This window comes from Agrobacterium sp. M50-1 (assembly GCF_049843495.1).
GTDB lineage: Bacteria > Pseudomonadota > Alphaproteobacteria > Rhizobiales > Rhizobiaceae > Agrobacterium > Agrobacterium radiobacter.
Genome location: NZ_JBBHZH010000008.1, coordinates 57,672 through 284,918, shown reverse-complemented (window position 1 = coordinate 284,918; position 227,247 = coordinate 57,672). Strand labels below are relative to the sequence as shown.

Genomic DNA, 227,247 nt, shown 5'->3' with positions numbered 1-227,247 from the left:
CGTTTTCACCGGCCGATCGGCATAAAACTGCCCCACCGCGCCTGTGGTTTTGCACAGGAGAACAGGGGCCCGGGCGGCAAGGCGCGTCTCGCGCCTTCTTTTAGCCCCCTTCCTCGCTAATTGCTTTGCCAACGAAGCGTTAATACGAGACACGCCTGCGCGTATCCTTATATGGGCTGTTGCGTCATGTCCGCCGGTGCGTCGACCGATTTGACTCACGGCTTTGAAAGTTGCACACCTTCGCCTGAAGTTTCTGGAGAGCGCATGACCGACGGGGCACAGCTGGTATGACTGCGGATCGCAATGTGATCCGGTCGCTAGGCACAGAACCGCCAATTCTGGCGGAAGGACGCCGTGCACCCGATCGCCGCGAAATTTCACTCCGATGGCTTTCCGGCACGTTCCTTACCGGCATTACCTCTTCCATATTGATGGGCGTGGCGCTGTTTGCCGCTCTCGACGGCCGCCAGCAGCTTGCCATTCCCGCCGAAGCCTTCGCCAAGGCGGATATGGGCAACAACGCCACGGAAGCCGCCCGTCGGGGCACACGCCTCATCGCACCGAATATCGCGGCCCGGCCATCCGACCGGTCGATCATGGAAGTCTCCACCGTTATCAATGAAGGCGACAAGGAGGTGGTCCGCAAGGTCCCCTTCTCCCACGTCAAGATTCCGCTGGCGGCAAATTACGCCAAGCAGGACGATTATCCCGCCTTCGATCCCCTGAATATTTTCGCGAGCAACGAGGACAAGGACGCATCGGCGCCCGCACCAAGCCGGACTGGAACGATCTACGGCTCCGAGGTCGAATCCGAAGTCAGCCTGAAGACGGTCGCCTTCCCCGTTCAGCACTCCAAATACCCCTTCGCCGGCTCCCTGAGCTTCGACGAGGTTGAGGAAGCGGTACGTTCGAACGGCTCGATCCTGACGGATGGCAACGAACAGCTGGCCGCGCTCTATTACATCGACCCCCGCCGTTTCGATAATGATGAAGGCGATGTCGATATCACCGCCGGCCTCGCGGCCCGCGTCGTTGAACAGAACATGTCGGTTTCGACCCCGCAGTCAGCCTCGGTGCCCGTCAAGGAATATGCCGACGACGTGATCCCTGCCCGCCAGACCGAGACCATCGAGGCCGCCCTGTTCGGCGCTGGTTATTCGAAGGCGCAATCGTCGGAAATCGCAGGCCTGCTCTCGCCGCAACTACAGTCGAACAATGTCGAAAGCGGCGATGTGCTGCGCGTCGGCATTATTCAGGAAGACGACAAGAGCGACATCGTGCGCGTGAGCCTTTACCGCAAGGGTCGCCACATGGTCACCATGGCCATTGATGACCACAAGCGTTTCATCAAGGCCAGCGAACCGCCGAAGCTCGACGCGGTGGCGACCGCCTTCGACAGCACCCCGGCACCTGCCGCAGGTCGCGATCTGCCGAGCGTTTATGACGGGGTCTACCGTGCGGCCCTGGCTTACGGCATGAACCAGAGCATGGTTTCCCAGCTCATCAAGCTTCTGGCCAGCAGCGTCGATTTTCAGGCGCAGCTCAAGCCGGCCGATACGCTGGAAGCCTTCTTCTCCGTGGAAGACGCGGATGGCAAGGCGACGGACAAGTCGGAACTGCTCTATGTCAACGCCAAGTTCGGCGACAACGAGACACGTTTTTACCGGTTCCAGAATCCTGATGACAACAGCATCGATTATTTCGACGAGAACGGCAAAAGCATCCGGCAGTTCCTGTTGCGCAACCCCGTTCCGAACGGCCGGATGACGTCAGGTTTCGGAATGCGCCGCCACCCGGTGTTGAAATTCAGCCGCATGCACACCGGCACCGACTGGGCCGCCGCCCGCGGTACGCCGATCATCGCGACGGGTAACGGCACCGTCGAGAAGGCCGGATGGGCCTCGGGTTACGGCAACCAGACGCTGATCCGCCACGCCAATGGCTACGTCTCTTCCTATAACCACCAGAGCGCCATCGCCAAGGGTGTCACCGAAGGCTCAAAGGTCCGGCAGGGCCAGGTCATCGGTTATGTGGGATCGACCGGCCTTTCGACCGGCGCACATCTGCATTACGAGCTGATCGTCAACGGCACCAAGGTGGACGCGATGAAGGTGCGCCTGCCGGGCGGCAAGTCGCTTTCCGGCGACGCGCTCGCGCGGTTCTCCGACGAGAGAAAACGTATCGACAATCTGCTGAATATTGACGAAAAGCCCAATCAGGTGGCGAGCCGGTAATTCGCCGGACCTTTACGGCCCGAAAAGCTGCCAAATGAAAAGGGCTCCGTTTCCGGAGCCCTTTCGTTTTATGCCGCATCGGCCGTTTCGGCTTCGGCCTCACCCTTTGCGGGTTTGACCTTGAACAGCAGCCGATCGGTGCCCGAGGTTACCTTGACCCGTGAACCGTCAGGAACTTCTCCGCCGAGGATCATTTCGGCAAGCCTGTCCTGAACAGCCTTCTGGATCACCCGCTTCAGCGGACGCGCGCCATAAGCCGGATCGTAACCCTTATTGGCAAGCCAGTTGCGGGCATCCTCATCCAGCTCGAGCGAAATCTTGCGATCGCCAAGCAGCGAGATGAGCCGCTTCAGCTGGATTTCGACGATGGCACCCATCTCATCCCGCCTCAGGCGGTGGAAGAGGATGATATCGTCGATACGGTTGAGGAATTCCGGCCGGAAATGCGACCGGACCCGCTCCATCACCAGATCACGAACCGAATCCACATCGTCATTGTCGCCCATCTGCGTCATGAATTCCGAACCGAGGTTCGAGGTCATGATGATGATGGTGTTCTTGAAATCGACGGTGCGGCCTTGGCCGTCCGTCAGGCGGCCATCGTCCAGCACCTGCAAGAGGACGTTGAACACATCCGGATGCGCTTTTTCGATCTCGTCGAACAGCACGACCTGGTAGGGCCGGCGGCGAACCGCTTCCGTCAGGGCGCCGCCCTCTTCGTAACCGACATAGCCGGGAGGTGCGCCGATCAGCCGGGCAACGGAGTGTTTCTCCATATATTCCGACATGTCGAGGCGAACCATCGCGGTTTCGTCGTCGAACAGGAAGCGGGCCAAGGACTTGGTCAGCTCGGTCTTGCCGACACCCGTCGGGCCGAGGAAGATGAACGAACCGATCGGCCGGTTGGGATCCTGAAGGCCGGCGCGCGAACGACGCACCGCTTTCGACACCGCCTGAACGGCCTCGCCCTGCCCGACAACGGACTTGGCAAGCTCGTCTTCCATGCGCAGCAGTTTTTCGCGCTGACCTTCCAGCATCTTGTCGACCGGAATGCCCGTCCAGCGGGAAACGACATGGGCGATGTTATCGGCCGTGACAACCTCCTGAACCATCGAACCGACACCGCTGCTGTCGCGGGCTTCCGCCGCAGCCAGTTCCTTTTCGAGGCCGGGAATGATGCCATAGGTCAGCTCGCCGGCGCGCTGGAACTGGCCGTTGCGCTGGGCGATCGCCAGTTCGTTGCGGGCTTCGTCCAGCCGCTTCTTCAGGTCTGCGGCGTGACCGAGCTTCTGCTTTTCCGCCTGCCAGCGGGCCGTCAGCGCATCCGCCTTTTCTTCCGTATCGGCCAACTCGTCCTCGAGCTTCTTGAGGCGGTCGGCGGAGGACTGGTCCGTCTCCTGCTTCAAGGCTTCGCGTTCGATCTTCAGCTGAATGATGCGGCGATCCAACTCGTCCAGTTCTTCCGGCTTGGAATCCACCTGCATGCGAAGACGCGAAGCGGCTTCGTCCATCAGGTCGATTGCCTTGTCGGGCAGGAAGCGGTCGGTGATGTAACGGTTGGAAAGCGTCGCAGCCGCAACCAGGGCCGAATCCGAGATACGGACCTTGTGGTGCTGTTCGTATTTTTCCTTCAACCCGCGCAGGATCGAGATCGTGTCCTCAACGGTCGGCTCATCCACCAGCACAGGCTGGAAACGGCGGGCAAGGGCCGGATCCTTTTCCACATGCTTGCGGTATTCATCGAGCGTGGTGGCGCCGACGCAGTGCAGCTCACCGCGGGCAAGCGCAGGCTTCAAGAGGTTGGACGCATCCATCGCGCCATCGGCCTTGCCGGCGCCGACCAGCGTGTGCATCTCATCGATGAACAGGATGATGCCGCCGTTTTCGGCCTGCACCTCATTGAGCACAGCCTTCAGACGTTCTTCAAACTCACCGCGATATTTCGCACCGGCAATCAGCGCGCCCATATCGAGCGCCATCAACTTCTTGTCCTTCAGGCTTTCGGGCACATCGCCGTTGACGATGCGCAGCGCAAGACCTTCGGCAATCGCCGTTTTACCGACGCCCGGTTCCCCGATCAGCACGGGGTTATTCTTGGTACGGCGCGACAGGACCTGGATAGTGCGACGGATTTCGTCGTCACGACCGATCACCGGATCGAGCTTGCCTTCGCGGGCTTCTTCCGTCAGGTCGCGCGCAAACTTCTTCAGCGCGTCAAATCCCTGTTCGGCATTGGCGCTGTCAGCCGTGCGGCCCTTGCGGATATCATTGATGACCTGATTGAGCGCCTGCGCCGTCGCACCCGCCTTCTTCAGTGAAGCCGAGGTGGAAGCGGAGCTTTCAATCGCAAGCGCCTGCAGAAGACGCTCGACGGTGACAAAACTGTCGCCGGCCTTCTTGGCAATATCTTCCGCGGTCGAGAACACTTTGGCGAGCGGCGCGGTGAGCGAAAGGCCGCCATTTCCACCGGAAACCTTGGGCAATTTCGCAAGCGCCGCATCATTGGCAAGACGCGCTTCCTTGGCGCTGCCGCCGGCGCGCTCGATCAGCGATGCCGCCATGCCCTGCTCGTCATCGAGCAGAACCTTCAGAACGTGTTCGGGCGAAAACTGCTGATGGTTTTCGGCAAGCGCAAAAGTCTGCGCCGATTGCAGAAAACCACGAACGCGCTCGGAGTATTTTTCAATATTCATAGTCAAACCTCCATAGACCGGCCCGCCCGCTTTCGGCACGGCTCCGGGTGTTAGGGTTGAGGCTCCCTCAAAAGGCAAGCCCCGCTACGACAGCCGTGTTCAAAGGATTTCACGATCGCCGCCTCTTGAAGGTCGGTTGCCGGCGAATGCGGCTTCCGTCCTTCCTGCACGAATATGGGAGGCATTTTCATCGGTTTAAAGGGGAGAAAATCCACCGTCCGGGAAATTTTCATACGAACTGACAGGCGTCAATTCGCCGCGTGAAATCCACGCCGTCTGCCAGCGGAATGTTCATAGCCAATCGGCAAAAACAAAAAACTCCGGCAAGCCGGAGTTTTTCGATCGCAGAGTGGTTTGCAGAAGCTGCTTATTCGGCAGCGTTCTCAAGCGTGGCAGGTGCGGCGTCGTCACCGGCCGGCGCATCTTCGCCTTCGGCGCCTTCCGCAGCGGCGGTGCGGCGCGGGCGGCGCGGGCGCGGGCCAGTTGCACGGCGCGTCTTCGGTGCGCGTTCAGCCGCCGGAGCTTCCGCTTGCTGCTGCTCTTCCTCGACGGCTACTTCCATGGGAGTGCCTTCGATGACCGGCTGCGGCGCCTGGCTGGCGTCGTAAACCGGCGGCTGCTGTTCGGCGGCCACCTGCGGCTGGCGCGGCTGACGTTCCTGCCGCTCGCGGCGGTCCGGACGCTCACGACGCTCCTGGCGCGGTTCGTTCCGCTCAGTACGCTCCTGGCGTTCGGGCTGCTGCGCGCGCTCAACCTGTTCGGCCTGCTGCTGCGGTGCAGCGACGCCTTCATCGCCGTCATTCACATCCATATCGTCGCCATCGGCAGCGCTATATTCGCCGCGGTCGTCGCGCTGAAAGCGTTCCTGCATCTGGGCCTGAGCCGAAGCGATGATGCGGTTATAATGTTCAGCGTGCTGCAGATAGTTCTCAGCGATCACGCGGTCGCCGGAACTCTGCGCGTCACGCGCCAGAGCCGCGTATTTTTCCGCTATGTGCTGGGCTGTGCCACGGATTTTAACATCGGGGCCGGAGCTGTCATAAGTCCTGGTGAGCGGGTTGCCGCCCTTGCGGTTGAAGTTGTTGTTGTTACCGCCACCATTGTTATTGTTGTTGCTTCCACGCCCCCGGCCGCGCTTGTTTTGCTGTCCTGGCCTCATCAATTGCTCACCTGAATTCTGTTTTGCTGACAATCTGGTTGTTTTCATGCAATTCCGGGCGGAAAACCGCTGGAAATTTTTCCTGAAATTGCTCCATCACGCGCCTTGCCGAAGATAACCCCGGGACAAGACCTCGCGTATGACGACCGGCTGCGCAAATGCTGCACCGAGCCGCCTGCGAACAAAGTTTACTGATTCACATGCCGGAAACGCCCAGCCTTTCAGGGCTCTCAAAAAGAACCCGCTTCGGGACTGACCCATACCCTGACGAATCTGTGTTCGTCCTCAGCCACCCGGCATGTGGCCGCAAACTATCCCGCTTCCTGCGGAAATCCAAGCCTTTTCTTTTGCTGTGCAAAATATCCTTGCAAAAAATCCGCAGACATATCGCGAACAACTATCTTCGGAACGTCAAAACTCTGTCGTTACCGCCATAATCCTTCACGGCGTCCAGAAGAGAGAAGCCGTGGGAAGCAAATATAGCGGAAACATCAAGCCTTTGATCGAAACCGATCTCCACACCGACAATCCCGTTTTCCACAAGAAAGCGGCCTGCATCGGCAGCGATGAGGCGGTACGGTGCAAGGCCGTCCTGACCTCCGTCCAGCGCCGCCATCGGATCGTGGTTACGAACCTCTTGGTCAAGCGTTGCGACGATATCAGTTCTTATATAAGGCGGATTCGACACAATTATGTCAAAGCTGCCGGAGATTTTTTCAAACCAGTTGCTGCGTATGGTCTCAAAGCGCGCGCCAAGGTCATTTCGGGCCGCATTCCTGGCCGCCGTTTCCAGCGCATCGGCGGAAATATCGCTGCCGATGCCGGTGGCGTCGGGGCATTCTTTCAACAGCGCCAGACAGATCGCGCCCGTGCCGGTGCCCATGTCGAGAATGCGGGCGCTGCCCTTGGCGGAGATGGCTTTCTTCAGCGCCGGCAACAGCGTGTCGACCAGAACTTCCGTATCCGGCCGGGGTTCGAGCGTCTCCTTTGACAGAAGAAGATCGAGGCCATGAAATTCCCGGTGGCCGAGAATGCGGTGAACGGGTTCGCCATTTGCCCGCCTTCCGATCATGGCGGCGATACGGGCGCTTTCTTCCGGCGTAACGGCGCGATCAGGCTTCATCACGAAATCGGTCAATGAAAAATCGATGACCTCCGCAATCAGGAGCCGTGCATCGAGAAGCGGGTCTTCGATCCCTGCCGCCTGCAGCCTTTTGCGGGCGGCGGCAAGCACGCTTGCAACGCTCGCTTCGCCCGCCGTGCTCAAAGCTGCTCGCCGAGCTGGGCAAGCTGACCGGCCTGATAATCGGCGATCAGCGCGTCCACAAGTTCATCGATTTCGCCCTCGATCATCCGGTCAAGCTTGTAGAGCGTGAGGTTGATGCGGTGATCGGTGACGCGGCCCTGCGGGAAATTATAGGTACGGATGCGCTCGGAGCGGTCGCCGGAACCCACTTGGCTCTTGCGGTCGGCCGAACGTTCGCTCTCCACTTTCTGGCGTTCGATATCGTAAAGCCGCGAGCGCAGAACCTGCATGGCCTTGGCGCGGTTCTGATGCTGGGATTTCTCCGAACTGGTGACGATAAGCCCCGTCGGCAGATGGGTGATACGAACGGCGGAGTCGGTGGTGTTGACGTGCTGGCCGCCGGCGCCCGAAGCGCGCATCGTATCGATGCGAATGTCTTCCGGGCGAATTTCGACATCGATGTCTTCCGCTTCCGGCAGCACGGCAACCGTGGCGGCCGAGGTATGGATACGGCCGCTCGCTTCCGTTTCCGGCACACGCTGCACCCGGTGTACGCCGGATTCGAATTTCAGCTTGGAAAATACCCCTCGCCCGCTGATCGTGGCGATGATTTCCTTGTAGCCGCCCGCTTCACCCTCGCTGGCGGAAAGCACTTCCACCTTCCAGCCCTTGGTCGATGCGAAGCGCTCATACATGCGGAAGAGATCACCGGCGAAAAGTGCGGCCTCGGACCCTCCCGTACCGGCGCGGATTTCAAGGATCGCGCTTTTTTCGTCCGCCGCATCCTTCGGCAGCAGCAGAACCTGCATGTCCTTTTCAAGTTCGCCGATTCGGGTCTCGATTTCCGGCAGCTCCATTTCCGCCAGGTCGCGCATATCCTTGTCCGTCGTCTTGTCAGCAAGCAACGCCTCGAGATCGGCGGCCTCGGAAACCGCCTTCTCGTATTCGCGGATTTTCTTCACCACCGGCTCGAGTTCGGAATATTCCGAAGCCAGCTTCACATAAACATCCGCTGCAGGCCCGGCCGACATACGCGCTTCGATCTCGCCGAAACGTCTTTCCAACTCGCGCATTTTTTCGACGGGAAGCTTCGCCACCAGTCACTCCAATATTGAAACAGGTCTTTTTAAATGGGAATGGAATGCGTCGCCGCAAAGCGTAACAACACCTCGCGCGCGCTTTCCAGCGAATTGTGATCGTCCAGCGCCGCATTCAGCTCATCGGCAAGGCGCGCGGCATCAAGCCCGAGCAGCATGGCCTTCACGGGGCCGATCGCCGTCGGCGACATCGAAACCGAACGGAAACCAAGACCAATCAACGCCATGGCCGAAAGCGGCTTGCTCGCCATTTCACCGCACAGCGTCACCGAAGTGTGGTGCCTTTCGCCAGCGCGCACGATATCGCGCAGAATGCGCAGGAACGGCTTGCCCAGATTATCGAAACGATCCGAAACACGCGCATTGCCGCGATCGACCGCCATCGAGAACTGGAACAGATCGTTCGAACCGACGGAGACGAAATCCACCTCCTGCATCAGCTCATCGAGCTGCCACATCAGCGAGGGCACTTCCAGCATGGCGCCGAATTGCAGCTTTTTCGGCAGCGCGTGGCTGAACTTCGAAAGATGCTGCACTTCTTTCTGCAGAAGATCACGCGCGGCGCGGATTTCGGACACTTCCGTCACCATCGGCAGCATCATGCGCAATTCAGCACCGGAGGCGGCGCGCAGCAGCGCGCGCATCTGCGTGCGCATCAGGCCCGGCCTGTCGAGCGACAGGCGGATCGCCCGCCAGCCAAGCGCCGGGTTTTCCTCTTCCTGGCCGCGCATATAGGAAACGACCTTGTCGCCGCCGATATCCAGCGTGCGGAAGGTGACGCTTTTTCCCTTCGCCTGCCGCAGAACGGAGCGGTAAAAAGCCTCCTGCTCCTCGCCCTTCGGCATGTTGGAGGCGATCATGAATTGCAGTTCGGTGCGGAAAAGGCCGATGCCATCGGCGCCGGATTCCTCCAGCTGCGGCAGGTCCACAAGCAGGCCCGCATTCATCTTCAGATTGACCTTCTGGCCATCCTTGGTGATCGGCTCGACATTGCGGAGCGCGCGGAACTGCTCCTGCCGCTTGGCGCGCAGGCGAACTTTTTCCTCATAGGCGCGCTGCAAATCCGACATCGGACGCAGATGCACCTGACCGTCATCACCATCGATGATGATGGGGTCGTTATTTTCAGCAAGGGCAACGATGCCCGTCGCCTGCCCGATGATCGGAATGCCCATGGCGCGCGCCACGATGACGACATGGCTCGTCACCGCGCCGTCTTCGAGCACAAGACCGCGCAATTTCTCACGCGGATAATCCAAGAGTTCGGCGGCACCCATGGCGCGGGCAAGCACGATGGCGTCGAGCGGGAAATCCTGCTCGGGACCACGCCCGCCGAAACCGATGAGCTGGCGCAGCAGCCGGTTGGCGAGATCGTCGAAATCATGCATGCGTTCGCGCAGGTAAGGATCGGTCAGGCGCATCATGCGCGCCTTGGTGTCGCTCTGCACCTTTTCGACAGCCGCTTCCGCCGTCAGGCCGTTGCGGATCGCCTCTTCCATGCGGCGTACCCAGCCCTGATCGTGGGCGAACATGCGATAGGTTTCGAGAACCTCGCGGTGCTCACCCTCGGTCGGCACATCGCGGCGCTGCAACATGTCGTCGATCGACAGGCGCAACGATCCGATGGCATCGGCAAGACGCCGGATTTCCGTATCCGCATCCTCGTTCAAGAGATTGGTGACGACGATGCGCGGATCGTGCAGCACGACGTGGCCAAGACCGATGCCTTCACCGTAAGCGTCGCCATCGATGGAGACGGCACGGGTGAGGTCCAGCTCCACACCGGGGCGGGTGATCTTTTTCAACTCGCCGCTCGCCACTATTTCAGCGATAAGCATCGCGGTTGTCTCGAGCGCTTCAATTTCATCCTCCCGGTATGTTCGGCTGGCCTTGTTCTGGACCACAAGAACGCCAAGAGTGCGACCGGAGCGCAAAATCGGCACGCCGAGGAAGGAATGATAAATTTCCTCACCGGTTTCAGGAAGATAGCGGAATGCAGGATGCGCCTGCGCATCGGAAAGATTGAGAGGTTGGGCCGACGCGGCAATCGTGCCGACAAGACCCTGCCCCATTTTCAGCTGGGCAAGATGCACGGCATCCTTGTTGAGACCTTCGGTGGCATAAAGCTCAAGCACGCTGTCGGAACGCAGCACATAGACCGAGCAAACCTCCGCCACCATGTTGCCGGCGATCTGACGGACGATCTGGTCCAGACGGTCCTGCGGTTCAAGGTGCTCCGCCATCATTTCGCGCAGCCGCTTGAGCAGGACGCGCGGACCTGCGGAAAGGTCTCTCATCGCGTTTGCTCCCCGACGCTTCCGATCCGAATGTCATAATATTCGAGAATCAAAACGTCATTTAAAAATTTATAGCGCGAGAAGCGCGTCCCGCAAGGGACACGCTTTCATGAAACGCCACATCGGAAGAACGCAACTCCGAAGAATCGGAGCATCGGGAACCGATGTCTCGGCTTCAAGCCTTATCGAGACCGTAGGCGGAATGCAAAGTGCGGACCGCAAGTTCGGCATAGGCGCCGTCGATCAGGATCGAAATCTTGATCTCGGACGTGGTGATCGCCTTGATGTTGATATTCTTCTCGGCAAGCGCCTTGAACGCGCTGGCGGCAACGCCGGCGTGGCTGCGCATGCCGATACCGATGACGGACACCTTGGCAAGGCCGGTTTCGTTCTGTGCGACGTCGAAGCCGATCTGGGCCTTGTTGTCATCGAGAACCTTGAGCGCCTTGGCGACGTCGCCCGAGGGAACGGTGAAGGTCATGTCCGTGCGCGAACCGTCTTCGGAAATGTTCTGCACGATCATGTCGACATTGATATGCGCTTCCGCCAGCGGCCCGAAGATCGCAGCGGAGACGCCCGGACGGTCGGCCACGCGGCGCAGCGAGATCTGTGCTTCATCCTTGGCATAGGCGATGCCGGTTACGACTTCCTGTTCCACGATTTCATCCTCGTCACAAATCAAAGTACCGGGCGGGTTGATGAGGTCGCCCATGCCCGGCGCATCGGGATCCTCGAAACTGGAGCGAACGAAGGTGCGCACCTTGTGTACCATGGCAAGCTCGACCGAGCGAACCTGCAGAACCTTCGCGCCGAGAGACGCCATTTCGAGCATTTCCTCGAAGGCGATCTTCTTCATGCGGCGAGCCTTCGGCTCGATGCGCGGATCGGTGGTGTAAACGCCATCGACGTCAGTGTAGATGTCGCAGCGATCCGCCTTGACGGCGGCGGCGATTGCAACGGCTGATGTGTCCGAGCCGCCGCGGCCGAGCGTCGCGATGCGGTTGTCCGGACCGATGCCCTGGAAGCCGGCAACGACGGCAACCTGGCCTTCGCCCATGCGGTGGACGATATCCGAACCGTCGATCTCGAGAATGCGGGCGGCGCCATGCGCATTGTCGGTGCGGATCGGGATCTGCCAGCCCTGCCAGGAGCGCGCATTGATGCCCATGGATTGCAGCGTGATAGCCAGAAGACCCGATGTCACCTGTTCGCCGGATGCGACGACCGCGTCATATTCGCGCGCGTCGAAAAAGGAGGCGGCGTTGGCGCCGGCGACCTTGGCTGCGTTCTGCACCCAGTCCACCAGCTCATTGGTTTTGCCGGACATGGCGGAAACGACCACGGCCACTTCATGGCCGGCATCCACTTCGCGTTTCACATGCCGTGCGACATTGTGAATGCGTTCGAGGTTCGCGACGGACGTGCCGCCGAATTTCATGACAATGCGAGCCATAGCCTTGACCAGTACCATCCCATTTTCCCGCCGCCTCCTTCAGGAGACGGACGGACAAGAACAAACCCAGTCGGCCCTTCCTGACAAAGAGCCTCAAGTTGCGGGTCTCTTAGCGAAAAGGCGGGGGGCACGCAATGCCGTTTATGAACCATGCGGTACGCCTTTTTCTAGAGCGTGAGCATCGGACAATAGCGGGATGAAGCGCCGGCGGGATAAAGCACCCACAAAAGAGCGTACCGCAGTGCACTGTACAAACGGGCCCATTCGCAGTATGAGCGCGGCAATGCAACCGGCCAGATGGCCGAAATGGCCTGTATCGGCTGCCCCGGAGACTTTAGGACCTATTGGTTTCGGGCGGATGCGGGCAGCTTCATATCCGAAAGACGGTAGATGACAGACACCCAGGGTATCGCCCCGGCGATCGCGCAGGCGTTGGAAAAACGCGGCTACAAAGACTTGACCCCCGTGCAGCAGGCGATGCTGTCGCCGGAACTCGCCGACAAGGACGCGCTGGTTTCCGCCCAGACCGGTTCCGGCAAGACGGTCGCCTTCGGCATCGCGCTCGCGACCACGCTGCTTTCGGAAAACACCCGTTTCGGTCAGGCTTCCGCACCGCTGGCGCTTGCCATTGCACCGACCCGCGAACTGGCCATGCAGGTCAAGCGCGAGCTGGAATGGCTTTATGAGTTTGCCGGTGTTTCCATTGCCTCCTGCGTTGGCGGCATGGACATCCGCAATGAGCGGCGGGCGCTGGAGCGCGGCGCGCACATCGTCGTCGGCACGCCCGGTCGTCTCTGCGACCACATCAAGCGCAATGCACTTGATCTGTCCTCCATCCGTGCGGTTGTGCTTGACGAAGCCGACGAGATGCTCGACCTCGGTTTCCGCGAAGATCTGGAATTCATTCTGGAAGAATCGCCCGACGATCGCCGCACGCTGATGTTCTCGGCCACCGTTCCGCGCAGCATCGCCAAGCTTGCCGAAAGTTACCAGAAAAATGCCGTGCGCATCGCCACCGCTTCCGAACAGAAGCAGCATGTAGATATCGAATATCGCGCCCTGCTGGTGACGGGTGCGGACCGCGAGAACGCCATCATCAACGCGCTGCGTTTTTACGAAGCCCGCAACGCCATCGTATTCTGCTCCACCCGCGCTGCCGTCAACCATCTGACGGCCCGCTTGAACAATCGCGGCTTTTCGGTCGTGGCGCTCTCCGGTGAGCTCACCCAGAACGAGCGCACCCACGCGCTGCAGGCCATGCGTGACGGCCGCGCCCGTGTTTGCGTGGCGACCGACGTTGCCGCACGCGGCATCGACCTGCCGGGTCTCGAACTCGTCATCCACGCCGACCTGCCGACCAATTCGGAAACGCTTCTCCACCGTTCCGGCCGCACCGGCCGTGCCGGACAGAAGGGCGTCAGCGCCGTCGTGGTGCCGATCAACCAGCGCCGCAAGGCAGAACGCCTTCTCGAAGGCGCCAAGGTCAGCGCGGCATGGGTTCGCCCGCCGTCCGTTGAAGAAATCGTCGAGCGCGACGGCGCCCGTCTTCTGGCCGATCCTTCGCTGACCGAGGCCGTCGCCGAGGACGAACGCGATTTCGTCACCCAGCTGCTCGAGCAGCACGGTGCGGAGAAAGTCGCCGCCGCCTTCGTGCGTCTTTACCATGCCGGACGCTCCGCTCCGGAGGACATCACGGAAGTCGCGCTGGACAATACCCGCAAACCGCGCCGCGACAGTTTCGAACCGGTCGAAAACAATGCGCCGCGCCGCGAACGGTCGGACTTCTCCGACAGCGCATGGTTTTCGCTGTCCGTCGGCCGCAAGCAGAGCGCCGAGCCGCGCTGGCTCATCCCCATGCTCTGCCGTTTCGGCAAGATCACCCGTCAGGATATCGGCGCCATCCGCATGCAGCAGACGGAGACCTTCGTGGAACTGGCGGCCGATGCCGTCGACCGTTTCACCTCCGCCATCGGCAAGGACATGATGCTTGAGAAGGGCATTCGCCTGAAGGCGCTCGAAGGCAAGCCGGAAATGACCGGCAATGTCCGCGAAGACACCCGCCCGGCCAAGGCCCAGCGCAAATTCTCCAAATCGGACAATGCAGGCGCGCCGCGCGATGACCGCAAGGCTGAAGACAAGCCCTGGAAAAAGAAAAAGGCCTTCGGCGACAAGCCGAAATTCGAAGGCAAGAAAGACAGGCCTTTCGAAAAGCGTGGGCCGAAGCCGACAAAGGGTTGAAGACTCACCCGCTTTCAGAATTTTCAAGACAAAGGTCCCGTTTGCACGGGACCTTTTTTATTGTGCCAAGCTGCGGTGTGGACACCGCTCCCACGGATCAGTCTTTTGTCGTCACTTCGACAAGCCCCGTCACGGGCTTGCCGTCTACCAGAACGGGCTGATGGTGATCATTGGCCAGCAGAATGCCGATGACATGCCGCCCGGTCGGGCTTGGGCAATGTCCAAAACGGGCCTTGATCAGATCGCCGCCGAAGTCGCTGTTCATGCTGTTATAGGCGCGGCCGGGAATGTTGCATGTATCGCCCGAGGGGTCGATTTTCATGTGCACATGGCCGCATTGGCCGTTTCCTCCGCATTTCCCGCCGGGAAGCAGCTTGAAGTTGCTTTTCACGACGACGTCGATCGCGCCTTCCGGATCATCGCCCAATTCGATGACATCGCCTGCCTTCGGCCAGACGATTTCCAGCTTCGGGCTTTCCTCGGCCTGGGCGGCGGCGATCGGAAGGAATGAAAATACGAGAGTGATTCTTAAAAACAAATGCAGCATTGAAATCTCCATAGCTCAATGTAATCGATGCTTACATAAGATTCACTTCGACACAAGAAAATAAACAGTGCTTACATCTGGGTTCGGTGCTAACCAAAGACCTATGGAAAAGCGCCAGGATAAAAAGACGGGGCCAGCCAGGCCCTACCACCACGGAAATCTTGTCGATGAACTTGTCGCAGCGACGATCGCCATCATCGAGGAGCGGGGTGCTGAAAACGTCTCCGTGCGCGAGGCGGCCAAGCGCGCGGGCGTCTCCCCAGGAGCACCATTCAGGCATTTCCGTTCGAAAACGGCACTGATGACAGCTGTCGCGGAGCAGGCCATGAACCGGCTGACCGAATCCGTCGAAACCGCGAGAGCGCAGGCGGGCGACGAGACCCCACTTGTCATCTTTGAGGCTATTGGCCACGGTTATTTACGCTGGGCGCTGGCCAACCCGACGCATTTCGAGGTCATAAGTTCCCGAACGCTGATCGACTTCAGTTCTTCCGATATTTTGCGTGAGCAGAATGACGCCATCCGGCGACTGATGATCAGCCTGCTGACGCAGGCGCGCGAAAACGGCCAGCTGTCCCCAAGCCTCGACCTCAACCAGCTCGTACTGGGCGCTCGCGCACTGGTCTATGGCCTTGCCCGGATGGCAATCGATGGACATTTTCCGGAATGGCATGGCGCAGAACCCCCTTCGGAGGCAATGCATAAAACGCTGCATCTCTTCATAAGGCAGCTCACCAAAAGCTGAGGTCGCCATTAAAAAAGCCCCGCTTTCGCGGGGCTTTTTGTCTCGACAGATCAGAACGCCATCGATCAGAACGTCAGCGCGCGGTCGCCGTTTTCGTCCTTAATGCGGTTCGGAAGACCGATCTTGTTCAGAAGGTTGAGGAACGGCTTCGGCGGCAATTCTTCAACGTTCGCCATCTGCTTCACGTCCCATTCGCCTGTTGCAATCAGCATGGCGGCGGCGACCGGGGGAACGCCGGCGGTGTAGGAAATGCCCTGCGAGCCGACTTCCTCATAGGCTTCCTTGTGGTCAGCCACGTTATAGATGAAGACTTCGCGTTCCTTGCTGTCCTTGATACCCTTGACGATATCGCCAATGCAGGTCTTGCCGACATAATCGGGCGCCAGCGAAGACGGATCGGGAAGGACAGCCTTGACCACCTTCAGCGGCACGACTTCAAGGCCTTCAGCCGTCTTGACCGGCTTCTCCGACAGCAGGCCGAGGTTCTTCAGCACGGTGAAGACGTTGATGTAATGATCACCGAAGCCCATCCAGAAGCGCACATCGGCGCCGTCCATGTTCCGGGACAGCGAATGGACCTCGTCATGGCCCGTCATATAGGCCTTCTGCTTGCCGACGACAGGCAGGTCGAACTCCTGGCCGACTTCGAACATCTGGTTCGTCTGCCACTCACCCTTCTGCCAGGAATAAACGACGCCGGTGAATTCGCGGAAGTTGATTTCCGGATCGAAGTTGGTCGAGAACCAGCGGCCGTGGCTGCCGGCATTGATGTCAACGATATCGACCGAGGTGACCTTGTCGAAATAGTCATCCTTGGCAAGGCGGGCATAGGCATTGACCACGCCCGGATCGAAACCGACGCCGAGAATGGCGGTAACGCCCTTTTCCTTGCATTCTGCGGCACGCTTCCACTCGTAGTTTCCGTACCACGGCGGCGCCTCGCAAATCTTGGTCGGATCCTCGTGGATCGCCGTGTCCATATAGGCAACACCCGTGTCCATGCAGGCCTGAAGAACGGACATGTTGACGAAAGCCGAACCGACATTGATGACGATTTCCACGCCGGTTTTTTTGATCAAGGCTTTCGTCGCCTCGATATCCATCGCGTCAAGCGCATGGGCCTCAAGCTTCACATCTGTCTTGAGGCTCTTCTTTTCGCGTACGGACTCGACAATCTTGCGGCACTTTTCCAAAGTCCGTGACGCAATATGAATGTCTCCCAATACATCGCTGTTCTGGGCGCATTTATGCGCCACGACCTGTGCTACGCCACCGGCGCCGATGATCAGAACGTTCTTCTTCATTTCAGGTGATGCCTCCTTTTCCCCGCAGGGATGAGCTTCGTTGGATGTTGAAACAGGGTTTAAGACAGGCTTTGCTCGAAATCGGCAAAGTCGAATTCACGAACGGCGCGCACGGTGCCGTCGAGTTCCTTGATGGCGATCGCCGGCATCTTCACGCCGTTGAACCAGTTCTTCTTGACCATGGTGTAACCGGCCGCGTCCTGGAAGGAGATGCGATCGCCAACCTTCAGCTCCTTGTCGAAGCGGAAGTCGCCGAAAATATCGCCGGCGAGGCAGGACTTGCCGCAGACCATATAGGGATGCTCGCCCTCGTTCGGAGAAACCTTGGCGGTTTCGCGGTAGATCAGCAGATCAAGCATATGCGCTTCAATCGAGCTGTCGACGATGGCGAGGTTCTTGCCGTTGAACAGCGTGTCGAGAACCGTCACTTCCAGCGTCGTGCTCTTGGTGATCGAGGCTTCGCCCGGCTCCAGATAGACCTGCACGCCGTATTTTTCCGAGAAGGCGCGCAAACGGTCGCAGAACTGGTCGAGCGGATAATTGTCGCCCGTAAAATGAATGCCGCCGCCGAGGCTGACCCATTCCGCACGCGACAACAGCGATCCGAATTTTTCCTCGATCTGCGTCAACATGCGGTCGAACAGCGAGAAATCACCGTTTTCGCAATTATTGTGGATCATGAAACCGGAAATACGGTCCATGACCTTGTCGACCTTGGCGACATCCCATTCGCCGAGGCGGCTGAAGGGACGGGCGGGATCGGCGAGATCGAAGCTAGAGGAGCTGACCTGCGGGTTGAGGCGCAGACCGCGCGTGATGCCGGAAGCCTTGTCCGCGAAACGCTCGAGCTGACCGATCGAATTGAAGATGATCTTGTCGGCATTGGCAATCACCTCGTCGATTTCATAATCGGCATAGGCGACCGAATAGGCGTGCGTTTCACCGCCGAATTTCTCACGGCCGAGACGGACTTCATAAAGCGACGACGAGGTGGTGCCATCCATATATTGCGACATGAAATCGAACACCGACCATGTGGCGAAGCACTTCAGCGCCAAGAGCGCCTTGGCGCCGGATTTTTCCCGCACATGGGCAATCTTCTCCATATTGCGAAGAAGTTTTGTCTTGTCGATGAGGTAATAGGGCGTCTGGAGCATGTCGTTTCACATATTGATTGAAGTCAAGGTACGTCTCGATGATGGGCCTTATATGATGCTTGTGACAGGAAAACAAATGTCCGGCACCGAATTCCCGGAAATTTGCCCCCGAGCCGAAATGCCTGTGAAGAAAACACCTTCCCTTGCGGAACCAAGCCGGCATGGGCGCGTTTGAATGGCGGACAGGCGGGTGTTTCGGCCGCCGTAACGAAGGTTCGTGAGCGGTGGCAGTCTGTAACATGCCGCCATTCCCATAAACGATGTTCAGGAAGGACTTCACCTATGGCAAGCGTGCGTAGCAGCGTAAATGACAAGATCCAGCAATCCCTCGAAAACGGTGATGCAGCCGATGTGGCGGCGCAGCTCGCTCAGCTTCGCGAAGATCTGGCAAATCTTGCCAAGAGCGTGAAGGCGCTCGGCGTCGGAGCATCGCACGAACTGAAGGCGCAGGCAGCCCGTGTAGCCGATGACGCGCTGACCGCGTCCGGCGAAATGGCCGACAGCGTCCGCAGCGAAATCTCCACGCTGAACGACAATCTGACCGACCACGTCCAGAAGAACCCGCTGCAATCGCTCGGCATCGCCGTCGGCGTCGGTTTCGTGCTCGCCCTTCTGACGCGTCGATAAGGCCGCGCTCATGCTTGAGGCATTGCTGGTCTATCTGGGGGAGACCCAGCGCGAAGGCCGCGTCGTCACAAGGCGATTGCGCGCGACCATAATCCTGTCGGTTCTGACCGGGATATTCTTTCTGATCGCCTTCATCGCCGCCGTGGTGGCGGGGTCCATCTATCTTGCCCGGCATGTGGGCGCAGGCCCCGCGGCGCTCGTCGTAGCCGGCACGGCATTCCTGCTCGGCGTTATCATGCTGGTGGCGCTGGCGATCGTCAAACGCCCGAGGGTCTATGCCGCACGGCCGGCCGTCGCACCTTTGACGGCAGCGCCGCTTGCCGCAGCGCCGCTGGCCCTGCAATCGCTGCTGACGCTGGCGATCCAGGCACGCCCCTATGCCACGCTCGCCGTCGCTGTTGCGGCGGGTTTTCTGGCCACCAGGGTCAATACGAAAAAGTCCAAGTAATTTCTTGGCGACACGTCAAGGCAAACCGCGCATCCAGACCATGGATGCGCGGTTTTTTTTATGTTACCCGCGAAGGATAGACTGGTTGATGGCGTCCTGCGCCACGCCGCCCTTATTTGAACAAAGTGACATACAGTCTCGGGCAGTCTCGGCGCGTCCGTAATTTTCTGAAAGGCAATTGATGAAGAAGAAAGTCCTTGTTGTCGGCGGTGCCGGCTATATCGGTTCGCACACCTGCCTTCTCCTGTCTGAGCGAGGATATGAACCTGTCGTTTTCGACAATCTGTCCAACGGCCATGAGGAATTCGTCCGCTGGGGACCCTTCGAACAGGGCGATATTCGCGACCGGGCGCGGCTGGACGAAGTCTTCGCCAAACACCGGCCGGAAGCCGTTCTCCACTTCGCCGCCCTGATCGAAGTCGGTGAATCGGTCAAGCAGCCCGTGGCTTTCTACGACAACAACGTCATCGGCTCGCTCAACCTGCTCTCCGCCGCCATTGATGCCGGTGTCACGTCGTTCGTTTTCTCCTCCACCTGCGCCACCTACGGTTTGCCGGAACAGGTGCCGATCGACGAGACGCACCGGCAGGCGCCGATTAACCCCTATGGCCGCACCAAATGGGTGGTGGAGCAGGCGCTGAAGGATTACAGCACCTATAAGGGGCTGCGCTCCGTCATGCTGCGCTACTTCAATGCCGCAGGCGCGGATTTCGAGGGCCGCATCGGCGAGTGGCACAAGCCGGAAACCCATGCGATCCCGTTGGCCATCGAGGCGGCGCTCGGCAGGCGTCAGGGCTTCAAGGTGTTCGGCACGGATTACGACACGCGCGACGGCACCTGCGTGCGCGACTACATTCACATTCTCGACCTTGCAGATGCGCATGTGCGGGCCGTGGATTATCTGCTGGATGGCGGAGAAACCGTCGAACTCAACCTCGGCACCGGCACCGGAACGACAGTGAAGGAACTGCTGACGGCGATTTCGGAAGTTTCCGGCCGCCCCTTCCCCGTTGAATATACAGGACGCCGCGACGGCGATTCCACGACGCTTGTCGCCAATAATGACAAGGCTAAAGAGGTTCTGGGCTGGGAACCGCGTTATTCCCTGTCCGATATCATCAGATCCGCCTGGGCGTGGCATTCCTCCCGCAATGCCGGTGACTGAATAATCAGCGGCCAGATACAAAAAAGACACCGGCCTTCTGGCCGGTGCCTCCCGCGGGCGGCTCATCAAAGCCGGTCCCGCTCCTGCCTCCCAGGTATGGGGATCAGGGCTTTGTGGCGGACGTCGTCGTGCTGTCGGGAGCCGCCGGTACTGCCGCATTCTTTTCGCTGGCCTTCTGTTCCAGCGTCTTGAATTCGGGAGCGGCCTTCAGCGTTTCCGCCGTTTCCGTCGTCGTCAGGCGGATCGTGCCGTCCTGCGCATTACGCGTCATCGTTACCTTGTCCATGGGAACGGCAACGTCCTTTGCGCCGATGCCCAGGAAGCCGCCGACGCCAATCACAGCCGCAACGAGACCACCATCTTCTTCCATGATCAGGTTGGTGACGTTACCGATGCTTTCATCGGCCGCTGTATAGACCGACTTGCCGATATAGTCGTTGGCGCTGACCTGCGTTTCGCCCTGTTCGGTCAGATAGGCGCCGCCCGTCGTTGCAGCCGCGCTGTCATTGGCCGCAGGAGCCGCAGGCGTCATCGGGGTGGCAGGAGCTGCCGGCTCAGTCTGCGCGCTCGGATTTGCCGGCGCAGGCTGGGTGGTGCCCTGAGCGATGGCCAGCGGCGCGAAAGCCGTCGTGCCCATCAGGGCGGCGGTGACGAGTATCGTAAGTTTCTTAGCCATTTCGTACCTTCCTTTCATCGTTCTCGACTGGCCGGCGGGGATGAATTTCATGTCCGCTTCTCGGCCGGTTCGTCTGGCAAACGGGTTGGTCGTTGAAATAGTTCCGATTTTTTCAATCACGCCGACGCAATTGTGGCCTGCCGCAACAACCGAAGGTAAAAATCAGGCATTGCTAAAGGGGGACGGCACGGTATTATCCGTGTCGTAACAATGCCATAACTGCCGGAGTTTTTTGTATGCCTCGACCCGGCGACAGACTGAAAGACATGATCTCGGCTTTGCGTCGGCGCAGTGCGAATTTTTTTCCGACCGCCTCCATCGGCACCTATCTGGTGGTGATGGCGACCGTCATCACGCTCCCGCTCATTCTTTTCGGCGGCTATCTGATGCTCCGCCTCGAGGCGGAAAAACGTGACGACCTGCAACGGGAAACCATCGAGGATGTGCGGGTGGTCTCCCGTAACATCGACCGCCGCCTGCAGGAAATAGCCACCTCGCTCAATCTCCTGTCGCAATTTCCGGAACTTGAGAGCGGCAACCTTGCCGCATTTCAGGGACGCGTCGCAGACAGCCTGAAGCGGGAAGGCCTCTACGCCATTCTCGCCACCAAGGACGGCCAGCAGCGTCTCAACACCCGGGTGCCCTATGGCCAGCCGCTCAGCAAGGTGCCGGAGGGAGCAAATCTCGCCAGGGCGGTCGACTCCCGTCGCATCACCGTCTCGGACATGTTTTTCGGCGCGACCAGCAAGGAATGGGTGTTCAACGTTACCATGCCGCTTGGCCCGGAACTGGATTCGGCCGGGGATGCCCTGATCCTGACGCAGAACGCCAGCGACCTCAGCCGGCTGATCTCCACGGAAAACCTGCCGCGCAACTGGGCGGTCGCCATTATCGACGGGACCAATCGCGTCGTCGTTTCCAGCGCGCAGGAGGAGGCGGAAGTGGGCAAACCCTTCGTCAATCCTGACGTACTCTCGGAAATGCAGGCCTTCAGCGGCAATTTTTTTGACGGCAAAGGTAATCTCTACGCCTATGCCCAATTGCCGGGATGGCAATGGAAGACCGTGATGTGGGGGCCGCTTGCAGCAAGCCAGGCCGTGCTGGTGGACACATGGCGACAGATGATGATCGGCAGCCTTGTGCTGGTGCTGATCGCCATTGGCGGCGCCTATCTGGTCGGCCGGCAATTGCGCAGCTCCATTCGTGACCTGACGCTGATGGCCGAGCGCATCGGCGAAGGCGAAATCGTCGCTCCTGTCGATACCAAGATAAAGGAAGCCAACCAGGTCGCCATCGCACTCTCCAACGCTTCCTTCGACAGAAGCCAGTCGGAAGAGCGGCTGCAATTGCTGCTGCACGAACTGGTGCACCGTTCCAAGAACATTCTGACGCTGGTTCAGGCGATGATACGGCAATTGGGACGCGAGAATAAAAGCATTCCGGAATTCCAGAAGGAGGTGGATCACCGCCTGCGTGGTCTTGGAATGTCGATCCGGGCGTTGGCGGAGGTTCAATGGCAGGGCCTGCCTATCCGCAAGCTGATCGAGACCCACCTCGATGTTTTCGGCACCGTGGCGCAGCGCGTCGTGCTGGTGGGAGATGATTTCATGCTCTCCCCGGAAGCGGCGCAGAATTTCGGCCTGGTGATCCACGAGCTGACAACGAACTCCATCAAATATGGTGCATTGTCGGCTCCATCAGGAAAAATCACGGTGCGCTGGCGGTCACTTGAAAAGGACGGTCGGCAGATGATCCATCTCGTTTGGACTGAAACGGGTGGACCACCGGCGAGAGAGCCAAGCCGCAAGGGCTTCGGCACCACGGTCATCAAAAGGCATGCGGAAGGCGCATTCGGCGGGCAGGTGGTGACGGAATATCGCGAATCCGGCTTCGAGTGGTCTCTGGAAGCGCCGATCCGTTATTTCACGCCCAAACGATCGGAACAGACGGGCACGCATTGAGGCCGCCCGTTGGCGAACCGTCTCCGCCATGCGGACAGCAAAAAGCAGCGCAAAATGGCTGATATCTTGCGTAATGTTAAAAAAACGCATTTTTCGGGAACCGAATCCGGCCATGGGTGTTTTTACTGCAGGCCAAGCAATTCCCCCGTCCCCGCCTGAAGCTTGGCTGAAAATAAACAGGTTTCACCCCTGAAAACCTGTCATAAAAATAGCACGGCTCTTTCATGGGCCGTGCTTTTTGCTTTTTATCTTCACGAAATGGAAGTTAGATCGGCTCTTCGAGGAGCAGACTGATTTCAGGCGTCCGCGCTGTCGCCGGAGGGAAATCTCAGCCGGTAGACGATCCGTTCGGGCGTCAACTCATACTCGGCGCTTCCCCCCAATGCGGACGGAACCACCTTTTCCAGCACGACGCTGCCGAAGCTGCCGCGCCGGGCCTCCGTCGGCTCTTTCGACGGCATCATCGGCTCATTCCATTCGACGACATAAAAATCACCCTCCTGGCGACATTGCAGGGTTATGGGCGGGTGGTAGGCAAGATTGCCGCTATGGCTGACGGTGTTGACAACCAGCTCATGGAACGCAAGTCCGATATAGAGCGCACCATTCGGGTTGAGGAGAAGGTTCTCCCCTTCCATATGGATGAGGTTCGGATATTCCGGCACGTAGAGATCAAATTGCTGGCGCAGCAACTCGAATATACGCGCCCCCCGCCAGTCTGAATCCGTGATGAGATCCTGACTTTGGGCAAGAGCGTGCAGCCGCCCCCGGAACTTGCGCAGGAAATCATCCTTGGTGAGGCTGAAGCGGGCTGTCTGCCCGGCAAGGCTCTGGATGATCGCCAGCAGGTTCTTGGAGCGGTGGCTGACTTCACGCAACAGCGAGCGAAGAAGCTGCTCGCGCCGCCTTTCCGCCGTCACCTCGCGAATGGTGGTTTTCATCACCACCTGGTCCGTTTGGTTGAAGGTGGAATGGACCTGAAACTGGAAGACGCGATCATTGCCGGCATTGACTTCCAGCATGCCGCGGCTGCCCACGGTGTGCATGTCCTTCTTGAGTTCGGCAAGCCGCGCTGACAGATCGTTGCCAAACAGATTTTCATCTGTCGGGTGGGAATCTGCCGGAAGTTTCCAGACATCAGGCAGATTGGCCACGAATATATAGTCGCGGTTCCAGTCCTGAAGCATGACTGTCTCACCCGAATCGAGCAAGGCGAGGACGAGCGAGTCGTGAAGTTCGCTTTCGTTCCTCTCCGCGTTATGCCATGCCAGCCGATGCAAATTCATCTCCTTGCAGAAAGCCGCGGGGCAGCCCCACGACCGTAACCGCCAACGTCCGGGCACCAGACTGGTTCCCGGTCAGTCCGCGGTTTCGGCAAAATTCACGCCGCCACGCGTGAGCTTTCGTTGAAAAACAGAGCCTGGCTGATGAGCGCTTTCACCATGTCCGGATTAAACGGCTTCGTCACAAGGAAGGTCGGCTCCGGCCGCTCGCCCGTCAGAAGACGTTCGGGGAAAGCCGTGATAAAGATCACCGGGAGGGTGGTCATCTGCAGGATGTCCTTCATCGCGTCGAGACCGGAGCTGCCATCGGCGAGCTGAATATCGGCGAGGATCATCTTCGGCTGGGTGCGATGGAAGAGCTCGAGCGCTTCCGTGTGGGTGCGGGCAATGCCCGTGACACGGTGGCCGAGATCGGTGACCATCTGTTCGATATCCATGGCGATCAGAGGCTCGTCCTCGATGATCATGATATCGGTCGCCACCTGCCGGGCGATTTCAGACGCCGCCTCATCGATCAGCTTGCCGACCTGATCTTCGGAGACCTTCAGAACCTCTGCGGTTTCCGATGGCGTGAATTCTTCAACAGTCGTCAAAAGGAAAGCCTGACGGGCCAGCGCCGGCACGGCGGAGAGGTTGGCCGAGGCGCGTTTTTCCCATCCAGACAGGTTTTCATCGGTCTTAATATTGATCGTGACGGAACTAAAGATCGATACGAACAATTGATAGAGCGAAACGCGATCGCCGCTTGTCTGCGGAAAAATGCTGATATCGGCGATCAGAGCTTCGAGTGTTGCCGCAACATAGGCATCGCCCGTGGATTGAGAGCCGCAAACGGCACGCGCGAACCTGCGCAGATATGGCAGGTGCGGTGCGATGCGTGTAGAAACTGACATGGAATTCTCCCCTTTCATGCGGTCTGCAGCGCAAACCCACGATAGCAACGTGCGCATCGCAAAAATAGTTCCGGATCGCCGGAACTATTTTTTTTACCGCGCATTATTTGCCACGACACAAAAGGAATACCGGACGTTATGAACATATTTCAATCGGACCAAGAATCTCCGGACAATCCAGCCGCCCCCCAGGTCCCGCACTCCGGGCGGGCGGTGATTTCCCGTAAGCTCAGGGAGCTCTACGATGCCGTTCAGGAAGAGGGCATCCCTGACAAATTCCTCGATCTTCTCGAGAAACTCGATGAAGCCGAAAATAAAGCCAAAGCCAAGGCTTCGGAGGAATGATGGCGAAAGAGCCAGAGCAGACAGAATACAATTTCAAGCGGGAAATGCTGGCGGCGCTGCCAAACCTGCGGGCATTCGCTATATCGCTCATCCGCTCGAGGGATCGTGCTGACGACCTCGTGCAGGACACGATCATGAAGGCCTGGGCCAAACAGGACAGCTACCAGCCGGGCACCAACATGCGCGCATGGCTGGTGACGATCCTGCGCAACGAGTTCTATAGCCAGATCCGCAAATCCGGCCGTGAGGTGCAGGATACGGACGGGGTCTATACCTCGCGCCTGTCAGTCCCGCCCGAACAGCATGGTTCGGTGGATCTTCAGGATTTCCGGGCAGCACTCGCAAAGTTGCCGGATGACCAGCGTGAAGCCATCCTGCTGATCGGCGCCTCGGGTTTTGCCTATGAGGAAGCCGCCGAAATCTGCGGCTGCCCGGTCGGCACGATCAAGAGCCGTGTCAGCCGTGCAAGACTGCGCCTGCAGGAATTGCTGGGCATTGAAAACGAAAACGAGTTTGGTCCGGACGCGCAGATGAGCGCGGTCACCGCCGCAGCCACGGCGCGCTGAGAAAACCGAACAGCCAAAACGGGCAGGCAGTCGCCTGCCCGTTTTTTTATGTCCGCTTTTCAGATGCCGGTTTCCTTCACCGATTGCATGACCACGAATGTCGAGGTGTTGGAGACGGATGGCAGGCTGGAGATCTTCTCACCGAGTACCCTTCGGTATTTGCGGATATCGCTGGTGCGCACCTTCAGAAGATAATCGAAGGCGCCGGCGATCATGTGGCACTCCTCCACTTCCTTGATCTTGCGCACCGCCGTGTTGAACTCCTCCAGCGCCTTTTCCCGCGTATCGGAGAGTTTCACCTCAGCGAAGGCGATGTGATCGACGCCGAGCTTCTCCGGGTTGAGCATGGCGCGGAAGCCGAGAATATAGCCCTCATCCACCAGCCGCTTCAGCCGCGTCTGGCAGGGCGTCTTGGAAAGGCCTACCCTTTTCGACAATTGCAGAACGGACATGCGCCCATCCTCGCTGAGCGCCTCGAGAATCTTGAGATCGAAGTGGTCCAGACCGTCTGTTTTCTGACTGTTTGCCATGTGATTTCACGCCAAATCTGAAAAATAAAAGTTCATATTGCCTGTTTTATCCTGAAAATAGGGCCATAGCAATTTCTGCGATGATGATATTGTCTGCGACAGGATGACAAGCGGCGGGCGGAGGACACGCTGCCGCCGACGGTCTGTCTTCAACAGCTTTTTCAGGATTTTCAGAATGGCCGATGGTGCAAGCAACGCCGGTGTAATGGCGAACGGTATCTTCCAGAATTTTGCACCGCCGGTGCGCGAACAGAGCCTGCTACGCAAGGCAATCACCGCCGCCTATCGCCGCCCCGAAGAAGAATGCCTTGCGCCACTGCTCGACGCGGCAACGGTGACGGCTGAAGAGGCGAAAGCCATTCGCGACACTGCCCGAAAACTGATCGAGGCATTGCGTGCCAAGACCAAGGGCACCGGCGTCGAGGGGCTTGTGCAGGAATATTCGCTTTCCAGCCATGAGGGCGTGGCGCTGATGTGCCTTGCCGAAGCGCTGCTGCGCATTCCCGACACCGCCACCCGCGACGCGCTGATCCGCGACAAGATCGCGCGCGGTGACTGGAAGTCCCATATTGGCGGCGGGCGTTCGCTCTTCGTCAATGCCGCAACCTGGGGGCTCGTCATCACCGGCAAACTGACCTCGACGGTCAATGACAGCGGCCTTTCGGCGGCGCTCACCAAGCTGATCGCCCGGGCCGGCGAACCCGTCATCCGCCGTGGCATCGACATGGCCATGCGCATGATGGGCGAGCAATTCGTGACCGGGGAGACGATCGGCGAAGCGATCAAGCGGTCGAAGCCGCTGGAAGAACAGGGCTTCCAATATTCCTACGACATGCTGGGCGAGGCCGCGACCACGGCGAAGGATGCGGAGCGTTATTACAAGGATTACGAAAACGCCATCCACGCCATCGGCAAGGCCTCAGCCGGCCGTGGCATCTATGGCGGGCCCGGCATTTCCATCAAGCTTTCGGCGCTGCATCCGCGTTACGCCCGCGCCCAAGCCGAGCGGGTGATGGCGGAGCTTTTGCCGCGCGTCAAATCGCTGATGCTGCTGAGCAAGACATACGATATCGGCCTCAATATCGATGCCGAAGAGGCGGACCGGCTGGAACTGTCGCTCGATCTTCTGGAAGAGCTGGCGCTTGATAAGGACCTTGCGGGCTGGAACGGCCTCGGTTTCGTCGTGCAGGCCTATGGCCGCCGCTGCCCCTTCGTTCTGGATTACATCATCGATCTCGCCCGCCGTGCGGGCCGCCGCATCATGGTGCGCCTCGTCAAGGGCGCATATTGGGACGCGGAAATCAAGCGCGCACAGGTGGAAGGGCTGGAAGACTTCCCGGTTTTCACCCGCAAGGTCCACACCGACGTCTCCTACATCGCCTGCGCCCGCAAGCTGCTGGCTGCGCGCGATCTGGTCTTCCCGCAGTTTGCGACCCATAACGCCCAATCCATGGCGACGATCTACCATCTCGCCGGTCCAGACTTCAAACTCGGCGACTACGAGTTCCAGTGCCTGCATGGCATGGGCGAACCACTTTACAGCGAAGTCGTCGGCAAGAAAAAGCTCGACCGGCCCTGCCGTTTCTACGCCCCCGTCGGCACCCATGAGACGCTGCTGGCCTATCTGGTCCGCCGCCTGCTGGAAAACGGTGCGAACTCTTCTTTCGTCAACCGCATTGCCGACCCCGCCGTGCCGGTGGATTCCCTGCTTGAAGACCCGGTTGCGGTGGTCAAGGCCTATGCCGTTCCCGGCGCGCGCCACGACCGCATCGCCGCCCCCGAAGGCCTGTTCGGGCCGGAACGCAAAAATTCCGCCGGCCTCGACCTCTCCAGTGAAACGACGCTCTCCGCACTGGACAAAATCCTGAAGGCGGGCGCTGCGACCGAATGGAAAGCCACGGCGCCACAGGCAGGTGGCAACACGCGCCCGGTTCTCAATCCCGGCGACCACAATGATATCGTCGGCCATGTGACCGAACCGACGCAAGCCGATGTCGAAGCCGCGATGCAGCGGGCGTCAGCCTCGAACTGGCCTTCCACCCCGGTGGAAGAACGCGCCGCCTGCCTGGAGCGCGCCGCCGATGCGATGCAGGCCGAAATGCCCGCCCTGCTCGGCCTCATCATGCGCGAGGCGGGGAAATCCATGCCAAACGCCATTGCCGAGGTGCGCGAGGCGATCGACTTCCTGCGTTATTACGCAGCGGAAGCCCGCCGGAATTTCAAGGCCGGCGAAACGCCGCTCGGCCCGGCCGTCTGCATCAGCCCGTGGAACTTCCCGCTCGCCATCTTCATCGGCCAGGTGACGGCGGCGCTGGTTGCCGGCAATCCGGTTCTGGCAAAGCCTGCCGAAGAAACGCCGCTGATCGCGGCTCAGGGCGTGCGTCTGCTGCATGAGGCCGGCGTTCCGCAGGACGCCGTGCAGCTTCTGCCGGGCGACGGCAAGACGGGAGCCGCACTTGTCGGTTCACCCCTTACAGCCGGCGTGATGTTTACGGGCTCGACGGAAGTGGCGCGGCTCATTCAGGGCCAGCTTGCCGGCCGGGTTCTGGCCAATGGCCAGCCGGTCCCGCTGATTGCCGAAACCGGCGGCCAGAATGCCATGATCGTCGATTCCTCCGCACTTGCCGAGCAGGTCGTCGCCGACGTTATCGCCTCCGCCTTCGACAGCGCCGGCCAGCGCTGTTCGGCGCTGCGCATTCTCTGCCTGCAGGAAGATGTGGCGGATCGCACGCTGACCATGCTGAAGGGCGCGCTGCATGAGCTGCGCATCGGCCGTACCGACCGGCTTTCCGTCGATGTCGGCCCTGTCATCACCGCCGAGGCGAAGGGCATCATCGAAAAGCACATCGAGGGCATGCGCGGGCTCGGCCACCGGATCGAACAGATCGAGCTTGCTGGCGAAACCGGCAAGGGCACCTTCGTGCCGCCGACCATCATCGAGATGAAGTCGCTCGCCGATCTGAAGCGCGAAGTCTTCGGGCCGGTGCTGCATGTCATCCGCTTCAAGCGTGACAATCTCGACCGGCTGATCGACGAGATCAACGCCACCGGCTATGGCCTGACCTTCGGCCTGCATACACGTCTTGACGATACGATCCAGCACGTCCTGTCGCGTGTCGCTGCCGGCAATCTTTATGTGAACCGCAACATCATCGGCGCGGTGGTCGGCGTACAGCCCTTTGGCGGACGCGGCCTTTCCGGCACCGGCCCCAAGGCTGGCGGCCCGCTCTATCTCGGCCGCATGACGCAGGAAGCGCCGAGGATCGACCGCGTTGCGAGCCAGCAGGATCAGGCAGCCGTCGATCTCGCCCGCTGGCTGGACGAAAACGGCGAAACCGTCGCGGCCGAAGCCGCACGGCAGGCGGCAGCACTTTCCGGCCTTGGCTTCGAAACCGAACTCGCGGGTCCTGTCGGCGAACGCAACGTCTATGCGCTGCATCCACGCGGCAAAATCCTGCTGGTGCCGGCCACTGAACAGGGGCTTTACCGCCAGCTTGCCGCGGCGCTTTCCACGGGTAACTCGGTTGTCATCGACAATGCGTCGGGGCTGGAAAAATCCATTTACGGACTGCCCGCAACCGTGACCTCACGGATTGTCTGGGCGGATGACTGGGCAAAGTCCGGTCCCTTCGCCGGCGCACTGGTCGAGGGCGATGCGGAGCGTATCGTGGCGGTCAACAAAAAGATCGCCGCACTTCCCGGCCCGCTCGTTCTCGTTCAGGCCGCGACAACGAAAGCGCTTACCAGTGAAAGCCAGCCCTATACTCTCGACTGGCTGGTCGAAGAAGTCTCCGTGAGCGTCAACACGACAGCCGCCGGCGGCAATGCCAGCCTGATGAGCATTGGCTGATGATATCGTCCGGCAGGGTCTCGGTCCTGCCGGTTCATTCTTTATCCGCTGACATCACCACGGCCGAAGAGCTGGTTCAGAACCTGCTCTTCCAGTCTTGCAAATTCCGCCGTGCCGTGGCGGCGCGGGCGCGGCAGTTTCACATCGAGATCGAGCGCGATGCGCCCCTCATCGATGACGACGATGCGATCCGCGAGAGCGACGGCCTCGGAAACATCATGGGTGACGAGCACGGCGGTGAATTTCTGCTTGCGCCAGATGCGCTCCAGCAGAAGCTGCATTTCGATGCGGGTAAGTGCATCGAGCGCGCCAAGCGGCTCATCCAGTGCCAGGATCTGCGGATGGGCGACCAGCGCGCGCGCCAGCGCCACGCGCTGCTTCTGGCCGCCCGAGAGCACATAGGGCCATTCGCCCGCCCGGTCCTTCAGGCCCACCTCATCGAGAATCGCAAGGGCCTGTTCCTTCGAACCCTCACCTTTGGCGATACCGGTCAGCCCCACGGAGACGTTATTCGCGATACGCTCCCACGGCAGCAGGCGCGGCTCCTGAAACATCATGCGGGTGCGGCTCGATGGGTCTTTCGAGACGGTTCCGGTCGTCGGCGTGTCGAGACCGGCCAGAATACGCAGGAGCGTGCTCTTGCCGCAGCCGCTTTTGCCGATGACGGCCAGAAATTCGCCTTCCCGCACATCGAGATCGATGCCGCGCAGAACCTGCTTGTCACCAAAGCTCTTCGTGACGTTGCGGAAGCTGACGGCGACCTTGCCTTCAGTCGACTTATCGCGTTGTTCGATCTTTGCCTGAGACGGAGGGGATGGCGGGGTATCAGGGCGTCTCAGCGTCGTCACATTACCGGTCGACATGGGTTACCTCAGACTTTCTTGAAGGCTGGATGCCATTGCAGGAAGATGCTTTCGAGGAAGCGGGCGAAACTGTCGGCCAGCTTGCCGAGAAGCGCATAGATGAGGATCGACAGCACGACGACATCGATCAGCAAGAACTCGCGCGCCTGCATGGCCATGTAGCCGAGGCCGGAGGAAGAAGAGATGGTTTCCGCCACGATCAAGGTCAGCCACATGATGCCGAGCGCATAACGCAGGCCGGTGAAAATGGCAGGCAGCGCACCGGGCAGAATGACCCGCCGGAAAAGCGTGAAGGGCGACATGCCATAAGTGCGGCCCATCTCCACCAGTTGCGGATCGACACCCTGAATGCCGAGCAGCGTGTTGATGTAGATCGGGAAAAACACCCCCAGCGCGACGAGAAAGAGCTTCGCTTCCTCATCGATGCCGAACCACAGGATGACGAGCGGAATGAGCGCCAGATGCGGAATGTTGCGGATCATCTGCAGCGTGGTGTCGGTGAAGCTGCGGGAAAATCTGGACAGGCCGTTCGCCAGCCCGAAGATGAAGCCGATGGAACCGCCGATGGCGAAACCGGCGAGTGCGCGGGCGGAACTGACGCCGATATTGGCGACAAGCTCACCCGAGAGCAAAAGCCGCCAGAAGGCTTCCGCGACAGCGGAAGGGGCCGGAAGCACATTGGCGGAAATCAGACCGGCGCGCGCCGCCGCCTCCCAGCCTGCAAGAATGAGTGCGGGGAGCAGCCAGCCTGTGATGCCGCCAATCTCGATACGCTTTCCGGTGCTCACGGCGTTTCCTCCGGCTCAGTTGGTCGCGCCCGACCAGACGGCATCCTTGATGCTGATCTGTTTCGGGATCAGGCCAAGACGATAAAAGCGGTCGGCGGTTTCCTGCTGGCTGGCGACGATCTTGTCATCGATCTTGGTAATGCCGAATTCCGAGCGGTTCGCGGCCAGCGTCTGCGCCTCCAGCGGAACGCCCGTCACCTCGTGCAGAGCGGCGGCAACCTTGTCGCGGTTGGCGGCGGACCATTTCGCCGCCTCGCCCAGCGCATCGATGGTGGTGTTGATGGTGTCCGCATGGGATTTGGCATAATCGCGATTGGCGAGGAAATAGGTGCTGACCGCAAGAACATCGCTGGTGCGGGCAAGCGTCACCGGCTTGTAGCGGGTTTCGGCGATCGCGTAGAAGGGATCCCAGACCGCCCAGGCGTCGATCTTGTCGCTGGCGAAAGCGGCCGCGGCATCGGCAGGGCTGAGATAGACCACCTCGATATCGCTGAATTTCAGGCCGTTCTTCTCCAGCGCCGCGACCAGCAGATTGTGGGCGCTGGTGCCTTTGCCGACGCCGACCTTCCTGCCCTTCAAATCGGCGACCGACTTGATACCGCTTTCAGGCTTGGTGAAGATCGCCTCGCCCTTGCCGTTAGAGGGAAGAGCCGCGACATAAACGATGGCCGAACCCGCCGCCTGCCCGAAGATCGGCGGCGCATCGCCCGTCCAGCCGACATTGATGGAGCCGACATTCAAAGCCTCCACCAGCGGCGGGCCTGCGGTGAATTCGACCCAGGAAACCTTCACGCCCTTAGCCTCGAGCGCCTTTTCGATGACGCCCTGCTGGCGGGCGATAACCGGCAGGCCGGTTTTCTGGTAACCGATCTTCAGCTCTTCCGCCGCCTGCGCCTGCAGCGGCAGGACGGAGAATGCGGCTGCAACAAAAAGGCTGGCGGAAAGCGCACGGCGGGTGATGGCTGGCATTTCATCTCCTTGTCACCAGCCCCTCTGGCCGGTTCACGATATGGAGCAATGCTAGGGTTTTCCACTAAAACGATAGAGAGACGATAATTCAATATGAGCGATATTGCGGGAATAAAATTCCGCGCAAATGCTTCTTTTCCGCAAATTGTCGCGGACGTTCCCGTCTGCCCCATCAAATGGAAAGGCCGGCGCGGATGACGCCGCGCCGGCATGGTGGATCAATTTCTCTGTCGCCGATGCGATTGGAGGGTCGATTATTCGATATCGAACGAAACGCCCTGCGCTAAAGGCAGCGCCTTGGAGTAGTTGATGGTGTTGGTGGCGCGGCGCATATAGGCCTTCCACGCATCCGAACCGGATTCACGGCCGCCGCCGGTTTCCTTCTCACCGCCGAAGGCCCCGCCGATTTCCGCACCCGAGGTGCCGATATTGACATTGGCAATGCCGCAATCGGAACCTTCCGACGACAGGAACCGTTCCGATTCCTGCATATCGCGGGTGAAGATCGATGAGGAAAGACCAGCCGCGACGGCGTTATGGTCGTCAATCGCCTGGTCGAGATCGCTGTATTTCATGACGTAAAGAATCGGCGCGAAGGTTTCTTCCAGCACCGGTCCCGCCTGCTTCGGCATTTCGACAAGTGCCGGCTTGACGTAATAGGCATCCGGCGCACCCGTATCCACACGGCCGCCGCCATTTACCACGCCACTATGGGCTTTCGCCGCTTCGAGAGCCTTCTGCATGCCGTCGAAAGCCGCCTTGTCGACCAGCGGGCCGACGAGCGCCGATGTTTCCAGCGGGTTGCCGACAGAAACGGAGGCATAGGCCTTTTTCAGGCGCGGCACGAGTTGATCATAAACGCTGTCATGCACGAAGAGACGGCGAAGCGTGGTGCAGCGCTGACCGGCCGTACCCATGGCGCCGAAGGCGATGGCGCGCAGCGCCATGTCGAGATCAGCAGACGGGCAGACGATACCGGCATTGTTGCCGCCAAGTTCCAGAATGGCGCGGGCGAAGCGTTTTGCCAGACGCGGGCCGACATCACGGCCCATGCGGGTGGAGCCGGTGGCCGAGACGAGCGGCACCTTGGGATTGTCCACCAATGCCTCACCCACGGCGCGGTCGCCGATCAGCAGCTGGGACAGGCCTTCCGGCGCATCACCGAAACGGGCGGCGGCGCGCTCGAAGATGCCCTGAACGGCCAGCGCCGTGAGCGGTGTCTTCTCGGAAGGCTTCCAGACCACCGAGTTGCCGCAGACGATGGCAAGCGCCGCATTCCACGACCACACCGCAACCGGGAAGTTGAAGGCCGAGATGACGCCGACGACGCCGAGCGGATGCCAGGTTTCCATCATCCGGTGGCCGGGTCGTTCGGTGGCGATGGTGAGGCCATAAAGCTGGCGGGAAAGGCCGACCGCGAAATCGCAGATATCGATCATTTCCTGCACTTCGCCGAGACCTTCGGAGGGAACCTTGCCTGCTTCCAGCGAGACGAGACGTCCGAGATCGGCCTTGAAGGCGCGCAGCTCTTCGCCGAGCAGCCGGATCAGTTCGCCACGGCGGGGCGCCGGTACATTGCGCCATACCTTGAAGGCGGCATCGGCCCGGTCGACTACGGCGGCGACACCTTCGACCGGGATGGTCTTGAGGCTCGCGACCTGTTCACCGGTCACCGGGCTGAAGGAGGCCATATCGCCGCCGGTATAGAGATCGCGGGCAACGCCCATCCTGTCGAGCAGGGCCGCGGCTTCCTGTTTCACGTCGAGCTTCGTGGTCGCATCCATGTCCATCGTCCTTTTGGCTGAAAGGGGAGGAAAGGCCGTTTTGATACGGCGCTTTCAACTCCCGTCACTCGTCTTTCCCCGAATTTGTCATTCGTTCTTTTAAACTGGCGTTTTGCACCGTTCCATTCTTTCCCGTAATCATATATGGCCATAATGACCCTTTTCCAATGAGGAAAGCGGGTAAGTTGATGCGAGAATGGAATGGATCCGCGCAGAAGACTGGTCCCTGACATCGTCACCCTGCAGGCGTTCGAATGCGCGGCACGGCACGGCAATTTTACGCGTGCTGCGGAAGAACTCAACCTCACGCAGAGCGCGGTGAGCCGGCAGATCGGCGAACTGGAAGCGCAGACGGGAATGCAGCTATTCGAGCGCATCCGCAGGCGGGTCGTGCTTTCCGAAGCTGGGCGCAAATTCCTGCCCGATGTGCGGCGCCTCCTGCAGCAATCCGAACAGCTGATGGTGCGCGCGGTCTCGGCCGGAACATCACACGCATCGCTTTCCGTCGCGACGCTGCCGACATTCGGCAGCCGCTGGCTGATGCCGCGCCTCTCCCGCTTTATCGACACCAATCCTGATATGACGATCACGATCGGCTCACGATCGCACCCCTTCGATTTCGACGAGGAAGGGTTCGATCTCGCCATTCATTATGGCCAGCCGGTCTGGGCGCATGGCACCTGCACATTTTTATGCAATGAGGTAATCGTACCGGTCGCCAGCCCCGCCCTGCTGCAGCGCGCCGGCGTGAACCAGCCGCAGGATCTGACCGGGCAACCGCTCCTGCATGTGACGACACGGCCGAAACTATGGACGGAGTGGCTGGAGATGAACGGGGTGACGGCTGATAATGCCTATCAGGGCAGCCGTTTCGACCAGTTCTCGATGATCATCGAGGCTGCGGCGAGCGGCATCGGTTTCGCCCTTCTGCCGAAATATCTCATCGAGGCGGAGATCGCCTCCGGCCGCCTCGAAATCGTCTTCGACATTCCCCTGCAGACCGACAAGAGTTACTACGTTGCCCTGCCCGAGGGACGGCAGGACAATGCGCTGGCCCGCGCTTTTCAGGCCTGGCTTCTCGATCAGGTCGGCAAACCGGTCTAGTCCGTTATCCGTTCACCTCACAGGGAAACGTCATCCAGCCCCGGAAGATCAGGACCGACAGGCACGATACGGGTCGGGTTGAGCGCCTTGATGGAATAATAACCGCGCTTGATATGGTCGATATTGACCGTGTCACGCACGCCCGGAACGTTCAGCACCCGCATCATATAGGCCTGCAGGGCGGGATAATCGGCGATGCGGCGAAGATTGCATTTAAACAGGCCGTAATAGGCGGCATCAAAACGCACCAGCGTCACAAAAAGCCGGACATCCGTTTCGGTCAGGAAATCGCCGAAAAGGAAAGGTCCGCCTGAGACGAGACGGCTTTCGAGCTCCTGAAGCGTTGCGAACACATTGGCGAAGGCCTCCTCATAAGCGACCTGCGTGGTGGCGAAACCGGTTCTGTAGACACCGTTGTTGAGGCGCGGATAAATGTGGTCATTGAGAGCATCGATCTCGTCCCGCAGACCTTCCGGATAGAGGTCCACGCCATTATCGGCCAGATCACCGAAACCGGAATTCAGCATGCGCAGAATGTCGGCGGATTCGTTGTTGACGATGGTTTTTGTCTTTTTGTCCCAAAGCACGGGCACGGTGGCGCGGCCGGTATAGTGCGGATCCGCGCTGGTATAGGCTTCGTGCATATAGGCGAAGCCGTTGAGCGTATCGCGGTCCGAACCCGGATAGTCGCCGAATTTCCAGCCCTCGTCGGAGAGCGCAGGCTCGACGACGGAGACCGAAATCACCTCTTCCAGCTTCTTCAGCTTTCGGCCAATCAGCGTGCGCGATGCCCAGGGGCAGATCAGCGCGACGTAAAGATGATAGCGACCGGCCTCGGCCGCAAAACCGCCCTCACCCGTCGGCCCCGCCGAACCGTCAGGTGTCACCCAGTTGCGGAAGCCGGAGGTCTGGCGGACAAAGCCGCCTTTCTTGTCTGTCGCCTGCACCGGATGCCAGTCGGCGGTCCATTTTCCATCCACGAGCATTTGCGGCTCCCCGTTCATCTAAAGATGAAAGCCTTATGGGCCGGGTCACCACCGCTTCACAAGCCGCGCTTCGGTTGACGCACTGTTTCCGATCGGCGGATGGGCTCAAAGGCGATTGCGGAAAAACGGGTTCCAGCGCACGGTGCCGAGCCTTACCTTTTCGCGGATCATCGTCAGCAGCCCCGATGCGGCGATGACGCTCAATCCCAGCACCGCCATGGCGTCAGGATATTCGTGGAAGAAGGCCATGCCGATCGCCACGGCCCAGAGGATTTGCGAATAATGCGACGGCGCAATCTGGCTCGCCGGCGCGATGCGGGTTGCGACCAGAAGCGTGATCTGCCCCGTCGCCGTGCAAAGCCCGATGAAGGCGAAAGCCAATAGCTGGTGCAGGGTGGGCATGACGAATTCGGGGATGGAGGCGATACCGTTGAAGGTGAGGCCATAGATCAGCAGCACGCCCATGATTGAGGTGCGCTTTTCCTTGCCTGCAAGCGAGCGCAACAGCACGATGGTCATGGCCGCCAGGAAGGCGACACCGATGGCGGCGATATGCCCAAGTTCCAGCGTCTTGAAGCCAGGCCGCACGACGAGAATGACGCCGACGATGCCGGCCAGAACCGCCGCCCAGCGCCACGGGCCGATATTCTCCTTCAGCACGACGGCGGAAAGCACGGTCACGAAGAGCGGCGACAGGAAGATCAGCGCATAGGCTTCCGCCAGCGGAATGGTGGTGAAGGCATAGATGCCTAAAATACCGGCGAAGAGGCCGGAAATGGCGCGGCCGTGCACGGCGAAGGGCCGGCTCATGCGCCAGAACTCACGCCACCTTTCCTCGCGCGGCTTGCTGAAGAAGATGAAGATGCCGGAAAACAGAATGCTGAAGAAGCCGATTTCGAAAACGCTGATCTGCGATCCAAGCGACTTGATGGTGGCGTCGCCCAAGGAAAAGGTCGCATAAGCGAACAGGCCGAGCAGAAAACCCTTTTGCATTTGAACGTCCCCGAACACCGACCGCAAGGCAAAGCTTCCCCCGGCCGCGTGGAACGCGACCCGGACGCCCCTTCAAGGGGCAGACAGTCTGGCAGATTTGATCCTCACCCTATGGCTAGACCCGGCTACCTATGAGTGCAAGCCGCAAAACAGGCAAAAATGCGCGATCGCACCGCATCGATGCAATCGGCTGCAAGGTGCGGCAAATTTGTCCCGCCGCGGCCATCACATCACCGTCATGGAAAGAGGTTAGCCGGTGTTGATGGTGGCGCTTGGCGACGGGCATGAAGGCGGCTAAGTATGTCATGGTATTTTTCACCCGCCGATTTCCCCGGCCGGTGCCGCTGCGTTAACATGACCTTGCTAACCGAAAGGAAAAAGAATGCGGATTGTGATGATCGGTTCGGGTTATGTCGGCCTCGTGTCCGGCGCGTGTTTTGCAGATTTCGGCCATGACGTGGTCTGCGTCGACAAGATGCCGGAGAAGATCGAAGCCCTGAAAAATGGCCATATCCCGATCTTCGAGCCGGGTCTCGATGTCATCGTCGCCAACAATGCCAAGGCTGGCCGGTTGAGCTTCACGACGGATCTTTCCGCAGCCGTTGCCAATGCCGAGGTCGTCTTCATCGCGGTCGGCACGCCCTCGCGGCGCGGCGATGGCCATGCCGATCTCGGTTATGTCTATGCGGCGGCAAAAGAGATCGCCCATGCGCTCGACGGCTTCACCGTCATAGTCACCAAATCCACCGTTCCCGTCGGCACCGGTGACGAGGTGGAACGCATCATCCACGAGGAAAACCCCTCGGCCGATTTCGCCGTGGTCTCCAACCCGGAATTCCTGCGCGAAGGTGCCGCCATCGAAGATTTCAAGCGGCCGGACCGCATCGTCGTCGGCCTTTCGGACGAGCGCGCCCGCCCCGTCATGACCGAGGTTTACCGCCCGCTTTATCTCAACCAGTCGCCGCTGCTCTTCACCACCAGACGCGCTTCGGAACTTATCAAATATGCCGCCAACGCCTTTCTGGCGATGAAGATCACCTTCATCAACGAAATGGCTGACCTCTGCGAAAAGGTCGGCGCCAATGTGCAGGACGTCTCGCGCGGCATCGGTCTCGATGGCCGCATCGGCCCGAAATTCCTGCATGCCGGCCCCGGTTATGGCGGCTCCTGTTTCCCGAAGGACACGCTGGCGCTCGCCAAGACCGCGCAGGATTATGACGCCCCGGTGCGGCTGATCGAGACCACCATCGCCATCAACGACAACCGCAAGCGCGCCATGGGCCGCAAGGTCATCAACGCGATGGGCGGTGATGTGCGCGGCAAGAAGATCGCCGTGCTTGGCCTCACCTTCAAGCCGAATACCGACGACATGCGCGACAGCCCGGCAATCGCCATCATCCAGACCCTGCAGGACGGCGGTGCGAAAGTGGTCGGTTACGATCCGGAAGGCATGGCGAATGCCCGCCACCTGATGGAAGACATCGACTATGCGGACGGCCCCTACGAGGCAGCGGAAGACGCCGACGCCGTGGTGATCGTGACGGAATGGAACCAGTTCCGCGCACTCGACCTGCCGCGCCTGAAGGCGATCATGAAAAGCCCTGTTCTGGTGGACCTGCGCAATATCTACCGCACGGATGAAGTCGCCGCCCATGGCTTCATCTATGCCGCAGTCGGTCGTCCGCACGAAGGCGCGTAGAGGTTTCGTTTTTCAATTTCATTAAAAGGTTTTCTGCGCTTCGGTCAGACCGAAAACGCACCAACGGATTCGGGATATAATCATCATGCGTTATCTGGTTACCGGTACGGCAGGCTTCATCGGCTTTTACGTTGCGAAACGGCTGCTGGACGCCGGCCATTTCGTGACCGGCTTCGACGGCATGACGAAATATTACGATGTCAGCCTCAAGGAAAAACGCCACGCCATTCTTTCCCGCTCCAACGGCTTCCGGGCCGAAATCGGCATGCTGGAAGATACGGATGCGCTGAAACGCGCGGCGGAGGCCGCCGAACCTGAGATCATCATCCACCTCGCAGCACAGGCGGGCGTCCGTTACAGCCTTGAAAATCCGCGCGCCTATATCGATTCCAATCTCATCGGCTCGTTCAACATGCTGGAGCTCGCCAGAAGCCTTGATGTCAAGCACCTGATGCTGGCATCAACCTCCTCCATCTACGGCGCCAACGAGAAAATCCCCTTCGCTGAGAGCGACAAGGCCGACGAGCCGATGACGCTTTACGCCGCCACCAAAAAGTCGATGGAGCTGATGGCGCACAGCTATGCCCATCTGCACAAGCTGCCCACCACCGCCTTCCGTTTCTTCACGGTCTATGGCCCGTGGGGACGGCCGGACATGGCGCCGATCAAATTTGTCGACGCCATCTCCAACGGCAGAGCGATCGATATTTACGGGCAAGGCAATATGAGCCGTGATTTCACCTATATCGACGATCTGGTCGAAGGCATCGTCCGGCTAAGCACGGTCATCCCTTCCGAGGAAAACCGGGTCACGCAGGAAGGAGTCACCGATACTCTCTCGCACCACGCGCCCTTCCGCGTGGTCAATATCGGCGGCGGCCAGCCGGTGGAGCTGATGCATTTCGTTGAGACGGTCGAAAAGGCGGTCGGGAAACCCGCGATCCGCAACATGCTGCCGATGCAGCAGGGCGATGTGCCCCGCACCTTCGCCTCGCCTGATCTTTTGAAGGCCCTGACCGGCTACGTGCCGCAAACCCCGGTCGAGGAGGGCATCAGGGCCCTCGTCGCCTGGTATCGCGAGATGCACCCGGCCGAATTACGGAAATAACCTCACAGCGTCGCCAGCAGGCGGTTGGAGATGGTGCCGCCGGAAGCGCTCTGCATGCTGATCTTGGTTTCCACGGCCTCGATGATCGTGTCGCTGAAATCCATCTCGGTGAGATCGCGGATATTGGAAAGGCCGCCCGGCGAAAACACGTTCACTTCCAGTATCTTGTCACCGACAATGTCGAGCCCGACGAGGAACATGCCGTCCTCCACGAGCTTCGGCCGCACCATCTCGGCAAGCGCCACGATTTCATCCGTCACCTTCACCGCCTCGGCGGTGCCTTTGGCATGGATGTTGGAGCGCAGGTCGCCCTTGGCCGGCACGCGGCGAAGGGCGGCATATTTGCCGTCACGCATCAGCGGCCGGCCATTCATCATGAAGAAGCGGATATCACCATCCTTCGCAGCCGGCAGATAGGCCTGCGCGATCAGATAACCCTCAAGGCTGACCGCCTCGAAAATCTGGTTGAGATTGGCCTCCTTGCTGGAGCCGATCTTGAAGACGTTCTTACCGCCGGAACCCTGCAGCGGCTTGACGATGACGCCCTTGGGGTGGCCATCGGCAAAGGCGCGTATTTCATCGACATTGCGCGAGATAATCGTGGTGGGGCGGACGATTTCAGGAAAGCCCTGGAAATAGAGCTTGTTCTGCGCCAGCGCCAGTCCTTCGGGATCATTCAGCACCACAACGCCGCGCTGTTCGGCAAGCCGCCCGAACAGGATGCCGGCATGCACCGCCCACGGTCGCGTCGTCTGGTCGAGCGAGGGGTCGTTGCGCAGCATCAGCGCATCGATTTCCTCGACATCCATGGTGCGCCGCTCCAGCGCCTTGTCCTGAAGGGCGGCATGAAAGCCTTCCGATTTCTTGTATTTTGTCTTCGGCAATACCGTGGCATGGATGGTCAGGCTGTCATCCGCGCGCAGGGTAAAATCGCCGGGTGTCAGATAAACCACCTCGTGGCCGCGATTGAGCGCCGCCATGGCGAGCAAGCCGGTGGCGTAGTTCGGCCCTTCGGTTTCGATGGAATTGACGAAAAATGCGATACGCATGAAGCCCCTCCTATAAAGTCGCCAGTTCGGCAATGGATAATCCCGCCCGTATTTTTTCCAGCCGCTCATTGGCCCGGGCGGGCAGCAGAAAGGCGGGTCGGACACCCGGCGGGCGAAGCAGGCCGCGCAGGGCGAGCTCCTGCATGACAGGAAAATGGGCGGCGGCGATCTTGCCCATCCAGAACGGATCGAGCGCACCGCCCCTGCGCAGATGGTCCATCACCTCGGCCAACCCGCGCAGATAAATCGCATCCTTGGAAAGACCGCCGCCGCGATAGATGCGCAGCACCATGTTGAAGGCCGCAGCCTCGTCAAAACCGTGTTCGCGGGTCATGATGCGGAACGTGTCCACGAAGCTCGCACCATCCAGCATGGCGGCGCAGCCAACGACGCGGCCGGCGATCAGCCGCAGGCGCTCGCGCGTCATGCCGCCGGCCAGATGTTCCGCCAGCACCGCCAGCCCCTCCTGTACGCCCTCATAACCGGAAAGACCGGTGCGGAAGAGCCGCAGCCCCTGAAATGAGCCGTTGAAATAGGTCAGAAGATGCACACCGATCTCGTGCGACAGGAGCGCCTCGACACGGCGCTGTTCCATGACGGTATGGCGGGAGATCAGGAGTTTCTCACCTGTCACCATCAAGCCGGGTGGCAGGTCATCACGGATTTCGACGCGGGCCTTGAATTCCGGCTCCTCCCCCAGATAAGCCTCGACCATTTCGCGCGACTTCCTGGCGACCACGTAACAATCCACCATAGCGATTTCGCCGCTTTCTTGCCCGCGCGGGCAATCCTCAAGCACGCGAAGCGCCAGCGTCAGAAGAGCGGGTTCGACGGCGCCATAGAGGGCGCGTGAAAAATCGGTGAAGGTGCGATGATGCAGGCTCGCCAGCATCGTCAGCTGCAGATCGATCTCCCGCTGTTTCTCCCGGTAAAGATGATAGAGCACCGGGTCTTCAAGATGGTCGAAGACGACGGAATAGAGCTTGCGCTTCTGCTCCTCGACATCCACGCCCAGCGGTCGGTAAAGCAGGCGCGGCGCGTACTGGAAGCTGCCATCGCGAAACTCCTCGAACGCCCGCCGCGCATTGATGGGGGTGACGGAGAGAAGAAAATCGAAGGAGGAGACAATGTCGTCGATCGAGCGGTCGGCGCGTTTGACGGCATCGACAAATGCCTTGCGGCCAAGCGCCCGGTGACTGGTGACCTTCAGCGCATCCATACCGGAGGAAAAGGACGAAAAGGCCTGCAGGCCGGCATCGAAGAGATCGGCGATCATCGTCTCACGCAGGCCGGGATAATCCGCACCGGATTCCGGCTGGCGATAGATTGGCGCGAAGCGCACGCTGATGCAGGGAAAATCCAGTCCGGCATTCTGAAACCGCAGGACCGGGTCGGCTTCCGGCTCCGGCCGGGTGATGCGCGGCGTGCGAAAGCGCACTTCGGCATCACAAACCGCCTTGATGAAGACCCGACGCGCTTTCTGGGTTTCCGGTTCTGACGTCGCCGAGACCGAAACCTCATAATGCGGCAGGAAGGGAGAGTCGTCGGCGAGCAGGATGTCGTGTTCAAGCTCGCCAATATCGAGAACGATGAAGGCGCCGAAACGCTCGCGCATGACCGCGCCGACCGCCTCGATCAGCGGCGCGGCCTCCTGAATGTTCGAAGCGATGAGATAGGAGGCATGGGCGGCGGCGATGTCGCGCGCGGCGAGATCTTTCGTGCCGCCTGTCAGATGCAGGCAGAGGAACGGCAGCGGCCGGTCGATGTGCAAACGGCCGTCTTTTCCGACATCGCGGCGGATGGCCTTGCCGGCTTCGAGGCAGGACACGACGTCATCGACCAGATCGGCGATGGGGGAAGGCGCGCTGCGGGCGGATGAGAGGTTCATCGCCGCGACCTCAGACATTCTTCGAGGACCGGCTGGAGCGCTGCGATCGCTTCACGAATATCCGCCACCACACGCAGATCCGGCTTTCCCGTCCACTCATCCATGAAGAATTTCTTGAACTCGATCGCGATGGCGCAGCCATTTTCGGCGAAACGCTCGTGGATGAAGCGTGTCTGCTCGCCCTTGCCCTGAAACGCCACATTCTCGCGAACATCGAGATGGCGCCCGCCGATGGTCGCAGACGCGAAATGATGGCCGACCGCGCTGACGATATCACCCCAGCGGCTGCGATCCATGGAAAAGGTGCCGATATTGATATCGGGCGCTTCCGCCTGCGCTGTCGCCGGTGCGTCGGCGCCCTGCCGGCGATGATTGTAACTGTGCACATCCAGCACCACGAAAGCACCATGCCGTCGCTCGAGCGTTGAGAGAACGGTTTCAAGCATCGCATAATAATCGGCGTGGAAATCGAGCGATTGCCGGCTGGCCTCCTCCGGCGGCGTCTGGTTCCAGACCTCCAGCCCCCAGGATTGTTCCGGTTTCAGATAGATCGCCTGATCGGTGGCGCGATTGAGATCGACTTCAAAACGGGAATGGTGAACGACGATCCGGTTCGTCAATCCGGCGACCATCTCGCCGGTAAAGGGATCCTCCTCTCTCAGCCGCTTTTCCGGCGAAAGAGCCATCAGATCTGCTATATCCATGCGGACGAAATGACCGTCATGGATGGCCGTGCCGACAACAGGCGAATTGCCGAAATCGATCGACCAGAAGCCCCTGTTTTCGTTGTTACCCCGGTATTCGCCGTCACTCTGTGTGGCTGCCATGCTGCCTCCCTGCATCGGGGATAAAACAACACGACATGTCCGTTTGTTCCGGTAAAAATTGCGCACTATTCATTTGTGCCGGGCACTGACGCAGCCCGAAAAAACTGCGGAACCATCCTTTAAAGCTCACGTTGTTCCAGCAGGAGGGCCGCCGTGTCAAACGGACACGATGGTGCCGAAGAACACAGGGATTTTTCCGTTTTCTCCCGGTGGCCAACGAAATGGCAGCCGAGCTTCTTACCCATCCGGCGCCCCTCCGTCCCCGCTTTCCATGCACAAGGAGCTGCGACATGGAAAAGACCGAAACGCGCAAACTTGCGGAAGAATATCTGCGGCTCGGCGGCACCCGCAAGGTCATGATCGACGACAACAAGACCTTCGTGCGCCAATGGAAAACCGAACCGGCGGAAGCCGAGCGATTTTGGCAAACCAAGATCGAAAATCTCGATGAGAAGCGCCTCAAGGACGTGGAATTCTTCCTCCCCTCCATAAATTCCGACAAGGACGACTGAACCCAGAAGGAGACAGACATGACTGCCATCAACGCCGCAAAAATCCTCATTCTCGCAACGGACGGATACGAGCGTTCCGAGCTCCGGGTGCCCTATGACCAGTTGAAGGCCAAGGGTGCGGACGTGAAGATCGCCTCGATCAAGGACGGTGAAATCAAAAGCTGGGATAAAAAGAATTGGGGCGACAGCGTCGCCGTCGATCTTTCGGCCAGGAGCGTAAAAACCGAAGATTTTGACGCACTGGTTCTTCCCGGTGGCCAGATCAACCCGGACATTCTGCGCCATGACGAGGATGCGATGCGGATGGTTCGCGATTTCGTCAAATCGGGCAAGGTGGTTGCCGCCATCTGCCATGCGCCGTGGCTGCTGGTTGAAGCGGACGCCCTGCGTGGCCGCGACGCCACTTCCTATTGGTCGATCAAGACCGACCTCAAGAATGCCGGCGCCAACTGGAAGGATGAAAAGGTGGTAACCGACAAGGGTATCATCACCTCCCGCAGCCCTGACGATCTCGATGCCTTCGTCGCCAAGATCGTGGAAGAGATTGAGGAAGGCCGTCACGAACGTCGCGCCGCTTAAGACACGAACGACATTCCCGTGCCGCCGGTTTCCGGCGGCACTTTTATTTTGGAGGAAGAATATGAAAAGCAGATTGCTGGCAGGCGGCGCGGAGCGCACCTTCATCCTCGTCATCGATCCCGAGGAAGAAGCCTTCGAAGCCATCAGGCGTTTTGCCAGGGCCGAGAACATCAACGCCGCTTCGGTCACCGCGATCGGCGCCTTCGCCACGGCAACGCTCGCATTTTTTGATCTGTCCACGCAGGACTACAAGGAAATACCGGTCACCGAACAGAGCGAGGTCCTGAGCCTGCTTGGCGACATTACGCTTGACGAGAACGACACGCCCAATCCGCACCTGCATGTGGTTCTGGGTTTTGCCGACGGGTCCACAAAAGGCGGCCATTTTCTGAAGGGCGTGGTTCGCCCCACTCTGGAAGTCGTCATTCGCGAAACGCCCGCGGAATTGCGGCGCAGCTATAACAAGGAATTCGGCATCGCCCTTATTGACCCTGCGAGATAAACCCCACGGAACTGGAAAAACGCCATTGCGTTATCCCTTCGCACGAAGGGGACGGCATGGCGACTACGGTCAATGAAAAAGGCGGCGAAGATGACGAGGTCAGGCAGTTCCTGATCGGCCTCGCGCGCGGCACAGCAGGTGCATTACTGTTTGCGCTGCCCATGCTGATGACCATGGAAATGTGGTTTTTGGGTCTTTACGTCAATCCATGGCGACTTCTGCTGCTCTGCATCCTCAACCTTCCGCTGCTTCTTCTTCTCGCCCGCCGCATCGGTTTTGAGAGTATCAATTCCTGGAGCCAGGCCCTGCGAGACGCGATCACCGCCTATGGGCTGGGTATCGTGGTGAGTGCAGCCGTTCTCCTGCTGTTCGGTATTCTGAACGACCAGCTCACCGCCTCCAATATCGTCGCCAAGGTCGCGCTGCAATCCGTTCCCGCCAGCATCGGCGCGCTGCTCGGTCGCAGCCAGCTCGGCCAGCATTCCGACGCAGAGGATGAGGAGGAAGGCGAGTATTCCGGCGAGACAGGTTATCTGCACGAGCTTTTCATGATGGTGGTGGGCGCGCTGTTCCTCAGCCTCAACGTCGCCCCGACCGAAGAAATGATCCTGATCGCCTACAAGGTGACGCCCTATCACATTCTCGCCCTTTGCCTGCTGTCGATCGCCATCATGCATGGCTTTGTCTATGCGCTGCACTTCAAGGGCTCGCATCAGCTGCATGAAGGACAGCAATGGTGGCAATCCTTCATCCGCTTCACCCTGCCCGGCTATGTCATCGCCATCGCCATCAGCATCTATACGCTCTGGACCTTCGAGCGCCTCGACCACACCTCGCTGTCGCAGATCATGAATGCCGCCGTCATTCTCGGTGTTCCCGCCTCGATCGGCGCGGCGTCGGCCCGGCTGATCCTGTGAGGACAAGATGACGATATCCAAAGACGGAAAACAGACGGAAAGCGCCGACCCGCATTGGATCGAATGGGTGACGGGAACCATCTGCACCTTGCTCGTCGCCGCGATGCTCGGCTGGATCGCCTATGACATCTATCGCTATGTACCCGAGGATGCCCGCTTCGACATCGCCGTTACCGGCGTAGAGGGGCAGCCCGGGCAATACCGGGTGAAATTCGACATCCGCAACCTCTCCATGACCACGGCCGCGCAGGTGCAGGTGCGCGGCGACCTGCAGCGGAACGACGCCGCGCCGGAAAACGCCAATGTGACCTTCGATTATGTCGCCTCGGAATCGAAGGACAACGGCACGCTTTTCTTCCGCAGCGATCCCCGCAGCGGAACGCTCACCCTCACTGTCGCCGGTTATACCGAGCCTTGACCCATTCAGGACATCTTCATGACGACACCGGAACTGACGAAGGAACGCGATCTCAGGGATTCAAAACCGGTCTGGGCCGATAGCCCGCGCATCGGCGTCCGCAGCAGGCGCACACCGGCGGCCGATCATTACGACACGATCGTCGTCGGCGCCGGCATCAGCGGCGCACTCGTATCCCACGCCCTGCAGAGGCAGGGTCAATCCATGCTTATCATCGACCGGCGCGAGCCGGTCATGGGCAGCAGCGTGGCGAGCACCGCGATGATCCAGCACGAGATCGACACGCCGCTGACGGAACTCAGAAAGATGATCGGCAGGCCCGCGGCCGACAGGGCATGGCAGCGTTCCGCCCGCGCCGTCCTGCGTCTGGAAGAAATCGTTTCCTCACTTGGCATTTCCTGCAGCATGAAGCGCAAACAGGCGCTTTATCTCGCCGGAGACGACATGGGATCGCGCGCGTTGAAAGCCGAAGCGGCCGCGCGCGAAGAGGCCGGTATCGAAGCCCGCTTCCTCTCTGCTGCAGAACTGCGAGAGCAATATGGGCTGGATCGGACCGCCGCCATTCTCAGCGACATCTCGGCCTCCGCCAATCCCGCCCAGCTGACGGCCGGCCTTTTGCGCCATACGGCGGGCGCGGGCGCCGAAATCGTTTCCCAGCTTGAGATTACCGATCTCAGAAACCTCGGCAACGAGGTTGTCCTCGCCACCGCCGGCGGCAAAATCCTTTCCGCACGCAATGTCGTGTTCTGCACCGGCTATGAATTTCTGAAAATGCTGGAGAGCCCGAAACACCAGATCATCTCCACCTGGGCTCTGGCGAGCAAAAAGGAGCTCGATCTACCCGGCTGGCTGGAGAACCATATCGTCTGGGAAGCGTCCGATCCCTATCTTTACCTGCGCACCGACCGCGAGGGGAGGATGATCGCCGGCGGCGAGGACGAGGAAAACCCCACCGCCTACCTCTCGGAGCGCAAACTTGCCGCGAAGGCGAAGACGATCAGCCGCAAGATCGAAAGGCTTCTTGGCGTCGATATGGGAGAGCCGGACTATCGCTGGGCCGCGGCCTTCGGCACCACCACCACCGGCCTGCCGCTGATCGGCGCGGTGCCGGGTATGAAAAACGTCTATGCCGTGATGGGTTTCGGCGGCAATGGCATCACCTTCAGCCAGATCGCCGCCGAAATCGTGGCGGCCGCCGTTAATGGCGGCAAGGACCCGGATGCCGATCTCTTCCGCTTCGACTGATGCCCGTCAATCCTCCTTGATGCCGGCGGCCACTTGCAAGCGCCGGAGCGTCCAGAGGACAACGATACCGGCGCCTGCGGCAACAAGGGCAAGCGGCCACATGCCGAGACCGGCCGAGAGGCCGATTGCCGCCGAAAGCCACATGCTGGCGCCCGTCGTCAGGCCTTTGACATCACCTCTCGTATAAACGACCACACCGGCTGCGAGAAAAGCGATGCCGGCCGTCACGGCTTCCACCAGGCGGATGGGATCGAGCCGCGCGGCCTCATGACCTTCCGCCATCGTCTCCATCATATGAATGGTGATGACACAGAAGGTGACGGCGGCAAGGCCGATCAGCATGTTGGTACGCAGGCCGGCCGTGTTCTTGTGAAACTCCCGCTCCAGACCGATCAGTCCGCACAGGATGACCGCGCCGAACACGCGCACCAGCAGCACCTCGAAAGGGATGGAAATATTCATGGAAAATTCTTCTGCAAGGCTCTGGGGCACGTCATGTCTCCTCCCGACATTTATTCGCACTAAGTTCGGAAAGGCGCGTTGGTTCCTTGCATCAATATAAACGTTGCGCGCAACGGAGCCGGAACCACGGCAGCGGCAAAGGGTTTGTCTCTCGTGCGCATGGGCGCACATCATGCATTTTCACACATGGGAGAAGGACCAATGGCCGAGAAGAAACTCGACGACCTGTTTTACGACACGCTGAAGGATATCTATTACGCCGAAAGGCAGATCCTGAAGGCCCTGCCGAAAATGGCGCGGGCGGCGACCGACCCGAAGTTGAAACAGGCCTTTGAAAAGCACAAGGAAGAAACCCAGGGCCACGTCGAACGCCTGCAGGAAGTGTTCGAGATTATTGGCAAGCGCGCACAGGGCAAGACCTGCGAAGCCATCCAGGGCATTATCGCCGAGGGCGAGGAAATCATGGACGACTTCAAGGGCACTGCGGCCCTCGATGCCGGTCTCGTTTCGTCGGCACAGGCGGTCGAACACTATGAGATCGCCCGCTATGGGACCCTGAAGGCCTGGGCGGAAAAGCTGGGCCACACGAAGGCGGTTTCGCTGCTGGACGCCACGCTCAAGGAAGAGGCAAAGACCGACGATGCGCTGACCGCGCTCGCCGAGACTTCGGTCAACGCCGCCGCGCAGAAAAAGGCCGCGTAATATCCACCTCAACGACAAAAACCGGAATGGTCACCCATTCCGGTTTTTATGCGTCTTGAAGACTGCAGAGATTACGGCAGGGTATAGGCGATCACATAATCGCCCGGCTTGGTTCCAACGGAACCGTGACCACCCGCAACCATCACCACATATTGCTTGCCGCCCTCCAGTGCATAGGTCATGGGCGTTGCCTGGCCGCCGGCCGGCAGGCGCGCTTCCCAGAGCTGCTTGCCGGTGGTGAGGTCATAGGCGCGCAGGTAATTGTCGACGGCAGCACCGAGGAAGGCCACGCCACCCTTGGTGATCATCGGCCCGCCAATACCAGGCACGCCAACCTTGAAGGGTAATGGCAGCGGCGTCATGTCATAGACAGTACCGTTCTTGTGCTTGTAGGCGATATCGCCGGTGCGCAGGTCGGCGCCCGTGACATAACCCCATGGCGGGGCCTGGCAAGGGATTTTCAGGGGACCGAGGAACGGACCCATGAACACGCCGTAGGGCGCGCCGTCATTGCGGTTCAGGCCCTGTTCGCTACCCTTTTCGTCCTGACCCTTCGGCGGAATGTCGGCGCGGGGTACGAGCTGCGAGGTGAAGGCGAGATAGGTCGGCATGCCGAACAAGACCTGACGCTCGGGATCGACCGCGACACTGCCCCAGTTGAAGGTGCCGAAATTGCCGGGATAGATGATCGAGCCGGTCAGTGACGGCGGCGTGTAGCGGCCCTTGTAGTTCAGCTGATGGAAGCGGATGCGGCAGGCGAGCTGGTCGAACATGGAGACGCCCCACATGTCCTTTTCCTGCAATGGCTCCGGCTTGAACGACAAGGCCGTCGTCGGCTGCGTCGGTGAGGTGAAGTCCTCGGGGATCGCACCGCCCGGCGCTGGCTCCTCCGTGATCGGCAGAAGCGGCTCGCCGGTGCGCCGGTCGAGAACGTAGATATCGCCCTGCTTGGTCGGGCCGACGAGAGCCGGGATGGTCTGGCCGTCCTTGGTGATGTCGAGCAGCACTGGCTGGGCCGGCACGTCCATGTCCCAGAGATCGTGATGAACCGTCTGGCGCACCCAGCGATCCTTGCCGGTGTTGATATCAAGCGCAACGATGGAGGAGGAATATTTCTCCACATTCTCGCTGCGGCCCATGCCGAGCTGGTCAGGCACCTGATTGCCGAGCGGGACATAAACGAGACCGAGGCCTTCATCGTAACTGAAGACCGACCAGCTGTTGGGCGAATTGGTGGTGTAGGTTTCACCCGCCGCAATCGGTTCGGTTTTCGCGGGATTGCCGGAATCCCAGTTCCAGACGAGCGCACCGCTATTCACATCGAAAGCGCGGATGACGCCGGACTGTTCCTGCGTGGAATAGTTGTCGTTCACCGCCCCGCCGATGATGATCTTGCCTGCCGCGATGACCGGCGGCGAGGTCGAATAATAATAACCGGCAGGATTGTATTTCATGCCCTGCTCAAGATGCAGCACACCCTGATCTGCAAAAGACGTGCAGACCTGACCGGTGGCCGCGTCAAGCGCGATCAGCCGCGCATCCGAGGTCGGCAGGTAGACGCGTTGGGCGCAGGCCGTGCCTTCAGCGGCATTGGGCTCGGCATAATAGGACACGCCGCGGCAGGTCTGGTGCTGGCGGTCCGGATTAAGACCGACATTCGGGTCATATTTCCACTTTTCCTTGCCGGTGGCGGCATCGATGGCAATCGCCCAATTATGCGGCGTGCAGATATAAAGCGTGTTGCCGATCTTGAGCGGCGTCACCTGGTAGGTGGTTTCCCCCACATCATCAGGCAGCTTCACATCGCCCGTCTGGTAACGCCAGGCTTCCTTGAGCTGCGAGACGTTGTCGACATTGACCTGAGTGAGTGGCGAATAACGCTGTCCATAGGGCGTGCGGCCATATTGATGCCAGTCACCGTCAGGCACATTGCCGCCAGAGGCAGGTGTGGCCGAGGCGGTTTCCTGCGGCAGGGAACCTGCCATGTCGTGTGGATCCTGCGCCATGGAATATCCGGCCACGACGATGGAGGCGAGTACGGAGAGCGCGAGCGGCCAGGCGTTCGGCCCGTAGCGAAGCCCGGTGGGGCTCGCAAAACCGAGCGGCTTTCTGACCCATGGGACCAGAAGCCACAGGCCGATGAGAATGACGATGCCGCCGCGCGGGCCAAGCTGCCACCAGTCGAAGCCGACTTCCCAGATGGCCCAGGCAAGCGTGGCGACAATGAAAACGGCATAGACGTGAAGGGCTGCGCGATTGCGCTTGAACAGCAGAACGGCCGTCAACAGGAAGGCCAGTCCGGAAAGCACATAATAAAAGCTCCCGCCCAGCATGACGAGCTGAGAGCCGAAACCGAACAGCGCAAGACCGATCAGCGCGAGAACAACTGCAGTGACGGTGACTGCCATGAATGAAACCCCCGATTCCTGTCACTTTGCGTGAAATGAAATCGGGCGCAATCTGGTTCCATGGAAATTATCATCATCGCGAAAAAACTTCACGCCATGGTGGTCAGGGGTTTTGCGGCGCCCCGATCGAATCCTGCGGCGAGGGGTTTGTCTCTGTCGATGACGGCGGTTGGGCGCGGCTATTCGCGGGATTGTTGTCGAAGCTTCCCGATCCGGACGGCTGCTGCGGCGCGGGCGCAGTCTCGGTCTGCGGGTTCTGCGGCAGGTTTTGGTCGGGTTCGAAAACGGAATATTCGACAACAGCCCAGACCACCAATGCAAGAAGCACGCTGACGATCAGAATGACAAGGACGGGACGTCCGCGCGATCCCTGCCGCGCGCGCGTTGCCGTTTCGCTTTTCCGCGCATCCCGACTGTCAAGGTAGCTGGCATTTTCTCTGGCCATGTCTTTCACTCCCTGTAACCCTGTTGAACTAATCCTTGGGGTCAGGGTTTTGTTCCAGATCACCGGAGAACGACGTTAACCGCACTCAGCCGGCAAACGCGCCCTGTCACAGTCTTCCGCATCCAGCGCGCTGAAGCTTTGCCCAAGGCCGAGCCAGGAAACCGGCAGGCGTGCTTCGCCGGCATCCGTTTCCGACGGATCGTCTGCGGGGCTGTCTGAATTCGCCGACGGCAGGGGCGATGGCGGCCTGTGAAATCCGGCGCCGGAAAAGGAGAGGTGTTGTTTTACCCTAGGGCGCCATTGGCGACACAGGTCCAGAAAAGCGAGGATTCTCAGCATCATGATTGTCAGGCAATATATTGATAAAAATAACGCGCCCTGTTTGGCACGTCTGGAAGACATGCGCATCCCCATCGCGCCGCAGCCGCAGCGAATGGTCGGATTGTGCCAACAAACCGTCATAAAGTGTCAGATAGAACCCGGCAAAGCGTGATCAGCGGCCGAGCTGCACGATCCACCGTGTCCATTCCGCACTATCAGGCTTCAGAATATCCGACGTGACATCACGGCTTTCCGACGCGAAATGCCGCATCTGGCGCGGCGAAAGACCGAAGGTCTTCTTGAAGACGCGGCTGAAATTTTCCGGATTGGTGAAACCATAGGACGCCGCCACCTCGGCAATCGTCATATGCGCCGATTGTGGTGCCCGCAGGAAATCCATCGCGCGTTCGAGACGCCGGTGGGTGATGCAGGCCGAAAACCCGCCCAGCGGCTCGAAGAGCCGGTAGACGGTGCGTCGCGAGACGCCGAATTCGCCCATGACCTTTTCCACTGACAGGGCGGGATCGAGAAGGTGATTGTCGATATAACGCCGGATGGATGCCCTGAGCGCCCGCTGCACGCCCTGCGCATTGTCGTGCCCGACATGATTGTTGATGGCGGCCGCAGCCAGTTCCAGAAGCGGCGAGACCGTGGCTGCGCCCTCGCTGGCGTTCATGACGTCGAAATGGCGATAGATGCTCGTCATCGTTTCGCGCAGCAGCGATACCAGCGGCAAACCGGCCGGCAGCACGCGTTCATGATGATTGCCGGAACCGCCAAGCCTGCCTTCCAGCAGCCGGCGCGGCACGACGAGGCTGAGATGATCATGATCCGACGTGGCAGTGGCCAGCGGCTGCGCCATATCGATGAGATAGAGGTCGCCGGGGCCTGCGGTCTCGCCCGAACCGCGCCGCGACATGCTCTTCCCGCTGGCGTAAAATTGCAGGAGAAAACCATCCATGCCGTCGCGGGCAAGCTTGTGGCGCGAACGGTCGAAATCCTGCGCCGAGGACTGGGTGCGGCCGAGCGCGACATTGCCGATGAAAGCGGCGTCCACGCTGGCGAAAAAACCATCATCCTGCGAGCGGCGCAGGCGAGCATCAAAAAGCACGTTGATCGAATCCCGCCACAACGCCATGGCGTCGCGTTTCGGCACTTGGCGCGTATCGAAGCGCGAACGCGCCAGCGGCGCTTCAAAAGACCCTGTGTTCATCATGCCGCTTTTCCGTGAACACGGCGCTGACCCCGCCGTCCACGAAAACTATACAGGATTGAAATCGCCTAACAATACCGGAAACCGGCGCGATCGTTCGCTTCAAGCGCATGTGCGAAATTTATTTCGCCGTCCAGCCGCCATCGATGGAAATGGTGGTGCCGGTGATGGAGCGCGCCATATCACCAGCGAGATAAAGCGCCATTTCCGCCACTTCTTCCGGTTGCACAAACCGTCTGGTCGGCTGCGGCGCAAGCATCACCTTCTTCACCACTTCCTCCTCGCTCATGCCGTGCACGCGCGCCTGATCGGCGACCTGGGCGGCGACAAGCGGCGTCCAGACATAACCTGGGCAGATGGCGTTGCAGGTAATGCCGAGTTCGGCGACTTCCAGCGCCACGCTTTTCGTCAGGCCCACCACCGCATGTTTGGTCGCCACATAAGGCCCCTTGAAGGGTGACGCGCGCAGGCCATGGGCGGAGGCGATGTTGACGATGCGGCCCCAGCCCCTTTCCTTCATGCCGGGCAGCGCCGCATGGATGGTGTGAAACGCGCTGTCGAGAGAGATGGCGACGATGCGGGAGAAATCGGCGAAATCGAACTCGTCGATCGGCGCGACTTTCTGGATGCCGGCATTGTTGACGAGGACGTCGATATGACCAAATTCGGCGATGACGGTTTCCGGCAGATGCGCGCTTTCATCATAGTTGGCGAGATTGGCGGAAAAATAGACCGGCCTGTGCCGCGCCACCTGCGCCACCATCTCCAGGGCCTGCGTCGCCTCCTCCGTCGTCTCTATGCCATGCACCGCGACCAGATATCCCGCTTCGGCGAAACGCCTGGCGATGGCGAGCCCGATGCCGCTGGTGGAACCCGTGACGAGCACGGTTTTCGGTTGATCCTCCATCGGCCTAGTCCTTCAGCTGCGGCAGGTTGCGGAAAAGTTCGAGCGCTTCAGGATTGGCGAGCGCATCGGCATTCTTCACCGGCCGGCCATGGATGGTATCGCGAACCGCGATTTCGGAAATCTTGCCCGAACGGGTGCGGGGAATGGCGCTGACGGCAATGATTTTTGCCGGGACATGCCGCGGCGTGGCGCCCGAACGGATGCGGCTGCGGATGGTTTTTTCCAGCTCTTCCGTCAGGGCTGCGCCGTCCTTCATGCGCAGGAAGAGGATGACCCTCTGGTCACCGTCGATATCCTGCCCGACGGCAATCGCCTCCTCGACTTCAGGCACGGTTTCCACTTGCCGGTAGATTTCCGCAGTCCCGATGCGAACTCCGCCGGGATTGAGGGTCGTGTCCGAGCGTCCATGGATGACATATCCGCCCGAAGGGCGCATTTCGGCAAAATCACCATGCGCCCAGATACCGGGAAAGCGGTCGAAATAGGCGGCCTGATACCGCGAACCATCCTCGTCGCCCCAGAACTTCACCGGCATGGACAGATGCGCATTGCGGCAGACGAGTTCACCGGCAACGCCGCGAACGGAACGACCCTCATCATCCAGCGTGTCAATATCCATGCCGAGCATCGCACCCTGCAATTCGCCGCGATGCACGGGCTGCAGCGGATTGCCGCCGAGGAAACAGGCGCAGATGTCAGTACCGCCGGAAATGGAGGCGAGATGCACGTCAGCCTTCCAGTCGCGATAGATATAATCGAAGGATTGTGGGATGAGCGGCGAGCCGGTGGAAAGGATCGTTCTGAGCGACGAAAGGTCATGGCTTTCACTCGGCTTCAACCCGGCCTTCAGGCAGGCATCGATAAACTTCGCCGATGTGCCGAAAGTGGCGATCCGTTCGGCATCGATGAGATCGATCAGCCGCGCGGATGTTGGATAACCGGGATTGCCGTCATAGGTGACAAGCGTTGCACCGAGCGCCAGACCGGAGACCTGCCAGTTCCACATCATCCAGCCGCAGGTGGTGAAATAGAAAAAACGCTCACCTTCCTGAATATCGCATTGCAGTTTCAGCTCTTTCATATGCTGAAGAAGCAGGCCGCCGCCGGAATGGGTGATGCATTTCGGCTTGCCTGTTGTGCCCGAGGAATAAAGGATCGCCAGCGGCGCCTTGACGGGCAAACGGTTGAAGGCAATCTCGCCAGCCGCATAAGGCGCAACGAAATCCCTGAGCGTCACGCAACCGAGACCGGCAAGGCTTGCGGGAACGGCATCGCCGATCAGCACGATCTTTTCCGGCCCGGCACTTTCCGCCACCGCACGGATGGTCGGGCCGACATCGATGCGTTTACCGGCATAACCATACTCCGACACGGCGATGAGAATTTTCGGGTCGATCTGCGACAGGCGGTCGGAGGCGCCGGCCGGGCCGAAATCCGGCGAGCAGGACGACCAGATGGCGCCAATGGCGCTGACAGCCAGATAGCTGACGATCGCCTCGATATCATGGGTGACGATAGCCCCGACGCGGTCGCCTTCCTTCACACCCGCATTAACGAGCGCCTGCACCATCAGGGACACTTCGTCGTAAAGCTGTCTGCGGCTGATCTCGCGCCGTGTGCCATCATCGCGATGGGCGATAATGGCCAGCCGCTCATCGGCATCGCGCAGCAGGTTTTCGGCGTAATTGAGCCGCGCGCCCGGATAAAACTCAGCGTCCCGGATCGTTGCGCCCGGTTTGAACGCGGTCTCGCCGCGCGTGCCGATAATGCCGAGTTCATCCCACAGCGCATCGTAAAATTCTTCCGGCGCGTCGATGGACCAGCGCAGCAGGCCGGCATAGTCATCGGCGGCCTGCTTGTGCAGTTTTGCAGTTCTGGCCGCGAATGAAAACAGAGCCGAGTACTTCACCCTCTTTTCGGGCGGCGCCCATAAAATGTCGGATGGCGCGGCGTCCGTCATGCTTTGCCCCCGCGCAGCATTTCAACGATGGCGGAGAAATCGCGCCCGCCGCTCCCCTCCTCGACGAAGTTCTCGTAAAGCGCCGCCGCAGCTGCGCCGAGAGGGGTGGTGGCCCCGGCACCGTTCGCGGCCTCCTGCGAAAGCTTCAGATCCTTGAGCATCAAGGCCGCCGCAAATCCCGGCTGGTAATCCTTGTTGGCGGGCGATGTCGGCACTGGTCCCGGCACCGGGCAATAGGTGGTGAGCGACCAGCATTGCCCCGAGGAGGTGGAAGCGACATCGAACAGCGCCTGATGCGAAAGGCCGAGTTTTTCGCCCAGCACGAAGGCTTCGGAAACGGCGATCATGGAAATGCCGAGGATCATGTTGTTGCAGATCTTGGCAGCCTGGCCGTTGCCGCCCTTGCCGCAATGCACGATCTTCTTGCCCATGGCTTCCAGCACCGGCTTTGCGGTCGCGAAGGCTTGCCCCTCGCCACCGCACATGAAGGTCAGGGTGCCGGCCGCCGCTCCACCCGTTCCACCGGAAACGGGAGCATCGACCGAGGGGCAACCGGCGGAAGCGGCCAGTTCATGCGCCTTCAGCGCGCTTTCCATATCCACCGTCGAGCAATCGATGAGCAGCGTGCCGGCAGAGATCTTTTTAACCAGATCGCCATAGGCGGAAACCACATGTTCGCCCTTCGGCAGCATGGTGATGATCACGTCAGCCGCTTCGATGGCTTCGGCGGAATCCGCTGCGACGGGAATGCCCGCTTCTTTCGCCGCCACGCGGCAGGCGTCGGCAAGATCATATCCCCTGACGGCATAACCCGCCTTGACGAGATTGGCGGCCATCGGCAGGCCCATATGTCCCAGCCCGAGAAAAGCGACGGTCTTCATCGGTGCGCTCCTTTCAGCGATTATCCGCAAGGATCATGTCGGCGGCCTTTTCGGCAATCATGATCGTCGGCGAATTGGTGTTTCCGGATGTGATGCGCGGCATCACCGAGGCATCGGCGACACGCAGCCCGGCAAGCCGCCGGAACTTCAGCCGCGCATCGACAACGCTTTCCATATCCGACCCCATGCGCAGCGTGCCGACGGGGTGGAAGATGGTGGTGCCGATATCGCCCGCCGCTTTGGCGAGATCATTGTCGTTTTCAAAGGAGGAGCCTGGCCGGTATTCCTCCGGCTTGAAGCGGGAAAAAGCTGGCTGGGCGACGATGCGGCGCGTCAGCCGCATGGCGTCGATCGCCACCTGGCGGTCGCCTTCGGTGGAAAGATAGTTCGGGCGGATTTCCGGCTGCATGGCGAAATCCGGTCCTTTCACATGCACTGAGCCCCGGCTTTCCGGCCGCAGATTGCAGACACTTGCGGTAATGGCCGGAAAAGTGTGAACCGGATCACCAAACTTGTCGAGCGAGACCGGCTGGACATGATATTCCAGATCGGCTGTTTCCTTTTCCGGCGAGGAGCGCGTGAAAACACCAAGCTGGCTCGGCGCCATCGACATCGGACCGGAACGGGTCAGCGCATATTCGAGACCGATCCTCGCCTTGCCGAACAGGGTGGAGGCCCTTTCATTCAGCGTCAGGACGCCGGAGACCTTGTAGACCATGCGCAACTGCAGATGGTCCTGCAGGTTCTCGCCCACACCCTGAACCTCCGCCACCGTATCGATACCGGCAGCCTGCAACACATCGCCACGACCGACACCGGAAAGCTCCAGAATATGCGGCGAGCCGATCGCACCGGCGGACAGCACCGTCTCACGCCGGGCGCGCATCTTTTTCAGGACGCCGTCATGGTGGAACTCGACACCGGTCACCCGGCCTTCTTCGATGATGAGACGCTTGACATGGGCCTTGGTCAGAACCGTCAGGTTCCTGCGGCCAAGCGCCGGCTTCAGGAAGGCTTTCGCGGTATTCCAGCGCCAGCCGGCCCGCTGGTTGACGTCGAAATAACCGGCGCCCTCATTGTCGCCCCGGTTGAAATCATCGGTCGCGGGAATGCCCGCTTCGCCCGCCGCCTTCTGGAAAGCGTCCAGCACGTCCCAACGCACACGCGCCTTCTCCACGCGCCATTCACCCCCGGCAGAGTGCAGGTCGCTCTTGCCGCGATAAAAGTCTTCCGACTTCAGGAAATAGGGCAGGATGTCGTTCCACCCCCACCCCTCGCAACCGAGTTGCCGCCAGAGATCATAGTCCCGCGCCTGGCCGCGCATATAGATCATGCCGTTGATGGAGGAGCAGCCGCCCAGCACCTTGCCGCGCGGATAGATCAATGACCGACCATTAAGCCCCGGCTCTTCCGCCGTCTTGAAACACCAGTCGGTGCGCGGATTGTTGATGCAATAGAGATAACCGACCGGAATGTGGATCCAGTGGTAATTGTCGTTGCCGCCCGCTTCCAGGAGCAGCACGCGGTTGTTCGGATCTTTCGAAAGGCGGTTGGCGAGGACACATCCGGCACTCCCCGCTCCGATGACGATATAGTCATATTCGCCCATGCTCTTCTCCATGCGCCGCCCTTGCCGCACCGTTCCGGATGCGGGGGAGCTTTCCAAGTGTTTTAAAAAATCTCTAGCCGCGGTGCTGGAAGCCGAGTTTTCTCCCGAGCCGCGACGCATAAAATTCGCCGATCAGACCACGCCGGAACACCAGAACGCAGGCCATGAAAACGAGGCCGGTGATGATGGTGACCGGGAAATCCGATGTTGCGAGATAGTTCTGCAGGGTGACGACGAGACCCGCGCCAAAAATCGGGCCGATCATAGTGCCGATGCCGCCGAGCAGCGTCATCAGGATCACCTCGCCCGACATCTGCCAGGTGACGTCGGTGAGCGTCGCGAACTGGAAGACCAGCGCCTTCAGACCGCCCGCAAGACCGGCCAGCGCCGCCGACATGACGAAAGCGCCAAGCTTGTAACGCTGCACGCTGTAACCCAGCGAAATGGCGCGCTGCTCGTTTTCACGGATCGACTTCAGGATCATGCCGAAGGGCGAATTGACGAAACGCCAGATGACCAGAAGCGCGAGCACAAAGGCGGCCAGCACCGTGTAATAGATATTGAGCGGCGCATTGAGATCGAGAAGGCCGAAGAGATGGCCGCGCGGCACGCCCTGCAAGCCGTCCTCGCCATGGGTAAACGGCGCCTGAAGGCAGAAGAAATAAAACATCTGCGAGAGCGCGAGCGTAATCATGGCGAAATAGATGCCCTGACGGCGAATGGCGAAAAAGCCGATGACGAGGCCGAGAAGGGCCGCACCCGCCATGCCGATCACAAGGCCGATCTCCGGCGTCACGCCCCATTCCTTCACCGAATAGGCGGTGAAATAGGCTGCACCGCCGAAAAACGCAGCGTGGCCGAAGGACAGCAGCCCCGTATAACCGATAAGCAGGTTGAAGGCGCAGGCAAACAGCGCAAAGCACAGGAGCTTCATCAGAAAGATCGGATAAACGAACATCGGCGCGGCGATGAGGACGGCGAGCCCCGCCAGAATAAGCACGGTCTTGATTGTTCCGGCGGTCGCCGAAACTTCCGTCTGCGGCATCGTGCCCGCAGTGGGGCTATGGGTGGCTTTGGACATATCAGGCGTCCTTTCCGAAAAGTCCGGCGGGGCGGATGAGCAGCACAAAGGCCATGATGACGAAGATGACGATGTTTGAGGCTTCCGGGTAGAACACCTTGGTGAGACCCTCTGCAACGCCCAGCATGTAACCGGTGACGATGGCGCCCATGATCGACCCCATGCCGCCGACCACGACCACCGCGAAGACGACGATGATGAGGTTGGTGCCCATCAACGGCGAGACCTGATAGATGGGCGCGGCGAGAACCCCGGTGAAACCGGCAAGGCCGGCGCCCAGCGCGTAGGTCAGCGTCAGGAGAACAGGCACATTGATGCCGAAAGCCTGCACCAGCGTCGGATTTTCCGTCGCAGCGCGCAGATAGGAGCCAAGACGCGTCTTTTCGATCAAAGCCCAGGTGGCGATGCAGACGATGAGCGAAATGACGACGACGAAAGCGCGGTAATTCGGCAGGAACATGAAGCCGAGATTGGTGCCGCCGGCAAGCTCGCGCGGCACAGAATAGGGCTGGCCCGCCGCGCCATAAAGCCAGCGGAACGTGCCTTCCACCACCAGCGCCAGGCCGAAGGTGAAAAGCAGCCCGTAAAGCGGATCGAGATCATAAAGCCGCGACAGCAGAAAGTGTTCGATGATCGCGCCGAAAAGCGCGACGACAAGCGGCGTGACGATGAGCGCCACCCAGAAAGTGATGCCGAAATACTGAAGGCCGAGAAAGGCGACAAAGGCGCCGAGCATATATTGCGCGCCATGGGCAAAATTGATGACACGCAGCAGGCCGAAAATGACGGCAAGGCCGAGCGACAGCAGCGCATAAAACGACCCGTTGATGAGGCCCACCAGCAATTGCCCGAGCAGTGCCTGAATTGGAACGCCGAAGATCATTGTCATGGTTAAACCCCCAGCACCTTGTTGAGCTCGCCCATGCGGCCGGAAAGCTCGCCGACCGGAAAATTGCTGACCATCTGGCCGTGATCCATCAGGTAGAAACGGTCAGCGATGCGGCTCGCAAAACGGAAATTCTGTTCGACCAGAACCACGGTCATGCCGCGGCTCTTCAGTTTCTGCAGCACCTCGCCGATGCGCTGCACGATGACGGGGGCAAGTCCCTCGGTCGGTTCGTCAAGAAGCAGCACCTTTACCCCGGTGCGCAGGATGCGCGCCATGGCCAGCATCTGCTGCTCGCCGCCCGAAAGCTTGGTGCCGGGGCTGGTGCGCCGTTCGTAGAGATTAGGAAACAGCTCGTAGATTTCATCGAGCGTCATGCCGCCGGATGCCACGACGGGCGGCAGCTTCAGGTTCTCCTCGACGCTCAGCGTCGCGAAGATGCCGCGTTCTTCCGGCACGAAACCGAGGCCGTATTTCGCCGTGCGATGCAGCGGCACCGGCATCAGATCCTTGCCACCGAGCTTGATCACGCCCTTGCGGTTGCGGATGATGCCCATGATGGTGCGCAGCGTCGTGGTTTTGCCCACGCCGTTGCGGCCGAGAATGGTGATGGTTTCACCTTCGCCGACCGTCAGGTCGACGCCGTGCAGGGCCTGGCTTTCGCCATACCAGGATTTCAGGTTGGAGACTTCGAGCATTGCCGCCATATCACGCCTCCTCCGTGCCCATATAAGCCGTGCGCACACGCGGATCGGCGGAAACGGCGGCATAATCGCCCTCCGCCAGAATTTCACCGCGTTGCAAGACCGTGACGTGGTGGCAGATATCGGCCACGACTTTCAGATTATGTTCGACCATCAGCACCGCGCGGGTCTTGGCCACCTCGCGGATGAGTTCGGCAACATGGGCGACATCTTCACCGCCCATGCCGGCCATTGGTTCATCCAACAGCAGAACCTTTGGATCGAGCGCAAGCGTGGTTGCAATTTCCAGAACCCGCTTGCGGCCGTAAGAAAGATCGGCCGCAAGCGCATGTTTTTCCCGTGTCAGGCCAACCGTTGCGATCAGCTCTTCGGCGCGGGCATTCAACCTGTCGAGCGACGAGAGCGGCAGCCAGAACTGCGTTGCAAGGCTGTTGGGCCTTTGCAACGCCACCCGCACGTTTTCCAGAACCGTCAGATGCGGAAACACCGCCGATATCTGGAAAGACCTGACGAGGCCGAGACGCGCCACCTTGTCTGGTGGCGTCCTTGTTATGTCCGTTCCCATGAAGGTGATCGCCCCGCCTGTCGGCTGGAGAAACTTGGTCAACAGGTTGAAGACCGTAGTCTTGCCAGCGCCGTTCGGACCGATCAGCGCATGCACGCGGGCATGATGCACGTCGAGATCGACGTTTTTCACAGCTGCGAATGCACCGAAGGTCTTGGTGAGACCACGCGCCGAAAGAACGACGCGAGGTTCGGCCTGCCCGGCAGGGGCGGGAGCGATCGTCATGAAACTTTCCCCTTTATTGCATCAGTCTTTTATTGGGTCACCAGCGGGCAACCGCTCTTTGCCGGGTCCATGAAGGCTTCCTTGCCGGGAATGGTGGCGAGCACCTTGTAATAATCCCACGGCTGCTTGCTCTCATCCGGCTTCTTCACCTCCATGAGATACATGTCGTGGATCATACGGCCGTTCGCTGCCACATGGCCGTCCTTGGCGAAAACGTCGTTGACCGGCATTTCCTTCATGGCCTTGGCAACGGCGTCGGCATCATCCGTCCCGGCCTTTTCGATGGCTTTCAGATAGTGCAGGACGGCGGAATAAGTGCCTGTGTGCACCATGTTCGGCATGGCGCCGGTGCGTTCCTTGAACCGTTCGCCGAATTTGCGCGATTCATCGTCGCGGTCCCAATAGAAGCCTTCCGTCAGCGTCAGGCCCTGGGCTGCTTCGAGGCCGAGGCCATGCACTTCGGCAAGCGTGAAGAGAAGGGCCGCGAGCCGCTGGCCGCCTGCGACGATACCGAACTCGGCCGCCTGCTTGATGGCGTTGGAGGTATCGAGACCGGCATTGGCAAGACCGATGACCTTCGCACCCGAGGACTGCGCCTGCAGCAGGAAGGAGGAGTAATCCGTCGTGGCGAGCGGATGGCGCACGGAGCCCAGCACCTTGCCGCCATTGGCCTTGACGAAATTCGCGGTATTTTCTTCCAGCGAATAACCGAAGGCATAGTCTGCGGTCAGGAAGAACCAGCTGTCGCCGCCCTGCTTCACCAGCGCGCCGCCGGTACCGACTGCGAGCGAATAGGTGTCGTATGCCCAATGGAAACCATAGGGGCTGCATTGCTTGCCCGTCAGCTCCGTCGTTGCCGCACCCGTGTTGACGGTGATCTTCTTCTTGTCCTTGGAGAGCGCCTGAACGGCCAGCCCCACCGAAGACGAGGTCAACTCCATGATGGAGTCGACCTGTTCCGTGTCATACCATTGCCGGGCGATGTTGGAGGCGACATCCGCCTTGTTCTGGTGGTCGGCGGTCACTACCTCAACCGGCGCATTCAGCACCTTGCCGCCGAAATCCTCAACCGCCATCTTCGCGGCCTCATAAGAGTATTTGCCGCCGAAATTGGCGTAGACGCCCGACTGGTCGTTCAGGATGCCGATCTTGACCTTGCCGTCGGAAATTTCGGCGGCATAAGCGGCGGTGCCCGCGGCTAGGACCATGGCCGTGGATAAAAGAATACTCTTGCGCATGACTTCTCCTCCCAGAGATGATTGCGAGCCTCAGATGGGTCTGTGCAACGGTGAACGAAGCCGCATGGCGGAGTTTTTCGCCATTGCACCCGAATGGTCACACCGCCCTCCTCAAAGCGGTGCATCCTGAGCCTAGACTTCTCGAATTCGGTCGTTGACACAAGAGCAGGGCATCATCAAATTGCGAACAGGAACTGTTCATTTTTGAACAGAACTCTTGATGGGAGACAAATATGGCCACCCCTTTCACCTGGGACGACCTGCAATATTTTCTGGCCGTGGCCCGCACCGGACAGCTCTCCTCGGCGGCGAGAAGCCTGCGCACCAGCCACGCCACCGTCTCCCGCCACATCGACCGGCTGGAATTCTCGCTTAAAACCAAGCTGTTCGAGAGAAACCCGCGTGGTTACGAGCTAACCACGGTCGGGCGGCGGCTGGTCGATACCGTCGAGCGCATCGAGGCGGAAGCGGAAAGATTGCAATCGGATATTTCCGAAAGCGGCAGCCTGCTGCGCGGCGTGGTGCGGCTCAGTGCGCCCGAGGGTTTTTCCAATTTTTTCTTCGTGGAAAGGCTGAAAGACTTCGCCATCACCCATCCTCACATCATGATAGAGATGGTGACGATCCAGCAGATCATGGCGTTGTCCAGAAAGGAGGCGGATGTGGCCGTCACGCTCGATCCGCCGAAAGCCGGTCCCTACATCAACGAACAGATCATCGATTACACGCTGCACATCTATGCGTCGCGCTCCTATCTCGCCGGGCGGCCGAAAATCACCAAGCGGGAGGACCTGCTCGATCATTTCTTCATCGGTTACGTACAGGACCTGATCTTCTCGCCGGGCCTCGACTATATGCGCGACGTGCTGCCCGGTTTGCGTCCGGGGTTTCAGTCATCGAGCATTTTCGCGCAGCTGACGGCCACGCTGAGCGGCAGGGGCCTGTGTATCCTGCCGAACTTCATCGCCGCACGTTTCCCGGATCTGCAGATGGTGCTTGCCGGTGAGGTGGAACTGCGGCGTGGCTACTGGCTGACCAGCCACCACGATCTGGCCAATGTGCCGCGGGTGCGCTCCCTGATGGATTTTATCCTCACGACCGCACGCGCACATGAAAATCTCTTCGTACTGGATCGCAGAACAATCGCCTGACGCGGTCATCGTTCACATTTCGGCGACACCGTGTTTACGGGTGGCCGGTTGGAGGATGCGCGTCCCTGCCTATATGACTGACAACAACGAAGCCGGTTTGTGACGACCGGCATCCTCCGACATCTGGAAGGTCATCATGAAAAAGATCGGATTCCTATCCTTCGGCCACTGGACGCCCTCGCCCCAATCGCAGACCCGCTCGGCTGCGGACACGCTGCTGCAATCGATAGACCTCGCCGTTGCGGCGGAAGAGCTGGGAGCCGACGGCGCCTATTTCCGTGTGCATCATTTCGCCCGCCAGCTTGCCTCGCCCTTCCCGCTTCTGGCCGCCGTCGGTGCCCGCACGAAAAAGATCGAAATCGGCACCGGCGTCATCGACATGCGTTATGAAAACCCGTTCTACATGGCTGAGGATGCCGGTTCGGCCGACCTCATCGCCGGCGGACGCCTGCAGCTCGGCATCAGCCGCGGCTCGCCGGAACAGGTGATCGATGGCTGGCGTTATTTCGGTTACCGCCCGGCCGAAGGCCAGAGCGAAGAAGACATGGCGCGTCAGCACACCGAAGTCTTCCTCGAACTTCTGAAGGGCGAAGGTTTCGCCGAGCCGAACCCGCGCCCGATGTTCCCCAACCCGCCCGGCTTGCTGCGGCTGGAGCCGCATTCCGAAGGGCTGCGCGAGCGCATTTGGTGGGGTTCGAGTTCCAATGCAACGGCGGTGTGGGCGGCAAAGCTCGGCATGAACCTACAAAGCTCCACCCTGAAGACGGACGAAACGGGCGAGCCTTTCCATGTTCAGCAGGCGCAGCAGATCCGCACCTTCCGGGAAGCCTGGAAGGAAGCAGGCCACACCCGTGAGCCGCGTGTGTCGGTCAGCCGCAGTATCTTCGCTCTCGTCAACGATCGCGACCGGTCCTATTTCGGTTACGGCAACGAAGGTGACGACAAGATCGGTTATATCGACGACAAGACGCGCGCGATCTTCGGGCGCAGCTATGCCGCCGAGCCGGAAAAACTGATCGAACAGCTGAAAGCCGACGAGGCCATCGCCGAGGCCGATACGCTGCTCCTGACCGTGCCGAACCAGCTGGGCGTCGATTACAACGCCCATGTGATCGAGACGATCCTCAAGCAGGTAGCGCCGGCGCTCGGCTGGCGCTAACGGCGGTTTCTAAATTGAGCAAAGGCGGCGCATTCTCTGCGCCGCCTTTTTCATTTCACCGCCTTGCCATAACGGGTAAAGCTTTCAGCCAGAGGCGTCGTACTGGCGCCGGGGTGTTCCGGACGTTTGTAAACACCGTCACGGACATGGATCGGTTCTTCGAAATGATCCTTGATCCACGGAATATATTCGAGAATGGTCGATGCCGGGTGCCAATAGCTCAGATGCACATGCACCTGGCTCATTTCGCCGGCATGCGGCACCACCGGCAGTCGATGGGCGAGCGCGAGATCGGCGACCTGGATATATTCGGTTATGCCGCCAAGCCGGGTCACATCCGGCTGGACATAGGCCACCGCGCCCGCATCGATGAATGAGCGGAACGCATCCACCGTGTAAAGCTGCTCCCCGAGCGCAATCGGAATCGACGTATTGCGCGCCAGCCGCGCATGGCTCGTCACATCGTCATACCACAGCGGCTCCTCGAACCAGTAGATATCCAGATCCTTCGCCGCCGCGCAGAAGCGCTGGCAGGTCGGCAAATCCCATTTACCGTTACCATCGATGGCGATGCGGATGGACGAACCGACACGCTTGCGGACGGCGGCAAGGCGGGTGATATCGATAGTCGGATCGTCATGCCCGACCTTGATCTTAAGGCGGGTGAAGCCGTCTTCCTCCACCGCCCTCATGCTGCCCGAGAGCAGATCCTCCAGCGTGAAGGAAAGCCAGCCTATATCGGTATTGTAAGCTTCCACCGCCGCCGTGCGAGCGCCGCCGAGATATTTCCAGAGCGGAACGCCCGCCTTTTTTGCCTTCAGGTCCCAGAGCGCCACATCGATTGCGGCCAGCGCCAGATGCGTGATGCCGGCGCGGCCGACCCATTGCAAAGAGGGGTAACGGGCCAGTTTTGTCCACAGCCGTGAATGGTCCGACGCATCCTCCCCCACCAGCAAGGGCGCATAACAATCGCTGATGCAGGATGTGATCAGCCTGTCGGACGGCAGATGCGCATGGGTGCCGGTGAACCCATAACCCTCAAGGCCGTCACTCGTGGTGATTTTTGCGCCGACGACGCCCCAATGGGTGATGCTGTGGGTGGAATCGGAAATGGACTCCGAGGTCAGCGGCAGGTGCAGGATAAAAGGTTCGACGGCGGTAATTTTCATGATCGGTCATTCCTCGATGCTTGATTGCTTCCGGGGAGGAACAGACGCCACCGCCCCGCGACTTCAGATCGCGCGATGGCTTTCGGGAATTTGCAGGCCACCCTCCTCCAGCAGCCCGCTTCCAATGACGGATAGAGCTAAAGCAAAAACGTCTTTTGTAAAATAAAAAATTTTTTATTTTTAATATTTGGCCATTGCCACTCCCGCGAAGCTGCGCGATGATGCCGCCATGAACACGCTGGTCAAAGTCACGCTCGCCGAACAGGCGCATCAGGAACTGCGGGCACGCATCGTCAGCGGCAGATTACGCGGCGGCGAACGCCTGTTGCCCAATGAGCTTGCCGCCGATCTCGGCATCAGCCCCACGCCGGTGAAGGAAGCCTGCCTGAAACTCGAGGCTGACGGGCTGGTGATCAATTCCTCCCGGCGCGGCATGGTGGTGCGCGATTTCACGGTGGAGGATGTGGAAGAACTTTACGCCGCCAGAATGCTGCTCGAAAAAGGCGCCGTGGAAGTGGCTTTCGATGCCGGGCAGCTGGATGGAGCGCTGCATGCGGAACTTCTGGAAAGCCTGGTGAAACATCGCGAATTCGCCAAGGGCTCGACGCTGGACGAATTGTCGAAAGCGCTTTTTTACGATCGCAGTTTTCACACGACCCTTGTTTCGGCGGCGCGCATTCCCGTCATTTCCGGCTCGCATGAGCGCATTCTCGACCAGACCCACACGGTTTTCGTCTCGATCCTCGGCGATTACGCCCGCTCGGTCGAAGAGCACCAGAATATCGCCGACGCCATTGCCGCCGGCGGCAAGGCCCAGATCATCGATGCCCTGTGGCGGCATCTCGAGCGCAGCCGGCAGAACACGCTGCGCCAGGTCCGGCTGCTCAAAGAGGCCGGCGTCTGATCCATTCAAAGGACAAGAGGAGGAACTGACATGCGCGAAAACCCAAGCGTCGCAATTCCATCGGCGCGAGCCGCGGCCACCTCGTTTCAAACCGGGATTTCGCGTCGATGACAGACCGGCTTTCCGCTGCAACCCTGCCCCACCTACAGCAAACAGTTGCAACACCCGCCTATGAGCGTGAGAAGATCACGCCCGGCATCGTGCATCTCGGCGTCGGCGCCTTTCACCGGGCGCATCAGGCGGTTTTCATCGATGATTGCCTCAACCGCGGTGGGACGCAATGGGGCATCGTCGCCGCATCGCTGCGCAGTCCGGACACACGCGACGCCATCGAACCGCAGGACAATCTCTACACCTTTTGCCTGCGAGACGGCCAAAGCGAGCGCCTGCGCATCATCGGCTCCATTCTGGAAACCATCGTCGCCCCGGAAGAGCCCGAACGGCTGGTGGAGCGGATGGCCGATCCGCGCGTTCTCATCGTCACCCTGACCGTGACGGAGAAGGGTTACCTGACCAATCTCGCCTCCCGCAGCCTGCTGCGCGAACACCCTGATATCGTCCATGATCTCGAAAACCCGGACAGGCCGCGTTCCATTTTCGGCTTCATTCTGGCGGCGACGCGGCGCAGGCGCAAAGAGGGTTCTCGGCCCCTGACGCTGCTGTCCTGCGACAACCTGCCCGCCAACGGCCATGTGCTGCAAAAGCTGCTGCTGGAATTTGCGGAACTGGCCGATCCGGAGCTGGCCTCCTTCATCAAAGCCAATATTGCCTGCCCCTGCTCGATGGTGGACCGGATCGTTCCCGCCACCACGGATGAGGACCGGGACGCGATTTCGGCCACGCTCGGCCTGCGTGATGCGTGGCCGGTCGTTGCCGAACCCTATTTCCGTTTCGTCATCGAAGACCGCTTTCCGCATGGAAGGCCGGCGCTCGAGAAATCGGGCGTGGAATTTGTCGGCAATGTCGAACCGTATGAGCATATGAAGCTCAGAATGCTGAACGGTTCCCACAGCGCCATAGCCGCCATCGGCCAGATTGCCGGCCTTGCGACGGTGGCCGATGCCTGGGGTGAAAAGACCGTGCGCGATTTCATCGACGCCTATTGGCGCGAGGTCGGCCGGACGCTGGACCCTGCCGTCGATGGTGCGGAATTTGCGGCCGGCCTGCGGGAACGTTTCGCCAATCCCTCTCTGCAGCACAAGACCATGCAGATCGCCTCCGACGCTTCGCAGAAGGTTCCGCTGCGTATTCTTGCGCCCTTACGCGAATTGCTGGAGGAAAACGCCGGAAGCGGCGCTGTCATTTTTGCCGTGGCCCTCTGGATCAGGTCCTGCGCGGACAGGAACGAAAAGGGAGAGCCGATCACGATTCTCGATCCGGCCTTCAGGGAGTGGGATGCGCCGGATCAGCTGGCAATGGAGCCGGACGACGTTGTCGACCGCTTTCTCGCGTTCAAACGCACGTTCGGCGATGATCTGCCCGGCAATGAAACCTTCGTCTCGAACCTGAAAGCCGCCTATCGCAACGTCAGGGAACTTGGCGCACTCGCCGCCGTCGGCATATTTTTGAAGTCCTGAAAGACGAACAGGCCGGAAATCCGGCCTGTTCTCAACTTTGGCGTCTCGCGCTTAAGCCGTCGCGGCCTGCCGTGCCGCCTTGCGGCGCTCCACGCGGGCGCGGATGGCGTCGGCATCCGTGATCGGTGTCGCGGCAAAAAGCTGGCGCGTATAGGGGTGCTTCGGGTTGGCGAAAAGTTCCTCGCGCGTGCCCTGCTCCACTGCCTCGCCCTTGGAAATGACCAGCACGTCATCGGCGATGTAGCGCACCACGGAAAGATCGTGGCTGACAAAAACATAGGTCAGTTCGAATTCTTCCTGCAGATCTCGGAGCAGGTTCAGCACCTGCGCCTGCACCGAAAGATCGAGCGCGGAGACCGGTTCATCCAGCACCAGCAGCGCCGGGTTCAGCATCAGTGCGCGCGCGATGGCGATACGCTGGCGCTGGCCGCCCGAGAACATGTGCGGATAGCGGTTGAAATGCTCAGGACCGAGGCCAACCTTCACCAGCATGGCTTCGGCGCGCTCGCGGCGCTCGGAAGCCGGCATTTTCGTGTTGATGAGCAGCGGCTCCATCAGCACATCACCCACCTTCTGGCGCGGGTTGAGGCTGCCATAGGGGTTCTGGAACACCATCTGCACCTTGGAGCGCATTACCGTATCGGGGCGGCGCTTGGCGATATCGACCGGCTTGCCTTCGATCTTGAGTTCACCGCCGGATGCCGGGTCGATCAACGCGATGATGCGGGCAAGCGTCGACTTGCCCGAACCGGACTCACCGACGATGGCGAGCGTCTTGCCACGCTCGACGGCAAAATCGATGCCTTTGAGGGCCTGAACCGTCTTGGCGCCGCCAAAGATGCCGCCGGGAACGTGATAATGGCGGGTAATGCCCTTGCCTTCGACAACGATACTCATTGAACGCCCTCCTTGCCGAAGAAATCGGAAACCGTGGGCAGACGGTCGCCGGTGGCATTTTCCGGCAGGGCCGAAAGCAGTGCCTTGGTATAGGGATGCTGCGGTGCCTCAAACAGGCTTAAGACATCCGCCTCCTCCATCTTGCGGCCCTTATATTGCACGACCACGCGGTCGGCGGTTTCCGCCACGACGCCCATGTCATGGGTGATGAGGATCAACGCCATGCCGTATTCCGCCTGCAGATTCATCAGGAGATCGAGGATCTGCTTCTGGATCGTCACGTCGAGCGCGGTGGTCGGCTCGTCGGCGATCAGCAGGCGCGGCTTGGAGGCGATCGCAATCGCTATCATCACGCGCTGGCACTGGCCACCCGACATCTGGTGCGGATAAGCCTTGAGCTTGGTTTCCGGCTCGGGAATACCCACGGCACGAAACAGTTCCAGAGCCCGGGCGCGCGCGGCAGCGCCGCTCATGCCGAGATTGAGGCGCAGAACCTCCTCGATCTGGAAACCGACCGTAAATGACGGGTTGAGCGAGGCGACCGGCTCCTGGAAGATCATGGTGATCTCGCGGCCGATCAGTTTGCGTCGCTCCTGCGGCGACATGGCGAGCAGGTTGATGCCGTCAAAGGTCATCTCATCGGCGGTGATCGTCGCCGTATCGGGCAAAAGCCCCATGACGGCGAGCATCGAAACCGACTTGCCGGAACCGGATTCGCCGACGATCGCCAGCACTTCGTGCTTGTCAACGGAGACATCGATGCCGTCGACGGCCGTGAAGGCGCCGGTGGCGGTGGCGAATTTGACGGTGAGGTTCTTGATTTTCAGCAGGCTCATTGCTCAGCTCCGCTTCAGTTTGGGATCGAGCGCATCGCGCAGGCCGTCACCCATGAGGTTGATGGCGAGCACCGAGATCAGGATCGTCAGGCCCGGAAGGGTGACAACCCACCAGGCGCGCAGGATGAATTCACGCGCTTCCGCCAGCATCGTGCCCCATTCGGAAGCGGGCGGCTGTGCACCCATGCCGAGGAAGCCGAGGGCTGCGGCATCGAGAACCGCAGACGAGAAGGAGAGCGTTGCCTGAACGATCAGCGGCGCAAGGCAGTTCGGCAGGATGGTCTTGAACATCAGCCGTAAATTGCCGGCGCCGGCCACGCGGGCGGCGGTGACATATTCGCGCCGGAGTTCGCTCATGACGGCAGCACGCGTCAGACGGGCGAAATGCGGCTGGTAGACGATGGCAATGGCAATCATCGCATTGGTGAGCCCCGGCCCGAGGACCGCGACCAGAACCAGCGCCAGAAGCAGTGACGGAAACGCCAGAATGACGTCCATGACGCGCATGATGACGGTATCGACCCAGCCGCCGAAAAAGCCGGCGACGAGACCGATGACGATGCCGCCGACAAGGGCGATGGAGACGACAACGACGCCGATGAACAGCGAATATTGTGCGCCATAGATCAGGCGGGACAGCATGTCGCGCCCGACCGCATCGGTGCCGAAGAAGAAGCCGGCACGACCGCCTTCCTGCCAGACCGGCGGGACGAGCAGCGCATCGCGATATTGCTGGGTCGGATCATGCGGCGCGATCAGCGGCGCGAAGACCGCGATGAGAACGAGGAGAATGAAGACGGCAAGGCCGATGACGGCGCCGCGGTTCTGACGGAAGTAGAACCAGAAATCGGCGATCATCCGGCGGCGGATGGCGGCATCCGAAAGGCGGACGCCGGGGGTGGTGATCACATCGGTCATTTGTGACGGATCCTCGGATTGATGAGGCCATAGGTCAGATCGACAAGCAGGTTGACGACCATTACCAGACCCGCGATCAGAAGCAGGCCGCTCTGCACGACCGGATAGTCACGGCGCGAGATGGAATCGATCATCCACTTGCCGATGCCCGGCCAGGAAAAGATGGTTTCGGTCAGGATGGCGCCAGCCATCAGCACGCCGATCTGGAGGCCGATGGTGGTGATGACCGGGATCATGGCGTTGCGAAGCGCATGGACGCCGACAACGCGGGCGGGCGACATGCCCTTGGCGCGTGCGGTCCGCACATAGTCCTCGCCCATGACTTCCAGCATGGCCGAGCGCGTCTGGCGGGCAATCACCGCCAGCGGAATGGTGGCAAGCACGACCGACGGCAGGATGAGATGCGAAAAGGCCGACACGAAGGCGCCCTTCTGCCCCGAAATCAGGCTGTCGATCAGCATGAAACCGGTAACGGAGGGGAAGAAATACATCAGCGAAATGCGGCCTGACACCGGCGTCCATTGCAGGATGCCGGAGAACATGATGATCAGCAGCAGGCCCCACCAGAAGATCGGCATGGAGAAGCCGACGAGCGCGGTGGTCATGGAAATCTGGTCGAACCAGGAACCACGACGGATGGCGGCGATGACGCCGACCGGCACGCCGATCAATGTTGCGATGATGATGGCGACGAGACCAAGCTCGACCGTCGCGGGGAAGAGCGACAGGAACTCGGTGAGAACCGGCTTCTTGGTGACCAGCGAATTGCCGAGATCGCCCTGAAGCAGCCGTCCGAGGAAATGAAGATATTGCTGCCAGACGGGCTGGCTGAAGCCGAGCTGTTCGGCAAGCTGCGCATGCCGCTCAGGCGAAATGCCACGCTCGCCCGCCATCAACAGCACGGGATCGCCCGGCAGGACGCGCACGAAGGCGAAGGCGACGAAGGTGATCCCGAGAAATGTCGGGACGAGGTAGAGGAGTTTGCCGAGAATGAACCGGATCATGGTTTTTTCCTGAAAAGACGCGCGGAAGAACAGGGTCCTTCCGCGCGTCCGTTGTTTGGGATTATTCCGCGATGTCGACGTTTTCGAAGGTGAAGTCACCAAGCGGGCTCATGGTGAAGCCGGAAACCTTGGCGGACATCGGAACGAACTGCGTGGAGTGCGCAAGCGTCGCCCACGGAGCCTGTTCCTTGAAGATCACCTGCGCCTGCTCATAAAGCTTGGTGCGTTCGGCAACGTCAGTGGTCTGCTTTGCCTTGGAGAGCAGCTCGGAGAACTCCTTGTTGCACCACTGGGCACGGTTTGCACCACCTTCGCCGGTTGCAGCGCAGGAGAGCAGAACGCCCATGAAGTTGTCAGGGTCACCGTTGTCGCCGGTCCAGCCGAGGATGACGGAACCGTCGCGGTTCACTTCAGTCGACTTCTTGAGATATTCACCCCACTCGAAGGAGACGATCTCGGCCTTGACGCCAACCTTCGCGAAATCCGACTGGATCAGCTCGGCGGTGCGGCGGGCGTTCGGCATGTAGGGACGCTGAACCGGCATCGCCCAGATCTTCATCGTCAGATCCTTGACGCCAGCGGCCTCGAGAGCCTTCTTGGCTGCTTCCGGATCGTAAGGATCGTCCTTGATGCTGTCGTTGTAGGACCACATTGTCGGCGGGATCGGGTTCTTGGCAACAGTGCCGGCACCCTGGAAGACGGCGTCGATGATCGCCTGCTTGTTCATCGCCATGTTCAGCGCCTTGCGCACTTCCGGCTTGTCGAAAGGTGCAACGGTGGTGTTGTAGGCGAAGTAGGCAACGTTCAGACCCGGCTGCTCGTCGAGCTTGAGGTTCTTGTCGGCGCGGATGGTGGCCAGATCAGCCGGAGCCGGATAAGGCATCAGGTGGCATTCGCCGGCTTTGAGCTTCTGCAGACGAACGGCGGCGTCAGGCGTGATCGCGAAGATCAGATCGTCGATCTTCGGCGCGTCACCCCAGTAGTCGGCGTTCTTCTGGTAGCGGATGACCGCGTCCTTCTGATAGGCGACGAACTTGAACGGACCGGTGCCGATCGGCAGGTTGTTGAAGTCTTCCTTGGTGCCGGCCTTATCAAGCGTATCGGCATATTCCTTCGACACGATCGAAGCGAAAGGCATGGCGATGTTGGCGAGGAACGGCGCTTCCGGGCGCGTCAGCACGAACTTGACGGTGTAATCGTCAACCTTGACGATTTCCTTGATCAGCGACGGCATTTCCATGGAGTTGTAATATTCGTAGGTGATGCCTGCGATATACTGGTTCCACGGGTTCTTCGCGTCGCCCTGGCGGTTGTAGCTGAAGATCACGTCATCGGCGTTGAAATCGCGGCTCGGCGTGAACTTGTCGTTGGAGTGAAACTTCACACCCTTGCGCAGGTGGAACGTGTATTCGAGGCCATCGCTCGAAACATCCCATTTTTCAGCGAGACCGGGCTCGACTTCGGTCGTGCCCTTCTTGAACTCGGTCAGACGGTTGTAGACCGGATGCGCGGAAGCGTCGAAGGTGCCGCCTGCTGTGTAGGGCGACGGATCGAAGCCTTCCGGCGATGCCTCGGAGCAATAAACGAAGGTCTTCGCCATGGCTGGCATGGCGGAAGCCATCGCAAGCGCAGAGGCTATAAGCAAACTGCGGGTCAGCGTTTTCATCTGGTGGTCCTTTCCCTCTTTTTCTGAGTTCCTGCGGCCCCCTTGGGGCCTACCTCTTCTGGTCAGCGGCGACGCGGAGACCCGTGTCGCCGTTCGGTCTTTTGCCTCCCGACCAATTACCCGGCGACCGGCTGAAACAGCCGGTCGAGGTTCGTCTCCGGTGGGCAGAACCAGCGTGGCCCCGCCTCCGTCATATAAGCGATATCCTCGAGACGGACGCCGCATTCGCCATAAACGCACAGCATCGGCTCGATGGAAAAACACATGCCCGGCTCAAGCGCCGTGCTATTTCCTGCAACGATATAGGGTTCTTCGTGAATATCCAGCCCAAGCCCGTGACCGGTGCGGTGCGGCAGGCCGGGAACCTGATAGTCCGGCCCAAAACCAGCCGCTATCAGGCTGTCGCGCGCCGCCTTGTCCACATCCGAGCAGGCAGCGCCGAGGCTCGCAGCCGCAAAGGCCGCAGCCTGGGCATCGCGCTCTGCGTTCCAGAGAAAACGCTGCCGTTCCGTCGGCTTGCCGAAGACATAGGTGCGGGTGATATCGGAACGATAGCCATGAAGAATGCCGCCGAGATCGACCAGCACCATGTCACCCTCGTTCAGCGTCTGCGCATAGGGTACGCCATGCGGATAGGCCGTCGCCTCACCGAACTGCACCGCCACGAAAAGCGGCTTCAGGCCCAGCGCAATATGGGCGGCGTTGACGAAATCGGCCACTTCGGTGGTGGAAACACCCGCGCGAAGCCCTTCGAACACGGCTTTCTGCACACCGTAGCTGGCGTCCATCGCGGTCTGGATGAGAGCGATTTCGGCCGCGGATTTGACCTGCCGCTGGGCAACGATCATCGGCTGGGCGGAAATGATCCGTCCTTCGAGACGCTGCATCAGGGCCGATGTGAAAACAAAGGGTGTTGCGGGATCGATGGCGACAAAATGACCGGGACAGGAAAGTGCGCCAATGCGTCCTGCCATCAGGTCGAAGGGACTTTCATCCTCTTCCCAGACGGCGACCTCACCCGGAATGCGGATGAGCGTCTGAAGCTTAGGCTCCTCGAAGGTCGGGCTGACATAGACCGGCGCACCCTCGGCAGGAACGAGAGCGCCATGGATGCGCTCGGAAAGGCCAAGCGACAGACCGGTATAATAGGTCAGCGACGATGATGCATCGAGCCAGACCGCCTTCACATTTTGCTGGATCATCCGCGCTTGCAGGCCACGTAGCCGCAATCTGAACTCGTCTTCAGCGATCGATGAAACCGCGATCGGCTGAAACCGCTTCAGCGCCTCTTGAAAGTCTGCCATTCTCTCCCCGCCGCTTTCGGGCCGCAGACACAAGCGTGCCGGCAACCTCCCAAGCGTTCTTTTGCTCATGCTTAAACACAGGGCGGGGGCTAGGCAATGGCCCGGCGGGGCGCGCCACCACAAAACTGTGCAAATTCATCTAGACATAACGAAAATGTGATCGACACGCGCCCGATTTAAGCCCTCATTGCCTTGACGCAAAAAATCAAAATCCCCCGGAAATCCAAGGGGGAGTTTGCGGCCAGCCTTCAACACGGAGCGGGCACGCCAAAGGACGACGGCGAGAGGCGGTAAAGGAAAAGACGCCCAGAAAAGGAAAAAGCCTGCCGCGGGAGGAGGTGCGGCAGGCTTCAAACTTGATCGGTGATTGGGAGGAGGAGTACCACCGATCCACATCGAGCGACACTGGGAGGAGGAGTGCGTCGCTTCGATGATTTGAATATAGCGGTATCCGTGATTTTTAACAGAGCAAGTCTCGCAATGCAGCATTGCATTTCTGCATAGCTCCAGAATTCCTGCCCGGTTTTTCAGCACTCCCCCAAACCGTGAGAAATCAGCTTTCCCGATAGACCTGGAAACCGGCAAAGGACTGGTTGACCGGCATGAGTTCGAGGCTGTTGATGTTGATATGCTTGGGCTGCGAGGCGACCCAGTGGATGGTGTTGGCAATATCGTCCGCCGTGATCGGATTGACGCCCTTGTAGAGATTATCCGAGGCTTCCTGATTGCCGCCGGTGCGCACCAGCGTGAACTCCGTTTCGCACATTCCGGGCTCGATGGATGTTACCCTGACACCCTTGCCATGCAGGTCGGAGCGCAGACCAAGCGAGAATTGCCGCAGGAACGCTTTGGTGCCGCCATACACATTGCCGCCCATATAGGGATAGTGCGCAGCAACAGACGAAAGGTTGATAACAATACCCTTGCGCTCGATCAGCGTCGGCAGCAGATGGTGGGTGACGTTCAGGAGACCGGTGATGTTGGTGTCCACCATGGTCTGCCAGTCTTTCAACGGCACCTGCGGCGCGGGCGCCGTGCCGAGTGCAAGGCCGGCATTGTTGACGAGAATGTCGATGTCCCTGAATCCATCAGGCAAGCCGGCCAGCGCCTTTTTTGTCGCCTCCTCGTCGGTGATATCGAAAGCGACGCCATGAAAGGCGGAACCGAGTTCAGCCGAAAGCGCCTCCAGCCGTTCCGCCCGCCGGCCCGTGCCGATGACCTTCCAGCCTTCCTTGACGAAGCGCTGCGCCGTGGCCTGTCCGAAACCGGATGTCGCGCCGGTGATGAGGATGGTTCCGCTCATGATGATGCCTCCACTATATCAGTTCGTTCGGGGTCAATCGGTGTCAATAATTTTTCAGCCGCCGCCGTGAGGCAGCGTCTATAGGCGTCCAGATCCGTATACAGAGCGTCTTCCGGCGCATCGCCGACGATGATGATACCGCCGCGCCGCAAAATCCCGCCATGCAGCATCAGATTGTCGACCATGTCGAAATTCTCGATCGACAGCCCGTCAGGTCCGCGATAGCGGCCCGTTTCACCCAGGGTGGCAACGCCGCCATAATGCGCCTTGATACGGGCAAAGTGATTGGCCGCGACATTGGTATAGGCGAAAACCGGCTTGCCCAGCGCGCACATGAAGCCCAACTCGTAGCTCGTTCCCGTGTCGGCGGCGATGCCGCGGAACGGCGTGAGATTAGCAATGATCGCATCGGCTTCCAGCATCATCTGTTCATCGACGGCATTGATGTTGCAGCCGTGGCCGATCCGGGTGTCCGCCGGCGGAATCTGCAGATCGCCCGGCGAAAGCGGTATGAAACCGGCTTCCCGCGCCAGCGAGGCCTTGAGGTCGAGCATTTCACGCGCATTCGGGAGGAAGACTTCCGGGCCGGCGAGATAGATTTTCTTTGTCATCGGGAATTCATGCGATCTGTCAGGAAAGGATGTTCCGAACCTAACCCGGGCTGTTTCGCAAAGGCAAGCCGAAGGCGGACGGAAACGACCCATAAAACGGTATCGTCCAGACGCTCTTTCCGTTATAGCCGGTGCCATAAACAGGAAATTTCCGGAGCAAGACATGGCAGCCACCATCCGCTATCACGAAGGCGATATTTCCGCCGAAGATGCAGCCCGCTACACCGGTGCGATCGCCATCGACACGGAAACGCTGGGGCTGGTGCCGCGCCGCGACCGTCTCTGCGTCGTCCAGCTTTCGCCGGGCGACGGCACGGCTGACGTCATCCGCATCGCCGCCGGCCAGACGCAGGCACCGAACCTCGTCCGCATGCTGGCCGATCCCGCCCACCAGAAAATTTTTCACTATGGCCGCTTCGATATCGCCGTTCTGTTCCATACCTTCGGCGTGACGACCACACCGGTCTTCTGCACAAAGATCGCCTCGCGGCTGACCCGTACCTACACGGACCGGCATGGCCTTAAGGACAATCTGAAGGAAATGCTGGAAGTCGACATCTCCAAGGCGCAGCAATCCTCCGACTGGGCGGCCCAGCCCCTGTCGTCCGCCCAGCTCGAATATGCAGCCTCCGACGTGCTCTATCTGCACGCACTGCGTGACAAGCTGACAGCCCGCCTCATCCGCGACGGCCGCCTCGACCATGCCGACGCCTGTTTCGCCTTTCTGCCGACCCGCGCGAAACTCGATCTCCTCGGCTGGGAAGAAACGGATATTTTCGCCCATAGCTGAGCCTTCAGCCGCTTCGTTTAAGCACTGATTTACCAGAATTGCCTATTCTCGGCCGCAACTTTGGGCGGCCGGGGACTTTGAAGATGATCACTCCGCTACAGCAGACGGCGGGCATTGCAGTCAGCGACCTCATGCGCTCGATGGTGGAAGCCATCGAGGACCGCCAGCGCGAAGAGCAGGAAAAGGCGAACGGCGCCCAAAAGGACGATGCGGTAAAGACCAACCCGCAGCCGGACGAAAGCCATCGCACCGCCAATGAAAAGATAAGCGCCTATCTGTTCGGCATCATGAAACCGGATGCCGACGCTTTCGCCTCACTTGTTTCCCGCTTTTCTTCCGCCCTCGGCATCACACAGGAAGCCGACGAGTCGAGCTTCTCCTTCGCCAAAAGACTTCAGGATGCGCTGACGCTGACGGACAGTTTCGAAAAAACCGATGCGCAGGGAAAAGCCACGAAAATTTCCCTGACATCCTTCGGTGTTTCGGAGGGACAGGTCATCGAGGTGCTGAATAACGGCGCCACCACCAAGACCGATCCCATGGCCGCCCTCGCCGCCCGCATCGCCAAGGGCGCCGGCCTGACGGGCAAGGAAGATAATTTCGGCGATGAGATGTCGAAAGCCATCATGGCGATGCGCGCGACTTTGCCAAAAAATGTCAGTGAACTGGAAGAGACCACCGGCCTCAAGCAACTCGGCATCTCCGCCAGACAGATGATCGCCGCCATCGCCAACCCCTATGGCGACGAGGCGCGCGCCGTGAAAGGTGCGCTGGACACGCAGGCGCAGGGCACACGCTTCATGACGCGGGAGACCCTGAAAGTCATTCAGCGTCTCGAAGATGTCGCCGATCCCAAAACCAAGGAAGAATTGCAGGCCGAACGCGGTAAGGAGCGCATTGGCGAAATCAACGATGCCGAAGTGAAGGCTGAGCGGGAAGAGGATATCCAGGCCCTCGATGCGCAGGGCAAGCTTGAAGACGTTCAGAAACTCCAGGACGTTGTGAAGGAGCATATCGATGCTTCCGGCGAGGAGAAAACGGAAGGCGCCGACCCTCAGGCGCCAGCCGACATATCATCGCAAACCGCCCTGATCTCCGTGCTTGCGGCTGTGCCTGCGGATGAAGCCGAGCCGGCGAAGAACGAAGATGAACCTGCCGAGACTGACGCAGCCACCAATCCGGCCGATGCGGAAGACGACGCCGAAAAACTGCTCGATGCACAGACACTTGTCGACGACACCCGCAATGCCATTCTGCCGGTCTCGATCGACGACAATGGCCTTTATGAACTGCTGAAGAAAAAGGCGGCATGATTGCCGCTTCCGAAAGTCACTTGAGCGAAACATGATGTGAGTTCAGACATGACCGATATTTCCGGCCTATCCGGCAGCGTCGTTTACGACAATGAGCCCAATGCGGCGCAGGCGCTGCTGTCCATGGCCGCCCCGCCGCTTGCCCCCGATGACGCAGCCTTCACCGCCGCCGGCGAAGAGGACCAGCCCATCGTTCCCGTTCAAATGCAACCGCAGCGAAACCTTCCCAAGGCAAGCTGGCTGGATGCGATGCCGCCGGAGGCTTTTGAAGCCGCAACCAGCGACCCCGACCATATTTCCTCTGTAAATTCCGACGATAACGGCCTTTACCGCATGTTCATCGGTGTCTCGCCCTGATTGTGCCCGCACAGGCAATTTTTTGGTTAGCCAAATCTTAATACCTGCAAGCCAAGATTGAACCAGATGATTCTGTATGCGCCGCAACCGGCATTTGCGGCCAGAGGCGTATACGGCGCTCCCGCATGAGCGGGCGAGATGACACCTGTCCATCACCGGCGCGGCGATTTTTCAACATTTAAGCCAGATGCGGATCAGAGAGCCAATGGGGATTGGCCCTTTCGCAGCCAGCGGCGGTCACCGATAGAAACGGAGCGCAGCATGTTACCGCCTGTACCGAAAATTGCGGCAACCGATGCCGCCTATGGAACCACGATCCAGCTGATGCCGCGCGGGCAGGTGAAAGAGACCACACCGCCGCAACCGAGCAATCCCGCCCCTGAAAATAGCGGCAGCCTTTTTGCCCGGGCGGCGATCGCCTCTCTCACCAGCGAATTTCAGCTCTCCCGCGGCACCGCCGTTCTGGCAGAAGCGCTCGGCAAGCTGATGAACCTGCCGCGGCGGGATGGCGAGGCTATCCAGACCTATGTGACGCGGCTGACGGAGGCGCTCCGCACCTTGCCGGCGCCACAACGTCTGGCGCTGGAACAGCAGGTCGGCAAAGCCCTGCAGGGCCTAACACTTTCGATGCTCGCCGAAATCCTGAAACAGCCGACGGGGCCGGATGCTGCCCGCCTCGCGCTGCTGATCGAGCTTTCCCGTTACAAGGGAGCGGATCTGGCGGCAAAGGCGGTGGTCTCCTCCTATCAGCAGAACAATTCCTCCAATCCCACCCCTGCGCAACCGGCCCCGCCGAAACAGCAGAATGCGCCGAGCCAGAATGCCGAAGGTCGCCCCTCTCCGGCCGTGACCGCACAGGCGGCAAATTCCTCGACCGCCAGCCGGCTTCTGCCTCTGCTGATCGGCCCGCTCTCCCTCAGTGGCGCAGCGGTGAAAGCCACGGTGGCGGCGCTAACCGCGCAGCTGGACCCTCGGCCCACGCTTTCCGCCCCGCCTGCCGACATACATGATACGCCGGGCAATGCCTTAAAGCCGGATGGAAGAGCCGAAAACACGGCACGTCCGCTTCCGCCACAGACCGGCAACCTGATAAGGGAAGTGCAGGTCGAAACCCGCCCGGCAACCCCGCCCCGCGCCGAAACCGGTGAAACACGCCCTGCCCTTCCGCATCGGGACATGAGGAAGACGGAGCAGAGAGAATCCCGCACGGGCTTTACCCCGCCATCCGGTTTGCTCGCGGACGACGCGGAGACCATGAACACCCTGCTGCTTGCCGCTACGGCCGGCAAACTTCCTGCCAAGGCAGCCGGCACACAGCAGCCTCTGCCCGCGCCGCAAAGTGGCGCGCAGCAGCCCTCCGACGATCAGGCCGCTGAAAAACCCGCCCTCGCAACGCCCGCCGCCCGCCCCTCTGGCGACGAAACGGAAACGGCGACCCATCGTCCCGAAACCCAGCTGCAGCCGCGGGCCACGCTGGACCCGGAAGCAAGAATGGCGATGCTGGAGCAATCGGCCTCGCAATCATTGATCGCCGCCGCCCTGGTAAAGGACGGCACGCCGCTGCCGCTCATCGCCTATCCGCCGGCGGACGAGGACTATGAATCGGAAACGCCGCCGCGGGGAGGCGGTCCCTTTTCCGAGGATGAGGCGGAAGGTGAGGCCGAGGCCGGCGCTGAAAATTCCGATGGTCAGGATGATACGGAAGAACGCATTGCTGCCAATGACCCGACCGACGAGCGGGAAAGCACGCCTGCGGCGGCTTCCGACGACAGCGCGGAAAATTATTATCTCAAGATGAGCGGCATGCTCTGAATTCGGCGTGGTCAGATTGGAATGTAAGTCGCGCCAATCACGCCGACGTCATCCTCGGGCCTGTCCCGAGGATCTGCGACCGATTGATTTTATTCGACGTGATTAGATCCTCGGCACAGGGCCGAGGATGACGTCGAGAGAAGCCTTATCCTTCGCGCTCAAGCGGGCAAGGCCCGTTGAACCCAACAAAAAACCCGCCGGAAAATTCCGGCGGGTTCTTCATTTCAAAGGTCTTGGCGATTATTCGCCGCGGTTCTTCAGAGCCGCGCCGAGGATGTCGCCGAGCGAAGCGCCAGAGTCGGACGAACCGAACTGTGCGACGGCTTCCTTCTCTTCAGCGATTTCCAGAGCCTTGATCGAAAGCATGACCTTGCGGTCCTTCTTCGAGAAGTTGACGACGCGGGCGTCGACAACCTGGCCAACCGAGAAGCGCTCGGGGCGCTGCTCGTCACGGTCACGGGAAAGATCAGCGCGACGGATGAACGAGGTGAGGTCTTCGTGGTTGACGAGCTTCACTTCGATGCCGCCATCGTTGACGCCGATGACTTCAGCGGAAACGACTGCGTTCTTGCGCAGGTCGCCGGAAGAAGCGGCTTCACCGACAGCATCCTTGCCGAGCTGCTTGATGCCGAGCGAGATGCGTTCCTTCTCGACGTCAACGTCAAGAACGACGGCCTTGACCACGTCACCCTTGTTGAACTCTTCGATGACCTGTTCGCCCGGACGGTTCCAGTCGAGATCCGACAGGTGAACCATGCCGTCAACATCGCCTTCGAGGCCAATGAACAGGCCGAATTCGGTCTTGTTCTTGACTTCGCCTTCGACTTCAGTGCCGGCCGGATGGCTGTAGGCAAATGCCTGCCACGGGTTTTCCAGCGTCTGCTTGAGGCCGAGCGAGATACGGCGCTTGGACGGATCGACTTCGAGAACGACAACGTCGACTTCCTGGCTCGTGGACAGGATCTTGCCGGGATGTACGTTCTTCTTGGTCCAGGACATTTCGGAAATGTGGATCAGGCCTTCGATGCCCGGCTCCAGTTCAACGAATGCACCGTAGTCGGTGATGTTCGTGACCGTACCGGAAATCTTCTTGCCAACCGGGTACTTGGCGGAGATGCCATCCCACGGATCCGACTCGAGCTGCTTCATGCCGAGCGAGATACGGTGGGTTTCCTGGTTGATGCGGATGATCTGAACCTTGACCTGCTGGCCAATGTTGAGGATTTCCGAAGGATGGTTGACGCGGCGCCATGCCATGTCGGTGACGTGCAGCAGGCCGTCGATGCCGCCGAGGTCAACGAACGCACCGTAATCGGTGATGTTCTTGACGACGCCGTCAACAACCTGGCCTTCTTCGAGGTTCTGAACGATTTCAGAACGCTGCTCGGCGCGGGACTCTTCGAGAACCGTACGGCGCGAAACAACGATGTTGCCGCGACGCTTGTCCATCTTGAGGATTTCGAAGGGCTGCGGGTTGTGCATCAGCGGGGTAACGTCGCGGATCGGACGGATGTCGACCTGCGAACGCGGAAGGAAGGCAACGGCGCCGTCCAGATCGACGGTGAAACCACCCTTGACCTGGTTGAAGATAACGCCTTCGACGCGTTCGCCAGCTTCGAACTTGGCTTCGAGCTTGACCCAGCTTTCTTCGCGGCGAGCCTTCTCGCGCGACAGAACGGCTTCGCCGAGAGCGTTTTCGATGCGCTCGACGTAAACTTCGACTTCGTCGCCGACCTTCAGCGTGCCGTCCTTGGACTTCGCGCCGAATTCCTTCAACGGTACGCGGCCTTCAACCTTGAGGCCGACGTCGACGATGGCGACGTCCTTCTCGATTGCCGTTACGATACCCTTGGCAACATAGCCTTCGGCAAGATCGTTAGAGGCAAAGGATTCTTCGAGAAGCGCTGCGAAATCTTCGCGCGTGGGGGTAGATACTGACATGAAATCTCCTGATTGCATCCGCGCTATGGCGAATACAAAAGCGCCGGTGGGCTAGTGTTGTTGATACCCGACCCCATGCCCGCCTTTTCAAAAGGCTTTCCGGCGCAAGGACATGACTTCGGGCAATTCCGGACTAAACGCGGACCGAATTCAAGCGGTTCCGCGAGAAACCTGTTTCTCCAGGGCGGCGTCGATGATCGTCCGCGCGGCCTGAAACGCCGCCTCTATACTCATTTCCGACGTATCTAGCAAGTGCGCGTCTTCAGCCGGCTTCAACGGGCTGTCGGCGCGGCCCATGTCGCGCTCATCGCGTTTTTTCACCTCGGTGAAGATGGCATCATAATCGCCGCTGCCGCCATTGGCCAGAATCTCGTCGTAACGGCGTCGCGCCCGCACGTCGGCAGAGGCCGTGACGTAAAGCTTCACCGGCGCCTGCGGGCACACCACGGTTCCGATGTCGCGTCCGTCAAGCACCGTGCCCGGCTCCTTCAAGGCAAAACGCTGCTGCGCCTTGACGAGCGCGCGCCTCACCGGCGTCATCACCGCTATTTTAGACGCCGCCTCACCGATATCGTGCCGGGAAAGAACCGCGCGATCGAGCCCCGCAAGATCGACCTCCAGCGCCATCTTCTCGGCCACGGCCTCGTCATCGAGCGGCAGGCCGGCATCCAGAAGCGCCTTGGCGGTCGCCCGGTAGGTCAACCCGGTATCGAGATGGTGGAAACCATAGGTCTCGGCGATCCTGCGTGATAGGGTTCCTTTGCCCGCCGCGGCCGGCCCGTCTATGGCGATCGTGAAGGTCATGAAGCTTTCCGCCTGTGCATCCGTCATTGATATAATAAAGTGTGTCATGCCTCCCTATTTATATCAGCATCCCCGCATAGGGGTTGCGCCGAGGCAGGCGGCACCCGAAGTTTGTCTTTGACACGAAAGAGCGCAACGATTAAGGGGACCGGCTATAAATTTTACCGTCTATGCCGGTTTTACGGCGTACACACCGAAACTCATCCGACAATTTGAGGCTTAGACAGTGGCAAAAGCGGAACTTGGTACCAAGCGCACAGACCCCGATACCGGCAAGAAGTTCTACGATCTGAACCGCGACCCGGTCGTTTCTCCCTACACCGGCAAGTCCTGGCCGCTGTCCTTCTTCGAGGAAAGCACCGCCCAGGCCAAGATGGAGCAGGCTGAAGAAGAGGAAGTAGCGGAAGTCGATACCGAAAACACGGAAGTCGAACTCGTCTCGCTGGAAGATGCCGATGGCGACAACAGCGGCGACGAAATCCCTGATCTCGGTGACGACGATGACGTCGAAATCGACGACGATGACGACACCTTCCTCGAAACCGACGACGAAGATGACGACGACGACATGTCCGGCATCATCGGCGTATCGGGCGACGACGAAGAAGCTTGATTTTACTCGATAATTCGGCCCGACGACAAAAAAATGACGCCGGGCCGTTTTTTATGCTTGCACTCGTCGGAAAGCCGCAGTAGTAAGCCGCCACCGAACGGAACAACAACCGCTTCGGTTCCCGGAACCGGAAGAAATGCCGGAACCCTTATGGGGCTATAGCTCAGCTGGGAGAGCGCTTGCATGGCATGCAAGAGGTCAGCGGTTCGATCCCGCTTAGCTCCACCAAATCTTCCCAGACAATAAATCCTGCTTTCGGCCAACCGGTCTTTTCCTCTTTTAAGCCGTTTGACGTCCTCACCTATTGCAGCAGCGCCCGCACATCCTGCCCGTTGATACGGCACTCCAGGGAACCCGGCCCGCTCACCTCCTCCGCCACCCGACATTCGAGATATCTGCCGCGCAGCCGGTTCTCCAGCGCCTTGAAGGCGTTGAGGCCGCAGGCGTAACGGCGGCCGTCCGGGCCGGTGCAGACGCGGTTGCGTTCGACCTCCTCCACGCCGGCGAGGCGGAATTCCTGGCCCTTGAAGGTGAAGCGGCTGCTGGAAATCACACGCAGGCGCTGGTCCGCATGCATTTTCAGCGGATAGAGATCTGGCGGCGTCGGAATGCGCTCGTAATTTTGGCTAAGGGGATCGACCCGTACCGGCGAGGTGGTCCACAGCAGTTCCGTATTGGCGGCAAGTCCTGTCGGTGCGGACGTCGCCTCGCCATTAACGAGCGAGGCGATGCGGATGCCGGCTATGCCGAGGCCTATGGCAAGGACGATCTGAAACAGCAAAATTGCGATCTGCCTGACCATGTCACCGCAACATCAAAACAATGAACGACATAAATTAGATCGGCTGTCTTTAGCCGCATATCACATCAATAAAACCTTGCACGCATTGACATCCCGCACGGTGCCCATGGCCATGATCGGAAGCTGGTCGTTATCCAGGATCACCCGTCCGGTTGTCCGCAACCAGCGAAAACCGCCGGATTTGAGCTGAATGCGATATTCCTGATCATAGAACACGCCATTTGTCAGCGAATTGTAAACCGCCTTGGCGACGCGTGCGCGCGAGCCGCTTTCGATCTGCGCAATGAAATCTTCGACCGGAATGCCGCAGGCGGCTTTTTCCGGGGAGAATTCGCGCAGGCGGGCCGCCACGGCATCGAGATAAATCAGGTTTTGCCCGATGTTCCAGGTATAATAACCCACAAGTGTCTCTTCGAGCGATATGTTCTCCAACATCGGCCTTCTACCGTCTGAAATGCTTGTGCGGGTCTGTAACACACCAGACGATAGACGGCTAACCACAAGAATTCATCCTTTTGTCTGATGAGACGCGGTTTTGTAGGCGGCGGATTATCGACAGCCCTTTTCGGCCGCCATGTTGGCGAACCAACCTTCCTGTGCCAAAGAAGGTTGATCCTAGAGCCAACGACCAGAGGAGCCGCCGTGACCATCGGGCTTGCCCATGCCGAACTCATCGCCGTCGTCACCGCCATCACCACGGATGAGCCGCGGGTCATGACCGTTCGCGAAGGCGCAGCACTTCCGTCGGGGCCGTTCGAATTCGGGCACAGAACGCTCCAGAGCGGGTTGCGGGAATGGATCCACGAACAGACCCACCACCCCGTCGGTTATCTCGAACAACTCTACACCTTCGCCGATCGCGACCGCAACAACGACATTCTAGGCGGAAGAACCATCTCCATCGGTTATCTCGGGCTGGTTCGCGAGCAGGAAGCATCAGGCGGCAAACGCGCCCTGTGGCACGGCTGGTACGAATATTTCCCATGGGAAGACCATCGCCAGGGCCGCCCTGAGGTTTTGGACACCATTATCGACAATCTGCGCGCATGGGCGGATTCCGATCCCACCTGCAAAAGCCAGCGCCATTTGCGGGCGGATTTCACCTTCGGTCTCGATGGCGGCGGCTGGAACGAGGAACTGACCCTGCAGCGTTACGAGCTGCTGTATGAAGCCGGGCTGGTCGAGGAAGCGCAGGGCGATCCGCGGGTCAATTTCGGCAGGCCCATGTTCGCCGATCACCGCCGCATTCTCGCCACCGGCATTGCGCGATTGAGGGCCAAGATCAAATACCGGCCGGTGGTTTTCGAACTGATGCCCGATGCCTTCACGCTCCTGCAGCTGCAGCGCGCCATCGAGGCGCTGGCCGGACTGACGCTGCACAAGCAGAATTTCCGCCGGCTTATCGAGCAGCAGCAGCTGGTGGAAGAAACCGGTGACATGGCGACCGAAACCGGCGGCCGCCCGGCAAAGCTTTTCCGCTTCCGCCAGACCGTTCTCGATGAGCGCGCCCTCTCGGGTACAAAACTGCCCCTCTCCCGCAATTGACATATGCTCACAACGAGAATATCTCTTTGTCCTAGATATACTCAAACAGAGTATAAATGGGAGAGTGCCGTGAACGAACAGATATCCGCCGCAAGCCTCTATGATCGCGTCGCCCGGGTGATTCCCAAGGCCGAATGGATGAGCTTTCAGGACGATGTGGATGCGATCCTCGAGTTGAAGCGCAAACGCAACGCGGTCATCCTCGCCCATAATTACCAGACACCGGAAATCTTCCATGGCGTCGCCGACATCGTCGGCGACAGCCTTGCCCTTGCCCGCAAGGCGATGGAGGTGGAGGCGGATGTGATCGTTCTCGCCGGCGTGCATTTCATGGCCGAGACGGCAAAGTTGCTCAATCCGCAAAAAACCGTGCTCATTCCGGATATGAGCGCGGGCTGCTCGCTGGCGGATTCCATCACGCCCGAGGACATCGCCCTTCTGCGCAAGGCCTATCCCGGCGTTCCGGTTGTCACCTATGTGAACACGTCCGCCGCGGTGAAGGCGGCCTCCGACATCTGCTGCACGTCAGGCAATGCCCGTCAGGTGGTGGAATCGCTCGGCGTGCCGCGCGTGCTGATGCTGCCGGATGAATATCTGGCGAAGAACGTGGCGAAGGAAACCAATGTCGAGCTGATCGCCTGGCGCGGCCATTGCGAGGTGCATGAGCTTTTCACCGCCGATGACATCAGAGAACTCAGGGAGAGCCATCCCGGCGTCACCGTGCTGGCGCATCCGGAATGTCCGCCCGATGTCGTGGAGGCCGCAGATTTTTCCGGCTCCACCGCCGTCATGTCTGACTATGTCGGGCGCGAGCGCCCCGCCCGCGTGGTGCTTCTGACGGAATGCTCGATGAGCGACAATGTCGCCGTGCATCACCCGGATGTCGAATTCATACGTCCCTGCAATCTCTGCCCGCATATGAAGCGCATCACGCTTGGCAACATCCGCACAGCCCTTGAGGAAAACCGCCATGAAGTGACGGTCGATCCGGCCATCGCCGTCGCCGCCCGCCGCGCCGTGGAAAGGATGCTGGAAATATGAGCGAGCGCCTCTCGTCGCATGCGGGCTGGACGGTCATTGTCGGCAGCGGCATTGCCGGCCTGATGGCGGCGCTGACGCTTGCGCCGCAGCCCGTGCTGCTTATCACACGCGGCGTTCTCGGCGGCGAGACGTCCAGCGCCTGGGCGCAGGGCGGCATCGCCGCTAGCCTCGGGCCGGACGATAGCACCGCACTCCACCTTGCTGATACGCTCGCCGCCGGCGACGGCCTCTGCGACACTGAAATGGCCGCAGAGATCGTCTCCGCCGCCCCCGCCGTTATCGAGGCGCTGGAGCGGGCCGGGGTGCGCTTTGACCGTGATGCCGAGGGCAGGCTCGTCTTCGGGCTGGAGGCCGCCCACGGCAGAAGGCGCATCCTGCACGCCGAAGGCGACGGTTCGGGCGCGGCGATCGTCGGGGCTCTCGCCGCCGCCGTTCTACGCACGCCCTCTGTCACCGTTCTGGAAGGCACGGAAGTGCGTCGCCTGCTGACGGAAGACGGCGTTATCGCTGGTCTAGCCTGCATCGGCCCCAAAGGCTGCTTCACTTTGCCGGCCACACAGGTCGTTCTCGCCACCGGCGGCCTCGGCGGGCTTTATGAGGCGACGACCAATCCATCCGGCAATTTCGGGCAGGGCATCATGCTCGCCGCCCGCGCCGGCGCCACCCTCTCCGACATGGAATTCGTCCAGTTTCACCCAACGGCGCTTTCCTCGCCCCGGCGGCCGCTGGCGCTGGTGAGCGAGGCGGTGCGGGGCGAAGGCGCGCTTCTTCTTAATGAAAACGGCGAACGTTTCATGGCTGATGTTCCGGGTGCGGAACTCGCCTCGCGCGATATTGTCGCCCGCGCCATCGACCGCGAAATGCTGCGCGGCGGCAGGGTCTTTCTCGATGCCCGTAAGGCGCTGGGCTCGGGCTTTTCCACCCGTTTCCCGTCGATCGACCTGCTCTGCCGCGAGGCAGGGATAGACCCCGCCCGCGAACTCGTGCCGGTCCGCCCGGCGGTGCATTACCATATGGGCGGCGTCGCCACCGATGGCAGAGGCCGAAGCTCGTTGCCGGGCCTTTGGGTTGCCGGCGAAACCGCCTGCACGGGGCTGCATGGCGCGAACCGGCTTGCCAGCAATTCCCTGCTGGAAGCGGCCGCCATGGGCATGCGCGCAGCGGAAGACATCGCCGGCAGGCGCACTTATGCTGGAAAACAGCCAGCTGATATCGCAACTTTCCCCACACCTGACTTCCCGGCAGTCGATCTCTCTCCCGTCCGGCCCATCGTTTCCCGCCATCTCGGCATCGTAAGACATGCGGAAGGATTGGCCGGTGCGATCCGTGACCTCCTGCCATTGGCGGAGCGGAACGGCGCGGCATCCGATCCCGCCCTTGTTGCCCTTGCCATCGCCGTCTTCGCGGCGCTGCGCACGGAATCGCGCGGTGCGCATTTCCGCGACGATTTTCCTGAAAAGGGCGCCGCGGCGACAAGGCGCAGGCTGAGCCTCAGCGACATCCTCGCCATCGCCCACGAATTTTCCTCTTCCAGCCATTCTTCGACCAGCCTTGCGCGGAGCGCCTGACATGACCCTTTCCCCCCTGCCACGCCTCATCATCGAACCGCTCGTGCGCAACGCCCTTCTGGAAGACCTCGGGCTGGCGGGCGATATCACTTCCGCCGCTGTCATTCCCGCCGATCATCGCTCGGTCGTCGTCATGGCCGCACGCGAGGCGGGCGTCATCGCCGGTCTCGATGCGGCGGAACTTGCTTTCCAGCTGGTAGACCCGGCCATCGTAATGAAACGGCATGTGCAGGATGGGACAACCGTAGCACCCGGCGATATCATTGCAACGATCGAAGGCCCCTCGCGCGGCCTTCTGACGGCGGAACGCACAGCGCTGAATTTCCTTGGCCACCTGTCGGGCATAGCCTCCGTCACCGCAAAAATCGTTGCCGCCATTGCCGGCAGCAAAGCCTCGGTCGCCTGCACCCGCAAGACCACGCCGGGGCTGAGAGCACTGGAAAAATATGCCGTGCGCGCCGGCGGCGGCATGAACCACCGTTTTGCGCTTTATGATGCCGTTCTCATCAAGGACAACCACATCGCCGTGGCCGGCGGCCCGCGCGAGGCCATCCGCCGCGCCCGGCAGGGCGTGGGGCATCTCGTCAAGATCGAGGTGGAAGTCGATACGCTTGCGCAGCTGCGTGACGTCATGGACGAGGGCGTCGATGCGGTTCTCCTCGACAATATGACAGCCGAACAGCTGCGCGAGGCGGTGGGGATCGTCGCCGGTCGCGCCATGACCGAAGCGTCCGGCCGCATCAACCCGCAAACGGCCGCGGCCATCGCCGCAACCGGCATCGACCTCATTTCCGTCGGCTGGCTGACCCATAGCGCACCGGTTCTCGATATCGGGCTGGATTTTGAGAGCCAGGGTTGAGTTTGCGATAGCGTGCACGCTGCACGGAACAAAAGTTCCGCGCCATCGTTAGTATCCCGCCTGTGGTCAATTCAAGGCGGGGGGACGTGCGCAAAAAATGCGGGTACAGTGCCTTCTGACCTCTTTAGAAAGGAAAGGCCTGTTATGGAAGACGCACAAGTTGGCTGGATTGCAGCAATCATCATCGGCGGCGTAGCCGGATGGCTCGCGGAACAGTTCATGAAAAGCAATATGGGTGTTTTCATGAACATTATTCTCGGCATTATCGGCGCCATCGTCGCCAATTTCCTTCTGGGGCTCGTGGGCATTTCGCTCGGAGGCTGGATTGGTTATCTCATCGCCGGTTTCATCGGCGCCTGCATTCTCATCGCCATCGGGCGGGCGTTTCGCCGATAAGGGGAGGACACCATGAGCTTTTTCGACAAGATCAAGAACGCGATTTTCGGCAAGGCTGAGGCAGCACCTCAGACTTCCGCTCCGGCCGGAACACCGTCGACCACAGCAAGCCCGACCGCAGCAAGCCCGGCCGCGCCCGCTCCGACAACGGCGGCTCCGGCACCTGCCGGCAATGTCGACGTCGCTTCGATTCTGGATGCGGCTGTCAAGAAGAACGGCCAGAAGCTCGACTGGAAACACTCCATCGTCGATCTTCTCAAGGCCCTCGACCTCGACAGCAGCCTGACGGCCAGAAAGGAACTGGCCGGTGAGCTCGGCTATACCGGCGACACCTCGGATTCGGCAACGATGAACATCTGGCTGCACAAGGCCGTCATCAAGAAACTGTCCGAAAACGGCGGCAAGGTTCCAGCCGACCTTCTGGATTGAACCGATAAACGGGAGAGCCGCGATGGACGACTATTCCAGCCTTCGAGAGCAGATCGGCCAGGACCTCGACACCCTGCACAGGACCGAGAATCCGAAGTCGATCTTCGAGATCGCCGACGACTATCTTCTGGGAAATCCAAATCTCAACAGAGCCATCGTCGAAGACATCATCAAGGAAGAAGCGGACAAGCGCGGCATCGCCATCCACTGAAGCCGCGCCTTGCAGGCACGGCTGTTGTAGCAAAAGGGGCGGCATCCGGTCTGGATGCCGCCCCTTTTATGCCGCGTACCTCAAAGCTTTATTTATCCAGCTTCGCTTCGGCCTTTTTCGCGTTTTCTTCCATCAGTTCATACCACATGGCGTTCATGACGGCGAAGATGGCGGCGAGAGGCAGGCCGAGCAGCCAGGCGAAATACCACATGTTCGATCTCCTTTTTGAATATCAGTAGGCGTGACCGCTGTCGTCGCGGATCGCCTTTTCGTCCACCTTGCCCCACAGCACGCGATAGACCCATGACGTATAGGCGACGATGATCGGGATGAAGATGAGGGCGACGACCAGCATGATGAACAGCGTCATATGGCTGGACGATGCATCCCATACCGTCAGGCTCGATTTCGGATCGACCGAAGACGGCAGGATGAAGGGAAACATCGTCAGCCCGACCGTTGAGATGATGCCGAAAATGGCGAGCGAGCTGGAAAGCAGCGCCAGCACCTCCTTGCGAGCCCTGAGCAAGATGAGGGCCACGAGCGGGAAGACGAGACCGAGCGCCGGCGCCAGCATCATCCAGGGATGCGCCGCATAGTTGGCAAACCAGACACCGCCCGCAACCTCGACTGTCTTCGACAGCGGATTGGACGGACCGTCGGTCACGATCTCCGACGTGAAGCGATATCCATCGATACCGAGCCATAGAAAGACACCGCCAAGCGCAAACAGAACTGACGTTGCAAGGGACGCGATGCTGCCGAAGCCGCGGGCGCGGGCCGCCACCGGACCATCCGTCTTCAACACCAGCCATGCCGCACCATGCATGACGAGCATGGCGACGGATACGAGCCCGCAGAGGATGGCGTAGGGGTTCAGAAGCTCGAACAGCGTCGTGCCGTCATAGAAAATTCTGAGGTCGTCATTGAGGTGGAAGGGAACGCCCTGCAGCACGTTGCCGATCGCCACGCCGAAAATCAGCGCGGGAACGAAGCCGCCGATAAAAAGCGCCCAGTCCCAGCCGGTGCGCCAGGCGGTGCTTTCACGCTTGGAACGATATTTGAAACCGACAGGGCGCAGGATCAGCGCAAACAGGGTGGCGAACATCGCCAGATAAAAACCTGAAAACGACACCGCATAAAGCGGCGGCCAGGCGGCGAAGATCGCGCCGCCGCCAAGGATCAGCCAGACCTGATTGCCTTCCCAGACCGGGCCGATGGAATTGATGACGACACGCCGCTCGATATCCGTTTTCGCAACGAAGGGCAGCAGCGCGCCGGTGCCGAGATCGAAACCGCCGGTAACGGCAAAACCGATCAGCACCACGCCGAGCAGCAGCCACCAGATGACGCGGAGGATTTCGTAGTCGATGAGTTGGTGCAATATCATGATCGTTTACTCCGCAGCGACGAGTTTTTCGGGAACGAGCGGCGCTTCCGGCTCATCGTCCGGATCAGGCCCCTTGCGGATCGCCTTCAGCATCAGCCCCATCTCGATGATGAACAGCACCGTGTAGATGGCGATGAAGCACAGGAGCGTGATGAGGACCGTGGAGGCGCTGAGGCTGGAGACGGCGGCGGCCGTCGGCAGAACGCCCTCGATGATCCATGGCTGGCGGCCGAATTCGGCCACGACCCAGCCCATTTCCGCCGCAATCCACGGCAGAGGAATGGCGAAGACCGCCACTTTCAGCAGCAACGGATAATGATCCAGCCGGCGGCGGGCCGAAAGATAAAAGAACGTCGCCGTCAGAAGGATGAAGAACATGCCAAGGCCGACCATGATGCGGAACGCCCAGAACAGCGTTGGCACATGGGGGATGGTATCGGCAGCCGCCTTGGCGATCTGCTCTTCGCTCGCCTGACGCGGATCATCGACATATCGTTTCAGCAGCAGGGCGTAACCAAGCTCATGGCCGAGTTCCGCAAAGGTGCCGCGCACCTCTTCGGGCAGTTGCGCACCTTTTCCGGTGGCGCGTATCTGCATCAGCGCATCATAAGCCTTGATACCGTCACGGATGCGGGTCTTCGCTTGCTCCACCAGATCGTTGATGCCCGGAATTTGCGTATCGAGCGAGCGGGTGCCGATAAGACCCATCACCCACGGGATTTTCACCGCGAAATGCGTCTCGCGTGCTTCCTGATCGGGAAAACCGATGGCCGTGAAGGGCGCCGGCGCCGGCTCCGTTTCCCACATGGCCTCGATGGAGGCGAGCTTCATCTTCTGGTGTTCGGTCGAGAGATAACCGCTTTCGTCCCCCAGCACGACGACCGACAGCGCGGAGGCAAGACCGAAGGAGGCGGCAACCGTCATCGAGCGCTTGGCGAGATCGACATGACGGCCCTTCAGCACATACCAGGCCGAAACGCCGAGCACGAAGATGGAGGCCGTCACGTAACCCGCAGAAACCGTGTGAACGAACTTCGCCTGCGCCACCGGGTTGAACAGGACCTCGAAGAAGTCGGTCACTTCCATGCGCATGGTCTGGGGATTGAAGGCGGAGCCCGTGGGGTTCTGCATCCAGCCATTGGCGATCAATATCCACAGCGCCGAAAAATTCGAGCCAAGGGCCACGCACCATGTCGCGACGAGATGGCCGAGTTTGGACAGCTTGTCCCAGCCGAAAAAGAACAGCCCGACGAAGGTGGCTTCCAGGAAGAAGGCCATCATGCCTTCGATCGCCAGCGGCGCACCGAAGATATCGCCGACATAATGGCTGTAATAACTCCAGTTCATGCCGAACTGGAATTCCATGACGATGCCGGTGGAAACGCCGAGCACGAAATTGATGCCGAACAACGTGCCCCAGAATTTCGTCATCTGCCGCCAGATCGTGCGGCCGGTCATGACATAGACCGTTTCCATGATGGCGATCACCACCGACAGCCCGATCGTCAGGGGAACGAACAGAAAGTGATATAAAGCCGTCACTGCAAATTGCAGGCGCGACAGCGCCACTATGTCGAGTTCCATAGTCTTACCCACCTTTTCCGGAAGGCCGGCCTTCCATTTCAGAGACGACGCCGGCTCTCAAAAAATCTCAGTCCGGGCGCAGTGTCTTCAGCACTACGCCGTATTCCGGGGTGCCGCTTTGACATTCATCAAATTGACGCCCCTCTTTCAGCACGATGATGCGCTCGGCAAATTCCGCCTCGCGGCGATTATGGGTGATCATCACGACAGTCTTGCCCTCCGCTCTCGCAAACAGCCGGGTGAGCACGTCGCGGGCAGTCTCGCCGTCCAGTCCCTCCGTCACCTCGTCAAGAAGCCAGAGCGGCCGGTCGGCAAGCAGGAAACGGGCGAGCGCCAGCCGGCGCGACTGGCCGCCGGAAAGACCCTGCCCCGCCTCACCAAGCCTTGTCTCCAGCCCTGCGGCCAGGGATTTGACGTGTTCGGCAAGGCCTGCCGCCGTCAGCGCATCCCACAATTCATCCGCGGTTGCGGCGGGTTTCGCCAGCCGCAGATTGTCGGCAATGCTGTCGCGGAAAAGCTGGCTGCGCTGCGTCATAAGAGTGGACGGCAGGGCGCTGACCGTGCCCGCAGCCGGCTGCAATTCACCCGCCAGAAGCTGGATAAGGCTCGTCTTGCCCGCGCCGCTCGGGCCGATGATCGCAACCCTCTCCCCGGCAGCGATTGCAAGGTTGATATTCGTCAGGACAGGATTGTCGTTCCCCTCCCGCTCCAGATGCACATCTTCGAGTTTTGCCGCCATCCCGCTGACCGGCAAGACGGGACAGCGACCCTCAACCGTCGCCGAGAGGCGCGGCGCGATGCGCCGTACAGAGAACAACGTACGCCCAAGTTCCATCGCCCCACGGCGCAGCGCCGTGAAAGGCTCCAGCGCAGCAAAACAGACGAGCAGCCCCAGCGCCGCAGCCGGCGCGCTCACCGCCCCCTGTTCCGCAAGCCAGGCCATGCCGAGAAGGGCTGCGCTCAAAAGAACGGCCGCTGAAACTCCGAAGGAAAAACCGGCATTGGTCTCGATACGGTTCAGGCTATCGTCACAGGCAGAGAGGTAGTCATCCGCCCGTTTCACCGCCGCCACCTGCGCGGAAAGGCGGCCGGTGGTCAGGAGCTCCGTCTGTCCGCTCACGAGATCGGTCGTGCGGGCCCGAAGTGCTTCAAGCCCGATTGCCCGGCGGCGCGAGAATTTTTCCGCCCGCAGGGCGGCGCGCGCCGAAATTCCAAGCCCTGCCGCAATCAGGAAAGAGGCCGCCAGAATGCCGGCCATCGGATGAAGAAAAGCAAGCCCGAAGCCTGTCGCAATCGCGGCGAGGATCGCCACGGCGGCGGGAACCAGCACGCGCAGATAAAGCGAATCCAGCGCGTCTATATCCGCCGTCAGCCGGTTCAGCAGGCGGGCGGGCCTTGCCTCCAGGGATTTCGCGGCCTGCGGCGCGGCAAAACCGCGAAACAGCTTTTCCCGAAGTGCCGCAAGCACGGAAAGCGTCGCTTCATGGGTCGTCATGCGCTCGCCGTAACGGGCGGCGGTGCGCGCCAGCGCCAGAAGACGGATGGCGGCCGAAGGGGCAAAGACATCGAAAGCATAGGCCGTTGCGGGCAGAAGACCGGCAATCGCCGTTGCGGTGATGAACCAGCCGGAAACGCCGAGAAGACCGATACCCGCCAGCACCGTCGTTACCGCCAGAACCGCGCCCGCCAGCAGCATGCCGCGCCGCGCCGACCAGAACAGGGCGATAACGGGTCTCAATATCGCAAAACGCGCGATCATGGCTGCCCCCTCGAATGGATCGCCGTCATATCCACGATCCTGTCCATGCGCGCCGCAAGCACCGGATCATGGGTCGCGACGATCAAAGTCCTGCCATTTGCCAGTTGCAGCAGGTTATCCGTGACGAGAGCAGCCGTTTCCCGGTCGAGATGGGCTGTCGGCTCATCGGTCAGAACTAGCTGCGTGGCGGGGTCTGCGAAAGCACGCGCAATGGCAAGCCGCACCGCCTCCCCACCCGAAACGCCATATCCGCCATCACCGATCTGCAGATGCCGGCGTGCATGCCCCAATTCATCGAGCCCTGTGCGGCGCAGCGTCTCTTCCACCATGCCGTCACTGACACCGGAACGACCGAAACGAATATTTGCCTTCAGCGAACCGGCAAAAAAGAACGGCCTCTGGCTGACCCAGCCGATCGTCCTGCGCAGCCCATCGGCCGTCGCATGATCGAGCTTTACGCCGCCGATCCTGATCGAACCCTCTCCAGCCTCGGCCAGCCCGGCAATCAAGGAGAGTACAGTGGATTTGCCACAACCGGAAGGCCCAAGAATCGCAACTCGCTCACCCTGTTGAACCGTCAGGTTGAGATTTTGGATGACCGGTGGGGTGTTCGGATAAGCAAAGGAGAGATTGTCCATCTCCACCAGGCCGGACTTCAGGGATGGAACAGACGCCACATCCGCGCCCTCGCCCGCGATGGCCGCACCGCCAGCTGTCAGTTTGCCGAGCGCTTCAAGCGCCGCTTCGCCGGCCGCGCGGTCGTGCCAGACGGCGGAGAGTTCCCGCAGCGGTTCGAAAAAGGCCGGCGCCAGAAGCAGGATGAAGAGACCTTCGGCCAGCGTCAGCTTGTGGCCCCAGGCGCCGAAATCCAGAAATCCGAGCAGATGAAAACCGATATAGACGGCGGTCATGGCAACGCCGAGCGCTGCGAAAAGCTCCAGCACCGCCGAGGAAAGAAAGGCGATCCTGAGCACCGCCATCGTCCGCTTCTTGAGGTTCTGCGCATCGACGCTCAGGCGCTCCGCCGTCAGATTGACGGCTTTAAGCGTGCGGATCGTTTCCAGCCCGCGCAGGCGATCGAGCAGGAAGGCATTCATATTGCCCGTCTCGGCAAGCTGCTTTTCACTGGCGGCCTTCGCCTGCCAGCCGATGAGCGCCATGAAAAGCGGGATGGTTGGCATGGCGAGCAGCAGCACCAGCGCCGCGATCCAGGTGAATGGCAGGATCGCCAGCACGAAAACCAGGGGAATGATGGTGGCCTTCATCCGCGCCGGCTGGAAACGGGAAAGATAGGGCACCAGCGCTTCCGCCGCCTCGGCCAAAACACCCGCCGCCTCACCCGAGGCGGTGCGTGACAGATCGAGCGGGGAAACCTTCGCCACAGCCTGCAGCGCTTCCAGCCGCCGCTGCGACAGCGCCGCACGGGCGGCACGAAACGACAGCCGCGCCGCCATCTTTTCCAGCCACGCCTTGACGAGGCCGAGGATGAGAACCGCAGCGGCGGCTGGCACGATCGCCATCATCGGCGCGCCACCGGCAATTCTTCCGACGGAAAAAGCAAGCAGACCCGCCTGCGGCAGCCACAGCAAAGCCGCCAGCACATGCAGCAGGGCAACGGATCTCCCCACCACCGGCGCGCCTGTCATTTTCGCCCGCCCGTCAAGCCTGTCGCGAGAGGTTTTGCGGTTGGCTTTGCGCCGACCCATCGCATCGCGCGAGACTGCAGCCGGCGCGGGACAGACTGCCCCCTCACCATCGGGCCCCTGGCGGATTTCCACTGACATGCTCACGGCCGATCTCCTCACCCGTCCTTCTTCGCGCCACGGGGTCTGGCAAGGGAGACGATCCTGTCCTTGGCCTCCAGGAGCTTCGTGACCTTGGAACCAAGCGCCAGAAGCGACGCCAGCCTTTCCGTCTCCAGCCGCTTCACATCGTCATACCAGCCGGTAAGCTGCTCGATCAGCGTCTTCATCTCGTCGATGCGCTTCTGCGCATGCCGCTCATCTTCGTTTTCCGGCGTCTCCATCAGAATTTCACGCAGCACGCTGAGCGTGGGATCGATCTCGCGCTTCTTGCGCTCCTCGGCAAGGGTCCGGAGAATTTGCCAGACATCATCAGGCGTCGTGAAAAAATCGCGCCGGTCGCCGGGAAAATGCTTGAGAATTGCAAGGTTCCACGCCTGCAGCTCCTTCAGGCTCATCGACACGTTGGAACGGGAAATGCCAAGCGCTTCCACAATATCGTCCGCACACAGCGGCTGCGGCGAAATATAAAGCAAAGCATAGACTTGGCCGACCGTGCGGTTGATGCCCCAGCGGCTGCCCATCTCACCGAAATGCAGCACGAAGGACTGAACGAGCGGGGAGAGATTGGTTGGCATTTCTTTGTTTCCTGAATTTTCAGTAATTTCTGAAATTTCGATAACGCAAAAAAAGACAGGCGGCAAATCACCTTTTTGACCTGCGTCAAAATGTGCAGATGAGCAGAGACGACATCGGTGAAGATGCTCGTGGGTGCGCCCCGGGGCAAAATATGCGGCAGTCGTGTTGGGGCTTTATGACAGGCTGGGCGTTTGCTCGGGTTCGTCACCCTGAGCCGGAATACGCACCCAAAGCAGCTGATGATATCGATAACATCGCTGCAGGCCGCCGCGGGCAAAAGTCCACCCATAAAAAATCGGCGGCGGAATGATCCGCCGCCGATCGAAACGTCCGCACATTCCCTGTGCGGCAAAAGCGCTTACGAAAAAGCGATCTGCACCTTCATGGCGCGGCTGCGGTCCGAGGCGAATTCGAAGGCCGAGATGGCGTCGTCGAGATCGACGGTCTGGGTGATGAACGGTTTGACGTCGATCAGGCCCTTGCGCATCAATTCCACACCGGTGGCGAATTCCTCATGGAAGCGGAAAGAGCCGCGCAGATCCAGTTCCTTGGCGGTGATCGCCATCATCGGCAGGCTCATATCGCCGCCAAGACCGAGCTGGGCGATGATGCCGCGCGGACGAAGCGCCGTAATACCACCGGCAAGCGCCACGGCGGCACCCGAGCATTCATAGAGAACATCGAAAGTTCCCTTGTTCGCGCCATAAGCGGCAAGCGCGTCGGGCTCATCCCTGCTGTTGATGACACGATCCGCACCCGCCTCACGCGCCTTGGCAAGCGTGAAATCGGAAAGATCGGTGGCGACAATCTCGGCCGCGCCGGCACGGCGGGCCGCCAGAATGGAGAGGATGCCGATCGGGCCGCACCCCGTGACAAGCACACGTTTTCCCAGCAAATCGCCGGCGCGGCGGGTAGCATGCAGCGTCACCGCCAGCGGCTCGGCCATGGCGGCCTCGCCGGCGCTCAGGCCATCGGCCGGCACGCATTGCAGGGCGTCCGCCACCAGAACCTCACGGAAAGCGCCCTGAATATGCGGAAAAGGCATCGCGCTGCCATAAAAGCGCATGTTGAGGCACTGGTTGTGCAGGCCTTCCTGGCAGAAGCGGCAGGTTCTGCACGGCCGGGACGGCGAAACGGCGACCAGACCGCCGACCTTTAGCCCTTCCACGCCCTCGCCCAGTTCTTCGATGACGGCCGAGACCTCATGGCCGAGCACCATGGGTTCACGAAGCCGCACCGCACCGAAACCTCCGTGATTGTAATAATGCAGATCGCTGCCGCAAATTCCGCCCCGGACCAGACGAAGCCGCACTTCTCCCGCTCCCGGCGCTTCCTCGGGCCGTTCCTCGATGCGTACATCCTTGGCCCCATGGGCAACAATCGCTCTCATAAATATCTCCCGTTCGACATCGCGCCTGAGCGGCGCGACAAAATAATCCGCATCCCTGTCACCGCCGCCTGCCGTGCATTTGCACGCCGTGCGGCCTCCCTGCTCGCCCGATCCGTACCGAAACCGGGCGTTTAAGCCTTGACATCCACGTCTGAAAGGGATGAATGTTATCGATAACATAAACCTGTATGAATGCAATGTCGAGAGACTGGAGGAAACAGTGGGCCTTAATTTGTTCGATCTTTCCGGCCGCCGCGCCCTGATCACGGGTTCGTCCCAGGGCATCGGCTTCGCGCTGGCGCAGGGGCTGGCGGAAGCCGGAGCGGAAGTGGTGCTGAACGGGCGCGATGAAGCGAAACTGAAAGCCGCCGCCGCCGGCATCAAGGGTGCGAAAACGCTCGCCTTCGACGCCACCGATCATGGCGCGGTGCGCGAAGCCATCGACCGTTTCGAAGCGGAGGTCGGCGCGATCGATATTCTCGTCAACAATGCCGGCATGCAGCACCGCACCCCGCTCGAGGATTTTCCGGCGGATGCCTTCGAGCGCCTGCTGCAGACCAACATCGCCTCTGTGTTCCACGCCGGACAGGCTGCGGCGCGCCATATGATCAGCCGCGGCCGCGGCAAGATCATCAACATCGCCAGCGTTCAGACCGCCCTTGCCCGCCCCGGCATCGCGCCCTACACCGCTACCAAGGGCGCCGTCGGCAACCTGACGAAAGGCATGGCGACGGACTGGGCCAAATACGGCCTGCAATGCAACGCGATTGCGCCCGGCTATTTCGACACGCCGCTCAATGCGGCTCTGGTTGCCGATCCCACCTTTTCGGCATGGCTTGAAAAGCGCACGCCAGCCGGCCGCTGGGGCAAGGTCGAAGAGCTTGTCGGCGCCTGCATCTTCCTGTCGTCCGATGCCTCGTCCTTCGTGAACGGACACATTCTCTACGTCGACGGCGGCATCACCGCTTCGCTTTAAAGACGCTAGAACCGGATGGCCGGCTGCCGCCGCCATCCGGTTTTGAACCGATGACACCACGACACTTTGGGAGGAGGCCGTGAACACCATGACCGAGAAGAACAAAGTCGCCCTGATCGGCGCTGGCGCCATGGGGGGCGCGATCGGCACACGGCTCATCGAGACCGGCAATCAGCTGACGGTTTTCGATCTGGATGTGGAAAAGGTGGCGGCGCTGACGAGCCTCGGCGCGCAGAGCGCGGGCACGGCGGCGGAAGCGGCTTCGGTTTCCGATGTGGTGATCCTCAGCCTCAATTCTCCGAAAATCGTTCGTATTGCCGTCTTTGGCAAGAATGGCGTCGCGGCGGGGGCGAAGCCCGGCACGCTGATCATCGACATGTCCTCCATCGATCCGGAAGCGACCAAGGAACTGGCGGCAGATGCCGCGGAAAAAGGCCTGCGCTGGGTGGACAGCCCGCTTTCGGGCGGTGCGCCGAAGGCGCTCATCGGGCAATTGACACTGATGGCCGGCGGTAGCGAAAAGGATGCCGCCGATGCACATCGCGTGCTGCGCCATGTGGCCAGCAATTTTACCCACATGGGGCCCTGCGGCGCAGGGCAGACGACGAAACTCATCAACCAGGTTCTGTGCGGGCTGAATTTCCTTGCGGTGGCGGAAGCAACACAGCTGGCGCTGGATGCCGGCGTCGATGCCGCCAAGATCCCGCAAGCGCTGAAAGGCGGCCGCGCCGATAGCGCCATCCTGCAGGAATATATGCCGCGTTACGTGGCGAAGGATTATCGTCGCACCGGCCGCATCGACAATATGGTGAAAGACCTCAACGGCGCGCAGGATCTCGCCCGGCGCACCAACACAGCCATGCCGCTGACGGCGGTTTGCGCCGAAGTGCACCGTATGCTGACAGCGGCCGGGCTGGGTGGAGAGGATCAGGCAGCGTTGATGGAGTTTTTCAGCGGCGCGAAACGCACCTTTCCGGACTGAGTTGCCCGACGGGCATGGAATGGCAGGAGCCTGTTGATACGGCCCCCACGGGCCATTGCGAAATTGTCCTTCAGCGAAGATGATCGGGCGAATCGGCACGGCTGTTGCCCCGATCATCGCAGACGCATGCATACAAAGGACAATTTCCCGATGACTACCCCCACAACAGGCACGGGGATTGCCGGTCTGACCGTTTCCGGAAACGGTTTCATTGCCGAAATCGCTTATGAGGGTGCGACGCTTCTGAGCTGGCGGCCGATCTCTGCCGATGGCGGAGAAGGCGAAGATCTTGTCGACGGATATTCGACGCCTGCCGAACTGCAATCGCAAAACGGCGTGAGAAACGGCATTCTCGCGCCCTTCACCAATCGCATCCCGGATGGCCAATTCAGTTTTGGCGGGCAGGCGCACCGCATTGAACCGGTGCTTGCCCATGAAACGCTCGTCTTCCACGGATTTGCCAGAGCCCTGCCCTTCGCCCTCGCGCAATCTTTTGAGGAAAACGGCGCTCACATCCTCGTTCTGCGCACTGAAATATCGCCTGCGGATTTCAAGGGTTATCCCTACCGTCTCGCCATCGAGGTGGAATATCGCTTCGCCGGCCATGAGGTCACCATCGACATACGCGGCGTCAATCTCGACGACCGGCCCCTGCCTTTCGCCGCCGGCTGGCATCCCTATTTCCGCCTGCCCGGCACCACGTCTATCGATGACCTTCTTCTCACGCTGCCCTCACGAACGACGATTGAAACAGACGAAGATCTGATCCCCCTTCGGGACGCACAGGGCGGAATTGTGAAACGGGACGACACCCGCTTTCTTTACGCGCCGCTGTCCGGCCATGTACTCGATGTCTGCTTCACCGATCTCATCGCATCCGAAAACGGGCTTTACGAGACGAGGCTGGAAAACCGGCACGACGGTTCGAGCCTGACGGTATGGCAGGAGCGTGGACACATGCATGTCTTCACCGGCGATACGCTCGCCCGCGACAGGCGGCGCTCCATCGCGCTTGAACCCGTGGAAACACCAACCAACGCCTTCAACCACCGGGAACTTGCGGATGCGACTACCCTGCAACCCGGCGAGACGCGAAGCTTCCGCTTTGGCGTCCGTTTCAAGGCGGCGCGCTGATCAAGTCTCGATGAGCCCTCAGATATGCGTCGTCGGCAGCGAAGACGACAGCTTAACCGTCTCCATGGAGATATAGGCGGACATGTCGTAAAGCTGCACGCGGCGCAGGATCTGTTTGTAGACCGTGTCGTAATATTCGACATTCGGCAGCACGAGTTTCAGAATATAGTCGAAATTGCCCGTCAGCCGGTGAACCTCGACGATTTCAGGTATGGTGCTGACGGCGGCATGGAACTTGTCCAGCCAGTCCTCCGCATGCAGGCCCGTTCTCACCAGCAGAAAAACCGTGGTCGGCAGGTTGATCTTCCGCCGGTCGAGCAGCGCCATCGTGCCCGTCACGTAACCTTCCGTTCGCAGCCGTGTGATGCGGCGCGAACAGGCCGATAGCGACAGGGAAACCGCCTCTGCGATATCCGCGAATGGGGTTTCGGCATTCTCCTGGAGAATCGCAAGGATTCGGCGGTCACGGTCGTCAATCATCCACCAAGAATGCACCGGTTAACGCAATGGCGCAAGAAATTTGCACTATCTCTCCATAGGGCGCGTCAGATTTGCGCTCTTGCCGCGCAAACCTCCAAAAAACGCATGCCGTTTTCGTTGCAGCGATGGCATTCTTATGTTCAATCAAACTTGATAAGGGAACTCTTATGAAACGGATCGGCCTGATCGGCGGCATGAGCTGGGAATCTACCGCAACCTATTACCGCATGATCAATGAGGCCGTGCGCGACAGCCGCGGCGGCCTGGTCTCGGCCGATATCGTCATGCATTCGCTTGATTTTTCCGAAGTGGTCGCCCTTCAGAAAGCCGATCGCTGGGATGAGGCAGGCGCCCTTCTGGGTGCTGCCGGTGCGCGCCTTGCCAATGCGGGCGCCGATTGCGTGCTGATCTGCACCAACACCATGCATCTTGTCGCTGACACCGTCGCGAAAATGTCCGGCGTGGCGCTGATCGACATCATCGATGAAACCGCAGCGGCCCTGAAGGCGGATGGACGCCACAAGCCGCTTCTGCTCGCCACCCGTTACACGATGGAACATGGTTTTTACACCGAGCGCATGCGCCGCCACGGTGTCGACGTGGTCGTGCCCGATGCGGAAGACCGGGTTGCGATCCACGACATCATCTTCGGCGAACTCTGCCAGGGCGAGATCAAGTCCTGCTCGCGCGAGCGCTATCTCGCGGTCATCGAGAAGGCCCGCGCACTTGGCGTCGATTCCGTCATTCTCGGCTGCACCGAAATTTCGCTGCTGATCGATCCCGATGCCCTGCCGCTGCCGGGTTACGATTCGACCGCCATTCACGCGAAGGCCGCCGTCGGCTTCGCGCTCGGAAACAAGGCTTTCGACAGAGCCGCATGAATGTGTCGCCTCTTTGCCTATTCCGGTAAACCCGTCTGGCTCGACAGCCTGCTGATCGAGCCGGAAGCATCACTGGTCAGCCAGTCCATGGCCGCAAGGGAAGCGAAAACCGTCGTCAATGGCGATGGTTGCGGCCTTGGCTGGTATGGCGAACGCGGAACGCCCGGCGTCTTTCGTGATACCAGGCCCGCCTGGTCGGATGCCAACCTCGCGGCGCTCTGCCACCAGCTTCGCTCGGGCATGTTCATGGCCCATGTCCGCTCCGCCACGTCAGGCGAAGTATCCCGCGCCAATTGCCACCCCTTCGCCCATGGCCAATATCTCTTCATGCATAACGGCCAGATCGGTGGTTACGAGCAGATCAGGCGCGACATCGACTCCCTTATCCCCGATGATATCTATGCATCCCGACGCGGCACCGGCGACAGCGAAGCGATCTTCCTCATCGCCGCCGGCCTTGGCCTTGATGCCGATCCGGTGCGCGCCATTTCCACCGCCCTTCGTCTCTGCCAGGAAAAGATGATCGCAGCGGGCGTTTCCTCCGCCCTGCGCTTCAGCGCCGTGCTGATGGACGGGGATTGTGTGCACGCCTTCCGCTGGTCAAGCGATGACAAGCCGCCGACGCTCTACTGGCGCGGTCTGGAAGAAGGCATCGCATTGAGTTCGGAACCCTTTTCCTTCGATTGCACCCCCTGGTGCGCGGTTCCGCCGAATACCCGCGTGACGATCCGCGCCGGGGAAATGACGACAGAGCCTTTTTTCCTGCCGTAAACATCATCTTCGACGACAGTGTTGTCCGGTTTTCACACCGCCGCCACGCGAGACAAATATGGCTGTGGCGGCGACCCATTTATTTTCATTGAATTTTTGCGGCCGCGAAGGCTAGTGTGTGATTTAGAGCATCGGACCGAAACATGTGCGCGGTTTTCGGTCCGGCGCGTCAGGATAATAGAGCGAAACAGATTTCAGGACCGGTGAACCATTTAAAAGTGTTGCAGCCTCTCTCCCTTTTTTGAACGATGCCCGGCATCGCGACCACCACGCAAACCTCTTCAGGAACGGCGGATAAAGGGCCGGCAATGCCTTCGGCGATCCTTGGGACGCAGAAGAAAAAGTCTTATTTTTCATAAACCTAAGCCGTTCAACTTTCCGCAAAAAATGCTGTTGCCACACCTCTATATCGATGCATAAACTGGCATCAGCAAAGGCAACACGGATCGACCTCATCAGACCCTCTCCTCCCACCAAGGTGCTGACCGACCAATGATCAATAATCTAAACGCCGCCGATCTTCCCCGCCCCGCCCCGCGCAGTTCCAACCCGGAAATCATGGCGTCGGAAATCATCGAACGCCTCACCTATCGCATCGGCAAGGACGTCAAGGTCGCCAAGCCGCACGACTGGCTGACCGCAACCATCCTCGTCGTCCGCGACCGCATCATCGACAAGTGGATGGCCTCCACCCGCAAGGCCTATCAGAACAATTCCAAGCGCGTTTATTACCTGTCGCTCGAATTCCTGATCGGCCGCCTGATGCGCGACGCCATCTCCAATATCGGCCTGATGCACGAAATCCGCGATGCGCTGTCCTCGCTCGGCGTCGATCTTGACGTCATCGCCGGTCTGGAGCCGGATGCGGCCCTTGGCAATGGCGGCCTTGGCCGTCTCGCCGCCTGTTTCATGGAATCCATGGCGACCGTCGATATTCCCGCCTACGGCTACGGCATCCGTTACGTGCACGGCCTCTTCCGCCAGCAGATGGCGGATGGCTGGCAGGTAGAACTGCCGGAAACCTGGCTGGCGCATGGCAACCCCTGGGAATTCGAACGCCGCGAAAGCTCCTATGAAATCGGCTTCGGCGGATCGGTGGAGACGATCGGCGGTTATGAAGATCCGCAGCGCTTCGTCTGGAAACCGGCCGAACGGGTCATCGCCATGGCTTACGACACGCCGGTCGTCGGCTGGCGCGGCACCCGCGTCAACACGCTGCGCCTCTGGTCGGCGCAGCCGATCGACCCCATTCTTCTGGCCGCCTTCAATGCCGGCGACCACATCGGCGCATTGCGAGAGAGCAACAAGGCGGAAAGCCTGACGCGGGTTCTCTACCCCGCCGATGCGACGCCGGCCGGTCAGGAACTGCGTCTGCGGCAGGAATTCTTCTTCTCCTCCGCATCCCTGCAGGACATTCTGCGCCGTCATCTGCAGCAATACCCGGATTTCACCTCGCTGCCCGACAAGGTTTCGATCCAGCTTAACGACACGCATCCGGCCATTTCCATCTGCGAAATGATGCGCCTGCTCTGCGATGTGCATGGTCTGGATTTCGAGGAAGCGTGGAAGATCACACAGGGAACCTTCTCCTACACCAATCACACGCTGCTGCCGGAAGCGCTGGAAAGCTGGCCGGTGCCGCTGCTTGAGCGCCTTTTGCCCCGGCACATGCAGATCGTTTACGCGATCAACGCCAACACGCTGCTCGTCGCCCGCAAGGAAAAGAAGATGGCGGATCAGCAGATCCGCTCCATCTCTCTCATCGATGAAGGCGGCGAGCGCCGTGTGCGCATGGGCAACCTCGCCTTCATCGGCTCGCATTCCATCAACGGCGTTTCCGCCCTTCATACCGAGCTGATGAAGGAAACGGTCTTTGCCGACCTGCACAGCCTCTATCCTGATCGTATCAACAACAAGACCAACGGCATTACGCCGCGCCGCTGGCTGATGCAGTGCAACCCCGGTCTGACCGGATTGATCAGGGAAGCGATCGGCGACGATTTCCTCGATGATGCGGAAAAGCTGACAGCACTCGACCGTTTCGCTGACGATGCCGGTTTCCGCGAGAAATTCGCCGAAGTGAAGCGTCTGAACAAGGTGCGGCTTGCCAATACGGTGGCGCAGCGCATGGGTATCCGCGTCGATCCCTCGGCCATGTTCGACATCCAGATCAAGCGCATCCACGAATATAAGCGCCAGCTTCTGAACCTTGTTGAGACTGTCGCCCTTTACGACCAGATCCGTTCCCACCCGGAACTGGATTGGGTGCCGCGCGTTAAGTTCTTCGCAGGCAAGGCGGCGCCGAGTTATCACAACGCGAAGCTGATCATCAAGCTTGCCAACGATATTGCCCGGGTCATCAACAACGATCCGGCCGTGCGCGGGCTTCTCAAAGTGGTGTTTGTTCCGAACTATAACGTCTCGCTTGCCGAAATCATGGTTCCCGCCGCCGATCTTTCGGAACAGATTTCGACGGCCGGCATGGAAGCCTCCGGCACCGGCAATATGAAATTCGCGCTGAACGGCGCGCTCACCATCGGCACGCTCGATGGAGCCAATGTCGAAATGCTCGAACATGTCGGCGCTGAGAACATCGTCATCTTCGGCATGACGGCGGAAGAAGTGGCCAAAGCTCGCGCCGAGGGCCACAATCCGCGTGCCATCATCGAAGGGTCTGCGGAATTGTCGCAGGCTCTGTCATCCATCGCGTCGGGTGTGTTTTCACCAGATGATCGTTCGCGGTTTTCCGCCCTCATCGACGGCATATACAACAGCGACTGGTTCATGGTCGCCGCCGATTTCGACGCCTATGCCGACGCACAGCGCAAGGTGGACGCGATCTGGAGCGATCAGGATAGCTGGAACACCAAAGCAGTGCGCAACACGGCGCGTATGGGCTGGTTCTCGTCCGACAGGACGATCCGCCAATATGCCACCGAGATCTGGAGAGCCTGATGAAAAAACCGCTCAATTCGGCCGAAGAGAAAAAGACTGGCGAAATCACGAAGGCTGAAATCGAGGCGATCAAGAGCGGTTTGCATTCCAATCCCTTTGCCCTTCTCGGCGTTCACGAAACGCCGGAAGGGTTTTCCGCCCGCTGTTTCATTCCGGGCGCCGAGGAGGTTTCCGTCCTCACGCTGGATGGAAATTTCGCAGGTGAATTGAAGCGGCTTGATCCTGATGGTTTTTTCGAAGGCCGGATTGATCTTTCAAAGCGCCAGCCGGTGCGATACCGCGCCAGCCGCGACGATGCCGAATGGGCCGTGACCGACCCCTACAGCTTCGGTCCGGTTCTCGGACCCATGGACGATTATTTCGTCCGTGAAGGATCGCATCTCAGGCTCTTCGACAGAATGGGCGCGCATCCGCTGAAACTCGAAGGCGTCGAAGGTTTTCACTTCGCCGTCTGGGCGCCCAACGCGCGGCGTGTTTCCGTCGTCGGCGATTTCAACAATTGGGATGGCCGACGGCATGTGATGCGGTTCCGCAAGGATACCGGCATCTGGGAAATCTTCGCGCCCGACGTCTATGCCGGTTGCGCCTACAAGTTCGAAGTCCTCGGCGCCAATGGCGAGCTTCTGCCCCTGAAGGCCGACCCCTATGCCCGCCGCGCCGAATTGCGGCCGAAGAACGCTTCCGTCACCGCGCCGGAACTGACGCAGAAATGGGAAGATCAGGCCCACCGGGAACATTGGGCGCAGGTGGACCAGCGCCGCCAGCCGATCAGCATCTATGAGGTGCATGCCGGCTCCTGGCAGCGCCGCGAGGACGGCACCTTCCTCAGCTGGGATGAACTCGCCGCCCAGCTCATTCCCTATTGTACGGATATGGGCTTCACCCATATCGAATTCCTGCCCATCACCGAACATCCCTATGATCCCTCATGGGGTTACCAGACGACCGGGCTTTATGCGCCATCCGCCCGTTTTGGCGATCCCGAGGGCTTCGCCCGTTTCGTCAATGGCGCGCACAAGGTCGGCATCGGCGTGTTGCTCGACTGGGTTCCGGCGCATTTTCCGACCGACGAGCACGGCTTGCGCTGGTTCGATGGCACGGCGCTTTACGAACATGCCGATCCGCGTCAGGGTTTTCACCCCGACTGGAACACGGCGATCTATAATTTCGGCCGTATCGAGGTGATGTCCTACCTCATCAACAATGCGCTCTATTGGGCCGAGAAATTCCATCTCGACGGCCTGCGCGTCGATGCGGTCGCCTCGATGCTCTATCTCGATTATTCCCGCAAGGAAGGCGAGTGGATCCCCAATGAATATGGCGGACGCGAAAATCTCGAATCCGTCCGCTTCCTGCAGAAGATGAATTCCCTCGTCTACGGCACCCATCCGGGCGTCATGACCATCGCCGAGGAATCCACCTCGTGGCCGAAAGTGTCCCAGCCCGTCCACGAGGGCGGTCTCGGTTTCGGCTTCAAGTGGAACATGGGCTTCATGCACGACACGCTGAGTTATTTCTCGCGCGAGCCGGTGCATCGCAAGTTCCACCATCAAGAACTGACCTTCGGTCTGCTTTATGCCTTCAGCGAAAATTTCGTGCTGCCGCTGTCCCATGACGAGGTGGTGCATGGCAAGGGATCGCTGATCGCCAAGATGTCCGGCGATGACTGGCAGAAATTCGCCAATCTGCGCTCCTATTACGGCTTCATGTGGGGTTATCCCGGCAAGAAGCTGCTGTTCATGGGGCAGGAGTTCGCACAGTGGAGCGAATGGAGCGAAAAGGGCGCGCTTGACTGGAACCTGCGCCAATATCCGATGCATGAGGGCATGCGCCGGCTCGTGCGCGATCTCAACCTCACCTATCGATCCAAAGCCGCACTGCACGCCCGCGACTGCGAACCTGACGGCTTCCGCTGGCTTGTGGTCGATGATCACGAGAATTCCGTCTTCGCCTGGCTGCGCACGGCGCCCGGCGAAAAGCCGGTGGCGGTCATCTGCAACCTCACCCCGGTCTATCGGGAAAATTATTATGTGCCGCTGCCTCTGGCGGGGCGGTGGCGGGAGATTCTCAACACCGATGCCGAAATTTATGGCGGCAGCGGCAAGGGAAATGGCGGACGCGTTCAGGCGGTCGATGCCGGCGGCGATATCGGGGCGATGCTCGTCCTGCCGCCGCTTGCCACGATCATGCTCGAACCGGAAAACTGACAGACAGAGAGGGAGGACACCATGTCGGAAAAAAGAGTTCAGCCTTTGGCGCGTGATGCAATGGCCTATGTCCTCGCAGGCGGCAGAGGCAGCCGCCTGAAGGAGCTGACGGACCGCCGGGCGAAACCCGCCGTCTATTTCGGCGGCAAGGCGCGTATCATCGATTTTGCGCTTTCCAACGCGCTCAATTCCGGCATTCGCCGCATCGGCGTCGCCACGCAATACAAGGCGCACTCCCTCATTCGCCACCTGCAGCGCGGCTGGGACTTCTTCCGCCCTGAACGTAACGAAAGCTTCGACATTCTGCCCGCCTCCCAGCGCGTTTCCGAAACGCAATGGTATGAAGGCACCGCCGACGCGGTTTACCAGAACATCGACATCATCGAGCCCTATGCGCCGGAATATATGGTCATCCTCGCCGGCGACCATATATATAAAATGGACTACGAATACATGCTGCAGCAGCATGTCGATTCCGGCGCTGACGTGACGATCGGGTGCCTTGAGGTGCCGCGCATGGATGCGACCGGTTTCGGTGTCATGCATGTGAATGAAAAAGACGAGATCATCGATTTCATCGAAAAGCCGGCTGATCCGCCAGGCATTCCCGGCAATGAAGGCTTCGCGCTCGCCTCCATGGGCATTTATGTCTTCCACACGAAATTCCTGATGGAAGCGCTGCGCCGCGACGCCGCCGATCCGACCTCCAGCCGCGACTTCGGCAAGGACATCATTCCCTATATCGTAAAGCACGGCAAAGCCGTCGCCCACCGCTTCGCCGATTCCTGCGTGCGCTCGGATTTCGAGCATGGTCCTTACTGGCGCGACGTAGGCACCATCGATGCCTACTGGCAGGCCAATATCGATCTCACCGATGTGGTGCCTGATCTGGACATCTACGACAAGTCCTGGCCGATCTGGACCTATGCGGAAATCACCCCACCGGCGAAATTCGTCCATGACGATGAGAACCGCCGCGGTTCGGCCGTGTCTTCGGTTGTTTCCGGGGACTGCATCATTTCCGGTGCGGCCCTTACCCGGAGCCTCCTGTTTACCGGCGTGCGCGCCAATTCATACTCCCGCCTTGAGAATGCCGTAGTACTGCCGAGTGTTAAGATCGGGCGTCATGCCCAGCTCAGCAATGTCGTCATCGACCATGGCGTGGTCATTCCGGAAGGACTGATTGTAGGAGAAGACCCAGAACTGGATGCCAAACGTTTCCGCCGCACTGAAAACGGCATCTGCCTTATCACCCAATCGATGATCGACAAGCTGGACCTGTAGAGCCCATGAATGTCCTTTCGGTTTCATCCGAAATCTATCCCCTGATCAAGACCGGAGGGCTCGCCGACGTTGCCGGCGCGCTCCCCATCGCGTTAGAAGCCCTTGGCGTCAGGACGCGGACATTGATACCCGGATACCCGGCGGTGAAAGCCGCCGTGACGGACCCCGTCAAATGTCTGGAATTTGCCGATCTGCTCGGCGAAAAAGCCGATGTGCTCGAAGTGCGGCATGAGGGGCTCGATCTCCTCATTCTCGATGCGCCCGCCTATTACGAGCGCTCCGGCGGCCCCTATCTCGACCAGACCGGCAAGGATTATCCAGACAATTGGAAGCGCTTCGCGGCGCTGTCGCTGGCAGCGGCCCGTATTGCCGCCGGCGCTCTTCCCGGTTGGCGGCCGGATATGGTGCATGCCCATGACTGGCAGGCCGCCATGGCGCCGGTCTATATGCGTTATGCCGAAACGCCTGAGATTCCGAGCCTTCTCACCATCCACAACATCGCCTTTCAGGGCCAGTTCGGCGCCAATATCTTCAGCAAGCTGGCGCTGCCCCCGCATTCCTTCGGCATGGAAGGCATCGAATATTATAATGATGTGAGCTTCCTGAAGGGCGGCCTGCAGACGGCGACGGCGCTCAGCACCGTCAGCCCGTCCTATGCCGAGGAGATCCTCACCCCGCAATTCGGCATGGGCCTGCACGGCGTCATCGGCAGCCGCGCCCATGTGCTGCACGGCATTGTCAACGGCATCGACGCCGATGTCTGGAACCCGGCAACGGACCATCTGATCCACGACAATTATTCGGTCGCCAATCTCAAGAACCGCGCGCTGAACAAGAAAGCGGTCGCCGAACATTTCCGCATCGATGATGATGACAGCCCGCTGTTCTGCGTCATCTCCCGCCTCACCTGGCAGAAGGGCATCGACCTCATGGCGGAAGCCGTGGATGAGGTTGTTTCGCTCGGCGGCCGTCTCGTGGTGCTTGGCGCGGGCGATGTGGCGCTGGAAGGCGCGCTTCTGGCGGCGGCATCCCGCCACCATGGCCGCGTCGGCGTTGCCATCGGTTACAACGAACCGCTCTCGCATCTCATGCAGGCGGGCTGCGACGCAATCATCATTCCCTCGCGTTTCGAACCCTGCGGCCTCACCCAGCTTTACGCGCTGCGTTATGGCTGCATCCCGGTCGTCGCCCGCACCGGCGGCCTTGCCGACACGGTGATCGACGCCAACCATGCCGCCATCGCCAATAAATCGGCGACAGGCGTGCAATTTTCACCCGTCACGCTTGATGGTCTGAAACAGGCGATCCGCCGGACCGTCCGTTATTACCACGACCCGAAACTGTGGACACAAATGCAGAAACTCGGAATGAAATCCGATGTTTCCTGGGAAAAGAGCGCCGGCCTTTACGCCGCGCTATATAGCCAGCTTATTTCGAAAGGCCATTGAAACAATGATCAAGACCATCAAGACGACCCCCTTTCAGGACCAGAAGCCGGGCACATCCGGCCTGCGCAAGAAGGTGCCGGTCTTCGCCCAGGAAAATTACGCCGAGAATTTCATCCAGTCGATCTTCGACGCGCTTGAAGGCTTTCAGGGCCAGACGCTGGTGATTGGCGGCGATGGCCGTTATTACAACCGCGAAGTCATCCAGAAGGCGATCAAGATGGCCGCCGCTGCCGGTTTCGGCAAGGTTCTGGTCGGTCAGGGCGGTATTCTTTCCACACCCGCCGCCTCGAACGTCATCCGCAAATACAAGGCCTTCGGCGGCATCGTTCTTTCCGCCAGCCACAATCCCGGCGGCCCGACCGAAGATTTCGGCATCAAGTACAATATCGGCAATGGCGGCCCCGCACCTGAAAAGATCACCGATGCGATCTATGCCCGCTCGAAAGTCATCGACAGCTACAAAATCTCTGACGCCGCCGATATCGATCTCGACAAGGTGGGCAGCTTCAAGGTGGACGAGCTGACGGTCGAGGTGATCGATCCGGTCGCAGATTATGCCGCCCTGATGGAAGAGCTGTTCGACTTCGACGCCATTCGCGCGCTCATCGCCGGCGGCTTCAAGGTCGTGGTTGATTCCATGAGCGCCGTCACTGGCCCCTATGCCGTCGAGATCATCGAAAAGCGCCTCGGCGCGCCGAAGGGCTCCGTCCGCAACGCCACACCGCTGCCGGATTTTGGCGGCCATCATCCCGACCCGAACCTTGTCCACGCCAAGGAGCTTTATGACGATGTCATGAGCCCGGAAGGCCCCGATTTCGGCGCCGCTTCCGATGGCGACGGCGACCGCAACATGGTCGTCGGCAAGGGCATGTTCGTCACGCCATCAGACAGTCTGGCTATCATCGCCGCCAATGCCAAACTCGCCCCCGGTTATGCGGCCGGCATTTCCGGTATCGCCCGCTCCATGCCGACAAGTGCGGCAGCGGACCGTGTCGCCGAAAAGCTCGGCCTTGGCATGTATGAGACGCCGACCGGCTGGAAATTCTTCGGCAACCTCATGGACGCCGGCAAGGTGACGATCTGCGGCGAAGAGAGCTTCGGCACCGGCTCCAACCATGTGCGCGAAAAGGATGGCCTCTGGGCCGTGCTCTACTGGCTGAACATCGTCGCCGCGCGCAAGGAAAGCGTGAAAGACATCGTCACCAGGCACTGGGCCGAATATGGCCGCAACTATTATTCGCGCCACGACTATGAGGAAGTGGATTCGGATGCGGCGAACACGCTGGTCGCCACCCTGCGCGAAAAACTCGCGACGCTTCCCGGCACCAGCTACGGCAATCTGAAGGTCGCGGCGGCGGATGATTTTGCCTATCACGATCCGGTCGATCAGTCCGTCAGCAAAAATCAGGGCATCCGCATCCTCTTCGAAGGCGGTTCGCGCATTGTGCTGCGCCTTTCCGGCACGGGTACTGCGGGCGCAACGCTTCGCCTTTATGTCGAGCGTTACGAGGCGGATGCGGCCCGTCATGGCATCGAAACGCAGGAAGCGCTTTCCGACCTGATTGCCGTTGCCGATACGATCGCCGGCATCAAGGCCCATACCGGCCGCAACGCCCCGAGCGTTATTACGTAAGGGCTTGTCGCCCGCTCATGAGGGACGCACTGAAAGCGTCCCTCATTCGGCCTAGCCTCCCTTTTCCGTTCTGGAAGAGAAACACCATTCCCCGGAGAGACAGACCATGCAGATACCTTCCGTTTTCCCCAAAGGCGCAATCCAGATGGAAAACGGAACGGAATTCACGGTCTATTCCAGGCATGCCTCCCAGATCGATCTCTGCCTTTTTGATAAAACCGGCGAAAAAGAAACGGCGCGCCTGCCGATGGTGCGCGGCGAAGACGACATTCACAGATTAACCGTCGCCGACGCCAGCCCCGGCACGCGATACGGCTTTCGCGCTCACGGCATTTACGCCCCTGAACATGGCCTTTGGTTCGATCCTGCAAAGCTGCTGCTCGACCCCTATGCCACGGAGATCGACCGCCCCTTCCGGCACGATCCGGCGCTTTACGCCTTTGGCGCGGAGACCGGCGGGATCATGCCGAAGGCGGTCCTTTCCCAATATGAGCCGGTCAAGCGCCATCAGCCGCTTTTTGCCGAAGGCGGGCTGATTTATGAGCTTGCCGTCAAATCCTTCACGCAATTGCATCCCGATGTGCCGGAAGAAATCAGAGGCACCGTCGCGGCACTTGCCCATCCCGCCATTCTCGCACACCTGAAAAAAATCGGCGTCGATGCGGTGGAATTGATGCCGATCACCGCATGGATCGACGAGCGCCACCTACCGCCGCTCGGCCTTTCCAATGCCTGGGGTTACAATCCCGTCGGCTTCATGGCGCTCGATCCGCGCCTCTGCCCCGGCGGCGTGCGGGAATTGCGAGATACGGTTGCGGCGCTGCATGCGGAAGGCATCGGCGTCATTCTCGATCTTGTCTTCAACCATACGGGTGAAAGCGATATCGAGGGCTCGATCCTGTCGTTGCGCGGGCTCGACAATCTCACCGCCTTCCGCCACCCACAGGGAAAACCGGGCGTGCTGGTCAACGATACCGGCACCGGCAATACGGTTGCCTGCGACCATCCCTATATTCGCCAGCTCATCATCGATTCCCTCAGGCATTTTGTTCTCAGCGCCGGCGTGGACGGCTTCCGTTTCGATCTCGCGCCCGTGCTCGGGAGAACGGCCGCCGGTTTCGACATGGCGAGCGAGACGCTGGCCGCCATGCATTCGGACCCGGCGCTTTACGACCGGATATTGATCGCCGAACCCTGGGATATCGGTCCCGGCGGATATCAGCTCGGCAATTTCCCTGAAAGCTTCCTCGAGTGGAACGATCGCGCCCGCGACGACATGCGCCGTTTCTGGCGTGGTGATGCCGGCATGACCGGAGCGCTGGCCAATGCGCTGTCCGGTTCCTCGCCGATCTTTTCCCGGCATGGCCGCGCCAGAAGCCGCAGCGTCAATTTCCTTGCCGCCCATGACGGCTTTACCCTGTTCGATCTCGTCAGCCATGAACGCAAGCACAACGAGAGGAACGGTGAGAGCAACCGCGACGGCCACAATGACAACCATTCCTGGAACAATGGTTTTGAAGGCCTGACCGATGATCCCGCCATTGTCGCCGCCCGGCTTGCGGATGTGAAAGCGCTGCTTTCCTCGCTTTTTGTCAGCCGCGGCGCCTTGATGCTGACGGCGGGCGACGAGGGCGGCCGCAGCCAGCAGGGCAACAACAATGCCTATTGCCAGGACAATGATATCAACTGGGTCAACTGGTCATCGCTTGTCCCCGAACTGATCGACCACACGGCCTTTCTTAGCGCATTACGCAAACGTTTCGGCGTGTTTTCTGAGACAGGCTTCTTCTCCGGCCGGGGCGACGTGACATGGCTTGCCCCCGCTGGAGAACCGATGACGACAGCAGACTGGGAAAGACCGGATGGGCAGGCCTTCGCCATGCTGCTTTCCACCCCGGACCGGGAGACCGGCGAGGATGCCGAGCTTGCCGTTCTCATCAATCGCGGCCGCGAGATCGTTCCCTTCACCCTGCCCGGCGATGGCTGGCGCGCCATCGGCACGGATTTCGGCAATCCCGCCTTCCTGCCCGCCCGCTCGGTGGTGTTTTATCTGCGCAGTTGATCCCTTCGCGTTACGAGCCGTATAAGTCGCGGGAAACAATGCGGACGAGGTAACATGACAAAAGAAATCGCGCTGGCGGAAATGAAGGATCGCGTCGGCACTGAAATGGGCGTTTCCGACTGGATCACCGTTGACCAGACGATGATTGATGCCTTCGCAAAAGCAACGCTGGACGAACAGTTCATCCACACCGACCCGGAACGCGCCAAAGCGGAAAGCCCCTTCGGCGGCACCATCGCCCATGGCTTCCTGACGCTCTCCCTGCTTTCGGCCCTGAATTATGATGCCCTGCCCCGCATTCGCGAGCAGACCATGGGCATCAATTACGGCTTCGATGCCATCCGTTTCGTCACGCCGGTCAAAAGCGGTGCGCGGGTGCGTGGCCGTTTCACGCTGGCGGAGGCACGTTTTCGCGGAGCCGCCATGCTGATGACGACTTATGACGTGACGGTGGAAATCGAAAACGAAAAAAAACCGGCGCTTACTGCACGCTGGACCACCATCAGCCAGTTCAATCCGGAGGACAGGCCGCAAGACGCCTGAAACCACCGCAAGGGAGAGAGCGCATGCATGACGACGCCGTAAGGAATGCGTTTCTCGTGCAGGCAAAAGCCTGCGACAGCCTCGGCTCGCCCTTTACCGCACGGCTATGCCGCGCGGTGGCGGCAAGGCTTGACCGCCAGACGGAGGTGGGCGAGCGGATTTTATCCTGGCCGGGCGATGTCGGCCCCTCCGGCGATTCCGTTCCCCTGCGGCTGGCGGGTGCGCTCCATGCGCTTGCCATCAAGGAAAAGATCGCGCCGCTTGTCGATGTCCCGCCGGAAGACGACGAGGCTCTCTGGCAGGCTTGCGCCGGCGCCCTGCGTTTTCATTCCGCCTTCATCCTTGAAAGGTTGAAATCACCACCGCAGACCAACGAGGTTCGCCGTTCCGCCGTTCTGCTGCCGGGCTTTCTTTCGATTGCGGCATTGACCGGTAAACCGCTGGTGCTTTCCGAAGTGGGAGCCAGCGCCGGCCTCAACCTGCAATTCGACCGTTACCAGTATCGCCTCGGCGAACTCATCTGGGGCGAACAATCCGATGTTATCCTGTCACCAGAATGGCGCGGCAATACCCCATCCCATGAGCGGATCGAGGTTATCGAGCGCGCCGGCTGCGATCTCAACCCGCTTGATCCGTCATCCGTTGAAGACCGTCTGCGGCTGATGTCATATATCTGGGCCGACCAGACCGACCGGCTGGAGCGCACCGCCGCCGCGTTACGGATCGCGGTGGAGAACGGCCTGCAGGTCGAAAAGGCCGACGCCATAGACTGGCTGAAACGCCGCCTTGCCACACAATATCCGGGTACTGCCCACGTCGTCTATCATTCCGTCGCCTGGCAATATCTCCCCGATGGCTTGAAACAGGCAGGCGAAGCCCTGATCGCCGAGGCCGGAACCCGTGCGACGCCGGAGGCCCCGCTTGCCCGCCTGCAAATGGAGACGGATACGACATCCGGCAGTGCCGCCATTACCCTGCAAATCTGGCCGGGCGGCGGAAAACAGGAAATCGGCCGCGCCGATTTCCATGGGCGATGGGTGGAATGGCGGGGCTGGATGGCGGGTTAAACCGCCACGTCCTCAGCCGCCTCCAGCAGCAGCCCGCCGACATATTCGGCAAAGGAGCGCCAGCACTCCACCCGGAACGTATCGTCCGCGGTGCGCAGCAGCACCACTTCCGCCTTGCCGAAGACGGTGCGTGAGCAAGCGCCGACAGGGAATTTTGCTTGAGAAAGGTCCTGCGGGCAGCCGGCATTGAGCGCTGCTTCCGCGCCAGCGCCGGAGACGATGACGGCCGTGTTGCGGTGGGAAACATCGGTTGCCGAAAACAGACCCGAAACATTGGCGAGTGCTGCCATCAGGTCGCTTTCGCCCTGATCGATCACCAGCCATTCATCCGGCCCGATCCACAGGGCGGAACGCAGGCCCGAGGTGACGGAACTCTTCGGGCTGGTGGGCAGCGCAAGACCGAGCGCTTCGGACAGCGCCGGTACGGCGCTTTCCCGCGCCCGCAGCGACAGCCGCGCGGCGGAAGCCGCTGGCTTCAGCGATACGAAGGGTGAGCCGCCGTGAAAATCCTCAAGCACGGATTTGCGTTTTGCGTGCAGCATGTCAGCCATTGAGACGGGCTCCTTCCTTGTCGAGGAAGACCATGTCGGTCACTTCGACGGCAATGGTTTTATCGGCAAGCGGAATGTAAAGCGTTTCGCCCATGCGCGCCCTGCCATCCGCCACCAGCGCGAATGCGATGGAATGGCCGAGATTTTCCGACCAGTAGGCTGAGGTGACATGGCCAAGCATGGTCATGGGTTTCGGCTGGTTCGGATCGACGACGATCTGGCCGCCCTCGTCCGGAACGGTCAGCCGGTCCTTCGTCTTCAGTCCCACAAGCTGCTTGCGGCCGGCGCGCATGAGATCGGGGCGTTTCAGGCCACGAATGCCGACGAAATCCGTCTTCTTTTTCGAAACGGCCCAGGCAAGCCCGGCATCGTCAGGTGTCACCGTTCCGTCCGTATCCTGTCCGACGATGATATAGCCCTTCTCGGCACGCAGGATATGCATGGTTTCGGTGCCATAAAGGCAGCCGCCGACGGCTTCCGCCCTGTCGCGGATCGCATTCCAGACGGCTGGGCCATAGTCGGCCGGCACATTGATTTCGAAGCCGAGTTCGCCGGTGAAGGAGACGCGGAAGAGGCGCGTCGGCACACCGCAGAACTTGCCTTCGGCCACCGCCATATGCGGGAAGGCCTCCGGCGACAGATCGATGCCCTCGACGAAAGGCGCAATCACGTCGCGCGCCTTCGGCCCCTGCACGGCAATGACAGCCCACTGTTCGGTTGCCGAGGTGAGCCAGACGTTGAGATCGGGGAATTCGGTCTGGAGATAATCTTCCATGTGTTGGAGAACGCGCGGCGCGCCGCCCGTCGTGGTCGTGACATGGAACCGGTCTTCGGCAAGACGGCCAACGACGCCGTCATCGTAAACAAAGCCGTCTTCGCGGGTCATGATGCCGTAGCGGCAGCGGCCGGGTTTCAGCGTATCCCAGGCATTGGTGTAGATGAGGTTGAGGAACTTCGCCGCATCCGGGCCGACCACCTCGATCTTGCCGAGCGTGGAGGCATCGAACACGCCGACGCTCTCACGCACCGTCTTGCATTCGCGGTTGATCGCCTCATGCATGTCCTCACCCGCCCGCGGGAAGAACCAGGCGCGTTTCCAGTTGCCGACATCCTCGAACATCGCGCCGGCCGCCAGCTCTTCCTCGTGCATCGGCGTCTTGCGGGCGGGATCAAACAGCGCGCCGCGCGAATGGTTGATGAGCGTGCCGAAGGTGACCGGCGTATAGGGCTGGCGGAAGGTCGTGAGACCGACCTTGGGCAAATCCCGGCCAAGCGCCTCCGATGCGATGGCGAGACCATGCATGTTGGACATCTTGCCCTGATCCGACGCCATGCCATTGGTGGTGAAGCGTTTGATATGCTCGACCGAATGCATGCCTTCGCGCACGGCAAGGCGAATATCCTTGGCGCAGACATCGTGCTGGAAATCGATGAAGGCCTTGACGCCGGTGCCCTCACCCGCGCCTTCGGCAGCACCGATCATGCCGCCCGTCCAGGCGCGCGCATTCTCACCGGAAAACGCCACAGAACCGCCGCCGGCCGCTGCTGCGTCGGCAATGATTGCGGAAAGATCGTCCGTGCCGTTGCACGCGCCAATGGAAACACAGTTCTGCACATGGATATCCGGCAGGAAGCGCTGGTTAGCCGCGTCAAACTTCAGCTTGCCGCGCGATTGCGAGAAAAGATGCACAGAGGGTGTCCAACCGGCGGAAACGACAAGCGCATCGATGGCGATCCTGCGCTTGTTGGAACCGCCATTGCGGCCAACGGTCATCGAGGAGACGCGCAGGCGGCCGGCGGTGTTGTAAACACTGTGACCCGCCAGCACTTCAATGCCGAGCGCCCGTGCCTCGTCCAGCAGGCGCTGATCCGGGTTCTCGCGGCAATCGACGATGGCGGCGATCTTCACCCCCGCCTTCTTCAGGTCGAAGGCCGTCTCATAGGCCGAATCATGGGCGGTGTAGACCCCGACATTGTGGCCGACGGCCACACCATAATGGTTGAGATAGGTGCGGGCGGCCGCAGCCAGCATGATGCCCGGGCGGTCATTGTTAGCGAAGACCATGTGGCGCTCAATCGCCCCTGCCGCCAGCACGACTTTCTTGGCACGCACTTGCCACAGCCGCTCACGCGGCTGGTGTCTGGCGGGCGTGGCGAGATGGTCGGTCACGCGCTCGGCCAGCGCCACGAAATTGTGGTTGTAATAACCAAAGGCGGTGGTGCGCGTCAGAACCCGCACATTGGGCAGGGCTTTCAGTTCGGCGAAAACCTTCTGCGCCCATTCATAACCGGAAAGACCGTCGATGACCGCACCGGTATCGAAGCGCAGCGCACCGCCGACTTCGGCATTCTCGTCCACCAGAATGACGCTTGCGCCGGTCTTTGCAGCAGCAAGCGCCGCCGTCAGGCCGGCAACGCCGGCACCGGCGACGAGCACATCGCAATGGGCATAACGGCCGGAATAATGATCCGCATCCGGTTCGCCCGGCGCCTTGCCGAGACCGGCGGCGCGGCGGATCAGCGGTTCGTAGATCCTGTGCCAGGCGGCCTTCGGCCACATGAAGGTCTTGTAATAGAAACCGGCCGCGAACATCGGCGACAGAAGATCGTTGATAGCGCTCAGATCGAAGGACAGCGACGGGAAACGGTTCTGCGAGGCGATGATCGCGCCGTCGAAAACCTCCTGCACCGTGGCGCGCACATTGGGCTGCTTGCGCAGGCTGTCGCGCGAAACGTCGATCAGGGCGTTCGGCTCTTCCGGCCCGGCAGACAGAAAGCCGCGCGGGCGGTGATATTTGAACGAGCGGCCGATCAGATGCACGCCATTGGCCAGAAGCGCTGACGCGACGGTATCGCCCTCCAGCGCCGGATAGATCTTGCCGTCGAAGGTGAAGCGTGCGGTTCTGGCTGGCGTCAGGCGGCCGGCGCCCTTGATACGATAATCGCCGCTCATTGCCCGGCTCCCTTTTCTGCGGAAAGGACCGTTTCGGTATCGGGTTTCGGTTCACCCGCCTTGTAGGTCATCAGGAATTTGTCGCTCACCGAATCGCGGGCGGCGTTGAAGAAGCGGCCGCAGCCGTGAATGTGACGCCAGCGCTCGAAAACGAGGCCCTTGTCATTGTCGCGGATGAAGAAATACTCCGCGAAGGCCTCGTCGGAGATATCGGCGATGTTTTCCGGCCGGGCAATGTGGGCTTCGCCCGCCCAGCGGAATTCCAGTTCGGAACGGTCTTCCCCGCAATAGGGGCAATGGATCAGAAGCATCGTCGCTCCACCTAGAGAGAATTTTCCGGAAGCGCTGTTCCGGCGGGTTGGTCACACAGCCGTCTGCCCATCGAAACGAACGGAGAAAGCCGCTTTAAAAGTTGCTCGAAATTATCGAATGGCCGCAGCGCCGAGGCCCGGCCCATATTGACGATGGCAACCGCCATCATGTCGGTGTCGATCGCGAAGGGGTAGTCCTGCTTGCCGTCCTCCTGTTCGCCGACGAAATAAACCATCTTCGTCGTAAGGCTGGGCGCGCAGAGAAGCAGGCCTTTTTCCGCCACGAAGGGCCAGTCTTTCTCACCCTGCATTTTCGCAATCTTCTGGCTGCGAAAATCCCTGGCCTCGGGAATGACGCTGCCGGCGGGCACGGCTGCAGCCGCGCCAGATATATTGAGCGCAAGCACAGCCGCCGCCAGCATCAATGCGCCACCGCAGCAGCGGCAGCCTCGTCGATGAGACGGCCGGTACGGAAACGGTCAAGGGTCAAACCGGCCGCCAGGCGATGCGGTTCGCCACGGGCGATGAGATGCGCGAAGAGATTGGCCGAACCCGGCGTCGCCTTGAAACCACCCGTGCCCCAGCCGCAATTGACGAAGAGGTTCTGCACCGGCGTCACGCTCTGGATAGCCGAGCGGTCGGGTGTGTTGTCGGTGATCCCGCCCCATTGCCGCATCATCTTGACGCGGCGGAAGATCGGGAACAGCTCGCAGATGGCGTCAAGCGTGTGGGTGATGATCTGCAGACCGCCGGTCTGCGAATAGGAATTATATTGGTCCGTGCCAGCGCCGATAACCAGCTCGCCCTTGTCGGACTGCGAAATATAGGCATGCACCGTGTTGGACATGACGACACAGGGGAAGATCGGCTTCAGCGGTTCCGACACCAGCGCCTGCAGCGGGTTGGAATGCAGAGGAACACGCACGTCCGCCATCTTCATGATGACCGAGGAATGACCGGCGGCGGAAACGCCGATTTTTTTCGCGCCAATGAAACCGCGATTGGTCTCCACGCCCGTCACCGCGCCATCAGGCCCGCGGCGAATGCCCGTGACCTCACAATTCTGGATGATGTGCACGCCACGGTCTGAAGCCGCGCGCGCATAACCCCAGGCCACCGCATCATGGCGGGCCGTGCCGCCGCGGCGCTGAAGGGCTGCACCATTGATCGGGTAACGCGCATTGCCTGATATATCGAGCGGCGGGCAATAGGCTTTCGCCTGCTCCGGCGTCAGCCATTCATTGTCGATGCCATAAAGACGGTTGGCGTTGATATGGCGGCTGAAGGACTGCCGGTCATGGATATTGTGCGACAGCATCATCACGCCGCGCGCCGAATACATGACGTTGTAATTGAGATCCTGGCTCAAGCCTTCCCACAGCTTCAGGGAATGCTCATAAATATCCATGCTCTCTTCATAGAGATAATTGGAGCGGATGATTGTGGTGTTGCGGCCGGTATTGCCGCCGCCGAGCCAGCCTTTTTCCAGAACGGCGACATTGGTAATGCCATGTTCCTTGGCAAGGTAATAGGCCGCTCCGAGCCCATGCCCGCCGCCGCCGATGATGATGACATCATAATCCTTGCGCGGCTCGGGTGAAGCCCATTGCGCATCCCACCCTTTATGACCCCGCAACGCCTCACGCGCCACGGCAAAAACGGAATATTTGCGCATTCGCAGTCTGCTCCTCAAGAACCGGCCAGAGGCCGTAAACATAGTCCCGGCCCGTATCATACACATGGCAAATCGGGATGGGAGGCAATATTCATTTTGCGACGCCGCAATGATTTTGTTTCGACATCGCAGGCGGAATTCCGGGCAGGCCGCATTTTGCTGGCTGATTGTGCGCTAGCGGCTGGACTTGCTGCAAATGATCTGTTATTGCACGTCACCAATCGCCCAGCTCGACAGCCGGACGAACCATTTTTTGTTTGCGTGTGAATGCCTTTATTCACACAGCAAGATAACCAAACTAAAGGAACGGGTTTAACGTGCAGGTACTAGTCCGCGACAATAACGTTGATCAGGCGCTCCGCGCCCTGAAGAAAAAGATGCAGCGCGAAGGCATTTTCCGTGAAATGAAAATGCGCGATTACTACGAAAAGCCCTCCCAGAAGCGCGCCCGCGAAAAGGCTGAAGCCGTTCGCCGCGTTCGCAAGCTGGCACGCAAGCGTGCACAGCGCGAAGGTCTGGTTGCTGGCCCCCGCGCAGGCCGTTAATAGGCCGTCTTTTGGACGTTTTTGAATGCTTGTTGGGCGGGGGCGATCAATTCGCCGCCGCTCTTTGTGTTTGTGGCCGGAGAATGTTCTTGAGAACGATCGTGAGACCGGCCTGCGAGGGAACCCACACCGAATGATCGCTGTCGACGCCTGTGTTGTGAAAAACTCCGATGCCTCCACGCGCCGGGTGCCATTAAAAAACAACAGAGGGTTCCGCGCTTCTCTGGTCATCTGTACCGTCCTTGCCGGTCTTTCCGGCTGCGCGACTTCCAACCAGACGGAAGATGTGTTCAGGATCGACCGCGCCCAGGGTTCGCAGGAAAACATCGCCTCGCTCACCTCGGTCATCAACGCCAATCCGCAGGATCCCGAAGGCTACAATGTCCGTGGCTCGGCTTACGGCCGCGCCGGCGATTCGCGCCGCGCCATTGAAGATTTCAACAAGGCGCTTCAGCTGAACCCGCGCTTTTACCAGGCCTATGCCAACCGCGCGCTGGTTTACCGCAATAGTGGACAGCAGCAGCAGGCCTTGCAGGACTACAACGCCGCCCTGCAGATCAATCCGAGCTATGACGTGGCGCTGATCGGCCGTGGCAATCTTTACCGCCAGTCCGGACGCGTGAACGAAGCTTTCAACGATTTCTCCCGCGCCATCGAGCTTGAAACCACCGACGGACGCGCCTGGCACAATCGCGGCCTGATCTATCAGTTGCGCAACCAGCACGCCCAGGCCATCGAAGACTTCTCGAAGGCTATCTCGCTGTCGTCGACATCGCCGGAGCCCTATAATGGCCGCGGCCTTTCTTACGTCGCACTCAACGACGACGAAAACGCCTTCGCGGATTTCAACCACGCCATTTCGCTTGACGGTAATGTGGCAGAATCCTGGGCCAACCAGGCGCTGGTCTATGAGCGGCGCGGCGAGATGGCCAAGGCCGCCAAGTCCTATGGGCATGCGGCCCGGCTCGACCCAAAATACAAGCCGGCACTTGACGGCGTTGCCCGCACACGCGGCGCCGGCGCCTCCTGATCAAACGGGCACGAACAAAAAAGCCGGCGGGTCTGTCACCCGCCGGCTTTTTTTATGGAAAATGCTGAGCTTCAATGGCTGTCGCGACGTGCTTCGGGCGTGGCGTCACCCGCCCACAATTCCGCCTGCACCGCATTTTGAAACTCCATGACTTCACGCCGCATGGCGGCGTCCTCATAACCGAGTTCCGTCAGATAGGCGGCCAGTTCACGGCACTCCCTGCGCCAGAAATCATTCGCCTCCACACCATGCAGCCGGTCAAGCATGGTTGCACATCGTTTAACGTCGGCAATACGGTTCTTTGCCGGAAAGGCGATTACTTCTGAACTCGTTGTCACGCGGGCACCTTGCTCTTGCTGAGGAATCAATACCGACTTTTTAAAGGCGAGATGGTTAACGAAGTCTGCAGAGGACGAAAGACAGCGAGCAATGGCCGCAAGAGAAGGATTTTACTGCTCTTCAAAGCACGAAATCGCATGGTAAGGCAGCCCCGATCGGGGGAAGTCATCAATTACCGAGGAATTTACCAATCAAGATTACCGAAATTTCATGCCGCAACCGTTAGAAGAAGTATATGTGTGTTGAAACAGCACCGGTCTCATCGTATATTTCTTGCAAAGAAGAAAAATGCCGCAGCGCAGTCAAAAATGGAGAAATCGTTCTCGGGAGGAGAGCACCATGTATGCACCTCGTGTTTTTTTCAGCATGATCGGTGCATTGCTTGCCTTTGCGGTTGCGACATATTTCATCCACGGCTCCTTCTACACGGCATTCATCCAGACCCTCATCTGTGCAGTCATTCTGCAAGTCGGTTATTTTATTGGGATTCTCGTTCTGGTCGCCCGGGAAAAACGGCGCATGCGGGAAACCTTCGCGCGGGACCGCGGCGCCGAGGCAATACAGGCGGACGCCGTAAAAAGCCCACCGCCGCATGGCGCCAAACTGACCGATATGTGAGTTTTTACGCAGCTTCTTTTATTGCGCCGCAAAAAAATCGCTTGCATCCACACGCCTGACACTTTCTGCTGGCCAAATCCTGACGGTTGGTCAAAGCAGAAGGACAACACATGGTGAGCGGTTCACAGCCCATTTGCGTCATCATCGCTGCGAAGAATGCATCCGAAACGATCGATATAGCCATCCGCTCCGCCCTTGTGGAGCCGGAGGTCGGGGAAGTCGTGGTTATCGACGACGGTTCCACCGATACGACGAGCGATGTGGCGCATGCCGCGGATGATGGCACGGGCCGTCTGCGGGTCGTCCGATTCGATGTCAACCGCGGCCCTTCGGCTGCACGCAACCACGCCATCTCGATTTCATCCGCGCCGTTGATCAGCATTCTCGATGCGGACGACTTCTTTTTCCGGGGTCGTTTCGCCGCCATGCTGGCCGATGACGACTGGGATCTCGTCGCCGACAATATCGCCTTCATCCAGCAATCGGTTCCCGGCGCCTCCTCCATGCAGCCAACCCGTTTCGAGCCGCAGGCGCGGTTTCTGTCGCTCACGGAATTTGTGGAAGGCAATATTTCCAGGCCCGGTGTGGAGCGCGGGGAAACCGGGTTTCTGAAACCGGCGATACGCCGCGCTTTTCTCGACAAACATGCACTGCGTTACGATGACGGCCTGCGGCTTGGCGAGGACTACGAGCTTTACGTGCGGGCGCTGGCCGCCGGTGCGCGTTACAAGGTCATCCGCCATTGCGGTTACGGCGCGATCGTGCGCGGCAACTCGCTGAGCGGCCGTCACCGCACCGAAGATCTTCGCCGCCTATATGAGGCGGACAAGGCCATTCTCGCCGGTTGCCGGCTTTCGGCAGAGGAAACGGCGATCCTGCGCGAACATGAAAAACATATCCGCGCCAAATTCGAACTCCGTCATTTTCTCGATACGAAAAAGCAGAAGGGCATGGGCGGGGCGCTGAGCCACGCTCTGGCGCGGCTGCCCGCCCTGCCCGCCATCACGCGCGGCATCTGGAGCGACAAGACCGCCCGATTCCGGAAATCGCCGCCGGTGCGGGATGTGCGTTATCTGCTGGACGGTACGCCGGTTTCGTAGGGGAAAAGACGACCTCCGCCAATTCTTTGCCGTCATCCTCGGGCTTGTCCCGAGGATCTACTCACGTATCGTACCATCAGTCGGTTGCAGATGCTCGGGACAGGCCCGAGCATGACGATAGAGACCCTAGAGGATGGCATCCTCAAGCGAAGGCGGCAGAAAATTCTCTGCCGCATCCACTCTTCGCCCTCAAAGATAGTCCCGCTTCACCGTTTCCAGAACGGCGGCGAAACGCTCCTTGCGCTCCTCCAGCCGGCCATCCGGGCTGAGACGCGGCTCAGCACGGCTTGCCTGCCAGAGCGCCAGCGTGGAAGGCGCGGCCAGCACCTGCTTGGCCAGTTTGCGCAGCGACCGGGATTGCGTTTCCTGCGGCCGCACCAGCACATCACCCTCATGCGTCGGAACGGAACCGACCTCGGCAATCACGGGGGCTGGTGGCGGGAAGCTCATGCCCCAGAAGCGCGAACCCTTTTTCGCTGCCTCGGCGCGGGTTGAAACCGGCACGTAGCGCGGCTGATATTCGACACCCACGCTGCCGGCCCAGTCGCTCCATTTGAAGCTGTTGATCGACGGCGAGGTGCTGACCGCGACCCACGGCACGCGGAAGGCATCGGCAAGGATTGCGCCATGCATGGATTCGGCAACGATGAATTCCGACTGGGCGATGGCGCGGATGACGGCCTTCGCCTCGCCGCGCGGATCGAGATAGGTTAGCCCGGCCGGTTCGCAGACCGTTTCCCACATGCCGAATTCCGCCGATTCCCAATGGGGAACGAAGGTCTTCTTGTAGAGCTTCGGCAGGTCTTTGAAGTCAGGCATCTCGGTGACCATGACAGCCGGGTCGACAATGCCCTTTTCAGGGGCGAGCCCGAGCTTGGCGGCGGTTTTGTCGCCGCGCACACAGCGAATATCCCAGAACTCGGTGCTGGTATCCGGCACTGCGCCATAACCATAGCCGCTGCCGATCACCAGCTTGCGCTGCTTTGCGGGCAAAAGAACATCGTTCAGCACGGTGCCGACGCCGACCAGCATGACATCGTCATGCACATCACGCAGGCCCGGAAGCAAAAAATCCCACAGCCACAGGTTGAGATCGTCACCGAAATTGCCGTGATGAGATTCCCAGTGGTAAGGTTTCATGAGGTCACTCCTGGGTGAAAAAACATATAAATTCTTGCAGGCGAGAATTCGCTCATCTCGAGCGGACGATTTTTCCGGCGCCGAGTTCGAAAGCGGCACGCAGCAGCGCCGGATCGCGCATCGCCCATTTCAGAAGCAGTCCGAATTCGGGCGTCTTGCGCCGTTTCAGATTGCCCGCCTGGCTCCACAGCGCCTGTTTGCGCGCCGTATTTTTATAGGAAGCGATGGAGGCGACATCGTCCGGCCGGCGTGAAAAACGGCCCTCCAGCGTATCGAGCGCCACCCAGGTATTGAACTGCTGACGCAGGAATTCGGGCGAGGTATTGTCGATGCTGTGGAAGATATTGACGCCCATGCCGCGCATCGCGCCGGCGTCATCACACAGAAGCGTCCGCTTCGATGCGAGGATGGAATCGCAGAAAAACAGCACGTCTTCCGCTGCCAGACGCAGCGCCGGGTCGAAGCGAATCTTCTCGAAAAGAGGACGGCCGATCACCATGCAGGAGAGATGCAGGAAGCTCCAGTTGCGCAGCATGACACTTGCGAGATCCGGCAGTTCGATCACCAGCGGCTTCTCGGAAAGCCTTGCCGCACCCTCATTTTTCTCCAGCTCAGAAATGGCGAAATGATAATAAAATTCGTCACTTGCCTGCATTGAGGCCCAGTAGCACTCGCCGCCATAGGTCTGGAGCGCGAAGGCAGCATTCTGCAGATGATCGGGTGTCCAGATATCGTCGGAATCAAGGAAGGCGACGTAGTCGGTGCCATCAGGCACATTGTCCAGACCGGTATTGCGGGCGCCGCCCGGCCCGCCGTTGGACTGTTTAATGACGATAATCCGGTCTTTCTGTTCCTGCGAAATTTCCGCAAGTTCCTGATCGATCGGGTATGGCGATTCGTCATCGACGATGACAAGATCGAAGTCCTGGTAAGTCTGCGCAAAAACCGATGCGAGTGCACGTCCCAAGATACCGTGCTGCTTTTGGTAGTAGGGAATGACGACAGTAAATCTTGCCATTGTTTCGCCCCTTGCGTTGATCAAGAAGTGTCGGGCCCGATCCTAAAAGCGGCCCCGATGGTATCGGCAACTCCCAACCGGCTTCCTCCCGCCGGCCTCCAGAAACAGGATGCTTGTATGCCCCCAGCGCCAAATGTAAAGACCATCACCACGAATGTCGGCTGGAGCGTTTTATCAAAAACAGGTACATTCGGGCTTAAATTTGTCACGGTCCCCATTCTCGCACGGCTGCTTTCCCCGGAGGAATTCGGGGTCGTGGCGGTAGGACTAACGGTTGTACAGTTTCTGACCATGATCGCCGGCGCGGGGCTCACCTCCGCCCTCATCGTCGAGAAGGAAGAGGATATGGAAACGATCCATACCGTCTTCTGGGCCAATCTGGCGATCTCCTGCACCATGGCCGCCGTCCTCTACATCTGGGCGGAGTTTTTCGGCGGGTTGCTGGGGGCGGTGGAAAGCGCCTATCTGCTGCGCATCATGGCTTTCCTCATTCCGCTGCAGCTTGCCGGCGATGTCGCCTATTCGCTGCTCGCCCGGCGCATGAATTTCAGCAAGGACGCGCTGTGGAGCATGGCGTCGGAAAGCATCGCCGCGGTTGTCGCCGTGGCGCTCGCCCTTTTCGGCTTCGGCGTCTGGGCGCTCATCATCCAGCTTTTCGCCGCCGCCCTCATCCGGCTTGTCGGGCTGTATGCCGTTTCCCGCTATTGCCCGCGTTTCGTCATGAAACCGCGCCGTCTCGTGCCGCTTCTCGGCTTCAGTTCGGGGCTGATGGGATCGGAAATCGCCAATTTCGTCACCTTCCAGTCACCGATGGTGGTCATTGCCCGGCACCTCGGTCTGGCGGATGCCGGCGCCTATTCCGCCTCCAATCGTTTCGCCAGCATTCCCAATCAGGTGGTTCTGTCGGCCGTCATGGGCGTTCTGTTTCCCGCCTTCAGCCGCATGATGGACGATCCGCAGCGGCGTCGTGATGCGCTGATGTTCAGCACCCAGGTGCTGACCGTGCTCTTGGCGCCAATGATGTTCGGCCTCTGGGCCGTGGCCGAACCCGCCATGCTTGTCATTTTCGGGCAGAACTGGGCCTATGCATGGCCGGTTCTCGGCCTGCTGGCGCTATCGAAGGCCATTTTGACACCATGCAGCACCTTCATCCCCTACCTGAAGGGTGCAGGTTACGGTCGTGTATTGTTCTGGTCGGCGACCATCCGCGCCATCGTCACCACGGTGGCAGTGTGGCTCGCAGCACTTTATGGCACGCTGATCGACGCCATGGTCTGGCTCTGCATCGTTAATGCCATAACGCTGGTCGCCTATTCCTGGGCGGTGTTCAAGGCGAGCGACACACCGTTCTTCCGCGGCCTTTATGTCAGCAGCAGGCCGATGATCGCGGCACTCGTGATGGCCGTTGCGGTACGTTATCTGCTTCACGTTCTGGCTGAGCGCATTCCCAGCGCCACCCTTCAGGTTCTCATCGGCGCAGCCGTGGGCGGCGTCATCTACGGGGTGCTGATCCTTCTCACCGAACGCGCACTGCTCGGGAAAATCCTAGGCATGGTCAAATCGCGGCGTATGCGGGACGCTGCAACCCAAGGTTAGAAATATCGCGGAAAAATGCGCCTCATTTCCGCCGTTAAGCGCCCCTGCCGCGGTGTTTTCATTCACCGCGGCAGGGGCGCGTCACCTATCTTTTTGCGATGCAACATCACGACGAATGACAAATTCACACGCTTCAGCGATTTTTAACGATGCGCGATTTTATAAAAATTATAATTATTTCAATTATTTGATCTCTTGACGCCGAAGAAATGTCGCTGACGCCAGACATTCACCCGCAAAATCTAATCTTGTGTTTTTCCCGCGTCGCCACATTTTATCCCAAAGTCGAAACCAGACTTCCCAGCGCGGGCTTAAGTTCGCTCTGGTTGCAACGCGGCGTGGGTGGACGCCGCCCAATAGGGGTGACTGATGTGACTGTCGATCAGAACCTATCCTCCCGTATCAACTTGATGCGTATATTGCTGATATCAGGGATCGTGTTCGTCCATGTGCCGCACGATGCGGAAACCAGCCCGTTTCTTGGCCTTTACGGCTTCTTCGACTGGCTGCGGGTTTTTCTGGGCGATGCGCTGTTTCGCATCGGTGTTCCCTGTCTCAGCGCCATTTCCGGCTATCTGCTGTTTCGCCGCGGCATGAGCGGGTTCGATTATCCGGCGACGATCCGCTCCAAGTCGAAAACCGTACTGCTGCCTTTCCTTCTGTGGAATGGCGCGCTGTTTGCGGCCGTATTGCTGATCCAGCTCTTCGATATCGGCATCGGATATTTCCCCGATCTGTGGAACGCCAGCCCGCGTGAAATCATCAGCCATGGAACCGCGCTCGAAGAGCTGCCGGTAAATGTGCCGCTTTATTTCCTGCGCGACCTGTTCGTCTGCATCCTGCTGTCGCCGGTGCTCGCCTTTCTGATGCGCCGCTTCGCCCTGCCGACCCTCGCCATCCTGCTCTTCATCACCGCCATGCCTGACCTGACGATTTTCATCGTCCAGAAGAAATCCATTCTCTTCAGCTTCTCCCTCGGCATCGCGCTTGCCCTCCACCGTATCAACGTCAAGGCGCTCGACCCCTACGCCGTGCCGATCATGGCGTTGACCTTTGTCGCCTCGGCCATGCTGGCGACGGGACTTTATTTCACCGGGCCGGAATTCACCTTCTGGCTCAACATGTCGCGCAATCTGCTTGCCGTCTTCGGCGCTCTCGGCTTCTGGGCATCCTCCGCGCTGTTGATCCGCAGCCGGCTTGGCCAGCGGCTTGCCGAAACCGGCAGCCTGAGCTTCTGGATATTCTGCGCCCATTATCCCCTGCTGGTCATCATGTGGATGGTCTGGAACAAGGGCGGGCCGGACTTCTATCCCGCCTTCTACATCACCGCGACATTGTCCGCCTTCGTCATTCTGATCATCAGCAACGCGCAGACGCGGAAATATCTGCCCGCCGTCTATTCCGTGCTCACCGGAAGCCGCAACGGCAAACGCAAGACGATGACCGATTTTGCGACCAAACGGGCCTCCATGATCGGCCCGCCCACATCCGAAACGCTTTATTCGCAACGACAGAGGTGAACCAATGACAACATTTGTCACCCGCGTTCAGACACGCATTCTTCTTGCCACGGCCCTTTCGGCCGCAGCTTTTGCAACGCCGATCCACGCGCAGGAAGGCAACGGCGCGTCCTTCATCGAGAACTTCGATTCCATGGACCGATCTTTCTGGTACGTTTCCGACGGCTGGAACAACGGCGCGCACCAGAACTGCACCTGGTCGAAGAAGCTGGCAACGGTGGAAAACGGCCAGCTCACGCTCGGTTTCGAGGAAGCCAAGGCCGGTGATCGCAACTTCGCCTGCGGTGAAATCCAGACCAAGGGGCGCTATCGCTACGGCACCTATGAAACACGGATGAAGGCCGCCACCGGCTCCGGCCTGAACTCCGCCTTCTTCACCTATATCGGCCCGACCGACAAGAAGCCGCACGATGAAATCGACTTCGAGGTTCTCGGCAAGAACACGGGCAAGGTGCAGCTGAACCAGTATATTTCCGCCAAGGGCGGTAATGAGAAGCTGGTGCCTGTGGAAGGTGGCGCCGATGCCGGCTTCAATGACTACGCCTTCGTCTGGGAGCCGCAGCGCCTGCGTTATTACGTCAACGGCAAGCTCGTCCATGAAGTGACGGACGAGACAAAAATCCCCCAGAACGCCCAGAAGATTTTCTTCAGCCTGTGGGGCACCGACACGCTGAAGGACTGGATGGGCCGGTTCTCCTATGCGGGACCATCACAAATGATCGTTGACCGGTTTGCCTTCACGGCGCTCGGCGACAAATGCCAGTTTCCAGAGTCCATCGCCTGCGCCCTTAACTGACCGCATTTTTGAACCGCTCCGATTTCTTGCACCAAAACCTGAGCTGCGGCGTCTCTGACGCATGAAACCAACCGGAACCCTGCATGACCCATGTTCTTTATCTCGCGCATGATCTGTCGGACCCCGCCATTCGCCGGCGGGTGCTGACCTTGCTTGCGGGCGGGGCACGGGTCACGCTGGCCGGTTTTCGGCGCGGGCAGAACCGGCTGGCGGAGATTGAAGGCGTCGTGCCCGTTGTACTCGGGGAAACCGCCGACGGGCAGTTTCTGCAGCGCATGGCGGCGGTGGCGAAAGCCAGCCTCTCGCTGGGCAAAACCCTGAACGACATCCCCGCGCCCGATGTCATTCTTGCCAGAAACCTGGAAATGCTGGCTTTGGCAAAGCGGGCCATGTCGATCTATGCCGGGCAGCCGGCGCTGGTTTATGAATGTCTCGACATTCACCGCCTGCTTCTCAACAAGGGCAAGCCCGGGCAGATGCTGAATGCCGCCCAGCGTTATTTCGCCCGCGACGCGAAGCTGCTGATCACCAGTTCTCCAGCCTTCGTGGAGCATTATTTCAAGCCCGTGTCGGGCCTCGACCTTCCCGTCCTGCTGCAGGAAAACAAGGTGCTGGCGCTCGACACCGCCGTTGCCGCCGCCCCGCAACCGCGCCCGCCCGCCCCCGGCGAGCCGTGGAAAATCGGCTGGTTCGGCGCGCTTCGCTGCCGCAAATCACTTGAGATCCTCGCCGAATTTGCCGGACGCATGCAAGGCAGGGTCGAAATCATCCTGCGCGGCCGACCGGCCTATTCGGAGTTTTCAGATTTCGACGGTTTCGTAGCCGCCGCCCCGCATGTGCATTTCCACGGGCCTTACAAGAACCCCGAAGACCTCGCCGCCATCTATAACGATGTGCAGTTCACCTGGGCGATCGACTTTTTCGAGGAAGGCCAGAATTCGAGCTGGCTTCTGCCCAACCGGCTTTATGAGGGCTGCCTTTATGGCACCCTGCCGATTGCGCTTGCCGGCACGGAAACCGCGCGTTTCATCGAAAAGCGCGATATCGGCTTTGTCCTGCCAAATGCCGGCGCTGACGATCTCGCCGCCCTGTTTGCGGAGATGAACCCGCAAATCTATGCGGACGCCTTCAACACCCTCTCGACAACAGACAGGAAACAATGGCTGACCGACCGCGACGATTGCCGTCAGCTGGTCCAGCACTTGTCCTCTTTCGCCAAATCCGCCTCCGGCCACGCCCGCGAAGCGCAGTTTTCACCCGTGTAGTGCGTAGGGGGCAAATCATGGAAGGTCTTGGTCATTCCGGCATCAGAACGCTGATCGTCATACCCTGCCTCAATGAGGCGAAGACGATCGAGGGGCTGCTTGTCAAATTTACCGGTGCGATGCAGGGACGTCTCTTCCGCATCGTGGTTGCTGATGGCGGCAGCACGGATGGGACCCGCGATATCGTTTCCGCCTTTGCCGCAAAGGACGATCGCGTCACGCTTCTCGCCAATCCGAAGCGCATCCAGAGCGCCGGCATCAATCTTGCCGTCGCCACCTTCGGCGAGGATTTCGATTACCTCATCCGCATCGACGCCCATGGCGATTATCCCGATGATTATTGCCAGCGGCTGATCGAGGACGCCGAGCGTACCGGCGCTGATTCCGTCGTCGTCGCCATGGATACGGTCGGCCACGGCCTGTTCCAGAAGGCGACGGCCATCGCCCAGAATTCCAAGCTCGGCAATGGCGGCTCCAAGCACCGCGAGGGCGCGAAAGGCCACTGGATAGACCACGGCCACCACGCGCTGATGCGGATCGCCGCTTTCGATGCGGTGGGCGGTTATGACGAGAGCTTCAGCCATAACGAGGATGCCGAACTGGATTTCCGGCTGCGCAAATCCGGTTTCCGCATCTGGATGACCGACAAGACCCGCATGACCTATTATCCGCGCGCAAGCGTCATGCCGCTCTTCAGGCAATATCTCGCCTATGGCCGCGGCCGGGCGAAGAACCTCCTGAAACATCGCTCGATCCCGAAAATCCGCCAGATGATTCCGCTCGCCGTCCTGCCGGTTTTCATTCTCGCGCTGCTGTCGCTCGTGCATTGGGCCGCACTTATTCCGCTCGGCCTCTGGATCGCCGCATGTGTGGGTTATGGCTTGTGGATGGCAATAGGTCAGCAAAACCCATACGGCCCGCTCGCCGCCTTTTCGGCGATGGTGATGCATCTGGCCTGGTCCACCGGCTTCTGGCTGGAACTCCTGACATTCCGGGGAAGAAAGGCTGTCTCATGACCGACAACACCGTCACCGGCACGCAAAATCTCAAGACCATCGATATCGGCATCTGCACCTACAGACGCCCGGCGCTCGTCGCCACACTTCTGTCACTCTTCGAGCTGGACGTGCCGGAAGGCGTGAAAGTTCGCCTGATTGTGGCCGATAATGACGAGGAGCCGAGCGCCAGGGCAAGCGTCGATCGCCTGCGTGAAACCGCGCCCTTCGAGATCACCTATGTTCATTGCCCGAAATCGAATATTTCGATTGCCCGCAATGCCTGCCTGTCGGAATGCCAGGCGGACTATCTGGCCTTCATCGATGATGACGAGACCGCGCCGCCGCATTGGCTGGCCGCCCTTCTGGAAAAAGCCGACGAGACCGGTGCGGAAACCGTCCTCGGCCCCGTAACGGCGGTTTACCGGGACAATGCGCCGGGCTGGATGAAACGCGGCGATTTCCACTCGACAGTTCCGGTGTGGGTGAATGGCGAGATCATCACCGGCTATACCTGCAACACGCTGCTCAAGATGGATGCGCCTTCGGTGAAGGGCCGGCGCTTCGCGCTGGCGCTCGGCCAGAGCGGCGGCGAGGACACTCATTTCTTCTCGCATCTTCACGCCGCCGGCGGCCGCATTGTCTTTGCGGAAGACGCCGTCTTGTCGGAACCGGTTCCGGAAAATCGGGCAAGCTTCATGTGGCTTGCCAAACGCCGCTTCCGCTCCGGCCAGACGCACGGCCGGGTGCTGGCTGAAAAGAAACCGGGTGCACGCCGTGTGGTTCAGGTGCTGAAGGCCGGTTCGAAAGTGCTGTATTGCGGCGTATTCGCCGCCTTGAGCGGTTTCAACGCCGTGCGCCGCAACCGTTATGCGCTGCGTGGCGCGCTGCATATGGGTTCGATGAGCGGCGCCTTCGGTGTGCGCGAAATCCGCCAGTATGGCGCGGTGGAGGCGACCTGATGGAAAATCTCACCTCCCCGCCCGATATCAGCTTCGTCATCGCCGCCTATAACGCCGCCGATACGATCGAAGCCGCCGTTCAAAGCGCGCTCGACCAGCAGGGTGTGACGCTGGAGGTTATCGTCGTCGATGACCGTTCCGCCGACGATACCATCCCCTTCGTTGAGGCGATTGCCGCCATCGACCCTCGCGTCCGCCTGCTTGCGCTGGAAGAAAACCGCGGTCCGGGTGGTGCACGCAATGCCGGCATCGAGGCCGCGACGGGACGCTGGATCGCCGTGCTCGATTCCGACGACGTCATCCGCCCGGAGCGTTCCGCCTGCATGATGTGCCGGGCGGACGCCGCCAATGCTGACATCGCTGTCGATAATCTCGACGTGGTCTATACCGACGGCAGACCGATGGAGACGATGTTTCCGGAAGAGTTTCTGGAGGAACGATCCGCCCTCACGCTCGAGGACTTCATTTCCTCCAACATCCTGTTCCGTTCCACCTTCAATTTCGGCTACATGAAACCGATGTTCCGGCGCGATTTCCTCAATAGCGAGGCACTGCGCTTCCGCGAGGATATCCGCATCGGCGAGGATTATATCCTGCTCGCCTCGGCGCTCGCCGCCGGCGGCCTCTGCGTCATCGAACCGAAGCCGGGTTACATCTACAATATCCGCGAAGGCTCGATTTCGCGCGTGCTTGAACTTCATCACGTCGAAGCGATGATGCGGGCGGATCAGGAATTCCTGAGCCATTACACTTTGCTGCCCGCCGCCATGGATGCGCAGCAGGCGAGAAGCCGCAGCCTGCGGCTGGCGCATAATTTTCTGACATTGGTGGAAAACATCAAGAGCCGCTCGGTACTCGGCGCCTTGAAGACCACAATTCGAGATCCGGCCGTGCTGGGGCACTTAAGAATGCCGATTGCAGTGCGGCTGAGGAGGCTGCGGGACGCGATGTTTGCGCCCGGAGCGAATACAGGGGTGAAAAGACAGATTTCGTGAAATTGACGCGTAGACGAAATCTGCGCGGGGACTGGGGACAGATCAAACCTTGATGAAGGAGAACGCGATGGACCTGAACAAAACTGTCAGAAAAGCCGTCATTCCCGTAGCTGGCAACGGCACACGGTTTTTGCCCGCCACCAAGGCGATGCCGAAGGAAATGCTGACGATCGTGGATCGTCCCGTCGTGCAATATGCCGTTGACGAGGCCATGCAGGCCGGCATCGAGCACATTATTTTCGTCACGAGCCGCAACAAGACCGCCATCGAAGACTATTTCGACAGCGCGCCGGAACTCATCAATACGCTCACCCGCTCCGGCAAGACCGTGCAGGTGCTGCAGCTTGAAAAGATGCTGCCGGTTGCCGGCACCGTCAGCTATACGCGCCAGCAGGTGCCGCTTGGTCTCGGCCACGCCGTCTGGTGTGCGCGCGAACTGGTGGGCAAGGAGCCTTTCGCGCTGCTTCTGCCTGACATGGTGTCCTATGGCGCACGCGGCTGCATTGCCGGGCTGATGGAGCTTTACGATGAAGTCGGCGGCAATATTCTCGGCGTCGAGGAATGCCTGCCCGAGGAAGTATCGTCCTATGGCGTCGTCGGCGTCGGCCAGAAGGTCAATCACGGCTTTGCGGTCACCGAAATGGTCGAAAAGCCGGAACCATCCAAGGCGCCTTCGAATTATTACCTGAATGGCCGTTACATCCTGCAGCCGGAAATCTTCGACATCCTCGCCAAGCAGGAGCGCGGCGCGGGCAATGAAATCCAGCTGACCGACGGCATGAAACGGCTTGCGGAAAAGCAGTCTTTCCATGCGCAGAAATATAGCGGGCGCACCTTCGACTGCGGCAGCAAGCAGGGCTTCATCGCCGCAAACGTCGCCTTCTCGCTGCTGCGCGCGGACATGGAAGCCCAGGTTCTCGCTTCGGTGAAGGAACTGGTGGCGAACCACGAAAGCCGCGTCCAGGCGGCCTGATTTTAATCGCGCCGCCGGGGGAGGCGGCCGGCGCACCAATAACGGGAGGCGGGAAGGCGAGTTTGCTCGGCTTCCCGCGTACCATTTTTAATTCACAAGGTAGGTCCATGCACCACAAGACCTTTAAATCCAATATTGGTTTTCCGGAGTCCGGCAAGGATTCCGACACGTTCATCGACCTCGACCGCCTGTGGGCCGCCGTGGTGCGTCGTGCCAATGTCATTGCCGCCTCCGTCATTGCAGCCGTGGTTCTGGCCGGCCTTTATCTGGTGCTTGCGACCCCCGTTTACACCGCGATGACGCAGGTGCTGCTGGATGAAAGCCTTTCCCGTTATGCGGAAGAGGAATCGCCGGTGCCCGCCGCCCAGATCGTCGATAACCGCATCGCCAGCGCCGTGGAAATTTTGAAATCCAAGGAAATGGCGCTGACAGTGGTCGACAAGGCGAGACTCGATGAGAATGACACCATCGTCAATCCACCGATGTCGCCGGTCGAACTCGTCAAAACCTCCGTGCGTGGTATCCTTGATCTCGTCCTGCCGGGCGACCCACCCGTCTCCGAAGCCGCAATCCGCGCCGGACGCCGCGAAAAGGCCGCCGCCGTGCTGCAGCAGTCCTTGACGGTGGAACGTGTCGGACGCAGCTCGGTCATCGCCATTTCCACCCGCTCGACCGACCGCCAGCTGGCAGCGCAGATCGCCAAGACCTACGCGCAGGCTTACCTCACCGAACAGCTGAACGCCAATTTCGACGCCAGCGAGCGCGCTTCTGTATGGTTGCAGGAACGCATGACCGACCTCAACCAGCGCGCCCAGGCCGCCGAGCTTGCAGTTCAGAAATACAGGTCTGACAACAATATCGTATCCTCACGCGGTGAGCTTATGTCGGAAAGCCAGCTTGCCGATCTTAATGGCCAACTGATTTCCGCACAGGCGGATGCAGCTACTGCCTCTGCCCGCTACAGCCAGTACAAGTCGATTATCGACCGCGGGCCGGAGACAGCTGTCGACAATGCCGTCGTGTCGGCCCGTGATACCGACAACTCGGTCATTCAGGATTTGCGCAAGCGCTACATCACCATTTCCGACAGGCAGCGCGGCATCGTCCAGCAATTCGGCGCCGACCATCCGCAGGCGGCCGCGCTCGACGCCGAGAAAAAAGAGATTTCGCAGCAAATCTTCCAGGAATTGCAGCAGCTGACCGGCAGCTTCAAGAACGAGGTCGACGTTGCCAATTCGCGCGTGCAGTCGTTGCGTGACAGTATCGACAAGGTAGCTGGTCGCAATTCTCAAGCCAACATCACCATGGTGCAGCTGCGTGAACTCGAACAGCGGGCAACGGCGTTGCGCACGCTCTACCAGTCCTATCTCGGCCGCTTCGAGGAAGCGTCGCAGAAACAGTCATTGCCGATCGCCAAGGCGCGCATCATCTCCGAAGCGGGCCTGCCGACATCGCCTTCCAGCCCGAAAAAGACCATGACCATGGCGCTTTCGGTCGTTCTCGGCCTGATGCTGGGCGGCGGTATCGCAGCGCTTCTCGAGTTCCGGGATCGCTTCTTCCACACCGGCAATGACGTGCGTGACAATCTGCGCATGCGCTTTCTCGGCTACCTGCCCTTCATCGGTGAAAGGGGTGTGGAAAACGCCAAGGCCGGCACCAGCGCCGCCACCCCCGGCGGCGAACATGCCACGCTTGACGAAAGCGGGCAGGTCTCGTTCCAGAAAATGCTGCGCCTTGCCGTCGACAGCCCGCGCTCCAGTTTCGCGGAAACGCTGCGCAACGTGAAGCTGACCGCGGATGTCGTCATTCAGGAACGTCAATGCCGGGTCATCGGCGTCATTTCCTGCCTGCCGAACGAAGGCAAGTCGGTCGTGGCGCTCAATCTCGCCGGTCTGATCGCCTCCACCGGCAAGCGCACCCTCGTCGTCGATGCCGATATCCGCAATCCCGGCCTCAGCCGCATGCTGACGACGCGGCAATCCGCCGGTCTGGTGGAAGTTGTGCTCGATGAAATTCCGTGGACGCAGGCGGTAAAGGTCGATACGCGCACGAAAATGGGCATCCTGCCGGTTTCGACCAGCAACCAGTTCGCCCATTCGAGCGAGTTGCTCTCCTCCTCCGGCATGCGCAAATTCATCGATTCTGCCCGTGAGGCCTGCGATTACATCATCGTCGACCTTGCGCCCGTCGTCCCCGTCATCGACGCCAAGGCCTTTGCACCACAGGTGGACGGTTTCGTCTTCGTCACCGAATGGGGCAAGACGCCGATCCAGATGGTGCAGAACCTGATGGCCAACGAGCCGCAGATCGCCAACAAGACGCTCGGCATCGTGCTCAACAAGACCGACATGACGGAACTGCAGCGTTATGCCGGCCCCGGCGGTTCGGAGCATTATCACGAGAAGTTCTCGGCCTATTATGGCGATGCGAAGCCGCCGGTGAAGGAAGAGGCGTAATCGTGAAACGGCCCGGTGAAAACCGGGCCGTTTTATTCTGTGGAAGATTCGAACGATAAACCCATGGCATTGCCCCCCGAAATTGCGCATTGATGGCGGAAAGCCAACCGCAAGCAGGACCAATGCCATGCCATCACCCATCGCCTTTGTTTCACGGATGAATGCGGAGACGGAAGCCGTCTGGAAACAGGCGCTGCGCGCCGCCATGCCGCAGGAGAACATCCTCTCCTTCTCCGAATTGACGGGTGAACAGCGACGGGCAGTGGATTTCGCCATCGTCGCCAATCCCGATCCGGCCGACATTGCGGCACTTCCGGGCCTCACATGGATTCACAGCCTGTGGGCGGGCGTCGAGCGGCTGGTGCTGGAGCTGGGCGACAAGGCTCCCCCCATCGTCCGGCTGAAGGACCCGGAGCTTTCCCGCGTGATGGCCGAAGCCGTGCTGGCATGGACCTATTATCTGCAGCGCGACATGCCGGCCTATCGTGAAAACCAGCAAAAGGCCGTCTGGCAGGAGCTGGACTACCGCCATCCCGGCGAGATGACCATCGGTCTCCTCGGCCTTGGAGCGCTTGGCACCGCTGCAGCCGAACGCCTCATCCATGCGGGCTTCAACGTCGCCGGCTGGAGCCGCTCGGCCAAGGTGATCGAAGGCGTGGAAACGCTGACCGGCGATGCCGGGCTGCAAGCCCTGCTGGAAAAAAGCGACATTCTCGTCTGCCTCGTCCCGCTCACCGACGCGACGCGTGGCCTTCTCGATGCTGGCCGTCTCGCCGCAATGAAACAGGGGGCGGCGCTCATCAATTTCGCCCGCGGTGCGGTCATCGTCGCCAACGACCTGATCGCGGCGCTCGATGCCGGCCGCCTTTCGCATGCCGTTCTCGATGTCTTCGAACAGGAGCCGCTGCCGACGGCTTCGCCATTCTGGCAGCACCCGAAAGTCACCGTTCTCCCGCATATTTCCGCGCCGACAAGCCGGGAGAGTTCGGCCCGGATCGTCGCGGGCAATGTCCGCGTATGGCGTGAGACCGGCAGGCTGCCGGAAACGGTTGACATGATCAGAGGTTACTAAGCCGGCCACGAAGCGGCAGGCGGACTATTCCGCCACCGCGCTCTTTGCCGTGTGGGCCTGTTCGACGGCCGAGACGATCTGCTGTTCGTCATAGGGCTTGGTCAGCAGCACCGCGCTTTCGGGCGCCCCTTCCGGCAGATGGCTGTCGCCCGTCGCAAACACGATGGCAAGCCCCGGCTTGCGGCGCAGAGCCTCCACCGCTAGCTCGCCGCCCTTCATGTCTGGCAGACCGAGATCGGTGACAAGAACGTCTATGGGATCAGCCTCGATCACCTTAAGGGCCTGGGCCGCATTTTCGGCCTCGACGACCGCAAAGCCGCTATCCGACAGCATTTCCGTCGAATTCATCCGGATCAGCTCGTCATCTTCGACCAGAAGGACACGTATGGACTGGTTTTCGTTTTCGACAGTCCTCACCGGTTCGGAAGGCTTGGAATAACCCGGCGCAGCTGCCGGCCGCGCTCTCGACAGGGAAACCTGCTTGCGGTTGGCAATCACATGGCGGATGCGCCGCGCCAGCGCTTCGCGCGTATAGGGCTTGGAGAGAAGCTCCACCCCGGCATCCAGCTTGCCGCCATGCACGATGGAGTTTTCGGTGTAACCGGAGGTGAAGAGAACGGCGAGATTGGGCAGCCGTTCCTGTGCGCGGCGCGCCATTTCCCGACTTTTCAAAGGCCCCGGCATTACCACGTCGGTGAAGATGACATCGATCGGAATGCCGCTTTCCACCACCGTCAAACCGGCCTGCGCATCACGGGCGGTGAGCACGCGGTATCCGAGATCGCTCAGCGTCTCGACGACGGTGTTGCGCACTTCCTCGTCGTCTTCCACCACAAGAATGGTTTCCGTTCCGCCCTCCACCGGGCCGGTCGGCATCACTACTTCCCGGTCCTCATCGGCGGCGGAGCGCGGCAGATACATCTTCACCGTCGTGCCCTGCCCCACCTCGCTATAGATGTTGACGTGGCCGCTGGACTGTTTTGCAAAACCATAGACCATCGAAAGGCCGAGACCGGTGCCCTTGCCCTCCGGTTTGGTCGAAAAGAACGGCTCGAAGACCTTCTCAAGGATTTCCGGCGACATGCCCGAACCCGTATCGGTGACGGCGAGCATGACATATTGCCCCGCCGAAACCTCCGAATGCTTGCGGGCATAATCGCGGTCAAGCACCGCATTGCCCACTTCAATGGTCAGCTTGCCTTGCCCTTCCATGGCGTCGCGCGCATTGATGGCGAGATTGAGAAGCGCATTTTCCACCTGGTTGGGATCGGCATAGGTATTCCAGAGGCCGCCCGAGGTGATGACCTCCACCTCGATCGCCTCGCCGAGCGAACGGCGAAGCAGATCGTCCATGCCGGTCACGAAACGGGAAATATTGATGACGCGCGGTTCCAGCGCCTGGCGGCGGCCGAAGGCCAGCAGCTGGTTGGCCAGCTTTGCGCCGCGATGGACGCCGGCCAGCGCATTTTCCAGCCGCCTTTCGGCGCGCTCATTGCCGCTCACATCCTTGGAGAGCAGTTGCAGATTGCCGGCGATCACCTGCAGCAAATTGTTGAAATCATGCGCGACGCCGCCGGTCAGCTGGCCGATGGATTCCATCTTCTGCGCCTGTTGCAGGGCCTTTTCGGTCTGGCGGCGCTCCGCCATTTCCGCTTCGACACGGGCTTCAAGGCCTTCATTCAATTGCCGAAGCTGCTCTTCCGCCCGGATGCGGTGGCGAATTTCGCGCTCGAGATTGCTGGCGTGTTCCTTGAGCGTATCCTCGGCACGCCGCTGCTCGGTTATGTCGGTGTGGACGCCGACCCATTCCGCAATCGCGCCGGACTTGCCAAAAATCGGCACGCCGCGGATCGAAAAAGTACGGTAGACGCCGTCATGACGGCGCACGCGGTGCTCCCAGACATAGGTCGACTTTTCCGCGACCGCGCTGTTCCAGCTTTCGACAGACCCCTGCCTGTCCTCCGGGTGGACGGCGTCCGCCCAGCCAAAACCCTGATATTCTTCCGGCGTCTGGCCCGTCAGCGTGGCCCAGGCGGGCTGCTCGCCCAGCATCCTGCCATCGGCGCTGTTGGTCCACAACACGCCGTGCACCGCATCCACCGCCGCACGGAAACGGTTGTTGCTGATGAGGATTTCCTGTTCCGAGCGCTTGCGGTCCTCGATATCGATGATCAGCACATAGATGCCATCGATGGAGCCATCCGTAATATAGCGCGGCACATAGCGGATTTCGGCGGCGCGCATGGTGCCGTCTGGCCTGTGGATCACGGTGTCGGAAACGATCTTTTCACCGGCGAGCGCGCGGTCCAGATAGGCCCTGCGCGCCTCGAAAAACGCCTCGCCGACGATTTCGGGAACGCTGCGGCCGATCACCTCGTCGGCGCGGCGGCCAAACCATTCCAGATAGCCGTCATTGGCGAATTTATAAACGTAATCACGATCGACATATCCGACCAGAATGGGCAGGGCATTGGTGAGCCGGCTTAGTTCCTTGCGGCTCTGCTCCAGCGCCTCCACGGCCTTCACCTTGTCGGTATTTTCAAGCACGGTGCATAAAACGCCGTCCACCGTGCCGCCCTCATTGTAGATCGGCGTGTAGAACAGATCGAAGATCACCTCTTCCGGCAGGCCATGTCGCATCAGCGTCATCGGCTGGTCGCGATAGGCCATGACCTCACCGCGAAAACCGGCTTCCAGAATACGGCTGTTCCAGTCCCATATTTCCGGCCAGATGCCGGGCACCGTTCCGCCCAGTGCCTGCGGGTGATAATTGCCGGCGATCTCCGCATAGCCGTCATTGTAGATCATCACATGATCCTTGCCCCACATCAGCACCTGCGGAATGGGGGAATTGACGACTGAATTGGCTTTTTGCCTCAGATTTTGCGGCCATTCGCAAATAGGACCCAGCGATGTCTTCGACCAGTCGAAGCGGCGCACAAGCTCACCCGTTTCACCACCACCGATCGGCCATACCGGGGCAGCACGAAGATTGGTCATTCAACATCACCACAAAAACCGAGAGAAAATCTCCCGTAATACAGAACAGGATAAAAGTCCAAGAAAACAGAAACTTCCGCTTATTGTTCCCAAGCTTTTGAGAAAATTGAAAAAGTTCCATCACTGCGTAAATGTCGCAGGACGAGTACAAAACCATCAGACATTTCAGCACCTTCGTACCAGAACTTTCTCTAATATATCCCCGCGATCCCGCCTTCGTTTGACGATTGCCATCCTCAATACGCCAGAAATTGCCGCAAACGGGATGGCGACAAAGGAATTATTAAGCCTCAATAAGGGTGCTGGCGGTCGCGGTGCCGTCGGCGCCCGGGTCTTCGCCACACCGCGACCAGAGGGAACAAAAATGAAAATACTTTTGGGTGCCACAATTCTTTCCGCCGGCTTCGCCTTTTCAGGCGGCGCAGCCTATGCCGCCGACTGCGGAAACGTGACAATCGCCAGCATGAACTGGCAATCCGCCGAAGTTGCCGCCAATCTCGATAAATTCATTCTTGAAAAGGGCTATGGTTGTTCCGCCGAAATCGTGACCGGCGACACCGTGCCGACATTGACCTCCATGGCCGAAAAAGGCCAGCCGGATATCGCGCCTGAGGCCTGGGTCAGCCTGCAGCCGGAAATCGTCAAACAGGGTCTGGAAGGCGGCAAAGTGGTCGCGGCCGCAAAAATCCTCTCCGATGGCGCTGTTCAGGGCTGGTGGATTCCGAAATACGTCGCCGAAGCCAACCCCGATCTCAAGACCATTCCTGATCTCTTCAAACACCCCGAACTCTTCCCTTCGCCCGAAGACAAGTCCAAGGGCGCCGTGTTCAACGGCCCGCAGGGCTGGGGCGGCACTGTCGTTACCGCGCAGCTGTTCAAGGCTTTCGGCGGTGAAAAGGCAGGCTTCACCCTCGTCGACACCGGTTCCGCTGCGGGCCTCGACGGTTCCATCGCCAAGGCTTACGAAGCCAAGCAGCCCTGGGTCGGCTATTATTGGGCGCCCACCTCGCTTCTCGGCAAATACGAGATGGTGAAACTCGGTTTCGGCACCGAATATGACGCGGCCGAATGGAAGCGCTGTACCTCCGTCGCCGATTGCGCCGATCCCAAGCCGAACGCCTGGCCGATAGACGACGTACAGACACTGGTGAGCAAGACATTTGCCGATCGTGCCGGCCCCGCCATGGATTATCTCAACAAGCGCGCCTGGACCAACAGCACCGTCAACAAGCTGATCGCCTGGATGACGGATAACCAGGCGACCGGCGAAGATGGCGCCAAGCAGTTCCTGAAGGAAAACGAAGCTCTCTGGAAGGACTGGGTTTCTCCCGAGGTCGCGGAAAAGGTCAAGGCCGCCCTTTAAAAGCCGGTCCTTACATATCTGCCCGGCAACCGGCGTTCGCCAGCGGCGACGCCGCACCGGCTCCGAAACGCCCAAGGCTTTCGGTGGCGATGCGCCGGTTCAGCAGAGCGTTCCGCCCTGCATCCTGAAGGATGCGCGGCGCTCTGGCGATTTTACTCCCGGAGTGCGGAGGATATCGATTCCCGCCTCCGGTTCGTCATGGAGAACAGGATATGGAATGGCTTTTCAAATTTCCGACCATGAATGACGATGCTCTTCGCGCGATGAAAAAAGTCATCGACGAGGGGTTCCGGGGTTTCACCCGAACCTATGGCGGCGCAATCGAGGGGCTGTTTACCCCCCTTCAGAGCTTCCTCATCTGGGCGGAAAGGCTTTTGATCGGCGCACCCTGGCCGGTCGTTATTCTTATTGTCGGCGCGCTCGCCTGGTTCGGCAGCCGCAGCGCCACCATTGTTTCGCTGTGTTGCGGCATTCTCTTCGCCATCGGCTGGTTCGGCATGTGGGAAGACACGATGAAGACGGTCTCGATGATCTTCGTCTGTGCGGTGCTGTCCATCGTCGTCGGCCTGCCGATCGGCATCGCCATGGCGCGCTCCAACCGCCTGCAGAGCGTGGTCAATCCCGTTCTCGACGTGATGCAGACGATGCCGAGTTTCGTCTATCTCATTCCCGTCGTCATGCTGCTCGGCATCGGCCGCGTGCCTGGCGTTATCGCCGTCGTCATCTATGCCATTCCGCCGATGATCCGGCTCACCAATCTCGGCATCCGCATGGTCGACCACGACGTGCTGGAGGCTGCCGATGCCTTCGGCTCCTCGAAGCGCCAGAAGCTTTTCAAGGTGCAGCTGCCGCTCGCACTCCCCACCATCATGGCCGGCATCAACCAGACCATCATGATGGCGCTCGCCATGGTCGTCATCGCCTCCATGATCGGTGTGCAGGGCCTTGGCCAGCCGGTACTGAAGGCCATCGCCAACCAGTATTTCACGCTCGGCGTGTTCAACGGGCTTGCCATCGTCGGCATCGCCATCATCTTCGACCGCATCAGCCAGGCCTATGGTCTTCGCCTGCAAAAACACCGGGAAGTGGCGCATGGCTAGTCAATCGATCGAAATTCGCAGCCTTTACAAGATTTTCGGCCCCAAGGCGGCCAGCTATGTCGACCCCGTCAAGGCCGGCATGTCCAAGGCGGATCTCAATGCCAAACATGGCCACGTGCTCGGTCTGCGTGATATCAACATCACCATGCCAGGCGGGCAGATCACCGTCATCATGGGCCTGTCCGGCTCCGGCAAATCGACGCTGATCCGCCACGTCAACCGGCTGATCGACCCGACCGCCGGCGAAATCCTCTATGGCGGCACCGATGTCTGTCGCCTCAACGAAGCGGATCTGCTGGAATTTCGCCGCCACAAGACGGCAATGGTGTTCCAGAAATTCGGCCTCTTGCCGCACCGCAACGTGCTGCAGAATGTCGTCTATGGCCTCGAAGTGCAGGGCGTCGACAAGCGCGAACGGGAGGAAAGGGCGGAAGTCTGGATCAGGCGCGTCGGGCTGGAAGGCTTCTCCAACCATTATCCCAACCAGCTTTCCGGCGGCATGCAGCAGCGTGTGGGTCTGGCGCGGGCGCTCACCAACAATGCCGAAATCCTTTTGATGGACGAAGCCTATTCGGCGCTCGATCCTCTCATCCGCGTCGACATGCAGACGGTGCTCCTGGAACTGCAGAAAGAACTGAAGAAGACCGTGGTCTTCATCACCCACGATCTCGATGAGGCCCTGCGGCTGGGAGACAAGATCGCCATTCTGCGCGATGGCGAAATCATCCAGCAGGGCACGGCTGCCGAAATCGTCATGTCGCCGGCTGACAGCTATATCGAGGCCTTCGTGGAGGAGGTCAATCGCGGCCGGGTCATTCGCCTCGGCGCCATCGTCCAGCCGGAATTTTCCGGCCAGTCGCGGCTTCAGCTCAATGCCGATATGACCGTTGAAGAGGGCCTGCGCGCGCTCGTCCGGGAAAATGTCAGCAGCGCCACGGTCGTTGGAGAAAATGGCAAGGCGCTCGGCGCCGTCACCACCGACGCCATCATGCGCTGCCTCGTCAGAACCGCTTCGGGTGAGGAAACGGGCGCGGCAGAACGGCTCTCAGGCTGAGCCTTCAAGCCACGCGGCCATGCCTTTTGCGGCGGCCTTGCCGGTGGCGAAACAGGCGGTGAGCAGATAACCGCCGGTCGGCGCTTCCCAGTCCAGCATTTCCCCGGCAGCGAATATGCCGGGGAGCCTTTCCAGCATGTAGCTTTCATCAAGGCCGCTCCAGGCGATACCGCCGGCAGACGAAATCGCCTCGGCAATCGGTCTCGCCCGCAAAAGCGGTATCTCCGCATGTTTTATTCTCGCGGCGACAAACTCGTCCGGCATGGCGGCGATATCGGGAAAGATTTCTCGCAGAAGCCCCACCTTCACCGCCGACAGGCCGGCCGCCTTGCGCATGCGGTTTGCAAAACTCTCCTTCCGGCCGAGCTTCCCCAGATCCAGGCTGAGGCGTTCCACCGTACGCGCCGGCGCAAGATCAATCGCGAGCGATACTTTGCCCGCCTGTGCCAGCCGGTCGCGCAGGGCGGCGGAATGGGCATAGATCACGCTGCCCTCAATGCCATGCTTGCTTATCACGAATTCGCCCTGAAAGGCTCCTGCCGGCGAAATGGTGACCGTGGATTTCACCGCTTCACCCGCAAAACGCTCGCGGAAGACATCACTCCAGTCAACGTCGAAACCGCAATTGGCCGGGCGGAACGGGGAGAGCTCGACGCCTTTGGCCGCAAGCGCCGGAACCCATGCGGCATCGGAGCCGAGACGCGGCCAGCTGGCGCCGCCCAGCGCCAGCAGCACGGCATCGGCTTTGATAGTGATCTCGCCCTCCGGTGTCGAAAAAACCAGGTGCTCGCCGGAAAAACCCGTCCAGCGATGCCGCGTCCTGATGGTTACGCCCTGCGCCTCCAACCGGGCGAGCCATGCTCGCAGCAGCGGCGAGGCTTTCATGACCATGGGAAACACCCGGCCCGAGGTGCCGACAAAGGTTTCCTGCCCCAGCCCCTGCACCCAATCGCGCAGCATGTCAGGCGTGAAATCATCGAGGGCCGCACGCAGCTGCGGTTCCGCCTCGCCAAATCGCTGACGGAAACTGTCATAGTTTTCGGCATGGGTGATGTTGAGGCCGGATTTTCCGGCCATCAGCAATTTGCGCGCCACCGTCGGCATCGCCTCGAACACCGTCACGGCATGGCCCGCGGCCGAGAGCACCTCTGCCGCCATCAGCCCCGCCGGCCCGCCACCGATAACAGCAACCTGCCTCGCCTTCCTCAAAACCTTCTCCATCGCCATCTTCGCCATTCCGAGCCTTATACCGATTTCCGCATGCGAATATATGCGTTATTGAAACGCCCATGTTCACGCTCGACCGCCCCGTCACCTTTTCGCAGGATATCAAGAAAAGCCGCTTCATCGCCTTTGCCGCGCCGGTGACGGGCGAAGAGGATGCGAAGACCTTCCTTGCGGCACATTCCGATCCCGACGCGAACCATAATTGCTGGGCATGGCGAAACGGCCAGACCTATCGTTTCAGCGATGACGGCGAACCCTCGGGAACAGCCGGGAAACCGATCCTTCAGGCCATCGACGGCCAGGCGCTGGATAATGTCGCCGTTCTCGTCATCCGCTGGTTCGGCGGCATCCTGCTCGGCAGCGGCGGGCTCATGCGCGCCTATGGCGGCGCGGCGGCGGCCTGCCTGCGGTTAGGCGAGACGTCACCGGTCATCGCTTACGTCAGCGCCACGCTGAGCTGCCCCTTCTCCGATCTGGCGCTGGTGAAATCACGCCTCTCCGCCACGCAGAACCTGCGGCTGGAAAGGGAGGATTTTACCGGCGCCGGCGCGGATATGCTGCTCTCGGTTCCGGCCGAGGAGGCCGAACGGCTCACCCGGCTTCTGAGCGACCTGACCAGCGGGCGCGTCAATCTCCATATTCCCGACTAGAGTGTTTTCGCTTTTCTTCGAATTGCGAAAACACTCTAACTCTTTGTTTCGACGCATTTCCCGACGGAAAACCGGAGTCCACTTTTCCTGGAAATGCTCTAGCGCCTGTCCGAATGCGCAATTCGTGCTAAGGAAACGACATGTCACGCGAGCTTTCCAACCCCGTCTATAATCCGCCACTCGACCCCTGGCTCACCATCGTGCACCGCGACGACGACCTGCTGGTGCTCGACAAGCCGAGCGGGCTTCTCTCGGTGCCGGGGCGCGATCCGGCGCTTTCCGACAGCCTGATGACGCGCGTGCAGAAACAGTTCCCGAAAGCACTGATGATCAACCGGCTGGACAAGGACACGTCAGGCATCGTGCTGATGTCCCTGAACCGCAGGGCGCATGCGGCGATTGCGTCGCAGTTTGAAAACCGCCAGACGCGCAAATCCTATGTCGCCATTGTCTGGGGAGAGGTTGCCGGAGAGGCGGGAGAAGTGGACCTGCCACTCGCCATCGATCCCGAAAACAAGCCCCGCCACCGGGTCGACCACGAAAACGGCAAGCCCGCGCAGAGCCTTTGGCGGGTGCTGGAACGTTTGCCGCTTCCGGCAACGCGGCTGGCGCTGACCCCCCTCACCGGCCGCACCCACCAATTGCGGGTGCATATGAAGGCGCTTGGCCACCCCATTCTCGGCGATGAATTTTATGCCGAGGGCGAGGCGCTCGCCGCCGCACCGCGCCTGATGCTGCATGCCGAAGAGATTGGCTTCCGTCATCCGGATGGGCGTGACGTCACCTATACCGTGCCCTGCCCGTTCTGAGGTCGCAGATGAAGGAACAAAACGAAAGCTTCGTGGTGGATTTTGTCGGCGGTGCGGTGGGCCACCGTTTCCGCTCCGGCGAAGGGCGCGGACAGGCTCTGCCCAAGGCCGCGGGTTTCACCAAAGGCCGAACGCCAAAAATCATCGATGCCACGGCCGGGTTGGGGCGCGATGCCTTCCTGCTCGCATCCCTCGGGGCTGACGTCACCCTCATCGAACGCTCAGCGGAAATGCATGCCCATCTCGCCGATGGCATTCGCCGCGCCCTGGAAGCGGGCGGCGCCTATGCCGAGGCGGCAGCGCGCATGACGCTGCTCAACGGCGATTCACGCTATCTGCTGAAAGAGCTTTCACCCGAGGTGGTAATTGTCGACCCCATGCATCCGCCGCGCCACAACACGGCGCTGGTGAAGAAGGAGATGCGGGTGCTGAGAGAACTGGTTGGCGCCGACCCGGACCAGGTGCAGCTGATGGAGGCTGCACTGGAGAATGCGACGAAACGGGTGGTTCTGAAATGGCCCCTGCGCGCCGAGCCGATGCCGGGCATTCGCAAGCCTTCGCATCAGATAATGGGAAAAAACACCCGTTATGATGTCTTCATGATCTTCGGAAAATCTCTCGACGAGGAGGAATGATCAGCGGAAGCTCGGCTTGCGCTGCGCATTCATCAAAAGCTCGTGCCGCGAGGCGAACTCGCCGAACAGCTTTCTGAGACGGGCCTCCTCCGCCTTGTCCAGCCGGTAACGCCGGCAGAATTCCGCGACGTTCAGGATCGGTCTGGTTCTGTTGCCGTCTATGGCCTTGTTGTCGATGATCTGCATGGCGCCCTCCTCATAACAGAGGCCAAACGTCACTCGCGCCTTGCGGTTCCCTATGAATTCGCATGGATGAGAAAAGAGCATGCAGCCTGCACACGGATTGATCAAGTTTTCTTGAAACTATCGCAGGAAACGAAATCCTCCCCAAATGGTTCTCTGCCTGATGTAACGATGGAAGGGAGACCCATGTTCCACAACAACCGACTTCTGAGTTCGACGATCCTGTGCGCGCTGCTCGCCGTGCCCTTTGCTGGCGCTGCACACGCCCAGACCGCCCCGGCTGCCGAAACGAAACGGCCGAATGCGCCGGATCAGAAGCCGGCTTTTGAGGGCCAGACACGCGCGCCGCAGGCCGCTTCCCAGCCGAATGTCGAAAAAACCATCGTCGCCGAGGGCCTGCCGCACCTGTGGTCCATGGAATTCCTGCCGGATGGCCGCATGCTTGTCGCCGCCAAGGAAGGGGCCATGCATATCGTCACCGACGGCAAGGCCGGCCCGGCGATTGCCGGCGTACCGGAGGTGGCGTCCGACGGACAGGGCGGACTTCTCGACATCGCGCTCGCTCCCGATTTCGAAACATCGCGCACCGTCTTCTTCTCCTTTTCCGAACCGCGCGATGGCGGCAACGGCACCTCCGTCGCGTCAGCCAAGCTGACCGAAGATGGCGACGCCGCGAAACTGGAAAATGTCTCGGTGATTTTCCGCCAGATGCCGACCTATGACGGCGACAAGCATTTCGGCTCGCGCCTCGTCTTCGGACCTGAAAACGAGCTTTATGTTACCGTTGGCGAGCGTTCGGACTCAAAGCCGCGCGTGCAGGCGCAGGATCTGTCGAGCGGGCTCGGCAAGGTCTTCCGCATCAATGCTGAAGGCAAGGCCTTTGAAGGCAACCCCTTCGCCGGCCAGCAGAACGCCCTTCCCGAAATATGGAGCTATGGCCACCGCAACCTGCAGGCCGCGGCACTTGATGGCCAGGGCAGGCTCTGGACCGTGGAACACGGGCCAAAGGGCGGCGATGAGCTGAACCTGCCCAAAGCGGGCCTGAATTACGGGTGGCCGGTCATCACCTATGGCGTCGAATATAGCGGCCGGTCGGTTGGCGAAGGCGCTACCGCCAAAGAAGGCATGGAGCAGCCGGTCTATTATTGGGACCCGGTCATCGGCCCCTCCGGCATGGCCTATTATGACGGCGACCTTATTCCCGAATGGAAGGGCGCCTTCATCGTCGGCGGTCTGGTGAGCCAGGGCCTCGTCATCCTGCACATCGACGGCGACAAGGTTGCGACCGAAAGCCGTCTTCCCCTTGAGGCGCGTATCCGCGACGTGAAGGTCGGGCCTGACGGCGCGGTTTATGCCGTAACCGAGGGGCGCGGCGGTGGTGAATCGCAGATTGTGCGGATCGCCAAGGCCGGCTGAGAAAACTAACGACCGGAACGACAGGCCGCCGGAACGAAGGCGGCCTGTTTTTCGTTTGCCGCAGCGTGAAACCTGCCGGAAAAAACGATGCCACAACCAGCCACCCGCCTTCTTGCAAAAATCGGACTTGCCTATGTCAACGATCAGGAACCGGGTATTTCCCGCGAAAAACGCGGGCGCGGTTTCTGTTACCGCCTGCCGGGCGGCGAGCTTCTCTCCGACAGCGTCGAACTGAAACGCATCAAATCGCTCGGTGTGCCGCCCGCCTATAAAGACGTCTGGATCTGCATCGACCCATCAGGGCATTTGCAGGCCACCGGCTTTGATGCGCGCGGGCGAAAACAGTATCGCTATCACCCCGACTGGCACGCGCTCAGGGGCGAAACGAAGTTCTTTCAGCTCAAAAGCTTCGGCAAGGCGCTACCCGCCATCCGCCGCCGCGCCATCGCCGATATCGAAAAGCAGGATCACGGGCAGGAGATGACGCTTGCCGCGCTCACGCTGCTGCTTGATGCCGCCTATCTGCGCGTCGGCAACCGCTCCTATCTCGAAACCAACGGCACCTATGGCGCAACCACATTGCTCAAGCGCCATGTGTCTTTCGGTGAAACCATCGAGTTGCGGTTTGCCGCAAAGGGCGGGCAGAAGGTGAAGCGCCAACTGCGCCATCCCCGCCTGCAGAAAATCCTCGAGGAGATCGCCGACCTGCCCGGCAAGGAGCTGTTTGTCTGGCAGGACAGCGAAAACCGGGTGCATTCCGTCGATTCAAGTGATCTCAACGCCTATCTTTCCCGCATCGGCGGCCAAGGCATTTCCGCCAAGACCTTCCGCACCTGGGGCGGAACGCTCGCGGCCTTCTGCAACGCGATGGAGCATGTGGCTTCAGGTGAAAAACCGAGCATAAAAGGCATGTGCCAGGCGGCGGCGGTCGAGCTTTCCAATACGCCCGCCATCTGCCGCAAGAGCTATGTGCATCCCGCCGTTCTCGATATCGCCACGGAGGAGAAAGCGCGGAAGAAGCTTGGCCGCATCCTGAAGGTCGGGGCAAAACCCGTCTCCGGCCTCAGGGCGGATGAAAGACGGCTGCTGGCCTTCCTGCCCTGAGGGTCAGCGGTTTCCCGCCCATTCCGCCAGTTCGCGCTCGGCCCTTTCCAGCGCGCTGTAATTCAAAAGCTTGCGCAGAAAAGCGACGGTGACGGCGCGGGTTCGAAGATTATATCGCCCTTCCGCCTCGTCATCGCCGGCTGCCTGATGCACGTTCAGTTTCTCATACAGGTTTTGCAGGCGGTTCTGCACGCTGCGCAGTGACAGATTACGGCGGCGCGCAATCGCCTTGTCAGTGAGGCCAAGCGCGACATCGACAAGGATTTCATATTCGGAATCGGTAAAGCCATGCGCCTTGCCGAGGCTCTTTTCCTGCAACCCGCGCACTTCCCGGTCGATCACGCATTGCGCCTCGATGAAGATGCTGCGCAACGCCAGCCGCAACCGGTCGTCGGATGCCGATTTCAGCACGTAACCGTAAGCGGCGCCCTCCGGCACGATGCGGGAGACACCACGCACATAGGCCTCGTCGGAATAGTTGGACCAGAACAGGATGCGGGTGTCCGGCCGCTCCTTCCAGATGGTGCGCGCCGCCTCTATGCCGTTGCGCTCGTTCATCTGCAAATCCATGACGATGTGGGCCGCGCGATTTTCACGCGCCAGCTTTTCGCCGGTTCTGCCGTTGGCCGCCTCCAGCACATTGTCGCATTCCGGCAGGGCGGCTCTCACCGCCTCGTTCAGATAGGCGCGGTGCAGCGCATCGTCCTCAACGATCAGCACGTCCATGTCACAACTCCTCCCGCCGGTCGAAAGCATCCGCCGGCAAGGTCACGGTGATGCGGGTGCCCGCCCCTTTGCCATTGCCGCCAATATCGAACCTGGCTGAAATCAGCCGCGCCCGCGTCTTCATGTTGCCGATGCCGAGGCCGCCGGAGGCCCCGCCTTCGCCGCCGCCGCTGCCGTCATCACTCACCGTCACGCGCAAGCCGCCATCGATGGCGACAAGCGTTACGGCAATGGTTTCCGGCTGGGCATGGCGAATGGCATTGTTCACTGCCTCCTGTACGATGCGGAACAGCGATATCGCCACCGTCTTGTCGAGCCTTTCCACCAGCCCTTCCGTCTCATCGCTCACCGACCAGTCGATTGCCGACCCGCTATCGCGCACGGAGCGGTCCACATAGGTCTCGATGGCCTCGACAACGCCGAACAATTGCAGGATGGAGGGTTTCGCCTCCTCGATGATTTCACGCAGATCCTGCATGCAATGCTGCAGGCTGCGCACCACCGGCTCGAGCATTTCGCCCGAAACGTCCGGGGCATGGCTCATACGTTCGATGCGCCGCGCCAGCCGGGTCAGGTCCGCCAGCGTCTGGTCGTGCAAATCCATGCCGATACGCTGCCGCTCGGCCTCCAGAGCCTCGGTCAATTGCAAGGCGCCCAGCCTCAAACCCTCCTCGCGGGCATTGGCGCGCGCCTCTTCAATGGCCGAGCGTTTGGCCTGCTCGGCGGCACGGATGGCATAGAAATAGGGCGCCAGCAGATCCGCAACCGCGCGGGCATTCGTCACATCCTCCATCGTATAGGCGTTCGACTGGTGCGACGAGCAACTGAGCGCGCCAATGATGTCGCCATGCACCTTCATCGGCACATGCAGACGGCTATGCAGATTAAGTTCGATGATCGGGCTGGAAAACGCCCCTTCGAAGTGGAAGCGAGGATCGGAGCAGGCGTCACCGCTTAACAGGTGCTCGACCTCGCCTGACAGCAGCGAACGGATCGGGCTGCCGGTGAGAAGGGCGGGCGGCTGCCGGCTCCAGGCGCTGACGAGACCGCTCTCATAGGCGATATGATATTTGTCATCCAGCTGCTTGATACAGACATCCATATGGTCATGCGGGATGATATGGCTGATCTCGGTGGCGACCGCCTGGATGATGGCATTAAATTCCAGCTGCCCGGCAAGCAGCCGCGAAATGCCCATATAATGGTGAAAAAGAGCGCTTTTCGGCGTATCCAGCATGTGCGGACGCCCTCCCAAGCGTCTGCCTCCGACCTCTGCGGCGAAGTTTGAACCCATTGGGTGCCGCATCATTCATTCTGCGCCCGGCAGTGGCGTTTCGTCCTGCGGGTTCCCGCAAGCTTTCTGCGGAAACCCGCAGGAAGATTGCCGCGATCCGCCTATACAAGCCAAATCTTCTTGGTCATTCTCGCTTCTACTGGGGAAAGGAGCTCCAGTGCAAAGGAATTCCGCCTGCCGCCGAGGAGATTTGCGGCGCGCAAGGATTCCGGGCTCGAAAAGGGCAAGCCACGAGGGAGGAAATCAAATGGCTTTCAGGAAGATGCTTTTGGCATCGGCCGCTGTCGCATGCGCAGCTCTGCCGATCACCGCTCATGCCGACACGTCGGCCAAAAAAATCGCGCTTTCAAACAATTACGCTGGCAATTCCTGGCGTCAGGCGATGCTGACCAGCTGGGACAAGATCACCAAACAGGCGGTTGCCGACAAACAGGTTGCCGCCGCAGACGCCTTCACGACCGCCGAAAACCAGGCAACCGAACAGGCGGCGCAGATTCAGAACCTCATTCTTCAGGGTTATGACGCCATCGTCATCAACGCCGCTTCGCCGACCGCGCTTAACGGCGCTGTCAAGGAAGCCTGTGACGCCGGCATCACCGTCGTGTCCTTCGACGGCATTGTCACCGAACCCTGCGCCTGGCGCATCGCCGTGGACTTCAAGGCGATGGGCGCAAGCCAGATCGACTATCTCGCCAAGGCCATGCCGAAGGGCGGAAATCTGCTCGAGATCCGCGGTCTGGCCGGCGTTTCGGTCGATGATGAAATCCATGCCGGCATCGTCGACGCCGTCGCCAAGAACCCGCAGTTCAAGATCGTCGGTTCCGTCAATGGCGACTGGGCGCAGGACGTCGCGCAGCGCGCCGTCGCCGGCATTCTGCCGAGCCTTCCCGAAGTCGCGGCCGTCGTGACGCAGGGCGGCGATGGTTACGGTGCAGCACAGGCTTTCGCCGCCGCCAAGCGCCCGACACCCACCATCGTCATGGGCAACCGTGAAGACGAGCTGCAATGGTGGAAACAGCAGAAGGACGCAAGCGGCTACGAGACCATGTCCGTCTCCATCGCTCCCGGCGTCTCGACACTCGCTTTCTGGGTGGCGCAGCAGATCCTCGACGGCAAGGACGTGAAGAAGGACCTGACCGTGCCTTTCCTGCGCATCGACCAGGGCAACCTTGAGGAAAATCTCAAGACGACCCAGAAAGGCGGCGTCGCGAATGTCGAATATTCGCAGGAAGACGCGCAGAAGGCCATCGCATCGGCCAAATAGGCCGGATCGGCTTAGAGCCTGAATATTGCGGCGCTCCCGGAACGGGCGCCGCAATAGCCACCGATATTATCCGATTTTCAGATCACTGGCGTAATTGCTCATGAATGACATCATCGAGGCGGAAGAAGTCGTCGCCGCGCGCGGCTTGAAGGTCGTGTTCGGCGCGGTAAGGGCGCTTGATGGGGCCGATCTCGTCATCCGCACGGGAGAATGCCTCGGGCTCGTGGGCCACAATGGCGCGGGCAAATCCACCATCGTCAACGTCATCAATGGCGGGCTGACGCCGCATGAGGGTTCCATTTCCTATCGCGGCGAGCAAGGTCGCCACGGCATCGCGGCCGCCCGCGCCAGCGGCGTGCGCTGCGTGTTTCAGGAACTGTCGCTCTGCCCCAACCTCACAATCAGCGAAAATGTCCGCATCATGCATGCCGCAATCAGCGGGCGGAACTGGCGCGGGCGCGCGCTCATCATGATCCGGCAGACGCTGGACGAGATTTTTCCCGGCCACGGCATTGATTGCGAGCTGACGATTGCCGAACTTTCCATCGCCGAGCGGCAGATGGTGGAAATCGCCATCAATTTCTGCCGGACACCCGAAGCGCCGAGACTTGTCATTCTCGATGAGCCGACGTCCTCGCTCGATGCCGGTCTTGCCGAGCAATTGATGGATTATGTCCGCCGTTTCGTGCGCACCGGCGGCTCCGTTCTGCTGATCTCGCATATTCTCGGCGAAATTCTTTCGACGGCCACCCGCATCGTGGTGATGAAGGACGGCCGTGTGGTCGCCAATCGGTCGGCGGGCGAATTCACGACACGCACGCTGGTGGAAGCCATGGGCAGCGTCGTCAAGGAACAGGACAGGCAAAAAAGCGAAAACCGCAAGGCGGGCGAAAAAGTACTTTCCATGCCGCCGCGTCGGGGTGAAGGCCTTGCCTTCGAGGCATTTCGCGGCGAGATCATCGGCCTTGCCGGTCTCGGCGGCCATGGCCAGACCGAAGCGCTTCTCGACCTTTACCTTGCCCGCAACAGCAGCTGGCTGCCCGCGCGCAAGACCGATATCGCCTTCGTGGCGGGGGACCGCAGCCTGAACGGGACCTTCCCGCTGTGGAGCATCCTGAAGAACCTTTCCATCGCTTCGCTGAGGGACATTTCATCCGCGGGCATGGTGGACCGGAACAAAGAAGGCGAACTCGGCGCGCAATGGAAAAAGCGCATCGAAATCCGCACGCCCGACATGGGCAACAAAATTCTTTCGCTGTCCGGCGGCAACCAGCAGAAGGTTCTGTTCGCCCGCGCCCTCGCCACCACAGCCAGCACCGTTTTGATGGACGACCCGATGCGAGGCGTCGATATCGGCACCAAACAGGAGGTCTACGATATCTTGAGAACCGAAGCCTCCCACGGCCGCACCTTCATCTGGTATTCCACCGAAATGGATGAAATCCGCCTTTGCGACCGGGTCTATGTTTTCCGTGACGGCGCTATTCAGGCCGAACTCTCGGGCGAGGACATCACCGAGCAGAATGTGCTGGCCGCCTCCTTTTCCGGAGAAGACCACGCATGAAACTCTCCGCCAGCGCCCTTCGCCTCATCATTCCCGCCGCCTCGCTCGCCTTCCTGCTCGCCGCCGTATTCTACATGCAGCCGCGCGCCATGAGCTATAACGGCCTCAACCTGCTGTTCAATCTGGCGGTACCGATTGCGCTTGCCACCATTGCGCAGATGCTGATCATGTCCGTCAACGATCTTGATCTGTCGATGGGCACCTTCGTCAGTTTCTGCGCCTGTGTCACCGCCACCGTCCTGCAAACCACGCCATTGCTCGGCATTGCGATCTTTGCCGGTGCGATTGCGGTTTATGCGTTGCTTGGCGCCATCATCCATATCCGCGCCCTGCCCTCCATCGTTGTCACGCTTGGCATGAGTTTCGTCTGGGGCGGCCTTGCCGTTCTCATTTTGCCCTCGCCCGGCGGCCAGGCCCCCGCCTTCATCCGCGCACTGATGACGGCAAAACCGCCTTTCGTGCCGATTGCCATCGTCGCCAGCATCGTGATTGCGGTCGTCGCCCATTACATCGTCATGCGCTCCTCCTTCGGCGTGCTGATGCGCGGCGTCGGCGGCAATTTCCGCTCGGTCGAACGCTCCGGCTGGTCGGTCGTCGGCATCCGCGCCGCCACCTTTGCGCTTGCCGGGTTCTTTGCGGTGCTGTCGGGCATCGCACTTGTCGGGCTGACGACATCGGCTGACGCCAATATCGCTCTTCGTTACACGCTGCTGTCGATTGCGGGTGTCATTTTAGGCGGCGGCGAATTCGTCGGCGGCCGGGTTTCACCCATCGGTGCCGTCATCGGCGCGCTGACGCTGACGCTCGCCGGCTCCTTCCTGTCCTTCATGCGCATTTCGCCAGACTGGCAGATCGGCGCGCAGGGCGCGATCCTCATCATCGTGCTTGCCTTGCGCCTCCTGCTCAACCGTCTCGAAAAGCGGGAGAAAAACCAATGAACGGGCTTTCGTCCTTCTCGAAAAAACCATGGGTCTGGTCGTTCGCCGCAACGGCTGCGGTGTGGATCGTGACCGTCATGTTCACCGGCGGCGCCAGCTCCTTCGGCCTGTCGCACGCAGCGCTGACATTCGCGGCCTTTTCCGTGATCGTCGGCATCGGTCAGATGTTCGTCATCACGCTCGGACCGGGTAATATCGACCTCTGCGTTCCCGCAACGATGACGCTATCAGGCACGCTGGCCCTCAAATTCATGGATGTGTCCGATGGTCTCATCCTGCCCGGACTGCTGATCGCCATCCTGATCGGCATCGCCATCGGCATCGGCAATTACACGCTGATCAAGCTCCTGCGCATCCCGCCAATCATCGCGACGCTCTCCATGAGCTTCATCGTGCAATCCATCGCCATCTGGTCGAACCGCGGCCTGCGCATCAAGCCGCCGGAGACACTGGCCACTTTCGCCACGTCCAGTTCTTTCGGCATTCCGAACGTGGCGCTTGTCGCGCTGCTGCTCTCGGTCATCGCCTGGCTGCTGCTCGACCGGACGTTTTACGGACGCTGGATTTCCGCCATCGGCCAGAGCACCTTCGCCGCCCGCATGACCGGCATTCCCGTGGATGGAACACGTTTCGTCACCTATGTGCTCTGCGCGGTGCTGGCGGCGATTGCCGGCTATCTGCTCGCCAGCTTCTCCGGCGGCGCGGCGCTCAACATGGGATCGGAATATCTGCTGATGTCCATCGCCGTCGTTGTCATCGGCGGCACGGCGGTTGCGGGCGGCGATTCCAACGTACCCGGCATCTGGGGCGCCTCGCTCTTCATGTTCCTGGTGGTTTCGATGCTGAATACCTATGGTTTCGGCGCGGGCATCCGCCTCATCCTCACCGGCCTTATCATCATCTCCGTCATCCTTCTGGCAAGCGGCCCCAAGGCCACGCGCTGAACCCCGAACGACAAGCCCTCAAGCGGACCACGCTCATGACCACAGACAACGCCTCCCCTTACGAAATCCACGATGACCGCTTCCGCCATCTGATCGTCGGCAATGCGGAACTGGAAGAGCTTTATTCCGGCTGCCGCTGGGCCGAAGGCCCGGTGTGGTTTGCCGATCTCAACTGCCTGCTGTTCAGCGACATTCCCAATGAGCGCATGCTGCGCTGGGTGCCCGATGGCGGGGTTTCGGTGTTCCGCCAGCCTTCCAACTTCACCAATGGCAACACCCGCGATCAACAGGGACGACTTGTCTCCTGCGAACATGGCGGCCGCCGCGTCACCCGCACCGAAGTCGACGGCTCGATCACCGTTCTTGCCGACAGCTACGGCGGCAAACGGCTGAACTCCCCCAATGACGTGGTGGTGAAATCCGATGGCAGCGTCTGGTTCACCGACCCCACCTACGGCATTCTTTCCGATTACGAGGGATACAAGGCAGAACCCGAGCAGAAGACGCGCAACGTCTACCGGCTCGATCCCGCGACTGGAAAGATCGACATCGCCATTGACGACTTCGTGCAGCCGAACGGTCTCGCGTTTTCACCTGATGAAACGAAGCTCTATGTTGCCGACAGCTCCTACAGCCATGATGTGTCCCGCCCGCGCCATATCCGCGTTTTCGACGTGGTGGACGGCGTGAAGCTTGCGAATGGCCGGGAATTCTGCAATCTCGACAATGGCTTGCCGGACGGTTTCCGTCTGGATACGGCCGGCAACCTCTGGACCAGCGCCGGCGACGGCGTCCACTGCTTTGCGCCCGATGGCACGCTCATCGGCAAGATCAAGGTGCCGCAGACGGTCGCGAACCTCACCTTCGGCGGCCCGAAAAAGAACCGCCTCTTCATCACCGCAACGAAATCGCTCTATTCGGTCTATGTCGCCGCAACCGGCGCGCAAACGCCTTGAGGTGGTAAAAACCGGAGGACACCGGCCGGGAGGGAACTGGCAAGACGGCTTCCCCGCGCTATAAAAGCGGAATGAACGATGATTCCAGCCCCTTCCTGACCGACGATATGGCCCTGGATGGTGAAACGCCGGCCGTTGAGCCCACCAGCCGCATGCTGTCCTGGGCGCGCAATTCCGCTCTCTACCGGCTCGAACAGCGCATGATGACGGAAAAGCAGCTGCGCGACGCCATCACGCGCAAGGCGCGGGAAAAATTCGAGGATATCAGCACCGCACAGGTAAAGGCGCTCGGCGAATTTGCCGTGACTTTTGCCTATGGCATCAAGGCGCTCGACGACACTGCCTATGCGGAAATTGCCGTGCGGAGCGGCCAGCGCAGCGGCAAGTCGAAACGCGGTCTTGCGCAAAAACTTCAGATCAAGGGTATCGACCGGGAAACGGCAGCAGTCGCGCTTGAGGAAACCAACGATCTGGTTGCGGCCGTCATCTTTGCGCGCAAACGTGCCTTCGGACCTTTTCGCCGGGTCGAGCTGGATGAAAAACGCAAATCGAAGGAGTTTTCCGCCTTCGCCCGCAACGGTTTCGGCTTCGAGATTGGCTCAAAGGTCATGGCGATGACGGTGGAGGATGCCGAAGAGATTCTTGCGGATGCGCCGCTCTGAAGGTTATTGCGGCATCGGATGCGTTTTCAGATAGGCGATCAGATCGTCGATATCCGTTTCGCTCCAAAGCCCAAAAAAGCGCATCGAGGCCCCCGGCATTGCCTTCTTCGGGCTGGATATGAATTTTTGCAGTTCCTCTTCCGTCCAGACCCGGCCCGCCGCACCAGCATCTTTCAGCGCCTGCGAATAATGGCCGTAATCCGTCACTCCAGCCATCGGCCTGCCCACCACGCCCATCAGATGCGGGCCCATGCGGGTACGCGGTGCGTCAACGCTGTGACAGGTGGAGCAGCGGCTGAACACCTTTTCCCCGTGAACCGCATCGCCTTCGGCAAAGGCCGTCGAAGAAAGACAGAGAAAAATAGCCAGTGAAGCCGGGACGGGTTTTGATGCGGAGATCGTCATGACCTGCATAATACAACGCCCTCTTCGTCTGACAACGAAGAGGGCGTTTTTTGGCATGCGACAGAATGCCCGGTCAAAGCACCGGGCGTTTCGCCGATCAGTTCATGGCCGTGAGCGTCACGGAAGTACCGGTCGCTGCGAGGTTGAGGCCAACCTGACCCGTCACGCTGACCGTCTGAAGCTGGATGGAACCGGAGGTGCCGCCAACGAGAACGTTGGTGCCAACGCCGAGACCGACGGTGACTTCAGCCGTTGCGCCCTGATAAAGGCCGCCGAGCGAACCGCGATGGTAACCGGCTGTCGGGGCGAAAACGGCCCAGACCAGACGGCCCTGCGTGGTGAAGCCAAGGTCAACGCCCATCTTGCGGATGGCGCCGGTGTAATGGTCGGTGCGGCGCGCGCCCATGGTGGACTGGAACGTGCAATCCAGTTCCTTGGCCGAGCCGAGAACGTAACCGACGCCGCCGCCGATATCGCAGGTGAGGTAACCGATCTTGACGCCGTTGCGATCGTCCTGCTCCTGCGGAGCCGGCTCATATCTTGCAAGGTCGGCAGCGAGTGCGGACACGGTTCCGCCGAGGCCCATCGTCAATGCGGCAAAAGTTACGGCAACAGCCTTTTTCATCTGATTTTCTCCTGTTTTATTCCTACCCGCAGCAGCCCTTCTTGCCCTCTCCGGATATTGAATTCCGCACTGTTAACGTTTGTTCCCTGAAATCGATCCAAAACAACTTAATTGGAGGCGATGAAAGCGGAACGGTTAACAATGTCTGATGGCGGTAGGATGCCATTAAGACATTGTTAGGGCGGGAAATGCTTGCGGAATCGCCATCAACAGCCAGTGTTGCCGGCCGTTGTTTTGCTGCAACAACTCAAAGCGGCAGGGCGACGGGAAAGCCGGTGGCGGCATGGGTCATGACATCCATGCGAACACCATAGATGCGCTGCAACGTCTCCGGCGTCATGATCTCCTGCGGCGTTCCCCGTGCGATCAGTTGGCCGGAATGAAGCGCAACGATCTCATCGCAGAACCGGGCTGCCATGTTGACGTCGTGCAGCACCACGACGACGCCAAGACCTTTTTCCCGCGACAGTCTCTGAACCAGCGAAAGCACTTCGATCTGGTGCGCCATGTCGAGTGCGGAGATGGGTTCATCCAGAAGCAGGCTTTCGGCATTCTGGGCCACCAGCATCGCAAGCCACACGCGCTGACGCTCGCCGCCGGAAAGCGTATCCACCAGCCTGTCGCGGAAGGCGATGGTATCGGTAAGCTCAATCGCCTCGTCCACCTTCTCCTGATCCGTCTTGCTGAATTGCCCGAGCGCCCCGTGCCAGGGATAGCGGCCAAGCGCCACGAGCTCCTTGGCCAGCATGCCGGAAGCAGCCGGCGTATATTGCGGCAGATAGGCGAGCTTTCGCGCAAATTCACGATTGCCCCAGGCGCCGAGCGATTTTCCCTCGAACGAGACCTTGCCCGCCGTCGGCTCCTGAATGCGTGCGAGAATCTTGAGCAGCGTCGATTTTCCCGAACCATTATGACCGATCAGACCGATGGTCTTGCCGGCCGCAAAACTTGCCGTCAGCGGGTGCAGCAATGTCCTGCCCGGCACTTCCATCGTGACGCCATCAAGAGAAAAAAGCGGGATATCGTCGTAATCGACGGCAAGTGCTGCCTCACCCATGGTCTTCATCTCCGTAAATGTTCAAATAAATCATTGGCGTCTGCCCGAAAGCCAGATGAGATAGGGCGCGCCGGCCAGAGCCGCAAAAAGTCCGAGCGGCAGTTCATAGGGAAAGGTCACCGTTCGCGCCCCGAGATCGGAAAGCGCCATCAGCACCGCGCCGAACAGGAAGGAAGCCAACAGGTGATCGCGCGGCGTGGTGAAGCCGGCGCGAAGCGCAATATGCGGCGCCATCAGCCCGACGAAACTCAAGGGACCGACGAGCAGCGAGGCGGCCCCCGTGGCGATGCCGGCCACCGCGATGACGGCGATACGCGCCAGGCCGAGCGGCAGCCCGAGCGAGAGCGGCACATCCCGGCCGAGCGGCAGGATCGTCAGCCAGCGCGTCGCCGACAGGGCAGCCGCCAGAAGCACGACGGAAAGAATGGCGAGAAAGATGGCCGAAGCCGGTGTCGCGGTCGAACCCGAGCCGCTCAGCCAGGAGAGAATCTGCCATGCCCGCTGGTCGCCAATGGCAAGCAGCGCCGAAAGCACCGCCGAGCAGAGCGAACTGATAGCAATGCCGGCGAGCAGGATTTTTTCTGGCGCCAGATGCCGGCGCACGGAAAAGAACAGGACGAGGATCATGACGGCCGCCGAGCCGATGCCTGCGCCGCAAAACAGCTCGAACAGACCGGCCGCCGGAAAAATCGTGATCGCAGCGGCAAAACCGAGACCCGCGCCGCCGCTGACGCCGATGACCTCCGGGCTCGCCATGGGATTGCCGGTGAGTCGCTGCAAAAGAGCACCCGCCATGGCGAGAAGACCGCCGGCGGCGATGGCCGCCACCAGCCGTGGCCAGCGGAAAGGCAGAAGGCTTTGCAGGTCACTCGCCCCCAGCATCGTCCAGCCCTGAGGCCCCCTGCCGATGGCGAGTGCTGCAAAGATCAGCGCGGCCATGACGATGAGCATCGGCAGCAGGGCCGTAAACCCACGTCTTGTCATGAGGTCGACGCCTTCGCCGCGATGCACGTCGGTCGGCCGGATTTTCGGCAGCAGCCACAGAAGCAGCGGCCCGCCGATCAGGGCCGTCACCGCGCCGGTCGGAAAAACTTCCGCCGTCTTGCTTGCCAGAAGCTGCACGAGACCATCGCAGAACCAGAGCAACAGGCCGCCCAGAAGCGGGGAAACGAAGAGCACCGAAGAGGAGCGCCGCACGCCGAGCGCCCGGGTGAGCGCAGGGGCGGCAAGGCCGATGAAGCTGACGAGGCCAACCGCCGAAGCAACGAAGGCGGCCAGCATGACAGCGACGGCGGCGACGGCGAGCCTGATCGAAAACAGCGATACGCCGAGCGATCGCGCGCCGGAATCGCCGAGACCGAGAACCGTCAGCGGCCTAACCAGCAGGCCCGTCAGGACAAGCCCCACGAGAAGCTGAAAGGTGAGAGACAGGGCGTTCGACCAATCCTGCTGGCTGAGCGAGCCGCCGTTCCAGACCACGAGCGACATCAGATATTCGCCCTGCGCGAGCGTCAGCGCCGCGGAAATGGATGCGGCGGTGATGCCGACCAGGAGCCCTGCCACCACCATGGTTACCGGTTCGAAGGAGCGTCGCCAGCCAAGCAGGAAGACAATACCGGCGGCGGCGGCAGCGCCGGCAAGCGCCACCAAAGCGCGGTTGCCATCCAGCACCGAGGGAAAGAACAGCGTGGCGATGACGATGGCGAGCTGCGCGCCAGCCGAGACGCCGAGAGTCGAGGGATCGGCGATCGGGTTGCGCAGCAATTGCTGGAAAAGCGCCCCCGAAAGGCCCAGCATCGCGCCCGCCAGAATGGCGACCGCCATACGCGGCATCAGGCTGAAGGCGAAAATGACCTGATCCATCGACATGACGGCGGCATCGAAAGGCAGGCCGGGCCACGCACCGAAAGGCAGCCGCAGCAGCCCGGCATGCAGGGAAAGACCGCAGGCCAGAATGAACAAAAGCCCGAAGAAAAGCGGGAGAGGCCGCACCGTCACAGGGATTTTCCCCGCGCTGTGAGCGCCTCGGTCAGAAGCCGTGCGAAACGCATGCCGGCGGTGATGCCGCCATAGGGGCCGACATTGGCAAGCGTCACCACCCGATTTTCCCGAACGGCAGGCAGCGCGCGCCAGATGGCGCTGTTGCGCAACGTTTCCCGCGCCTCCACCGGAATATCGGAGACGATGACGATGCACGCATCGGGTGAAGCAGCGAGGTTTTCAAGCGGAACGGGGGCCGCGAAGGTAAATTGCGACCGATCCACCCAGGCATTGGTCAGCCCCAGACGGCCAAGAACATCCCCGAACATGCTATCCGCACCAAAGGCACGAAAATGCCGGGCGTCGCCGATATTGATGACATAGGTCGGCCGTGCGGAAAAACCGGCAAGGCGGGCCCGCATGGCTTGCAGCGCCGCTTCCGTTTCACCCAGAACCTTGCGCGCCTCTTCGGCCCGCCCGAGCTTTTCACCAAGCGCGGTGACCGCCGCCAGCGCCTTTTCGAAAGGCGGCTCCCCCTTCACGTAAAAGGGCAGCGAAAAGACGGGGGCGATCGCTTCCAGCCTGCCGGTATAACGCGTGTAGAAAGGCGAAATCAGAATGAGCTCCGGCCGGGTGAGCTGCAGAAGCTCGAAATTCGGAGCGCCGCGCAAGCCGAGATCGGCGACGGTTTCAGGGATATCAGGCTCGACCGCGCCGGCCCGGAACTGGATGAGTTCGGTCGCCGCCACGGGCATGACGCCGAGCGCCACAGATGTTTCCAGCATGGCCCAGTCGATGGCGGCGATGCGCGGCGTCACCGCTGCCCGCGCCTTGCCCGCAAGAGCCGACGCGGCGAGCAGGCCTAAAAATTCCCGCCGCCCCCAGAGGGAGGAAATCCATCGATCCTTACGCGTCATGCCCCTGCTGCTTCACTTTGATATGGCGTTACCAACGGTAGGTCAGCTTGCCCATAACGGTCCTGCCGTCACCGTAATAGCATCCGAAAGTGGAGCAACTAGAAATATATTCTTTATCAGTCAAGTTTTGCACCAGAAGCGAGGCGCGGTAGCCGTTCTTCTCGTAATGCACGCCGAGATCGAGCAGGGCGAGGCCCTTCATCTCGAAGGCATTGGCGGCATCGCCATAACGTTTTCCGACATAACGGACACCGCCGCCGATACCGAAGCCCTCAAGCGCCGTATCTTCCGGGAAGGTATAATCCAGCCAGAGGCTGGCGGCATGCCGGGGCGTGCTGTCTAGTTCCTTGCCGTTATTCACACGGCCGGAGACTTCGCTGTCCATGTAGGTATAGGCAGCACGCAGGTCGAGCCCGTCGGCAAGGCTTGCGACGCCTTCCAGTTCGAGGCCTCTCACATGCGCCTCGTCCATCTGCTGCGTCACCCCGCCCACCGTCGTCGTGACGTTCTTCTGTTTCAGATCATAGATCGCCGCCGAGAAGAACCCGTCAAAACCCTCGGGCTGGTATTTGATGCCGACTTCCCATTGTTCGCCTGTGGTCGGCTTGGGCGCATCGCCGACAGCCGGCTGCGGCACCGGCTCGAAGGAGGTGGCATAACTGACATAGGGCGCGATGCCGCCATCGAAGAGGTAACTGACACCGACACGGCCCGTCAGCTTGTGATCGTCCTTGTCGAGCGCGCGGTAGGTCGTTCCATTAAACGTCGTGCCGCCGGTGCTTGCCCAATCCTGCCGCAGGCCGGCGGTGATCCGCCAGTTCTCAAAGGCCATCTCGTCCTGCGCATAAAGACCGATCTGGGAAATATCCGTCTTAACATCGGCATAAAGCGTGCGCGAGGTGAGGCTGATCGGCCCGCCATAAACAGGATTGACGGGATTGAGCGGCGTCGCGGCCCAGAACTCGGTTTTGACGTTATTGTCGAAATAGCGGTAATCCAGCCCGACAAGCAGGGTGTGGTCGACTGGCCCCGTGGAAAAATCCGCCTGCAGGCTGTTGTCGATGTTGAAGGTGTTCAGCAATTCATCCTGGAACGTCGCATTGCGGCGGATGAGATTGCCGATCATGCCGCCGCTGGTCGAAGACATGCCGAGCGCCCGGTAGGACCAGTCAAAATTGGAATAACGCGCATTCTGCCGGAAGGTGAAGGTCTCATCGAAACGGTGCTCGAATTCATAGCCGATAGTGGTGAACTTGCGGTTTGAGGTATCGAAAGAGGGATCGCCGACAGAAAAGCTGCGATCCAGCATATTGCCTGGTCTCAGATAGGTCAGCGCCGGCGGCAGGCCAGACGGCGAACTCGGATTGTCGTGCTGATAGGAGGCGAGAACCGTCAGTTTCGTATCCTCGTCAGGCTGCCATGTCAGCGCCGGGGCGATGAAATAACGGTCATTCTGCAGATTGTCCGTCTGAAGATGGGCATTGCGAGCAAGGCCGGTCAGACGATAGGCAAAACTGTCGCTATCCGCGACCGGCCCGCCAATATCGAACATCGACTGATAATAATCGAAGCTGCCGATCTGCGCTCCGACTTCGCCGAAACGCTCGAAAGTCGGCCGCTTGCTGATGAGATTGATGAGGCCACCGGGATTACCCTGACCGTAAAGCACCGAGGCCGGCCCGCGAATGACTTCCACCCGCTCCAGACCGTAGACCTCATAAGACGGCGCACCGGCCGTGCGCATCAGCCGCAGACTGTTGAGGAACTGCAGCTGGTTACCCTGAAAGCCGCGAATGCGCGGCGCATCGAAACGTGGATCCGCCCCAAACGGCTGCGCGACGACGCCAGGCACATAATTCAGCACCTCGCTGAGATTACGGACATTCTGCGCATCCATTTGATCCCTGGTGATGACGGAAACCGATTGCGGCGTCTCGATCAGGGATCGCCCCGTCTTGGTGGCGCTGGCGCTGGTTTTTGCCACATAGCCCTTCACCGGCGCCTTGGAGTCCTGATTTTTCGCGCCGTCCACGGTGATGGTCTGCAGCACCGTCGTTCCGGCTTCCTGCGCAAGGGCAACGCCGGAGGTCACGAACGCCACATAGGCGATGGCAGCGCAACCGCCCGCCAGAATGGAAATGTGTTTAGATTTTCCCTGCACGCCAAGACCCTTCATCAACCGCGCCGCCATGAGACGGTTATTTTTCTGGAGAATTTAAGTCATCTTATTACGCAAGGAGCGGATTGTGATCCAATAAGTGAAACTGGATTTTTTCAGAACTACTGATTATGAAAATTCTTACGGATAATAGCTTGGAATTATTCAAATCCGTCAGGAAAGGCAGTGATGATGGGCAGGAAACCGGCAAACCGGGCGGACGCGTTCGAGCTGCGGCACCTGCGCTATTTCACCACGCTGGTGGATGAGCGCAATTTCGAGCGCGCCGCCGCCCGCCTCGGCATTGCCCAGCCGGGTTTGAGCCAGCAGATCATGGCGCTCGAGCAGATCGTCGGCATGCCGTTGCTTGACCGGACACGGCGATCGGTGAAGCTCACCACGCCTGGCCAGCTTCTTTATGAGGATGCCCGCAAAATTCTCGCCAATGCCGAGGCGACACTTGCGGCGCTTAAACGCGTCGATCGCGGCGAGACGGGCCGCATCTCCATCGGTTATGTCGCTTCGGCCGCCTATTCCGGCCTGATGATCCAGTCCATCGCCAGTTTCCGCGCCTCTCATCCCGATGTGGAACTGCAACTGATCGAGATGGAGATGCGGCTGCAACTCGCCAAGATCGCCGACGGAAATCTGGATTTTGCCTTCATCCGCCCGCCTGCGCCCGTTCCGGAAGGTGTCACAACCCATGTGGTTCTGCGCGAACCGCTGGTGGCCGCACTTCCTGAAAACCATCCCCTGGCCTTTGCGCTGCAGGTCGACCTCAAGAACCTTGCCGACGAGACCTTCATCACACCGCGGCAGCCGCCGGATGTCGGCTTTCATTACAATACGATAGAAGCCTGCAACGAGGCCGGGTTCCAGCCAACGATAAGCCCGGAAGGCCGGGATTACACCACCATTACCAGCATGGTGGCGATCGGCCTCGGTGTGGCGCTGGTGCCGCGCTCGCTCGATTGTCTGCGGTTGCCCGGCGTGCGCTACGTGCCGCTTGCAGCAAGCGCCACGACTTCCGACCTCGCCATCGCCCACCGGAAAACGGAAGCCTCTCCCGCGGTCAGGGCCTTCATTCTCCATACCCGCAATTGACGCGACAGCACCCGTGGACGAAAAAAACCGTCATCATCCGTTTACGCGGCATCGGCGGCAACAGGCCGGGCGATGCAACCACATGAGATTACGGAAAGAATGGCGCTCTTTTCGGCAAACCGGAAGCAAGGCCTAAATCCCGTACGGACATTTCCTGTTCCCGCTTTTCCCCGCGGCCGCGGCGTACCGCATAATCGCGGCAGATTTCGATTTACGGGAGACAGCAATGGCTGAGACTTACGAACACCACGCCGCAGGCCTCGAATCCCCGGCATCCCATGCTTTCGAGGTTGTTCCTGATGATACGAACCCGCTTCCTTCCCCCACGCGGGCCATCTATGTGGGCAATGGTGGTCATCTCTGCCTGACCCTGCTTTCCGGCGCGACGGTGACCTTCCAGAACCTGCCCGCAGGCAGCCTGCTGCCGGTCAGGGCCACCCGCATATTTGCAACCCGCACCACCGCCACAGGCATTCTGGGGCTCAATTGAGCCGCTCCATCGCCAGCCGATCATTGATCTGAAACGCGGCCCCCGCCAGACACCCACCAAGGAGTGTGACACTTTCATGACAAGCTTTCAGGTTGATGTCAGCAAAATGAAGCATCCGCCATTGACCGGCCCATGCGGCAGCTTGAACAGCGGCGTTCCCGCCCCTTTTTCGTTGCCGCAGGCCTATTGGAAATCTGGTGGATCTGACAGTGGCTCTTTTTACCGCGAAAGCGACGGGAACAGTAACGTATCGTCCGGAGATCGGCAGCGTGCCGCTCAGCCTGCTGACGGCGGCCTATCTGCTGTTTTTCACGAACCGGACATTCTGGTCGAAGGTTCACACCTATCTTTCCGCCTATCCGGTTGCCATCGTCGCGCTTTATGTCGCCATGGCCGCCCTTCTCAGCGCGCTCATCATCATTTTTTCCGCCAAATATATCATCAAGCCGTTTTTGATCGTCCTGGTCTTCGCCGCGGCGGCCGCTTCCTGGTTCATGGATCGTTACGGCATCGTCATCGACAGCGACATGATCCGCAACGCCATGGAGACGACACAGGCGGAGGCAGGCAATCTCATCACGCCCGGCTTTCTCTGGCATATGGCGATTTACGGACTGGTGCCGTCCCTCGTCATCATCGCCGTCCGCATCAGACACCGGCAGATCCTCGACAAGCTTTTGTGGAACACGATCAGCATCCTGATCTGTCTTTCCATCGCCGGCATCATCAGCTTCGCCAATTCCAAGACCTTCACCACCGCCGTGCGCCAGCACAAGGATATCGTCAAAAGCGTCAATCCCCTGTCGCCGATCATGTCGGCCATTCATTATTTCACGCTGGCCGACAAGGAAGTCGATATTCAGGTTAGCCCGGTCGGCAGGGATGCGAAAATTCTGCCTTCATTGGGCGGCGTCCGCAAACCCCGCATCACCGTCATCGTGGCGGGTGAGACGGCGCGGGCCGCGAACTTTTCCCTGAACGGTTATGGGCGCGATACCAATCCCGAACTCGCAAAACGCGGCGTGATCTATTTTCCGAACACGACCAGTTGCGGCACTGCGACAGCGATTTCCATTCCCTGCATGTTCTCGAAGTTCCCGCGTTCGCAATATAGTCACAACAAGGCGCTCGCCAATGAAAACGTCATGGATGTTCTCGTCCATGCCGGGGTCAGCGCGACATGGCTGGATAACAATACCGGCAGCAAGAACGTGGCCGACCGCATCCCTTATTTCGATCTGCCCTCGACCAATGACAGCCGCTTCTGCACCGGTGGGGAATGCCGCGACGACATCTTCTTCGACAAGCTCGACGCCTGGCTCAACAACGTCACCAAGGACAGCGTCATCGTGCTGCACCAGATGGGCAGCCATGGGCCGACCTATTATCTGCGCTATACCGATGAATTCCGCAAATTCACCCCGGATTGCCGCACGGCCGAGCTTGGCAACTGCTCCGATGCGGAAATCGCCAATTCCTACGACAACACGCTTCTTTATACAGACCATTTCCTTTCGACCGTGATCGACAAGCTGAAGGCCCGTTCCGACAGGCTGGCGACGGGCATGATCTACGCATCGGACCACGGCGAATCGCTTGGTGAAAACGGCGTCTATCTGCATGGCGCGCCCTATCTGCTGGCGCCCGACCAGCAGACCCATGTGCCGTTTCTGGTCTGGTACGATGACGACTTTGCGAAATCCATGGGGCTGGACAAAGCCTGCCTGGCAAAAACCGCCGCAGAGGGCGGGCGCTCGCACGACAATTATTTCCACAGCATCCTCGGCATGATGAACGTCTCCACATCGGTCTACGATCCCTCGCTCGATGTGTTCGGCGGCTGCACCCAGCGCCAGAACAGCTGAAACACCGTGCTTGACGCTTATCCGGAGAAAGAGATACGCAAGACGAAGCGATAGAGGGAGCTGTCTTGCGGGTTCTGCTTGTTGAAGATGATCATGTGCTGGGGGAAGCGCTGCGAGACCATGTGGCCGCAGCGGGTCACGCTGTCGACTGGTTCAAGACGCTGGGCGACGCCATGGCGGCGACGCTGACGATGGGTTACGGCCTCATCCTGCTCGACATGCGACTGCCGGATGGCGAAGGCATTACCCTTCTGCAAAGCCTGCGCCAGCGCGACGACGCGACACCTGTCATCATTCTGACGGCCCATGATCAGGTCTCCGACCGGATTGCCGGGCTGAATGCCGGGGCGGACGACTATCTGGTCAAGCCCTTCGATCTCAACGAGCTTTCGGCCCGCATGCTGGCGGTTTCGCGGCGTTACGAGGGGCGCTCGGCCCCCGTCATCCGCTTGCCCGGCATCGAGATCAACCAGGTGGCGCGCAATATCACGGTCGATGGAACGGCGCAAACGCTGAGCGCCCGGGAATGGGCCGTGCTCGAAAAACTCGTCGAGCATCCCGGCGCGGTCGTCTCGAAGGCGCAATTGCACGACACGCTTTACGAATTCGGTGCGGAAATTGAGAGCAACACGGTCGAGGTCTATATCAGCCGGCTGCGCAAGAAAATCGGCCATGACCGCGTCGAAACCGTGCGCGGCGTCGGCTACACCATCAGGTAGGCAGAATTACAAGTAGGCAGAGATGGCCAGACCGACCAGCATGACCCGCAAACTCGTCACAGCGCTGACGAGCGTTGTCGCCATATCCTGGCTTCTCGCCTGCGGACTGGGCGTCATGGTGATGCAGGACGAATTCGCCGAGATTTTCGACGCCGGCGTTGAGGAAACCGCAGAGAGGCTGCTGCCGCTGCTGGTGGACGACCTCAGGGAAAACAACACCGCGCCTGCCGCGCAAAAGCTCAACCAGACGTCGCAACGGGCGGAATATCTGACCTATCAGGTTCGCGACCGTGAAGGACAGGTGGTGCTGCATTCGCATGACAGTTCGACGGAGCCCTTCGAGGTCTCGCTCGAACCCGGTTTTTCCGAAACCGCGACCCAGCGCATCTTTACGGTTGCGACACCGGACGGCAATTATTTCCTGCAGGTCGCCGATGCCTTCGCCAATCGCCGCGAGGCGATCCAAGAGGCGGGCACCGCGCTGCTGCTTCCCGTTCTCATCCTCATTCCCGCCAGCATTTTCGCCGTCATCGTCGTGGTGCGCAGGACGCTGCGACCGATACAGACCCTGCGCGACGACATCGGCAAAAAGGACGGCGGCAATCTCGCACCGCTGCCAACGCAGCCCTTTCCGGCCGAACTTCATCCCATCGCCCGTTCGGTCAATCTGCTGCTCGGGCGGCTGCGATCGGCAATCGAGGCGGAACGGGAATTCACCGCCAACAGCGCCCATGAATTGCGCACGCCGATTGCCGGCGCCTTGGCGCAGGCGCAGCGGCTCCATGCCGATATTCCGCCGGAACTCGCGCCGCGCGTGGAAAATATCGAAAAATCCCTGCAGCATCTCGGCCATCTCGCCGAAAAACTGCTTCAGATGTCACGGGCGGAAGCAAGGATCGGGGTTACCGACAAGGCGAACGATCTCATTCCCGTTCTCGAACTCGTCATCGACGATATGATGAGAACGGCAATCGGCTCATCCCGCATCCGTTTCACCAATCGCTGCGAGAGCGGCCTGTCCTGCAGGATAGGCGCGGATGCCTTCGGTATCATCATCCGCAACCTCCTCGAAAACGCGCTGATCCACAGCCCGCCGGAAAGCCCCGTGCAGGTCGTCGCCGAAACGGATGGCACGATCCGCGTCGTGAATTCCGGCCCGGCAATCGACGGCGCGCTCCTGCCCAAGCTGACGACGCGGTTTACCCGAGGCCAGACCACGGCTGACGGCACCGGGCTTGGCCTTGCCATCGTCAAAAGCCTGGTGGAGCAGACCGGCGGAGAGTTGGTGCTCTCCTCTCCGACGCCCGGCAGGCAGGACGGTTTTGAGGCCCGCATCGTTCTTCCGGTCGAAGCCGCCTGAATGCGCTGAAAACAAAAACCCCGCCGGGAAGGCGGGGTTTTTATCGGTTCGGATAGAACGGAAGGGCTCAATCCTCGTGGATATGGCTGTGATCGCGCGTATCGCGCATCTTCACATAAACCACCAGCGACAGCGCGATCATGATCGTCACATACCAGAAGAACCAGTTTTCGTGGCCGATCTGCTTGAATTTCAGGGCTACGAATTCCGCCGTTCCGCCGAATATGGTGTTTGCCAGCGCATAGGGCAGAGCCACGCCAAGCGCGCGGATATGGGCGGGGAACATTTCCGCCTTCACCACCGCATTGATGGAAGTGTAACCGGTAACGATCAGCAGGCCGACCAGCACGAGAGCGAAAGCCATGATCGGATCAGTCGTCGTCGAAAGCGTGCTGAAGATTGCGTAGGTGAACAGCGTGCCAAGAATGCCGAAGCCCACCATCAGCGGCTTGCGGCCGATCTTGTCCGAAAGCGCGCCGGCAATCGGTTGGCACAGCATGAAGACGAAGAGTGCCGCTGTGGTGATTTCGGTGGCGCTTTCCTTGCTGAAACCTGACGTGTTGACGAGGAATTTCTGCAGATAGGTCGTGTAGGCATAAAAGGCGAGCGTGCCGCCTGAGGTCAGCGCCATCACCATCAGCGCTTCCCTCGGATAGTGCTTGAACAACGCCCATCCGCTGGATTTCGGCTTGTCGGCCTCACCCGCCTTGGCGTTTTCGAAGGACTGCGTCTCGGCAAGGCCGCGACGGATATAGAATACCGCGATCGCCAGGATGCCGCCAATGAAGAAGGGAATGCGCCAGCCCCAGGAGCCAAGCTGCTCCGGCGTCAGAACCCGCTGCAGCACAAGAAGCACCGCCAGCGCCAGAAGCTGACCGGAAATCAGCGTCACATACTGGAAGCTGGAGAAGAAACCGCGGCGGTTTTTTCCGGCCATTTCGCTGAGATAGGTTGCGCTGGCGCCATATTCGCCACCGACGCTGATACCCTGCAGAAGACGGGCGAAAACCAGAATGGCCGGTGCGGCAATGCCGATCGTCTCATGGCCGGGCGTGATCGCAATCAAAAGCGAACCGAGACACATCAGCGTCACTGACAGCGTCAGGCCGGCCTTGCGGCCCTTGCGATCGGCATAGGTGCCCATGAACCACGCCCCGATGGGCCGCATCAGAAATCCGACAGCGAAAACGGCGGCCGCACTCAGGAGCTCGGCGGTCTGGTTTCCGGAAGGGAAAAACACCGGCGCGAAATAAAGGGTGAAGGCCGAATAGACGTACCAGTCGTACCATTCGACGAGATTGCCCGCCGATCCGCCGATAATGGATTTCAAACGGGTTTTCTGATCCGGTGCCGTGGCAGGACCATTTGCCATAATATTCACGGGTAAACTCCAATTCATCTTCGTCTGGAGATGGAAGGGCGAACGGAAGGTGTGATAATTTGTCGCTCTCGGTGGGGGTATATACCCGTCATATTGCAGTGCGCAAGTTTATACCGCATTGCGATATTGCCGAGGAAACGGTCACGACTGCCAAGACCCTTGTGGCTCCCGACCTTTGGCCACCCGTCTTTTCGTCGGGATTTTGGGTGGAAACCGCGAAAGCAAGAGCGCCGCGACTGTGATCCGCCTTGTAAGCCGCCCGCGCTCAAACTAAAAAATATCAATGATTTACGATATATCCGACGTCCAGATCGAAAAGCTCCTCATTGCCGCCGCCCGTGCCGGCGAGGCGCTGGCGCGGCTGGACGAGCGGATCGACCGGTCACCGATGAAACAAGGCTTCATCGAAAGGCAGGATTTCACCGACGCCATTTCCTCCATGTGGGTGGATGGCGAACTCGTCCATATGGAAGATCTGGTGCTGCACGACGCGCATATGGATGTGCGCGCACCGACCCATGAAATGACGGCGGCGCACCGGATTCTCCGCTCAAGACGGTTGATCTTTTCCAATGCCGCCGGCTGGGCCTTTACCGCGCCGGGCCTTTCGAGGCTCCGCGGCAGGGCCGCGCTTGCCGAAGAGGCAGCGCCCCCCAAACAAACGCTTGATCACTCTCTTGATGAAGAAGCCGACACAGAGGGAGAAACATTACTGGATGGCGCTTTTTCCGAGCTGGACGCGCTTCTGGCGCGCAGCGCCGCAACGCTCGATGCGATTACCACCGGCAACGCGCTTCCGACGATGCACCGGGAGGAAAGCCATGCGATCATCAACGAACCCGACTGGGACGAGGATGAACGGCTGAAAGAATGGTGGGAGGTGCACGCGCGGACGGAGGATTTACCCGCAATTCTCCGCACCGCCATCCTGCTCGACGCCTGGAACATGATCGAGGTGCTGCAACGCAGCCCCTGGCTCGGCCGGCTTCTGGCCTCCGCCTTTCTGCGCGATGGCGCCGTGACGCCCGATCATCTGCCGGCCCTCAGCGCCGGTCTCCGCGCGATCCCACGGGAGCGCCGGCACGCCCGGAACCAGACGCAACGCCTTATCGCCCTTCTCGACAGCTTTTACGAAGCGGCGCAAGCCGGCATGAAGGAACATGACCGGCTGACCCATGCGCGAGAACGCATGATGCGCAAACTGGCCGGCCGGCGTTCCTCCTCACGTTTGCCGGAACTCGTGGAACTTGTCGTCTCCCGGCCGGTGGTATCAGCGGCGATGATCGTCAAGGAACTCGGCACCACGCCGCAGGGCGCGATCGGCCTCGCCAACCAGCTGGAATTGCGGGAAGTAACGGGTCGTGGCCGGTTTCGCGCCTGGGGCATGCTGTAGCGAAAACCGCCCTAACCCCGCGGAAACCCGAAAAAACGGCAGTTTTTCGGCGTTTTCCCGGCAAGACGTGCCGCAGCAATGCGGCGATCACGAATCTTAACAAAATTTAACTATTGCGTAGGTGGATGAAGCCGCTATGTTCCTCGCTGCGTTGCAACACCGATTTCTTCTCCGGCAACGCGGTCGCATTCGGCCCGGCAACTTTTCTTTGCCGCCCGCATTTAAGTGTCCACCATCAGGGAGATGCAAATGACAATTTCAGTCTCACAACCCGATTCTGATCACGAAACCGATGCTCCTTTCGCCAAAAAGGTCCTCACCGCTCGCAATCTCGCCGGATATACGGTGGAACAGCTTGCCGTGACCTGCGGCCTGACCACCAGCGAAATACGCGCCCTGGAAGACGGCACGGATAGCGATCCGCTGCGCATCCGACGCGTTGCCGCCGCACTGCATATTCCCGTCGAAACCGTTATCTGATCCTTCCAGCGATCACCGAAAATCTCAGCGCCGCCGGGGGACAATGTTCGCTGGAACATCCGGGCGGCGCGCGTGGCCTGATGACGCCAATCCCTTCCGGAACATTTTCCGCACCCCTCTCTTAACATTTTCGTTATTCGGCACCACATGGGTGTTCACGAGCGACCATGTTCGGCCGAGTGCGACATGTGCCCCGCTTGTGCGAGAGCAGCAACAACCTCCGGAATCCTGCCATGACACTAAGTCTCGACACCGAAGAACGCGTTTCTTCAGCACTGGATGAATTGTGGCCAGCGGAAAAGACGGAAATTCTCGACTGGCTCATCACCGGCACCAAGGACGAACGCTTTATCGACGAGATATTCGTGGAACTCTGCAGCAGGCTGCGGGCGAGCGGAATTTCCGTGGCGCGGGGCGTGCTCGCTTTCCGCATTCGCCATCCGCAATGGCTTGGCGCGCGCATCCTGTGGAAAGCCGGCCTGTCCTCCGCCGAGATCGCCACCTATGGCTATGGGTCTGAAAATACGCCCGAATATCTCAACAGCCCCATCAACGACATTCATCAGGGCGCCACCGAAGTTCGCCACCGGCTGAACGGAGAGGAGATCGATGAACCCGGCTATACGATCTACGAAGATCTGCGGGCTGAAGGGCTGACGGATTATTGCGCCTGGCCGATCGAACACACCTTCGGCAAGCGCCATGTCGCCACATTTTCCAGTGACCGGCCCGGCGGTTTTTCCGACAGCGAAATCCTCGCCTTGAAAAACCTGCTTCCGGCGCTTGCGCTGGTCAGTGAAATACGCCTGAAAAACCGCATGACGCGCACCCTGCTGGAAACCTATGTGGGGCCGCATGCGGGCGAAAAGATCCTCAATGGCGCAACGACACGCGGCAGCGGCATGACGGTCGGCGCGGCGATCCTGATCTGCGACCTGCGCAACTTCACCCATATTTCCGACCTCTGGCCGCGCGATGACGTCATCGAGCTTCTGAACGGTTATTTCGACGCCATGTGCGATCCCATCGAGGAATTCGGCGGCGAAATCCTGAAATTCATGGGCGACGGGCTGCTGGCGATTTTCCCGCTCAGCGATCCCAAGGCCTGCGAAAACCTGCTGAAAGCCATCGCCAGCGCCCAGAAAAGCCTCGTTGCGCTTAATGAAATCAATCGTCGGAAGGGCCACGATCCCCTGGGTTACGGCATCGGCGTGCATGTCGGTGATGTCATGTATGGCAATATCGGTTCGAAAACCCGCCTCGATTTCACCGTCATCGGCCCCGCCGTCAATATTGCCTCGCGGCTGGAAACGCTGACCAAGGAGACCGGGCGCAACGTGCTTTTCTCCGAAGAATTCGTCCGCATGGCAGGACATCAGGAAAAGCTCGAAAATCTCGGCCCATGGCTGCTGCGTGGCCTCGAAACCCCGGTCGAGGTTTACGCACTTCCGCCAGAGGCGAACATGATCTCCGACTGAACGGGTCGCCTTCACCCACCTTGCTCCACCCCGCACGGCGCCTTTTCAGCGATGCCGTTTCCGCTGTTCCGTCCCCTCTCAAAACGCTTGACACATCTGCGATGTCGATCTAGCAAAATAGAACATATATTCCATATCGAAACATTGCTTGCATTCATATTCTGTCTTTCCGGGAGTGAGAGACGGGTGTGAGAAACCGGAGGAAAGATGGTTACGAAATTGGCACTGCTCGGCGCTGGACGGATCGGCAAGGTCCACGCCAAGGCGATCACCACCGACAGCCGTGCGCAGCTGGTCGCCGTTGTGGACGCCATGGCCGGTGCTGCGGAAGCAATCGCCCGCGAAGCGCAGTGCAAGGTCAGCACGATTGATGAGGTTCTGGCCGACAAGACGATCGATGCCGTCATCATCTGTACGCCGACCAACACCCATGCCGACCTGATCGAGCGTTTCGCCCGGGCCGGCAAGGCGATCTTCTGCGAAAAGCCCGTCGATCTCGATGTTGCCCGCGCGGAAGCCTGCGCGAAGGTGGTTGAGGAAACCGGTGCGAAGGTGATGCTCGGTTTCAACCGCCGTTTCGACCCGCATTTCCAGGCCGTGCACAAGGCCATTGAAGATGGCCGCATCGGCAAGGTGGAAATGGTGACCATCACCAGCCGCGACCCCGGCCCGCCGCCGGCCGAATATATCAAGGTCTCCGGCGGTATCTTCCGCGACATGACCATTCATGATTTCGATATGGCCCGCTTCCTGCTCGGCGAGGAAGTGGAAAGCGTGTTTGCAACCGGTTCGGTTCTCGTCAATCCGGAGATCGGTGCGCTGGGTGATTTTGACAGCGCCAGCATCATCCTGACGACGAAAAGCGGCAGGCAGGCGGTCATTTCGAACTCTCGCCGCGCGACCTATGGTTACGACCAGCGCATCGAAGTGCACGGCTCGCTCGGTTCGGCAGCAGCCGAAAACCAGCGCCCGGTTTCCATCGAAATCGCCAATGCGGAAGGTTACACCCGCCCGCCGCTGCATGATTTCTTCATGACGCGTTATACGGCCGCCTATGCCGCGGAAATCACCGCTTTCATTGACAGCATCGAAAACAATGTCGCGCCCTCGCCTTCCATCAAGGACGGGCTGGTCGCGCTGAAGCTGGCCGACGCTGCGCTGAAATCCACCGCCTCGAAGGCGGCCGTAAAGATCGGCTGAAGAGAAAACCGAGGCGCTGTGCGCCTTGCTGAACCCGCTGTCCGCCGCGCAATTGTTGACGGCGGACAGCCGTGCCTGTGCGAAGGCCCTCGGCAGCAGGCCACATCATCCAGGCTCCACGCCGATCTGCATCGCGCCGCACCTCGCAGATCTGACAACAGGCCGGCGCACCCACCCTCCTCATTCCTGTGCTCGTCACGGGAAGCCAGCCGATGCGCGTCGACGCCGCGGGACGCATCCCTTTCGGTCAATGACTTAGGCTGGCTGAAATCCCTGTGGCAAGCGCGCCGATGAGGGGAGAGCACCGCAAAGCACGTTCCGGCAATCAACCTTGGAGAAGGCAGCTTCCGGACTTGCATGGCAGCTATTCGGAAAATAAGGTTGTCTGACAAGGTGCCGTCATAACATATGGCTGTTACCCACCTCATTCACCCCGAATACTCTTTTGCCGGCGGCGGTCGGATAGCGGTTTTTTCATGCCATCACCCAGGACCGGCTTTGTTTATGCGCTTGTCGCTTTCACGATCTTTGCGGCGCAGGATGGCATTTCGAAGCATCTGGGCAGCGCTTATCCGCCGGTTTTTATCGCCATGCTGCGATACTGGGCCTTTGCCGTCTTCGTTCTTTTGATGGCCGCAAGGTCGGCGGGCGGCATCAGGGGCGCCGTCATGGCCAACCGTCCCTGGCTGCAGATCGGCCGCGGCGTGCTTCTCGCCGTGCAGATCGTCATTTCGATCTTCTCCTTCGCCGTCGTCGGGCTGGCGCACAGCCATTCCATCCTTGCCTCCGCACCGCTGATCGTTGCGGCGCTGTCCATGCCTTTGCTGGGAGAACATGTGGGCTGGCGGCGCTGGAGCGCCATTTTTGTCGGCTTCATCGGCGTTCTCGTCATCCTCAAGCCAGAGGGCGACGGTTTCGACAACCGGCTGATGATCACCTTCGCGGCGACCTTCATGCTGGCGCTTTACAGCGTCCTGACCCGCCTCGGCAGCAAAAGCGATTCGGCGATGACAAGCTTCTTCTACACCGGCGTGGCCGGTGCGGCGGCCCTGACGCTGGTCGGTCCGTTTTATTGGGTCAGCATCGCGCCGCAGGATTGGGGATGGATGCTGGCGCTCTGCATTACCGGCATGAGCGGCCACTATTGCCTGATAAAGGCCTTCGAACTGGCGGATGCCGCCTCCGTGCAGCCCTTTTCCTATTACCAGCTGGTGCTCGTCTCCATCATCGGCGTCACCGTCTATGGCGAGGTCTTGACATCAAACATGGTCATCGGTGCGACAATCGTTATTGCCGCCGGCCTCTTCACCATCTGGCGGGAACATGTGGTTGCCCGCAAGAACCGCCAGATGGTGAAGAAGGAACCGAATTAGGCCTGCCGGCGCCGGAGATGCTCTAGACGAGAGCCGCTTCGCAACGCAGAAGCATCCCAAACAGATCACGCGGCTCATCCGGATCGGCCAGCAGATCAAGCTCCGTATAAAGCCCGGTGGATGGCAGTTTCGAGCGCACATAACGCAGCGCCGAAAAATCTTCCGTCGCGAAGCCGACGCTGTCGAACAGCGTGATCTGCCTGTCGTTCCCCCGCCCCTGCTTTTCCCCGGTAGTGACCTGCCAGAGCTCGGTAACGGGATAGTCCGCCGGCAATTGCTGGATTTCGCCTTCGATGCGCGTCTGCGGCGGATATTCGACGAAAATATCCGATCGCAACAGAATATCCCGGTGCAACTCCGTCTTACCGGGGCAATCGCCGCCAACGGCGTTGATGTGAATGCCGGGCCCGACCATGTTGTCGGTCAGGATCGTCGCATATTGTTTGTCGGCGGTGACTGTCGTGATGATGTCAGCCCCTTCGACCGCTTCCTGCGCGCTTTCGCAGATCTTGATGGCAAAACCCTGCCCGGCAAGATTGCGGGCGCATTTTTCACTGGCGGACCGATCGATATCGAAAAGGCGCAGCGTATCGACGCCGAGAATGGCCTTGAAGGCGCGCGCCTGGAATTCGCTCTGCGCGCCATTGCCGATGATGGCCATGGAGCGGGAATTTTTGCGGGCGAGATATTTCGCCGCAACGGCTGATGTTGCGGCGGTGCGCAGCGCCGTCAGGATCGTCATCTCGGTCAGGAGCAGCGGATAACCATTGCCGACATCGGAAAGCACGCCGAAAGCCGTCACTGTCTGGCGGCCTTCCTTCATGTTTTTCGGATGGCCATTGACATATTTGAAGCCGTAAAGCGTGCCATCGCTGGTCGGCATCAACTCGATAACACCTTCCTTCGAATGCGAGGCGATGCGCGGCGTCTTGTCGAAGCTTTCCCAACGGCGAAAATCCTCTTCCACCACATCGGCAAGCTCGCGCAGGAACGTATCGATGCCTACGCGCAGCACGAGTTTCATCATGTGATCGACGCTGACGAAGGGCACGATATTGAGGTTCGGTATCACGGTCATCACATCACCCCTTTCAACCGGCCCGCGTCGGGCGGTCCATAACCCGCTTGCCCAGCAGGCTGGCGGCAAGATCGACCATCAGGGTCGCGGTTCTGCCGCGCTCGTCGAGAAACGGGTTGAGTTCCACCAGATCAAGACTGCAGACCAGCCCGCTATCATGCAGCATTTCCATGACGAGATGCGCCTCGCGGAACGTCGCGCCGCCCGGAACCGTGGTGCCGACGGCCGGTGCGATAGACGGCTCAAGAAAATCGACATCGAGACTGACATGCAAAAGGCCGTTTGCCGCCTGAACCCGCGCCAGAAATTCGCGCAGCAGAACGGCAACGCCATGTTCGTCTATCGAGCGCATGTCGTGAACGGTGATGCCGCTTTTTTCCAAAGCGGCCCTTTCGGCCGGATCAACGCTGCGGATGCCGATCATGCCGATATTTTCCTCAGGCACCGCATGGGAAAGCGGCGGGAAATAACCGTCAAACCCCTTTCGCCCGCTGAAATAGGCAACCGGAGTGCCGTGCAGATTGCCGCTGCGCGTCGTCTCCAGCGTGTGGTAATCGGTATGGGCATCAAGCCAGAGCACAAAAAACGGCCGGCCGGTTTCGGCCACCCGGCGCGCCATGCCGGCGACCGTTCCCGCAGAAATCGCATGGTCGCCGCCGAGGAAGATGGGCACGGCGCCGGCGCTTTCGCGATAGGCAGCCTCTGTCAGCGCCTCCGTCCAGGCCACGGTTTCAGCCAGATGATGCACGGCCGGGTTGGGATGGTGAAATTCTCGCAGCGGCGCGGGCGTCACATTGCCGGTATCGACGACCCGATGCCCCAGTTCTTCGAGAGCGTGCGCCAGCCCCGCGACGCGATAGGCGCTGGGGCCCATCTCGCACCCCAATTGCCCGGCCCCGATCTGCAGCGGCGCACCGATCAACCTGATTTCCATTCCCGTCCTCGCTTTCCTGCCAACAAGCCCAGTTCAACACAGTGATCTGGCGAAATGAACATCAAATATTGGCAATATTATCGAAATAAGCTATCAATCTGATAAAATTGATTTATCGAATTGGTCATCATGGATAATCTCGACGAACGTCTCATCACCCTCTTGCGACACAATGGCAGGCGCAGCATTTCTGATCTCGCAATCGAGACGGAAACATCGCGCGCGACGGTACGCTCGCGCATCGAAAGAATGGAAAATGACGGCACCATCATCGGTTACACCGTTATCCTGCGCGCCGACGCGGTGGAGGCGGCGATCCGCGGCATCATGATGATCGAGATTGAAGGCCATGTGACTGATCGTGTCATCCGCACCCTTGGCGGTTTTCCGGAAATATCCGAAATCCACAGCACCAACGGCCGCTGGGACCTGATCGTGGAACTCAACGCCGCCACGCTCAGCGATTTCGACGCGGTGCTCCGCCGCATCCGCCTGGTGCCCGGCATTACCGGCAGCGAGACCAGCCTCCTGCTCTCCACCCCGCGCTCCACCCGCGCACGGCTCTGACCCCTGAGACGAAACGCAAAACAGGGATAAAACGCATTTTTCGATTTTTTCGACTTGCGCCCCGCAATAAATCATCTATATGACGACCCACCAAAGCGAACACGGCAACGTGCTTCGGGCTTTTGGGGAATAGTTCAATGGTAGAACGACGGACTCTGACTCCGTTAATCTTGGTTCGAATCCAGGTTCCCCAGCCAATTCTCCCTAAAAGCCCTTAATTCCTTGATTTTCCAGTCGTGCCGGATATCGTTTTGGCATCATCGGCGACCTGATGCCCAAAGCTGGTGCCCAGAGGTGATGCCCACGCGAAACAACGCGATGGACGAGCCCTGGGGAAGACAGGGCATTCGTCATGGCCGTACGCCACGAGGTCGAGAATCTGATCCGCCGCGGAAACATCTTCTATTGGCGGGCACGCGTACCGGCCGTCTTCGTCCACTGCCGTCCCGGCACTCGCCTTTCACTCAGCCTTCATTGTTCCGACCATAGAAAGGCTCAGATGATCGGCCGGAAGCTCAATACGCGGCTGGCCGAACTGAAGATGAATTCGAAGGACGTGATGACCACCAAGAAGCAGCTCCAGATCCTGTTCGAGCACGTACGGGATGAAGAAATCGAGAGGCTCAATGACATCAGCACGATGGCCAAGCGCAACGGCCGCGGTGGCGATGTCGTCGAGATGGAGCTCGATCTCGAGGTTGGATGGGCTTGCCAACTCCTGGCAAAGTTCGGGACCCGGTCGGAGCTCATCTTAGAAGGCGATTGCCCTGGTCTCACCTATCTGCTGAAGAACGGCGTCCCCGCCTCGCATGTCGATGCCATCCGGGCGAACTATCGCGGCGAGCTGAGTACGGCGCGTAGCCCTGGATTTGAAGACGGCATCAGACGACTGATCTACCACTTCGAGATTGAGGACACGGCGCTCAATCGCGAACGCGCCATGTCAAAAATGTTCGAAGGCCGCGCTGCGGCTCTCCTGGATATCGACGAACGGCATGAGCTGGTCGACCGGACTTCAAGCGAATTCACGGGTGGCGGCAGAGCAAACAGATCCGTGATCGAGAAGAAGACCGTCGAGCTTGAACCTGCTGCCGCTTCTTCGTTGAGGCTGGCCAAAGTGAGCAAGCCGGCGCCGAAGGAGACCGACATCCCGGAAGCACCGGAAATTGCTTACCTCGAACTTTCGCCACGGACGGCACCGCCAACCGAGAATGAGGCGCTCGGCATTCAAAAGCCCAGCCAGAGAATGGTTGCTGTCGCGGATTTCGAGCAAGAGTGCGAGAAACTCATCGCGAACATGGGCGAAGAATGGACCGCAGAAACGGGGCGAGACGCCATGGCGCTGGTGCGGATGTTCAAATCGGTTCTTGTAGAACATGGCGTGGAGCATTCCGGGCAGGTCGAGCAGTACCACATCGGCCTGCTGCGTCAGCACTTCAACGACATCCCGACAGACTGGGGTCGAAGCAGCCGGATGAGGATCATGTCGGCGCCGGAACTGCGCGCCAAAGGCCATGAGCTGCGCAAAGCAGCCGAGGCCTCGGGTGCCGATGCGAAGGTTGGCCTTGCTGCCGGAACGATCCGAAAGCACTTCGGAAACCTACAGCACTTCCTGAAGCATCTGAAAGGCCATGGGTTCGAAATCGAAAACTGGACCTTTGAAGGCCTGCGCCCACGAAAGTCCAAAGCAGGCGACATCCGTCACCAACAATACAAACCGAAGCCCGAAGACATCGCTCCGATTTTCGCAAGTCCGATCTATACGGGGTCGCAGGATCATCTACGCGGAAAACGGAGGAAAACGGGCAAGCACGTCTTCCACGATTCGCTTTACTATCTGCCGATCCTGTTCACTTACCTGGGCCCCCGACGCAAAGAGTTCGCGGGACTCGCGGTCGACGACATTGCAAAAGACGAGGACGGATATGTCATCCTCCTTCGCACGAATGGCATTAGGCGATTGAAGACCGCGCAATCAAAACGACTACTACCCATGCCCGACGAATTGGTCCGATTGGGCTTCCTCGACTATTATCAGGCGATCAAAGGACTAGGATACGAAGCTCTCTTCCCAGACCTGTTCTCGGATAAGACAGAGAACGATCCGGGAGATCGTTTTTACGACACTTTCACCCCTGTCATGCGGAGCGCGCTCGGCGAAAAGATGTGGGAGCGATCCATTCATGCCCTTCGCCACGGCATGGCAGACACCCTGAAGCAGGCCGGCGTCCCGTCTGAAGTGATCGATGACATCTCGGGGCGATTGAGCGAAGGCAGTGAAACGAACACGCGATACACAAATCCGGCCGGCCTTCCATTGATGCGCAGCGCGCTCAAGCACTATCCCATCATTACGTCGACCATCGAACCGAAGCCGCTGCGACTTCTTCCGTGGATCGAGAACAAGCAGCCGCCGCCATGGGCGCGAGAAGGCAAGAAGTGAAGCCCGGGGCGGAAATGATTTCCGCCCCGGGCATGCTGCGTGACTAGGCCGCTTCCCAAACCTGATTGAGAATTCGTGCAGCCAATGCCGCCTTGTCCTGCGGAAGGAACCGGCCGTAGTGCTTTGCCACCATGTCCGCCGTATCCTGGATCGCATAGCTCGCCTGTTCGTATGAGCCGGTCTGCTTCAGGATGTGGGTCGCCAGCACATCACGAATGTTGTGAGGCCCATGGGGCAACAAACCTTTAATCGCCCCACGGCCGGTGTATGGATTGTAGATCCCATAGCGCTGGATCGTGAGCCGCCATGCCTCATAGAAGCTGGTGATGTCGTAGGCTGCGTCGGTACTCGTTATCTTGACCGTCTTCACGAAAAACGTCCCGGGATCGGCAGCACTTTTAAGAAGGACCGAACGATGCCGCTCGACGTAGTCATCGATGTGGCGGTAGAGGTCGAGCAGATCGGGCAGCACCAGCCTAAATGGTTTGTCTCCGAAGAACGACGAATGGGCGTTCTTGAAAGCCACTGCCGGGATCAACACCTCCCAGCCACCGTCTCGGTCACTCCAGCGGATTTCTCCGCGCTTGAGCTTTTCGAGCACCCGTTCCGGACGCGGCATCTGTCCCCGTGGGCATAGCATCAACTGCCGCAGATTTTTCTGGCGAAGCCCGAGATGCAGCCCTAGCCTCAGCATGAGGAACGAGCGAACCGCCTCGGCAGCCGGACGCGGATAGCGCTCCTCGTCAGGCATCAGGCGGATGATCTCTTCGGTAATCTTCCGGTATTCGCCGACCGGGCTGTCGGCTTCAAGCACGGGCATGATCGGCTCGAAGGGATCACGATGCACCCGGGCGATGCGCTGGATCTCTTTGACACGGTGGGATGCGTGTTTGTGAAAATCCTCGCAGGCGCCATGCCAGTCCTCCCGGGCATAATCGATCTCGTTCTGCGAGACGAGACCGGCAATAGGCTGGACACGCGCCAAGAGTTCAGGATGTTGCCGAAGCCACCCGGTGCTTTCCTTGGTGATTGCCAAGGCGATCCGCAGCATGTCAACTTCCCACGCCGTATAGAAGCCCCGGCGGCTTTCGCGCCATTGCAAATACCAGTCCCAGACGCCAGGAAAGACTAGCAGCCCGAAGGTCAGTTGACGCAGTGGCACCCCATATCCCTTGATCTCTCCCGCCTTTGACGCCGCAAGTGCGCCGAACATCAGGCCGAGATGCTCGATCTTCTGGGAAGCAGTTTCCTCGCCCCAGACACCATTTCGCTGAAATCCAATCGAGGTCAGCGCGGATGTCTTGAAGCGAACCAGATCGGCCATCTCCATGGCAAGTGTCGGCGGCGCATCGATGACGCCGGACAACAGGTCGGGATCCTCAATCCAAGTCTCCTCATAGTTGGCCGGTACCGCGATCTTTCCATCACGCGGCGCGCGCCCACCATACGATACGCCGGGAAAGCGGATGGCATAGCGCTGCTTCGCCGCGGCAGCCTGAAACTTGCGATAGTCCGTCGACCCGCTGATGATGACGCGACGGACCCAATCGAGGATTTCCTCGCGCTTGGCGAACGGAAGAGAATTGAAGTCATCTGGCAGATGCCATGCGATCCTCCGTCGCTCCGCAGGATCGATACCCGAGAGATTAAACCCGGACGCCGATCGTGACTGGTGCGGCAGCTTCGCTTTGAAATAGCCTTCCGGGAGGCGGTAACGGCGTTCGATACGGCCAAGGACATCGAAGCTGTCGGTGCTGCGCGGGACACGCCGACCTTCGATCCAACTCAGCAGCGTATTCTTGTCCATGGGCTCATCAGGTCGCACCACCGATCGATAGAGAACCCAGTAGGTCTCACCGTGGCGACGCATGTGAAGCTGAAGCGCGGCGGCGAAATCGGCAGGGTCATCCCACTCTCGAAACAAGGGTTCCGGAAACTCGACCTTCACGCTAGGCGAATGCACCGCGGCGGCAACTTGGGGACGCGCAATTTTCGGAGGTGCCGACTTGATTATCGGCTTCGGTTTCTCGGTGCTGGCCTTCTTTGACCTCGGTGCGTCTCCGAGCTTCGGGAGGCCCTCTTGCGCCGCTTCAGCAGTTTGTCCGCCGTCCCGGTTCCAACGAACGATGGCATCAAAGCCGGGGTCAATCAAACGGTGATGGGATGCAAGCGATCGAACATCGACCCCAGTCATGCGGGCAACGACATCCCACTCGGTGCGGCCCGCCGTCCTGGGCGGCCCGCACCTCCGCTCGATGAGTCGCCGCATGTATGCCCTAAGGGCTTCGGCTTCGGCGCTGGAGAAGGCGGTCGAGAGGCGCAGTTCGCAATAGGCGTCGATCTTACGCTGGAAGGCTTTGATTGCAGTTAGCTTGGTCATTTCACTTCATGATGTTCGTTACTCGGACCCTCCACGAGGAGGGGCCGGCCGAGCTAAGCGAAGCGAATTAAGGAAGGATTGGAGCCGCCTGCTTCTCGGGAAATCCGATTCAGAATCAAACGGCGTTTTACGAAGTAATGGGGGGAGCAGTCGTAATCCCGTCAAACGCCGTTAGGCGTTGATCGGCTTCGGCGGGCAAGCAGAGCCGATGCCAAAAGACCAAATGGACGTGGGCGCGATCTATCCTCCTCGTCGAAGCCGTCGGGATAGATCAGGTGAATTTTCCTGCGAAACGGCAAGCCACCCGTACGGTACTTGGCGACCAGGTCGTCGAACACTGCGTCGGATTCGCGCTCATCGAACCCCTGGTCTGCCAGCATCGAGACGATCTTGCTCTGGAACTTCTCCAGCTCCATCTGCTGACCCATTTCGATCGCCCGCCGGATTAGCCAGAACAGCGCCACCCGGGCAACATCATCCCTGTCAGGCCGCTTCGCCCTTCTGTTGGCGTCGCGAAACGCCTTCTGTCGTTGCCTTGCTGCCTTCAGGTTCATGCTGTTCCTCCCGGTGCCTAACCTCTTCAATGGTCAGGGGACCGGTCCACCGGCGCAAGCCTTGTTCGGCAGAATCGGAAATATCGGGATTTGAATCGACGGCGCTGAACTATGAATCAAATGACCACAATTTGTTTCGAGTTGCGGGCACGTCATCTCACGTCAAGACGACCTGTTCGACCTCGAACGGCGTTGGTGAATCGTCGTATTCGAGTTCCGAATCAAAAATCTGGGAGTCGGAATCAAATGAGCGCAATTTGTTTCAGGGTGCCGGAGACTTGATGTGAGTTGCCGCCAACGTGCCGCACCTTTTTTCAAGTCACGTCACATCACCACGATGATGTCCGAGGATCCAGCCTTCCCATTTGCGAACAGCCCCAATTGCTGGAATGCCTTCACTCCTCCGGCCGCCGACGACATCGAGCATGCCCAGCAGTCCAACCACGGCATCGAAACGATCCTCGCCTGCCTTGTCCGAGCCAAAACCATCATCGATGAACGGCTGAAGCAGACTGGTATCGAGATTCGGCCGCGTTGCAAGCCAGGGCAACATAGTCTGTCCCATCACAATCCGGTCCGCCTGGCGCCGCTTGCTCCATCCACTTCGGGGCATGCCGAGCCGACGGTACACGTCACCGGGATAGGTTTCCGTGACGATGACCGGCTGGCTGCCCGCGAGTTCGGCCAAGTTTCCATCGAACGGCCACAGCCCGATCTCATTCAGTCTCGGCACGATGATTTCCCGCCATCCCGAGATCGCACCCTTGCCAACCTGATTGCCGCCAAGCGTCCAGAACAACATGCAGGCGGCCTGCCGATCGGCGGTCGCCCGTTCGCAGATGCGAAGGAGCGATGACGCGTCAGAAATCCCGAGGGCATAGAAGAGATGGGCACGCGCCGTGCCACCTGGGCGGACGGGATAGAACGGGCGCTGCAGCGAGATATGGTCGCGATGATCAGCAACATTGTACCAATCCGACCAGATCCCGGAGCCGAATGATGCCAGTGCCTCCCGGAAAGAGCCGATGTCGGCTGCTCGTGCATAGGCCTCCGGCAGGCCTATCGGGAAGTCGAAGCCGATGAGGAGCGAGCCAGGATCTACGGCGCGACGCTGCAGCCGGTCGAACAAGCTCGACGTGTCACCGACGAGTTCCGGAGGCTGAACATGCCAGTTTCCGCCGCGTTTGATGGCCACAGCCATCCAGCGCTTTTTCTGCGCCATGCTCCAATCGCAATGGGCGACAACCGCGACGCTCATCCTGCACTCCGCTTATCCTCATCGGCCGCATGACTATCAGGTTTAGGGTGGCAGATCACCGTCTGTCAGGATTTGCAGCACCGCCGTCTCATCCATTGCCTGGGCATCGAACAGCGCCTTGGCGAGGGCATGAAAGGTCGGCCTGCGCTTCCTGAGGATCGCCGTCGCGCGATCGAGCGCCACCTCCAACCTGGCATGGACGCGCGCGGCCAGTTCGGAATCACGAACGAACACCTCTCCCGGATCGCGATGGGGTCGATAGAGGAGCGGATGCTCGGCCCCGAAGCCCAAGGTCCGCTCCATGTCGAAGGCGATCCGCGTGGCTCGCGCCAGATCACTGTTGTCGGCGCCACCGGAACCGCTCGAGACGCGCTTGAGCACCAGTAGCTCGGCGGCCCGCCCGGCCATCAGCATGGTCAGCATGTTTTCGTACCAGTCACGGGTATCGGTCGCCCACAAGTGGAAGCCGACGAGATTGTAGCCACCCAGCCCGGTGTCGATGTTGAGGCCGCGGACGGGTCCGAGATCGAGGGCGTGATGAACAACCGCATGCCCGGCCTCGTGGAAGGCAAAGCGCCAGCGTAGATCGTAGGGCACCGGTGGACGATTGCCGCGAATGCCCTCTTCGATGTCCTCGTAGCTGATCGCCCGCTTGCCACGACGCGCCTTCAGTCGCGCTTCCCGGACGATGCGTTCGATATCGGCGCCTGTCAGTCCCATGGCGCGCGTGGCGAGACGCCGCAGGATCGAGTCGGCGGGATTGGCCTGGTGCGCGGCGGTCGGCGTTTCGGTCGTATTGATGTTCTGCGTCGCTGTCATCGGGTTGCTCCGTTCCGTTCGCTTTCTGCTTCCTCCCTCAGATGGTCGGCGACGATCCTCCTCAGCGAGAATCCGTCGTTGGCTTCTCGCTCGGCGCCTGGTACCGGCCCCCGGAACAGAGCCTGCACATCGTCACCGAGATGATGAGCCAGGATGTCCGCGAGTGTCGGCACATCGGGTTTGGGGATTTCGATATGGGTCTCCAGCCGTCCGGATCGCTTGATCGCCTCGTCGATATCGTCTGGACGATTGGTGGCGCCGACGATGATCAGCCCTTCGTTTTTCACGGCACCATCGAGCAGTTCCAGCGCTTTGTTGACCACGGCGTTCCAGTAGTCGGAATACTCACGCTCCGCCGGCTGCCGTTTGCCGATGCCGTCGATCTCGTCGATGAACAGGATCGCCGGCGCCATGACGCGCGCCTCGACAAACGTCTTGACCATCTTGTCGATGACATCGTTCAGATGCCCACCCTGCAGCCAGGTCGAGACCGAGGTGGCGACCAGCGGGACCTGCAGACTGTTGCAGAGCGCCCGAGCAAAGGTGGTCTTGCCGGTCCCGGGCGGGCCAGACAGCAACAGCTTGGTGCTCATCTCCGACCAGGTGAGGATGCTGGCCCGGTAGTCATCGAGGTCAGCCTTGAGATCGAGCGCCCAGCCCTTGGCCCTGCCGTATCCGGAGAGCGTCTCGACCGTCATCGCTGACCTCCCACCGATCTCTCCTGTCGTCAGCAATGGCTCAGGCTGGATGACGTCCGCGCCTGATGGTTTGTCCTTTTTCCAGCGACTATTGCTGTCACTGTCGGAAGCCTTCGGTTTCTCGTCCGATCCTGACGCCTTCTCGTCGGATTTCGTGGAGGGCTCCGATCCAGCCCCCTTGCCATCAACGTCCTCTTTCTCGGAGTCGCCGCGATTGCGTTCGATCAGCGTGGCAAGGACATGCAGCACGTCGCGAACATGCCGTCCCGGCCGGAACGCAAGGACCAGATCCTCAAGCGACAGCCAACGCGCATGCGAATCCGACGGCAGGCCTAGCTTTTCGATTGCCGTGTCCGGATAAAGTGTCTCGACCAGATCAGCGACGAACCTCCGATCGAGTTTACCCGTTGCGAGCGACAGGTCGGCGGAGATGCGCAGAAGCGTGGGAATGTCCGATCGCTTCTCGGCAATGGCAAGGATCGGGAAGTCGCGGGACAACGCGCTGATCATGCGTCGACGCAAGGCGTTGCCGGTGACGCGATGCAGGCCTGCGCCAGAGAATGTCATAAGACAACTGCGCGGCTCACCTTCAAGGACATCGAAGTGATCGTCATTGAACATCAGATCTGACTCGATCATTGCAAACGGACCGCCCGGCACCAGCCGGGACTTTTCGAGGAGCCGCAGCACTTCCCGCTCGAAGCCGTCAAGCGGCGCATGGAGCGTGACGACCGGCGTCACATGGGTCAGGGTGTGAACGATTTCCCGAAGCGACCGTCCGCTACTGCGCACCGCGCGCGCCAACACCAGCGCTGCCACGACATGACTGACCAGTGGGGAGGCGGCTGCCAGATCGACAAGCCGAACCGAGTAGGCACGTCGATCAATGTCGTTACTCAGGGACGCGTCCTGCGCGGTCTCGCTACGGCGCTTCAGGGGGAAGACCACCAGCGGCGACGGAAGCGTCTCGCCATCAGCCTCCGTCGCCAGGGCGAGATCGCCACCTCTGCCGGGTGTGAGGTTGGTCTTCTTGTTCGGCGCGACGAGCCTCGTGCCAAAATGCCGCCGGAACCAGAGACCATCACGAACCAGATCGCCGGTCAGCCCAGCCGTGTCGAAGGCTGGTGTGTAGCGGCAAAGCACATGACCATCGACATCAACGATCCTGGCTTCGAGCAGACCGTTGCGCAGGGCGACCCGGCGTGCCTCGCGGCGAGCGAGATGCCGCAGACGATGGACGAGCAGACGAGCGAGTTTATCCATCGGCGCGCCCTCCGGTCTCCGCAGCAATAATTGCCATTTCGGGGTTTAGCATCGGATCACGCGGCCTTGTCCGGATGCGCCGTCGCCCATCAAGGTGACCCGGTTTCGCGAAGGTTGCCTCCACGCGCTCGCCGATAGAGCGAGAAAGCGCCTGTGTCTTCGCCGACATGGCAGCCGGAGCCGACCGGGTCAACTCGTCCGAGAGCAGACCGAGATGCCGATTGCGGTTTCTAAGCCAGTCGAGCACGAGGCGGCAGGCGGCGTCGTCATGATCGGCAAGCACACTCAACTTGGCCGTCAGAGGCACGGGCACCAGTGGACCTTGCCGGACGCAGGCGAGCGCGAGGCCGATCAGAACGGCGGGATGGTCGCGGCTGCCATCGGCGTAACCGACGCCAGGGGCTTGAGAGTCGGGGATATTCGCCAGCCTGCTGTGAACGCAAAGCGGAGCGACGGTATCAGGCGTGACCGCTTCACAACAGAAGCCGGCCACAGACGGATTGCGGGTATCGATGGACATGAGGATCTCCTCGCCGGAGCACATCGGCATCCGGCGTTCTCGGAATGGAGGAATGGGAATCCGGCCGCGCGCTAGACGGCTCGGCTGTGTTCAGTGCCGTTATCCGAGCGGTCTGTCAGTGCCGGCGGGGACGGCGGGCGAAGCCGACCCGGATGCGGACCGGTTCCGGCTCGTCCTGATCGTCGTCGAAGTAACCGAGATCGCAGTCGCCATCGTCCTCGTCCCGCGCGGCAATCGCCTGCTCATCCTCGTAGCTGCGTGCCGGACCGTTCAATGCGATCAGCGACTTGCTCGGCATCGTCGAGGAATGCGCCGCACCCAACGCGACCGTTGCCATCACACCCAGCGCCTTACGCGCTTCGGCTTCGAGAAGCTGTTGCACACGGCGGCCAAAGCGGAGACGCAGTTCGGCCATGCAGGCGGCGACACCGTCGATCTCCAGCAGGTCGTCGATCTCTGACAGAGCCCAGATGCCGGTGGCATGATCGCTCGGGCGGCTGGCGCCATCGATGATGGCGACCTCGACGGTGTCAACCATCATGCGCTTGTGGTGCTTGTAAAGCCAATCCGGAAGCACCATCGCCGACGTCATCATCTTCAGCTTCAACTCTTCCAGACGGCTGGTGTCGCCATAGGAAGCGAGCGAACGCTTGAGGTCGAGGATGTAGGCAGTACGACGGGCGCGGTTCACGACGATCAGGTCCGGCGTATAGCTACCCTTGGCTGGCGCCTCGCAGTCGAGCTTGATGCCATCGAGGCAGGACCAGTCGTTTCCGGAAACGGCTTCGAGCGCCGCCTTGACCAGCGGCAGTTTGAGCGACTGGGTCAGGACCGTGATGTTCGGGTTGGCCTTCGCCAGGCGCTCGACCGCCTGCTCGAGCAGCTTGCCTTCCCGGAACGAGACTGCGCGGACCAGCGAGGCGATGTGAACGTAGTGGCCGAGGATCTCGTCGTCGATCGGTTCGCCGTCGGCGATGGCGGCGATGGCGCGATCGATCAGCAGATCGAGATCGGCCTCGACCTCGGCGAAGCGAACGATATGCGGATGGCGGCGCAGTGCGGCCGGTTCGTGGATGCCGGCCCGGGCACCGGGACCGAACGGACGCTGGGAGAACATGGAGGCCGCGGCGGCGGTCGAACGGAGAACTTCCCCGGCGGGGAGTGTCGATGTAAACGTGGTCATAGCCCGATTCCTTTGTACGAAGGCTGAGGGTCAGGCCCTTGTCAGTGGTGCAAACACTGGCTTGGGCCGTTTTGTGTTCGGTCTTCCGAACAGCCCTAACCTGGCAGGACCGGGAGCCGGGCTCAAGGACCCGGAACGCAAATTTAGAACAAAGCCGGCACAAAGTTAATGGCGGGCTCACAAAGCCTATGACCGATGACGCTGTCGGGCGATCGAATTCGCCGGGAAGCGAGTTCGCGCCGCCATACCGAGGCAAAAAGAAAAGGGCCGACATGCGGCCCTTTCGAGTTTGGTGGGAAAGCAGGGCTTCCAGTCGTCCGGTCTTGCGCCAAGCACATTACGCGGCGGCGTTCGGTGGCGTTGCGGATTTCGTACCGATCCTCGACTCGGACTTGATCCGGTCGATAATCTCCGGACGCGTCAGGCGCTTTTCAGGCCTGGCAAGTGCTTCAGCGACGGAAGGAATGTCGGCGTTCGATGTGCGCTTGGACTTAGGTGCCTCGATCGTGGCTGTCGCTCCAAAAGCCTCAGCGATTGACGTCAGGCTCTCTTTCATCAAGCGGGTATCGGCAACTACCAAATCGGGGCTGCCACTGGCATCCGCAGGAACCGGCTCGGCCGCATCAACCGCGACAGCGACGCTCGCACTCGAAGCTTCGTTGGTTTCGACACCTGACCAGGCCGGGGCACGTGATTTGGAGACGGCCCACTCCAGGATCGGCACGACATCTGCTTCCAACCAAGTCCGAAGCTCACCTTTATCCGGCCACGTCGTTTCGCTGCCCATCTTGTAGAGCAGCTTGCTGACCGCGGCCCAACCAGACTTGCCTGGAAGGGCAGTATTGGAGATCACATATGCTGCGGTTGGATAGGGCTCAACGAACTGCGCCAGGCTCTCCAGTTCCTTATGAGCGACGCGCGCCGTCAGATGTGTCTTTTCAGCAAGGGCCTTCTTGACGATGTTCTTCTTCGGCAGCGCCTCGCAAACATGGGCGCGGATCTCCTCGATGTGTCCGACGAAGGATTTGATGCCATCCCGGACCTTGATCGCAATGATCGCTTTGAGACCGTCAAGGCCGCCGACATCGTACGGATCGATCTGCGGCCGGGCCTCAGCATTGTTCTTCGAGCCAGCCATAATCGCTGCGATGTCCTGGACCCTGAGCTTGCCGTTCTTGGCGGCGAAGCCAATAGCCTGCTCGATCTGCTCGGGCTCCGCAGCACTCAGCTTTCCAAGAACCGTCGGGCCGACGGCCATTTCCACCAGAATGTCCTTGTAACGAGCCAGGTTGCGAAACACAGCGCGCTGGGTCCGGACGTGGCGCGCGGTGTAGCCGCAGCGCTCGACCGCCCACCTTTCCAAGGTTCCTTCCGGAAGCAGCCCGGCTGCGCGTTCAAGATGCTCGCCGAGCTTGAAGGTTTCTTCGGTCGAACGGCGCGACACGCTGATGAGGAACAAGGCCGTCTCTTCGAGCTGGCTTTTGGCCTCCTCGGCGAGAGGATAGACTTCGTAGAACGTGGCGGCGGTGGATGCGAGAGCGAATGCGTCGGTAGTGTTGCCCATGGGGGGTCTCCATGTAAGAGGAAAGATCGTAAAAGCATATCCGCTTCTACCCCTCTATTATCTCAGATCACCCAGAGAACAGGAAGCAATTGTAAGTTTTGCAATAAATTGTATCCAAGTAAAAACTCATTTAATATTCAAATTAATACCTATATATTCATTAAATATCCGCTATGACTGCATCAATAAAAAAACTTTTACTTCGGGGCGCGAAAGTAACAACTGCAATTAATGCGTGCACAGTCTCCCCTCGAGTCGGGGCTGAAAAGGTGGGAGCATCCGGGCCTTTTCAAGTCAGCCTACCTCCTGGTAACAAGGTCCCACAGCCTGTTTTGCAGAGTGAGAGCACATTCATCCGATGGCCAAGGCCATACTCACGACCAAGGTCGACCCGACCTACGACGATCTGCCGGAAGAGCGGTATCATTTTCCGCGGACCTATTTACGTCAGGTCGAGGCGGCCCGCGGCGACTGGATCGTCTATTATGAACCGCGGCGTCCGAGCGGCGACCTGATGAAGACCGGTGGCAGACAGGCGTATTTCGCGACGGCGCGCATTGCCGACATCATCGAAGATCCCTCGAAACCCGATCATTTCTACGCGCTGATGGAGGACTTTCTGCCTTTCGATCATGCCGTCCCATTCAAAGAAGCGGATCATTATTACGAGAGCGGCCTGCGCAAGGAGGATGGCTCGACAAACAAGGGGGCGTTCGGCCGCGCCGTCCGGAACATTCCCGACGTCGAATATGACCTGATCCTCGCCGCGGGCTTCGCGCATGTCCTCGGGAAGCGAGACCGCGAACGGCCGACGCCAGATCCGGCCGAAGAAGCGAGCGTCGGATTTGGTGAAAACCCGCAGATGCCCTACGGGGCCGACAGCATCGATCGCCGTATCGTCACCCAAGTGCTTCAACGCCCCTTCCGGGACCGCGCTTTCTCTGCTGCCATCAAGGCGGCCTACCACGACACCTGCGCCGTCACCGGCATAAAGCTCATCAATGGTGGTGGGCGCTCGGAAGTCCAGGCGGCCCACATTCGCCCGGTGGCACACGGTGGGCCGGACAGCGTTCGCAACGGCCTCGCACTGTCGGGAACTGTGCACTGGATGTTTGATCGTGGGCTGATTTCAGTCGATGACGATTACAGTCTGCTGATTGCGGGCGGGGGTGTTCCCGACACGATCACGCGGCTGATCAACTCGGAGCGGCGCTTGCTCGTGCCGACACGGGGGGACGAACGACCGCATTCGCAGTTCCTGCAGTATCATCGCGAGTACATGTTTAAGGGATAAGGGTGGCGGAAATTATTTCCGCCTCTGCAGATCCAATTGCCGCCAATTCGGCACATGGGTGGTCATGAGCGCTTTGAAAAGCCGACCGTGGTTCGGCACGCGAAGATGAAGCAGCTCATGTGCTATGACAAAATCCTGAAAGTCCACTGGCTGCTCGTCCAGATCGATCGCCAACGTGACAATCCCCGACGTCGAGCAAGAGCCCCACTTCCGGGTCATCCTTTGGACCCGGACATGGCGCGGCATTACCCGCAACCTCACCGTCCAGGCGTCCACTCGGCGCTTCAGGCGCATTGCGGGCGTGAGGCAGGCCTCCATCGGCCACTTCATCGAGTGACGATTTCGACGATCAGGTCGACGATTTTCGTGCGGGCTTCACGATCGACGCCAAGAAGCGGGCGGTATAGAGCCGCCCTGAGCTGGCGTTGCTCATCGGCATTGACCGGAGCATTGGGGAATCTGGCCATCAGCTTCTCGGTTTCCTTGGCGAGGTCCAAGGGTAAGACGCTGCCTTTCTTGAGCGCCTCGTCGTCCTTGAGCACCCAGAAGATGCCGAAGGCCTTCGGCGAAAGTCCGGTCTCCTTCGCCGCCTTCGCCGCCGCGTCCTTCTCGACGGCAAGTGCTGCCAGTAGGTCCATGGCGGCTAGACCGGTCACTTTCCGGCTTTCCATGTCTTTCAGGATTCGCTCGGCACGATCCTTCAGCGGCTGCAGAACCGGTGCGGCGTTGGCATCTTCGTCGATCTCGTGTTGGAGACCCCTTACAAGGTTAAGGACCTTACCCTCGTCAGTACCTTTCTCTCCGCGAAGAGCCTCAAGCGTCTTCAGGTCGAATGTCACGCTCTTTGTGAGCGTGCCGAGACCGCTCTGTGTGGCGCTTTGTTCCACCAACCGTTTTGTTTTGTAGGCGAGGTCAGCGACAAAGCCGATCTTTTCGGCATAGGCGTTACGTACGGCGGCGTAGAGCTGCGCCAGACGCTTGAAAGTGGCGATATGGTCACGCAGCTCCGGCGACGGCGACAGGATTTCCCAAAGCGCCTCGATGTCCTTGTAGGCCTCGAAAAACGCCTTGCGTGGCTCGGGCTCAAGGAAGCGGCCATAGACGATGCGCTCCAGTCGCTCGTCGGCGTCGCCGCCTTCTCCGGCATCGAGATAGTCCGTCTCTGCCTTGGCTATCTTTTCGAGAAGATCCTTCAGCAGCAAGTCGAGGTCTTCAATCACCCCGTTCACGTCGGACGAATCGAACTTCAGCGCCTTCTTCAGCTCCCGCAGCACGCCGACGAAATCCACGACTAGGCCGACGCGCTTCTGGATACCCTGCGGATCGACATAGGGCCGGTTGACCCGCGCCACCGCCTGCAACAGCACATGGTCGCGCATCGGCTTGTCGAGATAGAGGCAATACAGTAGCGGGGCGTCATAGCCGGTCAGCAGCTTGTCGGTGACGATCAGGACTTTAGGGTTCTTGTCCGCCTTCTTGAACAACAGACGGACATCTGCCTCGCGCTCGTCGCTCACCTGCAACTCGGCCACCAACGGGCGGTCGACGATGTCGGCGACGTTCTCGGTATAGATCGGCTCGCTCCACTCGGGCGGCAGCAGCTTGTCCAGAGCCCGCTTGTACTTGGCGCAGGCCTCGCGGTTCACGCCGACCAGAAACGCCTTGTAGCCGAGCGGCAGCACGTTCTCCCTGAAGTGCTCGGCTACGAAGGCTGCCACCTGTTCGATGCGGTTGTCTGCGGTGAGGAAGGTGCGCAAGCCGACGGCCCGGTCGAGCGCCTTGTTGAGCTCGTCGATGTCGGTGACGCCTTCGGTCTCGGCTAGCTCGAAAAATTCCTTGTCTAGCCGCTCGGCTGGAACAGTCATCGTGCTCGGCGCCATCACATGCTTGATCGGCAACGTCGTTTCGTCGTCGATCGATTCGGCGATGGAATACTTGTCGAGATAGCCCTTGTCGTCGTCCTTGCCGAAGATCTTGAACGTACCTTCGCCCTGTTCGGTCTTGGCGATCGGCGTTCCGGTGAAGCCGATGATGGTGGCATTCGGCACTGAGGCCATCAGGTAGGTGCCGAGATCCTTGGCGACCGAGCGGTGGGCCTCATCAATGAAGACATAGATATTGTCGCGGGTGTTGCTATCCCTGTCGACGCCCTCGAACTTGTGGATCATCGACAGGATCAGGCCCCGCTTGTCGCTCTTGAGCAAGTCCTGCAATTCGGCCTTTGTGTTAGCCGGCCAGGTCGCGATGTCCTGCTTCTGCATTTCGCCGAGTAGCTTTTCGACCCATCCGCTCATCTGGGTTTCGAGCTCTTTGCGGTCGATCACTACAATGACCGTAGGATTACTGAAGCGATCTTTTTGTTCAAGGATCAGGCGCGCCGCTGTAAGCAGAGTGAAGGTCTTGCCGGACCCTTGCGTGTGCCAGACGAGCCCGCGCCCCTTGGAGGGATCGGCGCAGCGCTCAATCACGCTGTCGATGGCGCGCCGCTGATGCTGACGTAGAACCGACTTCCGGGTCTCGCCGTCCTCGACGTAGAATAAAATCCAGTGCTGGAGTGTGCGCAGGAAGTCAGTGCGCTCGAAGAAAGCTTGAACGGCGAAGCGATAGGCCTCGTCGGGGGTTTGCTTCCAACGGGCGAGAAACCGGCGATTGGAGTTCCAGGTTACGCCGTACCAGTAATCGATGAGGTGAGTGACGTTGAAAAGTTGAGGTGAGCTGATCAGCTCCGGCGTCTCAATCTCATAGCGGCGCAACTGCTTTATGGCGCGCTCGATGGCATCGCCATCCTTTGGGTTCTTGTGCTCGACGATGCAAACCGGAACGCCGTTGATCAGGAACATGACGTCAGCGCGGTTACCCTTGCGGGCTGGCGGCTTCAGCGCCCATTCCCAGGAAACATGAAAGGCGTTGGCTTCGGGATGCTCGAAGTCGATCAACGTCACCCGGCGGTGGCGTTTCTCCTCCTCGTCATACCATTGCCGCTCGCCGCGCAGCCAGGACAGCATCTCGCGATTACCCTCGACGGTCGGCGGCAGGGCGTCGAGCGTCTCGATGACCGAGCGAATGGCGTCCTTGCTCATCCAGCCATTGAACTGGGAAAGCTTCTCCTCCAGCTCGTCGCGCAGCAGCATCCCGGCCTCGCCGCCGCGCTTCTGCTTGGCGATATCGGGGGTGAGCGGCGCCCAGCCGATCTCGACGGCGTGCTTGACCATCGGAAACTGGACGGTGCCGGCTTCACTGATTTTCAGTTCGCTCATGCCGCGACCTCCGTTTCCTTCACCGGTTCGAGCGCCGACAGATCAAGGTCGGCGACGCGGATTTCGCCCGTCATGAGCTTGTGCAGCAACGCCTTGAACAGCTCATCAAGGACCGTCCGTTTGCGCCTATGCAGGTCGATCTTGCGGTCAATCGCATCGAAGACAGCGACGATTTCGCGTTGCTCCTCAAGGGTCGGCGGCACAGGAATGACCAAGGGATCAAGGTTCTTCTTGTTGAGCTGCGGTGTCGGTCCCGGCTCTGTGATCGTCCGCAGATCGAATGCCTGAAACCATTGAAACAAGAAGTCCTGATCCAGATCATCTCCGGCTAGGACGCCAATCACGTTGGGATCAAATGCTGTCCATCCGGTTGAAAGGCGCTTCTTGTTCGTTGCGATCGCCGCTCCCCTTTTGGGAAAAATGATCGTACGAGGAGGCGCACAACGGTGCGTCACGACGCTACGAGCAACCGTCTTTTCCAAAAAAGCTGATTGGAGTCTTATTTCATTGCCGTCCAAATTCATGTCGGCGACTTTAATGCCGAGGACAGAGATTGCATCCTCGTTGTGCTCATTCTCCAACGCTTCGAGTTCAGAATAAGACATTCGCGTCGAAACAACTTTTGCGCACTCGTCGAGCCGAACAACATTCCAACTGTCCGGCACCGGGCCGATTTTGGTATCCTTCTGCGCCTCGCTACGCAGGCCCTTCGTGAACAGCGCCCGCATCGCGGCGCGCTTGAGGTCCTGGGCCAGCCGCTCACAGTTCATCTCAGCGGCGCGGGCTTTCTGTATCATTTCCAAGCAATCGGCAACGCGCCGTTGTTCTTGCTGTCGAAAAGCCGGGATCGACAAATCGAGCAAGACATTCTCGGGAACACGCTGACGCCCGGTCGATCCTTCCATCCGCTCGGCAACGTAGGACCGAACGTCGGGGTGAAGTAGATAAAAGAACAAGAAGCGAGGGTCGTGTTCTTCCGTTCGGGGATGCAGGGGGATCACTTCAGTCGTTGCATACCCAAAATCAGCATCCAGATTCTGGACAAGTGCCTGCTTGCCGTTTTCAAACGAGGGAGTGATCTTGCCAATAAGAAGATCACCACGTTCAAAATAGGTACCGCTTGCAATCGCACTCGGCGCTTTCAGCGCGAACGCCGGCATGTAGGTGCCATCCTGCGGAATGGCGTCCATCGCGGCAAAGGCGATTTCTGGAAGGGTTGCGCGGTCAAGATTACGAGGCTTCTTGGTCACTTCATAGCCATCGCCGACCCGCGACCAGTGCCGAGCTGCGCCAAGATCGGTTTCAAGCAAGCTCATCGACCACCCCCGCCAACAACTTGGTGAGCGTCGCAGAAAGCCGATGCGCTTCCTTGTCCAGTTCGCCGAGTTCACGCACTAGCGCGGAAACAGAGCCCACTTCGGCGGAGCTGGATTGTCCAACCCATCTACTCGGGCTGAGGTTGTAATCCGCTTCCTCGGCCTGCGCCTTGGTGATGACGGCAATCTCGCCCTCGACCGGCTCGCCCTTCAGGAAGGCAGCCGCCAGCGGCCGGATGTCATGCTCAGGGATGTAGTTCTTGGGCTTGCCTTTCTTGAGCCGCTTGCTGGCGTTGAGAAGGACGATCTTGTCCTTGCGCACCGCCGGTTTGCGCTTGTTCAGCACTACGATCACACCTGGGGCGCCTGTATTATAGAACAGGTTTTCCGGCAGCAGGATCACTCCATCGATCAGGTCATGATCGACGAACCATTTGCGGATGTTGCGTTCCTTGTCCTCGTTCTTGCTGCCCGAGCCGCGCGTCATCGCGCCGGTATCGAGCACCACGGCGGCGCGACCGTGATCACCCAGGCAGGCGAGAGTGTGCTGAAGCCAGGCCCAATCGCCCTTGCCGGTTGTGATGCCGCCCGCCGTGCGAAAGCGATCGAACGGATCGTTGGCGAACACATCCGGCGCGAAGGGTTGGTTCCACATCGGATTGGCGACGACGACGTCATGCGTCTTCACCTTGCCGTCCGCTGTGCGGAACTTCGGATTGATCATCGTGTCACCGCGCGCGATCTCGATGCTCATGTCGTGGATGATGCCGTTCATCTGCGCCACGGCGTAGCTCTCGGCCTGAAGCTCCTGGCCGGTGAGCTTGAGCGGCACCCTGCTGGTGGGATCGAGTTCGCGCGCGACCAATTGCAGCTTCACTAGAAGACCGGCCGAACCGCAGGCATAGTCGTGGCAGTCTTCGCCGGGGCGGGGCCGCATGATGTGCGCCATGAGAAAGCCGACCTCGGTCGGCGTGAAGAACTCTCCCGCGCTCTGCCCCGAACCTTCGGCGAATTTCCGCAAGAGGTACTCATAGGCGCGGCCGAGGAAATCCGGTTGCACATCGGCAAGGCCGAGGCGGTAGCGGGCATCGGAGAAGGTTTCGATCACGCCACGAAGCTTGGCCGGGTTGACATCCCGCTCGCCATTACGTTCGGCGGCGAAGTCGACCACGTCGATGACGCCAGACAGCGCGGGATTCTGCTTAACCACGGTACGGACCGCTTTGGTCAGATGCTCGCCGATATCCTTCGGCTTGGTTGTCTCGCCCTTGCCGTCAAGCGGCCAATCATAGGTGGCGCGGCCGCTAATGACACCCCAACGTGCCTCTGGAGGCAGATAGAAGCGAAGCAGGGAATGATCGCTTTCCGCGATCTCCAAAGCTGTCTCAAGGTCGCAATACTCTTCCGACAAGCGCTCGATCTCATCGTCAAAGACATCGGACAGGCGCTTCAGGAACAGCAGCGGCAGCAGATAGTCCTTGAACTTGGCAGCATCCTTCTCGCCCCGGATCGAGCAGGCGGCGTCCCACAGCATTTGCTCCATTGATTTCGTCGAAGGCGCTAACGTTCTTACGCTCCTACGCCTGGTCACGCCGACTGCCGCAGCCGTTTCAGCGAATTCGCCGATCCCGACGTCCACGCCCGCCTCGACCGCCAGCGCGGTTATGGCTGCGCGCGCGGCCTTTTGGGGCGCGTTCAGACCACCCTCCCATCGGTTGATTGTGGCGAAGGAGACGCCGAGACGTTCGGCGAGCTGCTCCTGGGTTAAATCGAGTTTCGCACGGATGGCGCGAAGGATGGCGGAGGGGTCTTGTGCGTTTGTCATGTTTGCTATATTTGCTATATTCAGCATTGAGTCAAGCGTGAATAGCTAGCCCCAGGAGCATCCCTCGAATGGCTGTGCCGGTCCCTACGCACCTGTTTCACATAACCGCGATCGCCAACCTTGCGGCGATCGCGTCATCGGGGGCGCTGTTGTCTAAGGAGCGATTGACGGCAAATGGGCTCAGTCCCACCAACATCGCGTACGAGACAATTCAGGACCGCCGGGCGCGTACAATGGTACCAATAGCTCCCGGAGGGACACTCCATCATTATGTGCCGTTTCATTTCGCTCCGCGATCGCCAATGCTGATGACGATCGACAAAGGCAACGTTCCTGGCTGTGACTTAACTCAGAATGATATCGTCTACTTGACGACAACAGCGCAGATCATCGCCAACCAAGGTGCTCCATTTGTATTCACCGACTACCACGCGGTCATGGCAATCGCTTCATTTTTCAGCGATTTGAATGATCTCAATCAGATCAACTGGAGTATCTTTTTCGAGAATCCGCTGCTCGGCGGATATTGCAAGTATTGGCAGAATCGATCGACTCCAGCCCATATGATGCGGATGGAGACACGCCAGGCAGAGTTTCTAGTACGTGACTCGGTGCCGCTTGCTGTAATTACCCAAATCGGGGTAAAGTCCCCGCAAATGGCCAGCCAAGTTCAAATGGCGCTGGCGAATACGGGCTGGAATCCACCGATCCAGATCGTTCCGGGTTGGTACTATTGAGAGGAAATCATGGCGGTCGAGATTGCTCACGGCGATCTGCTAGAGCAGCGCGTTGACGCGATTGTTAACACCGTCAACACGGTCGGCGTCATGGGCAAGGGCATTGCCCTCCAGTTCAAGCGCAAGTGGCCTTCCAACTTCAAAGCCTACGAAGCGGCGTGCAAGGCCGGTGAGGTTGTGCCCTGCAAGATGTTCGTGTTCGACAACGGGCAACTTGCAGAACCGAAATTTATCATCAACTTCCCCACCAAGCGCCATTGGCGGCAGCCGTCGCGTTTGTCCGATATCGAATGTGGCCTTGAGGACCTCGTAGAGCAGATCCGGAGGCTCAAAATCAGATCCATCGCACTGCCGCCACTCGGATGTGGCAACGGTGGACTTGAGTGGAGTGCGGTAAAGCCTCTGATTCTTGGGGCGTTCGCAGAAGTGCCGAACGTTGAGGTCAAGCTTTTCGAACCCAGTGCAGCCGAAAACGTGCGCGAATTGGCTCCGGAAGCCGCTAAACCGAAGATGACCGCAGGTCGGGCAGCGGTTATCAAGGTACTCTCGATCTATCGGCAGATGATGTACCCATTGAGTCAGATTGAGGTGCAGAAGCTCGCTTACTTTCTGATGCGTGCAGGTCAGGACCTGGGAACCCTTAAATTCCAAAAATATACCTACGGGCCCTACGCGCCTGCCCTTAGGCACGTCCTGACAAAGATGGATGGAGCCTACTTGAAGGGTGTCGGTGACGGAACAAAACCTTCAGAAATCACAGTTCTGGATGCAGCACTGAACGATGCGGAAAGTTACTTTTCTGCTGCCGGCGATCCGACAACAAATGAGCGCGTTCAGCGAATTGCTAAACTGATCGATGGCTTTGAGTCACCTTACGGCATGGAACTTCTGGGCACAGTCCATTGGGCCGCTGGGGAGAGCGAGAGCAAGAGCTTGGACGAGGTTATCCAACGAGTCCACGCTTGGAATGCTCGCAAGCGCGAGCTTATGAAGCCGGCGCATATCAAGGTCGCTTATGAGCGGCTGATGAGCGAAGGTTGGATCAATTAGAAGATCTTTTTGTGCGCTGAGATATCGGAAATAATTTCCGTCTTGTGGTCAGTCCATTTGCCGTGGCGCCGGTACGATCAATCGAAAGCGTTTTCCATCCAACCCGAGTTTTTCGACGGAGCCGCGATCGTTCGTCCCGCAGGGGAGCGACATGAGGACTGTTTCTCCGACGCTACCGCGCCACAAGGCCCCTGATGGTCTCCGGACACGTCCCCTGGTCTCCTGCCACGTACGGGCCGTAGTGAAGTGGGTTGAACTTAACCAAGCGATTGCAAGATGATCGGCCCGCCGCGTGTTTGCAGATTTCCAAAATCACGGCATTCGGATCGCTCCCTGCTGCTAGGCGGCGCCCAAGGCCGTTGCGGGCAACATAGTCCACAATCTCGCCACCGTTGCGGGCCATGCCCTCTACCAAATAGCTGGTAAGCTTGGGACCCAGGTCCTGACGCCAATCCAACAAAATCCGCAAGGTGCGTGCCAGCGTGCCGATATAATGTGGATTGGCTTCGAGGTTGATATCGACGATGCCGTGTTTGATACTTGTCCAGAACCGGTCCGAACTTGTGATTTCAAGCGTGCGACAATGGAAGAGCACGGCATCGCAGTCGAAGAACGTGGTCTTGATCAGATCGTTCAGAGAGTGCGCGGCCACGTAGCCATTGCTTACGGCCCATGTCGATTGCAGCGCCCACACGTCGAAATCGAACCGACCATATTTGAGCCTGTATCCGCCAAAGCGGTTGCGGTGACCGCCAAGCGCGGCAAGAAGGGTATCCAACACATCCGGCGACGCATCCACCACCACATCGACATCGGAGTTGAAGGCGTTACGCCCTTCGCGCGCGAAATCACGCGGCAGACCGCCAAAAATTGCACTATCGCCAGCACCGCTCAGAATATCTACCAGGCTGCCGATGTCGCCGCCGTGCGATCCTCTGATGAAGTCGGCAATGTCGTGACTTAGATCCAGGTCCCGAACGTGGTGGACAGCACTCATACCGCTCCTCGCTCACGCAGATCCTCCAGCAGCGAAATCGCGAAGCTATCCGTCATGCCCGACATCATGTCCGTCATCAGTTGCAGTTCACGGTAGCGGATTGGCATGCGATTGTCCGGAGATTCAGCAACTCGCCGATAGTTCTCCGAGATACGTGAATAGACGTAGCTGTGCACGGGAGAGGTTCGCTTCGACCCTATATCAAGCGGATCTTTCCGGTTGGTGATCGCGGCCCAGAAGATGTCCATGAGCCCATGAATCGTTTGATGTCCCTTCAACTCGACCTCCAGCACCTGGCGGTGCGGATATATGTGCTTGCCGGCGAACTCTTTCAGCAGTGTCCACAAGCGTTTGGCATCGGATTCAGCCATGAGTTCCTTGTCGAAAGTGCCCGCCATCATGGCCGGCAAGTTTTCGGCAAAAGCCTTGGTCGCCGCCACGATCATGACGCCGATGGCATTAACTCGGAACATCTGCATGGTGATGTCGTCGAGTTCGGCGGCAGACAAAGACTGCGCACGAAATTCTTGGTGTTGCTGCCTTGCCTTGACGATGACAGAAGCAATGCATGCATCATCAGAGCCTTCGAACTCAAGGAACCCTGCTAGCCGATCGAAGTTTACCAAGCCCTTCTTGGCAGCATCTTCGACATCGACAATGGAATAGGCGATGTCATCGCAAGCCTCCATGATGAAGGTCAGTGGATGCCGAACACCCTCCGCCAAGCCTGTTTCCGCCCACACTTCCTTGGCGATATCGGCTTCCGATTGAAAATAGTTGAACTTCTTGCGCGCCAAGATCTTCTTGTTCACCTTGTCCGACGGGCTGGGATACTTCATGAGCGCTGCGAGGAACGCATAGGTCATGTTCAGACCGTAAGAATCATTGACTATTTGCAGTCGCGTCAGAAGTCGGAAAGCCTGGGCGTTGCCTTCGAACTTGAGGAAGTCTTCCCTGAGTGCGGCTCCGTCGAGCCCCTCGAAAATATCTGGTGCCCGAGCCTTCATCCAGGACTGTATGGCGTCCTCGCCTTGGTGGCCGAACGGTGGATTGCCGAGGTCGTGTGCAAGACCAATTGCTTCGAGCAGGGCTGGAACGTTTCGTTCCGCGTTGAGGCTCTCTGGCAGATTGAACTGTTCTGGATAGACGTACACAAGGGCCGTACCAAAACTGCGCGCCATGTTAGCTACTTCATGGCTATGTGTCAGGCGGGTGCGAACACTGTCATGAGGATCAAGGGGAAAGACTTGGGTCTTGTCTTGCATGCGCCGGACCGGCGTAGAGAACAGAATTCGGTCGTGGTCGCGCTCGAGTTCGGTACGATGTTCGGCGGTCTTGGCAGAGCGCTCTGCCCTCTTTCCTTTGGCCTTGTCCTTACGGCGCTGCGAATTGAGCAGCTTTTCCCACTTCAGATCACCCAATGTCCATTCCCCTGTGTCGGCCAAGTTCTCGGCGGAAGGCCCTGATTCGTCAATTGGCTGGGCTCCCAAGGCTACAAAACCATGTTGATGGATAAGCAATCGCAAACAGACGTTCGATCACGGCATAGAAAATAGCTATGTTCACTTTCTGTTCTATGGCAGCCCCATCCTCAAAATTCAAGAAGAAGCTGAGGCGTGAACTGCGCGGCGGGCGTTTCCGAGCACAGGGCGCACCTGATCGACCAGATGGAATGCAGCTCAACGAACTGGCGATGGCAGCGACGGAGGATTAAGCTGCTCGGACGGCATCCTGCCGGCTTCCGATCCATCGGAATCCTTGATCTCGGCACATCGAACCGCGTGCCCGCATCGAAGGCGGATGAAGTATTTTTATAGCCAGGAGCCCCCCACGCCTTTCAAGGCCCCGGAAACCAATTGAGGCACGCTTTAACGTCATGGCGGCATAACGCCCGTTCCACCTTTAAGCGTCTGATTTATTCATGGCTTAACCGGGTACCATGACGCCTTTGCCGGTTGCGGGAACAATGATTTTTTTTAGCCGTGCAACGATATCGTCGTCAGCGCCAAGTGCCACGTCGATGCTCACAGTTTCAAGTGTCGTGGCTTGTCCCGAAATCCAGAACTGCCCTTGGATGCCATCGTGCCCCGAAAGTCCTGTGTGGTGGGGGTAAAGCAGGGTCAAGTGAGGTGCCTTGTAAAGGTGGGCATAGGCCATCATCTGGTAAACATCAGATTGGGAAACGCCCTGTTTAGGATCATCAATCCTAGAGGAAATCCTTTTCCACTTGGTGTCTATCACTTGCACAACCTCGCTGCCACGGCGGATCAGGATGTCAGGTTTGGTTTGAAAAACCTGACGCCCGCTGTCTTGAGCCGTCAGACAATACTCCCGCCCGCCCTGTAGCGTGACGCTGTACTCTGTTCCTGCCATCGCGCGTGCAACCAACCGTCCGACGTACTCCTCGAAAAGCGTGTTCATTTCGAACAGAAGCGCTGTTCCCTGGCCGGCCCCGGCGCTTGTGGTCTGGAATTGGCTGCGCAAGAACATCCGCGCCATTCCGACTAGATCCTGCCAGCCACGATTGGTCCGGTCGATCACGACTTCATCCCACCGCAGAGCGGGAACCGGAATGGCCGAAATGTCCGCATAGACAAATGCCAACTCCCGAAGCCGGTGGAGATTGGACGTACTGCGCGACAGCTTGGAAAGATGGGCAAGTGCCGCCTTCATGACGCGGTTCAACGCGATGTCGGTGGACAGCTCGTCAAATCGGCAAGCGAGGCGGCTGGGATTAACCGCATGGCGAGTGAATTGGCGGGACACGTCAAGCGTCCCGCGCAACGCGGGTAAGTCGTCCTCTTGGCCAATATATTTACGTGGCATACCGCGACGGACAGCTTCCGTGAGCTTTCCACAAAATATCCGGACCAGGATTTCGAGAAGCGTTTCGTGCTGCCAGTCCAGTTCCGACAAGCGCCCAGTCTCGATCTTCATGTCCAGCGCCACGGCGAGCATGTGGACAAGACGCTTGCGGATTTCGCCCCGCTCTTCTATCGAGCCATGTGCGGCCGGTACGTCGATCTTAGGAAGGATCTCCAGGCTGCAATCCTCGGCCGCGATGACACCAACCACCCCGCGGGCGCGCAACTCATGCCGGCGGTCCTCGAGCACGCCCCTTTCGCCCCGTCCAGCAAAAATCGACGTCTTGCTAACTGCGGCCAGGCGGTCGGCCATCCTGTCCGGGATACAGCCAGGCCCGTCACCGCGGGGGAGCGACCGGTATTCCAGCACGCTGAAAGCGGTCATTCGACTTCGAACTCCGTGAAGTCAAAACCGCCATCGCGATCACCTTGAACCTCGGGACGGACGCGCCAGCGATAGCGAACGCCAGATACCGTGTCAGAGTCCAATCCGGGTGGCGCGGATATGACATCTCGCACCAAGAACCGCGGATTGCTCTGCGCCGCGTCGCCGAGGACCGCGGCAACCTTTGACCAATCCTCGTAGAAATACTCGGATAACAAGGGGATCACCTTGTATCGCATCGCCGCTGCGATCTTGGCGCGGGTATCGCAGCCGGTGAGATAGGCATGACCGATCTGATGTTCGCGGTCGAACAGATACTCAATCCGTTCGTTGATTGTGCGCAGAAGCTTCTGAGGATTGATCCCTTCAACATTATTTGGCAGCACATGAGGATCTGGCATTAGCTCGCGGAACGCGAACCGACGCCGTAGCGCAGTGTCCAGAAGCGCAATTGACCTGTCGGCCGTATTCATCGTCGCGATGATGTGCAGGTTCGCGGGCACAGCGAACGGCAATTTGGAATATGGCAACGCAAGACGGATTTCGTTCGGCATACCCAACCGCTTGTCGGGCTCCAAGAGCGTGATCAGTTCGCCGAAGACCTTTGAAATATTGGCCCGGTTGATCTCATCGATGATCAGCACAAAAGCCTCGCGTTCAGCGCCGGCATCAACCCCCTTGATCGTGCTATTCATGTAGCGCTCGAGGGCAGGAATATTGAGGCGCTCTTTCCTCAACCCGTAGATCGACCGCATCGTAAAATTGCCATCATAGATCTCGGTGACCGGCACACCCGCAACGTCGTGCCAGAGCCAGCGAACGGCACGCCTGTGGCCATAGTTTCCCTCTGGCCGCGGATGATATTCGTAGTCGCCGATCACTTCACCTATAGCTCGGACCAACCGGTTCCCTTTCGACACGACAATGATATCGCCTCGCTTGAGACGATTTCGAAACGTGTCGGTGATTGACACCTGGCCAGACTGTAAAGTGACCGGTCCCTCGATCTTTCCTTCTGACTGGCAAGTTTTCAGGATTTCCTCAGCAGCCTCATACTTTGGGTCGCTCCAGTCGATGTCTTCCCAGTCCAGAACGGTGTAGCCGCCCTCAATCACTTCCTCGAAGAGGTCTTGATCTCCGGCGTCTCGGCTGAAGCCAACTGACATCTTGTAGATTTGTCTACCATCAATCGTGATCCGATTGCAGATCGCCGTCTTGCCTAAGCCCGTTTCGGCTCGCTTGGCAATGCGCCGAAAAATTCCAGGCACGGTTTCTAGCCGGAAACCCGCTGAAGACGTTTCTTCACTATCGTCCGATCCTGTCATGGGCTGACGGCCCTCGACGAAATCCTCATAGGTCATCGACTGGTGAAAGGTAACGAACTCAATCCGACCCTCGCTGGAAAGACGGTGATACTCGACCATCAGGGCCTCGCGTTCAGCGCGCAGAAGTTCGGCCGCTGAGTCGCCCAAACACAGTCGAACGGCTTCCAATGCGGTGGCGTAAGTCTTGCCGGTTCCCGGCGGGCCGTAAAGAATCAGGTTGGTTGCCGAGCGTGTTGGTGTTGTTTTTGCTTCTATCACGGTGGCTACCTCCGCTTGCGATGCGAGCTTGTAAGTGAAGATGGTTGAGCTGCTGGGGTTCGGCTCGGTATGAGTTGGGGGTGGCACCTGAGCCAATTGCTGGAACTTCTTGCCACCAAGTGCACTGCAGATGTTCGGAAATGCGTCTGGTAGGTCCATTGCCTCGGCGATCTGGCTGGCGCGAATAGCCACCTTTGGAGCATTCCGCTCTCGCCCCGGCTCAATGAAATAATTTCGCGCGCAAAGACGAATGCGGTCAGCGTCGCGTATAAGGTGGTCGTAGCGTTCGGGAGGCGGAACAGGCTTGTCATCCTGGTCCACAATAATGAAGCCCGAATTGTGTAGTCGCGCAGCCGCATCCGCTTTCTGCCCCCATCCTCCGTTCAGGTCGATCTTCTGCAAGATGAAGCCGACCAGTGGCTTCGTGGGATAAACGCGCTTTGGGCGCTCACGACTGGAGCGCACCCAGTAATCACGAGGTTCTCCGAACTGACTGAATATCTCTGCGTTTTCACCGGTCAGGCTGTGGCGATCAAAGGCATCCATAGCCGCTTCAATCTCGGCTCTCGTGAAGATACTCCTTGCATCGGCTTCAATCGGAGGAACGCTTGTAGCTGGTCGCCAATGACTACCATTGCTATTTCCATCGATTACCACTCCCGCCGCGCGACTCTGACTGTTGAATACATGATCGACAGCAAAACGGAAAAGCGCTGGGTTCTCATCGGGAACTAAAACACCCTGCTCTAACAATCGATCTCGCTCGGGCCTATCCCGTTTCTTGTCTGGAGATCCCACACGCATCGCGGTTGAACCCTGGCGAACAACGAAACCAGAAGGGACTGGCTTGCCAAAGGCTACAGCTTGTTCCTTTTGGATCTGAACCCAACCGCTTTCATCTTCTGTCATCGTTTGTTTCACTCTGAATTTCCATAATGCTCAATGCACACAACGTGTTCACCAACCGAATCTGCTCACCCGTCCCACATTTCGTTTCGCGTATTCCTCCAAACGCGTACTAAAGAAAGTCAGAAGACCCTCAAGCGCCCGTGCCTCCACGGCGCGATCATGCGCCCAAAAGGCCCAAAACTGCCCGTCGTGCCAGATACCGTGCACATACTCGAGCCCGCCAAGCGCCGAAGGGCGGTCCACTCGCATCAGAAATTCAACCATCCGCCCCAGTTGCCCGACAGGAACGCTCCCTGCAACACGACCTCAGTCCCTAGCGCTAAAGGCATCTCAAGTGGCGTCGGCATCGGCGGTCAGATCATCACGCGGGATGGCGAACGCCGACCAGCCGGAGGCTTCAATTTTCTAAGTGCGCCGCTTCGTGTGCTTCGCCCTGTCTCTGCAGCAGGGCCGCATCTTCGCTGTCCTCACCAGGCTCCGGTCTCTCGCCGCACCGCAGCATCAAGTCGGTTGCCGAAAAACAGATACTGCCGCAATGTCTTTCATGGTCGCCCTACAATCTCGAACAAGAATGAGCCGAAGAAGAATCGTTTCACCGGATCGCAGCTTCTAAAATAAACGCCATGGGTGTCAATTCGCGTCAGACACCGCAACTGGTTGAATTGATGCGCAGTGCCCGAAAAGCCTTCTCTTGTCAGCCGGCAGGGCGCCGCGGCGCGCACGATCCCCAAGCTTTTCGACGCGGTGGCGGTTAGGCAAAGCACCTGAGCAGGCGTTTCATCGCCCGATGTTCCTTGATAAAGCGGCTGACTAGCGGTAGTCGCGCCTAAAATCGTCGCACTACTTCGACACACAATGGGCCTCGTCCGCAATCGCCAGGCAGCTCAACGAACGTCCAAGGAAGACCGTGCTTTATCAGACGCCCGCGGAAAGATTTGCAGAGTGTGTTGCGGCGATCAATTGAACCCACTGCCGATTGCGAACATCGGTGCAGATGGTGGAGCTTTGTCTCCAATCAATGAGCATGCGTCGGTTCCCTCGGGCAGCGGATTGTTCACCGCCTATCGTGACGATGCGCTATCGCGAGGCCCCATTTGTTAACCCATGACATGCCAACACTGTTGGACGTCGTCGATCACTTCGCCAACCATTCACCATAGGCGTCGATGTCGATCATAGGGACGGTGCCGCTGAATTGTAGCCGAGAGATCAGCTTGAACAGGAATGCGGTGGCTGGCTTGTTCTCGGACACGAAGTCATATCCGCCTGCGCCGTTGCGTGCGAAGTGGCCGTGCGACGCCACACACCCGATATCCAACTGGCGGTCGCCGGTGCCATCGAGGAGGATCGCTTCAAGCGACTTGCCCATTGGCGGACTCCATTCGCTCTCGAAAGTCAGGATTCCGCCGAAAATTGGGATCAAGGGCTTCGCTGGATAGACGCCGCCCGCGTGCGGTATCGGCAGGCTCGTCCGATGGAGCCGCCTGGCACTAGCAACCTTTTCCTGAGCATATTTGACGAGCTGCGCGTCGGCAGTCTGCTTCGCCTCGAAGACGGCGTAAACGCTCTCGGCGGGAATGATCGTCTGGTTCTCGTAGGTGAAGATGAACGGCGAATACTGCCGGTCGAAAACGACCACGTCGATCTGCTCGCTGAATTTCCCCCTGCTGTCGACGACGTGGGCCTTGGCGACGCTGTATCGGGAGGGCAGGTACTTCTCCAGCAGGCTGATCCAGACGCTTTCGCTCGCGTCGCCCTTCATCCCGGGGTGCTGGAAGCTCTTGCGCGCCACCGACAGCCGCGATTGGATGTCTTCGTGCAACGAGGAAAGGAGTTGTGACAGGGACCATTCGGACATCAGGTCTTCCTTTTCTTCAGGAGAGCGGGAACTTGGGACCGAACAGTGCGCGCCATGCTTTCAAGGCGTCGCCGTTGCGTCCCTGCTTGGCGAGATTTATGGCGCTTCGAGCATCGCGGCCGGCTGCCATGAGAAGATCGCGTGCACGCTGCTTGCGGGTGCCGTCCATGCCGTCGCTGATCGGCGGGCCGAGCCTGGCGGGATCGGCCCAGGTGTCGAAGATGCGGTCGGCCAGTGTCGAGAACAGCCCCTCGATTTCGTAGTCGAAGCGGCCCTGCCATCCGCCGTAGAGGCACTCGAGCGCCATGACCTCGATGAGGAACGACGGCTTGACGGGCTTGTCGGCTCCGTGCCTTGGATTGTTGTTCCAATATTTGACCATGCGGACCAGGCCCTTCCATTCGTTGGAGAAAGCCTGGTGCGCATCAATCGCTTTCTGAGCGTGAATCTTGGGATTCGTCTTGATCCACTCGCCTTTGTCCGTGTCTGGGATTTCAAAGTCGTCGCCAGACGGGAAGGCAGGAACGACGTCGACGCTCAGGATGCGGTAGTCGGTATTGTCCTCGGCGTCTACCGCAACGCCGAAGTCGACGTTCACCGAACGGCCCTGCTTGCGCACCGCCTTCTCGCCGTATTTCTCGACGAGTGCCTTATGGAAATCGTCGAGGACAACAGAGGGGGTCTTGTCACGGTACTTGGAACGTTCGCTTTCCTTGAGGACGAAGAAGATGTCGATGTCCTTGAGCGGCTTGGTCTTGGTGTGACGCTTGTAAGACCCTGTCAAGAAGCTGTTGGCTATGGCGAACTTGGTATCGAGATAGTCTCTCACCTCGTTCTGCCTCTTTGACGCGTTTTCCTGTTCGCGGTCGTTAAGCTCAAGCCTCGACTTGAATTTCCTGAACGCGTCGTCGGTCGTAAGCATCAGCTCTTCCTCCAGTAGGCTGCGCTTCCGCCTAGGCCATTGTGGTCGATCGTCGATCCGAGATTGTGACGAATGAAGCCATCGGTAGAACGGTAAGAGCCGGGGCCCCAGCCCTGCACGTCCGGTCGTCCCGGTTTGCTTTTCATCTTGATGTCGTAGCAGGCGTCGGAAGGTGCGACACCCGCCTTGCGAAGGTGATACTTGAGCTGATCAGTGTCAGTCCAAAAGCCGCCGCCGCCGTTCCAGCTATAGACGATGTCGATGTCCCAGCGGACGATGAGCGCACCTGTCGTCTTGTTGTAGATTTCCAGCACAACCCTTTCGAGGTCTTGCGTCCCCAACCACGTCTTGAGAGCCCGCATGTTGGTGTCCCAGTCGTTGACAAGGTTCGAAGGATCGAGTCCACTCAGACGGATGATGTCTTTGAGGCTCTTGAGGATATTGTCGGCCACGTAGGTTACCGAGTGGGTGTAGGTGTTTACGGCAACGGTGGTCATGAGCCGAGGAAACCTTTCGGATTGAGGACGAGCGCGCCGCTGGTGGAGGGCTTCGTGGTATCACTGCCAGCGGTTTCCGCGCTGTCGCGGGCGGTGATCCGGTTGCTCTGCTTCTTCAGCGAGTTGTTGACCCATTCGAGGTCGTCGGTGGGGCAAGGTAGCGACAACTTCCAATCGCCCTTCAGAGGGTCGTAGCCCAGCGTGTCTTCCTTTGCATCCGACCCATCGATGGCATCGTCATCATGGAGGGTGTATATGCGCGTGCGCGGGCCGTCGCAGGTCACTACAATCGCAGCGTCCTTGGCCGCCTGGTCGGCGATGACGCTCGCCGCCGTGCCGCCTGCCGCGAGAAGTTCGTTCCGATCTGAACCATTACGCCCCTGCGTGAGCAGCTCGACAATCTCCTCCCAGGTGTCGAGCGCATCGCGGTGAGGATTGCTGCGGAAGACGCGGGAGTAGGTGCTGCTCATGTACGGGTCTCCTTGACGCGAGTCTTATGGGCTGATTTTGCGGCAGCGATGATTGCCGACATTGTCACGCTGCCCGGGTTCATCGCGGTGGCCTGGTCGGAAGCCAGTGCGTTAGCCACCATCTTGCGAATGGCGCGGCCATCCAAACCGACGCAGGCAGCAGCGCACTCTTCCAAACCCTTAGCGTCCGTGAGCTTCCCCATCTCCGGGAAGACCTTAGCAAGGCCGCCAAGGCAATCGCGCAGGATGAGCAGGCAGGCTTCCTTGGTGGGGAGCGGGACTTCGAGAATGAGATCACAACGCGAGAGAAACGCGTCGTCAACGGCCTTGGGGAAGTTGCTCGTAGCTACGAACAGAAGGTTTGGATGCTTTTCTGCAAGGGCATCGAGCTGGACAAGGACTGCATCCGTGGCGCGGTGGACATCGACGGGGTTTGCCTCAAGGCTTAGCTTGCCGCGGTCCGCCGCCAAAGTCTCAACTTCGTCCAGCAGGACGATCGTCGGACCGACCTGTGCGGCCTCTGAGATCGCCTGGCCGAAAAGATCGGTCACTGCGCGCTGGGTCTTGCCGTGGGCAGCACTGGCGAGAGAATGAGGCTCCACTTCGAGAAGGCGGAAGGCATCGCTGCGGAAAGCTTGGGCAACGCGATGTGCCAGCCCCTTGGCGAGCGAGGTCTTCCCCGTCCCAGGAACGCCCGTAAGCATAATGACGCCATGCAACGGGATCACCGAGCGCGAAACCTTCGAACGCAGCGTGAAATTGAGCACGGCCTGCGACAGCAGCTTGGCCTTGGTGCCCTCGTCTAAGACAATCGAATTCCAGAGCTCGCCGAGCGGCGCGCTCGGCAGACGGGTTATGTTGTGAATACCTTTAGGCAGTTCGTTCATTGGGAATGTTTCTCGCTGGTTCATATCGATCCCTTTCCAGGCCACTCAGCGCCTTGGGTAAGCCTCGCGTGGAATTGGGATCGCCGCCATGGCTATGGCTGTCGATTATGTGACGAAAGCTGATGTCTCAAAGGTGCCACTTCATCACCGCACAGTCGCACACGCGGGTGTCAGAAGCTGTCACCCCCATATTCGCGTAACGTGCAGAGTGCGTTGACCAGCGCGATTTCCTCGATCGTCCGGCACGGAGTCTCAAGAAGCGCTGGAGCGGCAAATACCATCGCTGCGACTTGGGCACGCGAGACTGCCACGTTGATCCGGTTCAGCGAGAACAGGAATGCGATGTCGCGCGGCAGCTCCTCGCCGCTCGAGGTTGTCATGGACACTAAGCATATGGGCGCTTCTTGGCCTTGGAAACGGTCGACCGTGCCGACCCGGACCGTCCCCGGCAGCCGCGCCCGTAACGCGTTTACCTGTGCGTTGTAGGGCGCAACGACGAGGATATCGGCATGACCGACGATACGCTCGCGACCATCTCTGTCGCGATATGTCGAGCCTTCCACCTCCGCGATCCGTGCAACAATGGCGTCGATTTCCTCAGGGCTGACCTGCGAACGGCCGAAGTGTGCGACGGCACGCATGCCAGCGCCGACCAAGTCGTCGCCCCTGCGGGAGACGAGCGTCTGGCCGCCGGCCTCCTCGTCGCTCCTTAGTCGGCTCTCGTAGACTGCCGTCGAGATGTAGCCGCATACCCGCGGATGCATGCGGCGACTGATCGGCATAAAGACACCACGGTCGGACGGCACGACCCGATGGCCGTCGATTAGGTATTCCAGACACGACCTGCCACTGTCACCGGGATGGCTGCCCTGCAGTGGTTGCGGCAACTGCATAGGGTCGCCGACAAGCACGATGTTGCGAGCGCAGCGGGCCATGGCGAGGATGTTGGCGATTGAGACCTGCCCTGCCTCGTCGACGACAAGGTAGTCGAAGGCGAAATCAGCGTAGCGAGCGAAGTGCCAAGCAGTCGCACCGACCACGTGCGCCGTCGCGATCTCTGGCGCGTCGTTGTCGTTAACGACGACAATGCCGGGGTGCCCCTCGTCATCGCCGTCATCGGACGCCTTCTGGACGACGCGGCACGCCACGCCCTCTGAGCGTGCCCGATCGACCACCGCCTCGAGGAGGTTGCTGATCGCCTTATGGCTGTTGGATGAGACCGCGACGCGCTTGCCCGCGCGGACGAGGTCCACGATCGAGAGCGCGCTGACGAAGGTCTTGCCGGTGCCCGGCGGGCCCTGGATCGCGAGCGTCGTTCCCGCCATCGCCGCGATCGCGCGGCTAGTCTCGATGGGAAGGTCGCCATCGGTCGGAATTACACTGACGGGTCGCAGGCCATCGACAAATACCGGCGGCGACTGCGTCAGCAGATGCTCGACAGCCGGGAGCCGGCCGGTGTTGGCGATGATCTCCTCGGTCACCGCAGCGACTGCGTCTTTGAGGACGCTGTTGCGGAGCGGCTGCGGCGGTATGAGGTCGAGCCTGTCGGGAAGCGACCCTTTCGCCGTCGAGCGCCGTAGCACCAGAGTGTTTGCCTCGTGGTTAATGGAACGGAGGTTGACGTCCTCGGGCATAGCCGCCGGCTTCACGCACGGCGACTTGCCCGCGCGCAGCTTCGTTTCCTGCGGCGGGAAGCGGTAGGTACGCTCGAACGACTTCGCGGTGACTTTTACAGGCTCACCTATGGCCTCAAGTCCCTGAATACACTCGAGGTCGTCAAGCAGTTCCTCGCTTTCCTGCGCGAGGCGGTCGAAGATCGCCCACCAGGTCGGCTTGTCCTCGCGCTTGTGGAACTGGCTGAGGTCAAGGAGCAAGTCGGCAACGCGCTCGCCGAGCCGCGCGCGGGCCGGCTGCAAGCGCGTACGCAGCACCGCGACCTCCTCGTCCTCGGCATCGACGTTGGAGAGATTGCCATCCTCGGGCATGGCGCCGAGCATGGGCCACGGCATACCTGCCGGGCGCACGTCGCGGATCAGCCAGTCGCGGAGCATTTGCGTCGAGACGCAGTCGGTGCGGTTGTAGTCTTGTATCTCGTCGAGAAGTCGCTGCTCCCGCGTCTGCCGCCACTCCTCATAGAAGACGACGCTAGCGCCGGCGGTCGCGACGTCAGCCGCCCGCTTCTCCATGTAGAAGGCCTCGAGGTCCTTGATTGAATAGCCCTTCTCGGACGCGACCATCCCGCCAGCGACCACCTTGAACAAATCAACAAAGCGCCGCTCCCGCTGGAGCTGGTCCATCGCTGCCTCGCCGGTGCGGTGCTGCGCGGTTAGCCGACGGAGCGCGGCGATCTCATAGTTGGCGTAGTGATAGACGTGCGCGTTCGGGAAGTGCCGTATGCGGTCGACGAGGAAAGCCAGCAGGTCAGCGGCGGCGCGGCCCTCGTCCTCGCGGGTATGCGCCCAGAAGGCCCGGAACTGCCAGTTCGCGCCCTCACGATACCAGACGCCATGAAGGTATTCGAGGCCGCCCGGAAAGTAGGGATCGCCCTCGATGTCGTAGAAGATGTCGCCGTCGTCGGGGGCGGGAAGGAGGCCGAAGCCCATGCCGGGTTCCGCGTCGCGCAGCTCGAACGAGGGTGGGCCGCCAGCGCGTCGCGCCGACTGGAGGCGCGCCTGCGCGACCAGTTTGCGCTGTGTCTCGGCCGCCATCCTCGGGACGCGCTCACCGCGGGCGGCGAGGCCTGCCATTGTGCTCACGCCGACCGCCTCAAGCTTCTGGCGTTGCGACCGGCTGATTCCGGCGACAAGTGCGAGGCTGTCTTCCACCTCCCACTGCTTCCCGCACAGGTCGCTCCAGCGACAGAGCGCGCATGCCGACACCGGCTCGGGTCGCGTCTCGGGCCGTTCGACGAGGAACGTCTCTAGCAAAAGGCGGGCGTGGCGCGCATAGGAGGATACCTCCGAAAGACGCACGGTGAAGCGGCTGCCGTCGCCAAGCTGCAGATGGGCCGCCTCGGGCGCCACCCCCTGCACCTTCGCGATCAGGTCGCTGTAGAGGCAGAGTTGAAGGACATGTTTTGGGTCGGGCTTACGCTTTAGCTTGGTGTCGACGACCTCGTATGACCAGACGCCGAGATCGGACGGCCGTTCGACACGCTCGAGGAAGTCGCTGTAGCCGCCCCATGCGCCATCGAGCAGTGCGCCCTGGAAGATGATGTCGGGTCCATCCCGCATCGCATCTAGGGTGAGGCGCACAGACTCTTCGAGCGGGATTCCATCCTTGGGTATCTCGACGACCCGGCGACCGCTCGCCTTGATCTGCTCGAGGAACGCGAGCTCGTGCTCATCGCCCTGACGCTGCAGCAATTCGGCCTCGGTGCCGTCCTTGCGTGGCTCAAGGTCGCCGACTTCGATCAAGCGTAGGTCGAGTGCGGTCGCGTGCCGACAACCCTTAAAGCGCATCAGGTCAGAGGCCGAGAGCCTCAAAGCGTCGTCTATCTTACGCATGCGCATTTCCCTTTCCTTATGCGCATTCCCCTTTCCTGCCATATAGCATATAAGGGTGACAAAAGCTGTCGTGGTGATTTCCATGTCGTTTGCGAAGGCTCAGGAACTGCTCAAGCTCGCAATGATGGCGACGCGCCGGAGTGGCGTATCGCTGGAGGAGATCGTCGAGGAATGGGGCTGCTCCCATCGCACCGCGCAGCGAATGATGGAGGCGCTCCAGGCCGCATTTCCCCAGACCGAGTCCGAGGACGGAGAGGACCGCAAGCGCCGGTGGCGCATCCACGCTAAGGCAATCGCGCCGTTGCTGACTCCGTCGGCCGAGGAACTTGCAGCCATAGCCACCGCGATCAGCGAGCTCGAGGCGCAACATATGACGGCGGAGGCTGCGATGCTACGACAGCTTCAATCCAAAGTCCGCGCGCTCCTACCACCCGGCGCCGGGACTCGGCTCGCCGTCGATGAGGAGGCGTTGCTTGAGGCGCTGGGCCATGCAGCCCGTCCCGGCCCCCGGCCGGCAATCAGCAGCGAGGTCGATGCAGCGATCTCGGAAGCCCTGAAGGGGCCATTTTTGCTACGAATCGTCTACCGCAAGCGTACCCAGGACAAGCCGAGCGAGCGCGTTGTCGCGCCGCACGGGCTGCTGCTCGGCGTGCGTCGCTATCTCGTTGCCCGCGACATGGCGAAGAAAGGCGGGGGGCTCCAGCACTATCGTGTAGAGGAGATATACTCAGCCGAGGTCCTGGGCGAGAGCTTCGAGCTCGACCCCGGCTTCAGCATCCGCGCCCACGCCGAGAAGGGCTTCGGCTCTTACGAAAGCGCCGCCGAGCATGGCGACGTCGTGTGGCGCTTCAGCCCTGACGCTGCGCCGCACGCGAGACGGTTCGTGTTTCACCCAACGCAGACTGTCGAGGAGGAAGCAAATGGCTCGTTGCTGGTCCGTTTTAGGGCTTCGGGCCACCTTGAAATGTGTTGGCACCTCTACTCGTGGGGCAAGTCGGTCGAAGTGCTGCAGCCAGCTAGGCTGCGGGAGATGGTGCATGGCCATCAGCGGGAATTTGATGCGCTACCCTAAACACCACTGCTGGGCTCGTCCGGCGATACCCGCGCCTGGCAGATTAACGTCTGCCTATTAAAGTTCACCGCTACCGCCCCCAACTCGGTCGCTCATTGCGAGCGGGTTCGTTCGATGGCGTAAAGCGGCCATCCGCGCGGCGACCGCAGGACGGTGAGCTTCGGCCTCGAAGCGGAAATTATTTCCGCTCCACACCCATATTGACTGATGCCCAAAGCCAGGGCACAAAGGTGGCATCCACGGCCGCTCGCGATGGAAAAACAGAGGGAATTCAAAGGCGATTTCATTAAGTCTCTGAAATCATGTGAGAATCCAGGTTCCCCAGCCAAATTTCTCCAAGTAAAATCAGGTTCTTGAGTTTGGAATGGTACGCGTCATGGCGATGCCTTGTTCAAACGCGATAAACGACCGCTCCACCAGACATGCCCGCGCCCGCAGCCGTTAAAAGCAGGGTTTCGCCTTGCACAAAGGGCCGTTCGGCATTGGTAATGGACAGCGAAAGCGGAATGGTTGCGGCGGAGGAATTGCCGAAGCTTTCTATGGTGCGAACCGTCTTTTGCCTGTTGATACCGAGATTGCCGCAGACGGCGTCAAACATGCGGGCATTGGCCTGATGGGGCACGAAACGGTCGATGTCGGCTGCCGCCATTCCGGCCTCATGCAACACCCTTTGCGAGGTCTCCGTCATCAGCGTCACGGCGCGGGAAAAGACTTCGCGGCCATCGCGCATTGTCATCAGCACCTCTTCGGCGGATGTATCAGCGGAGAAAGGCTGGTTACTGCCTCCCGCCGCTATCTGGATCAGCTCATAACCGCCGCCATCCGCAACGAGATCGGCCGACAAAAGCCCGCGCTGCGCCTCTCTGCACGGCTTGAGTACGACAGCGCCGGCGGCATCGGCAAACAGGACCGCGCTTGCCCTTTCCGCCGGATTGATACGGCGGCTCAATATATTGGCGGCAACGATAAGGACGGCGCGGCCATGGGTGCGGACAAAGCCATCCGCGAGGGTGAGCGCATAAAGAAAGCCGGAACAGGCTCCGGCGAGATCGATCGCACCAGATCGTGTCAGGCCCAGCCTGTGTGCCAGCAGCGGCGCCGAGGGGGGCAAGAGGTGATCCGGCGTGGAGGTCGCAAGCAGCGTCAATGCGATGTCGTTGAAGCCGATTTCCGCGTTTTCCAGCGCCATGCGGCCGGCTCTCGCCGCAAGGCCGCTCAACGTGTCGCCCTCTTGCGCCCAATAACGCGTGCGGATGCCGGTACGCCGCTCGATCCAGCCGGCTTCCAGCCCGAGATTGGTTTCTATCTCGGCATTTTCGACACATCTTGACGGAACGGCATGACCAAAACCGGCCATGCGGGAAGAACGGGTCTGCATTGTCAGGGCTTTCGGAGACGGTTCTGGAACAGGCTGAACATGCCGCACCCTGCTTTCACGCGATGCCGGCCGCAGGCGATTTTGGCGATGCGGTTTCGGTGACGATCCCGGCCACCTCGTCGATGGCGTCAAAGGC

Annotated in this window: 196 protein-coding genes and 2 tRNA genes (1 of these 198 cut by a window edge); 95 read left to right on the top strand and 103 right to left on the bottom strand. The window is 60.0% G+C overall.

Translation table 11 applies throughout. From position 1 onward, the window contains the following. Positions 1–287: 287 nt before the first annotated feature. The gene (locus WDZ78_RS19450) at positions 288–2,234 is read left to right on the top strand and encodes a M23 family metallopeptidase (protein ID WP_020009930.1); all 1,947 of its coding nucleotides are present in this window, start codon (positions 288–290) and stop codon (positions 2,232–2,234) included. A gap of 68 nt (positions 2,235–2,302) precedes the next feature. Here the strand turns inward: WDZ78_RS19450 and clpB are convergent, their stop codons facing one another. The 6 genes from clpB to WDZ78_RS19420 all read right to left on the bottom strand — a co-directional run bounded on the left by clpB (position 2,303) and on the right by WDZ78_RS19420 (position 12,179). Beyond that, on the bottom strand, positions 2,303–4,927 hold the full coding sequence (gene clpB / locus WDZ78_RS19445; RefSeq protein WP_425673940.1) for an ATP-dependent chaperone ClpB: 2,625 nt from the start codon (positions 4,925–4,927) through the stop codon (positions 2,303–2,305). A 367-nt stretch (positions 4,928–5,294) separates the two neighbouring features. Next, positions 5,295–6,086, bottom strand: a complete 792-nt coding sequence (locus tag WDZ78_RS19440; RefSeq protein WP_020009933.1) for a DUF4167 domain-containing protein — start codon at positions 6,084–6,086, stop codon at positions 5,295–5,297. Positions 6,087–6,483: 397 nt separating this feature from the next. Then, positions 6,484–7,353 carry a peptide chain release factor N(5)-glutamine methyltransferase gene (prmC, locus tag WDZ78_RS19435; protein WP_020009934.1) on the bottom strand — a complete coding sequence of 290 codons (870 nt, stop codon included), beginning with the start codon at positions 7,351–7,353 and terminating at the stop codon, positions 6,484–6,486. Beyond that, positions 7,350–8,429, bottom strand: coding sequence for a peptide chain release factor 1 (prfA, locus tag WDZ78_RS19430; protein WP_020009935.1), 1,080 nt, complete (start codon positions 8,427–8,429; stop codon positions 7,350–7,352). The genes prmC and prfA overlap by 4 nt, the downstream gene beginning before the upstream one ends. 29 nt (positions 8,430–8,458) lie before the next feature. Continuing rightward, positions 8,459–10,726 carry a phosphoenolpyruvate--protein phosphotransferase gene (gene ptsP / locus WDZ78_RS19425; protein ID WP_425673939.1) on the bottom strand — a complete coding sequence of 756 codons (2,268 nt, stop codon included), beginning with the start codon at positions 10,724–10,726 and terminating at the stop codon, positions 8,459–8,461. A 175-nt stretch (positions 10,727–10,901) separates the two neighbouring features. Next, entirely contained in the window at positions 10,902–12,179 is a 1,278-nt protein-coding gene (locus WDZ78_RS19420; RefSeq protein WP_003508761.1) for an aspartate kinase, read from the bottom strand. A 390-nt stretch (positions 12,180–12,569) separates the two neighbouring features. Between WDZ78_RS19420 and WDZ78_RS19415 the strand changes: the two genes are divergently transcribed. After that, positions 12,570–14,417, top strand: coding sequence for a DEAD/DEAH box helicase (locus tag WDZ78_RS19415; protein WP_020009938.1), 1,848 nt, complete (start codon positions 12,570–12,572; stop codon positions 14,415–14,417). Positions 14,418–14,514: 97 nt separating this feature from the next. On the opposite strand, the gene WDZ78_RS19410 is transcribed toward WDZ78_RS19415, so the two are convergent. After that, positions 14,515–14,964, bottom strand: a complete 450-nt coding sequence (locus WDZ78_RS19410; protein WP_425673938.1) for a hypothetical protein — start codon at positions 14,962–14,964, stop codon at positions 14,515–14,517. A 103-nt stretch (positions 14,965–15,067) separates the two neighbouring features. On the opposite strand from WDZ78_RS19410, the gene WDZ78_RS19405 reads away from it, so the two are divergent. Then, a complete protein-coding gene (locus WDZ78_RS19405) occupies positions 15,068–15,709 on the top strand; it encodes a TetR/AcrR family transcriptional regulator (protein ID WP_020009940.1) in 642 nt (213 codons plus the stop codon). Between the two features lie 65 nt (positions 15,710–15,774). On the opposite strand, the gene WDZ78_RS19400 is transcribed toward WDZ78_RS19405, so the two are convergent. Both WDZ78_RS19400 and nspC read right to left on the bottom strand, forming a co-directional pair. Continuing rightward, a complete protein-coding gene (locus WDZ78_RS19400; RefSeq protein WP_425673937.1) occupies positions 15,775–17,013 on the bottom strand; it encodes a saccharopine dehydrogenase family protein in 1,239 nt (412 codons plus the stop codon). Between the two features lie 59 nt (positions 17,014–17,072). Beyond that, a complete protein-coding gene (gene nspC / locus WDZ78_RS19395; RefSeq protein WP_425673936.1) occupies positions 17,073–18,170 on the bottom strand; it encodes a carboxynorspermidine decarboxylase in 1,098 nt (365 codons plus the stop codon). Between the two features lie 282 nt (positions 18,171–18,452). Between nspC and WDZ78_RS19390 the strand changes: the two genes are divergently transcribed. The 3 genes from WDZ78_RS19390 to galE all read left to right on the top strand — a co-directional run bounded on the left by WDZ78_RS19390 (position 18,453) and on the right by galE (position 20,410). Then, positions 18,453–18,797 (top strand): DUF883 family protein, encoded by a 345-nt coding sequence (locus tag WDZ78_RS19390; protein ID WP_020009943.1) that lies wholly within the window; start codon positions 18,453–18,455, stop codon positions 18,795–18,797. A 10-nt stretch (positions 18,798–18,807) separates the two neighbouring features. Further along, positions 18,808–19,245 carry a hypothetical protein gene (locus tag WDZ78_RS19385; RefSeq protein ID WP_003508754.1) on the top strand — a complete coding sequence of 146 codons (438 nt, stop codon included), beginning with the start codon at positions 18,808–18,810 and terminating at the stop codon, positions 19,243–19,245. Positions 19,246–19,426: 181 nt separating this feature from the next. Then, on the top strand, positions 19,427–20,410 hold the full coding sequence (gene galE, locus WDZ78_RS19380; RefSeq protein ID WP_020009945.1) for a UDP-glucose 4-epimerase GalE: 984 nt from the start codon (positions 19,427–19,429) through the stop codon (positions 20,408–20,410). A 103-nt stretch (positions 20,411–20,513) separates the two neighbouring features. Here the strand turns inward: galE and WDZ78_RS19375 are convergent, their stop codons facing one another. Continuing rightward, positions 20,514–21,086, bottom strand: a complete 573-nt coding sequence (locus WDZ78_RS19375; RefSeq protein ID WP_425673935.1) for a PRC-barrel domain-containing protein — start codon at positions 21,084–21,086, stop codon at positions 20,514–20,516. Positions 21,087–21,322: 236 nt separating this feature from the next. Here WDZ78_RS19375 and WDZ78_RS19370 point away from each other — a divergent pair, with 236 nt between their 5' ends. Continuing rightward, complete coding sequence (locus WDZ78_RS19370; RefSeq protein WP_425673934.1) at positions 21,323–23,047, top strand: sensor histidine kinase; 1,725 nt, start codon at positions 21,323–21,325, stop codon at positions 23,045–23,047. Between the two features lie 296 nt (positions 23,048–23,343). Here WDZ78_RS19370 and WDZ78_RS19365 read toward each other — a convergent pair whose 3' ends face one another. Next, positions 23,344–24,333 carry a sensor histidine kinase gene (locus WDZ78_RS19365; RefSeq protein ID WP_425673933.1) on the bottom strand — a complete coding sequence of 330 codons (990 nt, stop codon included), beginning with the start codon at positions 24,331–24,333 and terminating at the stop codon, positions 23,344–23,346. A 95-nt stretch (positions 24,334–24,428) separates the two neighbouring features. Then, positions 24,429–25,223, bottom strand: coding sequence for a response regulator (locus tag WDZ78_RS19360; RefSeq protein WP_003508747.1), 795 nt, complete (start codon positions 25,221–25,223; stop codon positions 24,429–24,431). Positions 25,224–25,361: 138 nt separating this feature from the next. On the opposite strand from WDZ78_RS19360, the gene WDZ78_RS19355 reads away from it, so the two are divergent. After that, entirely contained in the window at positions 25,362–25,568 is a 207-nt protein-coding gene (locus tag WDZ78_RS19355) for a NepR family anti-sigma factor (protein ID WP_003508746.1), read from the top strand. Further along, positions 25,568–26,134 (top strand): RNA polymerase sigma factor, encoded by a 567-nt coding sequence (locus WDZ78_RS19350; RefSeq protein WP_003508744.1) that lies wholly within the window; start codon positions 25,568–25,570, stop codon positions 26,132–26,134. The genes WDZ78_RS19355 and WDZ78_RS19350 overlap by 1 nt, the downstream gene beginning before the upstream one ends. A 59-nt stretch (positions 26,135–26,193) precedes the next feature. Here WDZ78_RS19350 and WDZ78_RS19345 read toward each other — a convergent pair whose 3' ends face one another. Then, positions 26,194–26,664 (bottom strand): Lrp/AsnC family transcriptional regulator, encoded by a 471-nt coding sequence (locus tag WDZ78_RS19345; protein ID WP_003508741.1) that lies wholly within the window; start codon positions 26,662–26,664, stop codon positions 26,194–26,196. 175 nt (positions 26,665–26,839) lie between these two features. On the opposite strand from WDZ78_RS19345, the gene putA reads away from it, so the two are divergent. Further along, positions 26,840–30,514: a trifunctional transcriptional regulator/proline dehydrogenase/L-glutamate gamma-semialdehyde dehydrogenase gene (gene putA / locus WDZ78_RS19340; RefSeq protein WP_425673932.1), complete on the top strand. Its 3,675-nt coding sequence runs from the start codon at positions 26,840–26,842 to the stop codon at positions 30,512–30,514. A 41-nt stretch (positions 30,515–30,555) separates the two neighbouring features. On the opposite strand, the gene WDZ78_RS19335 is transcribed toward putA, so the two are convergent. From WDZ78_RS19335 to WDZ78_RS19320, 4 genes are all read right to left on the bottom strand, one after another. Continuing rightward, a complete protein-coding gene (locus WDZ78_RS19335; protein ID WP_425673931.1) occupies positions 30,556–31,377 on the bottom strand; it encodes an ABC transporter ATP-binding protein in 822 nt (273 codons plus the stop codon). Between the two features lie 8 nt (positions 31,378–31,385). Then, positions 31,386–32,165, bottom strand: coding sequence for an ABC transporter permease subunit (locus tag WDZ78_RS19330; RefSeq protein WP_111793001.1), 780 nt, complete (start codon positions 32,163–32,165; stop codon positions 31,386–31,388). Between the two features lie 15 nt (positions 32,166–32,180). Continuing rightward, complete coding sequence (locus WDZ78_RS19325) at positions 32,181–33,134, bottom strand: sulfonate ABC transporter substrate-binding protein (protein WP_060727496.1); 954 nt, start codon at positions 33,132–33,134, stop codon at positions 32,181–32,183. A gap of 254 nt (positions 33,135–33,388) precedes the next feature. Next, entirely contained in the window at positions 33,389–34,918 is a 1,530-nt protein-coding gene (locus WDZ78_RS19320; RefSeq protein WP_425673930.1) for an aldehyde dehydrogenase family protein, read from the bottom strand. A 201-nt stretch (positions 34,919–35,119) separates the two neighbouring features. On the opposite strand from WDZ78_RS19320, the gene WDZ78_RS19315 reads away from it, so the two are divergent. Continuing rightward, entirely contained in the window at positions 35,120–36,022 is a 903-nt protein-coding gene (locus WDZ78_RS19315) for a LysR family transcriptional regulator (protein ID WP_425673929.1), read from the top strand. Positions 36,023–36,039: 17 nt separating this feature from the next. Here the strand turns inward: WDZ78_RS19315 and WDZ78_RS19310 are convergent, their stop codons facing one another. Both WDZ78_RS19310 and WDZ78_RS19305 read right to left on the bottom strand, forming a co-directional pair. Beyond that, positions 36,040–37,008, bottom strand: a complete 969-nt coding sequence (locus WDZ78_RS19310; protein WP_425673928.1) for a glutathione S-transferase family protein — start codon at positions 37,006–37,008, stop codon at positions 36,040–36,042. Between the two features lie 105 nt (positions 37,009–37,113). Beyond that, positions 37,114–38,001, bottom strand: a complete 888-nt coding sequence (locus WDZ78_RS19305) for a DMT family transporter (RefSeq protein ID WP_425673927.1) — start codon at positions 37,999–38,001, stop codon at positions 37,114–37,116. 382 nt (positions 38,002–38,383) lie between these two features. On the opposite strand from WDZ78_RS19305, the gene WDZ78_RS19300 reads away from it, so the two are divergent. Next, entirely contained in the window at positions 38,384–39,700 is a 1,317-nt protein-coding gene (locus tag WDZ78_RS19300) for a UDP-glucose dehydrogenase family protein (RefSeq protein WP_003508722.1), read from the top strand. An 85-nt stretch (positions 39,701–39,785) separates the two neighbouring features. Next, complete coding sequence (locus WDZ78_RS19295; RefSeq protein WP_020009959.1) at positions 39,786–40,808, top strand: NAD-dependent epimerase; 1,023 nt, start codon at positions 39,786–39,788, stop codon at positions 40,806–40,808. A gap of 2 nt (positions 40,809–40,810) precedes the next feature. Here the strand turns inward: WDZ78_RS19295 and WDZ78_RS19290 are convergent, their stop codons facing one another. The 3 genes from WDZ78_RS19290 to WDZ78_RS19280 are packed head-to-tail and all read right to left on the bottom strand — an operon-like array spanning position 40,811 to position 44,572. Beyond that, entirely contained in the window at positions 40,811–41,857 is a 1,047-nt protein-coding gene (locus WDZ78_RS19290; protein ID WP_425673926.1) for a glutathione synthase, read from the bottom strand. Between the two features lie 10 nt (positions 41,858–41,867). Next, positions 41,868–43,745, bottom strand: a complete 1,878-nt coding sequence (locus WDZ78_RS19285) for a flavohemoglobin expression-modulating QEGLA motif protein (protein WP_026363560.1) — start codon at positions 43,743–43,745, stop codon at positions 41,868–41,870. After that, a complete protein-coding gene (locus tag WDZ78_RS19280) occupies positions 43,742–44,572 on the bottom strand; it encodes an N-formylglutamate amidohydrolase (protein ID WP_425673925.1) in 831 nt (276 codons plus the stop codon). The genes WDZ78_RS19285 and WDZ78_RS19280 overlap by 4 nt, the downstream gene beginning before the upstream one ends. 290 nt (positions 44,573–44,862) lie before the next feature. On the opposite strand from WDZ78_RS19280, the gene WDZ78_RS19275 reads away from it, so the two are divergent. The 6 genes from WDZ78_RS19275 to WDZ78_RS19250 all read left to right on the top strand — a co-directional run bounded on the left by WDZ78_RS19275 (position 44,863) and on the right by WDZ78_RS19250 (position 48,745). Continuing rightward, positions 44,863–45,084: a hypothetical protein gene (locus WDZ78_RS19275; RefSeq protein ID WP_425673924.1), complete on the top strand. Its 222-nt coding sequence runs from the start codon at positions 44,863–44,865 to the stop codon at positions 45,082–45,084. Between the two features lie 18 nt (positions 45,085–45,102). Further along, positions 45,103–45,663 (top strand): type 1 glutamine amidotransferase domain-containing protein, encoded by a 561-nt coding sequence (locus WDZ78_RS19270; RefSeq protein ID WP_425673923.1) that lies wholly within the window; start codon positions 45,103–45,105, stop codon positions 45,661–45,663. A 61-nt stretch (positions 45,664–45,724) separates the two neighbouring features. Beyond that, positions 45,725–46,165, top strand: a complete 441-nt coding sequence (locus WDZ78_RS19265; protein WP_425673922.1) for a PPC domain-containing DNA-binding protein — start codon at positions 45,725–45,727, stop codon at positions 46,163–46,165. A 56-nt stretch (positions 46,166–46,221) separates the two neighbouring features. Beyond that, positions 46,222–47,082, top strand: coding sequence for a TIGR02587 family membrane protein (locus WDZ78_RS19260; RefSeq protein WP_425673921.1), 861 nt, complete (start codon positions 46,222–46,224; stop codon positions 47,080–47,082). A gap of 7 nt (positions 47,083–47,089) precedes the next feature. Continuing rightward, a complete protein-coding gene (locus tag WDZ78_RS19255; protein ID WP_425673920.1) occupies positions 47,090–47,500 on the top strand; it encodes a TIGR02588 family protein in 411 nt (136 codons plus the stop codon). An 18-nt stretch (positions 47,501–47,518) separates the two neighbouring features. After that, positions 47,519–48,745, top strand: coding sequence for an NAD(P)/FAD-dependent oxidoreductase (locus WDZ78_RS19250; protein ID WP_425673919.1), 1,227 nt, complete (start codon positions 47,519–47,521; stop codon positions 48,743–48,745). Positions 48,746–48,751: 6 nt separating this feature from the next. Here WDZ78_RS19250 and WDZ78_RS19245 read toward each other — a convergent pair whose 3' ends face one another. Beyond that, complete coding sequence (locus tag WDZ78_RS19245; RefSeq protein WP_425673918.1) at positions 48,752–49,237, bottom strand: MgtC/SapB family protein; 486 nt, start codon at positions 49,235–49,237, stop codon at positions 48,752–48,754. Between the two features lie 171 nt (positions 49,238–49,408). Here WDZ78_RS19245 and WDZ78_RS19240 point away from each other — a divergent pair, with 171 nt between their 5' ends. Then, the gene (locus tag WDZ78_RS19240) at positions 49,409–49,909 is read left to right on the top strand and encodes a ferritin-like domain-containing protein (protein WP_175281253.1); all 501 of its coding nucleotides are present in this window, start codon (positions 49,409–49,411) and stop codon (positions 49,907–49,909) included. A gap of 71 nt (positions 49,910–49,980) precedes the next feature. Here the strand turns inward: WDZ78_RS19240 and WDZ78_RS19235 are convergent, their stop codons facing one another. The 12 genes from WDZ78_RS19235 to WDZ78_RS19180 form a co-directional block, all read right to left on the bottom strand. Beyond that, positions 49,981–52,317 (bottom strand): glucose/quinate/shikimate family membrane-bound PQQ-dependent dehydrogenase, encoded by a 2,337-nt coding sequence (locus WDZ78_RS19235; protein WP_425673917.1) that lies wholly within the window; start codon positions 52,315–52,317, stop codon positions 49,981–49,983. Between the two features lie 103 nt (positions 52,318–52,420). Next, the gene (locus tag WDZ78_RS19230) at positions 52,421–52,762 is read right to left on the bottom strand and encodes a hypothetical protein (RefSeq protein ID WP_425673916.1); all 342 of its coding nucleotides are present in this window, start codon (positions 52,760–52,762) and stop codon (positions 52,421–52,423) included. A gap of 493 nt (positions 52,763–53,255) precedes the next feature. After that, positions 53,256–54,299 (bottom strand): helix-turn-helix domain-containing protein, encoded by a 1,044-nt coding sequence (locus WDZ78_RS19225; protein WP_425673915.1) that lies wholly within the window; start codon positions 54,297–54,299, stop codon positions 53,256–53,258. 118 nt (positions 54,300–54,417) lie between these two features. Next, positions 54,418–55,203, bottom strand: a complete 786-nt coding sequence (locus tag WDZ78_RS19220; protein ID WP_060723408.1) for a 3-hydroxybutyrate dehydrogenase — start codon at positions 55,201–55,203, stop codon at positions 54,418–54,420. Positions 55,204–55,207: 4 nt separating this feature from the next. Then, positions 55,208–57,163, bottom strand: coding sequence for an acetoacetate--CoA ligase (locus tag WDZ78_RS19215; RefSeq protein WP_425673914.1), 1,956 nt, complete (start codon positions 57,161–57,163; stop codon positions 55,208–55,210). Further along, positions 57,160–58,044 carry a 3-hydroxyisobutyrate dehydrogenase gene (gene mmsB, locus WDZ78_RS19210; protein ID WP_425673913.1) on the bottom strand — a complete coding sequence of 295 codons (885 nt, stop codon included), beginning with the start codon at positions 58,042–58,044 and terminating at the stop codon, positions 57,160–57,162. Before mmsB ends, WDZ78_RS19215 begins: the two co-directional genes overlap by 4 nt. A 13-nt stretch (positions 58,045–58,057) precedes the next feature. Continuing rightward, positions 58,058–59,653 (bottom strand): GMC family oxidoreductase, encoded by a 1,596-nt coding sequence (locus WDZ78_RS19205; RefSeq protein ID WP_425673912.1) that lies wholly within the window; start codon positions 59,651–59,653, stop codon positions 58,058–58,060. A gap of 73 nt (positions 59,654–59,726) precedes the next feature. Next, positions 59,727–60,734, bottom strand: a complete 1,008-nt coding sequence (locus WDZ78_RS19200) for a branched-chain amino acid ABC transporter permease (protein ID WP_425673911.1) — start codon at positions 60,732–60,734, stop codon at positions 59,727–59,729. A gap of 1 nt (position 60,735) precedes the next feature. Continuing rightward, positions 60,736–61,623, bottom strand: a complete 888-nt coding sequence (locus WDZ78_RS19195) for a branched-chain amino acid ABC transporter permease (protein WP_425673910.1) — start codon at positions 61,621–61,623, stop codon at positions 60,736–60,738. Positions 61,624–61,625: 2 nt separating this feature from the next. Continuing rightward, positions 61,626–62,327 carry an ABC transporter ATP-binding protein gene (locus WDZ78_RS19190; protein WP_020009981.1) on the bottom strand — a complete coding sequence of 234 codons (702 nt, stop codon included), beginning with the start codon at positions 62,325–62,327 and terminating at the stop codon, positions 61,626–61,628. 1 nt (position 62,328) lies between these two features. Next, the gene (locus tag WDZ78_RS19185) at positions 62,329–63,114 is read right to left on the bottom strand and encodes an ABC transporter ATP-binding protein (RefSeq protein WP_425673909.1); all 786 of its coding nucleotides are present in this window, start codon (positions 63,112–63,114) and stop codon (positions 62,329–62,331) included. A gap of 29 nt (positions 63,115–63,143) precedes the next feature. After that, the gene (locus WDZ78_RS19180) at positions 63,144–64,352 is read right to left on the bottom strand and encodes an ABC transporter substrate-binding protein (protein ID WP_082185077.1); all 1,209 of its coding nucleotides are present in this window, start codon (positions 64,350–64,352) and stop codon (positions 63,144–63,146) included. A gap of 233 nt (positions 64,353–64,585) precedes the next feature. Between WDZ78_RS19180 and WDZ78_RS19175 the strand changes: the two genes are divergently transcribed. Together WDZ78_RS19175 and WDZ78_RS19170 are read left to right on the top strand one after the other, a co-directional pair. After that, positions 64,586–65,503: a LysR family transcriptional regulator gene (locus tag WDZ78_RS19175; RefSeq protein WP_020009984.1), complete on the top strand. Its 918-nt coding sequence runs from the start codon at positions 64,586–64,588 to the stop codon at positions 65,501–65,503. A 136-nt stretch (positions 65,504–65,639) separates the two neighbouring features. After that, on the top strand, positions 65,640–66,662 hold the full coding sequence (locus WDZ78_RS19170; RefSeq protein ID WP_003522491.1) for an LLM class flavin-dependent oxidoreductase: 1,023 nt from the start codon (positions 65,640–65,642) through the stop codon (positions 66,660–66,662). A gap of 50 nt (positions 66,663–66,712) precedes the next feature. On the opposite strand, the gene WDZ78_RS19165 is transcribed toward WDZ78_RS19170, so the two are convergent. Further along, a complete protein-coding gene (locus WDZ78_RS19165; RefSeq protein ID WP_425673908.1) occupies positions 66,713–67,831 on the bottom strand; it encodes a mandelate racemase/muconate lactonizing enzyme family protein in 1,119 nt (372 codons plus the stop codon). A gap of 229 nt (positions 67,832–68,060) precedes the next feature. Between WDZ78_RS19165 and WDZ78_RS19160 the strand changes: the two genes are divergently transcribed. Beyond that, a complete protein-coding gene (locus WDZ78_RS19160) occupies positions 68,061–68,735 on the top strand; it encodes a GntR family transcriptional regulator (RefSeq protein ID WP_425673907.1) in 675 nt (224 codons plus the stop codon). 107 nt (positions 68,736–68,842) lie between these two features. Beyond that, positions 68,843–70,312: a mannitol dehydrogenase family protein gene (locus WDZ78_RS19155; RefSeq protein WP_425673906.1), complete on the top strand. Its 1,470-nt coding sequence runs from the start codon at positions 68,843–68,845 to the stop codon at positions 70,310–70,312. Positions 70,313–70,363: 51 nt separating this feature from the next. Here WDZ78_RS19155 and WDZ78_RS19150 read toward each other — a convergent pair whose 3' ends face one another. From WDZ78_RS19150 to WDZ78_RS19115, 8 genes are all read right to left on the bottom strand, one after another. Beyond that, complete coding sequence (locus WDZ78_RS19150) at positions 70,364–71,209, bottom strand: ATP-binding cassette domain-containing protein (protein ID WP_003508678.1); 846 nt, start codon at positions 71,207–71,209, stop codon at positions 70,364–70,366. After that, positions 71,206–72,045 (bottom strand): ABC transporter ATP-binding protein, encoded by an 840-nt coding sequence (locus tag WDZ78_RS19145; protein ID WP_020009988.1) that lies wholly within the window; start codon positions 72,043–72,045, stop codon positions 71,206–71,208. The genes WDZ78_RS19150 and WDZ78_RS19145 overlap by 4 nt, the downstream gene beginning before the upstream one ends. Before the next feature lie 3 nt (positions 72,046–72,048). After that, entirely contained in the window at positions 72,049–72,963 is a 915-nt protein-coding gene (locus WDZ78_RS19140) for an ABC transporter permease subunit (protein WP_003508674.1), read from the bottom strand. Continuing rightward, the gene (locus tag WDZ78_RS19135) at positions 72,960–73,967 is read right to left on the bottom strand and encodes an ABC transporter permease subunit (RefSeq protein ID WP_020813550.1); all 1,008 of its coding nucleotides are present in this window, start codon (positions 73,965–73,967) and stop codon (positions 72,960–72,962) included. Before WDZ78_RS19135 ends, WDZ78_RS19140 begins: the two co-directional genes overlap by 4 nt. A 61-nt stretch (positions 73,968–74,028) precedes the next feature. Beyond that, positions 74,029–75,633: an ABC transporter substrate-binding protein gene (locus WDZ78_RS19130; protein ID WP_026363564.1), complete on the bottom strand. Its 1,605-nt coding sequence runs from the start codon at positions 75,631–75,633 to the stop codon at positions 74,029–74,031. Between the two features lie 116 nt (positions 75,634–75,749). After that, positions 75,750–76,937: a M24 family metallopeptidase gene (locus WDZ78_RS19125; RefSeq protein ID WP_425673905.1), complete on the bottom strand. Its 1,188-nt coding sequence runs from the start codon at positions 76,935–76,937 to the stop codon at positions 75,750–75,752. A 553-nt stretch (positions 76,938–77,490) separates the two neighbouring features. After that, on the bottom strand, positions 77,491–78,240 hold the full coding sequence (locus tag WDZ78_RS19120) for an SDR family oxidoreductase (protein WP_020009991.1): 750 nt from the start codon (positions 78,238–78,240) through the stop codon (positions 77,491–77,493). Further along, complete coding sequence (locus tag WDZ78_RS19115) at positions 78,237–78,851, bottom strand: nucleoside 2-deoxyribosyltransferase (RefSeq protein ID WP_020009992.1); 615 nt, start codon at positions 78,849–78,851, stop codon at positions 78,237–78,239. Before WDZ78_RS19115 ends, WDZ78_RS19120 begins: the two co-directional genes overlap by 4 nt. A gap of 163 nt (positions 78,852–79,014) precedes the next feature. Between WDZ78_RS19115 and WDZ78_RS19110 the strand changes: the two genes are divergently transcribed. From WDZ78_RS19110 to WDZ78_RS19095, 4 genes are all read left to right on the top strand, one after another. After that, complete coding sequence (locus WDZ78_RS19110; protein ID WP_020009993.1) at positions 79,015–79,641, top strand: ribonuclease D; 627 nt, start codon at positions 79,015–79,017, stop codon at positions 79,639–79,641. A gap of 83 nt (positions 79,642–79,724) precedes the next feature. Next, the gene (locus WDZ78_RS19105; RefSeq protein WP_425673904.1) at positions 79,725–80,954 is read left to right on the top strand and encodes a hypothetical protein; all 1,230 of its coding nucleotides are present in this window, start codon (positions 79,725–79,727) and stop codon (positions 80,952–80,954) included. Between the two features lie 48 nt (positions 80,955–81,002). Continuing rightward, positions 81,003–81,311, top strand: coding sequence for a hypothetical protein (locus WDZ78_RS19100; protein WP_425673903.1), 309 nt, complete (start codon positions 81,003–81,005; stop codon positions 81,309–81,311). Between the two features lie 261 nt (positions 81,312–81,572). After that, positions 81,573–83,123 carry a hypothetical protein gene (locus tag WDZ78_RS19095; protein WP_425673902.1) on the top strand — a complete coding sequence of 517 codons (1,551 nt, stop codon included), beginning with the start codon at positions 81,573–81,575 and terminating at the stop codon, positions 83,121–83,123. 240 nt (positions 83,124–83,363) lie between these two features. Here WDZ78_RS19095 and rpsA read toward each other — a convergent pair whose 3' ends face one another. Both rpsA and cmk read right to left on the bottom strand, forming a co-directional pair. Then, positions 83,364–85,064 carry a 30S ribosomal protein S1 gene (gene rpsA, locus WDZ78_RS19090; protein WP_020009998.1) on the bottom strand — a complete coding sequence of 567 codons (1,701 nt, stop codon included), beginning with the start codon at positions 85,062–85,064 and terminating at the stop codon, positions 83,364–83,366. A 150-nt stretch (positions 85,065–85,214) separates the two neighbouring features. Then, positions 85,215–85,895 carry a (d)CMP kinase gene (gene cmk / locus WDZ78_RS19085; RefSeq protein ID WP_003508652.1) on the bottom strand — a complete coding sequence of 227 codons (681 nt, stop codon included), beginning with the start codon at positions 85,893–85,895 and terminating at the stop codon, positions 85,215–85,217. Positions 85,896–86,094: 199 nt separating this feature from the next. Here cmk and WDZ78_RS19080 point away from each other — a divergent pair, with 199 nt between their 5' ends. Beyond that, positions 86,095–86,481 carry a TIGR02300 family protein gene (locus WDZ78_RS19080; protein WP_003508651.1) on the top strand — a complete coding sequence of 129 codons (387 nt, stop codon included), beginning with the start codon at positions 86,095–86,097 and terminating at the stop codon, positions 86,479–86,481. Between the two features lie 152 nt (positions 86,482–86,633). Further along, positions 86,634–86,709, top strand: a tRNA-Ala gene (locus WDZ78_RS19075). Positions 86,710–86,782: 73 nt separating this feature from the next. On the opposite strand, the gene WDZ78_RS19070 is transcribed toward WDZ78_RS19075, so the two are convergent. Together WDZ78_RS19070 and WDZ78_RS19065 are read right to left on the bottom strand one after the other, a co-directional pair. After that, complete coding sequence (locus WDZ78_RS19070) at positions 86,783–87,283, bottom strand: hypothetical protein (RefSeq protein WP_020010000.1); 501 nt, start codon at positions 87,281–87,283, stop codon at positions 86,783–86,785. 60 nt (positions 87,284–87,343) lie between these two features. Further along, positions 87,344–87,718 carry a PAS domain-containing protein gene (locus WDZ78_RS19065; protein WP_020010001.1) on the bottom strand — a complete coding sequence of 125 codons (375 nt, stop codon included), beginning with the start codon at positions 87,716–87,718 and terminating at the stop codon, positions 87,344–87,346. 207 nt (positions 87,719–87,925) lie between these two features. Here WDZ78_RS19065 and WDZ78_RS19060 point away from each other — a divergent pair, with 207 nt between their 5' ends. The 7 genes from WDZ78_RS19060 (at position 87,926) to WDZ78_RS19030 (ending at position 93,332) form a co-directional block, all read left to right on the top strand. Then, positions 87,926–88,828, top strand: coding sequence for an NUDIX hydrolase (locus WDZ78_RS19060; protein WP_425673901.1), 903 nt, complete (start codon positions 87,926–87,928; stop codon positions 88,826–88,828). Between the two features lie 69 nt (positions 88,829–88,897). After that, positions 88,898–89,869, top strand: coding sequence for a quinolinate synthase NadA (gene nadA, locus WDZ78_RS19055; protein WP_020010003.1), 972 nt, complete (start codon positions 88,898–88,900; stop codon positions 89,867–89,869). Continuing rightward, positions 89,866–91,437, top strand: a complete 1,572-nt coding sequence (locus WDZ78_RS19050) for an L-aspartate oxidase (protein ID WP_425673900.1) — start codon at positions 89,866–89,868, stop codon at positions 91,435–91,437. The genes nadA and WDZ78_RS19050 overlap by 4 nt, the downstream gene beginning before the upstream one ends. Position 91,438: 1 nt before the next feature. Continuing rightward, entirely contained in the window at positions 91,439–92,296 is an 858-nt protein-coding gene (gene nadC, locus WDZ78_RS19045; RefSeq protein ID WP_425673899.1) for a carboxylating nicotinate-nucleotide diphosphorylase, read from the top strand. A gap of 144 nt (positions 92,297–92,440) precedes the next feature. Beyond that, positions 92,441–92,692, top strand: coding sequence for a GlsB/YeaQ/YmgE family stress response membrane protein (locus WDZ78_RS19040; RefSeq protein ID WP_003508605.1), 252 nt, complete (start codon positions 92,441–92,443; stop codon positions 92,690–92,692). A 12-nt stretch (positions 92,693–92,704) separates the two neighbouring features. Next, complete coding sequence (locus WDZ78_RS19035; RefSeq protein ID WP_425673898.1) at positions 92,705–93,121, top strand: DUF3597 domain-containing protein; 417 nt, start codon at positions 92,705–92,707, stop codon at positions 93,119–93,121. Positions 93,122–93,143: 22 nt separating this feature from the next. Further along, positions 93,144–93,332 (top strand): hypothetical protein, encoded by a 189-nt coding sequence (locus tag WDZ78_RS19030; protein WP_020010007.1) that lies wholly within the window; start codon positions 93,144–93,146, stop codon positions 93,330–93,332. 88 nt (positions 93,333–93,420) lie between these two features. Here the strand turns inward: WDZ78_RS19030 and cydX are convergent, their stop codons facing one another. From cydX to WDZ78_RS18995, 7 genes are all read right to left on the bottom strand, one after another. After that, positions 93,421–93,543 (bottom strand): cytochrome bd-I oxidase subunit CydX, encoded by a 123-nt coding sequence (gene cydX, locus WDZ78_RS19025; protein WP_003508602.1) that lies wholly within the window; start codon positions 93,541–93,543, stop codon positions 93,421–93,423. A 21-nt stretch (positions 93,544–93,564) separates the two neighbouring features. Then, complete coding sequence (gene cydB, locus WDZ78_RS19020) at positions 93,565–94,722, bottom strand: cytochrome d ubiquinol oxidase subunit II (protein WP_425673897.1); 1,158 nt, start codon at positions 94,720–94,722, stop codon at positions 93,565–93,567. A 6-nt stretch (positions 94,723–94,728) separates the two neighbouring features. Beyond that, positions 94,729–96,306, bottom strand: coding sequence for a cytochrome ubiquinol oxidase subunit I (locus WDZ78_RS19015; protein WP_020010009.1), 1,578 nt, complete (start codon positions 96,304–96,306; stop codon positions 94,729–94,731). Between the two features lie 67 nt (positions 96,307–96,373). Next, positions 96,374–98,065, bottom strand: coding sequence for a thiol reductant ABC exporter subunit CydC (gene cydC, locus WDZ78_RS19010; RefSeq protein ID WP_425673896.1), 1,692 nt, complete (start codon positions 98,063–98,065; stop codon positions 96,374–96,376). Then, positions 98,062–99,849, bottom strand: a complete 1,788-nt coding sequence (gene cydD, locus WDZ78_RS19005; RefSeq protein ID WP_425673944.1) for a thiol reductant ABC exporter subunit CydD — start codon at positions 99,847–99,849, stop codon at positions 98,062–98,064. Before cydD ends, cydC begins: the two co-directional genes overlap by 4 nt. Positions 99,850–99,866: 17 nt before the next feature. Continuing rightward, on the bottom strand, positions 99,867–100,445 hold the full coding sequence (locus tag WDZ78_RS19000; RefSeq protein WP_020010012.1) for a GbsR/MarR family transcriptional regulator: 579 nt from the start codon (positions 100,443–100,445) through the stop codon (positions 99,867–99,869). Between the two features lie 359 nt (positions 100,446–100,804). After that, complete coding sequence (locus WDZ78_RS18995; RefSeq protein ID WP_425673895.1) at positions 100,805–101,836, bottom strand: L-idonate 5-dehydrogenase; 1,032 nt, start codon at positions 101,834–101,836, stop codon at positions 100,805–100,807. A 220-nt stretch (positions 101,837–102,056) separates the two neighbouring features. On the opposite strand from WDZ78_RS18995, the gene WDZ78_RS18990 reads away from it, so the two are divergent. The 3 genes from WDZ78_RS18990 to WDZ78_RS18980 all read left to right on the top strand — a co-directional run bounded on the left by WDZ78_RS18990 (position 102,057) and on the right by WDZ78_RS18980 (position 104,928). Continuing rightward, positions 102,057–102,812 (top strand): SDR family oxidoreductase, encoded by a 756-nt coding sequence (locus WDZ78_RS18990; RefSeq protein ID WP_003508589.1) that lies wholly within the window; start codon positions 102,057–102,059, stop codon positions 102,810–102,812. An 88-nt stretch (positions 102,813–102,900) separates the two neighbouring features. After that, complete coding sequence (locus tag WDZ78_RS18985) at positions 102,901–103,794, top strand: NAD(P)-dependent oxidoreductase (RefSeq protein WP_425673894.1); 894 nt, start codon at positions 102,901–102,903, stop codon at positions 103,792–103,794. Positions 103,795–103,944: 150 nt separating this feature from the next. Beyond that, on the top strand, positions 103,945–104,928 hold the full coding sequence (locus WDZ78_RS18980) for an aldose 1-epimerase (RefSeq protein WP_425673893.1): 984 nt from the start codon (positions 103,945–103,947) through the stop codon (positions 104,926–104,928). Between the two features lie 18 nt (positions 104,929–104,946). Here the strand turns inward: WDZ78_RS18980 and WDZ78_RS18975 are convergent, their stop codons facing one another. Beyond that, the gene (locus WDZ78_RS18975) at positions 104,947–105,408 is read right to left on the bottom strand and encodes an Lrp/AsnC family transcriptional regulator (RefSeq protein WP_425673892.1); all 462 of its coding nucleotides are present in this window, start codon (positions 105,406–105,408) and stop codon (positions 104,947–104,949) included. 167 nt (positions 105,409–105,575) lie between these two features. On the opposite strand from WDZ78_RS18975, the gene WDZ78_RS18970 reads away from it, so the two are divergent. Beyond that, positions 105,576–106,289, top strand: a complete 714-nt coding sequence (locus tag WDZ78_RS18970; protein ID WP_425673891.1) for an aspartate/glutamate racemase family protein — start codon at positions 105,576–105,578, stop codon at positions 106,287–106,289. Continuing rightward, positions 106,290–107,060: a class II glutamine amidotransferase gene (locus WDZ78_RS18965; RefSeq protein WP_425673890.1), complete on the top strand. Its 771-nt coding sequence runs from the start codon at positions 106,290–106,292 to the stop codon at positions 107,058–107,060. It begins immediately after the preceding gene. A 123-nt stretch (positions 107,061–107,183) separates the two neighbouring features. Here the strand turns inward: WDZ78_RS18965 and WDZ78_RS18960 are convergent, their stop codons facing one another. After that, entirely contained in the window at positions 107,184–107,516 is a 333-nt protein-coding gene (locus WDZ78_RS18960; protein ID WP_425673889.1) for a hypothetical protein, read from the bottom strand. Positions 107,517–107,552: 36 nt separating this feature from the next. On the opposite strand from WDZ78_RS18960, the gene WDZ78_RS18955 reads away from it, so the two are divergent. From WDZ78_RS18955 to WDZ78_RS18920, 8 genes are all read left to right on the top strand, one after another. Beyond that, a complete protein-coding gene (locus WDZ78_RS18955; protein WP_081629497.1) occupies positions 107,553–110,015 on the top strand; it encodes a glycogen/starch/alpha-glucan phosphorylase in 2,463 nt (820 codons plus the stop codon). Further along, on the top strand, positions 110,015–112,222 hold the full coding sequence (gene glgB / locus WDZ78_RS18950; RefSeq protein WP_425673888.1) for a 1,4-alpha-glucan branching protein GlgB: 2,208 nt from the start codon (positions 110,015–110,017) through the stop codon (positions 112,220–112,222). The genes WDZ78_RS18955 and glgB overlap by 1 nt, the downstream gene beginning before the upstream one ends. Before the next feature lie 21 nt (positions 112,223–112,243). Continuing rightward, positions 112,244–113,506, top strand: coding sequence for a glucose-1-phosphate adenylyltransferase (gene glgC / locus WDZ78_RS18945; protein WP_003508574.1), 1,263 nt, complete (start codon positions 112,244–112,246; stop codon positions 113,504–113,506). A gap of 5 nt (positions 113,507–113,511) precedes the next feature. Then, positions 113,512–114,954: a glycogen synthase GlgA gene (gene glgA / locus WDZ78_RS18940; protein WP_020010024.1), complete on the top strand. Its 1,443-nt coding sequence runs from the start codon at positions 113,512–113,514 to the stop codon at positions 114,952–114,954. 4 nt (positions 114,955–114,958) lie between these two features. Further along, positions 114,959–116,587, top strand: coding sequence for an alpha-D-glucose phosphate-specific phosphoglucomutase (locus WDZ78_RS18935; RefSeq protein ID WP_020010025.1), 1,629 nt, complete (start codon positions 114,959–114,961; stop codon positions 116,585–116,587). 106 nt (positions 116,588–116,693) lie between these two features. Next, a complete protein-coding gene (gene glgX / locus WDZ78_RS18930; RefSeq protein ID WP_425673887.1) occupies positions 116,694–118,649 on the top strand; it encodes a glycogen debranching protein GlgX in 1,956 nt (651 codons plus the stop codon). A gap of 54 nt (positions 118,650–118,703) precedes the next feature. Beyond that, positions 118,704–119,192, top strand: coding sequence for a MaoC family dehydratase (locus tag WDZ78_RS18925; RefSeq protein ID WP_020010027.1), 489 nt, complete (start codon positions 118,704–118,706; stop codon positions 119,190–119,192). 23 nt (positions 119,193–119,215) lie between these two features. Next, positions 119,216–120,259 carry a DUF2332 domain-containing protein gene (locus WDZ78_RS18920; RefSeq protein ID WP_425673886.1) on the top strand — a complete coding sequence of 348 codons (1,044 nt, stop codon included), beginning with the start codon at positions 119,216–119,218 and terminating at the stop codon, positions 120,257–120,259. Here the strand turns inward: WDZ78_RS18920 and WDZ78_RS18915 are convergent. The 5 genes from WDZ78_RS18915 to WDZ78_RS18895 are packed head-to-tail and all read right to left on the bottom strand — an operon-like array spanning position 120,256 to position 125,749. Next, a complete protein-coding gene (locus WDZ78_RS18915) occupies positions 120,256–120,810 on the bottom strand; it encodes a sarcosine oxidase subunit gamma (protein ID WP_020010029.1) in 555 nt (184 codons plus the stop codon). The two genes, WDZ78_RS18920 and WDZ78_RS18915, sit on opposite strands and share 4 nt — an antisense overlap. Next, on the bottom strand, positions 120,803–123,763 hold the full coding sequence (locus tag WDZ78_RS18910) for a sarcosine oxidase subunit alpha (RefSeq protein WP_425673885.1): 2,961 nt from the start codon (positions 123,761–123,763) through the stop codon (positions 120,803–120,805). The genes WDZ78_RS18915 and WDZ78_RS18910 overlap by 8 nt, the downstream gene beginning before the upstream one ends. Beyond that, positions 123,760–124,074 carry a sarcosine oxidase subunit delta gene (locus WDZ78_RS18905; RefSeq protein WP_003508553.1) on the bottom strand — a complete coding sequence of 105 codons (315 nt, stop codon included), beginning with the start codon at positions 124,072–124,074 and terminating at the stop codon, positions 123,760–123,762. Before WDZ78_RS18905 ends, WDZ78_RS18910 begins: the two co-directional genes overlap by 4 nt. Before the next feature lie 11 nt (positions 124,075–124,085). Continuing rightward, complete coding sequence (locus tag WDZ78_RS18900) at positions 124,086–124,496, bottom strand: hypothetical protein (RefSeq protein WP_425673884.1); 411 nt, start codon at positions 124,494–124,496, stop codon at positions 124,086–124,088. Further along, the gene (locus WDZ78_RS18895) at positions 124,496–125,749 is read right to left on the bottom strand and encodes a sarcosine oxidase subunit beta family protein (protein WP_059756984.1); all 1,254 of its coding nucleotides are present in this window, start codon (positions 125,747–125,749) and stop codon (positions 124,496–124,498) included. Before WDZ78_RS18895 ends, WDZ78_RS18900 begins: the two co-directional genes overlap by 1 nt. A gap of 317 nt (positions 125,750–126,066) precedes the next feature. Here WDZ78_RS18895 and rpsU point away from each other — a divergent pair, with 317 nt between their 5' ends. Continuing rightward, positions 126,067–126,294, top strand: a complete 228-nt coding sequence (rpsU, locus tag WDZ78_RS18890) for a 30S ribosomal protein S21 (RefSeq protein WP_003508541.1) — start codon at positions 126,067–126,069, stop codon at positions 126,292–126,294. Positions 126,295–126,427: 133 nt separating this feature from the next. After that, a complete protein-coding gene (locus WDZ78_RS18885; protein WP_020010033.1) occupies positions 126,428–127,324 on the top strand; it encodes a tetratricopeptide repeat protein in 897 nt (298 codons plus the stop codon). A gap of 71 nt (positions 127,325–127,395) precedes the next feature. Here the strand turns inward: WDZ78_RS18885 and WDZ78_RS18880 are convergent, their stop codons facing one another. Then, positions 127,396–127,662 (bottom strand): DUF6074 family protein, encoded by a 267-nt coding sequence (locus WDZ78_RS18880; protein ID WP_020812422.1) that lies wholly within the window; start codon positions 127,660–127,662, stop codon positions 127,396–127,398. A gap of 340 nt (positions 127,663–128,002) precedes the next feature. Between WDZ78_RS18880 and WDZ78_RS18875 the strand changes: the two genes are divergently transcribed. Both WDZ78_RS18875 and WDZ78_RS18870 read left to right on the top strand, forming a co-directional pair. Continuing rightward, the gene (locus WDZ78_RS18875; RefSeq protein ID WP_020010035.1) at positions 128,003–128,281 is read left to right on the top strand and encodes an exopolysaccharide production repressor protein; all 279 of its coding nucleotides are present in this window, start codon (positions 128,003–128,005) and stop codon (positions 128,279–128,281) included. A 110-nt stretch (positions 128,282–128,391) separates the two neighbouring features. Then, positions 128,392–129,381 (top strand): glycosyltransferase family 2 protein, encoded by a 990-nt coding sequence (locus tag WDZ78_RS18870; protein ID WP_425673883.1) that lies wholly within the window; start codon positions 128,392–128,394, stop codon positions 129,379–129,381. A gap of 189 nt (positions 129,382–129,570) precedes the next feature. Here WDZ78_RS18870 and WDZ78_RS18865 read toward each other — a convergent pair whose 3' ends face one another. Both WDZ78_RS18865 and WDZ78_RS18860 read right to left on the bottom strand, forming a co-directional pair. After that, positions 129,571–130,521 carry a polysaccharide pyruvyl transferase family protein gene (locus WDZ78_RS18865; RefSeq protein ID WP_425673882.1) on the bottom strand — a complete coding sequence of 317 codons (951 nt, stop codon included), beginning with the start codon at positions 130,519–130,521 and terminating at the stop codon, positions 129,571–129,573. A gap of 52 nt (positions 130,522–130,573) precedes the next feature. Beyond that, the gene (locus WDZ78_RS18860) at positions 130,574–131,539 is read right to left on the bottom strand and encodes a glycosyltransferase family 2 protein (RefSeq protein WP_003508524.1); all 966 of its coding nucleotides are present in this window, start codon (positions 131,537–131,539) and stop codon (positions 130,574–130,576) included. A gap of 117 nt (positions 131,540–131,656) precedes the next feature. Here WDZ78_RS18860 and WDZ78_RS18855 point away from each other — a divergent pair, with 117 nt between their 5' ends. From WDZ78_RS18855 to WDZ78_RS18810, 10 genes are all read left to right on the top strand, one after another. After that, a complete protein-coding gene (locus WDZ78_RS18855; RefSeq protein ID WP_425673881.1) occupies positions 131,657–133,135 on the top strand; it encodes a lipopolysaccharide biosynthesis protein in 1,479 nt (492 codons plus the stop codon). Between the two features lie 371 nt (positions 133,136–133,506). Continuing rightward, positions 133,507–134,655: an acyltransferase family protein gene (locus tag WDZ78_RS18850; protein WP_425673880.1), complete on the top strand. Its 1,149-nt coding sequence runs from the start codon at positions 133,507–133,509 to the stop codon at positions 134,653–134,655. 4 nt (positions 134,656–134,659) lie between these two features. Continuing rightward, positions 134,660–135,451, top strand: coding sequence for a glycoside hydrolase family 16 protein (locus tag WDZ78_RS18845; RefSeq protein WP_020010040.1), 792 nt, complete (start codon positions 134,660–134,662; stop codon positions 135,449–135,451). 83 nt (positions 135,452–135,534) lie between these two features. Next, on the top strand, positions 135,535–136,716 hold the full coding sequence (locus WDZ78_RS18840; RefSeq protein ID WP_020010041.1) for a glycosyl transferase family 1: 1,182 nt from the start codon (positions 135,535–135,537) through the stop codon (positions 136,714–136,716). Positions 136,717–136,733: 17 nt separating this feature from the next. Further along, positions 136,734–137,732, top strand: a complete 999-nt coding sequence (locus WDZ78_RS18835) for a glycosyltransferase family 2 protein (protein ID WP_425673879.1) — start codon at positions 136,734–136,736, stop codon at positions 137,730–137,732. Further along, the gene (locus WDZ78_RS18830; RefSeq protein ID WP_425673878.1) at positions 137,729–138,673 is read left to right on the top strand and encodes a glycosyltransferase; all 945 of its coding nucleotides are present in this window, start codon (positions 137,729–137,731) and stop codon (positions 138,671–138,673) included. The genes WDZ78_RS18835 and WDZ78_RS18830 overlap by 4 nt, the downstream gene beginning before the upstream one ends. Then, positions 138,673–139,668, top strand: a complete 996-nt coding sequence (locus tag WDZ78_RS18825) for a glycosyltransferase family 2 protein (RefSeq protein WP_020010044.1) — start codon at positions 138,673–138,675, stop codon at positions 139,666–139,668. Before WDZ78_RS18830 ends, WDZ78_RS18825 begins: the two co-directional genes overlap by 1 nt. Before the next feature lie 67 nt (positions 139,669–139,735). Then, the gene (locus WDZ78_RS18820) at positions 139,736–140,641 is read left to right on the top strand and encodes a UTP--glucose-1-phosphate uridylyltransferase (RefSeq protein ID WP_026363575.1); all 906 of its coding nucleotides are present in this window, start codon (positions 139,736–139,738) and stop codon (positions 140,639–140,641) included. Positions 140,642–140,748: 107 nt separating this feature from the next. Then, complete coding sequence (locus WDZ78_RS18815; RefSeq protein ID WP_020010046.1) at positions 140,749–143,097, top strand: polysaccharide biosynthesis tyrosine autokinase; 2,349 nt, start codon at positions 140,749–140,751, stop codon at positions 143,095–143,097. A gap of 127 nt (positions 143,098–143,224) precedes the next feature. Next, positions 143,225–144,169: a 2-hydroxyacid dehydrogenase gene (locus tag WDZ78_RS18810; RefSeq protein ID WP_425673877.1), complete on the top strand. Its 945-nt coding sequence runs from the start codon at positions 143,225–143,227 to the stop codon at positions 144,167–144,169. A gap of 24 nt (positions 144,170–144,193) precedes the next feature. Here WDZ78_RS18810 and WDZ78_RS18805 read toward each other — a convergent pair whose 3' ends face one another. Further along, positions 144,194–147,169, bottom strand: coding sequence for a PAS domain-containing protein (locus WDZ78_RS18805; protein WP_425673876.1), 2,976 nt, complete (start codon positions 147,167–147,169; stop codon positions 144,194–144,196). Between the two features lie 364 nt (positions 147,170–147,533). Between WDZ78_RS18805 and WDZ78_RS18800 the strand changes: the two genes are divergently transcribed. From WDZ78_RS18800 to WDZ78_RS18790, 3 genes are all read left to right on the top strand, one after another. Further along, entirely contained in the window at positions 147,534–148,532 is a 999-nt protein-coding gene (locus tag WDZ78_RS18800) for an ABC transporter substrate-binding protein (protein ID WP_020010049.1), read from the top strand. 212 nt (positions 148,533–148,744) lie between these two features. After that, entirely contained in the window at positions 148,745–149,632 is an 888-nt protein-coding gene (locus WDZ78_RS18795; protein ID WP_425673875.1) for an ABC transporter permease, read from the top strand. Beyond that, positions 149,625–150,686 (top strand): quaternary amine ABC transporter ATP-binding protein, encoded by a 1,062-nt coding sequence (locus WDZ78_RS18790; protein ID WP_425673874.1) that lies wholly within the window; start codon positions 149,625–149,627, stop codon positions 150,684–150,686. Before WDZ78_RS18795 ends, WDZ78_RS18790 begins: the two co-directional genes overlap by 8 nt. On the opposite strand, the gene WDZ78_RS18785 is transcribed toward WDZ78_RS18790, so the two are convergent. Continuing rightward, complete coding sequence (locus tag WDZ78_RS18785; RefSeq protein WP_425673873.1) at positions 150,678–151,922, bottom strand: TIGR03862 family flavoprotein; 1,245 nt, start codon at positions 151,920–151,922, stop codon at positions 150,678–150,680. The genes WDZ78_RS18790 and WDZ78_RS18785 overlap by 9 nt on opposite strands. A gap of 53 nt (positions 151,923–151,975) precedes the next feature. Here WDZ78_RS18785 and WDZ78_RS18780 point away from each other — a divergent pair, with 53 nt between their 5' ends. The 3 genes from WDZ78_RS18780 to WDZ78_RS18770 all read left to right on the top strand — a co-directional run bounded on the left by WDZ78_RS18780 (position 151,976) and on the right by WDZ78_RS18770 (position 154,007). Next, positions 151,976–152,563, top strand: coding sequence for an IMPACT family protein (locus WDZ78_RS18780; protein ID WP_425673872.1), 588 nt, complete (start codon positions 151,976–151,978; stop codon positions 152,561–152,563). 140 nt (positions 152,564–152,703) lie between these two features. Beyond that, on the top strand, positions 152,704–153,372 hold the full coding sequence (locus WDZ78_RS18775; protein ID WP_425673871.1) for a pseudouridine synthase: 669 nt from the start codon (positions 152,704–152,706) through the stop codon (positions 153,370–153,372). A gap of 8 nt (positions 153,373–153,380) precedes the next feature. Next, positions 153,381–154,007 carry a class I SAM-dependent methyltransferase gene (locus WDZ78_RS18770; RefSeq protein WP_425673870.1) on the top strand — a complete coding sequence of 209 codons (627 nt, stop codon included), beginning with the start codon at positions 153,381–153,383 and terminating at the stop codon, positions 154,005–154,007. Here WDZ78_RS18770 and WDZ78_RS18765 read toward each other — a convergent pair whose 3' ends face one another. After that, the gene (locus WDZ78_RS18765; protein WP_425673869.1) at positions 154,008–154,193 is read right to left on the bottom strand and encodes a hypothetical protein; all 186 of its coding nucleotides are present in this window, start codon (positions 154,191–154,193) and stop codon (positions 154,008–154,010) included. A gap of 183 nt (positions 154,194–154,376) precedes the next feature. Here WDZ78_RS18765 and WDZ78_RS18760 point away from each other — a divergent pair, with 183 nt between their 5' ends. Both WDZ78_RS18760 and WDZ78_RS18755 read left to right on the top strand, forming a co-directional pair. Next, positions 154,377–155,606, top strand: a complete 1,230-nt coding sequence (locus WDZ78_RS18760; protein ID WP_425673868.1) for a PQQ-dependent sugar dehydrogenase — start codon at positions 154,377–154,379, stop codon at positions 155,604–155,606. Positions 155,607–155,693: 87 nt separating this feature from the next. Continuing rightward, the gene (locus WDZ78_RS18755; RefSeq protein WP_425673867.1) at positions 155,694–156,710 is read left to right on the top strand and encodes a DNA topoisomerase IB; all 1,017 of its coding nucleotides are present in this window, start codon (positions 155,694–155,696) and stop codon (positions 156,708–156,710) included. 3 nt (positions 156,711–156,713) lie between these two features. On the opposite strand, the gene WDZ78_RS18750 is transcribed toward WDZ78_RS18755, so the two are convergent. Beyond that, positions 156,714–157,436: a response regulator transcription factor gene (locus WDZ78_RS18750; RefSeq protein ID WP_425673866.1), complete on the bottom strand. Its 723-nt coding sequence runs from the start codon at positions 157,434–157,436 to the stop codon at positions 156,714–156,716. Position 157,437: 1 nt separating this feature from the next. Further along, on the bottom strand, positions 157,438–158,673 hold the full coding sequence (locus tag WDZ78_RS18745; protein WP_020010059.1) for a GAF domain-containing sensor histidine kinase: 1,236 nt from the start codon (positions 158,671–158,673) through the stop codon (positions 157,438–157,440). Positions 158,674–158,977: 304 nt separating this feature from the next. Here WDZ78_RS18745 and WDZ78_RS18740 point away from each other — a divergent pair, with 304 nt between their 5' ends. The 6 genes from WDZ78_RS18740 to recX all read left to right on the top strand — a co-directional run bounded on the left by WDZ78_RS18740 (position 158,978) and on the right by recX (position 165,058). Beyond that, on the top strand, positions 158,978–159,994 hold the full coding sequence (locus tag WDZ78_RS18740) for an ABC transporter substrate-binding protein (protein ID WP_003508476.1): 1,017 nt from the start codon (positions 158,978–158,980) through the stop codon (positions 159,992–159,994). Positions 159,995–160,094: 100 nt separating this feature from the next. Then, positions 160,095–161,558 (top strand): ATP-binding cassette domain-containing protein, encoded by a 1,464-nt coding sequence (locus WDZ78_RS18735; protein ID WP_425673865.1) that lies wholly within the window; start codon positions 160,095–160,097, stop codon positions 161,556–161,558. Further along, positions 161,555–162,496: an ABC transporter permease gene (locus tag WDZ78_RS18730; protein WP_262514669.1), complete on the top strand. Its 942-nt coding sequence runs from the start codon at positions 161,555–161,557 to the stop codon at positions 162,494–162,496. The genes WDZ78_RS18735 and WDZ78_RS18730 overlap by 4 nt, the downstream gene beginning before the upstream one ends. Further along, complete coding sequence (locus WDZ78_RS18725; RefSeq protein WP_020812961.1) at positions 162,493–163,440, top strand: ABC transporter permease; 948 nt, start codon at positions 162,493–162,495, stop codon at positions 163,438–163,440. The genes WDZ78_RS18730 and WDZ78_RS18725 overlap by 4 nt, the downstream gene beginning before the upstream one ends. Before the next feature lie 35 nt (positions 163,441–163,475). Next, a complete protein-coding gene (locus tag WDZ78_RS18720; protein ID WP_425673864.1) occupies positions 163,476–164,396 on the top strand; it encodes an SMP-30/gluconolactonase/LRE family protein in 921 nt (306 codons plus the stop codon). Between the two features lie 71 nt (positions 164,397–164,467). After that, positions 164,468–165,058 carry a recombination regulator RecX gene (gene recX / locus WDZ78_RS18715; protein ID WP_425673863.1) on the top strand — a complete coding sequence of 197 codons (591 nt, stop codon included), beginning with the start codon at positions 164,468–164,470 and terminating at the stop codon, positions 165,056–165,058. A gap of 3 nt (positions 165,059–165,061) precedes the next feature. Here recX and WDZ78_RS18710 read toward each other — a convergent pair whose 3' ends face one another. The 6 genes from WDZ78_RS18710 to WDZ78_RS18685 form a co-directional block, all read right to left on the bottom strand. Continuing rightward, positions 165,062–165,472 (bottom strand): c-type cytochrome, encoded by a 411-nt coding sequence (locus WDZ78_RS18710; protein ID WP_425673862.1) that lies wholly within the window; start codon positions 165,470–165,472, stop codon positions 165,062–165,064. An 88-nt stretch (positions 165,473–165,560) separates the two neighbouring features. Beyond that, on the bottom strand, positions 165,561–166,088 hold the full coding sequence (locus WDZ78_RS18705) for a DUF992 domain-containing protein (RefSeq protein ID WP_425673861.1): 528 nt from the start codon (positions 166,086–166,088) through the stop codon (positions 165,561–165,563). A 247-nt stretch (positions 166,089–166,335) separates the two neighbouring features. Next, positions 166,336–167,145 (bottom strand): ATP-binding cassette domain-containing protein, encoded by an 810-nt coding sequence (locus WDZ78_RS18700; RefSeq protein WP_026363581.1) that lies wholly within the window; start codon positions 167,143–167,145, stop codon positions 166,336–166,338. Positions 167,146–167,175: 30 nt separating this feature from the next. Beyond that, complete coding sequence (gene fhuB / locus WDZ78_RS18695) at positions 167,176–169,143, bottom strand: Fe(3+)-hydroxamate ABC transporter permease FhuB (protein ID WP_020010068.1); 1,968 nt, start codon at positions 169,141–169,143, stop codon at positions 167,176–167,178. Then, entirely contained in the window at positions 169,140–170,042 is a 903-nt protein-coding gene (locus WDZ78_RS18690) for an iron-siderophore ABC transporter substrate-binding protein (protein WP_425673860.1), read from the bottom strand. Before WDZ78_RS18690 ends, fhuB begins: the two co-directional genes overlap by 4 nt. Before the next feature lie 28 nt (positions 170,043–170,070). Next, on the bottom strand, positions 170,071–172,233 hold the full coding sequence (locus tag WDZ78_RS18685; RefSeq protein ID WP_425673859.1) for a TonB-dependent siderophore receptor: 2,163 nt from the start codon (positions 172,231–172,233) through the stop codon (positions 170,071–170,073). 156 nt (positions 172,234–172,389) lie between these two features. Here WDZ78_RS18685 and WDZ78_RS18680 point away from each other — a divergent pair, with 156 nt between their 5' ends. From WDZ78_RS18680 to WDZ78_RS18660, 5 genes are all read left to right on the top strand, one after another. Then, on the top strand, positions 172,390–173,304 hold the full coding sequence (locus WDZ78_RS18680) for a LysR family transcriptional regulator (RefSeq protein ID WP_004431656.1): 915 nt from the start codon (positions 172,390–172,392) through the stop codon (positions 173,302–173,304). A gap of 226 nt (positions 173,305–173,530) precedes the next feature. Further along, positions 173,531–173,794 carry a spike base protein, RCAP_Rcc01079 family gene (locus WDZ78_RS18675; RefSeq protein WP_003508451.1) on the top strand — a complete coding sequence of 88 codons (264 nt, stop codon included), beginning with the start codon at positions 173,531–173,533 and terminating at the stop codon, positions 173,792–173,794. A 197-nt stretch (positions 173,795–173,991) separates the two neighbouring features. After that, a complete protein-coding gene (locus tag WDZ78_RS18670; RefSeq protein WP_425673858.1) occupies positions 173,992–175,659 on the top strand; it encodes a phosphoethanolamine transferase in 1,668 nt (555 codons plus the stop codon). Between the two features lie 65 nt (positions 175,660–175,724). Beyond that, positions 175,725–176,378, top strand: a complete 654-nt coding sequence (locus WDZ78_RS18665) for a response regulator transcription factor (RefSeq protein ID WP_020010073.1) — start codon at positions 175,725–175,727, stop codon at positions 176,376–176,378. 22 nt (positions 176,379–176,400) lie between these two features. After that, positions 176,401–177,738, top strand: coding sequence for a sensor histidine kinase (locus WDZ78_RS18660; RefSeq protein ID WP_425673857.1), 1,338 nt, complete (start codon positions 176,401–176,403; stop codon positions 177,736–177,738). 67 nt (positions 177,739–177,805) lie between these two features. Here the strand turns inward: WDZ78_RS18660 and WDZ78_RS18655 are convergent, their stop codons facing one another. Continuing rightward, positions 177,806–179,110 carry an MFS transporter gene (locus WDZ78_RS18655; RefSeq protein ID WP_162697150.1) on the bottom strand — a complete coding sequence of 435 codons (1,305 nt, stop codon included), beginning with the start codon at positions 179,108–179,110 and terminating at the stop codon, positions 177,806–177,808. 292 nt (positions 179,111–179,402) lie between these two features. On the opposite strand from WDZ78_RS18655, the gene WDZ78_RS18650 reads away from it, so the two are divergent. The 5 genes from WDZ78_RS18650 (at position 179,403) to WDZ78_RS18630 (ending at position 185,043) form a co-directional block, all read left to right on the top strand. Beyond that, positions 179,403–180,512: an RHE_PE00001 family protein gene (locus tag WDZ78_RS18650; protein ID WP_425673856.1), complete on the top strand. Its 1,110-nt coding sequence runs from the start codon at positions 179,403–179,405 to the stop codon at positions 180,510–180,512. Between the two features lie 249 nt (positions 180,513–180,761). Further along, a complete protein-coding gene (locus tag WDZ78_RS18645; protein WP_020809209.1) occupies positions 180,762–180,992 on the top strand; it encodes a helix-turn-helix domain-containing protein in 231 nt (76 codons plus the stop codon). A 233-nt stretch (positions 180,993–181,225) separates the two neighbouring features. After that, on the top strand, positions 181,226–182,470 hold the full coding sequence (locus WDZ78_RS18640) for an adenylate/guanylate cyclase domain-containing protein (RefSeq protein ID WP_020010078.1): 1,245 nt from the start codon (positions 181,226–181,228) through the stop codon (positions 182,468–182,470). Between the two features lie 207 nt (positions 182,471–182,677). Further along, the gene (gene iolG / locus WDZ78_RS18635; RefSeq protein ID WP_026363582.1) at positions 182,678–183,670 is read left to right on the top strand and encodes an inositol 2-dehydrogenase; all 993 of its coding nucleotides are present in this window, start codon (positions 182,678–182,680) and stop codon (positions 183,668–183,670) included. Positions 183,671–184,146: 476 nt separating this feature from the next. Continuing rightward, positions 184,147–185,043: a DMT family transporter gene (locus WDZ78_RS18630; protein ID WP_020010080.1), complete on the top strand. Its 897-nt coding sequence runs from the start codon at positions 184,147–184,149 to the stop codon at positions 185,041–185,043. Between the two features lie 22 nt (positions 185,044–185,065). Here the strand turns inward: WDZ78_RS18630 and WDZ78_RS18625 are convergent, their stop codons facing one another. Further along, on the bottom strand, positions 185,066–186,121 hold the full coding sequence (locus WDZ78_RS18625) for an ornithine cyclodeaminase (protein ID WP_020010081.1): 1,056 nt from the start codon (positions 186,119–186,121) through the stop codon (positions 185,066–185,068). A 13-nt stretch (positions 186,122–186,134) separates the two neighbouring features. After that, positions 186,135–187,055 (bottom strand): arginase, encoded by a 921-nt coding sequence (gene rocF, locus WDZ78_RS18620; protein WP_425673855.1) that lies wholly within the window; start codon positions 187,053–187,055, stop codon positions 186,135–186,137. A gap of 129 nt (positions 187,056–187,184) precedes the next feature. Here rocF and WDZ78_RS18615 point away from each other — a divergent pair, with 129 nt between their 5' ends. From WDZ78_RS18615 to WDZ78_RS18605, 3 genes are all read left to right on the top strand, one after another. Then, positions 187,185–187,622 carry an Lrp/AsnC family transcriptional regulator gene (locus WDZ78_RS18615; RefSeq protein ID WP_003508428.1) on the top strand — a complete coding sequence of 146 codons (438 nt, stop codon included), beginning with the start codon at positions 187,185–187,187 and terminating at the stop codon, positions 187,620–187,622. A gap of 123 nt (positions 187,623–187,745) precedes the next feature. After that, positions 187,746–187,819: transfer RNA gene (locus WDZ78_RS18610), tRNA-Gln, on the top strand. Between the two features lie 155 nt (positions 187,820–187,974). Further along, positions 187,975–190,065, top strand: a complete 2,091-nt coding sequence (locus tag WDZ78_RS18605) for a DUF6538 domain-containing protein (RefSeq protein ID WP_209787375.1) — start codon at positions 187,975–187,977, stop codon at positions 190,063–190,065. A 43-nt stretch (positions 190,066–190,108) separates the two neighbouring features. On the opposite strand, the gene WDZ78_RS18600 is transcribed toward WDZ78_RS18605, so the two are convergent. The 8 genes from WDZ78_RS18600 to WDZ78_RS18565 form a co-directional block, all read right to left on the bottom strand. Next, the gene (locus WDZ78_RS18600; protein ID WP_209787377.1) at positions 190,109–192,445 is read right to left on the bottom strand and encodes a hypothetical protein; all 2,337 of its coding nucleotides are present in this window, start codon (positions 192,443–192,445) and stop codon (positions 190,109–190,111) included. A gap of 161 nt (positions 192,446–192,606) precedes the next feature. Then, the gene (locus WDZ78_RS18595) at positions 192,607–192,999 is read right to left on the bottom strand and encodes a hypothetical protein (protein ID WP_425673854.1); all 393 of its coding nucleotides are present in this window, start codon (positions 192,997–192,999) and stop codon (positions 192,607–192,609) included. A 319-nt stretch (positions 193,000–193,318) separates the two neighbouring features. Then, positions 193,319–194,257, bottom strand: a complete 939-nt coding sequence (locus tag WDZ78_RS18590) for a DUF429 domain-containing protein (RefSeq protein WP_209787382.1) — start codon at positions 194,255–194,257, stop codon at positions 193,319–193,321. A gap of 42 nt (positions 194,258–194,299) precedes the next feature. Beyond that, entirely contained in the window at positions 194,300–195,076 is a 777-nt protein-coding gene (locus tag WDZ78_RS18585) for an ATP-dependent Zn protease (protein ID WP_209787384.1), read from the bottom strand. Further along, entirely contained in the window at positions 195,073–197,037 is a 1,965-nt protein-coding gene (locus tag WDZ78_RS18580; protein WP_209787386.1) for an AAA family ATPase, read from the bottom strand. Before WDZ78_RS18580 ends, WDZ78_RS18585 begins: the two co-directional genes overlap by 4 nt. After that, the gene (locus WDZ78_RS18575; protein WP_209787388.1) at positions 197,030–197,557 is read right to left on the bottom strand and encodes a hypothetical protein; all 528 of its coding nucleotides are present in this window, start codon (positions 197,555–197,557) and stop codon (positions 197,030–197,032) included. The genes WDZ78_RS18580 and WDZ78_RS18575 overlap by 8 nt, the downstream gene beginning before the upstream one ends. A gap of 115 nt (positions 197,558–197,672) precedes the next feature. After that, positions 197,673–198,740, bottom strand: coding sequence for a hypothetical protein (locus WDZ78_RS18570; protein WP_209787390.1), 1,068 nt, complete (start codon positions 198,738–198,740; stop codon positions 197,673–197,675). Between the two features lie 337 nt (positions 198,741–199,077). Further along, positions 199,078–200,304: a hypothetical protein gene (locus tag WDZ78_RS18565; RefSeq protein WP_209787392.1), complete on the bottom strand. Its 1,227-nt coding sequence runs from the start codon at positions 200,302–200,304 to the stop codon at positions 199,078–199,080. A 358-nt stretch (positions 200,305–200,662) separates the two neighbouring features. Here WDZ78_RS18565 and WDZ78_RS18560 point away from each other — a divergent pair, with 358 nt between their 5' ends. Further along, a complete protein-coding gene (locus WDZ78_RS18560) occupies positions 200,663–201,598 on the top strand; it encodes an HNH endonuclease (protein ID WP_209787393.1) in 936 nt (311 codons plus the stop codon). Positions 201,599–201,610: 12 nt separating this feature from the next. Here WDZ78_RS18560 and WDZ78_RS18555 read toward each other — a convergent pair whose 3' ends face one another. The 4 genes from WDZ78_RS18555 to WDZ78_RS18540 are packed head-to-tail and all read right to left on the bottom strand — an operon-like array spanning position 201,611 to position 207,996. Beyond that, the gene (locus WDZ78_RS18555) at positions 201,611–201,892 is read right to left on the bottom strand and encodes a M48 metallopeptidase family protein (protein ID WP_268833701.1); all 282 of its coding nucleotides are present in this window, start codon (positions 201,890–201,892) and stop codon (positions 201,611–201,613) included. A 32-nt stretch (positions 201,893–201,924) separates the two neighbouring features. Continuing rightward, on the bottom strand, positions 201,925–204,855 hold the full coding sequence (locus tag WDZ78_RS18550; RefSeq protein WP_425673853.1) for a type I restriction endonuclease subunit R: 2,931 nt from the start codon (positions 204,853–204,855) through the stop codon (positions 201,925–201,927). Further along, positions 204,852–206,171 (bottom strand): restriction endonuclease subunit S, encoded by a 1,320-nt coding sequence (locus WDZ78_RS18545; RefSeq protein ID WP_209787397.1) that lies wholly within the window; start codon positions 206,169–206,171, stop codon positions 204,852–204,854. The genes WDZ78_RS18550 and WDZ78_RS18545 overlap by 4 nt, the downstream gene beginning before the upstream one ends. Next, positions 206,158–207,996 (bottom strand): N-6 DNA methylase, encoded by a 1,839-nt coding sequence (locus tag WDZ78_RS18540; RefSeq protein ID WP_425673852.1) that lies wholly within the window; start codon positions 207,994–207,996, stop codon positions 206,158–206,160. The genes WDZ78_RS18545 and WDZ78_RS18540 overlap by 14 nt, the downstream gene beginning before the upstream one ends. 68 nt (positions 207,997–208,064) lie before the next feature. On the opposite strand from WDZ78_RS18540, the gene darT reads away from it, so the two are divergent. After that, positions 208,065–208,733 (top strand): type II toxin-antitoxin system toxin DNA ADP-ribosyl transferase DarT, encoded by a 669-nt coding sequence (darT, locus tag WDZ78_RS18535; RefSeq protein WP_209787401.1) that lies wholly within the window; start codon positions 208,065–208,067, stop codon positions 208,731–208,733. A 9-nt stretch (positions 208,734–208,742) separates the two neighbouring features. Then, positions 208,743–209,783 (top strand): type II toxin-antitoxin system antitoxin DNA ADP-ribosyl glycohydrolase DarG, encoded by a 1,041-nt coding sequence (gene darG, locus WDZ78_RS18530; RefSeq protein ID WP_209787404.1) that lies wholly within the window; start codon positions 208,743–208,745, stop codon positions 209,781–209,783. Between the two features lie 172 nt (positions 209,784–209,955). Here darG and WDZ78_RS18525 read toward each other — a convergent pair whose 3' ends face one another. The 10 genes from WDZ78_RS18525 to WDZ78_RS18480 all read right to left on the bottom strand — a co-directional run bounded on the left by WDZ78_RS18525 (position 209,956) and on the right by WDZ78_RS18480 (position 224,745). Continuing rightward, positions 209,956–210,780: a hypothetical protein gene (locus tag WDZ78_RS18525; RefSeq protein WP_209787406.1), complete on the bottom strand. Its 825-nt coding sequence runs from the start codon at positions 210,778–210,780 to the stop codon at positions 209,956–209,958. Beyond that, positions 210,777–212,201 carry a dGTP triphosphohydrolase gene (dgt, locus tag WDZ78_RS18520; protein ID WP_425673851.1) on the bottom strand — a complete coding sequence of 475 codons (1,425 nt, stop codon included), beginning with the start codon at positions 212,199–212,201 and terminating at the stop codon, positions 210,777–210,779. Before dgt ends, WDZ78_RS18525 begins: the two co-directional genes overlap by 4 nt. Before the next feature lie 505 nt (positions 212,202–212,706). Beyond that, positions 212,707–214,029 (bottom strand): McrC family protein, encoded by a 1,323-nt coding sequence (locus tag WDZ78_RS18515; RefSeq protein ID WP_209787408.1) that lies wholly within the window; start codon positions 214,027–214,029, stop codon positions 212,707–212,709. Further along, the gene (locus tag WDZ78_RS18510; RefSeq protein WP_209788500.1) at positions 214,026–216,158 is read right to left on the bottom strand and encodes an AAA family ATPase; all 2,133 of its coding nucleotides are present in this window, start codon (positions 216,156–216,158) and stop codon (positions 214,026–214,028) included. Before WDZ78_RS18510 ends, WDZ78_RS18515 begins: the two co-directional genes overlap by 4 nt. A gap of 1,498 nt (positions 216,159–217,656) precedes the next feature. After that, positions 217,657–218,379 (bottom strand): DUF6602 domain-containing protein, encoded by a 723-nt coding sequence (locus WDZ78_RS18505; RefSeq protein ID WP_209787410.1) that lies wholly within the window; start codon positions 218,377–218,379, stop codon positions 217,657–217,659. Between the two features lie 16 nt (positions 218,380–218,395). Continuing rightward, positions 218,396–219,301, bottom strand: a complete 906-nt coding sequence (locus tag WDZ78_RS18500; RefSeq protein ID WP_209787412.1) for a CBASS oligonucleotide cyclase — start codon at positions 219,299–219,301, stop codon at positions 218,396–218,398. Beyond that, entirely contained in the window at positions 219,301–219,798 is a 498-nt protein-coding gene (locus tag WDZ78_RS18495) for a hypothetical protein (RefSeq protein ID WP_003508389.1), read from the bottom strand. The genes WDZ78_RS18500 and WDZ78_RS18495 overlap by 1 nt, the downstream gene beginning before the upstream one ends. Further along, on the bottom strand, positions 219,795–220,268 hold the full coding sequence (locus WDZ78_RS18490; RefSeq protein ID WP_209787414.1) for a hypothetical protein: 474 nt from the start codon (positions 220,266–220,268) through the stop codon (positions 219,795–219,797). Before WDZ78_RS18490 ends, WDZ78_RS18495 begins: the two co-directional genes overlap by 4 nt. After that, on the bottom strand, positions 220,265–221,155 hold the full coding sequence (locus WDZ78_RS18485; protein WP_209787416.1) for an AAA family ATPase: 891 nt from the start codon (positions 221,153–221,155) through the stop codon (positions 220,265–220,267). The genes WDZ78_RS18490 and WDZ78_RS18485 overlap by 4 nt, the downstream gene beginning before the upstream one ends. 170 nt (positions 221,156–221,325) lie before the next feature. Continuing rightward, a complete protein-coding gene (locus WDZ78_RS18480) occupies positions 221,326–224,745 on the bottom strand; it encodes a TM0106 family RecB-like putative nuclease (protein WP_234941606.1) in 3,420 nt (1,139 codons plus the stop codon). Between WDZ78_RS18480 and WDZ78_RS18475 the strand changes: the two genes are divergently transcribed. Then, positions 224,744–225,733 carry a helix-turn-helix transcriptional regulator gene (locus WDZ78_RS18475; RefSeq protein WP_113473258.1) on the top strand — a complete coding sequence of 330 codons (990 nt, stop codon included), beginning with the start codon at positions 224,744–224,746 and terminating at the stop codon, positions 225,731–225,733. The genes WDZ78_RS18480 and WDZ78_RS18475 overlap by 2 nt on opposite strands. 391 nt (positions 225,734–226,124) lie before the next feature. Here WDZ78_RS18475 and WDZ78_RS18470 read toward each other — a convergent pair whose 3' ends face one another. Together WDZ78_RS18470 and WDZ78_RS18465 are read right to left on the bottom strand one after the other, a co-directional pair. Then, the gene (locus WDZ78_RS18470) at positions 226,125–227,111 is read right to left on the bottom strand and encodes a beta-ketoacyl-ACP synthase III (protein WP_425673850.1); all 987 of its coding nucleotides are present in this window, start codon (positions 227,109–227,111) and stop codon (positions 226,125–226,127) included. 55 nt (positions 227,112–227,166) lie between these two features. Then, a protein-coding gene (locus WDZ78_RS18465; RefSeq protein WP_425673849.1) for an adenosylmethionine--8-amino-7-oxononanoate transaminase crosses the window boundary here: on the bottom strand, positions 227,167–227,247 show its end. Its footprint extends 1,215 nt past the window's final position; only the last 81 of its 1,296 coding nucleotides appear in the window; its start codon lies beyond the right edge, outside the window; it ends in the stop codon at positions 227,167–227,169.

Coding starts and splice junctions, on each gene's coding strand:
- WDZ78_RS18740 (WP_003508476.1), top strand. CDS start 158,978: ATGGCTTTCAGGAAGATGCTTTTGGCATCGGCCGCTGTCGCATGCGCA.
- WDZ78_RS18835 (WP_425673879.1), top strand. CDS start 136,734: ATGGAAGGTCTTGGTCATTCCGGCATCAGAACGCTGATCGTCATACCC.
- WDZ78_RS18975 (WP_425673892.1), bottom strand. CDS start 105,408: ATGATTGACGACCGTGACCGCCGAATCCTTGCGATTCTCCAGGAGAAT.
- WDZ78_RS18600 (WP_209787377.1), bottom strand. CDS start 192,445: ATGACCAAGCTAACTGCAATCAAAGCCTTCCAGCGTAAGATCGACGCC.
- WDZ78_RS18560 (WP_209787393.1), top strand. CDS start 200,663: ATGGCCAAGGCCATACTCACGACCAAGGTCGACCCGACCTACGACGAT.
- WDZ78_RS19195 (WP_425673910.1), bottom strand. CDS start 61,623: ATGACAATGATCTTCGGCGTTCCAATTCAGGCACTGCTCGGGCAATTG.
- WDZ78_RS19120 (WP_020009991.1), bottom strand. CDS start 78,240: ATGAGCGGAACCATCCTCATCACCGGCGCGACATCCGGTTTCGGACAG.
- WDZ78_RS19140 (WP_003508674.1), bottom strand. CDS start 72,963: ATGACCGATGTGATCACCACCCCCGGCGTCCGCCTTTCGGATGCCGCC.
- WDZ78_RS18515 (WP_209787408.1), bottom strand. CDS start 214,029: ATGACCGCTTTCAGCGTGCTGGAATACCGGTCGCTCCCCCGCGGTGAC.
- WDZ78_RS18575 (WP_209787388.1), bottom strand. CDS start 197,557: ATGTCCATCGATACCCGCAATCCGTCTGTGGCCGGCTTCTGTTGTGAA.
- galE (WP_020009945.1), top strand. CDS start 19,427: ATGAAGAAGAAAGTCCTTGTTGTCGGCGGTGCCGGCTATATCGGTTCG.
- WDZ78_RS18615 (WP_003508428.1), top strand. CDS start 187,185: ATGGATAATCTCGACGAACGTCTCATCACCCTCTTGCGACACAATGGC.
- WDZ78_RS19110 (WP_020009993.1), top strand. CDS start 79,015: ATGGCAGCCACCATCCGCTATCACGAAGGCGATATTTCCGCCGAAGAT.
- WDZ78_RS19450 (WP_020009930.1), top strand. CDS start 288: ATGACTGCGGATCGCAATGTGATCCGGTCGCTAGGCACAGAACCGCCA.
- iolG (WP_026363582.1), top strand. CDS start 182,678: ATGGTTACGAAATTGGCACTGCTCGGCGCTGGACGGATCGGCAAGGTC.
- putA (WP_425673932.1), top strand. CDS start 26,840: ATGGCCGATGGTGCAAGCAACGCCGGTGTAATGGCGAACGGTATCTTC.
- WDZ78_RS19215 (WP_425673914.1), bottom strand. CDS start 57,163: ATGACGGACGCCGCGCCATCCGACATTTTATGGGCGCCGCCCGAAAAG.
- WDZ78_RS19335 (WP_425673931.1), bottom strand. CDS start 31,377: ATGTCGACCGGTAATGTGACGACGCTGAGACGCCCTGATACCCCGCCA.
- WDZ78_RS19230 (WP_425673916.1), bottom strand. CDS start 52,762: ATGGCCAGAGAAAATGCCAGCTACCTTGACAGTCGGGATGCGCGGAAA.
- WDZ78_RS19350 (WP_003508744.1), top strand. CDS start 25,568: ATGGCGAAAGAGCCAGAGCAGACAGAATACAATTTCAAGCGGGAAATG.
- WDZ78_RS18655 (WP_162697150.1), bottom strand. CDS start 179,110: ATGGCAAATGGTCCTGCCACGGCACCGGATCAGAAAACCCGTTTGAAA.
- WDZ78_RS19440 (WP_020009933.1), bottom strand. CDS start 6,086: ATGAGGCCAGGACAGCAAAACAAGCGCGGCCGGGGGCGTGGAAGCAAC.
- WDZ78_RS19165 (WP_425673908.1), bottom strand. CDS start 67,831: ATGAAAATTACCGCCGTCGAACCTTTTATCCTGCACCTGCCGCTGACC.
- WDZ78_RS18915 (WP_020010029.1), bottom strand. CDS start 120,810: ATGGCTGACATGCTGCACGCAAAACGCAAATCCGTGCTTGAGGATTTT.
- WDZ78_RS19405 (WP_020009940.1), top strand. CDS start 15,068: ATGGAAAAGCGCCAGGATAAAAAGACGGGGCCAGCCAGGCCCTACCAC.
- WDZ78_RS19235 (WP_425673917.1), bottom strand. CDS start 52,317: ATGGCAGTCACCGTCACTGCAGTTGTTCTCGCGCTGATCGGTCTTGCG.
- WDZ78_RS18750 (WP_425673866.1), bottom strand. CDS start 157,436: ATGGACGTGCTGATCGTTGAGGACGATGCGCTGCACCGCGCCTATCTG.
- WDZ78_RS19255 (WP_425673920.1), top strand. CDS start 47,090: ATGACGATATCCAAAGACGGAAAACAGACGGAAAGCGCCGACCCGCAT.
- WDZ78_RS18475 (WP_113473258.1), top strand. CDS start 224,744: ATGTCGTTTGCGAAGGCTCAGGAACTGCTCAAGCTCGCAATGATGGCG.
- WDZ78_RS18480 (WP_234941606.1), bottom strand. CDS start 224,745: ATGGAAATCACCACGACAGCTTTTGTCACCCTTATATGCTATATGGCA.
- WDZ78_RS19295 (WP_020009959.1), top strand. CDS start 39,786: ATGCGTTATCTGGTTACCGGTACGGCAGGCTTCATCGGCTTTTACGTT.
- WDZ78_RS18680 (WP_004431656.1), top strand. CDS start 172,390: ATGATGGGCAGGAAACCGGCAAACCGGGCGGACGCGTTCGAGCTGCGG.
- WDZ78_RS18510 (WP_209788500.1), bottom strand. CDS start 216,158: ATGGATGCCTTTGATCGCCACAGCCTGACCGGTGAAAACGCAGAGATA.
- WDZ78_RS18895 (WP_059756984.1), bottom strand. CDS start 125,749: ATGCGCAAATATTCCGTTTTTGCCGTGGCGCGTGAGGCGTTGCGGGGT.
- WDZ78_RS18795 (WP_425673875.1), top strand. CDS start 148,745: ATGGAATGGCTTTTCAAATTTCCGACCATGAATGACGATGCTCTTCGC.
- WDZ78_RS18660 (WP_425673857.1), top strand. CDS start 176,401: ATGGCCAGACCGACCAGCATGACCCGCAAACTCGTCACAGCGCTGACG.
- WDZ78_RS19200 (WP_425673911.1), bottom strand. CDS start 60,734: ATGTCCAAAGCCACCCATAGCCCCACTGCGGGCACGATGCCGCAGACG.
- WDZ78_RS18730 (WP_262514669.1), top strand. CDS start 161,555: ATGAAACTCTCCGCCAGCGCCCTTCGCCTCATCATTCCCGCCGCCTCG.
- WDZ78_RS19125 (WP_425673905.1), bottom strand. CDS start 76,937: ATGGCAGACTTTCAAGAGGCGCTGAAGCGGTTTCAGCCGATCGCGGTT.
- WDZ78_RS19260 (WP_425673921.1), top strand. CDS start 46,222: ATGGCGACTACGGTCAATGAAAAAGGCGGCGAAGATGACGAGGTCAGG.
- WDZ78_RS19065 (WP_020010001.1), bottom strand. CDS start 87,718: ATGTTGGAGAACATATCGCTCGAAGAGACACTTGTGGGTTATTATACC.
- WDZ78_RS18580 (WP_209787386.1), bottom strand. CDS start 197,037: ATGGATAAACTCGCTCGTCTGCTCGTCCATCGTCTGCGGCATCTCGCT.
- WDZ78_RS19265 (WP_425673922.1), top strand. CDS start 45,725: ATGAAAAGCAGATTGCTGGCAGGCGGCGCGGAGCGCACCTTCATCCTC.
- WDZ78_RS19370 (WP_425673934.1), top strand. CDS start 21,323: ATGCCTCGACCCGGCGACAGACTGAAAGACATGATCTCGGCTTTGCGT.
- glgA (WP_020010024.1), top strand. CDS start 113,512: ATGAATGTCCTTTCGGTTTCATCCGAAATCTATCCCCTGATCAAGACC.
- WDZ78_RS19205 (WP_425673912.1), bottom strand. CDS start 59,653: ATGGGCGAATATGACTATATCGTCATCGGAGCGGGGAGTGCCGGATGT.
- WDZ78_RS18495 (WP_003508389.1), bottom strand. CDS start 219,798: ATGACCACCGTTGCCGTAAACACCTACACCCACTCGGTAACCTACGTG.
- WDZ78_RS19345 (WP_003508741.1), bottom strand. CDS start 26,664: ATGGCAAACAGTCAGAAAACAGACGGTCTGGACCACTTCGATCTCAAG.
- WDZ78_RS18540 (WP_425673852.1), bottom strand. CDS start 207,996: ATGACAAACGCACAAGACCCCTCCGCCATCCTTCGCGCCATCCGTGCG.
- WDZ78_RS18855 (WP_425673881.1), top strand. CDS start 131,657: ATGCCCCCAGCGCCAAATGTAAAGACCATCACCACGAATGTCGGCTGG.
- WDZ78_RS19280 (WP_425673925.1), bottom strand. CDS start 44,572: ATGGCAGCCACACAGAGTGACGGCGAATACCGGGGTAACAACGAAAAC.
- WDZ78_RS18905 (WP_003508553.1), bottom strand. CDS start 124,074: ATGCTTCTGATCCATTGCCCCTATTGCGGGGAAGACCGTTCCGAACTG.
- WDZ78_RS18690 (WP_425673860.1), bottom strand. CDS start 170,042: ATGACGCGTAAGGATCGATGGATTTCCTCCCTCTGGGGGCGGCGGGAA.
- WDZ78_RS18875 (WP_020010035.1), top strand. CDS start 128,003: ATGTATGCACCTCGTGTTTTTTTCAGCATGATCGGTGCATTGCTTGCC.
- WDZ78_RS18765 (WP_425673869.1), bottom strand. CDS start 154,193: ATGCAGATCATCGACAACAAGGCCATAGACGGCAACAGAACCAGACCG.
- WDZ78_RS18770 (WP_425673870.1), top strand. CDS start 153,381: ATGAAGGAACAAAACGAAAGCTTCGTGGTGGATTTTGTCGGCGGTGCG.
- WDZ78_RS18675 (WP_003508451.1), top strand. CDS start 173,531: ATGGCTGAGACTTACGAACACCACGCCGCAGGCCTCGAATCCCCGGCA.
- cydB (WP_425673897.1), bottom strand. CDS start 94,722: ATGATATTGCACCAACTCATCGACTACGAAATCCTCCGCGTCATCTGG.
- WDZ78_RS19190 (WP_020009981.1), bottom strand. CDS start 62,327: ATGGCGGCAATGCTCGAAGTCTCCAACCTGAAATCCTGGTATGGCGAA.
- darG (WP_209787404.1), top strand. CDS start 208,743: ATGGCGGTCGAGATTGCTCACGGCGATCTGCTAGAGCAGCGCGTTGAC.
- WDZ78_RS19145 (WP_020009988.1), bottom strand. CDS start 72,045: ATGAGCCTGCTGAAAATCAAGAACCTCACCGTCAAATTCGCCACCGCC.
- rpsA (WP_020009998.1), bottom strand. CDS start 85,064: ATGTCAGTATCTACCCCCACGCGCGAAGATTTCGCAGCGCTTCTCGAA.
- WDZ78_RS18505 (WP_209787410.1), bottom strand. CDS start 218,379: ATGTCCGAATGGTCCCTGTCACAACTCCTTTCCTCGTTGCACGAAGAC.
- WDZ78_RS18775 (WP_425673871.1), top strand. CDS start 152,704: ATGTCACGCGAGCTTTCCAACCCCGTCTATAATCCGCCACTCGACCCC.
- WDZ78_RS18605 (WP_209787375.1), top strand. CDS start 187,975: ATGGCCGTACGCCACGAGGTCGAGAATCTGATCCGCCGCGGAAACATC.
- glgC (WP_003508574.1), top strand. CDS start 112,244: ATGTCGGAAAAAAGAGTTCAGCCTTTGGCGCGTGATGCAATGGCCTAT.
- WDZ78_RS19035 (WP_425673898.1), top strand. CDS start 92,705: ATGAGCTTTTTCGACAAGATCAAGAACGCGATTTTCGGCAAGGCTGAG.
- WDZ78_RS19000 (WP_020010012.1), bottom strand. CDS start 100,445: ATGCCAACCAATCTCTCCCCGCTCGTTCAGTCCTTCGTGCTGCATTTC.
- ptsP (WP_425673939.1), bottom strand. CDS start 10,726: ATGAGAGACCTTTCCGCAGGTCCGCGCGTCCTGCTCAAGCGGCTGCGC.
- WDZ78_RS18870 (WP_425673883.1), top strand. CDS start 128,392: ATGGTGAGCGGTTCACAGCCCATTTGCGTCATCATCGCTGCGAAGAAT.
- WDZ78_RS19305 (WP_425673927.1), bottom strand. CDS start 38,001: ATGCAAAAGGGTTTTCTGCTCGGCCTGTTCGCTTATGCGACCTTTTCC.
- WDZ78_RS19415 (WP_020009938.1), top strand. CDS start 12,570: ATGACAGACACCCAGGGTATCGCCCCGGCGATCGCGCAGGCGTTGGAA.
- WDZ78_RS19290 (WP_425673926.1), bottom strand. CDS start 41,857: ATGCGTATCGCATTTTTCGTCAATTCCATCGAAACCGAAGGGCCGAAC.
- WDZ78_RS18805 (WP_425673876.1), bottom strand. CDS start 147,169: ATGACCAATCTTCGTGCTGCCCCGGTATGGCCGATCGGTGGTGGTGAA.
- WDZ78_RS19095 (WP_425673902.1), top strand. CDS start 81,573: ATGTTACCGCCTGTACCGAAAATTGCGGCAACCGATGCCGCCTATGGA.
- darT (WP_209787401.1), top strand. CDS start 208,065: ATGGCTGTGCCGGTCCCTACGCACCTGTTTCACATAACCGCGATCGCC.
- WDZ78_RS18900 (WP_425673884.1), bottom strand. CDS start 124,496: ATGCTGGCGGCGGCTGTGCTTGCGCTCAATATATCTGGCGCGGCTGCA.
- WDZ78_RS19300 (WP_003508722.1), top strand. CDS start 38,384: ATGCGGATTGTGATGATCGGTTCGGGTTATGTCGGCCTCGTGTCCGGC.
- WDZ78_RS18995 (WP_425673895.1), bottom strand. CDS start 101,836: ATGAGAGCGATTGTTGCCCATGGGGCCAAGGATGTACGCATCGAGGAA.
- WDZ78_RS18630 (WP_020010080.1), top strand. CDS start 184,147: ATGCCATCACCCAGGACCGGCTTTGTTTATGCGCTTGTCGCTTTCACG.
- WDZ78_RS18500 (WP_209787412.1), bottom strand. CDS start 219,301: ATGCTTACGACCGACGACGCGTTCAGGAAATTCAAGTCGAGGCTTGAG.
- WDZ78_RS18485 (WP_209787416.1), bottom strand. CDS start 221,155: ATGAACGAACTGCCTAAAGGTATTCACAACATAACCCGTCTGCCGAGC.
- WDZ78_RS19160 (WP_425673907.1), top strand. CDS start 68,061: ATGAACACGCTGGTCAAAGTCACGCTCGCCGAACAGGCGCATCAGGAA.
- WDZ78_RS18685 (WP_425673859.1), bottom strand. CDS start 172,233: ATGGCGGCGCGGTTGATGAAGGGTCTTGGCGTGCAGGGAAAATCTAAA.
- WDZ78_RS18640 (WP_020010078.1), top strand. CDS start 181,226: ATGACACTAAGTCTCGACACCGAAGAACGCGTTTCTTCAGCACTGGAT.
- WDZ78_RS19030 (WP_020010007.1), top strand. CDS start 93,144: ATGGACGACTATTCCAGCCTTCGAGAGCAGATCGGCCAGGACCTCGAC.
- WDZ78_RS18970 (WP_425673891.1), top strand. CDS start 105,576: ATGAAACGGATCGGCCTGATCGGCGGCATGAGCTGGGAATCTACCGCA.
- glgX (WP_425673887.1), top strand. CDS start 116,694: ATGCAGATACCTTCCGTTTTCCCCAAAGGCGCAATCCAGATGGAAAAC.
- WDZ78_RS18735 (WP_425673865.1), top strand. CDS start 160,095: ATGAATGACATCATCGAGGCGGAAGAAGTCGTCGCCGCGCGCGGCTTG.
- WDZ78_RS19325 (WP_060727496.1), bottom strand. CDS start 33,134: ATGCCAGCCATCACCCGCCGTGCGCTTTCCGCCAGCCTTTTTGTTGCA.
- WDZ78_RS18595 (WP_425673854.1), bottom strand. CDS start 192,999: ATGAACCTGAAGGCAGCAAGGCAACGACAGAAGGCGTTTCGCGACGCC.
- WDZ78_RS19420 (WP_003508761.1), bottom strand. CDS start 12,179: ATGGCTCGCATTGTCATGAAATTCGGCGGCACGTCCGTCGCGAACCTC.
- WDZ78_RS18720 (WP_425673864.1), top strand. CDS start 163,476: ATGACCACAGACAACGCCTCCCCTTACGAAATCCACGATGACCGCTTC.
- WDZ78_RS18965 (WP_425673890.1), top strand. CDS start 106,290: ATGTGTCGCCTCTTTGCCTATTCCGGTAAACCCGTCTGGCTCGACAGC.
- WDZ78_RS18785 (WP_425673873.1), bottom strand. CDS start 151,922: ATGGCGAAGATGGCGATGGAGAAGGTTTTGAGGAAGGCGAGGCAGGTT.
- nspC (WP_425673936.1), bottom strand. CDS start 18,170: ATGCTCCAGACGCCCTATTACCTCATCGACAAGACAAAACTTCTTCGC.
- WDZ78_RS19040 (WP_003508605.1), top strand. CDS start 92,441: ATGGAAGACGCACAAGTTGGCTGGATTGCAGCAATCATCATCGGCGGC.
- WDZ78_RS18645 (WP_020809209.1), top strand. CDS start 180,762: ATGACAATTTCAGTCTCACAACCCGATTCTGATCACGAAACCGATGCT.
- WDZ78_RS18925 (WP_020010027.1), top strand. CDS start 118,704: ATGACAAAAGAAATCGCGCTGGCGGAAATGAAGGATCGCGTCGGCACT.
- WDZ78_RS18935 (WP_020010025.1), top strand. CDS start 114,959: ATGATCAAGACCATCAAGACGACCCCCTTTCAGGACCAGAAGCCGGGC.
- cydC (WP_425673896.1), bottom strand. CDS start 98,065: ATGATCGCGCGTTTTGCGATATTGAGACCCGTTATCGCCCTGTTCTGG.
- WDZ78_RS19135 (WP_020813550.1), bottom strand. CDS start 73,967: ATGATCCGGTTCATTCTCGGCAAACTCCTCTACCTCGTCCCGACATTT.
- rocF (WP_425673855.1), bottom strand. CDS start 187,055: ATGGAAATCAGGTTGATCGGTGCGCCGCTGCAGATCGGGGCCGGGCAA.
- WDZ78_RS18725 (WP_020812961.1), top strand. CDS start 162,493: ATGAACGGGCTTTCGTCCTTCTCGAAAAAACCATGGGTCTGGTCGTTC.
- WDZ78_RS19070 (WP_020010000.1), bottom strand. CDS start 87,283: ATGGTCAGGCAGATCGCAATTTTGCTGTTTCAGATCGTCCTTGCCATA.
- WDZ78_RS19315 (WP_425673929.1), top strand. CDS start 35,120: ATGGATCCGCGCAGAAGACTGGTCCCTGACATCGTCACCCTGCAGGCG.
- WDZ78_RS18710 (WP_425673862.1), bottom strand. CDS start 165,472: ATGCAGGTCATGACGATCTCCGCATCAAAACCCGTCCCGGCTTCACTG.
- WDZ78_RS19180 (WP_082185077.1), bottom strand. CDS start 64,352: ATGCGCAAGAGTATTCTTTTATCCACGGCCATGGTCCTAGCCGCGGGC.
- WDZ78_RS18490 (WP_209787414.1), bottom strand. CDS start 220,268: ATGAGCAGCACCTACTCCCGCGTCTTCCGCAGCAATCCTCACCGCGAT.
- WDZ78_RS19310 (WP_425673928.1), bottom strand. CDS start 37,008: ATGCTCGTGGATGGAAAATGGACCGCCGACTGGCATCCGGTGCAGGCG.
- WDZ78_RS19320 (WP_425673930.1), bottom strand. CDS start 34,918: ATGGATGCGACCACGAAGCTCGACGTGAAACAGGAAGCCGCGGCCCTG.
- WDZ78_RS18865 (WP_425673882.1), bottom strand. CDS start 130,521: ATGAAACCTTACCACTGGGAATCTCATCACGGCAATTTCGGTGACGAT.
- cmk (WP_003508652.1), bottom strand. CDS start 85,895: ATGACGGATGCACAGGCGGAAAGCTTCATGACCTTCACGATCGCCATA.
- WDZ78_RS18910 (WP_425673885.1), bottom strand. CDS start 123,763: ATGAGCGGCGATTATCGTATCAAGGGCGCCGGCCGCCTGACGCCAGCC.
- WDZ78_RS18585 (WP_209787384.1), bottom strand. CDS start 195,076: ATGACAGCGACGCAGAACATCAATACGACCGAAACGCCGACCGCCGCG.
- WDZ78_RS18820 (WP_026363575.1), top strand. CDS start 139,736: ATGGACCTGAACAAAACTGTCAGAAAAGCCGTCATTCCCGTAGCTGGC.
- WDZ78_RS18565 (WP_209787392.1), bottom strand. CDS start 200,304: ATGGGCAACACTACCGACGCATTCGCTCTCGCATCCACCGCCGCCACG.
- WDZ78_RS19275 (WP_425673924.1), top strand. CDS start 44,863: ATGGAAAAGACCGAAACGCGCAAACTTGCGGAAGAATATCTGCGGCTC.
- WDZ78_RS19270 (WP_425673923.1), top strand. CDS start 45,103: ATGACTGCCATCAACGCCGCAAAAATCCTCATTCTCGCAACGGACGGA.
- WDZ78_RS18555 (WP_268833701.1), bottom strand. CDS start 201,892: ATGCGCCTGAAGCGCCGAGTGGACGCCTGGACGGTGAGGTTGCGGGTA.
- WDZ78_RS18700 (WP_026363581.1), bottom strand. CDS start 167,145: ATGGGTGAGGCAGCACTTGCCGTCGATTACGACGATATCCCGCTTTTT.
- WDZ78_RS18470 (WP_425673850.1), bottom strand. CDS start 227,111: ATGCAGACCCGTTCTTCCCGCATGGCCGGTTTTGGTCATGCCGTTCCG.
- WDZ78_RS19355 (WP_003508746.1), top strand. CDS start 25,362: ATGAACATATTTCAATCGGACCAAGAATCTCCGGACAATCCAGCCGCC.
- WDZ78_RS18525 (WP_209787406.1), bottom strand. CDS start 210,780: ATGAGTGCTGTCCACCACGTTCGGGACCTGGATCTAAGTCACGACATT.
- WDZ78_RS19390 (WP_020009943.1), top strand. CDS start 18,453: ATGGCAAGCGTGCGTAGCAGCGTAAATGACAAGATCCAGCAATCCCTC.
- WDZ78_RS18985 (WP_425673894.1), top strand. CDS start 102,901: ATGACCGAGAAGAACAAAGTCGCCCTGATCGGCGCTGGCGCCATGGGG.
- clpB (WP_425673940.1), bottom strand. CDS start 4,927: ATGAATATTGAAAAATACTCCGAGCGCGTTCGTGGTTTTCTGCAATCG.
- recX (WP_425673863.1), top strand. CDS start 164,468: ATGAACGATGATTCCAGCCCCTTCCTGACCGACGATATGGCCCTGGAT.
- WDZ78_RS19375 (WP_425673935.1), bottom strand. CDS start 21,086: ATGGCTAAGAAACTTACGATACTCGTCACCGCCGCCCTGATGGGCACG.
- WDZ78_RS19170 (WP_003522491.1), top strand. CDS start 65,640: ATGAAAAAGATCGGATTCCTATCCTTCGGCCACTGGACGCCCTCGCCC.
- WDZ78_RS18840 (WP_020010041.1), top strand. CDS start 135,535: ATGACCCATGTTCTTTATCTCGCGCATGATCTGTCGGACCCCGCCATT.
- WDZ78_RS19015 (WP_020010009.1), bottom strand. CDS start 96,306: ATGGAACTCGACATAGTGGCGCTGTCGCGCCTGCAATTTGCAGTGACG.
- WDZ78_RS18545 (WP_209787397.1), bottom strand. CDS start 206,171: ATGAGCTTGCTTGAAACCGATCTTGGCGCAGCTCGGCACTGGTCGCGG.
- WDZ78_RS18790 (WP_425673874.1), top strand. CDS start 149,625: ATGGCTAGTCAATCGATCGAAATTCGCAGCCTTTACAAGATTTTCGGC.
- WDZ78_RS18745 (WP_020010059.1), bottom strand. CDS start 158,673: ATGCTGGATACGCCGAAAAGCGCTCTTTTTCACCATTATATGGGCATT.
- WDZ78_RS19365 (WP_425673933.1), bottom strand. CDS start 24,333: ATGAATTTGCATCGGCTGGCATGGCATAACGCGGAGAGGAACGAAAGC.
- WDZ78_RS19360 (WP_003508747.1), bottom strand. CDS start 25,223: ATGTCAGTTTCTACACGCATCGCACCGCACCTGCCATATCTGCGCAGG.
- WDZ78_RS19250 (WP_425673919.1), top strand. CDS start 47,519: ATGACGACACCGGAACTGACGAAGGAACGCGATCTCAGGGATTCAAAA.
- WDZ78_RS18825 (WP_020010044.1), top strand. CDS start 138,673: ATGGAAAATCTCACCTCCCCGCCCGATATCAGCTTCGTCATCGCCGCC.
- glgB (WP_425673888.1), top strand. CDS start 110,015: ATGAAAAAACCGCTCAATTCGGCCGAAGAGAAAAAGACTGGCGAAATC.
- WDZ78_RS19185 (WP_425673909.1), bottom strand. CDS start 63,114: ATGACGATCGCTCCCGCCCCTGCCGGGCAGGCCGAACCTCGCGTCGTT.
- WDZ78_RS18705 (WP_425673861.1), bottom strand. CDS start 166,088: ATGAAAAAGGCTGTTGCCGTAACTTTTGCCGCATTGACGATGGGCCTC.
- WDZ78_RS18650 (WP_425673856.1), top strand. CDS start 179,403: ATGATTTACGATATATCCGACGTCCAGATCGAAAAGCTCCTCATTGCC.
- WDZ78_RS19175 (WP_020009984.1), top strand. CDS start 64,586: ATGGCCACCCCTTTCACCTGGGACGACCTGCAATATTTTCTGGCCGTG.
- cydD (WP_425673944.1), bottom strand. CDS start 99,849: ATGTCAGTGGAAATCCGCCAGGGGCCCGATGGTGAGGGGGCAGTCTGT.
- WDZ78_RS19385 (WP_003508754.1), top strand. CDS start 18,808: ATGCTTGAGGCATTGCTGGTCTATCTGGGGGAGACCCAGCGCGAAGGC.
- WDZ78_RS19400 (WP_425673937.1), bottom strand. CDS start 17,013: ATGAAGAAGAACGTTCTGATCATCGGCGCCGGTGGCGTAGCACAGGTC.
- WDZ78_RS19285 (WP_026363560.1), bottom strand. CDS start 43,745: ATGAACCTCTCATCCGCCCGCAGCGCGCCTTCCCCCATCGCCGATCTG.
- cydX (WP_003508602.1), bottom strand. CDS start 93,543: ATGTGGTATTTCGCCTGGCTGCTCGGCCTGCCTCTCGCCGCCATCTTC.
- WDZ78_RS18955 (WP_081629497.1), top strand. CDS start 107,553: ATGATCAATAATCTAAACGCCGCCGATCTTCCCCGCCCCGCCCCGCGC.
- WDZ78_RS18885 (WP_020010033.1), top strand. CDS start 126,428: ATGATCGCTGTCGACGCCTGTGTTGTGAAAAACTCCGATGCCTCCACG.
- WDZ78_RS19115 (WP_020009992.1), bottom strand. CDS start 78,851: ATGACAAAGAAAATCTATCTCGCCGGCCCGGAAGTCTTCCTCCCGAAT.
- WDZ78_RS18800 (WP_020010049.1), top strand. CDS start 147,534: ATGAAAATACTTTTGGGTGCCACAATTCTTTCCGCCGGCTTCGCCTTT.
- WDZ78_RS18755 (WP_425673867.1), top strand. CDS start 155,694: ATGCCACAACCAGCCACCCGCCTTCTTGCAAAAATCGGACTTGCCTAT.
- WDZ78_RS18980 (WP_425673893.1), top strand. CDS start 103,945: ATGACTACCCCCACAACAGGCACGGGGATTGCCGGTCTGACCGTTTCC.
- WDZ78_RS19100 (WP_425673903.1), top strand. CDS start 81,003: ATGACCGATATTTCCGGCCTATCCGGCAGCGTCGTTTACGACAATGAG.
- WDZ78_RS18815 (WP_020010046.1), top strand. CDS start 140,749: ATGCACCACAAGACCTTTAAATCCAATATTGGTTTTCCGGAGTCCGGC.
- WDZ78_RS18920 (WP_425673886.1), top strand. CDS start 119,216: ATGCATGACGACGCCGTAAGGAATGCGTTTCTCGTGCAGGCAAAAGCC.
- WDZ78_RS18590 (WP_209787382.1), bottom strand. CDS start 194,257: ATGAGCGTCGCGGTTGTCGCCCATTGCGATTGGAGCATGGCGCAGAAA.
- WDZ78_RS19225 (WP_425673915.1), bottom strand. CDS start 54,299: ATGATGAACACAGGGTCTTTTGAAGCGCCGCTGGCGCGTTCGCGCTTC.
- WDZ78_RS18830 (WP_425673878.1), top strand. CDS start 137,729: ATGACCGACAACACCGTCACCGGCACGCAAAATCTCAAGACCATCGAT.
- WDZ78_RS19240 (WP_175281253.1), top strand. CDS start 49,409: ATGGCCGAGAAGAAACTCGACGACCTGTTTTACGACACGCTGAAGGAT.
- WDZ78_RS19155 (WP_425673906.1), top strand. CDS start 68,843: ATGACAGACCGGCTTTCCGCTGCAACCCTGCCCCACCTACAGCAAACA.
- WDZ78_RS19410 (WP_425673938.1), bottom strand. CDS start 14,964: ATGCTGCATTTGTTTTTAAGAATCACTCTCGTATTTTCATTCCTTCCG.
- WDZ78_RS18960 (WP_425673889.1), bottom strand. CDS start 107,516: ATGAGGTCGATCCGTGTTGCCTTTGCTGATGCCAGTTTATGCATCGAT.
- WDZ78_RS19105 (WP_425673904.1), top strand. CDS start 79,725: ATGATCACTCCGCTACAGCAGACGGCGGGCATTGCAGTCAGCGACCTC.
- WDZ78_RS19050 (WP_425673900.1), top strand. CDS start 89,866: ATGAGCGAGCGCCTCTCGTCGCATGCGGGCTGGACGGTCATTGTCGGC.
- mmsB (WP_425673913.1), bottom strand. CDS start 58,044: ATGAAGACCGTCGCTTTTCTCGGGCTGGGACATATGGGCCTGCCGATG.
- WDZ78_RS18550 (WP_425673853.1), bottom strand. CDS start 204,855: ATGAGCGAACTGAAAATCAGTGAAGCCGGCACCGTCCAGTTTCCGATG.
- nadC (WP_425673899.1), top strand. CDS start 91,439: ATGACCCTTTCCCCCCTGCCACGCCTCATCATCGAACCGCTCGTGCGC.
- WDZ78_RS19130 (WP_026363564.1), bottom strand. CDS start 75,633: ATGAAAACGCTGACCCGCAGTTTGCTTATAGCCTCTGCGCTTGCGATG.
- WDZ78_RS18810 (WP_425673877.1), top strand. CDS start 143,225: ATGCCATCACCCATCGCCTTTGTTTCACGGATGAATGCGGAGACGGAA.
- WDZ78_RS18570 (WP_209787390.1), bottom strand. CDS start 198,740: ATGACCACGTTTACATCGACACTCCCCGCCGGGGAAGTTCTCCGTTCG.
- WDZ78_RS18625 (WP_020010081.1), bottom strand. CDS start 186,121: ATGACCGTGATACCGAACCTCAATATCGTGCCCTTCGTCAGCGTCGAT.
- WDZ78_RS18780 (WP_425673872.1), top strand. CDS start 151,976: ATGTTCACGCTCGACCGCCCCGTCACCTTTTCGCAGGATATCAAGAAA.
- WDZ78_RS18760 (WP_425673868.1), top strand. CDS start 154,377: ATGTTCCACAACAACCGACTTCTGAGTTCGACGATCCTGTGCGCGCTG.
- WDZ78_RS19220 (WP_060723408.1), bottom strand. CDS start 55,203: ATGGAGGATCAACCGAAAACCGTGCTCGTCACGGGTTCCACCAGCGGC.
- WDZ78_RS19150 (WP_003508678.1), bottom strand. CDS start 71,209: ATGAGTATCGTTGTCGAAGGCAAGGGCATTACCCGCCATTATCACGTT.
- WDZ78_RS18845 (WP_020010040.1), top strand. CDS start 134,660: ATGACAACATTTGTCACCCGCGTTCAGACACGCATTCTTCTTGCCACG.
- WDZ78_RS18860 (WP_003508524.1), bottom strand. CDS start 131,539: ATGGCAAGATTTACTGTCGTCATTCCCTACTACCAAAAGCAGCACGGT.